The organism is Fontibacillus forbon (assembly GCF_046559655.1).
In the GTDB taxonomy this organism is placed as follows: Bacteria; Bacillota; Bacilli; order Paenibacillales; family Paenibacillaceae; genus Fontibacillus.
The window spans coordinates 57672-288357 of sequence record NZ_JBKGFV010000001.1 but is presented as its reverse complement, the minus strand read 5'-3'; the positions used below and the strand labels follow the sequence as shown (position 1 = coordinate 288357).

At 49.5% G+C, this 230686-nt stretch carries 201 protein-coding genes, 1 tRNA gene, 2 pseudogenes and 1 other annotated feature (2 of these 205 only partly in view); of the genes and pseudogenes, 39 read left to right on the top strand and 165 right to left on the bottom strand.

What is annotated here, in order from left to right; all coding sequences use genetic code 11:
* The 11 genes from ACLB09_RS01230 to ACLB09_RS01180 all read right to left on the bottom strand — a co-directional run.
* Nucleotides 1-474, bottom strand: the 5' portion of a protein-coding gene (locus tag ACLB09_RS01230; protein ID WP_410767935.1) for an RNA polymerase sigma factor. The gene continues 75 nt to the left of window position 1, outside the view; the window shows 474 of its 549 coding nt (coding positions 1-474); it begins with the start codon at nt 472-474; its stop codon lies off the left edge, out of view.
* Between the two features lie 251 nt (nt 475-725).
* Nucleotides 726-1745 carry a LacI family DNA-binding transcriptional regulator gene (locus ACLB09_RS01225; protein WP_410767934.1) on the bottom strand — a complete coding sequence of 340 codons (1020 nt, stop codon included), beginning with the start codon at nt 1743-1745 and terminating at the stop codon, nt 726-728.
* A gap of 73 nt (nt 1746-1818) precedes the next feature.
* Nucleotides 1819-2517, bottom strand: coding sequence for an MgtC/SapB family protein (locus tag ACLB09_RS01220; RefSeq protein ID WP_410767933.1), 699 nt, complete (start codon nt 2515-2517; stop codon nt 1819-1821).
* Between the two features lie 89 nt (nt 2518-2606).
* The gene (locus tag ACLB09_RS01215) at nt 2607-3449 is read right to left on the bottom strand and encodes a sugar ABC transporter permease (RefSeq protein WP_410767932.1); all 843 of its coding nucleotides are present in this window, start codon (nt 3447-3449) and stop codon (nt 2607-2609) included.
* Nucleotides 3446-4744: a carbohydrate ABC transporter permease gene (locus ACLB09_RS01210; RefSeq protein ID WP_410767931.1), complete on the bottom strand. Its 1299-nt coding sequence runs from the start codon at nt 4742-4744 to the stop codon at nt 3446-3448. Before ACLB09_RS01210 ends, ACLB09_RS01215 begins: the two co-directional genes overlap by 4 nt.
* Nucleotides 4745-4819: 75 nt before the next feature.
* Nucleotides 4820-6103 (bottom strand): extracellular solute-binding protein, encoded by a 1284-nt coding sequence (locus ACLB09_RS01205; protein WP_410767930.1) that lies wholly within the window; start codon nt 6101-6103, stop codon nt 4820-4822.
* Between the two features lie 23 nt (nt 6104-6126).
* On the bottom strand, nt 6127-6750 hold the full coding sequence (locus ACLB09_RS01200; RefSeq protein ID WP_410767929.1) for a histidine phosphatase family protein: 624 nt from the start codon (nt 6748-6750) through the stop codon (nt 6127-6129).
* A 57-nt stretch (nt 6751-6807) separates the two neighbouring features.
* Nucleotides 6808-7413, bottom strand: a complete 606-nt coding sequence (locus tag ACLB09_RS01195; protein ID WP_410767928.1) for a histidine phosphatase family protein — start codon at nt 7411-7413, stop codon at nt 6808-6810.
* Nucleotides 7414-7612: 199 nt separating this feature from the next.
* Nucleotides 7613-10270, bottom strand: a complete 2658-nt coding sequence (locus tag ACLB09_RS01190) for a ComEC/Rec2 family competence protein (protein ID WP_410767927.1) — start codon at nt 10268-10270, stop codon at nt 7613-7615.
* A gap of 98 nt (nt 10271-10368) precedes the next feature.
* Entirely contained in the window at nt 10369-10887 is a 519-nt protein-coding gene (locus ACLB09_RS01185) for a deoxycytidylate deaminase (RefSeq protein ID WP_410767925.1), read from the bottom strand.
* An 18-nt stretch (nt 10888-10905) separates the two neighbouring features.
* Nucleotides 10906-11502, bottom strand: a complete 597-nt coding sequence (locus tag ACLB09_RS01180; RefSeq protein ID WP_410767924.1) for a ComEA family DNA-binding protein — start codon at nt 11500-11502, stop codon at nt 10906-10908.
* Nucleotides 11503-11622: 120 nt separating this feature from the next.
* On the opposite strand from ACLB09_RS01180, the gene comER reads away from it, so the two are divergent.
* Complete coding sequence (comER, locus tag ACLB09_RS01175; RefSeq protein WP_410767923.1) at nt 11623-12480, top strand: late competence protein ComER; 858 nt, start codon at nt 11623-11625, stop codon at nt 12478-12480.
* Here comER and leuS read toward each other — a convergent pair.
* On the bottom strand, nt 12477-14918 hold the full coding sequence (gene leuS / locus ACLB09_RS01170) for a leucine--tRNA ligase (protein ID WP_410767922.1): 2442 nt from the start codon (nt 14916-14918) through the stop codon (nt 12477-12479). The genes comER and leuS overlap by 4 nt on opposite strands.
* Before the next feature lie 77 nt (nt 14919-14995).
* Nucleotides 14996-15212 (bottom strand) — a binding site (T-box leader).
* Between the two features lie 153 nt (nt 15213-15365).
* Here leuS and ACLB09_RS01165 point away from each other — a divergent pair.
* A tRNA-Pro gene (locus ACLB09_RS01165) sits at nt 15366-15439 on the top strand.
* A gap of 23 nt (nt 15440-15462) precedes the next feature.
* Here ACLB09_RS01165 and ACLB09_RS01160 read toward each other — a convergent pair.
* From ACLB09_RS01160 to ACLB09_RS01150, 3 genes are all read right to left on the bottom strand, one after another.
* Nucleotides 15463-15837, bottom strand: a complete 375-nt coding sequence (locus ACLB09_RS01160; RefSeq protein ID WP_410767921.1) for a DUF2812 domain-containing protein — start codon at nt 15835-15837, stop codon at nt 15463-15465.
* Between the two features lie 88 nt (nt 15838-15925).
* A complete protein-coding gene (locus tag ACLB09_RS01155; protein WP_410767920.1) occupies nt 15926-16720 on the bottom strand; it encodes a helix-turn-helix transcriptional regulator in 795 nt (264 codons plus the stop codon).
* Nucleotides 16721-16865: 145 nt separating this feature from the next.
* Nucleotides 16866-17315, bottom strand: coding sequence for a DinB family protein (locus ACLB09_RS01150; RefSeq protein ID WP_410767919.1), 450 nt, complete (start codon nt 17313-17315; stop codon nt 16866-16868).
* Between the two features lie 331 nt (nt 17316-17646).
* On the opposite strand from ACLB09_RS01150, the gene ACLB09_RS01145 reads away from it, so the two are divergent.
* Nucleotides 17647-17880 (top strand): ferredoxin, encoded by a 234-nt coding sequence (locus ACLB09_RS01145; RefSeq protein WP_114494664.1) that lies wholly within the window; start codon nt 17647-17649, stop codon nt 17878-17880.
* Between the two features lie 181 nt (nt 17881-18061).
* On the opposite strand, the gene uvrA is transcribed toward ACLB09_RS01145, so the two are convergent.
* On the bottom strand, nt 18062-20950 hold the full coding sequence (gene uvrA / locus ACLB09_RS01140) for an excinuclease ABC subunit UvrA (RefSeq protein WP_410767918.1): 2889 nt from the start codon (nt 20948-20950) through the stop codon (nt 18062-18064).
* Between the two features lie 19 nt (nt 20951-20969).
* Nucleotides 20970-21884, bottom strand: a complete 915-nt coding sequence (locus tag ACLB09_RS01135; protein ID WP_410767917.1) for a nucleotidyltransferase — start codon at nt 21882-21884, stop codon at nt 20970-20972.
* A 137-nt stretch (nt 21885-22021) separates the two neighbouring features.
* On the opposite strand from ACLB09_RS01135, the gene ACLB09_RS01130 reads away from it, so the two are divergent.
* The 3 genes from ACLB09_RS01130 to ACLB09_RS01120 all read left to right on the top strand — a co-directional run bounded on the left by ACLB09_RS01130 (nt 22022) and on the right by ACLB09_RS01120 (nt 24588).
* Entirely contained in the window at nt 22022-22912 is an 891-nt protein-coding gene (locus tag ACLB09_RS01130; protein WP_410767916.1) for a helix-turn-helix domain-containing protein, read from the top strand.
* A gap of 58 nt (nt 22913-22970) precedes the next feature.
* The gene (locus ACLB09_RS01125; protein WP_410767915.1) at nt 22971-23435 is read left to right on the top strand and encodes a MarR family winged helix-turn-helix transcriptional regulator; all 465 of its coding nucleotides are present in this window, start codon (nt 22971-22973) and stop codon (nt 23433-23435) included.
* Nucleotides 23436-23508: 73 nt separating this feature from the next.
* Complete coding sequence (locus tag ACLB09_RS01120) at nt 23509-24588, top strand: saccharopine dehydrogenase family protein (protein WP_410767914.1); 1080 nt, start codon at nt 23509-23511, stop codon at nt 24586-24588.
* Nucleotides 24589-24679: 91 nt separating this feature from the next.
* Here the strand turns inward: ACLB09_RS01120 and ACLB09_RS01115 are convergent, their stop codons facing one another.
* Nucleotides 24680-25102: a hypothetical protein gene (locus ACLB09_RS01115; RefSeq protein ID WP_410767913.1), complete on the bottom strand. Its 423-nt coding sequence runs from the start codon at nt 25100-25102 to the stop codon at nt 24680-24682.
* Nucleotides 25103-25215: 113 nt separating this feature from the next.
* The gene (locus ACLB09_RS01110) at nt 25216-25449 is read right to left on the bottom strand and encodes a hypothetical protein (protein ID WP_410767912.1); all 234 of its coding nucleotides are present in this window, start codon (nt 25447-25449) and stop codon (nt 25216-25218) included.
* Nucleotides 25450-25581: 132 nt separating this feature from the next.
* Here ACLB09_RS01110 and ACLB09_RS01105 point away from each other — a divergent pair, with 132 nt between their 5' ends.
* From ACLB09_RS01105 to ACLB09_RS01095, 3 genes are all read left to right on the top strand, one after another.
* Nucleotides 25582-26406, top strand: coding sequence for a helix-turn-helix domain-containing protein (locus tag ACLB09_RS01105; protein ID WP_410767911.1), 825 nt, complete (start codon nt 25582-25584; stop codon nt 26404-26406).
* Nucleotides 26407-26472: 66 nt separating this feature from the next.
* The gene (locus ACLB09_RS01100; protein WP_410767910.1) at nt 26473-27447 is read left to right on the top strand and encodes a hypothetical protein; all 975 of its coding nucleotides are present in this window, start codon (nt 26473-26475) and stop codon (nt 27445-27447) included.
* Nucleotides 27441-27815, top strand: a complete 375-nt coding sequence (locus ACLB09_RS01095) for a VOC family protein (RefSeq protein ID WP_410767909.1) — start codon at nt 27441-27443, stop codon at nt 27813-27815. Before ACLB09_RS01100 ends, ACLB09_RS01095 begins: the two co-directional genes overlap by 7 nt.
* A gap of 105 nt (nt 27816-27920) precedes the next feature.
* Here ACLB09_RS01095 and ahbB read toward each other — a convergent pair whose 3' ends face one another.
* The 4 genes from ahbB to ACLB09_RS01075 are packed head-to-tail and all read right to left on the bottom strand — an operon-like array spanning nt 27921 to nt 31079.
* A complete protein-coding gene (ahbB, locus tag ACLB09_RS01090; RefSeq protein WP_410767908.1) occupies nt 27921-28379 on the bottom strand; it encodes a siroheme decarboxylase subunit beta in 459 nt (152 codons plus the stop codon).
* Nucleotides 28366-28860 carry a siroheme decarboxylase subunit alpha gene (ahbA, locus tag ACLB09_RS01085; RefSeq protein ID WP_410767907.1) on the bottom strand — a complete coding sequence of 165 codons (495 nt, stop codon included), beginning with the start codon at nt 28858-28860 and terminating at the stop codon, nt 28366-28368. Before ahbA ends, ahbB begins: the two co-directional genes overlap by 14 nt.
* Nucleotides 28861-28863: 3 nt before the next feature.
* Nucleotides 28864-29880: a radical SAM protein gene (locus ACLB09_RS01080; RefSeq protein WP_410767905.1), complete on the bottom strand. Its 1017-nt coding sequence runs from the start codon at nt 29878-29880 to the stop codon at nt 28864-28866.
* 23 nt (nt 29881-29903) lie between these two features.
* The gene (locus tag ACLB09_RS01075) at nt 29904-31079 is read right to left on the bottom strand and encodes a radical SAM protein (protein ID WP_410767904.1); all 1176 of its coding nucleotides are present in this window, start codon (nt 31077-31079) and stop codon (nt 29904-29906) included.
* 147 nt (nt 31080-31226) lie between these two features.
* Here ACLB09_RS01075 and ACLB09_RS01070 point away from each other — a divergent pair, with 147 nt between their 5' ends.
* A complete protein-coding gene (locus tag ACLB09_RS01070) occupies nt 31227-32264 on the top strand; it encodes a hypothetical protein (RefSeq protein ID WP_410767903.1) in 1038 nt (345 codons plus the stop codon).
* Nucleotides 32265-32389: 125 nt separating this feature from the next.
* Here the strand turns inward: ACLB09_RS01070 and ACLB09_RS01065 are convergent, their stop codons facing one another.
* Nucleotides 32390-33169, bottom strand: a complete 780-nt coding sequence (locus ACLB09_RS01065) for a hypothetical protein (RefSeq protein ID WP_410767902.1) — start codon at nt 33167-33169, stop codon at nt 32390-32392.
* A gap of 9 nt (nt 33170-33178) precedes the next feature.
* Here ACLB09_RS01065 and ACLB09_RS01060 point away from each other — a divergent pair.
* Nucleotides 33179-33241, top strand: a pseudogene (locus ACLB09_RS01060) (putative holin-like toxin); the annotation flags it as partial.
* A 192-nt stretch (nt 33242-33433) separates the two neighbouring features.
* Here ACLB09_RS01060 and ACLB09_RS01055 read toward each other — a convergent pair.
* The 5 genes from ACLB09_RS01055 to ACLB09_RS01035 all read right to left on the bottom strand — a co-directional run bounded on the left by ACLB09_RS01055 (nt 33434) and on the right by ACLB09_RS01035 (nt 38561).
* Entirely contained in the window at nt 33434-34405 is a 972-nt protein-coding gene (locus tag ACLB09_RS01055) for a glycosyl hydrolase (protein ID WP_410767901.1), read from the bottom strand.
* 268 nt (nt 34406-34673) lie between these two features.
* Complete coding sequence (locus ACLB09_RS01050) at nt 34674-35711, bottom strand: LacI family DNA-binding transcriptional regulator (RefSeq protein WP_410767900.1); 1038 nt, start codon at nt 35709-35711, stop codon at nt 34674-34676.
* Nucleotides 35712-35826: 115 nt separating this feature from the next.
* A complete protein-coding gene (locus ACLB09_RS01045; RefSeq protein ID WP_410767898.1) occupies nt 35827-36648 on the bottom strand; it encodes an ABC transporter permease in 822 nt (273 codons plus the stop codon).
* Nucleotides 36649-36652: 4 nt separating this feature from the next.
* A complete protein-coding gene (locus tag ACLB09_RS01040) occupies nt 36653-37462 on the bottom strand; it encodes an ABC transporter permease (RefSeq protein ID WP_410767897.1) in 810 nt (269 codons plus the stop codon).
* A 4-nt stretch (nt 37463-37466) separates the two neighbouring features.
* Nucleotides 37467-38561 carry an ABC transporter ATP-binding protein gene (locus ACLB09_RS01035; protein ID WP_410767896.1) on the bottom strand — a complete coding sequence of 365 codons (1095 nt, stop codon included), beginning with the start codon at nt 38559-38561 and terminating at the stop codon, nt 37467-37469.
* A gap of 177 nt (nt 38562-38738) precedes the next feature.
* On the opposite strand from ACLB09_RS01035, the gene ACLB09_RS01030 reads away from it, so the two are divergent.
* From ACLB09_RS01030 to ACLB09_RS01015, 4 genes are all read left to right on the top strand, one after another.
* Nucleotides 38739-39566, top strand: a complete 828-nt coding sequence (locus tag ACLB09_RS01030; protein WP_410767894.1) for an AraC family transcriptional regulator — start codon at nt 38739-38741, stop codon at nt 39564-39566.
* Between the two features lie 132 nt (nt 39567-39698).
* Nucleotides 39699-40865 (top strand): Gfo/Idh/MocA family protein, encoded by a 1167-nt coding sequence (locus tag ACLB09_RS01025; protein ID WP_410767893.1) that lies wholly within the window; start codon nt 39699-39701, stop codon nt 40863-40865.
* Nucleotides 40866-40916: 51 nt separating this feature from the next.
* Nucleotides 40917-41660: a ThuA domain-containing protein gene (locus ACLB09_RS01020; RefSeq protein WP_410767891.1), complete on the top strand. Its 744-nt coding sequence runs from the start codon at nt 40917-40919 to the stop codon at nt 41658-41660.
* A 16-nt stretch (nt 41661-41676) separates the two neighbouring features.
* A complete protein-coding gene (locus tag ACLB09_RS01015; RefSeq protein ID WP_410768969.1) occupies nt 41677-42780 on the top strand; it encodes a Gfo/Idh/MocA family protein in 1104 nt (367 codons plus the stop codon).
* Between the two features lie 159 nt (nt 42781-42939).
* Here the strand turns inward: ACLB09_RS01015 and ACLB09_RS01010 are convergent, their stop codons facing one another.
* Nucleotides 42940-43617, bottom strand: coding sequence for a bifunctional 2-keto-4-hydroxyglutarate aldolase/2-keto-3-deoxy-6-phosphogluconate aldolase (locus ACLB09_RS01010; RefSeq protein ID WP_410767890.1), 678 nt, complete (start codon nt 43615-43617; stop codon nt 42940-42942).
* Between the two features lie 292 nt (nt 43618-43909).
* Here ACLB09_RS01010 and kduI point away from each other — a divergent pair, with 292 nt between their 5' ends.
* Genes kduI through kduD form a run of 3 tightly spaced genes read left to right on the top strand, consistent with a single transcriptional unit; the run spans nt 43910 to nt 46333 of the window.
* Entirely contained in the window at nt 43910-44743 is an 834-nt protein-coding gene (gene kduI / locus ACLB09_RS01005) for a 5-dehydro-4-deoxy-D-glucuronate isomerase (RefSeq protein ID WP_410767889.1), read from the top strand.
* A gap of 33 nt (nt 44744-44776) precedes the next feature.
* Nucleotides 44777-45526, top strand: coding sequence for a DeoR/GlpR family DNA-binding transcription regulator (locus ACLB09_RS01000; RefSeq protein WP_410767887.1), 750 nt, complete (start codon nt 44777-44779; stop codon nt 45524-45526).
* A gap of 54 nt (nt 45527-45580) precedes the next feature.
* Nucleotides 45581-46333 carry a 2-dehydro-3-deoxy-D-gluconate 5-dehydrogenase KduD gene (kduD, locus tag ACLB09_RS00995; protein WP_410767886.1) on the top strand — a complete coding sequence of 251 codons (753 nt, stop codon included), beginning with the start codon at nt 45581-45583 and terminating at the stop codon, nt 46331-46333.
* Between the two features lie 90 nt (nt 46334-46423).
* On the opposite strand, the gene ACLB09_RS00990 is transcribed toward kduD, so the two are convergent.
* The 20 genes and pseudogenes from ACLB09_RS00990 to ACLB09_RS00895 form a co-directional block, all read right to left on the bottom strand.
* On the bottom strand, nt 46424-47398 hold the full coding sequence (locus ACLB09_RS00990) for a sugar kinase (RefSeq protein WP_410767885.1): 975 nt from the start codon (nt 47396-47398) through the stop codon (nt 46424-46426).
* A 316-nt stretch (nt 47399-47714) separates the two neighbouring features.
* On the bottom strand, nt 47715-49112 hold the full coding sequence (locus ACLB09_RS00985; protein WP_410767884.1) for an XRE family transcriptional regulator: 1398 nt from the start codon (nt 49110-49112) through the stop codon (nt 47715-47717).
* Between the two features lie 135 nt (nt 49113-49247).
* Nucleotides 49248-50963, bottom strand: coding sequence for a ribonuclease J1 (rnjA, locus tag ACLB09_RS00980; RefSeq protein WP_410767883.1), 1716 nt, complete (start codon nt 50961-50963; stop codon nt 49248-49250).
* A 349-nt stretch (nt 50964-51312) separates the two neighbouring features.
* Nucleotides 51313-51960 carry an SGNH/GDSL hydrolase family protein gene (locus tag ACLB09_RS00975; RefSeq protein ID WP_410767882.1) on the bottom strand — a complete coding sequence of 216 codons (648 nt, stop codon included), beginning with the start codon at nt 51958-51960 and terminating at the stop codon, nt 51313-51315.
* A 705-nt stretch (nt 51961-52665) separates the two neighbouring features.
* Nucleotides 52666-53439 carry a class I SAM-dependent DNA methyltransferase gene (locus ACLB09_RS00970; protein WP_410767881.1) on the bottom strand — a complete coding sequence of 258 codons (774 nt, stop codon included), beginning with the start codon at nt 53437-53439 and terminating at the stop codon, nt 52666-52668.
* 104 nt (nt 53440-53543) lie between these two features.
* Nucleotides 53544-54452 (bottom strand): CvfB family protein, encoded by a 909-nt coding sequence (locus ACLB09_RS00965; RefSeq protein ID WP_410767880.1) that lies wholly within the window; start codon nt 54450-54452, stop codon nt 53544-53546.
* Nucleotides 54449-54796 carry a ribosome silencing factor gene (gene rsfS / locus ACLB09_RS00960; protein WP_410767879.1) on the bottom strand — a complete coding sequence of 116 codons (348 nt, stop codon included), beginning with the start codon at nt 54794-54796 and terminating at the stop codon, nt 54449-54451. Before rsfS ends, ACLB09_RS00965 begins: the two co-directional genes overlap by 4 nt.
* A 34-nt stretch (nt 54797-54830) precedes the next feature.
* The gene (gene yqeK, locus ACLB09_RS00955) at nt 54831-55409 is read right to left on the bottom strand and encodes a bis(5'-nucleosyl)-tetraphosphatase (symmetrical) YqeK (RefSeq protein ID WP_410767878.1); all 579 of its coding nucleotides are present in this window, start codon (nt 55407-55409) and stop codon (nt 54831-54833) included.
* Nucleotides 55393-55986, bottom strand: coding sequence for a nicotinate-nucleotide adenylyltransferase (locus tag ACLB09_RS00950; protein WP_410767877.1), 594 nt, complete (start codon nt 55984-55986; stop codon nt 55393-55395). The genes yqeK and ACLB09_RS00950 overlap by 17 nt, the downstream gene beginning before the upstream one ends.
* Nucleotides 55987-56007: 21 nt before the next feature.
* Nucleotides 56008-56298, bottom strand: coding sequence for a ribosome assembly RNA-binding protein YhbY (gene yhbY / locus ACLB09_RS00945; protein WP_410767876.1), 291 nt, complete (start codon nt 56296-56298; stop codon nt 56008-56010).
* Nucleotides 56299-56674: 376 nt separating this feature from the next.
* Nucleotides 56675-57541, bottom strand: coding sequence for a shikimate dehydrogenase (gene aroE / locus ACLB09_RS00940; protein WP_410767875.1), 867 nt, complete (start codon nt 57539-57541; stop codon nt 56675-56677).
* A gap of 40 nt (nt 57542-57581) precedes the next feature.
* Nucleotides 57582-58709, bottom strand: a complete 1128-nt coding sequence (gene yqeH, locus ACLB09_RS00935; RefSeq protein WP_410767874.1) for a ribosome biogenesis GTPase YqeH — start codon at nt 58707-58709, stop codon at nt 57582-57584.
* Nucleotides 58706-59233 (bottom strand): YqeG family HAD IIIA-type phosphatase, encoded by a 528-nt coding sequence (locus tag ACLB09_RS00930; RefSeq protein ID WP_410767873.1) that lies wholly within the window; start codon nt 59231-59233, stop codon nt 58706-58708. The genes yqeH and ACLB09_RS00930 overlap by 4 nt, the downstream gene beginning before the upstream one ends.
* A 118-nt stretch (nt 59234-59351) precedes the next feature.
* A complete protein-coding gene (locus ACLB09_RS00925; protein ID WP_410767872.1) occupies nt 59352-61619 on the bottom strand; it encodes a DUF4129 domain-containing transglutaminase family protein in 2268 nt (755 codons plus the stop codon).
* The gene (locus ACLB09_RS00920) at nt 61616-62863 is read right to left on the bottom strand and encodes a DUF58 domain-containing protein (RefSeq protein WP_410767871.1); all 1248 of its coding nucleotides are present in this window, start codon (nt 62861-62863) and stop codon (nt 61616-61618) included. The genes ACLB09_RS00925 and ACLB09_RS00920 overlap by 4 nt, the downstream gene beginning before the upstream one ends.
* A gap of 3 nt (nt 62864-62866) precedes the next feature.
* Complete coding sequence (locus ACLB09_RS00915) at nt 62867-63802, bottom strand: AAA family ATPase (protein WP_410768968.1); 936 nt, start codon at nt 63800-63802, stop codon at nt 62867-62869.
* Nucleotides 63803-64051: 249 nt separating this feature from the next.
* Nucleotides 64052-64402 (bottom strand): stage V sporulation protein AE, encoded by a 351-nt coding sequence (gene spoVAE, locus ACLB09_RS00910; RefSeq protein WP_410767870.1) that lies wholly within the window; start codon nt 64400-64402, stop codon nt 64052-64054.
* Complete coding sequence (spoVAD, locus tag ACLB09_RS00905) at nt 64399-65424, bottom strand: stage V sporulation protein AD (protein WP_410767869.1); 1026 nt, start codon at nt 65422-65424, stop codon at nt 64399-64401. Before spoVAD ends, spoVAE begins: the two co-directional genes overlap by 4 nt.
* Nucleotides 65424-65930: pseudogene (gene spoVAC, locus ACLB09_RS00900) on the bottom strand (stage V sporulation protein AC). The gene spoVAD and the pseudogene spoVAC overlap by 1 nt, the downstream one beginning before the upstream one ends.
* A gap of 184 nt (nt 65931-66114) precedes the next feature.
* A complete protein-coding gene (locus ACLB09_RS00895) occupies nt 66115-66258 on the bottom strand; it encodes a hypothetical protein (protein ID WP_410767868.1) in 144 nt (47 codons plus the stop codon).
* A gap of 115 nt (nt 66259-66373) precedes the next feature.
* On the opposite strand from ACLB09_RS00895, the gene ACLB09_RS00890 reads away from it, so the two are divergent.
* Nucleotides 66374-67447, top strand: a complete 1074-nt coding sequence (locus ACLB09_RS00890; RefSeq protein WP_410767867.1) for a M42 family metallopeptidase — start codon at nt 66374-66376, stop codon at nt 67445-67447.
* Between the two features lie 107 nt (nt 67448-67554).
* On the opposite strand, the gene ACLB09_RS00885 is transcribed toward ACLB09_RS00890, so the two are convergent.
* Complete coding sequence (locus tag ACLB09_RS00885) at nt 67555-68526, bottom strand: phosphotransferase family protein (protein WP_410767866.1); 972 nt, start codon at nt 68524-68526, stop codon at nt 67555-67557.
* Between the two features lie 111 nt (nt 68527-68637).
* Nucleotides 68638-70671 (bottom strand): beta-galactosidase, encoded by a 2034-nt coding sequence (locus ACLB09_RS00880; RefSeq protein ID WP_410767865.1) that lies wholly within the window; start codon nt 70669-70671, stop codon nt 68638-68640.
* Nucleotides 70672-70794: 123 nt separating this feature from the next.
* On the opposite strand from ACLB09_RS00880, the gene ACLB09_RS00875 reads away from it, so the two are divergent.
* The gene (locus ACLB09_RS00875) at nt 70795-71628 is read left to right on the top strand and encodes an AraC family transcriptional regulator (RefSeq protein WP_410767864.1); all 834 of its coding nucleotides are present in this window, start codon (nt 70795-70797) and stop codon (nt 71626-71628) included.
* A gap of 129 nt (nt 71629-71757) precedes the next feature.
* On the opposite strand, the gene ACLB09_RS00870 is transcribed toward ACLB09_RS00875, so the two are convergent.
* The 6 genes from ACLB09_RS00870 to yicI all read right to left on the bottom strand — a co-directional run bounded on the left by ACLB09_RS00870 (nt 71758) and on the right by yicI (nt 82431).
* Nucleotides 71758-74133: a glycoside hydrolase family 95 protein gene (locus ACLB09_RS00870; protein ID WP_410767863.1), complete on the bottom strand. Its 2376-nt coding sequence runs from the start codon at nt 74131-74133 to the stop codon at nt 71758-71760.
* Between the two features lie 93 nt (nt 74134-74226).
* Nucleotides 74227-75972, bottom strand: coding sequence for an ABC transporter substrate-binding protein (locus tag ACLB09_RS00865; RefSeq protein ID WP_410767862.1), 1746 nt, complete (start codon nt 75970-75972; stop codon nt 74227-74229).
* A 208-nt stretch (nt 75973-76180) separates the two neighbouring features.
* The gene (locus tag ACLB09_RS00860; protein WP_410767861.1) at nt 76181-77086 is read right to left on the bottom strand and encodes a carbohydrate ABC transporter permease; all 906 of its coding nucleotides are present in this window, start codon (nt 77084-77086) and stop codon (nt 76181-76183) included.
* 14 nt (nt 77087-77100) lie between these two features.
* Nucleotides 77101-78081, bottom strand: coding sequence for an ABC transporter permease (locus ACLB09_RS00855; RefSeq protein WP_410767860.1), 981 nt, complete (start codon nt 78079-78081; stop codon nt 77101-77103).
* 93 nt (nt 78082-78174) lie between these two features.
* Complete coding sequence (locus ACLB09_RS00850; protein ID WP_410767859.1) at nt 78175-79953, bottom strand: cache domain-containing sensor histidine kinase; 1779 nt, start codon at nt 79951-79953, stop codon at nt 78175-78177.
* Between the two features lie 159 nt (nt 79954-80112).
* The gene (yicI, locus tag ACLB09_RS00845; protein WP_410767858.1) at nt 80113-82431 is read right to left on the bottom strand and encodes an alpha-xylosidase; all 2319 of its coding nucleotides are present in this window, start codon (nt 82429-82431) and stop codon (nt 80113-80115) included.
* Between the two features lie 156 nt (nt 82432-82587).
* On the opposite strand from yicI, the gene ACLB09_RS00840 reads away from it, so the two are divergent.
* Nucleotides 82588-83490: an AraC family transcriptional regulator gene (locus tag ACLB09_RS00840; protein ID WP_410767856.1), complete on the top strand. Its 903-nt coding sequence runs from the start codon at nt 82588-82590 to the stop codon at nt 83488-83490.
* A gap of 968 nt (nt 83491-84458) precedes the next feature.
* Here ACLB09_RS00840 and ACLB09_RS00835 read toward each other — a convergent pair.
* The 9 genes from ACLB09_RS00835 to arfA all read right to left on the bottom strand — a co-directional run bounded on the left by ACLB09_RS00835 (nt 84459) and on the right by arfA (nt 97070).
* Complete coding sequence (locus ACLB09_RS00835; RefSeq protein WP_410767855.1) at nt 84459-86003, bottom strand: response regulator; 1545 nt, start codon at nt 86001-86003, stop codon at nt 84459-84461.
* A gap of 283 nt (nt 86004-86286) precedes the next feature.
* Nucleotides 86287-88185, bottom strand: coding sequence for an ABC transporter ATP-binding protein (locus ACLB09_RS00830; RefSeq protein WP_410767854.1), 1899 nt, complete (start codon nt 88183-88185; stop codon nt 86287-86289).
* Entirely contained in the window at nt 88182-89996 is a 1815-nt protein-coding gene (locus ACLB09_RS00825; protein ID WP_410767853.1) for an ABC transporter ATP-binding protein, read from the bottom strand. Before ACLB09_RS00825 ends, ACLB09_RS00830 begins: the two co-directional genes overlap by 4 nt.
* A 57-nt stretch (nt 89997-90053) precedes the next feature.
* Nucleotides 90054-91142, bottom strand: a complete 1089-nt coding sequence (locus ACLB09_RS00820) for an ArsR/SmtB family transcription factor (protein ID WP_410767852.1) — start codon at nt 91140-91142, stop codon at nt 90054-90056.
* A 198-nt stretch (nt 91143-91340) separates the two neighbouring features.
* Nucleotides 91341-92309, bottom strand: a complete 969-nt coding sequence (locus ACLB09_RS00815) for a glycoside hydrolase family 43 protein (RefSeq protein ID WP_410767851.1) — start codon at nt 92307-92309, stop codon at nt 91341-91343.
* A 111-nt stretch (nt 92310-92420) separates the two neighbouring features.
* Nucleotides 92421-93254 (bottom strand): carbohydrate ABC transporter permease, encoded by an 834-nt coding sequence (locus tag ACLB09_RS00810; RefSeq protein WP_410767850.1) that lies wholly within the window; start codon nt 93252-93254, stop codon nt 92421-92423.
* A 2-nt stretch (nt 93255-93256) separates the two neighbouring features.
* Complete coding sequence (locus ACLB09_RS00805; protein ID WP_410767849.1) at nt 93257-94153, bottom strand: carbohydrate ABC transporter permease; 897 nt, start codon at nt 94151-94153, stop codon at nt 93257-93259.
* A 67-nt stretch (nt 94154-94220) separates the two neighbouring features.
* Nucleotides 94221-95552 carry an ABC transporter substrate-binding protein gene (locus ACLB09_RS00800; RefSeq protein ID WP_410767848.1) on the bottom strand — a complete coding sequence of 444 codons (1332 nt, stop codon included), beginning with the start codon at nt 95550-95552 and terminating at the stop codon, nt 94221-94223.
* A 30-nt stretch (nt 95553-95582) separates the two neighbouring features.
* A complete protein-coding gene (gene arfA, locus ACLB09_RS00795) occupies nt 95583-97070 on the bottom strand; it encodes an arabinosylfuranosidase ArfA (RefSeq protein ID WP_410768967.1) in 1488 nt (495 codons plus the stop codon).
* A 408-nt stretch (nt 97071-97478) separates the two neighbouring features.
* Here arfA and ACLB09_RS00790 point away from each other — a divergent pair, with 408 nt between their 5' ends.
* Complete coding sequence (locus ACLB09_RS00790; protein ID WP_410767847.1) at nt 97479-98393, top strand: ArsR/SmtB family transcription factor; 915 nt, start codon at nt 97479-97481, stop codon at nt 98391-98393.
* A gap of 129 nt (nt 98394-98522) precedes the next feature.
* On the opposite strand, the gene ACLB09_RS00785 is transcribed toward ACLB09_RS00790, so the two are convergent.
* The 17 genes from ACLB09_RS00785 to ACLB09_RS00705 form a co-directional block, all read right to left on the bottom strand.
* Entirely contained in the window at nt 98523-99170 is a 648-nt protein-coding gene (locus ACLB09_RS00785) for a ThuA domain-containing protein (RefSeq protein WP_410767846.1), read from the bottom strand.
* 37 nt (nt 99171-99207) lie between these two features.
* A complete protein-coding gene (locus ACLB09_RS00780) occupies nt 99208-99963 on the bottom strand; it encodes an SDR family NAD(P)-dependent oxidoreductase (RefSeq protein WP_410767845.1) in 756 nt (251 codons plus the stop codon).
* 228 nt (nt 99964-100191) lie between these two features.
* A complete protein-coding gene (locus ACLB09_RS00775; protein ID WP_410767844.1) occupies nt 100192-102507 on the bottom strand; it encodes a glycoside hydrolase family 3 N-terminal domain-containing protein in 2316 nt (771 codons plus the stop codon).
* Nucleotides 102508-102545: 38 nt separating this feature from the next.
* Complete coding sequence (locus tag ACLB09_RS00770) at nt 102546-104141, bottom strand: response regulator (RefSeq protein WP_410767843.1); 1596 nt, start codon at nt 104139-104141, stop codon at nt 102546-102548.
* Nucleotides 104131-105936: a cache domain-containing sensor histidine kinase gene (locus ACLB09_RS00765; RefSeq protein ID WP_410767842.1), complete on the bottom strand. Its 1806-nt coding sequence runs from the start codon at nt 105934-105936 to the stop codon at nt 104131-104133. The genes ACLB09_RS00770 and ACLB09_RS00765 overlap by 11 nt, the downstream gene beginning before the upstream one ends.
* A 38-nt stretch (nt 105937-105974) precedes the next feature.
* Complete coding sequence (locus ACLB09_RS00760; protein WP_410767841.1) at nt 105975-106805, bottom strand: carbohydrate ABC transporter permease; 831 nt, start codon at nt 106803-106805, stop codon at nt 105975-105977.
* 18 nt (nt 106806-106823) lie between these two features.
* Nucleotides 106824-107699, bottom strand: a complete 876-nt coding sequence (locus ACLB09_RS00755; RefSeq protein ID WP_410767840.1) for a carbohydrate ABC transporter permease — start codon at nt 107697-107699, stop codon at nt 106824-106826.
* A 124-nt stretch (nt 107700-107823) separates the two neighbouring features.
* On the bottom strand, nt 107824-109134 hold the full coding sequence (locus ACLB09_RS00750) for an extracellular solute-binding protein (protein WP_410767839.1): 1311 nt from the start codon (nt 109132-109134) through the stop codon (nt 107824-107826).
* Nucleotides 109135-109450: 316 nt separating this feature from the next.
* On the bottom strand, nt 109451-110470 hold the full coding sequence (locus ACLB09_RS00745; protein WP_410767838.1) for a glycoside hydrolase family 130 protein: 1020 nt from the start codon (nt 110468-110470) through the stop codon (nt 109451-109453).
* Nucleotides 110471-112146: 1676 nt separating this feature from the next.
* Complete coding sequence (locus ACLB09_RS00740) at nt 112147-112875, bottom strand: GntR family transcriptional regulator (RefSeq protein WP_410767837.1); 729 nt, start codon at nt 112873-112875, stop codon at nt 112147-112149.
* On the bottom strand, nt 112875-113891 hold the full coding sequence (locus tag ACLB09_RS00735; protein ID WP_410767836.1) for a sugar kinase: 1017 nt from the start codon (nt 113889-113891) through the stop codon (nt 112875-112877). Before ACLB09_RS00735 ends, ACLB09_RS00740 begins: the two co-directional genes overlap by 1 nt.
* Complete coding sequence (gene dagF / locus ACLB09_RS00730) at nt 113884-114639, bottom strand: 2-dehydro-3-deoxy-phosphogluconate aldolase (protein WP_410767835.1); 756 nt, start codon at nt 114637-114639, stop codon at nt 113884-113886. Before dagF ends, ACLB09_RS00735 begins: the two co-directional genes overlap by 8 nt.
* Before the next feature lies 1 nt (nt 114640).
* Nucleotides 114641-115747, bottom strand: coding sequence for a DgaE family pyridoxal phosphate-dependent ammonia lyase (locus ACLB09_RS00725; protein WP_410767834.1), 1107 nt, complete (start codon nt 115745-115747; stop codon nt 114641-114643).
* Nucleotides 115713-116825: an amidohydrolase/deacetylase family metallohydrolase gene (locus ACLB09_RS00720; protein ID WP_410767833.1), complete on the bottom strand. Its 1113-nt coding sequence runs from the start codon at nt 116823-116825 to the stop codon at nt 115713-115715. Before ACLB09_RS00720 ends, ACLB09_RS00725 begins: the two co-directional genes overlap by 35 nt.
* Nucleotides 116826-116927: 102 nt before the next feature.
* Entirely contained in the window at nt 116928-118508 is a 1581-nt protein-coding gene (locus ACLB09_RS00715; protein ID WP_410767832.1) for a DUF4127 family protein, read from the bottom strand.
* Nucleotides 118509-118651: 143 nt separating this feature from the next.
* Complete coding sequence (locus ACLB09_RS00710; protein WP_410767831.1) at nt 118652-118879, bottom strand: hypothetical protein; 228 nt, start codon at nt 118877-118879, stop codon at nt 118652-118654.
* Nucleotides 118869-119075, bottom strand: coding sequence for a hypothetical protein (locus ACLB09_RS00705; RefSeq protein ID WP_410767830.1), 207 nt, complete (start codon nt 119073-119075; stop codon nt 118869-118871). Before ACLB09_RS00705 ends, ACLB09_RS00710 begins: the two co-directional genes overlap by 11 nt.
* 363 nt (nt 119076-119438) lie before the next feature.
* Between ACLB09_RS00705 and ACLB09_RS00700 the strand changes: the two genes are divergently transcribed.
* Nucleotides 119439-119564 carry a hypothetical protein gene (locus ACLB09_RS00700; protein ID WP_410767829.1) on the top strand — a complete coding sequence of 42 codons (126 nt, stop codon included), beginning with the start codon at nt 119439-119441 and terminating at the stop codon, nt 119562-119564.
* A gap of 85 nt (nt 119565-119649) precedes the next feature.
* On the opposite strand, the gene ACLB09_RS00695 is transcribed toward ACLB09_RS00700, so the two are convergent.
* The 21 genes from ACLB09_RS00695 to ACLB09_RS00595 all read right to left on the bottom strand — a co-directional run bounded on the left by ACLB09_RS00695 (nt 119650) and on the right by ACLB09_RS00595 (nt 140661).
* Entirely contained in the window at nt 119650-120489 is an 840-nt protein-coding gene (locus ACLB09_RS00695) for a glycoside hydrolase family 25 protein (RefSeq protein ID WP_410767828.1), read from the bottom strand.
* Entirely contained in the window at nt 120467-120910 is a 444-nt protein-coding gene (locus tag ACLB09_RS00690) for a phage holin family protein (RefSeq protein ID WP_410767827.1), read from the bottom strand. Before ACLB09_RS00690 ends, ACLB09_RS00695 begins: the two co-directional genes overlap by 23 nt.
* Before the next feature lie 599 nt (nt 120911-121509).
* Nucleotides 121510-122214, bottom strand: a complete 705-nt coding sequence (locus ACLB09_RS00685) for a hypothetical protein (protein WP_410767826.1) — start codon at nt 122212-122214, stop codon at nt 121510-121512.
* A gap of 340 nt (nt 122215-122554) precedes the next feature.
* Nucleotides 122555-124162, bottom strand: coding sequence for a phage tail protein (locus ACLB09_RS00680; RefSeq protein ID WP_410767825.1), 1608 nt, complete (start codon nt 124160-124162; stop codon nt 122555-122557).
* Entirely contained in the window at nt 124155-124715 is a 561-nt protein-coding gene (locus ACLB09_RS00675) for a YmfQ family protein (protein ID WP_410768966.1), read from the bottom strand. Before ACLB09_RS00675 ends, ACLB09_RS00680 begins: the two co-directional genes overlap by 8 nt.
* Nucleotides 124716-124764: 49 nt before the next feature.
* Complete coding sequence (locus ACLB09_RS00670) at nt 124765-125883, bottom strand: baseplate J/gp47 family protein (RefSeq protein WP_410767824.1); 1119 nt, start codon at nt 125881-125883, stop codon at nt 124765-124767.
* On the bottom strand, nt 125883-126338 hold the full coding sequence (locus tag ACLB09_RS00665) for a DUF2634 domain-containing protein (protein WP_410767823.1): 456 nt from the start codon (nt 126336-126338) through the stop codon (nt 125883-125885). The genes ACLB09_RS00670 and ACLB09_RS00665 overlap by 1 nt, the downstream gene beginning before the upstream one ends.
* Nucleotides 126331-126732 carry a hypothetical protein gene (locus tag ACLB09_RS00660; protein WP_410767822.1) on the bottom strand — a complete coding sequence of 134 codons (402 nt, stop codon included), beginning with the start codon at nt 126730-126732 and terminating at the stop codon, nt 126331-126333. The genes ACLB09_RS00665 and ACLB09_RS00660 overlap by 8 nt, the downstream gene beginning before the upstream one ends.
* Nucleotides 126722-127693, bottom strand: a complete 972-nt coding sequence (locus ACLB09_RS00655; protein WP_410767821.1) for an XkdQ/YqbQ family protein — start codon at nt 127691-127693, stop codon at nt 126722-126724. The genes ACLB09_RS00660 and ACLB09_RS00655 overlap by 11 nt, the downstream gene beginning before the upstream one ends.
* Nucleotides 127690-128322, bottom strand: coding sequence for a LysM peptidoglycan-binding domain-containing protein (locus ACLB09_RS00650; protein WP_410767819.1), 633 nt, complete (start codon nt 128320-128322; stop codon nt 127690-127692). The genes ACLB09_RS00655 and ACLB09_RS00650 overlap by 4 nt, the downstream gene beginning before the upstream one ends.
* Before the next feature lie 13 nt (nt 128323-128335).
* The gene (locus tag ACLB09_RS00645; RefSeq protein WP_410767818.1) at nt 128336-130213 is read right to left on the bottom strand and encodes a hypothetical protein; all 1878 of its coding nucleotides are present in this window, start codon (nt 130211-130213) and stop codon (nt 128336-128338) included.
* 172 nt (nt 130214-130385) lie between these two features.
* Nucleotides 130386-130844, bottom strand: a complete 459-nt coding sequence (locus tag ACLB09_RS00640) for a phage tail assembly chaperone (RefSeq protein WP_410767817.1) — start codon at nt 130842-130844, stop codon at nt 130386-130388.
* 15 nt (nt 130845-130859) lie between these two features.
* Nucleotides 130860-131279, bottom strand: a complete 420-nt coding sequence (locus ACLB09_RS00635; RefSeq protein WP_410767816.1) for a phage tail tube protein — start codon at nt 131277-131279, stop codon at nt 130860-130862.
* Nucleotides 131280-131298: 19 nt separating this feature from the next.
* On the bottom strand, nt 131299-132759 hold the full coding sequence (locus tag ACLB09_RS00630; RefSeq protein ID WP_410767815.1) for a phage tail sheath family protein: 1461 nt from the start codon (nt 132757-132759) through the stop codon (nt 131299-131301).
* Nucleotide 132760: 1 nt separating this feature from the next.
* Nucleotides 132761-132976, bottom strand: coding sequence for a hypothetical protein (locus ACLB09_RS00625; protein ID WP_410767814.1), 216 nt, complete (start codon nt 132974-132976; stop codon nt 132761-132763).
* 11 nt (nt 132977-132987) lie between these two features.
* The gene (locus ACLB09_RS00620; protein WP_410767813.1) at nt 132988-133707 is read right to left on the bottom strand and encodes a hypothetical protein; all 720 of its coding nucleotides are present in this window, start codon (nt 133705-133707) and stop codon (nt 132988-132990) included.
* Between the two features lie 416 nt (nt 133708-134123).
* Nucleotides 134124-134525: a hypothetical protein gene (locus ACLB09_RS00615; RefSeq protein ID WP_410767812.1), complete on the bottom strand. Its 402-nt coding sequence runs from the start codon at nt 134523-134525 to the stop codon at nt 134124-134126.
* Between the two features lie 13 nt (nt 134526-134538).
* Nucleotides 134539-134691, bottom strand: coding sequence for an S-layer homology domain-containing protein (locus ACLB09_RS00610; RefSeq protein ID WP_410767811.1), 153 nt, complete (start codon nt 134689-134691; stop codon nt 134539-134541).
* Between the two features lie 142 nt (nt 134692-134833).
* Nucleotides 134834-136150, bottom strand: a complete 1317-nt coding sequence (locus ACLB09_RS00605) for a peptidase G2 autoproteolytic cleavage domain-containing protein (RefSeq protein WP_410767810.1) — start codon at nt 136148-136150, stop codon at nt 134834-134836.
* Between the two features lie 98 nt (nt 136151-136248).
* Complete coding sequence (locus tag ACLB09_RS00600) at nt 136249-139449, bottom strand: coiled-coil domain-containing protein (protein WP_410767809.1); 3201 nt, start codon at nt 139447-139449, stop codon at nt 136249-136251.
* A 72-nt stretch (nt 139450-139521) separates the two neighbouring features.
* Complete coding sequence (locus ACLB09_RS00595; RefSeq protein WP_410767808.1) at nt 139522-140661, bottom strand: fibronectin type III domain-containing protein; 1140 nt, start codon at nt 140659-140661, stop codon at nt 139522-139524.
* A gap of 99 nt (nt 140662-140760) precedes the next feature.
* Between ACLB09_RS00595 and ACLB09_RS00590 the strand changes: the two genes are divergently transcribed.
* The 3 genes from ACLB09_RS00590 (at nt 140761) to ACLB09_RS00580 (ending at nt 143104) form a co-directional block, all read left to right on the top strand.
* The gene (locus ACLB09_RS00590) at nt 140761-141369 is read left to right on the top strand and encodes a stalk domain-containing protein (RefSeq protein WP_410767807.1); all 609 of its coding nucleotides are present in this window, start codon (nt 140761-140763) and stop codon (nt 141367-141369) included.
* Nucleotides 141370-141531: 162 nt separating this feature from the next.
* A complete protein-coding gene (locus tag ACLB09_RS00585) occupies nt 141532-142272 on the top strand; it encodes a stalk domain-containing protein (protein WP_410767806.1) in 741 nt (246 codons plus the stop codon).
* Nucleotides 142273-142399: 127 nt separating this feature from the next.
* The gene (locus ACLB09_RS00580; RefSeq protein WP_410767805.1) at nt 142400-143104 is read left to right on the top strand and encodes a stalk domain-containing protein; all 705 of its coding nucleotides are present in this window, start codon (nt 142400-142402) and stop codon (nt 143102-143104) included.
* Nucleotide 143105: 1 nt separating this feature from the next.
* Here the strand turns inward: ACLB09_RS00580 and ACLB09_RS00575 are convergent, their stop codons facing one another.
* The 8 genes from ACLB09_RS00575 to ACLB09_RS00540 form a co-directional block, all read right to left on the bottom strand.
* Nucleotides 143106-145856, bottom strand: a complete 2751-nt coding sequence (locus ACLB09_RS00575) for a phage tail protein (RefSeq protein ID WP_410767804.1) — start codon at nt 145854-145856, stop codon at nt 143106-143108.
* A 12-nt stretch (nt 145857-145868) separates the two neighbouring features.
* The gene (locus ACLB09_RS00570; protein ID WP_410767803.1) at nt 145869-146648 is read right to left on the bottom strand and encodes a hypothetical protein; all 780 of its coding nucleotides are present in this window, start codon (nt 146646-146648) and stop codon (nt 145869-145871) included.
* Between the two features lie 23 nt (nt 146649-146671).
* The gene (locus tag ACLB09_RS00565; protein WP_410767802.1) at nt 146672-151507 is read right to left on the bottom strand and encodes an NlpC/P60 family protein; all 4836 of its coding nucleotides are present in this window, start codon (nt 151505-151507) and stop codon (nt 146672-146674) included.
* A gap of 31 nt (nt 151508-151538) precedes the next feature.
* Nucleotides 151539-151997 (bottom strand): hypothetical protein, encoded by a 459-nt coding sequence (locus ACLB09_RS00560; RefSeq protein WP_410767801.1) that lies wholly within the window; start codon nt 151995-151997, stop codon nt 151539-151541.
* 138 nt (nt 151998-152135) lie between these two features.
* Nucleotides 152136-152930, bottom strand: coding sequence for a hypothetical protein (locus ACLB09_RS00555; RefSeq protein ID WP_410767799.1), 795 nt, complete (start codon nt 152928-152930; stop codon nt 152136-152138).
* 26 nt (nt 152931-152956) lie between these two features.
* A complete protein-coding gene (locus tag ACLB09_RS00550; protein ID WP_410767798.1) occupies nt 152957-153670 on the bottom strand; it encodes a hypothetical protein in 714 nt (237 codons plus the stop codon).
* 31 nt (nt 153671-153701) lie between these two features.
* Nucleotides 153702-153866, bottom strand: a complete 165-nt coding sequence (locus tag ACLB09_RS00545; RefSeq protein WP_410767797.1) for a hypothetical protein — start codon at nt 153864-153866, stop codon at nt 153702-153704.
* Nucleotides 153867-154119: 253 nt separating this feature from the next.
* Entirely contained in the window at nt 154120-154653 is a 534-nt protein-coding gene (locus tag ACLB09_RS00540; protein ID WP_410767796.1) for an ArpU family phage packaging/lysis transcriptional regulator, read from the bottom strand.
* Nucleotides 154654-154943: 290 nt separating this feature from the next.
* Here ACLB09_RS00540 and ACLB09_RS00535 point away from each other — a divergent pair, with 290 nt between their 5' ends.
* The 3 genes from ACLB09_RS00535 (at nt 154944) to ACLB09_RS00525 (ending at nt 156414) form a co-directional block, all read left to right on the top strand.
* Nucleotides 154944-155300, top strand: coding sequence for a helix-turn-helix domain-containing protein (locus ACLB09_RS00535; protein WP_410767795.1), 357 nt, complete (start codon nt 154944-154946; stop codon nt 155298-155300).
* A 141-nt stretch (nt 155301-155441) separates the two neighbouring features.
* The gene (locus ACLB09_RS00530) at nt 155442-156044 is read left to right on the top strand and encodes an ImmA/IrrE family metallo-endopeptidase (RefSeq protein WP_410767794.1); all 603 of its coding nucleotides are present in this window, start codon (nt 155442-155444) and stop codon (nt 156042-156044) included.
* 1 nt (nt 156045) lies between these two features.
* Nucleotides 156046-156414, top strand: coding sequence for a hypothetical protein (locus tag ACLB09_RS00525; protein WP_410767793.1), 369 nt, complete (start codon nt 156046-156048; stop codon nt 156412-156414).
* A gap of 318 nt (nt 156415-156732) precedes the next feature.
* On the opposite strand, the gene ACLB09_RS00520 is transcribed toward ACLB09_RS00525, so the two are convergent.
* The 8 genes from ACLB09_RS00520 to ACLB09_RS00485 form a co-directional block, all read right to left on the bottom strand.
* Nucleotides 156733-157710, bottom strand: coding sequence for a sugar kinase (locus ACLB09_RS00520; RefSeq protein ID WP_410767792.1), 978 nt, complete (start codon nt 157708-157710; stop codon nt 156733-156735).
* Nucleotides 157711-157764: 54 nt separating this feature from the next.
* Nucleotides 157765-159339, bottom strand: a complete 1575-nt coding sequence (locus tag ACLB09_RS00515) for a glycoside hydrolase family 43 protein (RefSeq protein ID WP_410767791.1) — start codon at nt 159337-159339, stop codon at nt 157765-157767.
* Complete coding sequence (locus ACLB09_RS00510; RefSeq protein ID WP_410768965.1) at nt 159299-160318, bottom strand: pectinesterase family protein; 1020 nt, start codon at nt 160316-160318, stop codon at nt 159299-159301. Before ACLB09_RS00510 ends, ACLB09_RS00515 begins: the two co-directional genes overlap by 41 nt.
* A 120-nt stretch (nt 160319-160438) precedes the next feature.
* The gene (locus ACLB09_RS00505; protein WP_410767790.1) at nt 160439-161356 is read right to left on the bottom strand and encodes a dienelactone hydrolase family protein; all 918 of its coding nucleotides are present in this window, start codon (nt 161354-161356) and stop codon (nt 160439-160441) included.
* An 80-nt stretch (nt 161357-161436) separates the two neighbouring features.
* A complete protein-coding gene (locus ACLB09_RS00500) occupies nt 161437-162789 on the bottom strand; it encodes a glycoside hydrolase family 28 protein (protein ID WP_410767789.1) in 1353 nt (450 codons plus the stop codon).
* Between the two features lie 27 nt (nt 162790-162816).
* Entirely contained in the window at nt 162817-163926 is a 1110-nt protein-coding gene (locus ACLB09_RS00495) for a glycoside hydrolase family 88/105 protein (protein WP_410767788.1), read from the bottom strand.
* Between the two features lie 102 nt (nt 163927-164028).
* Nucleotides 164029-165579 (bottom strand): extracellular solute-binding protein, encoded by a 1551-nt coding sequence (locus tag ACLB09_RS00490; RefSeq protein WP_410767787.1) that lies wholly within the window; start codon nt 165577-165579, stop codon nt 164029-164031.
* A 36-nt stretch (nt 165580-165615) separates the two neighbouring features.
* The gene (locus ACLB09_RS00485) at nt 165616-166551 is read right to left on the bottom strand and encodes an ABC transporter permease (RefSeq protein WP_410768964.1); all 936 of its coding nucleotides are present in this window, start codon (nt 166549-166551) and stop codon (nt 165616-165618) included.
* A gap of 370 nt (nt 166552-166921) precedes the next feature.
* On the opposite strand from ACLB09_RS00485, the gene ACLB09_RS00480 reads away from it, so the two are divergent.
* On the top strand, nt 166922-167806 hold the full coding sequence (locus ACLB09_RS00480) for a carbohydrate ABC transporter permease (protein WP_410767786.1): 885 nt from the start codon (nt 166922-166924) through the stop codon (nt 167804-167806).
* Nucleotides 167807-167862: 56 nt separating this feature from the next.
* Here the strand turns inward: ACLB09_RS00480 and ACLB09_RS00475 are convergent, their stop codons facing one another.
* A complete protein-coding gene (locus ACLB09_RS00475) occupies nt 167863-170115 on the bottom strand; it encodes a helix-turn-helix transcriptional regulator (protein ID WP_410767784.1) in 2253 nt (750 codons plus the stop codon).
* 184 nt (nt 170116-170299) lie between these two features.
* On the opposite strand from ACLB09_RS00475, the gene ACLB09_RS00470 reads away from it, so the two are divergent.
* The 3 genes from ACLB09_RS00470 (at nt 170300) to ACLB09_RS00460 (ending at nt 173060) form a co-directional block, all read left to right on the top strand.
* Nucleotides 170300-171307: a LacI family DNA-binding transcriptional regulator gene (locus tag ACLB09_RS00470; protein ID WP_410767783.1), complete on the top strand. Its 1008-nt coding sequence runs from the start codon at nt 170300-170302 to the stop codon at nt 171305-171307.
* Between the two features lie 152 nt (nt 171308-171459).
* Complete coding sequence (locus ACLB09_RS00465) at nt 171460-172182, top strand: rhamnogalacturonan acetylesterase (protein WP_410767782.1); 723 nt, start codon at nt 171460-171462, stop codon at nt 172180-172182.
* A 5-nt stretch (nt 172183-172187) separates the two neighbouring features.
* Entirely contained in the window at nt 172188-173060 is an 873-nt protein-coding gene (locus ACLB09_RS00460) for a sugar phosphate isomerase/epimerase family protein (protein ID WP_410767781.1), read from the top strand.
* A 96-nt stretch (nt 173061-173156) separates the two neighbouring features.
* Here the strand turns inward: ACLB09_RS00460 and ACLB09_RS00455 are convergent, their stop codons facing one another.
* The 5 genes from ACLB09_RS00455 to ACLB09_RS00435 all read right to left on the bottom strand — a co-directional run bounded on the left by ACLB09_RS00455 (nt 173157) and on the right by ACLB09_RS00435 (nt 177245).
* The gene (locus tag ACLB09_RS00455; protein ID WP_410767780.1) at nt 173157-174194 is read right to left on the bottom strand and encodes a hypothetical protein; all 1038 of its coding nucleotides are present in this window, start codon (nt 174192-174194) and stop codon (nt 173157-173159) included.
* Nucleotides 174163-174693 carry an RNA polymerase sigma factor gene (locus tag ACLB09_RS00450; protein WP_410767779.1) on the bottom strand — a complete coding sequence of 177 codons (531 nt, stop codon included), beginning with the start codon at nt 174691-174693 and terminating at the stop codon, nt 174163-174165. The genes ACLB09_RS00455 and ACLB09_RS00450 overlap by 32 nt, the downstream gene beginning before the upstream one ends.
* Nucleotides 174694-174806: 113 nt before the next feature.
* On the bottom strand, nt 174807-175781 hold the full coding sequence (gene glpX / locus ACLB09_RS00445) for a class II fructose-bisphosphatase (RefSeq protein WP_410767778.1): 975 nt from the start codon (nt 175779-175781) through the stop codon (nt 174807-174809).
* Between the two features lie 23 nt (nt 175782-175804).
* Nucleotides 175805-176611 carry a pyruvate, water dikinase regulatory protein gene (locus ACLB09_RS00440; protein ID WP_410767777.1) on the bottom strand — a complete coding sequence of 269 codons (807 nt, stop codon included), beginning with the start codon at nt 176609-176611 and terminating at the stop codon, nt 175805-175807.
* A gap of 13 nt (nt 176612-176624) precedes the next feature.
* A complete protein-coding gene (locus ACLB09_RS00435; RefSeq protein ID WP_410767776.1) occupies nt 176625-177245 on the bottom strand; it encodes a helix-turn-helix transcriptional regulator in 621 nt (206 codons plus the stop codon).
* A gap of 396 nt (nt 177246-177641) precedes the next feature.
* On the opposite strand from ACLB09_RS00435, the gene ACLB09_RS00430 reads away from it, so the two are divergent.
* A complete protein-coding gene (locus tag ACLB09_RS00430) occupies nt 177642-178265 on the top strand; it encodes an acetate uptake transporter (protein WP_410767775.1) in 624 nt (207 codons plus the stop codon).
* Between the two features lie 136 nt (nt 178266-178401).
* On the opposite strand, the gene ACLB09_RS00425 is transcribed toward ACLB09_RS00430, so the two are convergent.
* The 7 genes from ACLB09_RS00425 to ACLB09_RS00395 all read right to left on the bottom strand — a co-directional run bounded on the left by ACLB09_RS00425 (nt 178402) and on the right by ACLB09_RS00395 (nt 185788).
* The gene (locus ACLB09_RS00425) at nt 178402-179583 is read right to left on the bottom strand and encodes an MFS transporter (RefSeq protein WP_410767774.1); all 1182 of its coding nucleotides are present in this window, start codon (nt 179581-179583) and stop codon (nt 178402-178404) included.
* Between the two features lie 179 nt (nt 179584-179762).
* Nucleotides 179763-180833: a Gfo/Idh/MocA family protein gene (locus ACLB09_RS00420; RefSeq protein ID WP_410767773.1), complete on the bottom strand. Its 1071-nt coding sequence runs from the start codon at nt 180831-180833 to the stop codon at nt 179763-179765.
* A gap of 45 nt (nt 180834-180878) precedes the next feature.
* On the bottom strand, nt 180879-181961 hold the full coding sequence (locus ACLB09_RS00415) for a Gfo/Idh/MocA family protein (protein ID WP_410767772.1): 1083 nt from the start codon (nt 181959-181961) through the stop codon (nt 180879-180881).
* Between the two features lie 2 nt (nt 181962-181963).
* On the bottom strand, nt 181964-182917 hold the full coding sequence (locus ACLB09_RS00410; RefSeq protein WP_410767771.1) for a helix-turn-helix domain-containing protein: 954 nt from the start codon (nt 182915-182917) through the stop codon (nt 181964-181966).
* A 3-nt stretch (nt 182918-182920) separates the two neighbouring features.
* Complete coding sequence (locus tag ACLB09_RS00405; RefSeq protein ID WP_410767770.1) at nt 182921-183925, bottom strand: Gfo/Idh/MocA family protein; 1005 nt, start codon at nt 183923-183925, stop codon at nt 182921-182923.
* A gap of 233 nt (nt 183926-184158) precedes the next feature.
* A complete protein-coding gene (locus ACLB09_RS00400) occupies nt 184159-185067 on the bottom strand; it encodes an EamA family transporter (RefSeq protein ID WP_410768963.1) in 909 nt (302 codons plus the stop codon).
* A 244-nt stretch (nt 185068-185311) separates the two neighbouring features.
* The gene (locus ACLB09_RS00395; RefSeq protein ID WP_410767769.1) at nt 185312-185788 is read right to left on the bottom strand and encodes a MarR family transcriptional regulator; all 477 of its coding nucleotides are present in this window, start codon (nt 185786-185788) and stop codon (nt 185312-185314) included.
* 366 nt (nt 185789-186154) lie between these two features.
* On the opposite strand from ACLB09_RS00395, the gene ACLB09_RS00390 reads away from it, so the two are divergent.
* A complete protein-coding gene (locus tag ACLB09_RS00390) occupies nt 186155-186724 on the top strand; it encodes a nitroreductase family protein (protein WP_410767768.1) in 570 nt (189 codons plus the stop codon).
* A gap of 34 nt (nt 186725-186758) precedes the next feature.
* A complete protein-coding gene (locus ACLB09_RS00385) occupies nt 186759-187247 on the top strand; it encodes a nitroreductase family protein (protein WP_410767767.1) in 489 nt (162 codons plus the stop codon).
* A gap of 768 nt (nt 187248-188015) precedes the next feature.
* Here ACLB09_RS00385 and ACLB09_RS00380 read toward each other — a convergent pair.
* From ACLB09_RS00380 to ACLB09_RS00295, 18 genes are all read right to left on the bottom strand, one after another.
* The gene (locus ACLB09_RS00380; protein ID WP_410767766.1) at nt 188016-189977 is read right to left on the bottom strand and encodes a serine hydrolase; all 1962 of its coding nucleotides are present in this window, start codon (nt 189975-189977) and stop codon (nt 188016-188018) included.
* Between the two features lie 42 nt (nt 189978-190019).
* Nucleotides 190020-192368, bottom strand: a complete 2349-nt coding sequence (locus ACLB09_RS00375) for an ABC transporter permease (protein WP_410767765.1) — start codon at nt 192366-192368, stop codon at nt 190020-190022.
* A gap of 1 nt (nt 192369) precedes the next feature.
* The gene (locus ACLB09_RS00370; protein WP_410767764.1) at nt 192370-193131 is read right to left on the bottom strand and encodes an ABC transporter ATP-binding protein; all 762 of its coding nucleotides are present in this window, start codon (nt 193129-193131) and stop codon (nt 192370-192372) included.
* A 91-nt stretch (nt 193132-193222) separates the two neighbouring features.
* The gene (locus ACLB09_RS00365) at nt 193223-194488 is read right to left on the bottom strand and encodes a HAMP domain-containing sensor histidine kinase (protein WP_410767763.1); all 1266 of its coding nucleotides are present in this window, start codon (nt 194486-194488) and stop codon (nt 193223-193225) included.
* Complete coding sequence (locus ACLB09_RS00360; RefSeq protein WP_410767762.1) at nt 194485-195168, bottom strand: response regulator transcription factor; 684 nt, start codon at nt 195166-195168, stop codon at nt 194485-194487. The genes ACLB09_RS00365 and ACLB09_RS00360 overlap by 4 nt, the downstream gene beginning before the upstream one ends.
* Nucleotides 195169-195330: 162 nt before the next feature.
* The gene (locus ACLB09_RS00355) at nt 195331-196887 is read right to left on the bottom strand and encodes a right-handed parallel beta-helix repeat-containing protein (protein WP_410767761.1); all 1557 of its coding nucleotides are present in this window, start codon (nt 196885-196887) and stop codon (nt 195331-195333) included.
* Nucleotides 196888-197088: 201 nt separating this feature from the next.
* On the bottom strand, nt 197089-198168 hold the full coding sequence (locus ACLB09_RS00350; protein WP_410767760.1) for an AI-2E family transporter: 1080 nt from the start codon (nt 198166-198168) through the stop codon (nt 197089-197091).
* Nucleotides 198169-198222: 54 nt separating this feature from the next.
* Nucleotides 198223-198726, bottom strand: a complete 504-nt coding sequence (locus ACLB09_RS00345) for a MerR family transcriptional regulator (RefSeq protein WP_410767759.1) — start codon at nt 198724-198726, stop codon at nt 198223-198225.
* Between the two features lie 220 nt (nt 198727-198946).
* A complete protein-coding gene (locus tag ACLB09_RS00340; RefSeq protein ID WP_410767758.1) occupies nt 198947-200020 on the bottom strand; it encodes an NAD(P)H-dependent flavin oxidoreductase in 1074 nt (357 codons plus the stop codon).
* Nucleotides 199980-200729 carry a glutamate racemase gene (gene murI, locus ACLB09_RS00335; protein ID WP_410767757.1) on the bottom strand — a complete coding sequence of 250 codons (750 nt, stop codon included), beginning with the start codon at nt 200727-200729 and terminating at the stop codon, nt 199980-199982. The genes ACLB09_RS00340 and murI overlap by 41 nt, the downstream gene beginning before the upstream one ends.
* A 211-nt stretch (nt 200730-200940) precedes the next feature.
* The gene (locus ACLB09_RS00330) at nt 200941-201096 is read right to left on the bottom strand and encodes an S-layer homology domain-containing protein (RefSeq protein ID WP_410767756.1); all 156 of its coding nucleotides are present in this window, start codon (nt 201094-201096) and stop codon (nt 200941-200943) included.
* Between the two features lie 280 nt (nt 201097-201376).
* Nucleotides 201377-203656 carry a GH32 C-terminal domain-containing protein gene (locus tag ACLB09_RS00325; protein WP_410767755.1) on the bottom strand — a complete coding sequence of 760 codons (2280 nt, stop codon included), beginning with the start codon at nt 203654-203656 and terminating at the stop codon, nt 201377-201379.
* Nucleotides 203653-206121, bottom strand: coding sequence for a PfkB family carbohydrate kinase (locus tag ACLB09_RS00320; protein WP_410767754.1), 2469 nt, complete (start codon nt 206119-206121; stop codon nt 203653-203655). The genes ACLB09_RS00325 and ACLB09_RS00320 overlap by 4 nt, the downstream gene beginning before the upstream one ends.
* Before the next feature lie 28 nt (nt 206122-206149).
* Nucleotides 206150-207787 (bottom strand): ABC transporter substrate-binding protein, encoded by a 1638-nt coding sequence (locus ACLB09_RS00315; RefSeq protein WP_410767753.1) that lies wholly within the window; start codon nt 207785-207787, stop codon nt 206150-206152.
* A gap of 121 nt (nt 207788-207908) precedes the next feature.
* Nucleotides 207909-208805 (bottom strand): carbohydrate ABC transporter permease, encoded by an 897-nt coding sequence (locus tag ACLB09_RS00310; RefSeq protein ID WP_410767752.1) that lies wholly within the window; start codon nt 208803-208805, stop codon nt 207909-207911.
* Nucleotides 208806-208816: 11 nt separating this feature from the next.
* Complete coding sequence (locus ACLB09_RS00305) at nt 208817-209767, bottom strand: ABC transporter permease (protein ID WP_410767751.1); 951 nt, start codon at nt 209765-209767, stop codon at nt 208817-208819.
* A gap of 224 nt (nt 209768-209991) precedes the next feature.
* Entirely contained in the window at nt 209992-210960 is a 969-nt protein-coding gene (locus ACLB09_RS00300; protein WP_410767750.1) for a LacI family DNA-binding transcriptional regulator, read from the bottom strand.
* A 237-nt stretch (nt 210961-211197) separates the two neighbouring features.
* Nucleotides 211198-211677, bottom strand: a complete 480-nt coding sequence (locus ACLB09_RS00295) for a MerR family transcriptional regulator (protein ID WP_410767749.1) — start codon at nt 211675-211677, stop codon at nt 211198-211200.
* A 172-nt stretch (nt 211678-211849) separates the two neighbouring features.
* On the opposite strand from ACLB09_RS00295, the gene ACLB09_RS00290 reads away from it, so the two are divergent.
* Nucleotides 211850-212704 (top strand): SDR family NAD(P)-dependent oxidoreductase, encoded by an 855-nt coding sequence (locus ACLB09_RS00290; RefSeq protein ID WP_410767748.1) that lies wholly within the window; start codon nt 211850-211852, stop codon nt 212702-212704.
* A 56-nt stretch (nt 212705-212760) separates the two neighbouring features.
* Here ACLB09_RS00290 and ACLB09_RS00285 read toward each other — a convergent pair whose 3' ends face one another.
* The 10 genes from ACLB09_RS00285 to ACLB09_RS00240 all read right to left on the bottom strand — a co-directional run bounded on the left by ACLB09_RS00285 (nt 212761) and on the right by ACLB09_RS00240 (nt 224276).
* A complete protein-coding gene (locus ACLB09_RS00285) occupies nt 212761-213633 on the bottom strand; it encodes a YitT family protein (RefSeq protein WP_410767747.1) in 873 nt (290 codons plus the stop codon).
* A 262-nt stretch (nt 213634-213895) separates the two neighbouring features.
* A complete protein-coding gene (locus ACLB09_RS00280) occupies nt 213896-215017 on the bottom strand; it encodes an extracellular solute-binding protein (RefSeq protein WP_410767746.1) in 1122 nt (373 codons plus the stop codon).
* A 307-nt stretch (nt 215018-215324) separates the two neighbouring features.
* Nucleotides 215325-216470, bottom strand: a complete 1146-nt coding sequence (locus tag ACLB09_RS00275; protein ID WP_410767745.1) for an ABC transporter substrate-binding protein — start codon at nt 216468-216470, stop codon at nt 215325-215327.
* Nucleotides 216464-216796, bottom strand: coding sequence for a hypothetical protein (locus tag ACLB09_RS00270; protein ID WP_410767744.1), 333 nt, complete (start codon nt 216794-216796; stop codon nt 216464-216466). Before ACLB09_RS00270 ends, ACLB09_RS00275 begins: the two co-directional genes overlap by 7 nt.
* A gap of 243 nt (nt 216797-217039) precedes the next feature.
* Nucleotides 217040-217558, bottom strand: a complete 519-nt coding sequence (locus ACLB09_RS00265; protein WP_410767743.1) for a hypothetical protein — start codon at nt 217556-217558, stop codon at nt 217040-217042.
* 187 nt (nt 217559-217745) lie between these two features.
* On the bottom strand, nt 217746-218444 hold the full coding sequence (gene sigK, locus ACLB09_RS00260; RefSeq protein WP_410767742.1) for an RNA polymerase sporulation sigma factor SigK: 699 nt from the start codon (nt 218442-218444) through the stop codon (nt 217746-217748).
* Nucleotides 218445-218655: 211 nt separating this feature from the next.
* Entirely contained in the window at nt 218656-220209 is a 1554-nt protein-coding gene (locus tag ACLB09_RS00255) for a hydantoinase/oxoprolinase N-terminal domain-containing protein (RefSeq protein ID WP_410767741.1), read from the bottom strand.
* Nucleotides 220202-221305: a DUF917 domain-containing protein gene (locus ACLB09_RS00250; RefSeq protein WP_410767740.1), complete on the bottom strand. Its 1104-nt coding sequence runs from the start codon at nt 221303-221305 to the stop codon at nt 220202-220204. The genes ACLB09_RS00255 and ACLB09_RS00250 overlap by 8 nt, the downstream gene beginning before the upstream one ends.
* A complete protein-coding gene (locus ACLB09_RS00245) occupies nt 221302-222570 on the bottom strand; it encodes a cytosine permease (protein WP_410767738.1) in 1269 nt (422 codons plus the stop codon). Before ACLB09_RS00245 ends, ACLB09_RS00250 begins: the two co-directional genes overlap by 4 nt.
* A 140-nt stretch (nt 222571-222710) precedes the next feature.
* A complete protein-coding gene (locus tag ACLB09_RS00240; RefSeq protein ID WP_410767737.1) occupies nt 222711-224276 on the bottom strand; it encodes a PucR family transcriptional regulator in 1566 nt (521 codons plus the stop codon).
* A 184-nt stretch (nt 224277-224460) separates the two neighbouring features.
* Between ACLB09_RS00240 and ACLB09_RS00235 the strand changes: the two genes are divergently transcribed.
* Complete coding sequence (locus ACLB09_RS00235) at nt 224461-225234, top strand: helix-turn-helix domain-containing protein (RefSeq protein ID WP_410767736.1); 774 nt, start codon at nt 224461-224463, stop codon at nt 225232-225234.
* Here the strand turns inward: ACLB09_RS00235 and ACLB09_RS00230 are convergent.
* Nucleotides 225215-226741 carry a carboxylesterase/lipase family protein gene (locus ACLB09_RS00230; protein WP_410767735.1) on the bottom strand — a complete coding sequence of 509 codons (1527 nt, stop codon included), beginning with the start codon at nt 226739-226741 and terminating at the stop codon, nt 225215-225217. The genes ACLB09_RS00235 and ACLB09_RS00230 overlap by 20 nt on opposite strands.
* A 323-nt stretch (nt 226742-227064) precedes the next feature.
* Here ACLB09_RS00230 and ACLB09_RS00225 point away from each other — a divergent pair, with 323 nt between their 5' ends.
* Nucleotides 227065-228483, top strand: a complete 1419-nt coding sequence (locus ACLB09_RS00225) for a family 43 glycosylhydrolase (protein WP_410767734.1) — start codon at nt 227065-227067, stop codon at nt 228481-228483.
* Between the two features lie 182 nt (nt 228484-228665).
* Here ACLB09_RS00225 and ACLB09_RS00220 read toward each other — a convergent pair whose 3' ends face one another.
* Nucleotides 228666-229910: an anaerobic sulfatase maturase gene (locus ACLB09_RS00220; protein WP_410767733.1), complete on the bottom strand. Its 1245-nt coding sequence runs from the start codon at nt 229908-229910 to the stop codon at nt 228666-228668.
* Between the two features lie 145 nt (nt 229911-230055).
* Nucleotides 230056-230686, bottom strand: partial view of a formylglycine-generating enzyme family protein gene (locus tag ACLB09_RS00215; protein ID WP_410767732.1) — the 3' portion only. The gene runs 347 nt beyond the window's last position; 631 of the gene's 978 nt are visible here — the last part of the coding sequence; its start codon lies beyond the right edge, outside the window; the stop codon is at nt 230056-230058.

Genomic DNA, 230686 nt, shown 5'->3' with positions numbered 1-230686 from the left:
TTTCACCGTATTCAGCGGCAAATTCAGGCTGTCAGCGATTTCGTTGTAAGAGAAATCCTGCAGATACCTCAGAACGACGACCATCCGGTGATGTTCCGGTAACTGGTCGATTGCTTCGCGGATGTCTTGCGCCAAATATCCGGACATGACTTCCCTTTCGACGCTCTCATTCCCTTGGAAAACCATGTCATGTTCCTCGATCGATACGGTCGGTTTATTCCTCCGGAATTTGTCGATGCAGATATTCGTGACGATCCGCTGCACCCAGGTTTTGAACTGGGCTTTTTCTTCATAGGAATCGATTTTGGTATAAATCCGAATCAACGCTTCCTGGGCGGCATCCATTGCATCCTGTTCATTATTTAAAATATAATAGGCCGTCCGGTACACGTGAGTCTCTATTTCTCGCAATAGGGTGATTAGAGCGTCGCGATCGCCCGTTTGAGCGGCTCTGATGAGTCCTTGCTCCACCACAAAGGCTCCCCCTTCCTTGCAACCTTACAGACGTGATCGTCCATTAATATGTTGCAATGTTGTTACTATTTTTTTGAGTAAAATATAGGAAAAAAGTCTGGAGTTCTGGTACCTCTGTCTACAATCTCACCTAAGAATACCAAAAAAAAGAGGACGCGTCATCCGCGTCGCTCTCTAATCGGGCAAGAAATAAAAAAAGCCGACGACGGCGTGCGCCGATGCCAGCTAGCTGCGTGAAAAATCAAATGCTTTTAAGTCGATTGGCGTTCAATGATTTGTGACGGAAGCGTGATGCTTTTATTCACGAACGAACTGGAAGGTTGTTCGATCAAGTCTAACAGCAATTTAAACGCCTCGTTACCGAGCAAAATCGGATTCAGGTCAATGCAACTGATGGATGGAGATACTTTATCCAGGTACGGTGCATTGTTGAAACATAAAATCCCCACGTCCTCGGGGACTTTCTTTCCTTTGGCCTGGCAATATTTCAATGCGCTTAAGGACATGATACTCTCCATGGTGATGATCGAATCAAAGGAGATGCCCTCTTTCTCCACCTGCTCCAACGCTTGGGTAACCTCATCTTCCTCGTCACCGCAGTAAACGATATACTCCGGGGATAAATCAAGGCCGCTTTCTTCAATCGCCCGCTGATAGCCATGGATTCGATCGTAAATAACGTCCTGCTTCAAGCTGGGCGTAAGAAACAAAATCCGGCGGTAGCCCTTGTCCACCAAATATTTCGTCGAAATATAGCTATCCCTTACATTATCGTTATGTATGGATAGTGCGCTATGCGATAAACTGCTGCCGATCATCACAAAAGGAATGTGTTTTGCCTTCAGGCCTTTTAACAAAATATCTTTATCGGATGATCGAATGCTGGTAAAAATAAACCCGTCCACCTGCTTTTGCCGATACAGCTTTACGCATTTTTCCATTTGCTCTTCGATCGTATGGAACAAGGCAAACTGCAGGTTGTAGTCCTGCAGTTTGGCCGCATCGGAAATTCCGCAAAGTACATCGCTGAAAAATGAGTTTCCGAGTATTTCTTTCGGGTTTCGCGCAATCGAGAAACAAATGGTCCTGGATCTGTTGGAAGAAAGCGACTGCGCGTTAATGTTAGGAACATATTTCAGTTCTTCCATAGCCTCGAGTACACGTTTCTTAATTTCCTCCGTGGTATTTCCTTTATTCGTAACTACTCTGGATACCGTTGCCGGTGACACGCCGGCTACCCGGGCAACATCTTTGACCGTTGCGATTTTCACTCACCTCAAATAGATAGTAGAATCCGGACTTATAAATGTATATATTTTACTATAATTTCAGGACCATAGCCAGTTATCTTTCCACATGAAAGGATGAAACATCCGGAAGAGCATGAAATTTTTCCAAGACTTGAATCAAGGAAGCATTCTTAGGTGCGGCGAACGTAATTTTAATCCTCTGAACTTCATTCCCGAAATTGCCATTTTCGTTTGCAATGCTAATCGTTTTGATATCCAGATGATTTGAAGTCATTACGGCATACATTTCCGCTAAGCTTGGTGATTCAGGAGGCAGGGAAATTCTAAGGGTATGAATTTTTCCGGAAGCCAGGAACCGGTGCTCAACTTTATTTAACGCTTTAAGCGAAATAATTACAATGAGGCAAGTTATCACGGCCGGATAATAAAATCCGGCGCCCACCGCCAAACCTATCGCCGCCATGACCCATAAAGTTGCCGCAGTGGTCAACCCTTTTATCGATGCGCCTTTCTGCATGATCGTTCCTGCACCCAAAAAACCTATACCGCTGATAACCTGGGCGGCCAGCCTGGCGGGATCGGTCCGTACGTTCGGTTCATCCAGAAAATCCGTAAAGCCGTAAATCGATAACAGCATGATCAGGGTGGAGCCCACGCAAACCAATATATTGGTTCTCAATCCTGCTGCATGGCGGTTTACCTCTCTTTCATATCCTATAATTCCCCCCAAAAAAAGGGAAAGCAGCAAACGCATAATCAATTCCGGCGTTCCAATATGCCAGGGACTTGCCATAGGCCGTACTACACATCCTTTGTCGGTTGCAATTTACTTATGAAGGCTTGAAGCCCGGCTATAAGTCGCTGCCGGGCTCCAGGCATGAGTTAACTTTTTGAAGCTCCGGCGGTCAGTCCGCTAATCAGATACCGCTGGAAATACAGGAATACGGTCGCGATCGGTACGGCAATCAAAATGGAGCCCGCGGCAAAGCGCGTAAAATTCTGTCCGAATTCCTGATTGACCAGGTTAAACAATCCGAGCGCCAGCGTATAGTTTTCCGGACTGCGGATCACGATGCGCGGCAACAAGAAATCCATGAAAGGAGCCATAAAATTAAATAAAGCGACTACAGCGACAATCGGAACGGCCAATGGCAAAATAATCTGGAAGAAAATCCGGAAATGGCCGGCACCATCGATTTTGGCCGCTTCATCCAAATCTCTTGGAATCGTATCGAAATATCCTTTTACAAGAAAGGCATGCGTCGGAATGGAAGTGCCTACGTATACCAATGTCAACCCCAGGAGAGAATCGAGCAACCCGACCAGGTTGAGCAAAATATAGATGGCAACCATCCCCATCAATACCGGAAAAATCTTAATCAGCATTAAGACATAAAGCCCGTTCTTCTTTCCGACGAAATGATATCGAGAAAAAGCGTAAGCCACGAAAAGCGTAACGGTAAGCGAAAGTACGGTCTTGGCGCTTGCCACAATCAACGTGTTTTTGTACCAAAGCAAATAATTGCTATCCTGATTCGTAAACAGCCATCTGTAATGCTCTAAGGATGCATTTTTAGGTATAATCGTCGCACTGTACATGCTGGTACCCGGATTGAGCGAAATCCCGAACACCCATAACAAAGGATAGATTATGACCAGGAACATAATGAAGATAACCAGATATATTCCCGCGACTTCAAGCCTCGACTTTAATTTGGCGTTCAACCGTTAGTCCCCCCTTCTTTAAAGGAACGAGTCCGTCTGAATTGGAAAAAGGCAATGCAGGCGACAAACACGCCCAGAATGATCGAGATAACGGCGGCCATGTTATAGTTCAGCGTATCAAAGGTCAGCTTATACACCCAGGATATTACGATATCCGTGGATCCTGCGGTTTGCCCCCGAACCGGCGGCCCGCCTTGATTGAACAAATAGATCAGATTAAAGTTGTTAAAGTTGCCCGTATATTGCATGATCAATAACGGGGCGGATGCGAACAATACATGGGGAAGCGTGATATTGCGGAATTTCTGCCATTTGCTGGCCCCGTCCACTTCCGCGGCTTCGTACCAGTCCGACGACACGCTTTGCAATACCCCGGTAAACAAGGCGAATACATAGGCAAAACCAAGCCAGACCTCGACGAATATGATGGCAACCTTGGTCCACAAAGGATCCGTCAGCCAAGGAATGGTTATTCCGAGAGGGGCCAAGAGTTGGTTATTGACCGCTCCGAACTGGTCGTTGAACATGGCCGCAAAGGTCAAAATCGACACGAAGCCGGGGATCGCCCAAGGAAGAATCAAAAAGGTGCGAATGAATTTCTTGAATTTGATCCGTTTATCATTGACGATAATCGCCAAAAATAGCGCGATCCCTACCTGCAAGGTCGTTGCCACAAGCGTCCAAATAATGGTCCATGACAGCACGGAGAAAAACGTATTGCGCCACACCGGAACCGAAAAGACATTGAAGAAATTCTTCATTCCAACCCAACTAAGCAAAAATTTGGGCGGCGAATTGTAAATGTTATAGTTCGTAAAGGCTAACGCCACCATGAACAACAAGGGTAATATTAAGACAAAAATGATCATGAAAAATCCGGGGGCCACCAACGCATATGGGAACCCCTTATCCCATGCGTTCTTAAATCCTTCCCTCAAGGTGGTCACTTTCCAGCCTTCCTTGATTTTCTCGGCATCTCTTTTGGCATCGATCAAATTCAGCCAATAAACGCCTAATGCGAAAACCGTCAGGATAACGGATACGATGCCCTGAATGAGCAGCATCCTGGAGTCGTCCACCCCCTCCATCGTCCCCAAGGTAACCAGGCCCCAGTAGCCGATGTTCAAAAAGTTGCCGAATACGACGAGAAATGCGGCAATCAAAACAAAAAAGAGGATTCCTTTAAAATATCTTCGGTTATAAAACTGTCCCAATCCCGGTACGATCGAGAGCATCATAGCTCTTTTGGGACTATGGGAACCCGTTTTGCGGTTCTCTTCTCGGAGCTCGCTCAATATAATAGACCTCCCTGATGGCGAGTGAGGACTAGGCAGACGAGAATACCCCGTATCCTCATCTGCCGCACCATGTTATTTCGCTGATGAATTATTGATGTTAATCTGTTCTTTGATCTGGTCAACCGCTTCGTTAAGCACTTCTTTAGCGTCATTGCCTTGAGACAAGAAAACAAAGGCATTCTTCATAGGCTCCCAGGTTTGGGATATTTCCGGATTATTTGGCGTAGGCGTAGCATATTTGCTTTGTTCGGCGACCGCCGAGAAGTAAGGGTCCTTGGTGATCAGGTCGCTTGTCAAAATCCCGAGCGTCGCGGGAACTTCCCCGGCAACTTGGAAATGACTCTCGAGGGAGGTTTGATTGGTCATGTACAGCGCAAGCTTTACGGCCCATTCTTTATTTTTGGAATACGGAGACAGAACCCAGCCTTTCACGCCCAAGAATGAAGGAGAATGCTCGCCGTTATCCAGCTTCGGAATAGGGGCTACTCCCAAGTCATCCCCCAGCGCGCCTGCATAATTCATCAAGGACGCAGGTACGGACAAGACCGCTCCGACTTTTCCTTCTTTAAATAGTCCATCCATTACGTCCCCGGTAATTGACTTCGGCAAGTAGTTCTTTTCAAACCAGGATTGCACCAGCTGGGCTCCCTTTACGGCCCCTTCGTTATTCAAGCCGATATCTTCCACATCGTACCCTTTATCCTTGTCATAGCCGAATATGTAACCGCCATTCCCTTGCATGAACATATTCGTATAATAGAAGTTCGTTCCATCGATGAGAAATCCGTATTTATTTTGCGAAGGATCGGTATAGGTAGACGCGAACTTCTCCAGATCGCTCCAAGATTCCGGCTGCTCAGGCAGAAGCTTTTTGTTGTAAAACAGGACCGCCGTTTCAACAACCATGGGCAAATTGTAAATCTTGCCGTCGATCGTAACCGCCTGAATAGCTTCTTCGGAGTAGTTCTTCAACACTTCTTCATCCAGATCATAAGGTTCGGCCAACCCCTGCAGGACATTCTTCCCCATGGAGTTATGGGTCGCCCACCATAGATCGGGACCGCGGCCGGCAGGGCCGTCCAGTGAAAATGTTTTGGATTGCTCGCGGGCGTTGACGGGTACCACTTCAACTTCAATCCCGTTATCGGCCGTGAATCTGCTGGTAATGGTCCGAATCGATTCGAGCTCCTTTTCGGAATCATTGGCCCATACCGTCAATTTTGATGGTTTGGCTGCTTCTTCCTGAGCGGTATCGCCGGATGCCGGAGCCGGTGCGGCTTCGCGTTTCGGGCCACAGGCTGTAAGCGCTAACACTAATGAGCAGGCTACGATGATACTAAACGTTTTTTTCAACATGGAAATCCCCCATTATCATAAAATTAATCGGATACGTGCGGTCCCAGATGGCCGGTATGCACTTCAGCGGACAAACACTTGCCCTCGCCGTCCATGACGAATTCCACGATCCCCGCATTGTAGACGGGAATGGTATCGCCGGGATTGGCGACTTGCTTCAGATCTGCGGTCGATTGCCCATGCCCAAAGACGACAATGTGCTCGTCCGTCCCTAAAAAAGGAGCGATCTCCGCATCATAGAACGATTGAACTCTCACCCGGACCTGAGGAAAGGTTTCCGGCCAAACGGGCCACCAGGCTTCGGAAAGGTCGTGGGAATGCAGAAACTCCGTATTCGGGAAATCGCTTACAATTTGTTCGCAGCTTTCCCACGGATAATCGCGATAGTCCGGCCACTCTCCATTAAATACTTCCGACATTTGCGGAACCAAAATAATCGGCATATTTTTATGATTAGCCAGAGGCGTCGCGGTAAGAACAGCCCGTTTCAGCGGACTGCAGTAAATAGCCTTGATTGGAATATCGTCGAAAAACTGGGGTATTTGCTCTGCTTGCCATAACCCGATAGGGGACAAGCCGCAGTTGGCTCCTCCTCCCATACCGATGTTCATTGTCGATTGGGAATGCCTGATTACGTATAAATGCAAGGATGGTTCATCTCCTCTCGCCAATTAAAGCGATGTTTTCTAGTTTGGTTATGAAATCTAATGGCAGCATAGATGTTCCGTTTGATTCATGCTTAAAACCTTTACTCCGTTCTCGTTCAGCTCGAAGCAGTTAATACAGGTATTGGCTTGAACAAACTCAATATTCGACCCGCTCGAAAGCTGCAATATCTCGCGGATCAGGAAGTCGATCAACATGCCGTGAGCAAAAAGGGCGATGCTGTCGTCTGTACAGCGGCGTACCTGCCGGACTATCGATTTCGCGCGATTCTCGACAGTCTCCCGGTTTTCGCCACCCGGACAGCGCCAACCCGGCTCAAGGATTTCGTCCGGCAGCACGACATCCGGAACAAACTTCTGAATCTCTTTACGGGGCAGGCTATAAAAAGCAGGTCCCTCCCTGTATTCATACAGATTCATCCATATCTCTACCGGTATAGATAGCAGATCCGAGAGCGGCATGGCCGTTTGCATGGCACGGATCAACGGACTGGAGACAATCCTTGTCACCGACTTACGGCCGAGAAACGAAGCAACCTTATCGGCCTGCAACAAACCCGTTGAAGTCAAAGGTGAATCCGGCAAGTCTTCATCCAGAAACAGATTGCCGATCGATTGACCATGGCGAATTAAAAATAACTTCATTCTACCTCCATGAGTTAAGCTTTGTTGTTAAGCAGCTGCTGAAACAATTGGAAAAACTTCATGAAACTTCATGAAACAAAATGCTGAAATAAATGATACCGGTTTCAGGTATATTAAAACATGTTTCACCACTCGTGTAAAGTCATTTTTGAATAAACCCATTAAAGAGAGTCTCGCTTTATACGAAACTCTTGGTTAACTACTGCAATTTTTGGCGTATCCAGAGAGTTCCCGATTTCACCTTGACTTGAATTTCTCCCTGCAAGTCCGTCCTGTATATGAGACTCTCCCCGCTTTCCAGCCGTTCCAGAACTCCGGCATTCGGATGACCGTAGCTGTTTGAGACTCCGACGGAAATGACGGACAGCTTCGGTTGCAGCCGCGCCAACCACTCCGCGGAGGTAGATGTCTTGCTTCCATGGTGAGCTACCTTCAATACGTCAACGGAAGACGGTAGCGGCAGGCCTTTCTCCTGCTCAAGCGCAAGCACTTTCCGTTCCGCCGATACGTCCATATCCCCTGTAAATAAAAACGAAACTCCCTCCATTTCAAGCCGAAAAACCAGAGACCGGTGATTTTGCTCTTTCACATAAGGAACCCCTGAAAAAAACGGCTCGTCCGGAGGCGCCAGAAACTCAATCATCGTGACCTCGTCCGGCGTTAATTTCATACCTTGGTAGGCCGCATAAACCGGGATGTTTCCGGCATTGGCGGTCTCCATCAGCTTCTTCATCGTCGCTGAGTCGGCAAGACTACCGTTAAAAATGAGCGCCTCCACCGGAAATTGTTCCAGAACCGCCTGCAGACCGCCGATGTGATCCTGGTCGCCGTGGGTCAGTACGACGGCATCCAATCGGTGGATTCCTCTTTTTTTGAGCAGGGGAACTAAAGTTTTAGCCCCTACTTCATACGGCTCCTTCCGGTTGCGCCAAGACTCGCCGGGTTTGCGGAACGACACGGTTCCGCCGCCATCCACCAAAATATTGACCCCTGAAGGAGTCGTTATTAAAGCGCAATCTCCTTGTCCTACATCGATAAACTGAACGTGGCCAACTCCCTTTGCATTAGCGGGCTGGTAACCGGCAACAAGCAACCCCGCGAATCCTGCCAACAAAACACAGGATAAGCAAAGTTCCTTCCAGGATGTTTTGAAAGCGGGAATGGCCGCAACATGCGGAATTTTCGTTCCCGGGTAGGTCGGCAGCGGAACCGTGTCATCTGCAGAAGCATTAGGGAAAGCTGTATTTCCGGTAAAAGGCGGAAGAAATTGAGCTGTTTTACGTGATCCGCGGCGCAACAGCCAGTAGGCAAGGCCATAAAAAACAGCGATCCAAAGCAGCGAGGGTGACTTCCAATAGGTCATGAATCCGCTACGGTCAGTCAGCCATGCCGTAGCGGTGAAAGTAAGCGAGTTCAACAAGCGCACGGGATAGGCAACCCATTGTCCGAGCGGGAGCCAGACGCCGCTGGCTAACAGAGCCGCGGTTCCGAGCGGCAGCGCGATTAGGCTGACAAGCGGAACGATCACCATATTCGCTGCGAGCGAGAGCAAAGAGAACTGGTTAAAATAGTAGATCGTGACCGGAAAAGAAACGAGCTGGGCGGCCACCGTGATCGCGGCCGCGCCCCTCAGGCGCTCCGGCAACCAGCGGAAATAAGACGATAACAGCGGTACGAACACGATTAATCCTGCCGTAACCGCAAAGGATAGCTGAAAGCTCACATTCAGCAGATAATAAGGTTCCCACAGCATCATGAGCAAAGCCGCGGCGGACAGAACGTTCAATCCGTCCTTCAGAAGACCGCGCCGCAGGAGATAAAGCCCCAGCATCGTCATGATCCCCGAACGGATCACCGATGGAGAAAAGCCTGTCAGCAAAACATAGACGGGAACAAATCCCAATACGATCAGTATCGCGGTCTCCCGGGTGACCCGGCACAGGCGGAGCAGACCGAACAGCAACCCCACATTGATCGCGACATGACTTCCCGAAATCGCCAGGATATGCGTTAACCCCAGATTTGTGAACTGCGCGTATTTCTCGGGCTCCAGTTCATCGGCCAAGCCGATAATTAATCCTTTCATATACCCGGCCTGCCAGCCCGGAAAGAGCTTGCCTACTGTAGTCCCCAGCCTAGCTCTTAAACCGTCGACCTCTCCCAATAACGCAGTAAAACTGAAATGATTGGGCGGCTCGCTAATGATGCCCGAAGTTCCTTTCGTCTTTAGCAGCCAGTGAATTCGTTGATTACGCAAATAGTTCCGGTATTCGAAGCCGCCAAAATTCCTGGCGCTCCCGGGGCGCTCCAAGGTACCGCCTATGACGAGCTTCTGCCCTCGTTTCCATGACGCTGCGGTCGCAAGTTCCGATTGCGAAGATAAAGTGATTTGCACGGCGACCTTTTCTTTGCCTTCGTGCCATAGCTCCTTCTCCCTTGAACCATCCTCACCATTAATCTCGTCACTGAATGAATATCCGCCGAGCCGTAGCGTAAAGGCTACACGATCCCCATCGATATCCACGGCCGACACAATTCTCCCTTCCGCTTGGACCGGAATCTCTTCCGATTCCGATGCAACCATCTCGCTGCGCTCAGGTCTCTCTTGTTCCAACCGGGTTTCAATGCCGCTAACGTTTCTACCATCGTTATAAGCCCAGTATGCCGCCCCGAGCGAACATGCGATCCACAGGACCAGAAGCCGCCTCCAAGGAAAGCGGCCGACTGTTGAGAGCAGAGGTGCCGTCAGCGTAATGCCTCCCCAGAGCAGCCAAAAGGATATTCCGTCGTACAAACAAGATAGACCGTTGCCGAGAATCCAACAGCAGGCGATAGCGGTCAAAGGTCTGCGCTCCATAGCAAGCCCTCCCTTCATCATGTAAGAAACAAAAAAAGAACCCCATCTGCATCAAGCAGATGAGGTTCTTCCTTCATCCTGTACGTTATTGCGGTAGCTTAATTTTCGATTTCCGTGGCCGTCTCCCGCGGCGGCTCGTACGATTCCAGGCGCCGGAAAACGATGCCTTTCTGGCCCATCATCGCCGTCACCTTACCGGTATCCTTAGGATAAGGCCGGTGATACACGATCTCCGTAATCCCGCTATTGGCCAGCATGTTGGCGCAAGTCCAGCAAGGTTCGTCCGTGACGTACACGCTGGAGCCTTCGCGGTCGATGCGGTCGGTAAACAGCAGCAGGTTTTGCTCGGCATGGATCGTGCGGACGCAGCGCTGTTTTTTGATCATCGTTTCCTGTCCGTTTACGACGGCAAGCTCATATTCTTCGGCGATCATGCAGCCGGCTTCGGAACAGTCGGGCACGCCCGAAGGTGCGCCGTTGTACGCCGTTCCCAGCAGCTTCTTGCCCTGGACCAGCACAGCGCCGACATGCCGGCGGCTGCACCGTGAGCGAGTGGATACCATATAAGCGATATCCATGAAATACGTATCCCAGTCCTTGCGTTGATCCGGATTCATCCTGACATGTCCCCCATCTTACAGCCTGATATGAGGCTTCATTTTCTCCAGCATTTTGTCTCCGATGCCTTTTACTTCAGTCAGTTCGTTCACCGACTTGAAGGGGCCGTGCGCATTCCGGTAATCGACGATCGCCTGCGCCTTCTTCTCCCCGATGCCGGGGATCTCCTGCAGCTCGCCCGTCCCGGCGGTGTTTATGCTAATCAGCCCGCTTTGTGCCTGCTGCGGGTCTCCTTCCGTAGGGGCCGCGGGCGTCCCGCTAGTTCCGCCGGCTTCAGGAGCTGTGGGCGTGCCGCCCGTTCCGCCGGATGCTCCGGCCTTACCTGCGGCTTCGGAAGCACCCTGCGTTCCCGGGGCCGTACCCGACGAATTCCCGGCATCCGCAGCAACTGAAGAATCCTTACCCGTCACTTTGTCGCCGCCTTGCTTTTTCGCCGGTTCGGTCCGGTCTTCTTCCGCACTGCCGTTCTTGGCGGACATCGCCGAAGCGACGCTTTCGTTTAACGGAATCCAGCCTTCGATTCCCCGGGGATGGCTTCCCCCAAGGGCCAAAAGCATAAGCCCGGCCCCAATAACGGCAGAGACAACCGATGTAATGACATATTCCCTCTTCAACCTGAACGCCCCAATCTTAAAAGAATCTGTTCGTGATAGGTCATGAAGATCCATTCAAGATGCATACATATATAAATAGGTTGTTTGAAATCAGGTTACGCAACGGAAGGGGGAACCGGGATGAAAGTGGCCTTCATCGGAACAGGATCGATGGGAAGCTTGCTGATTGAAGCTTTCCTGCGTTCCGGTGCGCTGCACCCGCATTACATCTGTGCCAGCAACCGCTCCTCGCAAAAAGCGGAGCTGCTGGCAAAACGGCATCCCGGACTTCGCGTTACCGGCAGCAATGCCGAAGCCGCGAACGGGAGCCAAATCATTTTTCTTTGCGTGAAGCCGCTTGACTATCCCGCCGTCATCGACGAACTCGACGGGATCGTAGACGAGCGGCAAACCGTCGTGTCCATAACCAGTCCGGTGCAAATCCGCATGCTGGAAGAGCGGATTCCGTCCAAAATCGCCAAAATCATTCCCAGCATTACGCACTCGGCACTCTCCGGGGCATCGCTGTGCATTTACGGCAGCCGCATCCTGCCGGAAGACCGGCTCCTGCTGGAGCAGCTCATGTCTTCCATCAGCATTCCTCTCTCCATCCGGGAAACGGAAACGCGCATCGCCTCCGACATTGCCAGCTGCGGCCCGGCCTTTATCGCCTTCATCCTGCAGCAGTGGGCGGAAGCCGCCTCCCAGCTTACCGGCATCGGGAGATCCGAGGCTATTCGCCTTGGATCCGAAATGCTGCACGGCACCGGCAAGCTGCTGACCGAAGGCGGCTTTACCCCTGAAGAGCTGCAAAGGCGCGTGGCCGTTCCGGGCGGAGTTACCGCCGAAGGCATCGCCGTATTACATTCCGGCCTAAGCCGGGTGTTCTCAAGTCTGATTGAAGCGACGCACCGGAAATATGACGAAGACCTTGACAAGCTCGACGGTTTGTTCAACCCTCCATCCGGCGGCACTTCCGACCGGGAGGAGCATTCTTAACCGACGACGATATTCACCAGTTTGCCGGGAACCGCGATCACTTTACGGATCGTTTTACCTTCTACCGCCTGTTTCACGTTCGGAAGGCCTAGGCTATGTTCCTGCATGGCCGCCTGATCCAGATCCTTGGAAATCTTCGTCCGGTCGACGATTTTGCCGTTGACCTGGACGACGATTTCGACTTCGGCGTCCACCGTCCAGGCTTCGTCGTAAGCAGGCCATGGCTCATAGGAAACAGTCTCCTTATGACCGAGCCGTTCCCACAGTTCTTCCGCCAAATGCGGCGCGAGCGGGGACAGCAATTGCACGAAGTTCTCTGCCGCAGCTTTAGGCACGGCATCGGCTTTGTACGCTTCATTAATGAAGATCATCAACTGGCTGATCGCGGTGTTAAAACGAAGACCTTCAAAATCTTCGGTCACTTTCTTGATCGTTTTGTGCCAGGTCCGTTTGAATTCGTCGCTGCCGTCGCCGTCCACGATCTTCGCGTTCAGGCTGCCGTCTTCGGTTACGAACAAGCGCCATACGCGGGACAAGAAGCGATGCGTTCCTTCGACGCCGTTCGCGTTCCAAGGTTTCGTAGCTTCCAAAGGTCCCATGAACATTTCGTACACGCGCAAGGTGTCCGCGCCGAATTCGTTCACGATTTCGTCCGGATTAATGACGTTGCCGCGCGATTTGCTCATTTTCTCGTTATTCGTTCCGAGGATCATCCCTTGGTTGACCAGCTTGTGGAACGGTTCTTTAGTAGATACTACGCCGAGGTCGTAAAGCACCTTGTGCCAGAAACGGGCGTACAGCAAGTGCAGCACCGCATGCTCGGCACCGCCGATGTACAGATCGACCGGCAGCCATTCCTGCTGCTTCTCTTTGGAGCACAGCTCCTTATCGTTATGCGGATCGATATACCGCAGGTAATACCAGCAGCTTCCCGCCCATTGCGGCATGGTGTTCGTTTCGCGGCGGGCCGGCAGCCCGGTTTCCGGATCGGTCGTGTTGACCCATTCGGTCACATTGGCCAGCGGCGATTCACCCGTACCGGACGGCTTGATGGCATCGACATCCGGCAGGACAAGCGGAAGCTGGTCCTCAGGCACCGGTTTCATCGTGCCGTCTTCCAGATGCAGAATCGGGATCGGCTCGCCCCAATAACGCTGGCGGCTGAACAGCCAGTCGCGCAGACGGTAGGTCACTTTGCCTTTACCTTTACCGGTTTCCTCCAGCCAGGCGATCATTTTCTTGATCGCTTCTTCATTGCGAAGACCGTTAAGGAAATCGGAATTGACGTGAGCCCCGTCTCCGGCGTAAGCTTCCTTGGCAATATCGCCGCCTTCCACGACTTCAATGATCGGAAGATCGAACTGCTTCGCGAACTCATAGTCACGCTCGTCATGACCCGGTACGGCCATAATCGCGCCTGTACCGTAACCGGCAAGCACATAATCCGCGATCCAGATCGGCTGCTTCGCGCCATTTACCGGATTCACCGCATAGGCGCCCGTGAACACGCCGGTCTTTTCTTTGGCCAGATCCGTCCGTTCCAAATCGCTCTTGCGTGCCGCTTGGTCTTGATAAGCCTTGATGGCGTCGCGTTGAGCCTCGGTCGTAATCCCGGCAACAAGCTCATGCTCGGGAGCAAGCACCGCATAGCTTGCGCCGAACAGCGTATCCGGACGGGTCGTAAATACGGTCAGCGACTCTTCATGCCCGTCGATGGCGAATACAACCTCCGCCCCTTCGGACTTGCCGATCCAATTGCGCTGCATATCCTTGATGCTCTCCGACCAGTCGAGTTCCTCGAGGTCTTCCAACAGGCGTTCCGCGTACTCCGTAATCTTCAGCACCCATTGGCGCATCGGCTTGCGGATGACCGGATGGCCGCCGCGTTCGCTCTTGCCGTCGATGACTTCCTCGTTCGCCAGCACCGTACCGAGCGCAGGGCACCAGTTCACGGGAACTTCGGCAACGTAGGCAAGCCCTTTTTTATAAAGCTGGATAAAAATCCATTGGGTCCATTTATAATAATCCGGATCCGTCGTGCTAATCTCCCGTTCCCAGTCATACGAGAAACCGAGCGACTTGATTTGACGCCGGAAATTGTTGATGTTCTTGACCGTGATATCGCGCGGATGCTCGCCGGTATCCAAAGCATGCTGCTCCGCCGGCAGACCGAATGCGTCCCAGCCCATCGGGTGAAGCACGTTGTAACCGCGCATCCGTTTAAAACGGGACACGATATCGGTCGCCGTGTAGCCTTCCGGATGGCCTACATGAAGGCCGGCACCCGAAGGATAAGGGAACATATCAAGCGCATAAAACTTCGGCTTTCCGTCATCCTCCCGGGTTTTAAAGGTTTGATTTTGGTCCCAGTATGCCTGCCATTTCGGTTCGATGCTCTGGGCCTGGTAAACGTCTTGTGGCACGTTTTTGTCTGCCATAGTATTGAATCCTCCCTAGAATCTCTTCAAAATCTCTGCTAAAAAAATAAAAACCTCCCGATCCATAGCGTATCATCGCTAGGGACGAGAGGAAATTTCCCGTGGTACCACCCTAGTTAGCGTCGAACATGCTTTGTCCTTCGCTCACTTTACACCCTTAACGCGGGTAAAACGACGATGTTTGGCATCGTAACTCCGAGGCGAGTTCATTGTCATTCTCCAACCGGCTCGCACCATAGCACCGGATCTCTGGATGGCAGAATTCAAACTAATAATCCTCTTCAAAGTTTAAACCTATCCAATTGAATCACCAAATATTATATAAAACTGAACCCGTGCCGTCAATGGGGATTAGAGAACGTTCCGGTTCGAAAAATCCATTCACAACCCTCTTTACAGTATAGATGAAAGGAGTAAAATTTATTAATGTTTCCACATCAATTTTGTCGAGACGTGGCTCAGCTTGGTAGAGCGCTTGCTTCGGGAGCAAGAGGTCGCAGGTTCAAATCCTGTCGTCTCGATTTTTTCATGCCCGAAATAGTTGTTAATCTTCTATTTTGCTCTCAATAATGAGCAGCTCCGAATTAATCATCCCTGGAGAGGTAGCGAATCTCCCTCTCTTTCCCGCATAAGGTCTCCAGCGGACGGCCCCAAAAGAAAATTTGCCGATATTAATTCCTTTACTAAAAACATTCCTGCCATATTGCTTTTGAAGATCCTTATATGCCTTAAGCTCCTTTTTCGATTTGTCTCCTACAAATTCTACCCTGTAAGCATATCGGGTTCCTTCGGATCGCTCGAAAGTGTAGAAAAACCGCCGAACACCCGTCAACCTCCATCCTTCCGAGGCCATCCGGTTTAACCATCGCTCCTGTTCCTTGATCGGGCGTAGAAAGATTTTGAATTCGGTTTTTTTCAAAATAGACAACCCTCTCGATTTGTGATGTGATCGATTTATTCTTCAATTTAAAAAGCCCTCGGAATGAGGGCTTCCGAGTTCTGCTTATCTAATTAAACATCCCGATAATCCGCTCTGCCAGCGGCTTCCACAAATTCGGGTACTCTTGTTGAATCAGCTGTCTCACCTGCTCGGCCCGGATGCTACCGAAATCATCGTTTTGAGTGGCGAGCGTATAAGCTCCATTTACCGCGTCCCCAATGGCGATGTGCCCGCTCGAATATCCTCCGATGGCAATATGCGAAGCGATAGCGCAGCCGCCTAAGGAGAACATGCCGATCGATAACCCGCCGATGGCCAAAATCCCTAGCGCAAGCCCGCCAATGGCAACGGCACCGACCGCGATCCCCCCCATTCCCATCAGCAAGCCGACGGCCAGCGCCGCCAGACTGACAAGGCCCGCAGCAAGCGCACCGATGCTTAAGCCGCCTAGCGCAAGGATCCCGATCGAGAGAGCCCCGATCGAAATATTGCCGATGGCAATAATTCCTTTGGCGACATGAATACCGCGTCCGACATGAATATGAACGAGCGGGATTCCGAATAGCGTCTTCTTGCTTTTGTACTCATAATGAAAAGAAGGACGCCAACCTGCCTGTACGGGTTCCGGAATTTGGTGCCGTGCTTCCCCGGTAGCGGTTGGGGTATCCTTGACCAAATGGTCTACGGTTACGTGAAACAGATCACTTATTGCGATCATCTTATCCATCTCGGGATACGACTGCCCCGATTCCCACTTGGATACGGCTTGCCGCGAAACCCCAATGAGCTCCGCCAAATTTTCCTGGGACATTCCCTTTTGTTTTCTATAGCTTTGCAATTTATCCGCAAAGTCCATCGCCATCACCTCACGCTCATCTTATAATAACGACCTGTTTTCGACTATCAAGTAAGGCTGGCAATGTGTCAACTACAGGTTGCGAAGAGGCCATGAAGCCGATTTTCGTGATATTTTCCGCACGTCGAATACCCCGCTTGCCTTATTTAGATTAGTTCTCGACGATTTGATTCAGATGATGATCCATATGATCCAGGTAATGTTCGAACAACCATTCCAGTGTAACCCGGCTGCCATCGCTCCAATAAACGGGATGGGTTAATGCCGTCTCTTGACCCTGTAAAATCGTCATCCGTATCTGTTTGTTCAGTTGTTGCCAAAGTTCAAGCAGTTCCGCTTTTGTATAACCGTTCTGATAATCGTGAATTTTCACCAATTCATTCTGCTTATATCCTTCCAAGGTTACGGGCTGATCCGCCAAAATAATCTTGACGAAACGCTGATGATTTATTGCCGCCGAATCGCACAAGTGCCCCAGTATTTCCTGTTTTGACCACTTATCCGGTAAAGGTTTGTTCGTAAAAATCTCTTCGTCGATCTCATGAATAATCTTTGGGACTTCTTTCAGGAACCCTTCCAGCCTTTGCAACAAATGCACCACTTCCCCTTCCATCCTACCTTTTTTCTGATTAAGCAGTTGAGCCAAAACTCCGATGATCAAGATTATCAAGCCTTGGCTAACGAATTGTCAATCGTAAAAAGAGGCCCATAGTTGTCCGCGGGATACCGTCCAATTCCAAAATCAAAAACTTTGTGTCTAAATTCACAAGAAAGAACGAATAAGGGGCTACCTGTTGTTTTTTCCCTTGATGAAGGGATTTCGCGGATTGTAAAATGTCATCAGAATGTACTATCCCATTGCAGATATTGAAATTTCATAGCGCTACTTCGGAGGGGTCGTGGATTCTAAAAAGTCCGGGGAGAGGAAATCTATGAACAATTTTGCGAGTGTCAGCCAGGAATCTTGTATTGCCTGCGGTGCATGCAACTCCGCAGCACCGGAAATTTTCGATTTGGACGATAACGGAATTGCCGAAGTCATCTATGGGGGCGATTCCAACCGGGGAATTACGGCTATTGCCAAGGAACTGCTGGAAGAACTACAGGAAGCGATTGAAAGCTGTCCGACGAATTGCATCCAGCTATCCGCAGTCCCATTCGCTTAATACCTGCCTGCCGCCGCGGAACCTCTCGAGCTTTACCGCGGAACACACGAAACCCGCATGGTCCCGGTTTCCCCGGGATCATGTGGGTTGATTTTTATGGCTTTAACATTAGAGGTACGAACACGGAAGCGCAGTTGGCCTGACGAAAGCGGGGTTTAGTATACATGGATGCTTCCACCTTCTATTTGCTCATTTCCTGCGGTTTAAGCACAGTGCGGAGATACCGTCCCGTATGGGATTCCTCAATTCCGGCGATCTGTTCCGGGGTTCCTTCGGCCACGACGGTCCCCCCTTGATGTCCTCCTTCCGGTCCCATATCAATGATATAGTCGGCGGACTTCATCACATCCAGATGATGTTCGATGACGATGACGGAATGTCCCTGATCCACCAGCTTGTTTAAAGAGAAGAGCAGCTTCTGAATGTCCGAGAGATGTAGTCCCGTCGTCGGTTCATCCAGAATGTACAGGTTGTGGGCACCTCTTTTGATTTTGGATAGCTCGTAAGCCAGCTTCACCCGCTGCGCCTCGCCGCCGGACAGCGTCGTTGAGCTTTGACCGAGACACATGTACCCGAGTCCCAGCTCATTCATAATGTTGAGTTTATGTCGCAAATATTTGTTGTCCTTAAAAAATTCCGCAGCTTCCTCCACCGTCATTTCAAGCACGTCGGCAATGCTTTTCCCCTGGACCTTGATTTCGAGGCCTTCTTTGGAAAAGCGCATCCCTTTGCATACCGGACAAATGGTTTCGATATCCGCCATGAACTGCAGGCTCGTCACGATGATCCCGTCGCCCGCGCAATGCTCGCATCTCGTACCGCCCGCATGGGTCAGGCTGAAGTCGATCGGCTGGTATCCCAGTTTGACCGCCTCCGGCTGCATGGCGAACAAATCGCGGATTTTATCGTAAATGCCGATATAGGTCGCCGGATTGGATTTGCTGTTTCTCCCGATCGGGGCCTGATCAATGTTGATCACATGGTTCACCAGATCCGCGCCGAACAGGAAATCGTGCTCCCCGGCCACGATCCGCGCCCCCGTCTTCAATACCTTCAACTGCTTATACAGGATCTCGTTGATCAGCGAGCTTTTCCCAGATCCCGACACTCCGGTGATGCAAATGAATACGCCCAGAGGGATGTCCAGATCCACGTTTTTCAAATTGTTTTCGCGAGCGCCCTGTACGGACAAAAAAGTATCCCCCAAATCCCGGCGTCGCTTGGGTACCGGAATTTCGGCTTTGCCGGACAGATATCGCCCTGTTGCAGAATCCGGGGCTTTCGCGATGTCGTCGATGCTTCCCGAAGCGACGATCGTCCCCCCGTGAATCCCCGGCCCCGGCCCGATTTCGATAATATGATCGGCATTTCGGATCGTATCCAGATCATGCTCGACGACGATTACTGTATTGCCGCTGTCGCGGAGCTTCTTCATCGTTTCGATGACCCGGCTGGAATCCCGCGGATGAAGGCCAATGCTCGGTTCGTCCATCACGTACAGCATCCCCATCAGTTCGCTGCTGATCTGCGTGGACATCTTGATCCGCTGCATTTCGCCGCCCGAGATGCTGTCGCTTCTGCGGCCCAGGCTGATATAATGAAGCCCGATTTCAATCAACAGCGTGGTTCTCGCCTGGATCTCGCGGAGAATGGAGGTTGCCACTTCCCATATTTCTTCCTCAAAGGTTAAGGATGTCAGAAAATCCATCAGCTCCGGAAGCTGCATCCGGCTGAGCTGGTCGATATTTTTACCGCCTACCGTCACCTGCAGCCGCTGCTTCTTCAATCTTGCCCCGTGGCATTCCGGACATATTTTCTCTATCATGCATTCCTTGATGAAGTTCGGTTCGAAAGCCTCTGAAGTCGACGTCTTGCGGATATAGTGTTTATACCAGCTCTCCATCTCATGGACAAAGCCCCAGAAAGGCCGGTCTCGTCCGATGATCCAGTTCTTTTTTTGCGAATTCGGCGGCTGCAGCATCGGAAGCACCTCGCCTTTGGTGCCGTAAAATAAAATGTCATGAATGTGCTTGGGCAATTCGTTAAACGGGGTATCCAGGCTAAAGCCATACTTTTGCGACAGGCTGTACATTAAGACGGACCGGTAGCTGTCCTTGCCCGCAGGGTTGAAGACCGTTTTCTTAAGCGCCCCCTTGTTGATGCTTCTCTCCGGAGCGACCACCAAAAACCTGGGCTCCACCACAAAAGACAGGCCTACTCCCAGGCAGGTATGACAAGCGCTTGCGGGAGAATTGAAGGAGAAATGGAACGGCTGCATTTCGCAAAGAAAAGTATGATGCTCCGGGCACCCGTAGGAAGCATAGAAGCTGCGATCCACACCTCCCACAACCTCCACTTTGATCATGATATCCTCGTCCAGCGATAGCATGGTCGCTTCGATGGTTTTTGCCAGTTGAATGTAAGTGTCCTGCTTGAGCGTGAAGCGGTCGATGATTACCTCGATCCGGTACTCGGCGGTTTCATCCAGCTCGCGTTTATCCGACAATGAAAAAGGCTCGCCGTCAACGAGCAGGTTCTTATAGCCTTTTTCCCGCAGTTGATGGAAGGTATAGCTGTAGTCTTCGCCATATGTTTTATACACGGGGGCACGCAGCTCGACTACCGCACCTTGAGGCAGATTGGAGATATGCTCGGCGATCTGGGCCGCGGAGAGCTGTTTCAAGGCATGCCCGCAATCGGGACAGGCGCCGGTTCCGGCGGTCGCATATAACAGCCTTAAATAATCATTGATATCCGTAACGGTGCCGACGGTAGAGCGGGGGTTGTTATTCCCTTTTTTCTGCTCAATGGCAACAACGGGGGACAAGCCCCGGACATAGTCGACATTGGCCTTTTTTAATTGACTGATCCGGCTCTTCGCGAAGGTGGAGATGGAGTCGAGAAACCGCCGCTGCCCCTCTCCGTAAATGACGTCAAAGGCGAGCGACGATTTGCCGGAGCCGGAGACCCCGGTGATAACCGTCAGCTTATCCCGCGGAATTTCGGTGGAAATGTTCTTCAGATTGTTCTGCTTCGCGCCGGAGATTTCGATCGTTGTTCGGACGGACATGCTTCATTTCTCCTCTCGGTTACGGAATGTACAGATAGCCGATTTCTTCGACGGACGGCTTGCTTTTCGGAGTTAGGCGAATACTTTGCGATACCCTTTCGATGACGCCTTTCTCCGCCAAATAGTCCAAGGTGCCGACGATATATTCGCTATAAACTTGAAAATGTTTGGAGATGAGAGTTACCGTTTTGATCTCTTGATCGGACATGAATTCCAGGAGGGGCTTTTGAATGATATTCAGATGGGATTCCAGATAACGGTCGATCCGATGTATCGATTCCGCGATTTCCTCGGGGCTTAATCTGCGGGACATCGCATCCTGATAAAAAGGGGCGAGCACCTCCGGTGCCGTGCGAAGAGCCTGCTGGATCGCCTCGCGCGAAATCGCCTCTCCGCGCAGACAGAGTTCCATATGCGCAATCGATTCGGCAGCCTTAAGCAAGTAATATTGGGCATATAGCGGATCCCTTCGCGCCTTGAGCCATTTTTGCGCCTTTTCGTACACATGCACAAGGGAGCCCGCGATATGGAACGCCGAAATGGCTATATCGTCGCTGCCCATCTCCTTGAGATCTTCAAAGAAATCTACTAAACTATCATCCGTGGAATAGACCATTGTCCCTTTGGAAAAGTAGGATTGAGAGAAGGAACCTCCGATATTTCGCTCCAGCCCTCTCCTGAACGAACTTCTCAACATCAGATGAACATTAATGACGATGCCGTCTTCCACGATGCAGTAATTATCATGCTTCAAAACCTGATCCCGGATGACCAGCGTCATGTCGATATCGCTTTTTTCCCAAACCACGTCATAAGCCAAGCTTCCGCCGATAATGACGGCTATCACATTGGGATCGTCCCTCACCTTGTCGATGAAACTGTACGTTGCCGCCATATAGCGCTCTTTCAATTGTTCCTGCATTACATCATTCATTTTCCTTACCACCCTTTCTCATCCTTTTCCGCCTCAGGTGACGGATCCGATATTTCCGGAGAGGCAAATCATGGTAAGATCATACTATATTGGTTTATTTTAAATACGACAAAAATTGCTATGTTAAGGAGAAACCGGTGGATCATCATCTACTTGAGACCATTAGCCAAACTACGGATTTTATTGAGGACCATCTGCTTGAGGAACTGAATCTGGATATCATCGCAGGCCGCGTCAACCTGTCCAAGTTTCACTTGCTGCGCATTTGGAAAGGGGCCACTTCTACTGGCCTCATGGAGTATGTCCGGAGAAGGCGGATCGCGGAATCGCTGGCCGATTTGTTAAACGAGCGCAACACCATCGAATTCATCTCGTCCAAATACTCCTTCGGTTCTGAACGGACTTACAGCCGGATCTTCAAGGAAGAATACTGTATCAGCCCGGCAAGATGGCGCCGGAATCCGGGTCCGCTGAACATCTTGGATCGGTTTAATCCGGATTTTCTGAATCGGGCCGGCAAAGGGCTTATTTTCTTCCGCTCCATCACCATATTGCCCTCCTTCTCGATCGCCGGCATCGAACATGCCGTAGGCGTGGAAGACAACCTCAAGCATCAGACCGCCAACAAGCTTGGCGTCGATTATTTCTACAACAGCCGTCCCAAAATCATTAATCCCGTCAAAAAAGATATTTATATCGGCTTCACGACCATTCCTAGCGACTCTAAAAGCTATACGTTCTATCAGCCTTCCACGCAAATCGGCCTCAACAGCATCGTTCCTCCCGAAATGAAAGTCAGGCATATCGGCCCCCATAAATACGGGGTATTTACTTATATGGGCCCTCATCGCCCGGAGGAAATCACCTCCGAATCGCTGCGTATCATTTGGGAGCATGTTACCGAGATTTGGATGCCTACGGTCCAATTCGATCTGAAAGAAAACTTCCGGTTTGAACTAGTCAATTACGAGAAGTGCAGCAAGCAATACTGCGAGTGCGATCTGTATTATCCGATTTCCGGGTTGTGATGCAGAGAGCAAAAAACTTGACTTGACAAACCATATGTTTAGTTACTAAACTTGGGATATGAAAAATAACCCTATAACACCCATGCCGGGATCATCCCAACCAAATACAGGCAGCCTTCGTTTAGGCCAGCTCATTCTGCAGCTTCGCAAACTTGAGAGTTCGCCCAAGTTTTACGGCACCGAAGCGGCATTAACGCCTAGCGAAATTCATACGATCGATGCGATCGGAGAGGACGGCGGCGTCCTGATGAAAGAGCTTGCCGCTCGGCTCGCCATTACGAAAGGGGCGGTTACGCAAATCGTGGACCGTCTGGAAGCTAAAGCACTCGCCAAGCGCTCCCCGCATCCTCATATTTCTAGAGGCATCCTTGTCAGTCTTACCGATTCCGGAATAGACGCTTATCGTGCCCATGCCAAGATGCATCTGGCTTTCTATGACCAGCTCCGTGCCTCATTCACGGAAGAAGAGATCGACATTTTTGAAAAATGCGTCGCAAAATTAAGCGACATTTTGAGAGAGTAATTTTTTTACCGTTTTAGTTTAGCAACTAAACATAAGACTTATACAAGTAAACACAGAGAGGAAGAAAACAACCATGCGTGATTCCATCTTGGTAATCGGCGGATACGGCCATGTCGGCAAAAAGATCAGCCGCGAGCTCGCCCGGTTATATCCGGGAAAAGTGTATGCGGCGGGAAGGAGCATGGATAAGGCTGAGGCATTCAGCCGGGAAAGCAACAGAAGCGTTCTGCCGATGGAGATCGATATCCGCAAAGAACCCGATCCCGATGTGCTGGTCCGCATAAAACTGGTAGTGATGTGCCTGGATCAGCAAAATACCGCCTTCGTTCATGCCTGTCTGTCTCAAGGAATCCATTATGTCGACATTTCTGCCGATTACGGCTTTTTGTCCCGGGTGGAGTTACTCCGCTCGTCCGCGAAATTAAACCGCGCAACGGCTGTGCTCAGCGTCGGTCTCGTGCCGGGATTAAGTAATTTAATGGCCCTGCGGGCAAAGCGGCTATTGGACGCTACGGAGGAAATCAACATTTCCGTCATGCTTGGTCTGGGAGATTCCCACGGCAAAGCGGCCATAGAGTGGACTATCGATCAAATGAATTACAATTTTGAGGTTTTGAAGCAGGGAGTGCCGGTAAAGGCGACCAGCTTCAGGGAAGGGCGTAAAACCGACTTCGGCAACGGCCTCGGCAGAAGAACCGCTTATCGCTTCAATTTTGCCGATCAGCATATCTTGCCTCGTACGCTTCAGGTGCCGACTGTCTCGACGCGGCTTTGTTTCGATTCCAGACTGGCCACCCGTATGGTGTCCGCCTTAAGAGCAACGGGAGTGCTTCGTATGTTGAACCTGAAACGGGTGCGGGATTTCGCGTTGAATATGTTCGCTTCGTTTAAACCCGGGGAGCCGATCTTTGCCGTCAAAGTCGACGCCATCGGCAAAAAGCAAGGAAAGATCATGACCGCTGAATGCTTCTTGCATGGATTACACGAAGCGGATGCTACTGCCAAAACGGCTGCCGCCATCGCCAAGGCACTGTATGCTTCCGACCACCCGCACGGCGTCTTTCATATTGAAGAGCTGTTCGAATTCGCGACATTGAAAGAGAACTTAACCGGGACGGTGGAGATGTCGGAGCGGCTGGTCAAACTGTCTTAATACTGCGCGGTATGCTCCACTTCGGCTGCTCAAGTCAAGACAAAAAGCCCCCGCCTTGTTCACAAGGCGGGGGCTTTTCCGGCACCGTTTCTTAAAATTTTCTCTCAAAACTGTTCTCGTAAAAATCAAAGAAAGAGGAGATCTCGGACGCCCTCCGTCTAAGGGACTCGTCATCGGTGATCAACTGCCAGCCGTAGGTTAGATAAGGCTCCCAGTTGTTTTTGCTGATGGATGAAAGTTCAAACTGCTTCTTAACCGCGAGAATCGCATCTTCATAGTCTTTGCAAAACTGCTTAAAAGCTTGATCGGTATCGACAAATACGGGCATATCTTTTTTGTTATACCCCATTTTATAAGCTTCCTCGCCGTTTCCGAACGAAAACTCCGGATTTTGCGCATCCATCTCTTTCACTACAACAGCCAATTCGCTTGAAGAGTCCCCTGAATTGAAGCATCCGCCGAGCCAAAAGGTCATGCAAATCAATAGAAGGAATCCGATGAACGGTTTTCTCATCTGGCTGTCCAAACCTCCTTAAGACTATCATTTTGCGATCCAAAAAAATAAATCCGAGACTTTGTCCAATAATTATAAAGACAAGTCCGGATTTGCTCCATGATGTAATTTACTTATTTAACCTCTATAGTTCCTTCCCTCATGACAAAATAACCGTTTTTCACAAAGGACAGAATTCGGCTTACGCTGACCCCGGTTTGGTTGGAAATGTCCCATACAATCGTATCCGGGCGGGCTTCGACGATGCCGCGTATTTTCTGATAGACCGTTTCGCAGCTTTGACACATTCGGTTACCCGATCTTTCATATAAGTTGCCGCAAAAATCACAAATCCGATAATTTCCCATGATGTCTCCTTACGTACTCGTTAATCTTTCGATTTTTCATCCAATCTGCGAGAAGTACTAGGAATATTATACTTGTATTTCATAAATTTAAACAATATTATCGTTACAAAAGAACCAAATGAGGAGTTTTATATGTTCTCGCTAAGTGACATATATCGTCCGATCACGGCTCAACCTCCGAAAAATTCGACTCATGTTGAAATTGAGCCCTGCAAGGAACTTAAGCCTTATATCCACTGTTTTTGGGGTACGTCAAGGCCCTATACAAACATGCCTTCACCGGACAACCAACAGGGACTCGTCATTCCGGACACGTGCATGGATCTTATTTTTGATATCGACATAAATACGGGTCGACTGACGGACATCTTCTCCGGCATCAATGATGCGGCCTTTGTCCTTGCGGAATCCACAGGTGCTCCCTCCACCTTTGCCATCCGATTTTACTTTTGGGCGGTGCCGCTATTTTCCGACGAATCCATGCACCAGGCTCTGAACGCTTTTGCGGAAAGCGAATCCTATTTTCATAACATCAGGCGCGATTTTCAGAGGATCCTGACCGATCATCATCTTATTCAAGACAGGGTCGCATTCGCGGAACAATATTTGCTGAACAAGCTGAATATGAACCGACGGAACAACAATGTGATGAACGCGGTCTATAAGCTGCTTGAAACAAGAGGCACCGCCGATATTGCGGAACTGACCGGTTATACAGCCGTAAGTCAAAGACAGCTTGAGCGGCTCTTCAAGGAGTACACCGGGCTATCTCCCAAGAAGATATCGGGGCTCATCCGCTATCAACATCTTTGGCAGGATATTTTAAAAGACCGTGACTTTAGTATCCAAGACGCCGTTTACAAATACGGATATGCAGATCAGTCCCACTTGCTTCATGATTTTAAAAAATATCATACCATGACGCCAGCGGATGCAAGAGCCTATGCGTTGTCCTGATTTTATGTCGCATTTTTACAATACGGCCAAGAATCATTTCATTACAGTAGGTATGAGGTGATCATATTGACTAAGCTTACGCCGGATTCATGGATGCAAGCAAGAAACTGGATGTTCCGTAACGCAAGACCGCTGGAATTGGCAAGGTGGAAGTATCATTTTGAACAAGGCAATAAAGAGGATGTCCTAAGCGCTCTGGAAGTCTATCAAAATGAGGATGGCGGATTTGGAAATGAACTGGAACCGGATTCATGGAATCCAAATTCGTCTCCGTATTCAACTTCAATGGCAATTTGCATCTTGGAAGAAATTAACTTTCGCGATAGCAGCCACCCGATTATCGAAGGCATTTTGCGCTACTCGGAGCATACGCCGCACTTTACGGGGAAATCTTGGCCTGCTGTTATCCCCTCCAACAACGATTACCCGCATGCCCCATGGTGGACTTACTCCGGCAATGATTTGGAAACCAGGTGGGGTTATACGCCGACGGCGATTCTTGCGGGATTTATTCTCCGCTTCGCCGATCAAGACAGCAGTTTATATGAAAAAGCAGCCCAAATAGCAAAAACAGCCATAGACTGTTATCTGCATGGAACAACGGCTGATGGTGAGCCTTATAGATCATTACATAGGGAAGGCGAAATTGAGGGTTTCCATCTTCTGCTCACTTGCTTGGAAGAAGGCGGACCAAGGGATTTAGGCGATATCTCCGCATTGAAAACCGCTCTAAAAAGTCAGGCTGATCGCTTTATAGTCAGGGACCCTTCGATGTGGAAGCAATATTGCCGCAGACCATCAACATACATTGCCTCACCAGGAAGTCTATTTTTGACAGATAATGAAAAGGATATGGACGCGGATTTAAGCTTTATGGTCGACGGCAGGAATGAAGATGGAGTTTGGGATATCTCTTGGAGCTGGGGAGCTTATGAAAAAGAATTCGCGGTCAGCGAAAATTGGTGGAAAGGGATCAAGGCATTGGAGTATATGCTGCTCTTAAAAAACTTCAATCGGTTAGAAGGAGAATCGCCATGTTAGTTCCACAATTGTATTTGAACGGGGATTGTTGCGACGCCATCGAGCTGTATAAGAAAGCCTTTAATACCGATACGGATTCAATGATGCTCGATCCGGAAAAAGAGCCTGAAAAATTCGTTGTTCACGCAGAAATGCATATTCTTGGCCAAAGAGTAATGCTTAGCGACTTCGGCGGTACGGCTCCTTGTTCATCCGATTCGGTCATGGAATTGGTTGCTATTTTCGAAACCGAAGAAGTTCTAAAAGAGGCGTATGCGATCATGAACGGGGAAAGCACGACGATTACGCCGATCGGGCCGGTGTTCTTCAGTCCGTGTATGGTTCAATTTGTCGATAAATTTGGCGTCCGCTGGTGCTTCATGATCTAAATGAGTTGAGCAGGCCTAAGAAGGACCCATGAAGTAAAAGCCGGAAAATTTCCGTACATCGGAATCCTTCCGGCTTTTTTTGCATTTGGATACCGGCAGGAAGCGTCAAAGCGAAAAACTGGTCTTCTTCAACTCCTCGGTACTGAACAAGGTATCGTAAATTTCAATGGCTTCATTCCTGACAAAATGGTCGACGATTCGGAGTACATGTTCCTCCGACTTGCCGTGAATCATCGCGTACAGGTTGTAAGGCCACTCCGGGTACGGCGTCCGCCGGTAACAATGGCTGACCTCATGGACTCCGGCCAGCCTTTGGCCGGCTTCATCGACATGCTCCTCCGGGAGGAGGCCAACGAACAGGCCGTTCGCGGAAAACCCGATGTTCCGGTGTTTCAGGATGGCCCCGACCCGTTTGAGCGCTCCGGTCTCCCTCATTTTTTGCAGCCGCAGCAGCACCTCATCGACCGTACATCCCGTTCTGCGACCAATATCCCCATAAGGATCCGGCGAAAACGGAAGCTCCCCTTGCAGCTCGCGGACAAGCAGCAAATCAATATCGTCCATAATCTCCCTCGCTTACTCTTTGCTGTTCTTCCATATTTAAAAACACCTTCAGCTTATACATCTGCTCCGCCGGGAATTCATATATTTTAGCCTGACCTGCAGCCTCCCGGATCGACTCCAGGATGCCTGCCCGTTCTTCCTCCGTCTGCGCCGATAACGTAAACCACATATTTAACCGGCTGCGGCGGCGATAATTATGAGTAACACCCTTGAAGCTGTTCACTACCGCGGCGACATCATAGAAAAGATCTTCATTGACTTCCATCGCGTACAATCTTCCCGAAAATCCAAGCTTTGCCGGATTAAAAATCCCCCCCACCCTGCGGATCATTCCATCCTCCTTTAGCCTTCCCGTTCTTTGCAGCACCTCTGGGACCGGCATGTCCAGATCGCCGGCGATTTGATCCCAAGGCAGCTTTACGAGCGGAAGCCCTTCCTGCAGCCGGTTTAGCAATGCCCTGTCTTTTGCATCCAGCTCCACGGCTTATCCCTCCATAACTTTCTGTGCGGGCGGTCTTTTGTGACACCACGGTTCTTCGGCCAGAAAATTGCCGCCGCTATAATAAAATGACCGGGCCCGGCAGCCCCCGCAAGTCCGGACATCGGGGCAGGAGCCGCAGGCGCCTTCATACTTTTTGAAATTCCGCAAATCTTGAAAGACGGGATTGTCCCGCCAAATGTCGGCAAAGGGCGTTTCGCGGACATTCCCCACTTTCACCGGCAGATACGGGCAAATGTGCACGTCCCCGTCCGGCAGTATAGAGCAGTAAGCAACACCGGCTAGGCAGCCCCTGGTATAGCGCATCTCCATATTCATGTTTTTGGCAAGCGGCATGAATTGCGGAGCGCATGTCGGCTTGATCTCGATTCGAGTTCCCTGCTGTTTCAGCAGCACCTTTCGGAGCACGATATAATAACGTTCATGTTTGAGCGCTTCTTCTTCAATGTGAACGGCGCGACCCGTCGGAACGAGAAAAAAGGGATGCAGCGACGCTACGTTCAATTCCTCCGCCAGTTGTGCCACCTGTTCAAAGTCGTCCACATTGTCTTCTTTCAGCGTCATGTTGATCTGGACCTTTAATCCGGCGGCCTGCGCATGCCGAATTCCTTCCACCGCCTTTTCCCATCCGTCGGCCGCATTCCTGAACCGGTTATGGGACGCGGGATCGGCACTGTCGATGCTGATGGCGATGCCTCCAAGTCCGGCATCCTTCAACTCCCGGGCTTTAGCGGCGGTCAGCAGCGTGCCGTTGCTGCCGATCGCCGGCTTCAGCCCGATCGAGGCCGCATAGGCGACCAGTTCCGTCAGGTCGCCCCGGATCAGCGGTTCGCCGCCGCTGAAAATCAGGAGCCGGAATCCGGCCTCCTTGATCTGATCGATAAGGCGACGTCCTTCCTCCGTCGTGAGCTGACCGTCGAGGGAAGCCTCCGGACCCGAATCGCGGTAACAGTGCTCGCAATACAGATTGCATCTTTTAGTCACATTCCAGGATATAAGCATTCCCGGGCCTCCTTTTTGACTTCCTATACCATCCGGATTTCCCGGTCGCTTAAATAACAGGCCGGATCGGCATCCCAGTAATCGCCTCTGACCGATGATGCACGGGCGCGGAAATTTCCGTTGCAAATATCGAGCCAACCGCAACTCTTGCAGCGTCCCTTCAGCAGCGATGTTCTGTCCCTTAAGCCTGCCAGAACCGGATGAGATGCTTCGCTCCAAAGGTCGCTGAATTTTCGCTCCCGGATATTGCCGATTTCGACGTCCCGCATGAATTGGTCGGGATACACTCGCCCTTGCCAGTCGACGCAGCCGATCGCCAGGCCGGAGCGGTTTCCGCCGTTGCGGCGCAGCAGCTCAAGCAGCGTGGCGGCGCGTTCGGGATCGCGCTCTTTCATCCACTGGTACAAATATACGCCGTCCGCATGGTTGTCCACCGTAAGCAGCTCGACGGCCTTGCCTTTCCGATGAAGCTCCAGCGTCTTGGCGATGATTTTCTCCACCGCCTGCCGGGATTGCTCGCGGGAGACATCCTCTTTCCTGAGCGCACTGCCCCGCCCGGAATAGACCAGATGATAAAAACAGGCGCGCGTAATATTTTCTTCCTCGATCAATTCAAGAATTCCGTCCAAATCGTCATAAGTATTGCTGCTGATCGTAAACCGCAGACCGACCTTCAAACCGGCGTTCTGACAGTTACGTATGCCGCTAAGCGCCCGCCCGAACGAGCCTCCGCGCCCCCGAAACCGGTCATGCTTGCCCTCCAGCCCGTCGAGGCTGATCCCCGCGTATTTGACTCCAGCCTCTTTAAGCTGCCTGGCCTTTCCGCTCGTAATCAAGGTGCCGTTGGTCGACAATACCGGACGCAGCCCTTTGCTTGAAGCATAAGCGATCAGTTCAGGCAGATCTCTGCGCATCAGCGGTTCCCCGCCGGAGAACAGCAGCACGGGCACGCGGTAAGCGACCAGATCATTGATGAAATCCATCGCTTCCGTCGTGCTCAGTTCCCCCTCTTCCTTGGAGGGGCAAGCATCGGCATAGCAATGGCGGCAGCTCAGATTACAGGCGCGCGTGGCATTCCAGACGACGACAGGGCCCTTTTCAGCCGTTGTCCCGATCGGCCTCGTCCCCGCCGGAAGCGAATACCGCAAATGATCGCCTTCTCCGTCCAAACCGGTGAGCAGTTTCGTTACATTGATCATGCCTGTTCCTCTTTTCGCGATTGATAGTATCTATTCTTTTCATTATTTGTGAAAAAATACACATTTGAATGTCCGGAAACAATTTAGTGATGAACTCCTTTCGCGCAGCGTTTAATCTATATAGATCGGAGAGGAGATAACCTGTATATGAAAAAATGGATTATTACGGTTATGCTGACATCCCTGCTGACGACGCTGATTATAGGCTGTTCCGGTAAAGAAGACGACTCGGGAACTCAGAAGGAAGAGGAAGCGATGCCTCTCATAGAAACGCAACAAGGGAATAACGGCACTGGCGCAGAAGCGAATACTAATACAACTTCGAAAGAAAATACAAACTTGAATACGGATGCAAGTACGAGCGCTCCGGCTAAAACACCTGGCAATCACCTCGAAGGGGGAAAGCATATCGTGGACCCTAATAAGCTAAGTAACTTATTCGGGTTCGCTAATCCGAATGGCAGCCAAATTATCGTAACCGGACAGAAATCCGGACTGGAATCGTCCCTATCGGAATACGGCAACATGATCGGGGAAGGAGGAAAGACGTACGACGTACGATTTGTGAAATGGCAAAAAGGCACTGAGCAAAGCAACGGCCGGGACACCGCCAACAATTTCGCCAACCTGGAAGGTTATATTTTCGAGGTAATAGACGGAAAGGCTACTCCCAACGAGACCTACTATGTGGTGAATGAACAGGACTTTGACCTCGAAGCATTGCTTAAGCTCACTTCTCCAATGCAGACGGAGACGGTGACCGATGCAGAACTAGAAGATGAGGAAACACTCATGGAAAACATCTCCCTCATGAGAGACCGCGATGTGGCACAAATCTGGACGCTTGCCGACATCGGTGGCTCCGAACGCAAACTTTATCTTGTACGCTTTGAAAACAAGGATAAGGACCGGCTTTTCAGCATCGTCCTGTTTAACGGAGTAGACTTCTTATTTCGGGATTATCCTGCCATAGCCAATGACGATATTTCCGTCTGGCGCGTGGATGATGGCGGCGAAGTGTCGCCGGATATGTTCTCTCTCCTGCTGGCCGCCGAAACGGAGCAAGGTCTCCTGCTGGGGTTGTCGTGGTGGGGAGCGGAAGGCATTAATTCCTTTTTTCTGCTGGAAGACGGTGGGAACTTCGAAGAACTGGACATTAAGTACGGACGGTATACGTCGCCATGACGCTTTGAAGGCGTGACAGGCCTAACTGGAAACCCATAAAAAAGACCGCTCAAGATCGGCTATGGGCGGGCTTTTTTTGATTCGCGGCAGCACCAAAGGAACTTAGATAGTGATTGCAGCTTTTTTCAAAAAGATTCAAATTGAATTTGATCCACAATAATTTCATTTTTCAAACGATCGAACTTATGCGTAATTTGAAAATCGCAAAGGTAGATAGGAGCCCCCGTCGGCGCTATGCTCCCGGAAATTCTCGCCATGATTTTTTGGTTCTCGAACGAATAATTTACGACACCACCGAACAAAAGTTTTTCATCTACCTCTACGTCCGGATCCGCATCGTAATTGAATTCATGATCTTTTCCTTGCACTTTAACTTGAATGGTTAAGTTTCCGTCCGCATTTTTAGCAACATTAGTTTCAATGTAATCTGCAACAATCTCTTCATAATCGGGTACTTTTATTTCCGACAGATCCTCACTGTTCAGCACATGCAACTCATCAATACTTGTGTCAGTACCTCTTCCTAGATTCAAAATAATAACTGCTTCCGGTTTATTATCCCCGGTTACGTCACAATAGAAAATTCGCGGTTCTTCCGCCATACTCCAGTTATACTCTTTCTTCACTCCATTGATTTCCACGGATACAACTTCTGCCGTTCCATACTTATCTAACTTAACGGGCGTAATTTTCACCTTATCGTCTTCGGATGACCAAGTTTTGTTATTCTGCTCCGACTCCGTTGTTTTCCGGCTAATCTCTTGTTCAGGTTGCATCGTTACCTGATTATTTAGAGGAGACACGTCCGATTCTTGCACCGACTTTCCTGAATTCTCCGGAGTACATCCCGACAGCAAAACAGCACTCAATAGCATCAGCAAACCAAGCTCTTTTTTCAATTCCATGTTGCCCCTTCCTTAATGTTCATGTTCGGCATGTTCATTCTGGCGTTATTAACTTACCTCAAAAAGAAATAGGCCGCCCCCTGACCAGGATCGCGGCCTATTTCTATCGGTAGTGCCTGTTTGGAAGCCGCCGCCCTTAAAAGCGGCTATTGCTCCTGGAGCTGTGTTGACGCACGGCTCCTTGGCGTATTGTACGTTTTTTCTATCCACAATATACCACGTATAAGATCAAAATAAAAGAATGGTAGCACTTATAATAGTCTTCTAATAAAGCTTAGGCAATTTGTCCAGCGTGATTGCGTAATCGTTGTTATAAGCGTTATAAAGTTCCTCTTTCGTCGTAAAAAGTTCCGTTCTCCCGAAATCATTGGACCAGGTCATGAACCACAGCCAAGGGATTCGGGACTCCGCCAACCGGGCAACGCTCGGAATCGGCCCTATTTCACCTAGTGCAACAAGTTTGCGGGTCGGGGTGATTGCGATCAGTTCCTCATACTCCGGCCGCAAATCCGTATGCTGATGGGCCGGGGGATACAAATCCCGGGAGATAATGTCGGCAACCTCGTCCCCGACATATCCTTCGGCCAGCGGGGAATTCCAGACCCAGATTAGATTGTTCAGGTCATGAACATTCGTATACCGGTCATACATAATGCGGTATAACTGTTTAGCCGCCTCCGGTCCCTTGCTGCCCCACCAGAACCAGGTCCCCTCCGATTCATGGAAAGGGCGCCACAAAATCGGAATGTGCTTGTCCCGGAACTCTTTCAGAATCTCTGCCATATAGTCCATATCGGAAATAAACGCCTTGTATTCATCCGTACCTTCGATAATCGCTTTGGTAGCGTCGAAATCCGTATGCTCGGCATAAAAGCTTTTGTCCCTGCCGCCAAGCGGAGAGAACCAATGCCACGTAAAGGTAATCAAGCCGTTTTCTTTTTCCGCCCATTCCCAAGCTTTTTGCAGCGTATCCTTGTTCTCTGCCACTTCCAGCAGGCACTCTTCGCCGCTGTCTTCATAATTGATGTTAGGCGAATAGCCGAGCAGTTCGAAGCCGAGAAGCGCCGGCGATTTTCCCGTCACTTCGCGGATATAGTGAAGTTCTCCCTGGGCTATGGTCTGCGTGTGCTGACCTGTAATAATGCCCTTTCCGGATATTTCGCTTAAATAGTTCAGTACGGCTTTTACTTCATCGGATGCTTTTGGATTACAAGGTATAGTATGGATCGTATGCATGGGACCTCCCCTTTCATTACGCTCAATGACTAATCTGAGTCGTTATTATTTTATTCTTATACTACATTTTTGTTATTTTTGTTATTACATTTGTCATTACTCACATAATAAATATAACGCCATAATCATTACTCAGTCAACAAACCATTTTGGCCAAAAATTAATTATGATAACAAGCGCACCGTTACATTAACTTGTACCTTTACATAAAAAAGAGAGCCCCGGCGACGTCGTATCACCAAAGCTCTCTTACTATAAAACAACCTTCTTAAATCTCTTGTTCTTTATTCGATACGACGCTGCCGTCTCCCAGAATAACCTCTCCCTGAATCAACAACTTCTCGAAGTTGGAATGGGGATTGGCCATTCGCCACAAAAGCTTGTCTACGGCCCGCATCCCGAGAAGCGCCTTGTTAACATCTATGGTAGCGAGAAGGGGCAGCGATTCATCGGTGTTATCAAATCCGGTAATTTTGACCTGGCCGGGAACATGAATCCCCAGCTTTAGAAGGGCTTCCATAACAAACTGGGCCGTCGTGTCATTCGTGCAAACAAACACCTCGGGCAATTCATGAATCGCCACAACCTTAGGCACGGCTTCATGAATATCGGCGATTTCCGGACCGATCAACTCCGGAATCTGCGCCTGTTTCAGCTTGTAATCCTCCAGCACCGACCTGAATCCCAACCAGCGTTCATAGAAGCTTTGAGCATACCCGATATGTCCGACAAACTGGAAGTTCTTATAGCCTTTGCTAACCAGTTTGATCATCATTTCCCTCATGCAATGGAAATTATCCGTAAATACCGCATCCGCCTGAAAAGCCTGATCCTGATGATCTACCATGACAACGGGGATCTCCAGCTTTTTGATATCTAGCAAAATCCGAGTCGATACGGCCCCGATCGTTACAATACCGCTAATCGCATTTGGATTGAGCAAGGAAAACACGGACTCGCCAGAAGGCTCCGTAAGCGTAAGAATATCCGCCCCTCTCTGATTCAAACGAGCGGAAATTCCGTTAAAAACAGGGCCCCAATACAACGAATTTATATCCTGGTAACGGACATTGGGAAACAAGACTAGGATAGCGCCGGGGCTGGCCTCCCCTTCCGTGTAGGTTGGAGGACTAAGGAGCGCCGGCGGTTTTCCGGCATCCTTGAAATATCCGAGTTGTCCTGCGGCTTTCAGAATCATCTCCCGCGTCTGGGCACTGACTCCTGACTTTCCCGAGAGCGCACGTGAAACGGCAAACTTAGAAACCCCGGAAAAATCGGCGATTTCCTGAATCGTTACTCTTTTCATATTATCCGCCTACTTGAAGATAAATTTGTTCACCCATCTATATAATTGTTATCTTGTGTTAGGTTATTTACATAATAACATGGATAGAACATAAAACAAATTACTTATTTTAAATTCAGTTTCCCGCGCTCTCATACCGACGCAGACCGATGCGCAGAATGAGCAGGGCTAATCCGACAAAAAGAATGGCTACAAGGGGGCTGAACCAGCCCCAATAGCTCCATGGCTCTTTGCCGAACAGGGCGGCCGCCGGGAAAAAGCTGACGAACGCGAACGGCACGATAATGGAGATAAACAGCTGCATACCCAACGAGAAGATCGTGATCGGGTATTTGGCGAACTCTCCTAAGTTGTGAATCATGATCGGAAAAGCGTTCCCGCTGCTGCGGATCCAGAAGGCGGAGCAGTTGGCCGCCAAATTAATAGCAACCCGAATCGTCATGGCAGAGACTAACAACAAGATGGCCAACAGGACGGTCTTCAGGCTCCAGGCGATATCGATATGGGACAAAGCCATCACAATAATGCTTCCGCCGATCAAAATATTACCAAGCCCGTTCATGCCGATGCCCGTGCAGAAGATTTGCAGTACAATCGGAACCGGACGCACGAGGTAACGGTCCAGTTCCCCCATGTTGACCAGCCGCAACATCCGCCATGTCCCTTCGAAAAATAAGGAGCCGACGCCCTCCGATACATAGATCGCCGCATACATAAAGGCCACCTCCCATAATCCCCAGCCCTGAATGTCCGGAATACGGGAGAACACCACCCACAAAAACAAAAAACCGGTAATTTGCGTCAACGCGGCGGCGCCGATCATGATGTAAAAGTCGGCGGAATATTCCATCATCGCTTTCAGCTGCTGGCTGTATAACCGCCAATATAAATACAAAATTCGCCGCGGCGAGTTTTTTGCCCTCATTTTCATTTCCATGACGTTATCCTCCGTGAATCGTGATCTGCCGGACGGCCCGGGACCACATCCATTTTCCGAGCAGCCATAGCAGGATGATCCATGCCCATTGAATGGCGATCAGTTTCAGCACAGCGGTTCCCGTCGTTATGCCGAGGCCGATCGTAACCGGCGTGTTCACGATGCCCTGGAACGGCAGCATCATCGCCACCGACTGCAGCCAGCCCGGAAAAAACGCCAATGGCACGAGAGCCCCGGACAGCAGGTTGGTAATGGAAGTCCTTGCCCAGTAAATGCCGAAGCTGCTGGTGGTCCAGAAGCAGAGCAGGGCCGACAAATAGACGATGCAAAATTTGACCAGAATCGAGGAAACCATGCTAAACGCGAACAGCAGCAAGGTTCCGGCATCATGCGGCAGGGAAATGCCGAACGTGAATATGGCCGCAAGTCCGATCAGAATGCAGCTCAGCAGCCCTTCCAGTACACAAGAGCCCAGCGTTTCCGCGAGCCTGGCTTTTTGGAACTGGATGGGACGGAGCAAGTCCATCATAACGCTGCCGTCTATGATTTTGCTCGTAATGCTAGATTCCGAATAATACGACAGCATGGAGTTGACGAAAAACGTCACCAGCAAGTAGGCCTGCATCTGGCTCCACGTAAACCCGGAGAGCGAGAGCTGATCCTGCCCGGCGTATATGGCCTGCCACAAACAATACATGGCGATCAGTCCGATAAAATTGGCGATAAAATTCAAAATAAAAGAGAGCCGGTACGCAAGCGTATTTTGCATGGAGCAAAGCGCCAGAGAGAAATATTTCTTAAAGGATCCGGCCATCGCTTCAAGCCCTCCCTTTCCCCGCTGCTGACAGTGCGGCAGAATCCAGCTGCCCGTCATAAACGCGGCGGATGATCTGCTCGATGCTGGGCTCATCTATGCGAAAATCAACGACTTCCCCGCGGCTCATCAGCCGCTTGACGATTTCGCTGGCCGTGCAGCGGAAGCGGTCAAACCGGATCGACAGCGTCAGTTGGTCACCTACAGTGCCTGTAGTGCCTGTTGTCTCTGCGGCCCCGTTATCATCTCCGGCATTACCGGGCCGTTCAACGCTAACGTCCGGCAAATCGCGGAACAACTCTTCCGCTCCCGGAATCGGCGTGCTTAATTGCGTATGTATCGTTCTTTCCCTGGCGAACGTATCCTTCACTTCCTGCAGCTTGCCGTCGTAAATGATCCGGCCCTGGTCGATGATGACAAGCCGTTCGCACAAATCCTCGATATCTCCGAGATCGTGCGTGGTCAGCAGCATCGTCGTTCCTTTCGACCGGTTCATCTCCTTGATGAAATCGCGGATCCGGTGCTTGACCGCAACGTCGAGCCCGATCGTCGGCTCGTCGAGGTAGACGATCTTCGGATCGTGCAGCAGCGCTGCGGCCAGATCGGCCCGCATCCGTTGGCCGAGCGACAGCTTGCGTGCGGAGAGATGCAGGAACGACTCCATTCCCAGGAGTTCCGTAAAGGTATCCATGTTTCTTTTGAATGTATCCGCAGGCACCTGATAAATATCCCTTAACAGGCTGAGCGATTCCCGGACCGGGATGTCCCACCACAGCTGCGTCCGTTGGCCGAATACGGCGCCGATCCGCTGCGCGTTCTCCATTCTGTGTTTGTAAGGAACCAGTCCGTCCACAAGCAACTCGCCGCCGGAAGGTACCAGTACGCCGCTCAGCATTTTTATCGTCGTCGATTTTCCGGCTCCGTTAGGCCCGACATAAGCTACGGTCTCCCCTTCTTCGATTTTCAAGTCGATGCCTTCCACCGCATATTTGTCCCTGTGACGCTGGGTAAATAAATGCTTTACCGCACCGGCCAAACCGGGATCTTTTACAGCTTGGCGGAACACTTTCTGCAATCCCCTGGTCTCTATTAAGCTCAAGACATTCTCTCCCCTTCCCAAACAATGTTCTTACTACTATATAGCAAAATATTCCTGCTTCCTACCCTATTAATCAACAATTACGCTTTCATTTCCGTGCTATTTATGTCTGATATTAGACAAAAATTGCACTTCCCGCTATGATGTGAGAAAAACTAGCAGCAAGGGAGCGGCTCCATGAAATCCTTCTATCAAAACTGGAAACTGGATCAGGATTTGCCCATGGTCGTCCATCATAGTAAAGACCTCACATTTTATCCTCATTTTCATGCCGAAGTCGAATTTATCTATGTGGAATCGGGCAGCATCTTCGTTGGCGTTAATGAAGACAAACGCCTGCTTCAGCAAGGCGACATGGCCATTTTCTGTAGTAATGACATCCATTATTTTGACAGCCGAGACCGTTCCTCCGAGATGATCATCGTCATTTTCCACCCTGAGTTGATCGGAAAAGCGGTAAGCTGGCCAGGCGACTTCGCCTTCGAATCTCCCTTTATTACCGGAGAACTTCCGGAGCTTCAACCGATCAAATCTCTGCTTAACCGGATTTTACAGGAAAAAAGCGACGCCAAGACGGGGCACCGCCTGTTCATCCAAGCGTGCTTGCTGGAGCTGTGCGGACTGCTTCAACGTCATCTGCCTGTTCATGCCACAGAGCGCGGATCGCAAGCACGGATCGCCTCCAAACGGGCAAGAATCCAGCAAATCCTGTCGTTCATCGAAGAACATTACCAGGACGATCTTTCCGTCGATGTCATGTGCGGACAATTCGGGATGGAACCGTCCTATTTTTGTCGTACCTTTAAGAAAGCAATCGGCATGAACTTTAAAACATATCTCAACAGCATCCGCGTGCTCAATGCGATGAGAAAATTGGCGGACAGCGATGCAAGCATTACGGAAATCGCGCTGGAATGCGGCTTCGGCAGTATCCGGACCTTTAACCGGGTATACCGGGAGCTCCAAGGTGCTTCTCCTTCCGATCTCCGCAGGGAGAACAATTAAACGAACAACCAAGATAAAAAGTACATTTTTTGACCGGTTCTCGGCATAAACTGGCGAGAGATTTCCCAAGCTTCTTTTTATAATGGACTTACGTTCATCATTTCAAATTTGAATCTGTGATGGAGGGATTGTATGAATCAGCTTCGCGTCGGAATGATCGGTTACAAATTTATGGGAAAAGCCCACAGCAACGCCTACCGTACGCTGCCTATGTTTTTTCCTGAGGCGGTAAAACCGGAGATGGCGGTATTATGCGGCAGGGACGGCAAGGCCGTTCAAAGGGCAGCGGAGCAATTAGGCTGGAGACAATACGTCACCGACTGGAAAGAGCTTGTGGCCCGGGACGATATCGATCTGATCGACATCAACGCCCCGAGCGATGCGCATAAAGAAATCGCGCTAGCTGCCGCAAAGGCGGGAAAACATATTTTTTGCGAAAAACCGTTAGCGCTTACACTAAACGATTCACGTGAAATGCTGCGAGCCGCTGAGGAAGCGGGGGTATGCCATATGGTCGGATTTAACTACCGGTTCTCCCCGGCGGTCAAGCTTGTCAAAAAGCTGGTGGAAAGCGGCCGGCTTGGCCAAATTTATCATTTCAGAGCCTGGTTCCTGCAGGACTGGATTCTCGATCCGGAGTTCCCGCTCGTATGGCGGCTGCAAAAAGAGATTGCCGGTTCCGGCTCGCATGGCGACCTCGGGGCGCATCTTATCGATTTGGCCCATTACCTGGTCGGAGACATTTCCGAAGTGATCGGCATGAGCGAAACGTTTATCAAAGAGCGGCCGCTCGCGGACGAAATGACCGGGCTGAGCGCCAAGGGCGGCAAAGGCAAGGACGCTCCGAAAGGCCCGGTTACCGTGGACGACGCTACCTTGTTTCTGGCGCGGTTTGAGAACGGGGCGCTGGGCAGCTTCGAGGCGACGCGCTTTGCGGCGGGACACCGTTCAACCAATGCGTTCGAAATCAACGGAAGCCTGGGCAGCGTCAAGTTCGACTTTGAACGGATGAATGAGCTCGAAGTTTACTTTACTTCGGATGACGAGGATGTTCAGGGCTTCCGCCGCGTTGTGGCGACAGATCCCGCCCATGCTTATGCGGAGGCCTGGTGGCCGCCGGGGCATACGCTTGGATTTGAGCACACCTTTATTCATGAAGTACTGGAGCTGGGTGAAGCGATCTCGGCAGGCCGGCAGCCGGAGCCGAATTTCCGCGACGGGGTTAAATGCCAGGCCGTATTGGAAGCGGTCGAACGTTCGGTGGACGAGCGCCGTTGGGTGGATTTATCGGAGATGTAATCTCAGTCGTAATCATATGAAATCCGAAATATTGAAGGAGACTCGATCATCATGAAAAAAGCGTTAATCGTCTGGGGCGGTTGGGACGGTCACGAACCGGAGCAGGTTGCGGCGATTTTTGCCGAGGTATTGCGGGAACAAAGCTTTGAGGTCGAAGTTGCGGATAGGCTGGAGGCTTTTGGCGATGCAGAAAAACTGCTCGGCCTGGACTTAATCGTCCCGGTATGGACGATGGGCGAAATTTCGCAGGAACTTGTAAACAACGTGTCGGCCGCGGTCCAGGCCGGGACCGGACTCGCCGGATGCCATGGCGGCATGTGCGATTCGTTCCGCAACAATGTGGACTGGCAATTTATGACCGGCGGACAATGGGTGGCGCATCCGGGAAACGATGGCGTTGAGTACAACGTGGAGATCAAGCAAAGCTCCAGTCCCCTGGTGGATGGCATCGGTGATTTTGCCGTACGGACGGAACAGTATTATCTGCATGTCGACCCTGCTATCGAGGTGTTGGCCACGACCCGTTTTCCGGTCGTAGACGGTCCGCACCGGTTCAATAAAGCGGTTGATATGCCGGTCGTTTGGACCAAGCGCTGGGGTTATGGCCGGGTGTATTACAACTCGCTGGGCCATCATGCCGACATCGTGGCGCTGCCGCCGGTCAAGGAACTCATGACCCGGGGCATGCTCTGGGCCGCGGACGGCAAACAACGGGCGGCTTCCCAAAACGAGGATGGATCATCCGGCGGAGGTTTCGGCTACAGCGGGATGGGCGACAGCCAATATGACGCATAAAGGGATGGAACAAGCTATGGATAAGATCAAAGTCGGCATCATCGGTTGCGGAAAAATCAGCGGCATCTATATGGAAAATTGCCCGAAATTCGAGGTACTGGATCTGGTGGCCTGCGCGGACCTGGATTTGAATCGAGCCAAAGAACAGGCTGCCGCCTACGGCATTCCCCGGGCGTGTTCCACCGAGGAACTGCTGGCCGATCCGGAAATCGACATCATTATTAACCTGACCGTGCCCGCGGTGCACGCCGAGGTCAGCTTGAATGCGCTGAAAGCCGGCAAGCATGTTTACGTCGAAAAGCCGCTCACCGTCTCACTCGAAGCGGGACGGCTGGTACTTGAAGAAGCTCAGGCCAGAGGACTGATGGTGGGATGCGCACCGGAAACCTTTTTCGGTGCCGGCATCCAGACCGCGCTCGGGCTGATTGAAGACGGTGTGATCGGGCGGCCGGTCTCGGCCACGGCGTTCATGATGAGCCGGGGCCATGAGCACTGGCATCCCGATCCGGAATTTTACTACGCGCCGGGGGGCGGACCCATGTTCGACATGGGACCGTATTATCTGACGGCGCTCGTGCAGTTGCTCGGACCGATCGCCCGAATCGCCGGAATCACCGGCAAGGCATTGCCGGAACGGAGAATTACCAGCGAGAAGAAGCGCGGATCGGTCATTCCGGTGGAGGTTCCGACGCATGTCGCCGGAACGCTGGAGTTTGAGGGCGGGGCCATCGCCAGCCTGATCACCAGCTTTGATATTTTCGGCGGCAGCAGCCTTCCGCCGATCGAGATCCACGGCACGGAAGGCTCCTTGCTGGTGCCGGATCCGAACACCTTCGGCGGCCCCGTGAAATATCGCCGCCTCGGCGAAGAAGAATGGACGGAGCAGCCGCTGGTGCCGGGATATGAGAGCAACAGCCGCGGGATCGGTCCCGCCGATATGGCGTATGCCATTCTGAACGGCCGCCCGCACCGGGCGAACGGCGAGCTCGCCTATCATGTGCTCGAAGCGATGTGGGCCTTTCATCACTCGTCCGATTCCGGACGTTACTATGAAATGACCAGCCGCTGCGAGCGCCCTTCTCCGCTTCCGGCCGGACTTAAACCGTATACGCTGGATTAGCAAGCACCATAATCTAAGGACCTCCCGAAGCGTGGAGGTCCTTTCATTTTGCAAACCGGCGCCTCCCATCCCGATCAATATAATAAAAACAACGCCCGGCTGAACATTCAGCGCGCGGCGTTGCCGGTATGGATGATAGGATATGAAGATTACACCCTCTTATTTAACTTGAGATAAGCACTTGGCTTGCAGGAATGCTTTTTTATATGCCGCCGCTTTTTTCGCCACCAAAGTATAGTCTTTTTGCTTCAAAGCGTCATTGGTCAGGTCCGAACCGATGCCCACGGCCACCGCGCCGGCCTTGATCCAATCGCCGAGGTTATCCAGCGACACTCCGCCCGTCGGCATGATATTGGCTTGCGGGAGCGGGCCTTTGATCGCCTTGATCATCGACGGATCGTACAGGTTGCCCGGGAACAACTTGACGATATCCGCGCCCAGTTCCAGTGATTCCTGGATTTCCTTAATCGTCATCGCACCCGGCATAACCGGAATCCGGTACCGGTTGCACAGCATCACGGTTTCCCGGTTCAGACAAGGGCCGACGACGAATTGGGCACCGCTTAAAATCGCTGCGCGCGCCGTTTCGGGATCAAGCACCGTTCCGACGCCGATGATGGCAAAGCTGGCCGGGTCCTTCGAATCCCAGGCATACTTGCGGGACAATGTTTCAATGGCCTGCAGCGCAAACGGCACGGTCATCGTCACTTCAATTACTTTGATGCCGCCGGCAATCGCCTGGTCGGCCATTTCCACCACTTGTTCCGGAGTGTCCCCGCGCAATACGGCAACAACGCCTTCTTCCACGATTTTTTGTATGAGCTGCAATTTTTTCATGAGAATTCCTCTCTCTTTCTTTTCTAGGATTTTTTATATTAAATAATGTTCAAAATCAATTCTCTTGCCGTAGCTTCTTATATCCCCTCCGCTTTCTTGTCCCTTCATCCTACCACGACTGCATAACTCGCTGAAATCAGAAATTTAAAGCCCTGACCCCACTTATTTCAGCACTTCTTCCCTTCAAATCTTGCCATTGTGAAGAGTTCGCTTGCAAAATGAACCAAAAGGGATTAATGTAAACCTATATGAACATTATAAACCCAAACAAACAAAAAGAGGAGGATTTTTTGTGGAAAGACGTTATGCTTCCCATCCCCATGAAGTGAAACAATTCGATACCGCCCGGCTGCGTCAGGAATTTCACATTCCGAAACTGTTTACGCCCGACAAATTGGAGCTAGTAATTACGCATGAAGACCGGATGATTGTCGGCGGAGCGGCACCGGTCCATCAAGACGTGAAGCTGGGGGTCGAGTTGAAGGAACTGGGCGTGTCCTATTTCCTGGAGCGGCGCGAACTGGGGGCCATTAATGTAGGCGGACCGGGCGTTATCGTCGTTGATGGAACCGAATACGAACTTGACACCAAGGATTGCTTGTTCGTGGGTATGGGTTCAAAAGAGGTCCTCTTCAAGAGTAAAGAAGCCTCGAACCCGGCCAAATTTTATTTAAACTCGGCACCGGCACATCAACAATTCCCTACAACAAAAACTACGCTGGCGGAAGCCGAATCCGGAGCATTAGGCTCGATCGAAAACTCTAACGACCGGACGATTCACCGTTTCATCCATGAGAACGGCATTCAAAGCGCGCAGCTTGTGATGGGGATGACCCAGCTCAAGACCGGCAACATGTGGAATACGATGCCTTCGCATGTCCACCCTCGCCGGATGGAAGCTTATATGTATTTCGATCTTCCCGAAGATGCCGTCGTGTTCCATCTCATGGGTGAGCCGAGCGAAACGCGCCACATCGTCATGAGAAACGAACAGGCCGTCATTTCGCCAAGCTGGTCGATCCACAGCGGGGTCGGCACAAGCAATTATACGTTTATCTGGGGCATGGCTGGTGATAACAAAGCCTACGCCGATATGGACGCCGTTCCGATGAAAGATTTAAAATAAGAAGTAAATTCAAACGGAAGCGTGGAAACGAAAATGAGTTCGATACGACGATACGAAAAAATTATGGAGGTTCTGCTGACGAGCAAAGAAGTTACCGTGGCGGAGCTGAGCGAAAAGTTGGGGGTTACGGGCAAAACGATCCGCGAGGATCTTACCCGGCTCGAGGAGCAGGGATTGATTGTGCGCGTTCATGGCGGAGCCGTGCTGGCTCAAGGAGACCAGTTCGGTATTCTTCCCGCCAAGGAGCCGCTAATCAAGCATGCCGACGAAAAGGCGGACATTGCCCGCAAAGCGCTAATGCATATCAAGCAAAACGATATCATCGCGCTTGACGGGGGCAGCACGACGCTGGAAATTGCCCGCCGGCTGGACAATCAGCCTCTTACCGTGATCACGAACGATGTGTACATCGTCAGCGAACTGGCCGTAAAAGACAATATCCGTCTCGTCGTCCCCGGCGGCTACCGGGTCCGCAACATGCTCGCCGGACCGGAGGCTACCTCCTACGTTAGGGAACTGAATATTCAAAAAGCGTTCATCTCCGCAACGGGGATCCATCCCGAACACGGGCTGTCCATTTATACCGGAGACTTGATCGAATTCAAACGCGCGCTGATCGAAACGGCCCGCGAAGTGATCGCGGTCGTCAATCATCATAAATTCGGGCAAACCGCTCTCCGCACCTTTGCTTCATTGAACGAGCTGACGCGGATTATTACGGACGGCAAGCTTCCGGATGAGGTTGGCCGGCCTTATTCAGACGCAGGAATTATCATTGAGTAATGTAACTCTGTTTCATTTCATGGTTCATCCAATATCTCTAAGGAGTGTTTACTTATGAAATTATTCGATCTTACTGGAAAAACGGCCCTGATCACCGGCTCAGCCGCCGGTCTCGGTCAAGGCATCGCGGTAGGACTCGCGGAAGCGGGCGCCGATATCGTTTGCGCATCGATAAGCTCAAGTCAGGAAACCGTAGACCGGGTTACGGCCCTAGGCAAAAAAGCTTCCGGCATTGAAGTGGATCTCAGCGATCACGGCAAGCTTCAGGAAACGTTTGACGAGGCGCTCAAACTGACGGGGCATATCGATATCCTGGTCAACAACGCCGGCATTATCCGCCGTACGCCGGCTAAGGATCACAGTGCGAAGGATTGGTTCGACGTCATCGACATCAACCTTAATACCGTATTCCTGCTCTCTCAAATCGCCGGCCGTCACATGATTGAACGAGGCAGCGGCAAAATCATTAACATCTGCTCGATGCTTTCTTACCAAGGGGGCATCAACGTTCCCGGGTACACGGCTTCCAAACATGGGGTAGCCGGCTTAACCAAGGCCTTCGCCAACGAATGGGCGGCGAGCGGCATCCAAGTCAACGCGATCGCTCCGGGATATATGGCTACGGACAACACAGCGCCGATTCGCGCCGACGAGAACAGAACCGCCTCCATCACCGACCGCATTCCGGCCGCACGCTGGGGAACGCCGGAAGACGTAAAGGGTCCTGCCGTCTTCCTGGCATCCTCCGCTGCCGATTATTTGAACGGCCACGTGCTTTGCGTAGACGGCGGCTGGATGGCAAGATAGATTTACGCCAACGCACAAAACAAGCCGGTCGGAACTCCTACCGGCTTGTTTTGTGCGATTCATCTCTATTCGGGTAAGGCGATTATCTTTCTACCGCTCCACATGGCTCTGCCCCGCAAGCAGCCGTTCGATCTCCGCTGCGGTCGGCAAGCCTTCCCAGTCGCCTGCCGCCTGGATGACTTGTGAACCGATTAGATTGCCAAGACGGACCGCTTCTGCCAAGCTCTGTCCTCTCAACAGTCCTGCCAGGAAACCGGCGCAGAAGCCGTCTCCCGCTCCCACCGTATCGATCACATGCTCGGCTTTGAAGTAAGGCACCGAAGATATTGATCCCTTTTCAAGCAAATAGGTTTTGTCCTCACCGCCTTTAATAATACTCTCTCCCGGTAGTTCGCTCAGTTTTGAAATAATGACGTCCATGGAATCCGTATCATATAGCAGCTTCAGTTCGTCGAGTCCGGGCAGGAAATAATCCGCTTTCATCGCAAGCGGCAACAGAACCTTGCGCGCTTCCTCCACGCTCCATAGCTTAAGGCGCAGATTAGGGTCAAAGCTTACCTTCACGCCATGCCGCTTCGCCATATCCATCGCCGCTGCCACCGTTTCCATGCAGGAGACGCTTAAGGCGGGCGTAATGCCGGTCACATGCAATATTCGGGCTCCGGCTATGTATTCTTCGTCCAGATCATCCGGAGTCATATAGCTTGCGGCAGACAGCTTCCGGTAGTAATAGACGGAGCTTTTGCCCGCAACGTTTTCCCGGATCATCAGGCCGGTTGGGGCTTGGTCCGTCAACTGTGCGCGGGACGTATCCACACCTTCGCCACGGATCGCCTTATAGATTCGATGGCCGAACGGATCGTTCCCCAAACGCCCGCACCAGCCGGAAGTATGTCCGAGCCGGGCCAACCCGATCGCCACGTTGCTCTCCGCACCGCCGAACGAAGGCTCAAGCGATCCGGTATATTCCAGTCCCTTTCCCCCTTGGGCCAGCAGCAAGGCCATGCTTTCCCCGAACGTCACGACCTTGGGGGTAGTTTGCAGCTTAGAACTTTTCTCAATCACTGCCATTCCCTCCTGTTGATGTCATACTAGCATATATATTTTCACCCGATCCGGATGATTTCTCCGTTCATTATCTCATAGAACATAAGGGCCAAACTAGGCAATAATTGCAGATTAATCCGTACTTTTCTTAGTATTTATTCATTTCAAATGAAGCTAACGAAACAAAAGCCGGCTCTATGAGACTTATCCCATAGAACCGGCTTATGTGATCGGAGCAAAGTAATTATTCAGAAATTAAGCCCCCGAACCGTTAGCAAATGTAGTTACCGAACCGGAATGCGCAACACTTCCTCCCGCAAAGCCGGCACCCAGGCTAATCACAAGCACTAAGGCCAACACCCATTTCCGCATTTTTCAACACCCCTTCCATGATAGATTCATATTCCTTAAGCTGTTCTTTGGATGCGTAAGCCCGATACTGCTCAAATAATGGCACAATCTTCATGAAGTGTTCTTTGTTGTTAATGGATATGGAATATTTGAGACTATAAATAATTTTCTCCATCGCTTCCATATTATCCTTTTTCCTAAGGGAATAGACTATCAAGTTATAGCACAAATCCAAATATCTGTCCTTGTTCATAACCGATAGATAGTAATTATCGAATTGCATATATAGACTGGTGTCAATTTGAAATTGGTTCAACAAATCATCGATAAAAAAACCGTTAATGTTAGCGGCTTCAATAATCGTCCGCAGACTGGGGAGCAATTCGTATGGATGTTCCTTAAGAAGTTGGACATAGGCCGGAAGAATATATTTATTGCCTTGCAGAACTTCCAGATTGAACAAATTGAGCTTGGCAAAAAGCTTGAACTTCTCTACTTCCTGTTTTCCCAGATCGTTTAGTCCGACAAACCAGCTAAGATCCGCGTAGCCTTCGATATATTTGGCGGAGGCTTCATAATGTCTTTGATGCTCCAAAGCATTCCCCTTAAGCAAATATCCCTGCCCGTAATACACCACCAAATGTCTTTCGCATCTCAGCTCAAACGGCTTGCGCTCCAAAAACGCCCGCTCGTAATCTTTATATACCGCTTTGGCCAGATCTCTTAATTCATCTGCATAAACCAGCACCCGGTCCCATTTCTGCAGCGTATAATACACATTAGCCAAATGCAGCAGCGCTTCAAGCTGGTAATCCTCCGGCAAACGTTTCCGGTAAGGTTCAAAGCGGTTCGACGCCAGCAGATTCTGCTCCATATCATCGCCCAAAGCAAGCCTGAACAGCCTGTATTGACTTATCGCGAGCCGTTCAGCGTGTTGATATTTCTCGCTGTCCACGACCGCATTGTAAAAGGGGCGGGATGCCTCATATTTCTTTTCCCCGTAAAGCTGTTCAGCGATATCGAAAATCAACGGGATATAGCTCAGGTCTTCCATTAATCGAGTAAGCACCCGGTTTATGCATTCCAGTTCGCCGATGTCGGCACAGCGCAAAAGAAAGGATTTCAGTCTTCGCCGGTTAGGTTGTACCGTATCCACGCATTCGTCAATATATAACGAATAAAACTTCCCGCGCGGTTGCTCCAACGCTTCCGTTATTAGATCCAGTTGACCGATTGAGATCGGCCTGGGGGGATTGCCGTTCAAAATAGCGCTGAGGGTGCCCCGGTTGATTCCCGACCGGTTTGACAAGCTGTTCAAGTTGAAGCCTTTACTCTCAATTTGATGATAAATCAAAGAACGAATCGCAGAAACGCTGTTCATTTGGCCCCTCCTCTCAATCTTCTATTTTTTTACACATTATACGAAATTATGTACAAGTGGTCAATTAATTAAATACATTAAAAAAAATAAACTTCCCTGACCGGGAAGCTTATTTCATGTTTCATATATGGTGATTTATACCTCTAAAATAGAAGGCATAATGTGAGGCGCTCGTCCAACCTCTTTCATAAAGTACTTCCGCATGACCCGATGAATCGTCCGAATCCAGATGGCCCGGTCATAGGCTTCTCGCTCAGCCTGTTTCGTCAGATTGCGTTTCAGTACCGCCTCCGCCCGTCTTAACAACGGTCTGGCATCCTGCATGTATACAAAGCCGCGGGTCACGATATCGGGTCCCGCCAAAATCTGTCCGGTCTTCCGGTCCAGGGTCATGACCACGATGACGATCCCTTCCTGGGACAATTCCAGTCGCTCTTCCATCAATTCGTCTTCCCGCGCCCTCATCTCACCATTGCTGATAAACACTTCTCCCGCAGGAATCGTTCTGCCGCGTTTGGCGCGGTTACGATAAATCGACAGGGTATCTCCGATGTTCAAGATAAATGTCCGGTCCTCCGTCAGGCCGGTTTGAAGCGCCAGCTTCTTATGACTCAACAGCATCCGGTATTCGCCGTGGATCGGGATGAAGAATTTGGGCCGGATGAAGCTTAGCATCAATTTCAGATCTTCACGGTTTCCATGGCCTGAAGTGTGGATGTCAAAGATGGAACCATAGATCACCTCGGCCCCCGCCCGCATCAGCATGTCGATGCTTCGGTTGACGTTCTGCGTGTTGCCGGGAATCGGCGACGAGGAAAAGATAACGGTATCGCCGGGATAAATCTGTACCGAGCGATGCGCACCGGATGCGATTCGGCTAAGCGCGGCATTAGGTTCGCCCTGGCTGCCTGTACAAACAATCAGCACTTGACGGTCTTCGTAACGGTCGATGTGTTTGACGTCGATCAGCATGCCTTCCGGGACGCGGATATAGCCCAGGTCTTGCCCTATCGCGAATACTTTTTCCATGCTGCGGCCGATGACGGCGATTTTGCGGTTGCATTGCATAGCCGCCTCGACAACCTGCTGCAACCGGTGGACATTCGACGCAAAAGTGGCAAACAGAATCCTTCCGTCGCACTGCCGGAAAGTTTCCAGAATGGCGCTGCCTACCCTGCGTTCGGAAGGGGTAAAGCCATCCTTCTCGCTGTTCGTGCTGTCCGCCAAGAGCGCGAGCACGCCCTCGCCGCCAACGCTCGCCATTTTGAACAAGTCTGCCGGCCGGTCTTCCGGAGTAAAGTCAAACTTGAAATCGCCCGTATGGACAACGGCTCCGTAAGGCGTATCCACGACGATCCCGAACGCATCGGGAATGCTATGGGTTGTCCGGAAAAAATGCACCGATAGCTGCTGGAAATCGAAACGGTCGTTTTCCTCGAATACATGCAGCTTGACTTCGCCCAGCATGCGGTATTCCTCCAGCTTGGCACGGACCAGACCGATCGTCAGCGGACCGCCGTAAACGGGAACGGAGAGCTGGCGAAGCACAAACGGGAGTGCCCCGATATGGTCCTCATGCCCGTGCGTCAGGAACAAACCTTTGATTTTGTGACGATTTTCGATCAAATAGGTGATATCCGGAATGATATAATCAATGCCTGATAACCGGGAGTCCGGAAATTTCAACCCGGCATCAATAATAACGATCTCATTCTTATATTCGATGCCGTACATGTTTTTGCCGATTTCGCCGATTCCGCCCAGGGAATAAATCCGTACCGGAGGCGGCGACGATTTGGGCCGCCGGTTCGGCTTTGCCGTATTTGCTGGTTTCGTATTTGCTTCATTCATTATGCGGTTAATCCTCTCTAGAATAATGCAGACTGATCTATGTTTAATTATACTGAAATCTAATCGCAATAACTAATTAATTTTTAAATCAGGCCTAAACGGCTCCTCAAGCCATAAAAACAAGCCGACGACGAAATATCCAGAACATCAGCTAATTAACATTCTATTCCGAGAAATTACCCTTTCGGCAAAGTCTTCAAACACCGGCCGCATACCTTGATCCATAATTCTGAATCCTGATCCCGGACTTAATCCGGAACCGCTAACTCTCAAATCGGACAGGTAACGATCCACAAAAAAAGGCTGGCAGTATTTCTGCTCAGCCTTGCCGGTAGTGTCCTAAATCTCTTTAATCCAGCAACCCGCTCCGGCCAACTACGTCAAGCCAGCGCTCGGCAATCAGTTGATGGCCCGCTGCCGTAGGATGCACCCCGTCCCACAACCAATAAGCTGCATCCGTCGTCTTCTCCGCGGCGTCAAAAGCATCCTGGAGCGGAACAAAAACGGCATCGAACCGATCCGCCAACTCACGAACCTGGGCTTGATATTTCGTCATCAATTCCGTCCAATGATCCCAATTTTCCTGCGTTGCCCCCGTTTTCAGGGTGAATGGTTCGCATAATACCAGTTTCGCTTGCGGCAACACTTCCCGAGTTTCGGTCAGCAAATGGACGTAAGCCTTTTCAAACCGGTCCGTCGCCCCGCTAGGTTCGCCGGATACGATTCTCCAGGCGTCGTTCACGCCGATTAAAATGCTAATAAGGTCCGGTTTAAGGCTGATCGCATCTTCATTCCACCGTGCGTACAAATCGGAAACGCGATCCCCGCTCACTCCGCGGTTCACGAACAGCGGTCTTTGCGCTGCATTTTCATGACCTAGCTTCCCAGCAATCATATAAGCATAGCTATGCCCCAACACATGGTTAAGATCGGTCCCGCGATCGCGATTCCCGTCCGTAATTGAATCTCCTTGGAATAAAATCACCTTATTGTTCATCGAAACAATCTCCTTCACCTTTAAAATAATCGAGAATTCCCTTGTTTTGCTTCAATAGGCGGCAAAGATAGTTTGGATTACAAGCCGAACTCGTCCGTCAAATTCCCAGAAATAAACGCGCGTTTATTATGCCGTATGTACGTTTTGAAATCCTTGGAGCTCATTCTCCGGCTTAAACTACCTGCATTAATCAATAAATAGTCCGATCATCGATATGGACAAGATGACGCCTTTCTTCATGAATAGCCTGTGTCCGGATCGCTGTGCCGGCCCGCCCTCCCGCAATTTACAAGGTGCTGCTTAAATTATACCAAGTAAAACCGCCGCCGCGAAGTATCAAAACGGGATAGTTTTAAGTAACAGACCATTGATGCATGAATTTGTTGGGGTGTAGGTGCACCGATCGGTTTTGTTCTCATTGGAAAAAATCCAGCGGACTCTGTCCTGCGGCTGCCGTTTCCGTGCTTCGCTTGGAAAAAATCCAGGGAAACAGACCATTTTCCCTCGACCCGTGCGGAAATATGGTTTTTGATTGGATTTTATCCAATCAGACCTCCTTGGTAGTCGGCTTCCGTGTGGCTGGTTGGATTTTATCCAATCAAAATCAAGAACAGTCTTCATTCTGCAGAAAGACCCTGCCTGGAGATCCAAGACAAGGTCTTTTCCTACTCAGGAGAAGCCCGATATCGAAGTGTCTCCCGATCCCTATTTTACAGCGACATAGAATAGTCTGGCCGCATCCGCCGTCGCTTCCATCCACTCGAAGTCCGCGTAGCAGGTGACATCCCGGAATCCGCACCGTAACAACTGGCTCTTCATCCATTCCGGATCGTAAGCCCGCTGTACGTGATTTTCCTCGAAACGCCGGTACAGACCGGGGCCGCTCTCCTCTTCACGGGCAAAAATAGTGAGATGATGTTCGATTTCATCCCGCGCATCATCCCGCTCGCAGGTCCAGATGTAAGCCACGGAGGATTCGTCCCAAATGAACGGCTGCTCCTCTTCATAGCGACGCAGCGTATTCGGATGATGAACATCGAACAGAAAAGTACCGCCCGGCTTCAACCCTTCATAGGTTCTGCGGAAAGTACGGACGATGTCCTCCTCTTCCAGCAGGTAATTCAGGCAATCGCAAAAAGAAATTACCGAATCGACCGGTTCGGGCATTTCCCATTCCGTCATATCCTGCTGGACCCAACGCACGCCGCCATCGCGGAACAAGCGGGAGCCCTGCGGCGTCCCTTCCATCTTGCGCCGGGCTACCGCCAGCATATCCGAAGACAGATCGATTCCGGTTACATCAAAACCGGCGTTTACGAGCGGAATGGTAATACTGCCCGTTCCGCAACCGAGGTCCACTACCGTTTTCGGCATGCCGTGCTTTTCCCAGGCTTGACGGGCAAAACGTATCCAGTCGGGATAAGGCATGTCTTCCATCAATTCATCGTAAACATAGGCAAACTTTCGGTATGATACCATGGCTGTCACCGCACTTTCATTTCCGCACATCTGTCGTTGCAGGTACAGTTTATTTGAAATTCGTGTTTTAGAATCGCTCAATTTGATCATTGTGGATCATCGGCTTATTCCGGTTTGGTCTCTTCCTTGTCCTTCAATGCGGAAGCCAGGTAGGTCCAATTCTCGCTCTGCGTGATCTTGCCTTCCTTCATCAGCTTGCCGAGCGCACGCTTGAACGCTGATTTGCTAATGCCGAACCGCTGCTTGATCAGGTCGGGCGCGGTAGCGTCAGAGAACGGCATCCCTCCGCCGGGACGGCTCTCCAGGTAAGCCAGAATGCGATCGGCATCTTCGTCGCGGCCGATTTCTTTGCGGGGCACCATCGACAGGTTGATTCGCCCGTCCTCGCGGATATGCGAAACGCGGACCTTGACCCGCTCGCCCAAACGCAGCAGCCGGATGCGCTCGGAGGAATGGATCATGCCGATCGCTCCGAATCCAAGCACCCCTCCGTCCACGATGACGAACGTCCCCATTTGCAGCGGTTTATAAACTACCGCTTCCATCCATTGGTTGTTCCAGGTCGTCGGCGCGTGAAAAGCGTGCGGAGCGAGTTCCTGCTCCCCGGCAAGCTTGGCCTTCAAGCGTCCTTGCTTGTCATGCTCCATCACGACATAGACCTGGTCCCCCACTTGAGGATGCAGCTCCCGAAGTTCGGGGAGCTCCCGGATCGGCAGCAACAATTGCCGTCCCAATCCCATTTCAAGGAAGCAGCCGAGCCGCGGATGCACGTCGGCTACTTCCAGCAACGCAAGCTCACCTAACGTGAGATACGGTTTTTTCATCGTTGCGGCCAACCGGTCTTCCGTATCGTAGAACAAGAACACTTCGACCGTCTCGCCCGGCTGCACTTTGCGAGTCAACTCCGAGTAATGAAGGAGCACGTCCTGCGTACCTCCGCTGAGAAAATAGCCGTAAGGCGACACTTCCCGATCAACGGGAAGAGAAATAATCGTTCCCGCTATAAGGCTCATACGTTCTCCACTACTTTTGCGTCCGACCACAGACGCTCGATATTGTAATACTCCCGCTCGTCCCGGTGGAATACATGGACTACGACATCTCCCAAGTCCATGAGCACCCAACGGGCGGAGTTCATTCCCTCGATGCCGCGAATCTGTACGCCAGCTTCCTGGGCGCGTTTGCGCACTTCCGTTACGATGGCCTGTACTTGCGTGTCCGAGTTGCCGTGACAGATGACGAAATAGTCGGCAATCATGGAGATTCCTTTCAGGTCCAGCGCCACGAGATTCATCGCTTTTTTGTCTTCCGCGGCTGCCACCGCGATACTGAGCAATTCATTTGGTGATACCGGCATTCATTCAGCCTCCTAGTTAGATAGATGTTGTAGCTTATAAAAAAGCTCTGTTTGCTTTGATGAGATCGTTTCGGGCCAAAACGGTTAGCGGAAAAATCGCCTTCCGCTTCTCCAGCAGGAAGGAAATCGTCGAATCGAATCCGGCGATCAGCGCGTCCTCCAGACTGTGCTCGGCCAGTTCGCGAATCCGCTCGACGCCGGGAAACTCCCGCCCTGGCTCCATATAATCGGCCAGACAGACAATCTTGTCCAATTTCGTCATGCCTACGCGGCCCGATGTATGATACCTTATGGCATCCAGCACCTCTTGATCCGCAATACCGTAATCGCGTTGCGAGATAAAAGCGCCGACTTCCGCGTGTAAAAGCTGCTTGTCATGCTCCAGTAGCTCCGGGTTCAAGCCATTGTCACGGATAACGGCTTCCTGCCGCTCGATCGGCCAAAATTTGGCCAAATCGTGCAGCAGCGCGGCCAAATCCGCTTTAATCGGATCGCCGCCAAAGCGATTCGCCAGAATCACCGCCGTTTCCATCACGCCTTCGACATGCTTCCAACGTTTGGCCGGCATTTGTCCGGAGACGATCCCGATCAATTGATCACGAGTGTATTCCATACAATCCGCTCCTTACGATATATTCATACACCGCTTCGGGCACCATGTAACGCACCGACAATCCGCTGGAGATTCTTTTGCGGATCAGGCTGGAAGAAATGTCGACGAGCGGCATATCGGCAAGAAGCACCGCGTCCTGAATATATGGCGGCAGCGCATCAAGTTCAAGAAAACTTCCGGGACGCTGCAGACCGATAAACCGGAGCATGCCCGTCAATTCCTCGATCCCTTCCCATTTTGGAAGGTAATTGACCATGTCGGCCCCGATGATAAAATGCAATTTCAAGTCCGGATGCTGGCCGCGAAGCTCTTTTATCGTATCGACGGTATAGGATACCCCGCCTCGGCGCAGCTCGATATCGAGCGTTTTGAATGCCGGATGGCTACTCGTCGCCGCTTCCACCATGGCGAGCCGCTGCTCCCCGCTGACACCGGCCTGGTGTTTGTGGGGAGGAATATGAGAAGGCATGAACCAGACCTCTTCGAGACGATACTGTTCGCGCGCAGCTTCCGCAGCCAATAAATGTCCCAAATGGATCGGATCAAAAGCTCCCCCCATAATGCCGACTCTCTTCATGTCCACATCCCCCTCTGCCGCTTAAGGAAGCTCGATCTGTTTATATTCGCGAGATTCCTTATACAATACAATTGTTCTTCCGATCAGTTGAACCAACTCAGCTTCCGCTCCGGAAGCCAGCTCTTCGGCAATTTCCTTCGGATCGTCCAAATTGTTGTTAAGCACGGAAATTTTAATCAATTCCCGGCGTTCCAGCGCTTCGGAAATATGCCGGATGATCTGATCGTTCGTGCCCCCCTTGCCAACCTGAAAAATCGGCTGAAGATGGTGAGCTTGGCTCCGCAAATAACGTTTTTGTTTTCCTGTAAGCATGTAATTTCAAAACTCCTCTAAATGTAAAATAGTTGATTGGAGATATAGGGCATAACCATTGACTCATTGGCCCGGATGATCCGATCAAAGGCATAATTAACTGGAAAATATACAGCTAATTTGGCGGTTATCGCTCGAATCATCCTAATTAACTGGAAACCCTCCAGTTAATTAGCCGATCCAATTGAGTAAAAAGCGATTCCGGTCATATTAGATGGAGGTTTTCCAGTTAAATTCCTTCGATCGCTTAAATCGAGGAATTAACTGGAGAAAATCCAGTTAATTAAGCCAGAAACGACTGCGTCGTACGCCTCATACCCGATTGGATGAAATCGTGGGGCGCCAAAACGGCGGCTAGGCCATACCTCGTCAGCGGCTAAGCCAAACTGCTTAGCACCGCGGACCGCATCGCTTCCACGGGAGCCGGCCTGCCGGTCCAATACTCGAAGGCATATCCGCCTTGATAAACGAACATCCCGATTCCGTTATGGACCGTGCAGCCCTTCCGTTCCGCCTGAACGAGCAGTTCCGTCCAGAGCGGATTATAGATAAGGTCGCTGACGACGATACCGGAAGGCAGCTTAGCCGCATCCAACGGCATTTGTCCGGGATGCGGATACATCCCGACGGAGGTTGTATTGATCAAAATATCAATTTCCGGCAACAGATCCCCGGCCTCGTCCATGCCGCAACCCTGAAGGTGACCGAGATGGCTCCATTCCCGGGCCAAATTCTCCGCCTTCTCCGCCGTACGGTTCGCCACGGTTACCCGGGCAGGCGCCTCCTGCAGCAGGGCATGCACAATGCCGCGCGCAGCGCCGCCGGAACCGAGCACCATGACCCGCTTTCCGGACAAATCCGGCTCAGCTTCCTCTTTCAATGAACGGATGTAGCCGATGCCATCCGTATTATAGCCTTTCAGCACTCCGCCGTCATTGACGATCGTGTTGACCGCACCGATGGCACGGGCTCCTTCATCGATCTCGTCCAAGTATTTCATAACCTCGACTTTATGCGGAACCGTTACATTGACGCCGCGAAAACCCAGCGCGCGTATCCCCTGAACCGCTTCCTGCAAACGTTCTTCCTTTACGTGAAGCGGTACGTAACTTCCCTGGATACCCGCAGCCTGAAGCGCCGCCATGTGCATCGCCGGAGACTTGGACTGAATGATCGGATTCCCCATGACGCCAAGCAACAGCGGCAATGGATTTCCCTCCCGCTCTTTCTCTATGACATTCATAGTTTTCCCCCTTTGATCCCTTCCGTAAACGAGAAAAAGACTAGATCACCGAAGGCCGAATCATCACTTTAATGCCTTTGGGCACATGAACAGCCACAACCGCACCCGATTCATTATTTATTTTGATCCAGCCCAAACCGGAAATAAACAGATCGGACCGGCTCCCTTTCGCAACCCGGAACTCATGCCGCGTCCATTCCGGAAGCTTCTCCAGGTTTTCCCGGGTTGGAGGGGCCAGCAGTTCGCCCGCGTGATCCGCAAACAATTCGTCCGCGCGTTCCAGCTTGGTCCGGTGCAGCGGAACCCGCCCGCTCACGAAGCAGGTAAACGATTGACGTTCCCCCTGGATAAAATCGAAACGTCCAAATCCGCCGAAGAAAATGGTTTGCCCTTCATTCAACTGATACACCGTCGGCTTCAACGGTTTGTCCGGCAAAAGGATGCCCAGATCCTCCGGGCTCACGATCTCGCTGTATCTTGACGGATACATAATGCCCGGCGTATCGATAATCGATCTCCCGTCGTCCAGCGGAATATGCACCATATCCAGCGTCGTTCCCGGATATCTGGACACGGTCAGTTCCTGATCGAGATCGCTGTAATCGCGGATCAGCCGGTTGATGAGCGTCGATTTGCCGACATTCGTCGCGCCGACCACGTACACGTCCCGGTCGCCGCGGTATCTTGCCAACGCTTCCAGCAGGCGGTCAAAGCCGCTGCTTTGCTTCGCGCTGCAGAGCACGACGTCCTCAATTTTCAGCCCGAGATCCTTCGCTTCTTTTTGTACCCAGTTCCGCAGCTTGTTCCAATTGGTCACTTTGGGCAGCAGATCGATTTTATTAACCGCGAGCAGTACCGGGTTATTACCGATAAAACGCTGAAGCCCCGAAATCACGCTGCCGTGAAAATCAAAAATATCGACGATGTGAATGACCAGTGCCTCTTTCCCGCCGATCTGACCGAGCAGCCGCAGGAACTCGTCCTGTTCCACCGTAACCGATGAGGATTCATTGTAGTTTTTGATCCGGAAGCACCGCTGGCAAATGACCGGCTCCCGCGTAAGTGCCTGCTTCGGGGTATACCCCGGTTGGTTCTGCTCTTCGCTCTGCAGTTTGATCCCGCAGCCGCTGCAGCGGAATTGTCGTTCTTCGCTCCGCTTGTCTGTCATTTCTGTTTTTCCTCCTCAAGCCATAATCCCGATTTCCCTAAACGATGCTTGACGATCCGCTCCAACCGCCGGTTAATGCGGGTGCCGAAACCCTCGTCGCCGGCAGATATCGGAAGTACCAGAACGGTAAACAACCCCTGCCGGTTGCCTCCCAATATGTCGGTCATCATTTGATCGCCGACTACGATCGTCTCTTTCGGGTCAAGGCCCATGATTTCCATTCCTTTCCGGAATGAGGACCCCGCCGGTTTTCTCGCCTTATGCACGAACTCAATATTTAAGGGGGTGGCGAACACTGACACCCTGTCCAAATTATTGTTTGACACGATCACAAGTTTAAATCCGGCTTTCTTTACCTTTTCGAACCATTCCACCAGTTCGGGCGTAGCCAAAGGGGCTTTGGCCCCGACCAGCGTGTTGTCCAGGTCCGTAATGATTCCCCGGTACCCTTGTTCATACAGGCCTTGGAGGTCGATATCAAAGACGCTGTTGACCCGCAGTTTTGGCAAAAATCTTTCAAACAATGTACGTTCACCTCGGTTTCATACGACAAACTATACCATATTCTGTCCCTGCTTTATATTTATATTTTAAAAAAGAAAACGTCCCCGGTGCAAGCACCGGGGATTAGTCAACTTGCCGTCATATTCTGAAACGTTGCGTAACATGTCCGCCGGTTCTTCTCCGGGTCATCCGGATCAGCTTGCGGGAGATCTCCTGGACGATTTTCCATTGATTCGGCGAAAACGCCTGCCGGCTATAACTAGCCCGCTCAAATTCCCGCAGCAGCGCGTCCAGGGACGCCGTCAGTTCCGGCTGTTTCTCTTTCCAGCGGCCAAATGATTCCCTTAGCGTTTCGTCTCCGCTCCGCTCAAACCCTCGCCACCGCAGTCTGCGGACTACGCGATGCGTCTCCAGAACAATCTTCTCCTCAATCGTCAAAGGCCGTCCCAGGCGCAATCTGTAAAATCCATAGTAAAACGCGGCCCGCATTTGGTACAGAGCCCACGCCAAAACTATCGCAAGCGCAACCAGAAATACGTTTCGGATCGCCTTCGGGTTTATTTCATCCAAGAAGCCAGCGTCTTGTTTGGCGGTCCCGCTATCCAACAAGGCTTCGTCTGTAATTGTCACTACACTTCCGTCCTGTTCATACAGTACCGGTGCGTCAAAACCGGGAGTTGCTTCGAACGGAATCCAACCGTAGTCGCCGAAATACAGCTCAGCCCAGGAGTGCGCGTCGGCATTATTCACCCGGTATGCCATCCCCGATTCCGGAAATCGCTGCATGTATTCGGGTTCAGGCTGGTTGCCCGGCGCATACCCTTTGACCCAACGTGCCGGAATACCCAGCGATCTCGCCATCATTACCATAGAAGTGGAATAATAATCGCAGTATCCTTGCTTGATCTCGAACAGAAATGAATCCACGAAGTCCTCGCTTTCTATTCGGGACAAGTCGGGTTTATTGGTGTATTCATAATTTTGCCGGAGATAGGCCTGCAAGAGTTCCATCTTCTTATAAGGCGTGGAACCTTCAGCGGTAACCTGAACGGCAAGCTCCCGGATCCGCTCCGGAAACTCAGACGGGATTTGCAGATATTCACTGTCTTGCGTACCCGTGTACAGTTCCTCGAAAGTAGCCTGCTGTACTTCTTCCAGCGGAATGACCGGGATGTTCGCCATAACTTTATATTTTTTCGGATAGAGGCGTTCCACGGGTTCCTGACTGCTCAAAGCCTGCTTGTTCCCGCCCCAGTGGAGCTCGGCTTCTTTCGGCGCCCACATCATGGTTGCCCCGGTTTGCTGCTCCTCATCCATAAGTTCCACGCTACCGATAGAATAACCGCCGAACAATACGGGATAGACTTCCTCGTTTTGCATCGTAATCGTTTGCTCTACCTGCATAATGGTTGCTTTCGGAGCAATTTTCGTGCCCGGCAACTCTCCGGTGGAGCTTCCCTGGTAGACTTCGTAGTTCCGTGCTTCATCTTGCAGGTCCATCCATCCCTTGCCGGTATAATTCCGGCGCGTCTCTCCGCGCCAGTAGGATCTAACGGATGTATCCACCGACATCACCGGGCTGTAACTGAATTCAAAACCGCCGCCAAGCTCCGTGTCGTCCCGGCTATAGCCGGAGATGACTTCTTGCGGAGCAATAATCGTGACGGCTCCCGCCGCCGCGGAGGCCGGAATTGCGGCGCTCCCCCCGGCTCCGTTCTCCCTGTTTTTCCATGCGGTATACGGATCCGTTAACACCGGAGATACCGACGGCATGCTGATTCCGATCAAGAGAACGCAGGCAAAAATAACAAGTATATTGGCGGCGATCTTAACCGGCTGGCTCCGAAGCCGGCTCCAGCCTTGCGGATATTTGAGCTGAAATGAGCGGAAGTGCAGGCTGACCAGCCATCCGAGTCCCCCGAACACCGTCCAGGCTACATTTTGCCATAAATAATAGGAAGTAAATGAGTCCAGGATGGCAAAAGCCACCAGGTCAGCGGCCAAAAAGATCAAAATACGTTTTTTTCCGGTCAGCAGTTCCAGCGCGAGTTCAAAAAACGCCCAGGCCGCCAATGAAAACCAAATATAAGGCGTAAATTGCTGGGCCATCTCGCGTAACTGATCCGGAAACCATCTGCCGGCCGGAATATACACTTGATAGGCGACCAATACGATCCGCCAGACTACGATTACCGCAATGGCTTTTATGACCCAGCGCCAGACGGCTCCCAAAGGAAGCATCTCGATCGCGGCAACCGTTAACAGCGTCACGGTAACAAGAGCTGTAGTCTCTTCAAACCATAAAGGTTCCGTATAATCAATCCATGGCATGGCGATCAGAAGCAGCCATAATACCGAAAGTATGCGGTACCAGGAAAACCGGCGGTCTTTGGAACGGTTCATCATCGGCCACCTCCCAGAGCTGAAGGAAGTTCGCTCAGCGAAGAGATTGAAACCCCTTTCATCCCTCTTTCCTGAAGAGCCGCTTTCCATTGCCCTTGCCGGCTTGCACCTGTACCCGAATTCGCCGTATGAATGTGATACGGCGTCATATAACGCGATTTGGCCCAGCGCATAATACCGAGCATCTTATCATCGGCCAGCGGGCTGATCAAAATAAAAAACGCGCCCGACGGGAAATACTCCCGCTTGGCCTCCAGCTTATCCTTGTAGGCGCCGTAACCGTCCGCATTAATATCCACCAGATGATGAAGCATCTGCTGGCGCTCCAGATATCCTTCCGCCGGAAGAAATCCGCGGAAGCTTTTGCCCAAGGTGCACAGCCCCATGCTGATTCTCTCCCGTGCCCCGTATTCCAGGAGCGATGCGGCTGTCGATACCGCCAATTCGAATTGGGAAGGCTGTACGTAGCTGATCGAATGCGCATCCAGCACCAGGATCGTCTTCGGCAGCGATTCGTGTTCAAATTCCTTCGATTTCCAGGTCCCCGTCTTCGCCGTTGCGTTCCAGTGAATCCTGGAAATCCGGTCGCCGTAAATATAATCCCGGACCCCGTTGATCTGGGTCGTTTCCCTGCGAGACAGGGCCACCGCGGTTTCCGGTCCGGCCAGGCGCGAATTACGGCTCTGAAGCCGCCAATGGGGAATAAACACGGTCCTCGGAAGAATACGGAACTCCCCGCCGGTCTCGAATACGCCTTTATGCTTCATTAGGCCGAAAATATCTTCCGAATGGCACTCCGTGCCGGTAAATACGTACTTTCCCCGCTCCAGCGGAGGCGTCTGATACATGATTGTGCTCTCTTTGCGAAAATGAGGAACAACGCTGTCTTCGAACATCCAGGAGTCCCCATTGTGCCGCTGCAAATGTTCTCTGACCACGATGTAAGAAAGCGGCATAAATTTCGGAGGCTGTACCTGAAGCTTGACATGGACTTGGTCCCCGGCTTTCAGCATTCCCGACCTTTCGCCTTCCTGCGATAAGCTGCGCGAGCCTTTCACGCGCTTGATTCCGCCCAAGCCGCCGATCACCCAGTATAAAGCCAATAGCGATACCATCGTAAACAGCATCAACGACGTTTTGCCGCCTTGAAACAATACGTAAAACAAACATACCAGCCACAATAAGGCTATCTTCCAAAAGTTCAGCGAGGAGAGCCCAGATCTGAATGTTTCCAGTACCGCACGCATAAATTACCGTCCCGCAGATATCGGCACCTGAACCTGCCGTAAAATCTGCTGCAACACTTGGCCAGAATTCATGCTGTCCAGCCGGGATTCGGGACGCAGCAAAATCCGGTGTCCAAGCACGTAAGGGGCCAGAATTTTTAAATCGTCAGGCAAGACGTAAGAGCGTCCCTGCAAAAACGCGAATGCTTTAGCCGCCGTCATAAAGGCGAGCGAAGCCCGGGGCGACGCGCCCAGCAGCACGGCTTCATGTTCCCGGGTACGCCGCACGATTTCCAGAAGATAGTCCGTCAGCAACTCGCCGATGTGCACTTCGCGGATTTCGCGTTGAATGGCGGCGATTTGTTCCATAGTGGTCACCGGGCGCAACTGGTCGACAGGCTGTCCCTGACTATGGGTGAAGAGCATGTTTTTTTCGGTGGCCGTATCGGGATACCCCATTCCGATTTTAAGCATAAAGCGGTCTAGCTGGGCTTCAGGCAACATATAAGTACCTTCAAAATCGATCGGGTTCTGTGTGGCGCAAAGCATAAAGGGATTCGGCAAGGGATAAGTTACGCCGTCCGCAGTAACGCTGCGCTCTTCCATAACCTCCAGCAGCGCGGACTGGGTTTTCGTCGTTGCCCGATTGATCTCGTCCGCCAGCAAAATATTTGTCATCACCGGTCCGGGACGGAACACAAACCGTTCCTCGTGGGGATGAAATACCGATACGCCGGTAATATCGCTCGGCAAAATATCCGGATTGCATTGAATGCGCCGGTAATCGCCGTCCATCGACTTGGCAAGCGCTTTGATCAACTGCGTCTTCCCGGTTCCAGGGACATCTTCGATCAGCACATGGCCGCCGGCAAGGAGAGCGGTGAGCAGCAAATTAATTTCAAAAGATTTTCCAAGAATGCATGATTCCAAATTGTCTTTTACGGCGGTCAATGTTGTCATCGATTGCTCATTTACGGGCACGTTTATTCCCTCCAGACATTTGATCGTCCTCTCGCATCTATGCTGTCTTTGCTTATTTCTTCCTATTGTACATGATGTAAGTCCAAGAAGTATACTCGAGACCCTTCGGGAGCGTTGTTGAATTATTTCAGGGTGAGGAACCTTCCGAAACTATGACAAAAAAACCTTCAGCCGGCGGCTGAAGGTTTTGCTTTAACAGGCAACTCCAGAAGCTTCTGTATCTCGTGATCAGCCCTTCGGACGAACGACGAGCGCGGCCAAAAATGAGAAGATGATCGCCGCGGAGATCCCTGCGCTGGTTACATCGAAGATCCCCGTGATGACCCCGATCCATCCGTCCCGTTCCAGTTCGGTCAACGCGCCATGCACGAGTGAATTGCCGAAGCTGGTGATCGGTACGGAAGCGCCGGCGCCGGCAAATTTAACGAGCGGATCGTACCATCCCACCGCATCCATGACTGCCCCGATCACCACCAAAGTACTCATCGTATGCGCCGGAGTCAGTTTAAACACATCGAACATAATTTGACCGACGACGCAAAACAATCCCCCTATGACAAATGCCCACAGAAATATCATCGTAATCCTTCCTCCCTTTCCAGAGCTACCGCATGGGCGATGCACGGGATACTCTCCCCTTGCTGATAAGACAGCGGAGACAACAGCGCTCCCGTCGCCACGATCAGCACCCGGTTCAGCTCTCCTTTTTTCATTTTTTTCAAAATATGTCCGTAAGTCACGACCGCGGAGCACCCGCAGCCGCTTCCTCCGGCGAGCACGAAAGGCTGCTTGTCCCGGTCGTAAATCATCAGTCCGCAGTCATTGAATTTCGTCTTGTTCATGGATACGCCATCTTTCTCCAGGACATCCTTAACGATGGCGTGTCCAACCGTTGCCAGGTCGCCGGTCACGATTAAATCGTAATCCTCCGGTCCCCGGCCCGTATCGCGGAAATGGGCGACAAGCGTATCGGCCGCAGCCGGTGCCATTGCTTCCCCCATATTGAACGGGTCCTTCACGCCAAGATCCTGAACCCGTCCGATGGTTGCATGCGTAATGCGCGGCCCCGAGCCTTTGGAGGAGACCACCGCGGCGCCGGAACCGGTAATCGTGTATTGCGCCGTCGGGGGTTTTTGCGAGCCGTATTCCGTAGGATACCGGAACTGCTTCTCCACAGTACAGTTATGGCTGGCCGTTCCGGCGAGCGCATAGTTCGCTCCCCCGGCATCCACGATCAAGGCGGCGAGTGCCAGGCTTTCCATCGAGGTTGAGCATGCTCCAAAGACGCCCAAATAAGGAGCTCCGATCTTTCTGGCTGCGAAAGTGGCGCTGATGATCTGATTCATGAGATCCCCGCCGATAAAAAATTGAAGCTCTTCCCGGGAAATGCCCGCATGCACCAGCGCCAGCGCCGAGGCGTGCTCGAGAAGTTTGCGCTCGGCTTTTTCCCAAGTCTTCTCGTCGATCTCCAGATTGTCGTACACGAAATCAAAATCGCCCGACAGCGGGCCTTGCCCTTCTTCCGGGCCGACCACGGTCGCCGCTCCGATAATGGCCGGCTTCGATTTAAATTCCCAGGACTGCAAGCCGGTTAGCATCATCAGTGCGATCCTCCCAAACCGAAAATGACATGCACCACGCCGACCAAAAAGGCCGCGACGACGCCGAAAACGATGACGGATCCCGCAAGTTTGAACATATTGGCCCCTACGCCCAAAACCAAACCTTCCGCCTTGGATTCCAGCGCCGAAGATCACATGGAATTGGCGAACCCGGTCACGGGCACCGCCGTTCCCGCACCGGCCCACTGGGCGATTTTGTCGTACACTCCAAAAGAGGTGAGAATGATGGAAATAATGATCAACACGGCAACCGTCGGGCTGCTTGCTTCCCTGGAAGTCATGCCTCCGAATGTCATAAATAGCTGCTGGATGCATTGTCCGATCAGGCAGATCAGTCCCCCGACAAGAAACGCCTTCAGGCAGTTCCCGAAAATATTAGTTTTAGGCTTATGCTTTTTGGCGATTTCTTTGTAATCTTCTTCGGTCAGCGACATAGAATTCAGCTTCACGCGGGCACCGGATCTCGATTTCGATTTTGCTGGCAATCGCCATCCCTCCTTCGTACATTTTCTATTGCAGGTCCAAATAGCGGATCTTTTTTCTTACGTCGTACATTCATTATTTGTCAGTGGGACATTTGTTATGTTTGGTAAATCATCCATAGCCGGACGGACAAAAAAACAGCGGATTCCCTATCGGAAACCGCTGCTCTGACACCTTTGTTTATGATTAAAGATATTGAAGGATGATGACCAGCAGAATGAACAATAACAAGATCACCAGCCAGTCTTTGGAATACCGCTCCATCATGACTTGCCTCCTTCGCCCCCTTAGGCTCTTTCGAAAAGAACTTTGCTGCAGTATATGAGCCATCTGCTGCTCCGGTGCCACTTCAAAATGTGGATTTTATTTTGTCGCAATTCCGGAACATAGACATTCCTTGAAAGCTGGTACATACTAAATAGTGATGGAAAGGAGAGAACGATCAATGAACGAAAAAACAAAGGAACTTTTTAAACAATTGACCGAGTTTCCCGCTGCCCCGGGATTTGAGCGCGAACTTCGTGTCTGGTTCAAAAATCAGCTATCGGCTTACACCGAAGAATTCGTGCAAGACCGTCTGGGAAGTCTGTTCGGTGTCCTGCGAGGCGATGATCAAGGACCCCGGGTCATGGTCGCAGGACATCTGGACGAAGTAGGCTTTATGACCACAGGCATTACCGATAACGGCATGGTGCATTTCCAGCCGCTCGGTGGCTGGTGGAGTCAGGCCGTATTGGCGCAGCGCCTGCAAATCATTACCCCGCAGGGCCGGATCGTCGGCGTTGTCGGTTCGACCCCGACCCACCTGCTGGATGAGGCCCAGCGCAGCAAACCCGTCGATATCAAGACGATGTACCTGGATATCGGGGCGGACAGCCGCGAGGAAGCCGAAGCGGCCGGGGTTCGGCCGGGACAACAAATCGTCCCGATCTGTGAATTTACGCCGATGGTCAATCCGAAAAAAATTATGGCCAAAGCGTGGGATAACCGCTACGGCGTAGGCCTTGCCATCGAGCTGATGGAGGCGCTGCGCGGCGAGAAGCTGCCCAATACGCTGTACTGCGGAGCCACCGTACAAGAAGAGCTCGGCCTACGCGGTGCGCGGACTGCGGCGAATCTGATTCAGCCGGATATTTTCTTCGGCCTCGACGCCAGCGCCGCGAACGACACCACCGGCGACAAAAAAGCATTCGGCCAATTGGGACAGGGCGCATTGCTCCGAATTTACGATCCGACGATGCTCACCCACCGCGGGATGGTGGAATATATCCAGGATACGGCAGATACCCATAAGATCAAATATCAGTATTTCGTGTCGCCGGGCGGTACGGATGCCGGACAAGTTCATTTGAGCGGGATCGGGGTTCCTTCCACGGTCATCGGCATTTGCTCGCGCTACATTCATACCTCGTCCTCGATCATTCATACCGACGATTATGCCGCAGCCAAAGAACTGTTGACCAAGCTGGTCAAAGGCCTCGACCGCACCACATTGAACACGATTCTGGAGCGGAGTTAAGCCTTAACATATAAATAGCACAACAAAGGGGCTATCCTCTCCGGTCTGTTTCGACCCTGAAGGATAGCCCCTTTTTTATGCCGTAACCCGTCATTTACAGGTTAAGTTTAGGTTGTCTTCGACTCTCGGCGCATTCCATCCCAGCACTGTTTTAAAAGCCCCGCCGCCCATTTGTGATGATTCTGATCACTATATTGCCGATAGGTGCACTCGATATGCAGAATCAGCGCGAGATACAAATCATAAAGCTGCAGCCGCTCTTTTTCGGCGCCGGTGAAGGATTCCTTGCCGTATCCGCTCAAGAAAGCCGGATTTCCCCCGAATAATCCCCGGAAATAGTACTCCATAAGAGGATCGCCCCATAGCGCTCTTTCGCAATCGATCAATCCGGTAATCCGGCCGTCCTGGACGAACAAGTTGCCGTCCCACAGATCCCAATGGACGAGGCGCGGTTCGATAACCTCCTCCAGGCTTGCCCTGCGCTCATCGAGCAAGGCCATGAACTCTTCGTCGCTTGCAGGCAACTCCACCCGGGCATCCGCAGCGTCGGCAAGCAGACCGGCAACCATGTCTTTAAATACGTCCGTCCATTCCTTACCCTGCTTCTCTTCCTGAGCATAGTAACCGAAACGCTCGCCGGAGATCTCATTCAGGCGGCGGCTCAACCGGCCCAGTTCTTCTTCGATCCCCTTTCGTTCCTCATGGGAAAGAGCTTCCTTTACTTTGTTGTACGGTTCCCCTGAAAGAAACTCCATAAAGAAGAACTCGCAACCGTCCCGCTCTGCTTCATAATAATAGACTTCCGGCACCGGGATCGACCCGGTTTCCTTCAGAAGGCGAAGCACTTCCACCTCGGCTCTCATGACATTCCGCTCGTAACGCATCATTCCGGCTTCAACCCGGGGAGCCACCTTCAGGACGGACCGGGTGCCATCATTGAAAGTCAGGGCATAGGCGGAATTGAACCAGCCGTCTTTCAGCTCCAGTTCTGAAGCAATCTTTTTTTCCCCGCCGAAAGCGCGGCTTACCAAAGCTTCCAAATCCCCTGCGCTTAGTTGCCGCTTAATTGCATTGTCCATCCGACATTCCTCCGTCATCCACCACAAAGCGTTGGTCTATACTCAGAAGCCGTTCAGGTACTTTGCAGGGTCCATTCATTTTTTCCGATTCAAACGGTCAATAGGTACATGTTAAGCTTTGGCGCGCTCCAAAATCAAGACGCCGCGTCCGGGTACCGTGACGGCCCCCGACACCGTTTCTCCGCCAAGCAGTTCCTTCTTGGCGTCCGCGCCGGTTTCCACCACGGCTGCATCGGCATTGTGGTTCAGCAGGAACAGGTATTCCATGCCGTTCTTCACACGACGTGCCACTTCCACGCCCTCAGGAGCGTTTAGCAGCGGTTTGATTCCTTTCTCTTCGCACAGGTTAGCGAGGAATCCTTCAAGGAACGAAGCCTCCGGGCTGCTGGCCACATAATAGGCGCGTCCGTTCCCGAAGCGGTTCACCGTCAGGACAGGCATCCCTTCGTAGAACTCCGAGCCGTACTCCGCCAATACTTCGGCTCCTTCGGAATGAATGAGGTCACAGAGCAGACCGCACTCGAATTGCCCATTCAGTTTCCCCCATGACTGCTTCATCACGATCTGGTTCTTCTGGTCCGGGAACAGCGCGTCGATCTCTTCCGCCCAGATGCCCATCACGGACCGCAGTTCTCCCGGATATCCCCCGGTCGTTACGAGGTCATTCTCATTCACGATGCCGCTGAAGAACGTCGTGACGAAGGTCCCTCCGTTCGAAACGAATTTCTCCACCTTTTCCGCAAAGCCGGGTTTAACCATGTACATGACCGGGGCAATGACGATTTCGTACTTGCCGAAGTCTTCTTCGACGGATACCATATCACTCTCGATATGCATCTTGAACAAGGCATCGTAATATTTATGAACCTCTTTTTCATAATTCAAAGCGACGGTCGGACCGCTCGAAAGGTCGGTGGCCCAACGATTTTCCCAATCGTAAACAATCCCGATTTTCGCCTCCGTCCGGGCATCCAGCAGCGTATCGCCAAGCTGTTCCAGTTCCCGGCCAAGCTCGGCGCATTCACGGAATACGCGGGTGTGCTCGTGGCCGACATGCTCGATCACCGCGCCGTGGTACTTCTCGCACGCGCCGATGGAACGGCGAAGCTGGAAGAACAACACCGTATCCGCGCCCCGGGCCACGGCCTGATAGCTCCACAAGCGCATAACGCCCGGACGCTTGAGCGAGTTGTAGGCTTGCCAGTTTTGCTGGCTCGGCGTTTGCTCCATCAGCATGAACGGATCTCCGCTTTTCAGTCCCCGCATCAGATCATGGGTCATGGCCGTGTGGCTGACCGGCGTATCCAGGGAAGGATAGTTGTCCCAAGACACGATATCCATATATTTAGCCCACTCGAAATAATTCAACTCCGGGTAGAAGCCCATCAGATTCGTCGTAACCGGAATATTCGGCGTGTGCTTCTTGAGTTCCTCATACTCCAATCTATAGCATTCCAGCAGGCTGTAAGACATAAATCTGCGGTAGTCCAGCGAGATGCCCTGGAAGTTGGTCCGGTTGCCGTTCCATTCTTCGCTCAGCTCACTCGGAGGAACGATGTCTTCCCAGTCGTAGAACGTATGGCCCCAGAAACGGGTATTCCACGCTTTGTTCAACGCGTCCAGGTCTCCGTAGCGTTCTTGAAGCCAATTTCGGAAACCGGCAGCGCAATTGTCGCAATAGCAGTAGCCGCCGTATTCATTGGAGATATGCCAGATCAGCAGACCGGGATGGTCTTTGTATCTCTCCGCCAGCTTGCCGGCCATGCGAACGGAATACTTGCGGTAGGTCGGCGAATTGGGACATGAGTTATGACGTCCGCCAAATTTGCGTTTTCTGCCTTGTACGTCCACACGGGTTACGTCAGGATATTTTCGTGCCATCCATGCCGGGTGAGCGCCCGTGCTTGTTGCCAGACAAGTGTAAACTCCGCTCTTGTACAAACGGTCCATGGTTTCATCAAGTTGGGCAAAATCGTAAGTCTCCTCATCGGGCTGGTTCAGCGCCCAAGAGAATACGTTGACGGTCGCCACATCGATGCCGGCGAGTTTAAACATCCGCTCGTCCTCTTTCCAAATCTCAGCGTCCCATTGCTCGGGATTGTAGTCCCCGCCGTACCATATTTTCGGCAGCTTATCATTGATCACTGCGAACACATCCTTTTTATATGATATAATTATATTACCATTGTAAAATCAAAACTTAGCCCTTGATATATAATATTTCTGAATTTGAATATAATAATATGGAACAAGAAGGAGGCTCCATCCATGCTAACGCCAGCGTACCGGCGATACGTCTTTTCCCCTTCCGGAAACCCTCATCTCCCTCTACTTGTCGAAAGTATCGGCTACAACCCGAATCAAGAGAAAGTCACACGTCCCGAAGGTTACCCCTGTTATCACTGGATTCAAACCGAGGCCGGTGAAGGAAGGCTGACTTACGGCAACGAAACCGTCGTACTTGAGCCGTATACCGGCCTGCTTCTGCCTCCCGGCATGCCGCATACTTACGAAACTTCCGAAGGGAAAATATGGGGGACGCTCTATCTGACGTTCGGGGGGGAAGCGACAAGCCATATTCTTTCCGCATTCGCCATCTCCGAACCCGCTTTTTTTCGCTGGGAGCCTGATTCTCCATTGGCCCCGCTACTGGGATCGATGCTTGAGCAGTTAGATACCGGGGATGACTTGTTCGGCCTCGAAACCTCCACCCAGAGTTATCGTTTCCTCGGGCTATTAAGCAAATTCGGGCAAGCGAGCAGCATATCCGTCACCCGAAATATGGAGAAGCTGAATCCCCTGCTCAAGTGGATGGAAAAACATTTCGGGAACCCCGATCTCGGACTGGATACCTTAGCCGAAGTGCTCGGCATATCCGGACGGCATTTAAGCAAGCTGTTCCAGCTTACCTTTGGCCTATCCCCTTATGCTTACCTCGTACAAATGCGCATTCACAAGGCGAAAGAAGCCCTGGTCGGAGATCCGGACCTCACCGTATCCAGCATTGCCGGATTAACCGGTTTTCGCGACACCAGCCATTTTGTGGCTACGTTCCGCAAGCATACGGGTATGACCCCGCAGCAGTTCCGCAAGCTGCATTAATGATACTGCTAACTGGCAGTAATTCAGCAATGCTTATCATCAAACCGTCATCCTATGAAAAATAAAGCTGCCCTCACAGGCCAACAATGGACCGATGGGACAGCCTTCATAATCTATTATATCTGCTTGCTATTTCTTCATATATCCATGAATCCGGTAAGTTTCGCCAGGCTCCGCCCAAAACGTAAGTTCTTTCTCCGGCTCGCTCGTAACGTCCGACTTAGTGACGGTAATCGGTTCCTCATAACGGACCGTACACCAACCGCTGCGCGAAGCCGTGATGACAGCTTCGGTAAGACGTCCCTCGATCCAATCCGCACTGACCGTGTAGCCGCCTCTTGCCTTGAGTCCGCTAACGCTTCCGGTGGGCCAGGCTTTCGGCAGCGCAGGCAGCAGATGTATCCCGTTCCGGTGGCTCTGAATCAGCATTTCGGCGATCCCTGCGGTTCCTCCGAAATTACCGTCAATCTGGAACGGCGGATGGTCATCGAATAAATTCGGATAGGTCGAGCGGGATAACAGCGTATTTACAAACCGGTACGCTGCTTCTCCATCCCCGAGTCTGGCATACAGATTAATCAGCCAGGCACAGCTCCAGCCTGTATGTCCGCCTCCTTGGCTGATCCGGCTATCCAGCGATTTCCGCGCCGCTTCCGCCAGCTCAGGCGTGCTTTCCGGCGTAATGGCAGCGCCCGGATACAATCCGTATAAATGCGAAACATGCCGGTGGCCGGGTTCAGCTTCCGCAAAGTCTTCGCTCCATTCCCGCAAGCGCCCGTCCGGTCCGATTTCCGGTTTGGCCATCTGTTCCATCGTATCTTTCAACTGGGAAATCCACGCTTGATCGATTTCAAGAACGGATGCCGCTTGAATGCAATGCGTGAACAGCTCCGAGATCAAAAACAGGTCCATCGTGGAACCCGCGGATACGCTGCAAGGCTCTCCATCCACCGTCAGGAATTTATTTTCCGGCGACGTTGAAGGAGCCGTTACCAGTTGGCCGTTCGGCCCCGCGATAAGCCAGTCCAGACAAAATTCAGCGGCACCCTTTATCAACGGATAGGCCGTATCCCGCAAAAAGGTTTCATCCTGCGCAAAGTCATAATGTTCCCAAAGGTGACGGCAAAGCCATACTCCGCTCATCGGCCAGAACGCCCAACTTGCATCCCCGTCGCTCGGTGTGGCAGCCCGCCACAAATCCACGTTATGGTGCGCGGTCCAGCCCCGGGAGCCATAATGGATTCGCGCGGTTCGCGCGCCGGTTTGACTTAAATCCGAAATGAGGCCGAACAACGGCTCATGGCATTCACTCAAATTACAAACTTCCACAGGCCAATAGTTCATTTCCGTATTAATATTTGTCGTATAATTGCTGTTCCAAGGCGGCTGCATATGCGGATTCCATATTCCCTGCAAATGAGCCGGCTGTGTTCCCGGTCTCGAGCTACCCATTAGCAAATAACGTCCGTATTGAAAATAGAGAGCTTCCAAGGCCGGGTCCTTTGTTCCTGCCTGGTAACGGGCAAGACGCTCGTCCGTCGGCAAAGCTGCACTGTCCGTTGAGCCCAAATCAAGCTGCAACCGCCCGAAAAGCCTTCCGTGATCCCGGATATGCCTGCTGCGCAGCTCGTCGTAACCCAACTCGGCGGCTGCATTAAGCGAAGCAACATATTTCCCGGAAATCCGGTCTGCGGAAATGCTTCCCGGCATAACCTCATATCCGGCAAAGTCAGTTGCCGCAGCAAGCAGGACGGTTACTGTTGTTGCTCCTGTCACTTTCAAGACACCGGATTCCCTGACAAGGGTCCCGCCTTCATGCAAGATCAGAATCTGCGCCTCAAAGGAAAGTCCCAGCCCTTCCTCGTACAGCACGGACTGAGGGTGATCGCCCAAATAGTTGTCAGCAATATGGCTTGGCGCCCGGCCGTTCATTTTCAGCCTGTTACTTTCCGGCGCATCGTTTATCGTGTGCCGTAACGGTGAATCCAGGGAAATGGAAAGATCCAGCACATCTTGTGAAGGCGAGGCATACCGGAGAGCCATAATCTGATCAACCGCACTGACAAATACCTCGCGAGTGTAGCGGGCCGTACCGCGGGAATAACGCACCTCCGCAATTCCGGTTTCCAGATCCAGGCCTCGGTAATATTCACTGGACGGTGCTTCTCCGGAATGCTCCACCTTCAGATTGCCCAAAGGTTGATATGACTCACTTCGGCGACCTAGCATTTTGGAGTTTATTAAAGATTCCGCCTCTTTATATTTCCCGGAAAATATCAGCTCCCTGGCGCGGCCTAAATGCCGAAGAGCATCGTAATTTTGAGTGTCGCGAGGAAATCCGGACCATAGAGTATCCTCGTTTAATGCGATGACCTCCGAGCGCTCACCGCCGTAAACCATGCCCCCAATCCGCCCGTTTCCGACTGGCAGAGCCTCTTCCCAGCGGGAAGCGGGCTGATTGTACCATAACTTCCACCGTGTTTTCCCATTGTTGTTGTCCGTCATCTCTGTTACCTCCACTCCGTAAAACTTAGAGAAAAGGCCCGAATAACTTACGGGCCTTTTCTTCATCATGCTATAAGATTTTTTGAAACACAATTATTTAACGTCTTTACCTGTAAACAACGATACTCTCGCTTTAACAAGCTCTGTATATTCGGCTTCCATTTTTACTGCGCCGGCTTTATCCAGTTCAGCAAGGAAATCGTCATAAATTTTGTCAAAGTCAGTCGTTTTTGCAAGAATTGCTTCCGGAATGCGCTTACGGATGATATCTTGTGCTTTTTTAGCGATTACTTGATAATCGCCATCGGTAGGAACCGGCATGTTGTACAACGCGCCCCATTCCTTAGCTTCGAAGTCGCTTTCTTGCGGGAACAAATCTTTCCATGTTGTAGCTTTGTAAGCTGCCAACGATTCTTTTTCAGCATCGGAATAAAGTTCTACGATTTGTTCCGGGAAGTTGATTGTGTAGTAGTTATCCGTAGAGTCTTTAACTCCGTCGCCATAACGAGCACTCATAACAGCGTACAATCCTGCTGGATTTCCAAGACCTGTTTCTTTAGTAAAGTTAGCTGTATCGTTCATTCTTCTTTCAGTAATTTCAGCTGGAATTACGCGTTTTCCGCTTTCGTCAACCGTGTAGTGCTTACCTTCGATACCCCAGTTTCTGAGGATTTGACCTTCATCGGATGCCAGCCAGTCCAGGAACTTGATGGCACGAACCGGATCTTTACAAGCCGTTGTGATCGCGATACCGTATCCGTCAACCCCTGCAGGTTGGAAGGAATGGTCAACATACTCTTCACTCAACGTAACTGGGAAGTGAGCGTAAGTATAATCGTTTTTGCCTGCAGCTTTCAAGGCGTTTTCCGCATCCATATAGCCCCACTCTTGGTCAATCAAGCCAATAACGCGGCCGCTGGCGATTTTTGCTTTGTATTGGTCTTCTTTTTGTACGAAAGTATCTTTGTCGAGCAATCCTTCATTGTACATGTGGTTCAACCAACGGAAGTATTCTTTCTCTTCCGGACGTTTGTAATGAAGCTTAGCTTCATATGTTTCCGGATCGACATAGTATTCGCCGTCATCCGGAGCGCCGGTAGCGATGAAGGCCGGGTTAGTAACGGTGATCATGATTCTCCAGTCATCCGCGCTCAAAGTCAAAGGAATCGTAGGTTGTCCGTCCGTAGTCGGATGCTTCGCGTAGTATTCCTTCAAGACGTTTTCATAATCTTGCAAAGTGCGAACTTCAGGATAACCAAGTTCCTTCAATACGCGGTGTTGGATTTCAAAACCGCCGGTAGCATCGAAGTATTGGTTGTCGACACCCATGTTCGTAACGATCGAATAGATAGCTGGATCTTCGTTGCTGTATTTCAGACGGTTCATATTATCGCCGAAAATCTTCTTGATATTCGGGGCATGCTCTTCGATCAAATCGGTCAAATCCACAATAAGTCCGGCATCAATCAGCTTGCTAAGCTCGCCTTTTGCAAAAATCAAATCAGGAACTTCTCCGCTCGCGGCCATCAGAGCCACTTTGCTTTCGCCGCCGCCGGCCCCTACGTCAAATTCGGCATCCAAAGTAACGCCGGTTTTCTCTGTGATCACTTTACCTACTTCATCCTGCATGCCGTTCCAGTTCGGGCTGGCATCCCCGCCGAAGAAGCTGAAGGTTACAGGGCTTGTGTCTTCCGCCGCTTGCGTATTTTGACTATTGTTTGCTTTGTTGCCTGTGTTGTTGCTTGCCGCATTGTCATTGCCGGAATTTCCGCAGCCGCCAACGAGCAAGGTGCTGGCCAGCAGAAGAGCAGCAAAAGTTTTTGGGCTTTTCCACTTCATGTCTAATTTCCCCCTAGAAAATTATTGTAAAGCTATATTGTATAACAGGCATTACCTGCATATACCATCCTTAAAGACCGGTTCGAAGCCGGCATCCAAGCGCCAAAGTAAGGGCTTTCATTTGAAACCTTTTAAAATGGCCTTGCTTGGTATTGAGGTTCGGGCGGGGCTAATTGAAGCCCCGCGGAACCGAAATTCTACAAAGTGATTAAGCCTTTACGGCACCCAAAGTCATGCCGGAAACGAAGTATCTTTGCAGGAAAGGATAAATGACCAGAATAGGAACCGTTACGACAATCGTAATCGCCATCTTGATCGAGTCCGGTGATACTTGGGCCATCTGATTGGCCAAGTCATTCGCGTTTGCCATCGAAGCGCCTTGGTTCGTGCTGGCCAGCACCTTCATCAATTCATACTGCAATGTAGTGAGATGCGGCTTATTTCCGTTATACAGATAAGTATCGAACCAGGAGTTCCATTGCCCGACTGCCAGGAACAGCGCAATCGTCGCCAATACCGGCTTACAGAGCGGAAGAATGATTTTGTAGTAAATCTTGAAATCATTGGCTCCGTCAAGTTTTGCCGATTCTTGCAAAGCGTAAGGCAATCCGTCGATGAAGGACCGGATGATGAACACGTTGAATGCGCTGACAAGCCCAGGCAGGATGTAAATCCAGAATGTCCCGATCAGTTCAAGATGACGCATCAACATGTAAGTCGGAACCAACCCGCCGGAGAAATACATCGTCAGAGCCAAAAAGACGGAAACGAATTTACGCGATTTAAAGTCCGGACGGCTCAAAGTATAAGCAAGCATAGATGAGCTTATCAAGCCAAGAATCGTACCGGCAACCGTCCGGAATATCGTAATTTTGAAACCTTGCAACAAGCCGGTATAACTGAAGATCGTCTTGTAATTTTCCAGTGTAAACTCACGCGGCCATATATAAATGCCGCCCCGAACGGTATCCGTTGAATCATTGAACGAAATCGCCAATACGTTCAGGAAAGGATACAACGTAATGATCAGGATCACTGTCATTAAAATGACATTGCAGATATCGAAAATTTTCTCTGATTGTGTCGCATTAAATGCTTTTGCTTTTGCTGCCACGTTTGTCCCCTCCTTTACATAATGCTTTCTTTCGTCGTTTTCTTCATGATGCCGTTAGCCGCGAGCAGCAGAATGATACTTACGACGGAGGTGAACATACTTATGGCCGTACCGTATGAGAAGCGGCTTATATTAATACCGTATTTCAACGCATATATATCCAATACTTCGGAATAATCCGTCACCAGTGCATTTTGCAGCTGGAATTGCTTCTCGAAGCCAATCCCGATCAAGTGACCGATCGACATAATCAAGAGTACGGAAATCGTAGTACGGATCCCCGGTAGCGTAATATTCCACATTTGTCTGAAGCGTCCCGCACCATCGACCCGGGCGGCTTCATACAGTTCCTTGTCGATCCCGGTGATCGCAGCCAGGTAAATGATCGCGTTCCAACCGGTCTCTTTCCATATATCGGAAGCGGTTACAATCCCCCAGAACCATTTCCCCTGAGCCATGAACTGTATAGGCTCGTTAATAATATGCAATGACATCAAAATCTCGTTTACGATCCCGCCGTCGATCGAGAGCATCTTCGTAATGATCCCGCCAACAACGACCCAGGATACGAAGTGAGGCAAATATGATACCGTCTGAACGGTCCGCTTGAAAATACTGCCCTTCAATTCGTTCAGGAATACCGCGAAAAAGATCGGCACTATAAACGTAAATATGATGCCCATAATACTCATCGCTAGCGTGTTTCTCAATACCAGGTAAAATCTTTCGTCCTGGAACAAGTCCACGAAGTTTTTCATGCCCACCCATTTTTGTTCCGAAAATGATTTGGCCGGCTTATAGTTCTGGAACGCCATCGTCCAGCCCCAGATTGGTAAATAGTTAAACACAAACAGCCAAATTACAAATGGTAAGGACATTAGGTATAAATATTTCTGTTGGACTATACTTTGCCACATTCCTTTTTTCCGTTTCTTCGACGGTTCAGGGGTTACGCTTACATTTCTAGTCCCGTTGCTCGCTGAGAGCGTTTCCATCTGTCCAATCCCCCCTTCTCTGCTATACCTTTATGATAAAGTAGATGGGAGATCAGAAATACCCGATAGATTTCAAAGAAAACCATATAAAAATTAGACATTGATTGGAATCGTGAAAACTATTTCAGTTCCTTTTCCATATTCGCTAACGATGGTGAGGCCGTGCTCTTCTCCATACGACAATACGAGTCTTTGATGAACATTACGCAGTCCGATCCGGTTATTGCCCGATTCTTCGGAGCTAGAGATCGATTGCTTCACCTCGGCAAGCCGCTCTGGCTTCATCCCCAAGCCGTTGTCGCTAACCCTGATCTCAGCGACATCCTCCTTCATTTGAATAACCAACTTAACTTCCACGCCTTCCGCTTTGTCCTCTACTCCGTGGACTACGGCATTCTCGACAAGCGGCTGGATAATAAGAGGCATAACCCGGATATCCGAGGCCTGCTGGTCAACGGCCAATTCGTAATTCAACCGATCCTCGTAACGGAATTTCTGAATTTCGAGATAAGAACGGACCATTTCGATCTCTTCTTTCAGCGGCGTGCTCTCCCTTCCGACCTCCAGGTTTTTGCGCATCAGGCGGCCGAGCAACCGGACGACGTTCGCGATTTCTTTCTCGCCTTTCAAATGGGCGTTCATCCGAATGGATTCCAGCGCATTGAAAAGAAAATGAGGGTTGATCTGGCTTGCCATCATCTTTAATTTGATTTCCCGTTGAGCTAGTTCCAAACTATTGTTTTGTTCGGTTTTCTCTACTACTTGCTCCATCAGCCGGTTGATGCTTTCCACCATATAATTGAATTGGCGGGACAATTGCCCGACCTCATCATTTCCGTCAATCCTCGAAACGACATTTAAATCGCCTAGCGCCAACCGGTTCAAATTTCGGCTAAGCCGCAGCAGTCGATTGGTCGTAAGCAACGATACAATATAAACAAAAGCAAGCGCGATTAACAGAATCAACAAGATGATAACTAATCCGTAAATGCTCACCCGGTTTGCATCTCTAACGATATCGTCCGTATTAAAGACGGACATGATCCTTAACCCGTTAACGCTCGCTTCGGGTATCAACTCGTCCACGATCAAATAGGACGCTTCCCCGCGGATATCCATTTTGTGGCTGCCTTTACTTACCTCGTTGAGATCCACGCCATAGTCCAGGCCATCCAAAGTCTTGCCGACAAGGCTATGATCTTTGGCGGCTACGACGTATCCATGCTCATCCGCAATCAGCGTTTCGAATTCTTCCTGGCTGAGCATGCGATTCAGTTCGTCCTGGTCCAGCGATACCATCAATACGCCTTTTGAGCCGCGTTCGGGAAAAGACAGTTGCCGAATCAAGCTGAGTTTCTTTACCGGAATAACTTCCGGATCATCGACATAGGTCCAACTTAGACTTTTCGTTTCCACCGCTTGTTGGTACCATTTCGTTTTCTTTATCTCTTCCGTGACGGGAATGAGCTCCGTGTTGTTGATCAATGTCGGGTTCTCGTAATAAAAGCGGACCCCGCCAACTTCTCTGTATACGCGGGAAAAACTGATAAAACCGTCATAATCCAAATATGCTTTCGTCAGTTCGAGCGCATTATCGTAACGGGTGGTAACAACCCGTTCCAGATCCTTGTCCAGAAGCAGCGTATCCGTGACGTCTACGGGAATCCGCAGCATATTCCCGAGCTGGGATTTGATTTTTTCCACATTGTTGGTCGTCTGTTCAATCGCACGTTCCATCGCTTCCGCACGGAAATAGCTCACCACGGTGCCGCCCACGATCAGGACGGGAATCATAACGACCAAAATATAAGAAATGATCAGCTTATGCTTGAGCTTCATATTGTTCGTGATTTGTATCGCTTTTTTAATCATGTCATCGGCCTCCTGGACTTCGGTTGCATGGAAACGATAAATTCCGGTAAAAAACCGAATATCCCCGACTTTTTGACAAGCGGGGATATTTCGGGCCGCGCCGGGACAACCGGCGCATTAGCTTAATATTAATTTATTGTTCCACCAGGGGCAACAAGGTTATTTCAAGGAAATCTGCAATTCCGTCTTGCCGGAGAAGGAAGATACTTCAACCGTTCCTTCATTAGTAAGCTCCCCGCCTTGAACGGAAGTCACTTCGCCCATGCCGTGCAGCGATACCTTGAATGCTTTACCGGCACCCTCTGCGCTGAGAGTTACTTTAGAGCCTTCACGAACTGCTGTTACGCTAAGCTCGGTTTCGCCCTTCATATTGCGAACTGTGCGGGTCACTTGAACGCCTTCTTGCAGCTGATACAACCCGAGCTCTACGCCGTCCGCGAAATCATAATCCGGACGGGTGTTGTTGGCGCCCTTCGCCAAGATCGAATTCTGGCGGACGAACAACGGCAGGCCGAAGAAATCATAGGTTTCTTTTTGCCATTTGCCGCCTTCCACAGTTTTGCCTGTGAGCAAGTGAGTCCATGTGCCTTCAGGCAGGAAGTACGTAACTTCCCCGGTTTCGCTGAATACCGGAGCAACCAGCAAGGAATCGCCGAGCATATATTGACGATCCAGCGTTTCGGTAGCCGGGTCATTCGGGAATTCCAGGAACATGGCACGCATGGTCGGAACGCCTTTTTCCGTTGCATAAACGGCCGTATCGAACAGGTATGGCATCAGGCTGCATTTCAGCTTGGTAAAGAACCGGGTAACGTCAACCGCTTCATCATCATAAGCCCAAGGCACCCGGTACGAGCTGCTTCCGTGCAAACGGCTGTGGCTGGACATCAAACCGAATGCTAGCCAGCGCTTGAACACATGGACCGGAGCGGTGTTCTCGAAACCGCCGATGTCATGGCTCCAGAAGCCGAAACCGGACAATCCGAGCGACAAGCCGCCGCGAAGGCTTTCCGCCATCGATTCATAATCCGCGTAGCAGTCCCCGCCCCAGTGGACCGGGAATTTCTGACCGCCGACGGTAGCCGAACGGGCAAACAGAGCTGCTTCATTTTTGCCAAGTTTCTCTTCCAGTACATCGAATACGACTTTGTTATACAGGTAAGTGTAATAGTTGTGCATTTTAACCGGATCGGAACCGTCGTAGTAAACGACATCGGTAGGAATCCGCTCGCCGAAGTCGGTCTTGAAGCTGTCGACGCCCATATCGACGAGTTCACGCAGGTAGCCGGCAAACCATTCGCATGCTTCCGGGTTCGTAAAGTCGACCAACGCCATTCCCGGCTGCCACAAATTCCATTGCCATACGTCGCCGTTCGGCTTTTTCACGAGGTAACCGTTCTGTTTGCCTTCTTCAAACAAGCGGGAACGCTGACCGATGTAAGGGTTAATCCATACGCAAATCTTCAAGCCTTTCTCTTTCAAGCGTTTCAACATACCGACCGGATCCGGGAACACGCGCTCATCCCATTTGAAATCCGTCCAGTGGAATTCGCGCATCCAGAAGCAGTCGAAGTGGAACACGTGAAGCGGAAGGTCTCTTTCGGCCATGCCGTCCACGAACGAATTAACCGTAGCTTCGTCATAATCGGTTGTAAACGAAGTCGTGAGCCACAGGCCGAACGACCATGCCGGCGGCAGCGAAGGCTTGCCGGTCAATGCGGTATATTTATCAAGCACATCTTTCGGCTCCGGTCCGTCGATGACGAAATACTCGATCGATTCGCCCGGTACGCTGAATTGGACTTTTTTCACTTTTTCCGAGGCTACTTCAAAGGAAACGCCGCCCGAATCATTTACCAAAACGCCATAGCCTTTGTTTGTAACATAAAACGGAATGTTCTTGTAAGATTGTTCGGAGCTTGTGCCGCCGTCTTTGTTCCAGATGTCGACAATCTGTCCGTTTTTGATGAAGGACGTAAAGCGTTCGCCCAAACCGTAAACGAGTTCACCGACGCTCAAGTCGAGTTCTTCGCGCATATAGGTGTTCCCGCCGGCTTCGGTCACATGTGCCATCGATTTGAAGGCACTTCCGGTAAGACGCTGTGTTCCGCGGTAGAAATCCACCGACCACTGCGCCCCTTTGTTAATGCGTACGCTGAGATTGCCGCTTTTGAGTTCGGCGTAATCATCATTTTCCGTAATTACTGCATGATCGCCACCCTTGGCCAGTTCAAAAGACGGCCCATGGTCCACGGTACCGGCAAAATGCACAAGCTTGACGCCGATTACGCCGGGAAGCGGGGAGTGGAATTGTACAGTAAGAAGCGTTGTATTAATCATATCGCCGCGTCCGCGAAGCGGCGTCGTCGAAGCTGATGCTGTCAGTGTATGGTCCTGAACCATAAAGTCGTATGCTTGAACCGCAGTGGAAAGCGTGTAACCATCACGAATCAGCCAGTTGCCATCGGTAAATTTCATTGGTAATATACCGCCCTTCGATTAACATTGTTTTTGAGTTCTTGATTTTCAAACTGATGCTGTAAATTCACCTACACTTGCATTATACTGATTAAAAAAGAAACATTCTAACATAATTAAATAAAAATATAACACTATATTGATGAGGTGATGGTAATGGATCAAGCTTTGCGCCGATCCTTGAAAGAAAGCCGGGCTCACGGCGACGAACATCAGCCATTTGGTACCTATTGGTTCCGCTATGGCCCCGGAGAGCATGTCATCGACTGCCACTGGCATGAGGAGGCCGAATTCTTCTACTGTGTGGAAGGCGAAACGCTGTTCCAGGTTGATACCGATTATTTCACCGTCCGTGCCGGGGAGGCCGTGTTTGTGGACGGCGGAGACATTCACGCCGCTCACGCCAGCGGTGAAGACGGCTGTGCTTTTTTTTCGCTGGTGTTTGATACGAATTTGCTCGCCAGCGCCCACTACGATGCCGTTCAGGAAAATATGATCCTTCCTTTGCAGGAAAGAAAAGCAACCTTTCCGAGACATCTCCGGCGCGAGGAAGAAGTTGAAACCGGCCTGCTGGATCATATCTTCTCCATAATGAAATGCTGCAGCGAAGGATCTTCCGGCTACGAAGGAGCCGTTAAAGGCCATCTTTACCTCATGCTCGCGGAAATTTTCTCCCAGGACAAAACCTGCAACCGGACCGCTAGTAATCGGAGCGAATCTTCAAAAATCGAACGATTAAAAACGGTTATTCACTATATTCAGCAAAATTACGGGCAACCTATTCGCCTTTCCGAGCTAGCGACGCTGATTCCGATGAGCGAAGGCCAGTTCTGCCGCTTCTTTAAATCAATGACCCGGCAAACCCCGATGGATTATATTAATTCCTACCGGATTCGCCAAGCCGTTGAACTGCTCCGGCAGCCTGAACGAAAAATTTCCGATGTCGCTCTAGAAGTCGGTTACGATAATATCAGCTACTTTATCCGGGTATTCCGGAAAACGATGAATTGCTCGCCTTCCGAATTTCGGAAAAGATTGCAAAGCCAGATCGAAGCCTAAGTTTGCCGGCCATAATGCCTTCAAGTAATATTCCTTTTTTTCCGGGGATCCATACTTAAAGGGAGTTGTCGCGATCTGCTTCGTTATAGGTTACCCAATCGCTTTCCACCAGCCGTGCGAAGCCGCGCGGCCTTTCGTGCTGTTCCATGACATGCCCCCGTCTTGAGCATGGTTTTTAGTCTTATAAGCGCTACAACAAATGTGCGTTGGAAAAAACGTTTCTACTATTTACAAAGCTATCATACAACGTTATGGAAGCGCTTTAATACATCCGAAATTAGTCATGTTTTCATGTAAAAATCTAAGTTCGGGCGCCGAAAAATTGATGTTTACGCGAATCCCGAGTCCGATGCCGAGTCCTCCCCTCCCGTAAGCGCTCGAGTTCCGCAGTTTTGAGGTTATCCATTGGATATATCCAATGGATGAGTGTACTTTCTCCCGATTCCCCGGCGCTAATTGAAAATATCCAATGAGAAACGGATTGGTCTAAAAAAGAAGCTCCAGATTGGATTTTTCCAATCTGCAGCTTCTTATCGCTTCGCAATAATATGGGTAGTAGAGTGATGACCGCCAGCGACGACCGGTTTTGAATTACCCTTCAAATCAAGATTCAAAAACCGGCTTTTCAGCACCGAGAAGGTGGGGCGAAGTCAGGGACTGAGGAGCGGAGCGTAGGAGAAACCTACGTGAGCACCGGAAGTCCTTGACTGAGCCCCAGATTCGACGCCGAATCCGCTCCACAGTAACCGCTTCGTGATCAAAAGCCGGTTTTTGAATTTCCTCTTCAAATCAAGATTCAAAAACCGGCTTTTCAGCACCGAGAAGGTGGGGCGAAGTCAGGGACTGAGGAGCGGAGCGAAGGAGGAGCCTACGTGAGCACCGGAAGTCCTTGACTGAGCCCCAGATTCGACGCCGAATCCGCTCCACAGTAACCGCTTCGTGATCAAAAGCCGGTTTTTGAATTTCCTCTAAGCGTGGTTGGTGGTTTTGCGGTAGGCGGAGGGGGAAGTCCCCACATACTTCCGGAATTTGCTGTGGAAGTAATCTACGTTCGTATAGCCGACCTTTTCGGCTACCTGATATACTTTCAAGCCTTCTTCGAGAAGGGACTTTGCTTTCTCGATCCGTACCTTGTCCAGATAGGTGTTGAAGTACTCCCCGGTAGCGTTTTTGAACAGCTTTCCAAGATACGCGCTGTTATAGTTGAAAATTCCCGACAGAGTTTCCAGCTTCAAATTGTCGCTGAAATTGCGGTGAATCAAATCGAGCATAATTTTTACTTCGCGGTGTTTTCCGCCTTCGCCCAGTCCGCTCATCATCTGTTCCAGGAAAAATTCCGTTCTTTCATATACGCCTTCCAGCGTCCATACTTTATGAATTTCCGACAAATAATCCGAGAACTCTTTGCTACGGCTTTGAAGTTCCGGTGATTGCTGGAGGCCTTTGCCGAGAATCGAGGTCAACATTTCCACGAAACGGCGCTTGATTTCCCCTTCGCTCAAGCCTTCGGACACCAGACTTTGCCCCGTACGGCGAACCAGTGACCTCATCGTCTCCCGGTTACCTACCTCAACCGCATAGTAAAGCTGCTCATGAAAAGGTTCGGGCGGCAACTCTTGAGATTCTTTCGCTGCCAGCCCCTCTTGGACGGTCTCCATGCTTAGAAGCTTGCCGTTACCATGGAAAAAGTGTTTCTTGTTCAGTTCGCGTGCCGCGTTATAGGAACAGGATACTTCTTCCAAACTGCACACCTTCGGACCGAGAGCCGCGGTAAATTCCACTCCTGAACCGAGAGCCGCTTCCCTGATTTTGTTATAAATTTCTTCCATTTCAACTCCGAGAATCGGAGTTTTCAAAAGGATACCGATTTGCGTATGATAACTGAACACATAACCACGGCCGATTTGCTCGAATAATTCAGCTGCTTTTTTTCTCATGTGAGCCGTAAGTTCCGTGTCCGAGTCATCCTCCATGTGCAAATTGATCAGCAAAACCTGATAGTTTTTCCACAGAAGCCCTAGTTCCTCAGCCTTGTCCAGCGAGGGCTTTTCTTCCTCGTTTTCATTCAACAGGGAGCGGATAAATACTTCTCTGCCCCATTCCCTCGTCGTATGCTGCCAAAGCTCGGCGATTTTTTCGTCGTTGATCTGCTGCTTGATTTTTTGCAAATAATCTATCAATTCTTCTTCATCGACCGGCTTCAGCAAATACCCGTCAGCCCGGTGCGTAATGGCCTTCTTGGCATAGTCGAAGTCCGCATATCCGCTCAAAATCAGAATATGCAGCATCGGATCCAGCATGCGAAGTTGCTGAATCAGTTGAAGTCCATCCATCCCGGGCATCCGGATGTCCGCAATCACAAGGTCAGGTCTGTAAATTTTGTATTTTTCCAATGCTTCGTTGCCGTTTGCCGCGGTGTCTACGACAATATAACCGTAAGCGATCCAATCGATGAATGTGCGAAGTCCTTCTCTCAGCTTAGGTTCATCGTCCACAATAAGCACTTTGATCATAGTTGGTTTCCCCCTGCCGGAAAGATCTCATTATGTTCTTCCGTCCAGCAACTTTCAATGGTAATATTTCAGTAATTTGAAAACACAAATAATATCCTTTCCCGATAAGAAAGAAATAAAGCGGTTACATTTAATTATAAAGAATTTTAAAATTCTCTCAAACATAATTCTGTTCATTTGTTGCACTATTTTGATGTTTTGAAAAGAAACAAAAGAATCTCCCGATCCGCTTGCGCGATTCGAAAGATTCTTTCTGTTGTCACGGATTTCATAGTTAGCAAGCTTAAACAGCCGGGGCAGCTTCCTCGCTTTCTTGAAACTGAATCCGGTACAATTTTGCATACAAGCCCTGATGGGCCAGCAAGGATTCATGGGTGCCTTCCTCAACAATTCGTCCCTTTTCCATCACCAGAATCCGGTCGGCATTCAGTATCGTAGAGAGCCTGTGGGCAATGACCAGTGTTGTACGGTTTTGCATCAATAAATCAAGTGAACGCAGGACAAGACTTTCCGTTTCGTTATCAAGAGCCGAAGTAGCTTCATCCAGCAGCAAAAGAGGCGCTTCCCGCAAAAAAGCCCTTGCGATCGCTATGCGTTGCTTTTGCCCTCCGGAAAGCGAAGCTCCATGCTCCCCGATCTGTGTTCCATATCCTTCCGGAAGCTTTGTTATAAAATCATCGGCCCCCGCCAATCGGGCGGCTGCCATAATTTCTTCTTCCGACTTTTCTTCGCTTCCAAAAGCTATATTATCCCTTATCGTTCCCGCAAAAAGATATGGAACCTGCGGCACGTAAGTCGTAAGCTTTCGTCCCTGTTGAAGCTGGTCTTGCAGCGAGAAACCGTAAAGCGAAATGCTGCCCTGATCCGGCTGATATAGTCCGCAGCAAAGGCGAACGAGCGTAGATTTCCCCGAACCGCTCGGCCCGACAACGGCGACGGTCTCTCCGGCCTGAATTTGAAGATTCAAGCCACTAAAAAGACTTGGATTCCCCGTTTCCGCAGAGGAGGCATGCGCATAATGAACTTCCCTGAGACAAATTGCCGGCTGCTCACCGTTAACTTCGAATCCCTTGGAGACCATCGGTTCCGGTTTTGATTCTTCAGATGTCTTTGCAGCTAATTCGGTATTCGTGACAGAAACCGGGGATTCCGTGCGGCTTCCCCCTTTTTCCTCATCCACGTCGTCTTCCGTTTTCTTGTCAAGGATTTCAAAAATCCGGTCGGAAGCACCAAGCGCCTCCTGAACCGATCCCCAAGTTTGGGACATATGGACGAAAGGCCATTGAACCCTGCCAATCAATATGACGAATGCCAATACGCCCCCGGCAGTCATCCCGCCTCCCATGGCTGAATATGCTATCAGACCGGAACACATGATCATGACCGCATTATTGACAAAACCGGAGGTCTGCCACAACAGGCCGATCAGCACCGTTCTTTTCCGTTGCAATATCCCCAACTGGGCCCGCTCATCCACAAACCGTTTAAGTAAAGCATCTTCCATTCCGAAGGCACGGACTACCGTCATTCCTTGAACTACTTCCTGAAGCAATGACCTGAGCCCCGCTTCCCGGGCAAAAATTTCTACGGATAAACGACGCAGTTTTCGGTCAAAGAAACGGCTGCAGAAAAACACGACAGGTCCGGAACCTAGAGCAAGCAGTGCGATCCATACATCCGAGCGGGCCAGGTAAATAAAAGAAACCAGGGTAAGCAGCAAGTTATATAGAAGCTCATACACGATGTTGCTGACCATGCTCATCGCCGAGTTTGCATCTTTATTGTTACGCGAAGACAGATCGCCGGAATGCATACTCTGAATCTCCTGAAAGGAGAGACGGTTACTTTTGTCGAACAGCCGGGACCGCAAATCCCAGGTCATGCGGAATTGAACTACAAAGCGAAAATAATGCTGAAACATCAGACAGACCAAGATAATAACGCAAGCGATTCCGCAAAGAACCGTAATCCGGCGGAGGCCGTCCATGTCCGAATTGGTGATGGTGTCGATAAACAGTTTTTGGACCGTAGCAAAGCCTATATCTATAACCATTTTAGCGCCGAGCAAAAGAACGGCGGCCAGAAAACCGGCCCGATACACCCCAGCATAACTTACTAATCGACGAAATGCGGTCCAGACGGTTAAGGGCGGGTTACCTCCCGTATTGGTTTTGGCTGTCATAGGCTTCCTCCCTCCACCAAGACGAACGGAGCTTCCGGCGAATGCAGTCCTTTTTCCACCAGCGCCCGGTATCTTCCGTCTTCCGCCATCAGCGATTCATGATTTCCGGTTTCCAAAATCGAACCCGCTTCCAAATAATAAATCACGTCCGCATCCCTGATCGTGGACAGCCGATGCGCGACAACGACAGTGGTTCTGCCGCGCATCAGTTCACCCAGAGCCTGCTGAATAATCTCCTCATGCTGGCTGTCTAGCGCGGCGGTCGGCTCGTCAAGAAGCAGTATCTCCGGCTCGCGCACAAAAGCGCGGGCGATCGCTAGCCGCTGCCGTTCCCCTCCGGATAAGGTCAATCCCCGCTCCCCGATCACGGTTTCATAGCCTTGCGGCAAACCTTCGATAAAGGGGTGAATCCCCGCCGCACGGGCCGCCTCCTTAACCGCCGGCATATCGGCGTCAGCCCGTCCCCAGGCGATATTTTCCCGAATCGTTCCGGAGAAGAGATAGGGTTCCTGCGACACATATGCCATCCTGCTTCGCCACTCGCTGGGAGGAATGTCCGCCATGGATCCGATTTCGCATTCAATGCTCCCCTGCGCCGGCTCATAGACGGCCATCAACAGACTTAGAATCGTGCTTTTTCCGCTTCCGCTAGGTCCGGCGAAGGCGGTTACCTTTGCTTTTTCAATATTAAACGACAAGTCTTTGAGTACCGGATCATTGCTGCCATATCCGAAGGAAACCTCATGAAATGACACGGTACCCAAGTCGCCGCCGTTCTTGCCATCGCTATGGGTTCCTGCCTTCTCTTCCTTCAGATCGACAATTTCGAAGACTCTGTTCCCTTGAGCCAAAGCCGATTGCAGCTCCGTCCAGAGATTGGAGAGCCGGGAAACCGGTTGCGTAATGGAATCAAAGGTGATGAGAAAAGCCGCCACCGCCCCGACGTCCAGACGCCCCTGAATAACCAGATATCCGCCGAAGGAGAGCACGTACAGCAGGCCGCCGAGAACCACAGCGAACGGCATATTGTATCCGACCGCTTCAAGACGGGTTACCTTCAGATGAAGCGCGATAATTCCGTCCAACCGCTGCCGGAACTGCCTTCCAAGCCTCGGAGCAAGCGAAAAGGCGCGTACCACTTCCGCCCCCTGCAAGGCATCCTGGACGAAAGCCTGCTGGGCTGCCACGGCCTGTTCCCTCTGCAGATGCAAGTTGCGCATCCGGCGGCTGAACGGGATCATTACAAGCGGCAGCAGGATGCAGATCAGTAAGGTCCCCAAGGTCAAAATGTATTGCAGCGACAACAAATAGGACAACAGAAATACGATCTGAAGCAAATTGCCGAACAAGGCAATCGACTTCTCGTTGATCCCGGTTTGTGCCGCAGGCGCAGCGTCCTGAATCCGGCTGATCAAATCGGCCGAGTGATACTTCTCCAGTTCCTTTGTTTTCGAGCGCAATAGCTTTGACAGGATACTCGCCTGCAGGCTTGCCGTAGACCTGATTTCCAGCGTACCGGACAAATACGTACTGATAAAATTACCTGCCGCATCCGTAACAACTACGATAACTGCAAATATTATGCCGGAAACCAGCCCGGACAAATCCTTGTTGACGGCAGCGTTAATAATTTTGCGCAATCCTTCCGCAAGAAGCACCCCGCTCACCGCCAAAATGCCGGCCAGAAGACACAAAACAATATACCGGCCCAGATACGGCCTGCCGAGCGATATTAACCGCTTTAACGCTTTACCGGCCCCGATGCTATTTTCGGTTGTGCCGGAGTTCTCTTTAACTGCGTCGGTCCCCATTCCGTCTTCTCCCCTTCTCCTAACTGCTCATCGATACCCGTTCCCCCCTGCTGATAGTTACTCCAGCATGACTTTTGCGGTCAATGCCAGAAGTTCCCGAAGTCTCTCCAAATTCAGGTGATAGTACAAACGATGATCGCTCCTCTTAAATTCCACCAGATCCAGAAAGAAAAAGAAGTTCGCGTGATAGATCACCGCGGCCGGCGTAATCCCCAATTCCGCCGCGAGCTCGCTACCATAGCGAGGGCGTTCCCGAAGCAGCATGATGAGGTCCATTCTCCGCTTGTCCGAAAGCGCTTTGAAAAATAATTCCGCCTTTTCCCGGTCCGCCGCCGGTCCGAAAACCCGGTCATTGTGAACGCCGAAAATCACCCAGAAATACGGTCTGCCTAACGGCCACATATGATAATTCCCGACCTGGGATACGAAACTCACATGAAAGGTAGAGCGGGTGTGAAAAAGGTCCGGATCGGATTTGTGGATTTCTCTGATAAACCGCTCGGGATCCCCCTGAAAAAAGGTTTCGTATCGGATCATAGCCCGCTCGCTTTCCGCCCGGATGACTTCGGACCAATTCGCAAATACCTGGCGGTAAAATTGAGTGATCAACTGCAAATAACGCTGCTTGGTCTCTTCCGGATGGGCCAGGCATTCCAGAAGCGGCTCTTGCGCCGCTTTTACTTCCTCCAGCGGAGATATAAGCCGTACTCGCTGAATCAATCCCGGCAGATCGTCGTACATTTCTTCCCATGGACGTCCATCGAGAAGTTCTTCCATTTTGTCGTAATAGACGCCGTAAGCCATGTTCACGACCATCTTTTCCGCATCGGCATCCTTCAATAGCGCCATCCAGTCCTCCGCGCTCAAGGGCTCCGGCGAAGAAGCTATGGATTCATAAAATGCATAGTCCAAAGCTTTATGAAAAAATTCGTATTCGAAAAAAAACTGCATTTCCCGGAGCATGTGAGGCGACATTTTCTTCTTGGCATCCTCGCCAATCGTCTCGAGCAGCGGATCCAGTTCAATCCTATACTCCTCGGCCGCCTTGGCCATCTGGCTCTCACAAGCGAACATACCCATCGTTACGATCAGCTCGAACGCTTCATTGTAAGCAAAACTGATATTCTTTTTGAGTGGGACTTTCAATTACAATTCACCTTCTTTTAGATTAATTTTAAATAATACTGAATTTCATCAAGATTAAATAAATACTTAATGTTAAAATAATCCTTTTATTGCTTATTGTCAATCCTTGGATTCCATTTTTTGCCGCATGCGTCCCCATTTGAGACCGAAACCAAAAAGACCGCCTGGCCAATAGCCAAACGGTCTTTCGCTTGCAACTTACCGGGGAACGCTATCTTTTACGGGTGTGCCGAAATTCGGAGTCCCGTCTTCGTTCCAGTGAAACACCTGGGCCCGGGTATGGCGGTTCGGGTCATACAGCGGGTCCCCTGTGATCTCTTTATAATTCCGGGCGTGATAAATGATCACGTCATCCCTGCCGTCCTCCGATACCGTAAAACTGTTATGCCCCGGTCCATACTGCCCCGTAACTTCATTCGTCTCGAATACGGGCTCCGGCGATTTCTTCCACGACTTCGGATCCAGCAGATCCGCCGATTCATCGGCTGTCAGCAGGCCCATGCAATAGTTGAAATCGGTGGCGCTGGCCGAGTAGCTGATGAAGATACGTCCGTTCCGCTTGAGCACGGCCGCTCCCTCATTGACGCGAAAGCCGATGATTTCCCACGGGTACTCCGGCGTCGAAATCATCGCCTGTTCGCCGGTCAGCGTCCAAGGATTATTCATTTTGGAAATATACAAATTGGAGTTACCTTCGATGTCAGGGTCTTTTTGTGCCCATACGTAATACAGATCACCCTTATGCTCGAATGTCGTGGCATCCAAAGCGAACGATTCCCAACGGGTACGGACTTGGCCTTTTTCCACCCAGATGCCCTCGAGCGGATTCACGGCATCGTTCTCCAGCACAAACATACGGTGATCAAACAAGCCGTCTTGCGTATCCGTCGTTCTTGCTGCGGCGAAATAGATATACCATTTCCCCTGAATATGATGAATTTCCGGCGCCCAAATATTGGCGCTGAGCGGTCCGGTATCATATTTCCGCCACGCCACCACGGGAATTGCATCCTTCAGCCCCTGAATGGTAGCCGAACGCCGCACTTCGATCCGGTCGTATTCCGGAACCGAAGCCGTAAAGTAATAGTATCCGTCACTGTGTTTATAAACCCACGGATCCGCTCTCTGCTCCACAACCGGGTTGATGTATTCTCTATTTGTGTCCATGTAGGTTTCTCCTTTTAACTAGTAATCCATGTTCCAGCTACCGCGCATCCATTCCTGCGTACCGAAATGATTGTTTGTCTCCACTCCGCCCCAATTTCCGATTTATCATTTCTAACCCTTTACCGCACCCGCCGTCATACCATCGATAAAGTACTTCTGGAACGCCATGAACAAAATAAAGATCGGAACGATCGAAAAGAAGGATCCTACAATAAGCAAATCATAATTATTCCCGTACGGCGTAAGCAATGTTTTCAAGCCGATCGGCAACGTATATTTGCCTGAATTGCTAAGAACCATGAACGGCCACAAAAAGTTGTTCCAGCTGTTCATCCCGTTCAAAATCGCCATTGCGGCAAAAGAAGGCTTCATGACGGGCAGAATCAGGCGCATGTAAATTCCGTATTCGGATGCACCGTCCACACGGCCCGCAGCAATGATTTCTTTCGGAATCCCGCTTAAATACTGCCGGAAGAAGAAGATCGTCGCCGCACTCGCAATTCCGGGAAGTATAATCGCGGAATAGGAATTCATCAGCCCGATATTGTTCGTAAGCGTATATAGCGGCAGAAGCAATATTTCAAAGGGAACCATCATAATCAGAAGCACGCAGATAAACAGAAAGTTTTTCCCTTTGAATTCATATGCCGAAAACCCGTAAGCAACCGTAGCGCTGACAATTAAGGTAAGCGCAACTTGAACGACCGTCAAAAACAACGAGTTGAAAAACCAAGTAAAATAGGAATGATCGCCCGTAAACAAAAAGATAAAGTTATCAAAGCTCATTCGGGATAAATCGAAGCTTAAATTCAGGCCGTTTCTGACGAGGTCTTCGCCCGGTTTAAAAGAAGCGAGAGTAACCGCATAGAACGGAATCAACACTAACACGCAAAGAATCGCGAAGAAAACGAAGAGGGAGATTTTGAACGCAAGTTGCTTTTTCATTATTAATTCTCCTCCTTCTTAAACAGGCCGGTAAACGCCAATTGGGTCAAGTTGATGATCATCGTTATGGCGAGCAGAACAATCCCCACCGTAGCCGCATAGCCCAGGTTATTTTTCTCGATCCCTTGCCGGTACAAATAACCGACGATCGTAAGACCGATATTTTTCGGAGAGTTGTTGCCGTTCCAAAGCATCATGCTCTCAATAAACATAGCCAGACCGGCATAAATACTGATCGTGAGCACGTAAACCGTCGTCGGCTTCAGGAGCGGCATCGTGATTTTCGTAAATTGCTGGAATTTGGAGGCTCCATCGATGGAGGCGGCTTCATAGTAATCGTCCGGGATATTTTTCAAGCCCGATAAAAAGTACAGCATGTTGACCCCCGTCCATCTCCAGGTAGCCAGCACCACAAGCGCAATATAACCGGTTACCTGGCCTTTCAGGAACTTGACCGGATCCATCCCGAAAAAACCGAGTACGCTGTTAATCAGTGAAGTATCCATTTCACCGAACATCAGGCGGAAAATCGTGCCTGCCACAACTACCGACGTAAGCGCCGGGAAGAAAAAGGAAGATTTGAAAAACTCCCTACCCCACATCGATTTACTGTTAATCAGCACCGCGAACAGCATCGGAAAAGGGATCAAAATGATCAAAGTCAAAATCATGTAGATCGCGCTATTGGTAATCGCCTTTAGGAAAACGCCGTCGCTCATCAGCTTGGTATAGTTATCGAAGCCGATCCATTGCGTTTCCTGACCGAGCGTCACTTTTTGAAAACTCATCGTAAACGAGCTTGCCAGCGGATATACCCAAAAAATGATAAAAACCGCGACAAACGGCAGTACAAACACATAAGGAGCGACTTTTTGCGAGTACAAGAACCTTTTTATCATAGCTTCCTACCCCTTTTAGAAGAGAGCTGCCCGGTAAAGAGCAGCCCTCAAGTCTTGATACCATGGCTTACTTCAATTCTTGTTCGATTTGAGCCTGAGCATCATCCAGCGCTTGCTTGATGTCTTTACCATCCTCAAAAATCTCATTCAAAGTCACGGTACACAAAATGTTATTAATCGTCGGGGAAGCGGATGTTGATTTGATGAGTTTAATTTCGTCCTTGATTTCACTCAGCACGTCGAAAGGATTATTGGCAAAATATTTAACGAATTGGTTATCAGGATTGTGAGTCACATCTTTCATTTCCCAAACATCCATATTCACCGGGTCAAAACCGAGCGTGTTCCAAATTTCTATGTTGGCATCTTCAGACAGTTTGGCGAAAGCGAGAAAATCTTTGGCCAACTTAACGTCTTTCGCCGTCTTCGTCACAACGGTGCCTGTACCGCCGCCGCCAACCGATCTCGGCATCCCTTTTTCGATTACCGGAATCGGCGCAATTGCGATTTTTCCGGACAGGTCAGACATATAGTTTGTATATCTGGACATTTGCCACAAAGGCATGAAAGCAGTTACATAATTTCCTGCATTGAATTCGCCGTAAGCTTCTTCCGTGTCAGGCTGTCCTCCTGCAATGGTTGCAATCACATTATTGTCCTGAAGGTCTTTAAGAAGAGTCAACGCCTTGACCGTAGCATCAGAGTTTACAATCGGGTTACCGTTATCGTCCGTGAGGTCCGTACCTTGTTGGGCCAACAGTTGGGTTATCTGCCAAGTAGCGCTGGTATCCGCCGTGCCCATATACTTACCGGTCTTTTCATACACTTGGATTCCCGCCTGTTTGAAATCCTCCCAAGTTACGATGTTTTTATAGTCGACCCCGGCTTCTTCCAAGATCTCTGTGTTGTAGAAGGCGACCGATGCGCCGACATGAGTCGGAATACCATAGTTCTGGCCGTCTTTGCTATAAAGATCGATTCTGGATTGGACAATCGTGTCTCTGTAAGGATCAATGACATCATTAAGCGGTTCTAGTTGAGGAGTGCCTTTCAGAAAGTCCGGGAATTTGCCGAGCTCGATATCCGATATATCCGGTGCGCCTACGCCGGTTTGAACTGCAATCGAAAGCTTGTTATGCATATCATCGTATGGCATAACGGTTACATTCAACTTAATTTGCCGCTCCGGATTAGCCGCGTTCCATTTCTCCAGCATTTTCTCAAAATGCTGTCCATGCAGTTCCACGAAAGTCCAGTAGGACAATTCCGTTGCACTTTCTCCGGCACCGCCATCAAGGACGGATGTTTCCCCGCCGCTATCCCCGGATTTGTCGCCGCAAGCTCCCAAAACCGTCGTCATCACCAAAACCATCAACATAATGAACCATTTTCTCTTCATACTCGACCCTCCCAATTGATATTTGCCGGCCTAAGCCTTTTTCAAACGTATAACATTCCAGGAAGCTTTGGATAAGCGGGCATGTAGTATTCCGTCCCGGTTTTCCGCTCCTCCTCCGGAATGAGGTTTGACTTTTTCCTCGTCGGCTGTGTTCACCGCTTTCAGATCCTCGTTCTCCAGCACGATATGCTCGATAACCCGGTAATTTTCAAATCCGCGGACATCGCATTCCAAATCAAGCGCTTCCTGCAGATGACGGTTAACGGCAAAGATCGTGATTTCCTCGTCCTCTTCCCTGTAAACTACGGCACTGTCGAGATACGGCACATCAGTATAGTCCTGTGCATCATATTTCGGCGAATCGACGATCGGCTGCAGCGAAGTACCGCGGCCATAGCGGGAAGCATGCATATACGGATAAAAGATAGTTTGTTTCCAGGCCCGCCCGCCGTTTTCCGTCATAATCGGTGCGATGACGTTAACCAGTTGGGCCATGCAGGCCATCTTTACGCGATCGGCATGGCGGAGCATCGTAATCAGCATGCTGCCTACCAGAAGCGCGTCTTCGAAGTTATATATATCTTCCAATTGAGGCGGACCAACGCTCCAAGGCTCGATTTTCGCGTCCGCATCATTGGAGTGATACCAAACATTCCATTCATCGAAACTGAGATACATCGTCTTCTTGCTGCGTTTCTTCGCTTTGACGTAATCGCAGGTGGCGCTCACCGTTTTGATGAAATGCTCCATATCCATCGATCTGGCCAAAAAGTTGGCCGTATCGTTGTCCCGGTTGCCGTAGTACTGATGCAGCGAGACGAAGTCGGCAACTTCATACGTATGATCCAGCGTAACCGCTTCCCATTCCGGAAAGGTCGGCATGCCGGTACTGGAGCTGCCGCACGACACGAGTTCGATGTCCGGATCCACAAGCCGCATGGCCTTTGCCGTTTCGTAAGCCAATCGGCCGTATTCTTGCGGCGTCTTCTGGCCGATTTGCCAAGGACCGTCCATTTCGTTCCCCAGGCACCAAGTTTTGATGCGATGCGGCTGCTCAAATCCGTGGCTCCGGCGCAAGTCGCTCCAATAGCTGCCTCCGGGATGGTTACAGTACTCCAGCAGATTTCTCGCTGCGTCAACGCCCCGGGTGCCAAGGTTAACTGCCATCATCACCTCGGAGCCAATCTCTCTAGTCCACTGTGCGAACTCATTCGTGCCCACCTCATTCGGCTCCACCGTCCGCCAGGCCAATTCCAGCCGCTTTGGACGATCCTTTACGGGACCGACGCCGTCTTCCCAATTATATCCGGATACAAAATTCCCTCCCGGATACCTTATAATGGGTACATTCAATTCTTGAATCAGCCTTTTTACGTCATTGCGAAATCCGTTACTGTCCGAGGTCGGATGGGAAGCCTCATAGATGCCTCCGTAAACGGCCCTTCCCAGATGTTCTATAAAAGAACCGTAGATCCGGGGATCGATTTCGGCGATCTTGAACGATTTGTCCACAACCATTTTTGCTTTGGGCGCTGTTGATGCTGATGACAAGTCTATCACCTTCCGTTTTAAATAATCCTAAACCATTTCGAAATAACTTGAATGAATCCGCTTACAGGTATAAAATAACACATAAGAAGTAACATGTAAATACATAAACCTAAATCTTTTTATGTTTTTATAAATAAAATGGGATAATCCTTAAAAACGGTTAGTATTATAGCTTTTTATATGTAATTTTACGTTTTTATCGTTATTTAACTTCATATTTATATAAAATAAACCACTAAAACAATACCATCATTCGCTAAATTTTTAAATATTTTTACAATTATAGATTTAAAGCTTTATTAATCGACCGAGTTAGTTTATAATTATCTAAAATAAAAGATTCAATTATTTCCTATTGGAAGAGGGTTATTTTAAATGATCTACATCAAGGATTTGATGAGTGGGATCGATATCTTTAAAGCTTTAAGTTCTGAGATCAGAATTCAAATCCTCGAACTGCTTGCCAAAAATCAAGCCTTGAATTTGAACGAACTGGCCACGAAGCTCAATCTCAGCAATGGCGCTATCACCATGCATATTAAAAAACTCGAAGAGAGCGGCCTGATCGAGATTAATACTTCCGTGGGAAAACACGGCATCCAGAAAATCTGCTACCTGAACAAAGACAAACTAATGGTCGATCTTAGAAGCAAAGATGTGGAAAACCTGTACGAAGTAGAGATCCAGGTGGGACATTACAGTAACTATCAGGCGGTTCCGACCTGCGGGTTGGCTACCAAGGACAGCATTATCGGCGACTTTGACGATCCCCGGTACTTCGCCGATCCGCAGCGGATCGATTCCGAGATCATCTGGCTCGCCGAGGGATTCCTGGAATACCGGATTCCGAATTATCTCAAGCCGAATCAAACGTTTCGGGAAGTTCAGTTCTCCATGGAACTCGGCTCCGAGGCACCGGGATTTAACGACAACTACCCGTCGGACATTTATTTCTATGTCAACGGAATCGAAATCGGCTACTGGACCAGCCCGGGCGATTTCGGAGATGCGCGGGGGACGTTCAATCCCGATTGGTGGCCGCCCCACCTCAACCAATACGGGATGCTCAAACTGATCCGCATCAACAATGAAGGAAGCTTTATCGACGGTTGCCGGATTTCCGATGTTACGCTCGATCAAATCCAACTCGATTACAAAAGCGAGCTTACGTTCCGCATCGCCGTAACCGACAGATCGGTCAACAAACGCGGCCTCACGATCTTCGGCAAAAATTTCGGCAACTACAGCCAGGATCTGTTAGCCCGCGTGCTATACAATGTAGTTGAGTAAAGTCTGGGCCAAGATTTCTAAAATGCCGCCCAAATGAAAACGAGGAATACCCCTCTCCCGGGGCATTCCTCGTTTTGTTTAGTTTCCCAAGAACAAACTTGGCGCAGCTGCGCGCAAACGGCTCGTCGTCTACTCCGAGCTCCTGCCGGCCCAGTTGGCGCCGTTTACTATCAGGTTGGCATATTCGGCATGCATGAACGAAGGCAAATGATGCCCCGGCATGAGATAAGTCATCCTCCCAAGTCCAAACGAGCGTGCCCAGGCCGCAGGCCATTCCTGCCCTTCATGCCGGTAGGTCAACAACACCTCATGATCGCTAAAAGAATCGATATCAAATCGGTAAGGCTCCTCTTCCAAGGTGAACGAAGATATCCCTGCCATAATCGGATGACAAGATTTCTGAACCTGAAAATCCAGTCCTTGATAGGCCGGATGGCCGGTAAACCGGGCTCCGATCATCTGCGCCGCTTCCGGACGGGCTTGTAACGAGATCCCGTTATGCAGCACCAGCAAGCCGCCGCCTTCGGCCACAAAGGTAATCAGCCCCGCCGTTTGCGCAGATGTCACCGGGTCGTCCCACCGATCCGCATAAGAAATGCAAAGTTGGTACCGTTTAATATTTTCATGCAGCAGGTTGTCATAGTTATCACTCGCCGTAACTTGCCACTGTTCTCCAATAATTTGCTCCAACCGCTCCTCCACCGCTCCGAGGGGATGATAAGGAGCTTCCAGGTAATCTCCGATCAACAGCGCCTTCGGTTTCGAGTTACTCATCATGATGGTAGTTGTCCTCCTTCCGCTTCACGCCCGCCTCTTACCAAGGCATAGCCTCCCCGTAGACATCGATGTATTCAAGGCCGCCGTTTAAGCTATTCGTGTCGCCTTCGCTCTTTATCTCCGTACTCCGTCCGATCCGGTCCAGGATCAGGCCTATGATTCTCTCGGCCGATTGAGCCGGAGTCAGCTCTGCGGCAGCATCCACCTCACCCCGCATAAAAGTCCGAACCCAGCCGGGATGGATGATCAACACTCGTCCGCCCGCTTCCTTCAGTCCGTTGTACACCAGGCTAGACTGCATATTGAGCGCTGCCTTCGACATGCAATAGGCAAACCAGCTGCTGCGGTGATTTTGCCCGATGCTGCCGGCTTCCGAAGAAATGTTGACAATCATCTTCGGAACGCCGTTCAGCAGGAGCGGAACCGCCGCCTGCGTCACCCGCAATGCGCCAAGCGCGTTCACATTGAATACTTTCAGCATTTCCCCGAAGTCCAACTCGTCCAGGACGGTGGCTTCGATGTCGCCCAAAATTCCCGCATTGTTGATCAGGATATCGATTGAATCGCTCAACTCGCTCACGGCCGCCGCCGCTTTCTTCACGCTTTCGTCGCTGCCGATGTCCAGGTCGACCAGCGTCAATCGGTCTTCAAATCGCAGCCGTAATTGATCTAACGCCGATTCATCCGCTTGGTACCTGCCGGCGAACACGCGGCAGCCTTGATTCAGGAGACGTTCGACCAGCGCCAGCCCGACGCCGTGATCCGCACCCGTTACCAGAGCCGTGTACTCCATGTTACCGCCCACTCTCCTATATTCATCCTTTCCAGCGAGGATAAGGCTATTATTCAATACCCATTGTCCACGTTCCCGGAGCGTTATGCAACCGCTTTATAAATGAAGGGGCATATGAATCACGGATATAGAAAAGCCCCGGGGGGCGAGGCAACAGTCATGAATAGGCGGGCTAGGGCTATGGGCAGGAACTGAATATAGGACGAATAGGAGACAAAACCAGATTCCTTAACGGACCGCCGTAATCGTCAACTCCGTCCCGTGGGTATCCCGGGAGTTGCCTCCGACAAGCACGGCTACGCGGCACGGTTCCACCGCGAATCTCATGTCCCGGTTCCATACCCCAAGCTCTTCACGGCCCAGGGTAAAGCTGACCACCCGTTCTTCGCCGGGGAACAGCTCCAGCTTTTGAAAAGCTTTAAGCTCGACCAAACGCCGGGTGATACCGGATTCCCGCGCACGGATATACAGCTGGACGGTTTCGGCCCCGGCACGGGTCCCGACGTTTTTGAGCCGGACTGTTACCGTTATTCTGCGGCCCGCTTCCAGTTCGGCTACGGTAATTTCTTGCCGGGACAAGCCCGCCTCCAGATATTCGAACTTTGTGTAACTCAGCCCGTAACCAAAAGGATACAGCGCTGCGGAAGGCATGTCGACATAAACCCGCGGGCGCCCGGGATCTTTTTGATTGTAGTAAACGGGAAGCTGTCCCGAGGACCGGGGAAGCGATACCGGCAGCTTGCCGCTCGGGTTCGCCTTGCCAAACAACAGCTCGCCGAGCGCACTTCCGCCTTCCGGTCCCGGATACCAGGCGCACAGGACCGCGCCGCAATGCTCGTCGACCCCGGTCAGGGCATGCGGCCGTCCCTGAATAATCACCGCCACCACCGGTGTCCCGGTGGCTGCCACTTCCTCGACCAGCCGCCGCTGCAAGCCGCCGAGCGAAAGATCCGCGAGGTCCACGCCCTCCCCGCAATCCATTTCCGACGGGTTGCCGTTCGACACAATGGCCTCGCCATTGCTGTCAAACTCCCCGTCGAAGCGGCGGGCGCTGCTGCCGCCCAACACCAGCACGCACACGTCTGCGTTCTTCGCGGCCCCCACCGCTTCCGCCAGGCCATCCGCGGACAGGTCGCGGATACCGCAGCCGCGGGCGTATACGATCTCCGCGCCCGCAGGCGCTACCGACCGGATCCCCTGCAGCACCGTGCTCCCGCTGCCTTCGCGCTGGACGCTCGTATAATCGCCGAGCTGGTTATACAGCCGGTCGGCATTGGGACCGATGACCGCGATGCGCTTCCGGTCTCCCCCCAGCGGCAGCAGACCGCCCTCGTTCTTGAGCAGCACGGCCGATTCGCGGGCCAGCTGCAGATTCACTTCGCGGAACTCCGGCCTGCCGACCATAGCGATCGGTGTCATCTCGTTGACATACGGGCGGTCAAACAATCCCAGCCTGAATTTCAGGCGCAGCACCCGCCGCACCGCCCGGTCGATTTCTTCTTCAGACACGAGCCCTAGCTTGACGGCCGCTTCCAGCGTCGAAAAAGCCGTGTCCCACAGGCTCAAATCGACGCCCGAGTCCAGCGCGAGAGCCGCCGCGGATTCATGGCTGCCCGTCAGTGCCAGCAGCCGGTCTATTGCGCAGCCGTCGGCCATGACGATGCCGTCAAAGCCCCATTCGTCGCGCAATATTCCCGTGAGCAGCGGCTTGTTCGCATGGCATGGCACGCCGTCGATCTCGTTATACGCCGCCATGAACCCGGCGGCTCCCGCTTCTTTCCCGGCCTGGGCCGCGGGAAGATGAATCTCGCGCAATTCCCGCTCGCCGATCGGCGCGGGACCGGCATTGCGCCCGCCCTGAGCGGTTCCCTGCGCGCAAAGATGCTTGAGGACCACCGCGACTTTGCCGATGGCGGAGAGGTCCTGCGGGTTGTCGCCCTGCATCCCCCGCACGGCGGCTTCCGTAAACCGCGAGGCCAGATACGGATCCTCGCTGAAGCATTCCTCGGACCGGCCCCAGCGCGGGTCGTGGAGAATATCCAACGCGGACACCAGTCCCACATGGGCTCCGCGGCTGCTGATTTCGGCCGCCACATATCCGTAGGCCTCTTCCATCAGCGCCGGATTCCAGGTTGCTCCCACGCCCAGATTCACCGGAAGCATCGTGCCGTCCAGTGCCTGATGCCCGTGGGGACACTCCTCCGTTAACAGCACGGGAATCCCGAGCCGGGTATGCTCCATCATGTACTTTTGCACCATATTGGCCGCTTTCGCGCTATCGGCGGCCGTAATCCCGTTGCTATAATTAACGCCGGACCAGGGATCGCTGCGGAACAAGCCGTAGAGCGCCCCCATCCCGCCTCCCCGGGCGACTTCTTTTTTAAATTCCTCGGTCAGGACAAAACCGTCCTCCCGTTTGGCATAAGCGTTCCATCCATACATGCGCTGATTAAGCTGTCCCACTTTTTCCTTAAGGGTCATTCTTTCCAACAGATCGCTGATTCGCTCTTCAACCGGCACCTGTACCGTTTTATATTTTTCCATCCCGCGTCTCCCCCGCTTCGTACTAATGATACGGGCTCTTAATTTCTCTGGCTGCCCGCGTCCCTGGTTGCGCTTAGCCCGCGGTATTCCTTCGGCGTCATTCCCGTATACGATTTAAACACGGAAACGAAATACTTGTACTCCTTGTATCCCACTTTATCCGCCACTTCAAAAACTTTGTCATGCGTTGTGGCCAGCAGGGCTTTGGCCTGCTCCATGCGCATTTCGTTCATGTATTCCGTAAAACCTTTGCCCGTGCTCTGTTTGAAAATATAGCTGAAATAGCTCGGCGTAATTTTCAGCCAGGACGCCACCTCGGATGCTTTCAGATCCGTACGGTAATGCTCGTTCATATATTTTTTGGCCTTCTCGATAATCCAGTACGATTTATCGATGCCATGGCGGTCAATTTGCCGGAGCAACTCCTGCATCTCTTCCCGGACCATCGTCTCCAGCGAGGCATACGAGTTGAAGAGGTTCAAATCCGGGTTGGCTTTGTGACCGTAATCCAGTTCAGTCATGCCGCTTTTCCGCAACCGCTGCCGGAGCAAGGCCGACAATTCCTCATAGGCAAGCAAAATGTCCCCCGGCAAAAAGACTTCTTTTCGGAAAAATTCAAACATCCCCTCCACCCGTGAAGCGACTTCATCGTGATCTTGTTTAAACATGGCCGCAAGCAGATTTTTCGCCATATCGGCGGCATCGAAGGCCGGCAGATTCCGCCCCTGCTCGATAGTATCCCGGTATTCGGGCAATAGCAGGGCTTTGTCCTCCACCACGTGATACGGAAGCAGCCCGTTCGCTTCGGCGCAGCGCTGTGCCGTCTCTTCGAGATCGTCATACGGCTCGGAAGCCGCACAGTACAGGCTGCCTTTCCGGAGTTCCGGCAGTGCCTGTTCCAGCAGTCCGTCCCATGTCTTCTTATCCAGCCGGACATCCGACACGGCCAAAGTAACCAGAAGGTTTTCGTGGTCGAACACGGAAACCGCGCGGAGGAACGGATGTCTGAGTTCCGTATGCAGTCTTTGAATCCAGTCGTTCTGAATTTCCCGATAGCGCTCCGGGGGCTGTTCGCCAAACCGTTCGACAAAGCTGTCCAACTGCGTAGCCAGTACGCGGAACTGCGTGCCTCGCAAGGATGGCGGGGCTTCTTTGCCGTAGGGGATGCCGTGGCGCGCCATATTCGACAGCCACAGCTTCGCTTCCTGGACGCCCCCGTCCCTCGTTTCGGCTTGGATGTCGGTAACGATCCTTTCCACAACCCGGGTCAATTCCTCGATTTCGACCGGCTTGAGCAAATAATCGCTAACTCCCAAACGGATGGCCTGTCGCGCATATTCGAAATCCTCGTAACCGCTGATCATGACGATACGCACTTCCGGGAACCGCTCCTTCAGACGCTCAGCCAGTTGAAGCCCGTCCATGCCTTCCATCCGGATATCGGAAAGCACCACGTCCACCTCATGTCCTTCGACGAACCGCAGCGCTTCCGAGCCGTCATAAGCTTCTCCCATGACTTGAATGCCGAGTTTCTCCCAATCGATCGTGCGCCGCAATCCTTCGCAAATCACGGGCTCGTCGTCCACGATCAGCATTTTGATCCAGTTGTCTTTACGCTCCAATTTACTGTTCATGCCGCTCACCACCATGATCCTGACTTTCTCCCGAAGGAATCCTCAATCGTATCCAGGTTCCTTCCGGAGAGGTACTGACGATTTCCAGGCCATAGCCCGGTCCGAAAAAGATCGAGAGCCGTTCATGGATGTTAGCCATGGCTCCTCCTACGTTGTCGTCCTTGTTCCGGCCTTGAAGCAAGGCTTGCATTTCTTTTTTCCGCGCCGGGGTCATTCCCTTCCCGTTGTCGATCACATCGATCCAGATTTCCTCGAAGGCGGCATAACCGTTTACCAGGATTTCATTGACCGGTTTCGACCGGTCAAACCCGTGCTTGATGAAATTCTCGACCAACGGCTGGATCGTCGCTTTAAGAATCAAAGTATCCTCCAGACCGGGTTCCGTATTCAATCTATAGCTAAGCTTGTCTCCCAAACGGTGCTTTTGAAGATATAAATAAGATTGGACAAACTCCATTTCCCGTCTTAGCGTAGTCTCGTAGTTACCGTTATTTACGCTGGAACGAAAAAATTTCGACAGCATTTCGATCAATTGGCTAGACTTGTCCGCCTTTTCCAATCGGGCTGTCCACCGGATCATATCCAGCGTGTTGTAGAGAAAATGCGGATCCATCTGGTTCTGCATCAGCTTCAGCTCGGATTCGCGTTCCCTCAGTTCCAATTTGTATTTATGTTCAATGAGCTGTTGAATCGTAGACACCATTTCATTGAATTTATGGTTTAGCTCAGCGATCTCGTCCCGGGATTCGATCGGTACGCGTGCGGTAAAGTCCCCGTGGGTAACCCGGTGCGTCTCTTTTTTCAGCCTCAAAATCGGGGTAATGATCGTATAATGAAATCCGATCAGCGCCGTCAGGCCGAGCAGCAAGATCGCGGTCAGGATAAACAGCATCAGCCATTTGACGCCGCGAAATTCTTCGGCCACCGTCGCCTCGGGAATCATGGCGACGACATTCCAGCCGGTATTATTGATCGGCTTATACAGCGTCAAATACCGACTGTCATTTACCGAATAATTAAAATACCCTTCCCGTCCGGTTGCCAGCTTGCCGAGCAGCATCTCGTCGGGCCTGAAATTCTCGCTCAGCCTGTCTTTGGAGCCCAATATGATCTGACCTTGCCCTCCGATGATAAATACGCTGCCCGCTCCATCCTCAAATATGCCCTTTTCCAGCAAACGGAGGATGCTGGCTTCATCCATCCGGATCGTCAGCCTTCCTAGCGGCTTGGTAATATCGTTGTACGAATTCAGAATCCGGAACATCGAGATCAGTTGCACTTCGCCATACCAATCGCTGTTCAAGCCATAGCCCTCCGTCCAAATGATGGCGCCTTTACCGGCTTCGGCCTGCCGCACCCATTTGGATTCGTCTCCGCTGAACGGTTCGCCCATCTCGATGGAACTGCCGTTGTAACCGGACACTTCGATGGAGCGGATATAGCTTCGCGACATAAGCTGAAAGGTCAGAAACTCCTCGATATTCCTTTTGAGGTTGGCTCTCTGGTCGGTTTTCAAGGGAGGAGACGTCCTCAGGAAATTTCGCATATCAGGACTTAGAATGAGATAGTTCGCTATGTCTTCCACCATTTTCGTCTGTTCCCCGAGCTGGCTGGTCACGTTGTCCAGATTGCGTTTGGTAGAATTAATGAATTGATCCCTTAACACTTGATTGAATTTATATTGTACGACAACGCCGACGCCAAAGGTTGGCAAAATGACAAAGAGCAGGAAGATGACGAGCGCTTTTCGCTTCAGTCCGAAATTTCCGAGGTATTTTCTGTAGCGTATCTTCATGTCGTATCTTCCCCTCCTCACTTTCGCCCGGTTTAGGTTTAGCCCTTAACCGCTCCCGCCGTCATACCGTTAACGAGCTGTTTCTGCAGCAGCAGGTAGAATATCAGGATCGGGATCAGCGCAATCGTCAGCGCGGCCATCTGCAAGGTGAGGCTAGCCGTTTCGATGCCGACGAAATTGGCCAACCCGAGCGGCAGCGTTTTAAGTTCCGTCGAGGTGATCAGCACGAGCGCGAATAAGTACTCGTTCCAGTTATAGATAAAGTTCAAAATAATGACCGTGGCCAATGCCGGCCTTGTGATCGGCAAAATGATCGACCAGAAGATCCGGTATACCCCCGCGCCGTCCATGACGCCGGATTCCTCCAAATCTTTGGGAAACCCCCGCATGAAGCCTTCCAGGATAAAGACAGTCAGAGATAAGTGAAATGCCGTATAAGGCAAAATCAGCGACCAGTACGTATCGAGCAAATGCAGTTTTTGCATGATCAAAAATATCGGAATCAGGGTAGCATGGATCGGAACCAGCATCCCCAGCAAGAATAGTCCGTAGGTCATTCCCTGAAGTTTGAATTTAAACCGCGACAGGAAATAGGCGGCCAGCGCCCCCAGCAACACGGTAACAAGCAGGGAAACAAACGTAACGATAAGACTGTTTAAAAAGTACACGTTCATATTGGCTACTTCCCAAGCCTTGGCGTAGTTCGAAAACTGCAAGGCTTTCGGAAACGAAAACGGATCTGCCGCATATTCCTGCTCCTTCTTGAAGGAGTTGACTACCATCCAAAAGAGAGGAACTACATTAATAATAGCGAACAGGCTTAAAAATGTGTATGCAAAAAACTGAAACGGCCCGGATTTTCTCCTCATGGTGCATTCCTCCCTTCCTTATGCATCTTTCTCCCGGCCAAGCCGGTTGATCAGTGAAATGACGATCAGACTAAACAGCAATACCAGAATGGATACCGCACTGCCGTAGCCGTAGCGCATATTGATAAAGGCGCTGTTGTACATGTAGATCGTCATGACTTCCGTCTGATGCGCAGGTCCGCCGCCCGTCAAAATCTGAATCAGGTCAAAGACGCGGAAGGAGTTGCTGATACTGTAAACTACGCCTACCATAATCGTTCCCCGGACCATAGGGATCGTAATCCGCAGGGTCCGTTTCAATCCGGTTGCCCCGTCCAATTCGGCGGCCTCGTTGACTTCATCGGGTATATTTTGCAGCGCGGCCAGAAAAATAACCATGTACAATCCGCAGTTTTGCCAGATATACGCGATGCTGATCGACAGCATCGACCATGTCGAGTCGCCGAGCCAGTTTTGCTTCCAGCCGTCCAGCCCGATCATCCCCAGCAGGTTGTTCAGCATGCCGTATTCCGTGTTGTACACCATCCCCCAGATCAGGGAGACCATGACCGACGAAATAACGACCGGCATAAATCCGATGGTACGGAAGATGCCCGAGCCTTTCAGCCCGCGGTTAAGCAGCAGCGCCAGCAGTAAGCCCAGCGGAATTTGGCCGATCAGGCCGGTCACCATGATGATGACATTGTTTTTTACCGACAGCCAGAAGGTGTCGTCACCTAAAATTTTCACATAGTTATCGAGCCCGGCAAAGGACATGGAGCCGATTCCGTTCCAATTCATCAGAGAGTAGTACAAGGACAACCCGATCGGAACGATGGCAATACCCAGATAGATGATCAGCGCCGGAAACAAACCGAGGAAAATGGCAAATTTGGTCCCTCTTAGCGTTTGCATCGGGGATTCCTCCTTTTCTTCGCACCCTGGACTTCCAAGCCCGATGAAACAAGAAAACCCGGAAGAACGGGTTTTCTTGTCCCCTTCGGATTCAAACGTCAGGGTGATGGATATGTCTGCTGGTTTAGTTCATGTTGTCGAAAGCTTCCTGGACTTCCTTCGCCAGTTCTTCAGGCGTACCGTGTTTTACCGTCAAAGCCTGAAGTCCGTTTTGAAGCACGTCGACGACCTGGGTCGGAATGACACTGTCGAATACCGGCGCCGTGCCGTTGCCCGTCAATTCCAGCATTTCTTTCAGATATTTGCTCGCGTCTTCCGGCACGTCCACCTTCGCAGGCACAACGACGCCGTTACGAATCAATTCTTTATACAAGTCTTCGCTCACGAAGAACTTCAAAAACTCTTCGGCAGCTGCCCGTTTTTTCTCGTCCAGTCCGCTCTTGATGGAAATCCCGTATTGTACGACGCCCGCACTCTTGGCCGGTTCGCCTTTGCCGCCTTCCACGCTAGGGAACAGGGCAATACCGAACTTATCCCCTTCGTCGTTATTGATCCGAACCCGGCCGTCAACGGTAGAGGAGGAGATGTGCATTGCCGCTTTGCCTTGGATAAAATAATCTTGACCCTGCACGGAGTCCATGTTATTGGCATCGGTATTGAATGCGCCCAGTTTGGTCAACTCGTCGATGACCGACAGCGCTTTGACGAATTCCGGATCCGTGAATTTCGCTTTCTTCTCCAGGACGGCCGGAAGGAAATCACTACCCGTAAACCGGTCCCCGATGATCGAAATATAGGAAGATTGCAGCGGCCATTGCTCCTTGTTGCCGAGAGAAATCGGGGTGATGCCAGCCTCTTTCAGCTTTTTGACCGCGTCGATGAATTTGTCGTAAGTGTCCGGGAAAGTATCGTAGCCTACTTGCGCAAACATTTCTTTGTTGTAGTAAATAATATCGACGAAAGTTTGCTTGGTCGGCACTGCATATTGTTTGCCGTCGACGTTAAATCCGGCCAGCGCGCTCTCCGGCAAAATAGAAGTCCAGTTTTCCATCAGGTCGTTGATCGGCTCCAGCAGGTTTCCGGCGACTAGCGGATCCAGGTCCGCGCCGGGCCATACCACGTTGATATCCGAAAGGTTATTCCCCGCAGCGAGCGTACGGAGCTTCGTTTTGTATTGGGCGGCAGGTACGCCGTCCTGCTTGATCACAATGTTCGGATGCTGCTTTTCGAATTCGGCGATCCGCGCCTTGTACACTTCGTTATCGACGTTCGGCGACGTCCAAGGATGCATCATGTTCAATGTGATGGTCTCCGTTTCCGAGCCGCCGCCATTAGAGGAAGCATTGTCGCCTTTGCCGCATGCTGCCGTGAAAATCGCCAGCAACGCGACCAGTCCGAGAAGTACCGCCTTTTTGCCTTTGTTTGTTTTGTTCATAACCAACCCTCTTTTCTTCATAATGAAATTCGGTTAAAAACCTAACAAATCATGATCTGTTTATTATCTTGATTCGTTATGTTCCTATTATAAATGGTCTTTTGTTCACCCTATATCCCATGAATCTTTGATTATATCCAAAAAATTAAGATGAATGTGGTCATTTGTGCAAGTTCGGGATAATATTTTGAGATTATGCGTTATATAATGTAACACATAATGTAATAAACATGAAAGCGATCTTCGTTATCGTAAGCGTTTTCAAATTGTTTTCAGGAATAACCGCTTGCCGCGGCCGTTCCTGCTTGCTTTTCTCTTAGTTTGCCGGCTCGTTAAGAATATAATCCACAATTTCCTCAAGCGGCACCGTCGCCAGGGCGATCGCCGTATCGGTAACCCCGTAATAGATATAGAGCAAGCCGTCCTTCACTACGTTCCCCGTCGGGAAAATCACGTTAGGAATTTGGAAACCGAACTTTTCGTAGTACGTCTCCGGCTCCATGATGAAGTTCCGCGTCCGTGCAATGATTTTTTCCGGATTATCCAGATCCAGCAGCATCGCTCCCACGCGATACACGACTTCGTCATCCACGCCGTGATACAGCACCAGCCATCCGCGATCCGTCTTCACCGGCGGCGTCGACCCGCCGATCTTGCGCGACTCCCAGTCCGGGTTTTCGCCTTTGGCGAGCAGCTTCGGCTCTTCCCAATGAATGAGGTCGTCGGAATAGGTGATCCACATGCCCGCTTTCTCCGTACCGTACGCTTCACCCACGTATTCCTCCGGCCGGCGCAGCAGCACGTATTTGCCGTTTATTTTTTCAGGGAACAAAATGTTGTCCCGGTCGTTGATTTCCAGCGGCGTCGTGTCGGTCAGGAACTCCCAGTCCACCAGGTTTTTGGAGGTGAGAATCGAAGAACGGGTCAGCCAATGGCCTTCCTGCTCGCCCCAGCCGTCCGGATATTCCGGAATCGAACGCTCCGGCACGCCTCGGCCGGTCGGATAGTAACTCATGGCGCAAGGACGCAGCGCATAGTTCAGATAAAACGTATCGTCGATCTTGACGATGCGCGGATCCTGCACGCTACCGTAGGGGAAGCCGAGCATGTCCGGCGTAACGATCGGCTCGTCCTTCACATGCGTGAAATGCACGCCGTCTTCGCTTTCCAGCAAGCCGAGAAAGTTTTTGCACGGGGTCAGCGATCCGGCCGTCCGCTCAATCATGTAGAACTTTCCGTTATCAATAATGACCGCAGGGTTGAAAACGGTTACCTTTCTCCATTCGTAACCCCCCGGTACCACAATCGGATTGTCCGGATGTCTCTCAATCTTCATCTGTATGCCTCCTCATGTAAACCTTAAAAGTTCTATAGGCCCAACCGTTGCGGCACCCGACGGAAAGCTCGGTTATCGGCACCGCGAGAGTTTGAGCAATGTCTTATAGGGTTATTATAGAACGCTTTCTTGATGCAAAATATCCTGTGAATCTTAGAAAACATCTGAATAATAGGGCTGGTTTTTGTGCGTGCGAAATCCGCGTGATAGAGGCAACGGAAAGCGGGAAGACGAGGGAGAAGTTTGGCAGAGAGAAACCGACGGCGGCTCAAGCCTGGCGCAGCGCGCTGGGGAGATGAAGGGATTGAAATGGCTGATGCGATGGGACGCTTGGAGATGAAGTGAGGAATTAGATGAAGCGAACGGAGGTTTGGTGATGAAGTGATAAAAATGGAGTTGTTGGGAGATTGAGAGAGCAAGCCATACTAACTTTAAAATGAGATAGACGAGGAGTCGGAGCGAGCGTTTGGCACAGGAGAAGAGATGCAAAGATCCGTGGCAGAAAATTGCTTGTAGGGCAGGCACGTCGGTGGCTCCGAAGCAAGTTTGAGCATGCGCAAATATGTACCGAGCAACCTAACCCTTATTACAAACAGACCCAACTCTTGGAGCGTAGAAGTAACTTTTTGTACCTTAATCGACTTTATTGACTTAATCGACTTTATCGACCTTAAGTAACCTTAGCGCCTCCGTCACTTCCAGCTCAAACCGAAATATATACCGCGAATGAACGCTGACAGCGAACCTGTTTTTAGTAATCTTCTAATCTTATTTCAGCCGGCAAGCAACCGGCAAGTTGCAACCTGCTGTTTAAGTCCCCTTTCGTTCCTCGCGACAAGTCACATCGATATACCGCACGGATCACGGCGGGCGCGTCACACTACAGTCACGCCGGTCAGGTCGGTCACCGGTCACTCGGGTCACTCCAGTTACTTCGGTCACTTCGGTCACTTCGGTATGCCGATTACTCGGGTCACTCCGTTCTAACGGACACAGGAGACCTTAATCGGGCGAAAAACGGGTCTTTGACCGGCTAACGGACACAGGAGCCGTTAATTCCCGTTTTTCGCGGAAAAAAGGGGCATTGCGCCCAGTTAAGGGCTCTGGTGTCCGTTAGAATTCTAAACCGGCGAATTTTCCGAGTTTAACGGCTCTCATGTCCGTTAGAAATCGGAACAGCCGGGACGAGAGGCCATGTACCATCCCATCCCGGCCATCCGACGGTGCATATACCGTAAACGCGACAAGTCACATCGATACACCACACGGATCACGACGGTAACGCTACACTACAGTCACTACAGTCAGATCGGTCACCAGTCTTGGGTCACTCCAGTCACTCCAGTCACTCCAGTCACTCCAGTTACTCCAGTTACTCCGGTCACGCCAGTCACTACAGTCAGATCGGTCACTCCGTTCTAACGGACACAGGAGACCTTAATCGGGCGAAAAACGGGTCTTTAACCGGCTAACGGACACAGGAGCCGTTAAATCCTGTTTTTCGCGGAAAAACAGGGGTATCGCGCCCAGTTAAGGGCTCTGGTGTCCGTTTGAATTCTAAACCGGCGAATTTTCCGAGTTTAACGGCTCTCATGTCCGTTAGAAATCGGAACAGCCGGGATGAGGGGCAATGTGCCATCCCATCCCGGCTGTCCGTCCGATGCATAACCGTAAAACTATGCGTCATAGTTTACGATATAGTTTTGCAGCTCGGTGTTATAGTAGCCGACGCTGTATTCGATGATATTCCCTTGTTCATCGCGCGAGTAACGACTGCGCTTTAGCAGGGGCGCTCCTTCGGATAAGCCCAGGATTTCCGCGGCTTCGCGGGAAGCGGCCGCCACGCCGAACTCGTCCCGGAGCTTGTCGAGGGACAGGCCCTGCTCTTCGAGCAGTTCATATAGCGATTGATCGCTCAGATCGGACAGTGTCAGACCTTCTTCCAGATCGCTACTCACGAAATGCACATAGTAGATGTACGGGGCGTCGTCCAGATAGTAAACGCGCTCCAGCTTCAGGCAATTCTCGCCGAACAGCCGATGCGGTTCGGTACCCGGCACGTTCTGCCCGGTCTCCGCCCGCAGCCATTGCTTCTTGATCCGGTGGCCGGACTCCACCAGAATCTCCGTGAAATGCTTCCACTTCGACAGCTTGGAAGCCGCTTTGTTCCGGATCACCTTGGTGCCCTTGCCGCTGCCTTTTTCCAGATAGCCTTCCTGCACGAGCTCCTGGATGGCGCCGCGAACGGTAATTTTGCTGACGGCGAATTCCCTTTCCAAAAGGGGCTCCGACGGAATGTTGCTTCCTAATGGATATACGCCGTGCAAAATCCGGTCCTTCAAAATTTGTTTGATCTGCAAATATAACGGCCGGTCTTTTCGGGACAAGCTCACTTTAAATTCCACTACCTTTCCACATCGCCTATCGAGCTTTCCATGGCCCGGACAACGTCCGCTTCCGAGGCCATCGGCGTATCGCCGGCCACCGTATGGGCCAGCATGCCCGCCACCGCCGCGAAATTCACGGTCCGCTCCGGCTCGAATTGCTCCAGTTCCCCATGAATAATGCCGCTGGCGAAGGCATCGCCTGCCCCTATTCTATCATAGACGGAAAATCTCAGTCTCTCCGAAAAAGTAAAGCATCCTTCCTTAAACAAAAAGCCGCGCAGGGAGTGGGAGTTGTCGCCATGGATATCCCTGTGCGTCCCGGCAATCGCCTTAATGCCATACTTGGCTGCAACAGCCGGAATCAATTCGGCCAGCCGTTCCTCCCGCCCTTCTTCGGTGGTGCCCATTCCCAGGGTGAGCATGGCGTCCTTTTCGTTCATAAACACGATGTCCGCAAGCCGGAGCATCTCTTCATAATGCGGTTTGGCCGCGCTATGCCCCTTTTCTCCCCAGAGGGAAGGACGGAAGTTGCAGTCGAAAATGACTTTGCCTCCCCGACCCTTGACGGCTTTGGCCAGGTTTACCATATGGCCGCGGACCCCGTCGTTCATCGCGAGCGTAATGCCGCAGAAATGGACCGCATCGACCGCCGCCGCAATACGTTCAAAATCGTACGTGCCCTCCGGTGCCGTATTGAAACTGCTTTCCAGCCGGTTGGTATACGTTACCCGGCTTGGCCGGGCCCCGAAGCCGTTCTCCAAAAAATACAGTCCCAAGTAGTTTCCGCCGCGGAGAACGAGATCCGTTTCAATGCCCAGCTTCCGCAAATACGCGGCAGCCGCGTCGCCTAGCGGACCCAGAGGCAACCGGGTTACCAATAACCCCGTGTGCCCGAAGCGCGCCAGCGCCGAAGCGACATTGACGCCGGTTCCCGAGAAAGAATAATTCAAGGTGCTGGCCTGCGTCAGCAGATCGTAACCCGGAACCTGCAGCCGCATCATGACTTCGCCAAAAGCCGCGATGGTCTTAGGCATACGTATCCGCCAGCTTTTTCATGATGCCGAGCAAGTCCCGCACATCCTGAATATTTGTATTGCCGGATTCCTTATCGATGATGGAAGAATAAACGTGAGGGATGACTTGCTGCACTCCCGCCTCCAGGGCGATGCGCAAAATCGGCTCGAAATTGTCCATGTCGATGCCGCCCGTCGGCTCCAGCGCGAAGCCCGCTTCGGCGCATGCCGTCGCAACGGCGCGGTATTCATCCTCCCGGCTAAGGCCCTGCATCGGAAAATATTTCAGCGCATTCCCGCCCATGTCGCGCACAAGCGCAATCGCCGACGCCACCGGCACGATCGCTGCCTCGCTTTGCGCCGCACTGATTGGCCCCGTGGAGATGTTCACGTATCCAACGCGGCCCGTCGGGGACACCAGGCTGTTGATCCAGCTGTCCTTGTCGCCGAGATTGGCGCGCGTCGCTCCCACAGCCGGGAACACCTGGTTGATATGGCTGCCCGGATAATGCTTCGCGATCTCGGCCACCACCGCGGCCTGACGGTTGTCGCCGGCGCCAAGCCCGATTGACACCGCTTCGTCGATTTCCTTGCCATAGGCTTTCATGGCGGTAACGGCTTCCTCCACCGTCAGATAAGCTTTGGACAGAACGCCTACCAAGACATGTCCCTCCGCCGCTTCAAATACTTCCTTGGCATTGTTAATATCCTTCGCCAACACGTTTAAGGCAACGCGCCCTTTATAAAAACGCTTTTCAATTTGTGACATGTTATTTTCCCCCCGTCAATAATTTCCGCAATTGAGCCTCGATCACCTGAATGTCGTCCCCAAGCAGCGGACGCGGGTCGATGTCGAAATAGCCTTGACGAACCCCGTAGTCCCGCGTATAAATCGCGATTTCGCCGTGCTGGAGTCCCGCCGCGACCTCCTTGGCGGTCGTTCCCGCCTGCTGCGGATCGATATGAATGCGCCCCCGATAGATCGCGCGGCCCGCTTCGTCCTGAACGATCGTCACCTTCACGCCGGGAATGTCGTTCAGCGGGGACAGCGCTTCGAGGGAGGCTTTTTCCTGCTCGCTCTTGTCTACTTTGACCAGATACTCGTCGAGTGCCTGAAGCAGGCCGAAGCTCGTTTCCTTGCCTACCTTCATGCTTCTGCCGATGGCGTGCAATTGGACCTTCAGCCAATCGATATACGTACGTTTCCCCGCTACGATTCCGGATGTCGGACCTTCTATCGCTTTGGAACCGCTGTAGATCGCGAGATCCGAACAGGTCACGTATTTGTGCAGATCCTCTTCGGCCGCCGCGTCCACGATTAACGGGATCCCGTTCTTCTGCGCGACGTCCCAGGCCTCCTCGACGGAAATCATGTTCTTCTGAACCGCATGATGCGATTTTACGTACAAAATCGCCGCCGTTCTCTCCGAGATAGCGTCCTCGATATGCTCCGCCCGGCCTTCATTGGCGTAGCCGACTTCCAGCAGCCGCCCGCCGCCCAAATAGACCATCGTTTCGACCGGCGCGCCGTACTGCACGTTATGACCCTTCAAAATGATGATCTCATTGCGGTGAATGATCTCTTGATGCAGACGTTCGCTGAGCCGCCGGTTCCCCCGCGTCACTACAGCCGCAACGGACAAAGCAATTCCGCTGGAAGCGGAGTTGACGATGACGGCCGCTTCGGAACCAAGCGCCCCCGCGATATGATCGCCCGCTTTGTCGACCAGATCGGCGATTTCGACGTAGCTCTGTCCGCCCTGCTTCATCGCCTCCATCACCGTATCGCTCGGCGCGGACACGCCCAAAATGCTCATGCGCCCGCTGGCATTGATCACGCGCTTAAGCCCGTATTTCGCATTCAATGAGTTCCCCATTTACCACAACTCCTTTTGCTTGAATGAATTGCTCCGCTACCCGCCGTTCTCCTTCCGAATCCGTCAGCTCAGCAGAACTGTTCTCCAGACTGAAAAGCGTCAAATTAGCGCTATCCCCTACCTGAATGCGTCCCAGTTCTGGCTTGCCCAGCCAGGCCGCCGCATGGGTGGTCACCATGGCGACGATCTCTTCGAGGGAATACCCGAGAATAAGGAACTTGGACAGCACGTTCGCCATGCTGTATACCGGTCCGTCCAGCCGGTTGCCGCGGTAAATATCGGTGCTGATCGTATCCGGCGCGATGCCTTGGCGTTTGGCCGCCTCGGCCACCCGGAACGAAAAGCTTGCCGTACCGTGCCCCACGTCCAGGTGAACGCCCCGCGCCACCGCATCGGTAAGCACCTGGAGCGGACGTCCTTCGGCATCGAATAAGTTGTTCGGTTTTCCGTTAAGATAGTGCGTTATGATATCTTTTCGCGCCAAAAGCGGAATTACCTCCCGGATATCCGGCGGCGCCGAACCGATATGAACCATCAGCGGCAACCCCGTCTCTTTGGACAGCTCCCTTGCCACGCGAAGCGGCTCGATTCCGCTCTCGCCGACCACGCTTCGGCTGATGCGCGCTTTTAAGCCGACGATGGAATCGCCGAATTTGGCGATGGCATGTTTGGCCCGTTCCCGGTCAATCCACGCCATTTGCGACAATTCGTCGATGCGAATCAAGCCGATGCGCGAAATGTTCAGAAATGCCAGCACGTTAGTCTTGGCTTGTTCCCCGCTTCGGATCAGATCCGCGATCCGGTCCGCTCCGCAGCTTCCGGCATCGACGATCGTAGTGACGCCCTGCCGGACGCCAATCTCATCGATCTCGTCCCCGTAAGGATGGAACTCCGGAAACGCATGGACATGCATATCGATCCAGCCGCTGGACACATATGTGCCGCTGCCGTCGTATACCTGCGAAGCGACTCCCTCTCCGGGCGCCGTGATCGCTGCGATGAGGCCGTTCTCGATCACGATATCGATCTCTTCCCCGCTCACGCGCTTGACGCGGCGAAGGACAAATGATTCTTTCATGATCTCACCCTTCTCAATATAACGTTATAATGTTTACATTAACACTTTCATTATGATAAGTAAATATAACGTTATAATGTTTGTGAATTTGAATGAACTAAGTCAAGACTGCTTAGTAGCGGCGGATTCCGGCTCGATTTCAAGCTCGAACCCGATTTCAAACATACGCTTCCATGGAAAATGGAGCCGTTGCAGCCGGATCCGTCCTTCCGAAATGCCCTCGAAATATTGTTTGGCGGCACGGTTCATTTTTTCTTCTAAAATTCCTTGTACTTCGTCCAGACAGTGTCCGATCACATAATAGCTCGCGTCCAGTCCGGGCAAATCGTTCTTCAGCATATCCTGACGGACCAGAGATTGATAAATGAAATCCTCAACCAGGCGTTCATAGTAAAATTTCCGGCTCTCTCGGACAATATCGGAAAAAGTTGCTTCGTCCTGACGCTCCAGATAATACGAAACAATTACGAAATGGGCGATCACCGTGCCGAGCGCATTTCCCGACGTATTCCAGCCGGCATAAGCGGTCAGGCGATCCAGCAGTCCTTTTTGCTTCAAGAGATTCATCAGCACCGGATCTCCGCCATTGCACGTCGCCACGTCGCCCAAGGCGACATGCTTGCCTTTGCGCAAATAGGCATCCATCGCTTCGACAATCTCACGGTAATGGATCTCGGAAAAATAGGAACGGTGCCGCTCCTGGAACGGAATCTGCTCCGCCATGCCCGCCTGATCGACGGCCGGGGAATGCACGATTAGCACCAGCGGAGTATCGCCGGAATGGTCCGCCAGCACGGCCCCCGACGCGGTCAAATGGGATTTGATGCTTTCGTTCAAGCTGCGGTCCTCATACTTCGGCTTGATCAGCGGCCCTTTGGTCGAAGAATACCGCACGAAAATCTCGGGTTTATACTGTTTCAGTCCGCAAAAAATATGCGCGAACATCGTGCAGCCGATCTCGTCGGCGCCGGGATAGATCATCACGCGGTCCATGATGCCCAGTTCCTCGACCCGGCCTATCATCATTTGCTGCTCTTTCGGCGAAAATCCGTACTCCGAGTTGTCGTCGAGCGGAATGACCAGGTGGTCGATAATCCCTTCCTTCGCCAGCATCAAATTATAATGATTCAACAACTGATTGACTCCACGGCGCCCGACGAAATCGTCCAGGTAAACCTCCGGAATCAGCGTTTTTAACTCCTCCAGCTCCTGACTCTCCTCATCGCTCAACCGGTCGCGTTCCGCTTTGTCGGTCAGATAGCTGTATTTGAAAATCTGGCCGCCATGAAATTTATAGTAATCGGGCTCTTCCTCGTCCTTATTGTTGTTCGGTACCCGCATGATCAGGTTGAACGCGTGAATCCGGATGCCCGGATGGCGCTCCTTGATTTCGGCCAGCACGGACAAGCGTTCCAGGCATTCCTCAAACGTCAGATGATGCAAGCGGGACGGCACGATGCCGCCGTAAACCAACAAATCGATGGATACCAGCAAATAGTCCGCTCCCTCGGCTTCGTTCAAAAGCCACTCCCGAACCGCCGCCGTGTCGGCCGGCTGTTTTTTGCGGCCCAGAAGTCGGATGTCGGGCACGGCGAGTTCCAGATCGGTCATTTCGGCGAGCCGCTGCGGAAAAAGGTAATTACAGGGCCTTTCGTCAAGCGGCAAGTAGACCACTTTTGACATGATAGATTGCTCTCTCCCTCCGGTATGGTTGTTAAGCGCTTTCAATAATATCCATGCACTTATTGTAATCTTAGCTCTCTCCGAGTGAAAGAAATATCCCATGAAATTACGATAATATCCGAAAAAAACAGATCGGGGCGCCATCAAAGCACTCCCCGATCCCATGCCTCCAGCACGAGAATGTCCTGCAATTGCGGCGGATCCGGCCAATGAATATACTGCTCTCGTTCCAGCGCCCGCAGCCCCTCGAGAATGTCCTCTTTTTTTCTGCCGGTCATGCGCGTAAGTTCTCCCATCATCGGCATCCGCCGCCGCTGGGTGGAGAAGTTGAACAAAATCCGAAGCAGCTTGCGCTCGAGATCAGGAAGCATGGCTGCCACGGCCTTTCACGGGTACGAATGCCAGAATATTGGACTTGCGGAAAGCCCTTGGCTCCCCGGTTTTCAGGCAGGTGGCCCGCACCAGGTCCCCCTTTACGGCGTGCACTTCGATCCGCCGCTGCGATACTCGCCCCGTTCGGTCGATGTAAATGATCTCGAGCGTTTTTCCGATGTATTTTTCCACCAACACCATCTCCAAATAAGAACATTTGTTTGTATTATATGCGAACATTCGTTCTTTATTCAACAAGAAAAATTTCCGTTTTCCGGGCATGGATGGAAGCCGAAGCTAGTTTGACAGGGATAGGAATGAAGGTGGATGGAATTCCTTTTCAATGAGGTCGTTTAAAAGAGGGGATAATAACTTAAGTTATATATATGCTGTTCCAAAGAATATAAACTGCGCGGATCTAGGCAGGACGATCTGATTTTATTCAAAACTTACAGCAAAAAAATCCGGGTGCGACCGTGATCCATACTTTTTCCAAAGTCGCCCCGTCGTTAAAAGTTCCCGTTCATTTTATTTTCTTCAGAAAGGGGTCGATCCTAAATGTGGAGACCGAGAGACCGTTACCGGAGTTGGGGAAAAGGCGTGCTGTGGATCAGCGCGTTCGCCATCCTGCTCGCCTGCGGATATGTGATATATACTTTATTTTCAGTGTATTGGGGAAAGTAGGCTCGGGATTCCGTGATTTTTCGCTGCCGCGTAATCGGGTTCAGCGCCGACTCATCGTCCCTTGAGCACTTTTCTGCGATCCGAGTCAGGATGTCATCAGCGTGGTTAAAATATTTTTTTGCAGCCGGTTGAATGCAATGGCCGCTTCCTCGCGGGTTAGAGGCGCTCCCGGACGCGTGCCGTCAAACAAGCCTCCGGCTTTGGCCTCGGCCCAGTCTTTGGCCGCCCATTCGCTGACCCGGTGAATATCCCGTTCCGTCATGTTATTTTCCTCCTCTCCATGTTGATTGGCCGGGTTGAGAAAGTTCGTCTTCAGGTCGTCCAAGCTCCCCTTGTACTCGTTCAAATCGACGTTTCCCGCGATTCCGGCAACCTTCCCGCTGTCGCTGTACTGCCAGAAATCCCATCTTTTCCAGGCGGGCACGTCGTAAGGAGCATTGGAACTGTATCGCGCAATCCAGAGCGGATATCGGCCCAACGAAGGTTCGAATTGCTGCGCGAATGCATTTCCCGTATAGATGATCGGGACGCTTCCGGTCAGTTTCTGGATCTCTTTCAGGAAGGCTTCCGCCACCGCATTGATCTGGGCTTTGCCGAGTCCTGCCGGATTATTTTCGTAATCCATGACGGGCGGCAGATCGAATTGAATGCCTGAAGCCTGGATGATATTCGCAAAATGCCGCGCCTGTTGTTTGGCCGATTCCGGCGTGTCCGCATCCAAGAAGTGATACGCGCCGATCAAGAGGCCGGCGGCCTTGGCGCCGGAGGCGTTTACTTTAAACTGCGGGTCCACCCAAGTCGTTCCTTGCGTCGCTTTGATAAAAGCAAAAGATATCCCGTCCGCCTTCACTTTGGACCAGTTGATGCCGCCCTGCCAGCGGGATACGTCGATCCCCTTTGCGTTACGGCTGTTTCGTGCCTGCATCCTCATTTTCCTCCTCGCTATCTCCGCTTTTCGATTGAAAAATCTTCACCGCGTTCCGCAGCACCCCCGGCATCGGGATGCCCATCCGCCCGACGTTTTCAATAATGGACAAAAGCTCCGTCGCCAGATAAAAAAAGATTACCGCATCCCGGATGTAATGCCCTTCCCCCAAAATCCCGTCGATCAGATGCGCGATCGAGACCAGAATAAAAATCGTGACCTTGCGGATAATCCCTTCATGCCCGATCCGACTGCGCAGCTCGCCGTTCATCCACGCCGCCACCCACCCGGTAACCCAGTCCGCAATCACGAAAACGAGCAGCACCTGGAGGAGGATGGAAAAACCGCCTACCGCGTAGCCCAGCACCGCCCCGAAAATAGAGGCCGTGTTTGTGATGATGTGATTGATTTGATCATTCATGTCGGTTGCCTCCTTGTTGATATTTGGTAAGAAAAATGCCCCCGGGTTCGGGGGCATAAAAAAAGACAATTCTATTAAAGATATTTTTATTTATAGTACTATCATTTTCTTCGGGCTTCTTCTAGGAATGCTATGCTACTTAACTTGTCATTCTCAACATGAAGTCCTTAATTCCCCCAATAGAAAGTACCATTCATTTTTGCTAAGTTTTGTGAAATTGTTAACGAGCTACTATTTTCTGCATCGATGCCTATTGTTATCGGTATTGTACCGACAAGTTAATATACGCTTTACGTAACTTTCCACTTTGTGAATCATTGAAGTATGAAGCTCTCTGATCCTGTGTAGCCGCGCAAAATTTTGGCAAAGATTATCAATGGTTCTGGCAAAAATAGACTTGGCTTATTAGCATATAAAATGACCGAAAGAAATGCTTTTTATGGTGCTGTTTCGCTTTCAACTTCCTTCAAGTTGTACAATTTAGGCTCCTGTTCTACTGTATAGGTTGTTCTCGATGCCAGTCTGTTTTAACGCGTCCACCTCAACACTCAACGGCTTCCTGTGTCATAAAGGTTCTACTATTGGCATAACTAACCATCCTAATTTCCAAATACAATGTATTTACTTACAGTTACGGAGGCTCCGTAACTGGAGTTACTATTAACCTTAAGAGCAAAAGACAACGAATTCGCTCCAAAATTAACAGTTTCAATATTAAACGATGAATTGTCACGGTTAGGTTCTCTCATGTCGTCCAGGATACTACTACCAATAACGAGTGTTCCATCAACGTTGTACGCAATTAAATGACCATATGTGTGCACATCTATCGGGCCGGGAACAGAATATAGCCTAATAAATCCAAACAAAATTAATACCTTGGGCGTAAATGATAAGTTTGTTATAGTCCCAGTAGGTGGATTACTAACGTGACCGCTAATAGCGGGTGAAAAACTTCCGGAAGCCACCTTTATCCCCGTCATGATTTGTCCAATCTTATCAGCTAACTGCGAAAATGTATCGCTGCCTGATGCCGCTACCCCCTTGCCAGTAATGGCGGCAGCGACCGAAGTCTTCCCGTTACCGACATTTGTAAAAAGCTCGTTGATTGCGGCGACTGTGTTGCCTTTAGCCGTTGTGAGTAAACTCGAGAGCGTACCGACGGCATTATCAACGGTGCTTTTTAAAGCGATGTCGTCCGATGCGGCCGGGGCTGCGACCTTGGCCCGTCCTGATGTATCTTTGACGATCAGACGATTAATCGTCAATGCGTCTAACTCCTGCAAGGTTATTCCTTTTGTCATGAAGTTCATCTCCCTTCTTATGGTGTAGCAATGAGCATTGTTAACTCAGCGATTGCTTGTTTGTTTTCGATGTCTGCTTGTTCTAAACCATCACATTTGCTACTAGCGTATTTTCAGGCATAGGCGGCTCCGGTAACGCTTCGTAATTGTACCAAAGTTCCTTTGTTTCGATATGCACCATTAGCACAGGATACATGCCTTCTACTTCAGGCAAACTCTCCACATAAAAAACCGCCATCTTCCAATTGTTCTGGGAATGGGTTTGTAATGATCACCCAAACTTTGTGTACCTTATCATCTACTTTTTCTGTAATGATATAAACCATAAATATAATCCTCTTTAACCATAGAACATATTACCAACCATTAATATATATCCGCGTCTATTGGATTCAGGATCACCGCTATTAAGACTTACGTTAAATAGAAATGTAAGGGTTTTTGTAATATCTAAATTAGCTGGAATTGTGCTATAGCCTGCCGCTCCAGAATTATTGACGAATAATACTCTCCTGTTATATAAGTCTATGTTGAAGTATTTGATCGATACTGAAGCAGTATCCGTATTCATTATCATGTGAGAGTACGTACCATCCGATATGACTAGATATACATATGAATTTATTTCATGATACATTAGCAAACCATTGGCCATGGTTGAATTAAAACTTATAAAACTAACGCCAGCAGGAATAGTAATTATGCTTTCTAGGTATGGGCGTTGTCCCGATCTAGAGAAATTAATAGTGGATGATCCTGATAAGCTAGGTACTACCGTACCATCTACACCCCCGATATTAACCCCAGTTTTCACATTTCCCGCGACCAGGTTCGCAAACTGCGCTGTGATCTTCCCAGTACCGTCATGGAACCCTGCGGGGATCGTAAACTGCTGACTTTGCGCCGTTAGTGTGGCCGATTTGCTTCCCTGGTTTGCCATCATACCAGTTACTCCAGCTATGGTCGTATCGTTCAATACCTTCGCCGCCGGAACGCTAACTTGCGCCACCTTCGCCCCTTTGAATGCTCCGTCTGGGATAGCCACTGCTGCCGTGCCGCTTGGAATGATGATTGCTCCTCCTCGGTCTGCCATCGTCCCCGTAAATGGACCGTTTATATTGGATGCCGTTTTATTCGCCAACAAATCCGCAGCCGTCGCATTCCCAGTCGCCCGAATGATCGCCGACATCTTTGGTATAAGCTGCGCCCATGTCTCGCTAGTGGATGCCGAAACCCCCAAGGCAACAAGCGCGGCAACCACTTCCTCTTTACGCTCATTGCCAGCTTGAAAAGCCTCTTCTAACTGCCGCTGCAGTCCATTCACCCGATTAATAGGGACGCTATCTACAGCCAGCACAGCACCGTTAATCGCTCCGTCTTCACCTAGCGGTACATTCTTCAGAACGACCATCGTCACTTCCGAAGTGGCTGCAACGCCTGAGATCAGCGTGATTTTTGCTCGCTGGGTCACTTCTCCGGCCCCGTTACGGACAGTATTGGTAACTGTATACTGAGTCGGATCCAGTGCTGCGCGGTTAATCGCTACCAGTAGCGTATCTGTGTTAGCGTCAAACAGATCCAGTGGAATTTCAAATACGGTCTGGTTATCGACAGTTGCTGTAACTTTCAGCGGGTAGCTGACCAGCTTCGGGATTCCTGTTTCCGTGACCAGGTTGATCTGCTGATCCGTGTAGGACTTGGCTTCCAAGGCGACGTCCTTGACTGCTTTCGGGGTTGCAGCTTTGTCTTCGGCGCTGCTGTCCGTGGCGCTGGAGAGTTGGACTTTGCCCTTGACCGTAAGCGAAGCATCCGGGATATCCATATTCCCCACCGCCGCATCAATCTTATCCCAGTTGTCGTTCAGCATCGTCCTGATATTAAACGTATCGTTTCCGTCCGTGACGGGGTCTTTTTTCAATAAGTTAAGGTTAGGTGTATTACTAGCCAAGGTGACCACCTCCTGCAAATTTGGATAAAGGAATCTGCTCCATGTCCCGGAGCGATAAAACGCCGTGGAGATGCTTGATCAGCAAGTAGCTGAATTCGTACTCCACCGCCAAATGCGCCGGTTTGATCTCTTCGATGACCGCTTTCAGGTCGTCCAGATTCGGCGGAACGCCGATCGTATCGACGAACTTGATCGTGAAGCTCCATTCGGCGGGTTGAAAATTTACATCGACGGTGCCTCCGTCGTACGCTTCGGCGACATTCTTGACGAGTCGTCCCGAGAATTGGCCAGCCCCGCGGAGTTTGGATTCGACCAGAGCGCGGCGTTGCTCCAGCGGCTTATTCTGATCGGTCGTGATCCCAAGTTCGGATTCCCACTGATCCAATCCCCAAGTCGCCGTCCGGACGAAAAACTGATCCAGCGTCTCGTTAAGCGCACCGTAAAACGCATCCAACTCCGCACCCTTGGCGGCCATATCATATTGCATAACCCGAGAATTTTCATAGAATCCGGGCAAATAGGAAAACATTTCGCGTCCGATCGGACTTTCCATGTCATATAAACCCGTTTTTGCCGCAATCGGATTCGTCATCACTCCCGTACTACTCATGGACATCCACCGTCCCTAACACGGCGACTTGCCCGGGCAATATCTCGATATTGGCATCGCTTTTGCTGTTTACGGTCAAGTCGGCATAATCCACGATAGGTGGAAGATCCAGCAGCACCGCAGCGATCCGCGTATAACGCACAAGCGGGTCGGCAAAAGCCAACGTCTTCAAATAAGCGCGGATCCCTTCCTCGATATTCTTTGCAACTTCGTCCAATGAGGCCCCGGCAGCCAATGTCAAACGAACCGAGAGATGAATAGGCACCTCTTCGGCCGCCATCACTTTCACGACCGGTCCGGCCGGGGCCATTCCTTCCCCTTGCCCGTCCATCGTCGGATCGATGTGCTCCTGGACCGCAGCCACGATCTCGTCATTCGCCGCACGTTTCTCAGCGTCCAGCAGATAAATGCCCACCGTTCCCGGACCGTTCCAAAGCGGCCGCACCTGAACGCCGCCCACACCCGGAACTTCTCCGGCCCACTTCAAATACTGGGCTTTGTTGCCGCTGGTCCCTTGATTGCGAACCTGGGCGTAAAATCGTTCCAAGAGCAGTTCATCCGACTCCGTATCGGCCCCGCCGCGGGTTTCCTCCGGATTGGTTACAGCCGTAATCCCGCCAACCGGCGAGGACATGACGGTAATTACTCCTGCCGGGACGATTCCCATGCGACCGGCCACCGAAGCCCGGATCGATGCAACGCCTAGGCCATCGGCTCCCAAAGCGACGGATTCCGTCGTCTCGAATTCAATCGAGGCTTCCGCCGTAATTTCGTCGGCAGGCGTGGCCACCACGGTTCCGGTTGGCACGACCGTTCCCGGCACACCAGTGAACAGGACAGCGCCCGTTGCCGCAACGGCTGCCCTCCTTGTAATCCCGTGCTCGGCCGCCCGCAGGTCAAGATATTCCCCGTAAGCCGTACCCGCGAATCCCCGCTGCAACACCTGCTGAGCCCAGCCCGCCGCCTCCGCTAACACGAAGGCAACCGGGGCCTGAGCATCCCATATAAAAGAACCCTCGGATTTATCGATATCCGAAGGTACCCGCTCCAGCATCCGCTGCATAATCACTTCTTCACTTTGTTCCTGCAAAAAAAGCGGCAGCTCCGACATCAGCTCACGCTCCCTTCCAAAGTCAATTCTTCGTCGTGTATATTCATAACCCGGCAAGTAAAGGAGCAACGTTCCCCCTGCCATTCAAAAACAAAACCCTCCACGCTTGCCGTACGAGGGTCAACCATAAGCGTTTCACGGGCGATACGTTGGATTTCGCTCTCCTGAACGGCCCGGCTGTAGCCTCTGCCAATGAGTTCTTCGAATTCTTGCCCGTAATCCCGCGAATAAATGAGATGCCTGTAACGCGGCGTGCGAATCGCCTTTTGGCACCACAGGATCCAGGCTTCCGTGCCTTCGGCTCCGGCTATTTTTCGCGTGGGCGTCATAACGAATTCTCCTGCATCAAAATCAAAACGCCAGCTTCTCCCAAAGCGCACGCCCTCATCCTGCACTTCGGACAACGGCTCCGCTCCCCAGGACTGTTCCGTATTTTCCGGAAAAAGATTAGCCACCCCTGCTCACCACCTTGCAGATCACGATTGCGTCATGCCCTCCGTTCAGCGGAATCACAAGAACCCGGTCGCCGGGCTTGTACTCCAATTTTAGAGACGATTCCTTGGTTTCGGAGGCTTCAAAAGAGTAATTCCCTTTTCCCTGAACGCCGCCTCCTCCGCTATCCTTAAGTCCCGTAACGGTTCCAGCCATTTTCAACTCAGGCAGCTTCAAGGTTCCGGGAAATTCAGCCACATAATAATCCCCGATTTCATGCTTGAACCGGTCCAGCTTCAAACCGGAGGCTGTAATCGTGCCAAGCTCGACGGCTACGCCGGAGAGAACTTCCTTGGTCTTGTTTACGGCATTGTCCCGTAAGGTAACCGCGAGCGCGGTGAATGGATCAACCGTCAAGAAAATACCTCCTTTTCACGTCCTCGAAAGAAGACAATTCCAGAGTCATATGCCCGGGATCGCCAAGTTGGTGAGTTACCGAGGTAACGATCAATCCCAACCCGTTAAAATTCACTTTATCGCCGGCTCGAATCGTGTTAAGGTCCGTACAGGATACGGAATAGGAGACTCCTTTTCCCGTAAGCATCGATTCCGCCAGCTTTTTTGCGGCTTCCGTGGTTTTGACGTCGTCATCCTGGACGATCCGCTGAAGTACGCCGAACTTGGCCGTCTCTCCCGAAGCAATAGCGAGGACCTTGGCCGGGGCATCCTCTCCGCTCTCCGTCCCCAGTACCTTGACTCGGGTCACCGTCTCTTCCAGCGTACGGCTCTGTGTCGCCTCTTCGATGCCTTCCAATCGCCAGACGATTTTGTTGCCGCCGATTTTGAACAATTCCAACCCGGACGTTGTCATCCGCGGGATATACATGTCGCCTCCGGATTTCACTGTCTCCTTTAGGTCGGACATGATCATGCTGTAAATCGTTTGGGCGCGATACACCGATTTCTTTAGCCTGGTTTTCGTATCCGGGAGTGGAGCCAGCTTGATCTCCCAATCGGTCGCATATTTTTTCAGCCGTTGGGAAGCCGTCCCCCCCGCCGCAAAAAGACACTCATCCTCCGATTTCGCCAAATAGATCGTACGGTCGTAAACCGTAAGCGTCATCTTCTTGATGAGGCTAGCCGTGCTGCTGCACTCCCAAACCACGCCGGGATGAAGCAGAGGTACCTGATTGGTTGCGCCGAACGGCACGCCGCTGATCCGGATCTCCTGACCGGGTTCGATCCCCGGAAAATCCCCCGGAATATTCAAGCTAATGGAGGCCTGATAGGCGATCTGATCCAGCGATTCGGTCAGCGAGATACTCTCGATCAACTCGCGGAGATAATACTTGTTTTGCAGCACCACCTCGTAACTCATGACGGCAGCACCAGCTTTTGCCCCGGTTTGATCTTGCCCGGATCTTTGCCGATGATTTTGACATTCGCATTATAGATGGCCTGCCATTTGGCACTGCTTCCGAGCTCGAGCTTGGCGATTTTGGACAACGTATCTCCGGATTTGACCGTGTACGTTTTAGCCTTCGGCTTGGTGTCCGGCCGGGATCCTTGCGTTTTCGGAGCAACTGACGTGTTCGTATGGACCTTCATGTCCCGCCAAGTGCGTGCAGTCAGTTCAAAATACACATCCCCCGGTTCTCCGCCTTTAAACGTCGTATTATGCGCGGAGATCATCACCAGCACATTGACCGCGGTCTCAGTGATAATCAGCCGAACCGGCGTCTTGCTGTTCATCATGCGGGTGAGCTGATTCATCGCCTCCTGCGGGTCGGGAAGATTCTTGTACTTGCAGTACCCTTTGTCATACGACACCGGAAAAAAAGAAGAGAAGGCGATTTCCTTCACCTTCTCTCCCGCTGGGAACTCATATTCCCCGAGCGATAAAATATTGACCGTCTCCAGCGATTTCGCTCTGGAGATCGTAATTTCTTCGGGATTGACCGGAAAATGAAATTTATTTCCCGCCCCGTCCCTCAAGTGAATATCCACGCGCTTCCCTCCTTTAATTCACATTTTGCATGGCCAAGCGGATCTCGTTAGTAATCTTCCGGGCAGTTACTTTACTAATCTCTTCGTAATCGAGCTCATCCTTATTGACGGTAAGATGGACGGCATCTTTAGAGACTGATACATTGATCTGGGATGGTACACCAGCTCCCTGACAACAGCAGCATGTTTGATTCCCACTTTTATTACCAGTTTTAAACTCTCTCTGCTCATCTCTTCTTGAATAAGCCGACCGGTCCGGTAAGTTCCTCACTGTATTGGTTCCCAAGGCAAGATCGTCAGTAGCCTTGCTAACCGCCTTTTTAGCTTTTTTCTTTTTGGTTTTTTTGGAGAATTTATCGAAAAAGAAACCGCCTAATTTATCCCCGATAAAATCACCGGCAATGGAACCAAGAGTGGCTCCAATAACTGTTCCAGCCCCAGGAATAATTGAACCTATAGCTCCGCCTACGGCTCCCCCGGCTAAGGATAAAGCCGCCGATGCGGTTGCTTTCGTTTTATCCCGTTTCGAACCCGCAGTGGCAATGGTTCCGGCATCCAAAAGCAGTCCGGCAGGACCCGGAAGTTTTACGAATTTATCCGCTTTACCAAGAATTTTCGCGCCTTTTCCGAGCCAACCTCCGCCTTTCTTAAGAAGCTTTGACCCGCCTTCCTTAGCCCAGGAAGTGCCTTTATTAAGCAAATCTCCGCCCTTGTTCAGCAGCTTTGATCCGCTTCCCTTTACCCATGAAGTTCCTTTTCCAAGCTGCTTTTTGCCGCTGCTCAACCAATCGGGGCCCTTCTGTTTAATCAGGTTCATACCAGTACCCAGCAATGAGCCGAGTCCCGATTTCCCTTTAAAACCAAGACCAGATCCAGACCTGAAAGAATTTCTCCCGGTTCTTCCTGCTCTGCCACCTCGCTCGGCCCGGCTGCGGTTTTGCGATTTGGTCGGATCGTTTTCCGCTCCGCCCCATCCGCCTCCGCCTCTTCTTTTGGATCCCCTCTTGCCTTTTTTCTTCTTTTTTCCTTTTTTCTTTTTCCCGTCATCGTCTCCATCCGAGCCGAAATCATCACCCAGATATCCGCCATCACTGCCGCCTCCGCCGCAGTTGCATTTACAGATGCAGACACAGGTTTTTTTGTCGTCTTTTTTGCCATCCTTCTTTATAAATTTATTGACCACAGATTTGATAGCATCTTTTGAATAATCCTTAACAATATCTTTAGTGACGTTTTTACCAAGATCTTTAGTGACATCTTTGCCAAAACCTTTAATAGAGTTCCATCCTTTTTCAAGGATCGATTCTTGTTTACTTCCCCCAGACGGATTGTTTCCTGTACTAGGGGTAGAAGGGCTGGCATTCCCTTGCGTTCCTCCGCCCAGTTTTCCAGCCACTTTTTGCGGATCAATCACGGACAAAAGCGATTGAAAATACGCCTCTCCCGCCTTCTTGCCTGCTTCCGCAAAGGTTGCCCCGTCTTCCAAAATTTCCATTAAAGGCTTGCGGATAACCCCATCCCAATCCACCGCCTTCACCGAAACCCTCCAAGACTTCATGCTCAGACCGATAAGCGAGCCTTGGATTCTCGCGGCGGCTGCGGATACGTTGTCCACAAGATGAACCATGGGCCGAACTTTGGTTCGTTGAATTTGCGTCAGGGTACGCTTCACTTTTTCGGCGGCGGAAGTAAAGCGGTCGTCTAACATGATTTTCGGAGCAATCTTGGTTTTGCCTAAAACAGCGGCCCGCCGCTGAGTTTGTTGAAGGAGCTTATCCAAGCTGCGAAGCTTCTTATCCGTCTTGTCTACCTCAGCACTGTCAACTTCAATTTCCAATCCTAAAATTTCTCTTTTAGCCATATGCCACCTCCTTTCACCGTACAGCGCCACCTACTTTAAAAGCCTTAAGGCGAAGGAGGCGGAGACATCATCTCCAGCTCCCTCTCCGAAAATGCTCGCAGCAGCAGGCGCTCTCCTTTTGGAAGAGACCAGAACACCCCGGGGCGAAGATGATGCCGCGTCCACAGATGGAACAGCAGCGTCGTCATGCCGCCGGAGTCGATCAGTTTTTTACGTCGTCGATGTCTACCCCAAAGCCGGAGATTTCAAGCACCTTGTCGCCCACGGCATCCAGTTCGCCGGCCAACAGCAAGCGACGGACGGCTTCTTCTCCGCCGGACAGCTTCAGGCGGCTAACGAGCCGCTCATCGCCCCAGCCGCTGAGCTTGACGCTTTGCTCCCCGCCTTGCTCCAGCTTTTTAACAACCTCCAAGGCCGCAGTCGCTTCCTTGATCAAAGCTGCATTAAACAGCTCGCTGTCGATTTTTTCCGTGACCTGGCCTTTCGTGGTTTTGCGAACCGTGCAGCGCTCACGAATCGAATCGACTTTGCTGGAAGTCAGCCCCCGCAAGGTAATCCGCAAGCTTAAGCGGCCAATAAAAACGGCCTCTTCCGGCAAATTCGCTGCCGTCTCGAAGAGACCGTCCAAAATATCCTGTTCATTCAGTTGTTCCGTACTCATATGAGAGCTTCCTCCTTAAAGTGTTGCTACAATTGGGTCTTTTAGCATGTAAGATTCAAAAGTAAACGCCGTTTCTTCCGCCACTTCTTCACCTGCAGTCCAATTCGCAAGCTGAATTTTGTCCACCATGCAGTTGATTAATTCAATTCGTTCAAATCCGTAAGCTTCCGGATCATCGAGCTTGTGAATGATCGAAAATTTTTGGAATCCCCGCGCGATCATATCGGATGAGATTTTGTAGCCGCTCATCGTGCCGGTTCCTTTTTTGCGTCCCAATTTAAAGACGGTGTAATCCGTGCCGACAAGATTCAATTCGCGTTTCTCCGCCTCAACGTTAGCTTCCAGATGGTTCAGGTTCGACTGCCAAACTCCATCGATAAAAATCTGGCCGAACGTCCCCATGATAATGCGTCCCGGATCAAGATATTGTGCCATTTGCTATTCCCCCTCAAAATTATTGCACGTAAAACGTGCCGAAAATTTGTTCCATCACATCGGTGTCGTCCGCCGTCCATGACAAGAATACCTGATCGTCTTCCGGTTGAAATTGCGGTGCGCTGCCGTAAAAACGCGGATCCAGTGTCACATCGAATCCGGTAGACTCGATGACGTTTTCAAGCGCAAGGGATTGCAAATACTGCTTCCCGGCACTGATCAAGGCAAGCCGCCCCTCTTCGGTGTTGTTCACCTTGCCGATATAATTGTCCTCGGCGGTACGCTGCAAATCGGCGTTGATTTGGTCCAGCACCCGGATTTTTCGGATTTTTTTCCAGCCTTTGTTCTGGCCTTCCCGCAGCGTAACCAGACTGTTCACGCCCCGCAGAACTTTTACCTTTCGCCCGTCATGCACCAGCAAAAAGACGCCGTTCTGTACGCCGGATTCCTGCTCGGAACGGGTCCAGCGGCGGGTCACGTCTTCAAAAGGCGCAGCCGCATAGGTGGAAGATTCCTTCAGGGACTGACCTGCGATCAGCCCGGCAACCCAAGCCGCCACCTGGGCCGAAGAATAGGACTTGCCGTTCATTTTGGCACCCGTGCCGACATTTACAATGCCTTCGTAATCAATAGCCGTGCTTCGTGTGACAGCCTTATTTACGGCATCGGCCCCGGTATCTTCAGCTACCGTACCGCCAAGCGTCGCAATAATGCCTTTTCCCTCGTTGCGTACGCGCTTCAACCAGGCAACAATGCTTGTCCGGAGCGCAGCATCGGTCACGCCGTCCAACGTAAGCACATGGAAATCCTGCGTTTCAAACGCTTCTGTCGCTTTCACGTAATCCGCGTTCGTGATGCCGGAAATGCCGCTCTCCCCGCCGGCAAAAGGCTCACCGGATACATCCGCAAGCACGCCGTCGGCGATTTTTGCCGCTGTAATCCACTTGTTTGCCGCATCGCCGTTAATAGCCTCGACAGCCGTGGCGGCTTCTCCGTCACCGATCGCAATCGTACGAAGCAACGTTCCGCCCTCGTAGAGCTTCAGCTCTTTGGCGTTTGCTACGGACAGGCTCGGTTGAATCGTTACTTTGAAGCCATTCCCGCGTTTGCCCGAATGGATGGCTTTAAGTTGAACAATGTTCTCGGCTGCCGCCGTAGTTTTTAGCGTCAATTCCGCTGCGGCCGCCGAACTGTCGGCGATCCGGTAAGCGAGTAGTTTTTTCGGTCCGCCGAGCAATGCAAAATACAAAGTCGTTAAAGCGGATGCCCCATCGGACTCATCGTCCGAAAACAGCTCCTTGATCGCGGCTTCATTCGCCACCTCGACAAATTGATTGACCGGTCCCCAATGGGATTTTACCGGAGCAACCACGACGCCACGCGCGCCTGGTTGAATCGCCGATCCCGCCGCGCTCACGAAATTCATGTACAAGCCGGGAAGCACCGGCTGGTTCGTCAAACTCCAATTTCCTCCTGCCATCTTACAACACCTTCCTTTTCAAAAATTGTTGGACTAGCTGTTTTGCCTCTTGCACGCCGAACGACTCCTGATGAACCCCGTGGAGCGCTCCTGTCAGCACTTCGGGCTTTACGCCCAAGATAGACTGGCTATTTTCCGCCAATTCATTAAGCGAATAAAACGGAGTCGATACCGGAGCCGTCTTGGATTTAAAAGTTTTCTTTTTGGTAGCTTTCAAAGTTTCTCACCTCAAATATGGGATTCATAATGGACAAACTGCATGAGCGGCTCCGCCGTTCCTTCGGCCAAAGAAGTCACTCTCCGGCTTAAAATCACGGTAAGCGGCCCTTCACCGGTTGCGGCATAACCATCCGCGTTCGCGTTGGTTCTGGTATTCACCTGTGGGTTGATCACCCTTACAAATTTCCGGTAGTCCGCCCCAATCGGGATTTTTGCCGCCGCCGCCAAGCCCTCAACCAGTTGCATTAAAGCCGCATGCTCTTGGTTCGAATCTTTGGCTTGGACAAAGGCAGTTGCTTTCTTTTGCAGCTCATAGGCCGACGACCCTCTCGGGGTTGCATTCATTTCGGTAATCCGCCACAGGATCACAGGAGCCTGCGGCTGGGACGGCCAGTTGCCGCTGTACACGGACCAATCTCCCCCCAGTGATTGCCGTGTCCAAGACGCGAGCGCCGTTAGCCACAAATCGCTGGTGATTGGAGCAACTTCGGCCAAAGGCTTTGGAGATAGCACCGAAAGTTGCAGATTCCGTTGGATCGTATTGTGTTCTTCATCGATGGTGTCTGGACCGACTTGACCCTGGAAAAATGCAACCCGACTGCTTGTCGCTTCATCCCCTAGTAACTGCTTGTCCAAAGCGTTGGCGATGGACGTGGTCAGTGAATCAAGCTCACTGGTAGGGGCGTTGATCCTGGAAACGTAGAGGCGGATCTGAAACAGATACCTCAATCCCTTCCAAGGATCGCCCCCGCTGTCGCTCTCAAGAGCCAGTACTGCGTAAGGTTTGACGGGATTGACTCCTTCCGGAGCTACCAGATAATAAACCTCTTTTAACTCCGGGATCGACTCGAGCAGTTTTGTGCGAATGACAGTAAGCGTTTGGTCTAAAATGATGTTTCACCTCCTTTCGAGGGATGTACCTTCACTGCTACACACTTTGATAGGCTGCAAAAGCTTTACTCCATTCAGAAATAAAAAAACCGCTAAACGAGTTAGCGGCTTTCTTATTAGGCGTTAACATCTGGCATTCAGTGCTCACGCTTATATCTCCACATTACATATTTTATCATGGCCCAAGTCGGGCGAACGGACAAGACGAGGGGCAAATACCGGACAAATCGAACATTATATCCTATTATCCCGGATTACTTGGCCAAGGGAAGTTCCATATTCTCTTCAAAACCTCCACGAATCACTATCTCTAAAAGATTTTGAGTAGTTTCATCCATAGTGAGCCGTAATGCAATAACCAATTCTTCGACTACTTCTAACGTCAGCTTTATTTTATCGCCATTGTCCATATCGTTATATAGCTCCGAAACATACTCTATAATCATGTCTGCAATTTCAAATACAAAAGACGCTTTTGTCCGATCCAAACCCTTCATATCGATTGTTTGTATCATTATCTGTACAATATTCAAAACCTCGCTCACGTCCTCAAGCTGTTCCCGGTTCAAAAAACCTTGTGAACGTAAGTAAGGAATAACAAATAAACCTGCAGTAACAACTACAAGTAAGATTAAAAAAATATTATAATTACTCATATTAAAACCTCCCTTATTTAAGTTTATTTTCAACTATACTAGAGACCAACCGGTCCACAACTACCGCCAATTCTCCTCGGGTAACCGGATCATGGGGTTTGAATTCACTCTCCGTTTTCCCGCCGATTAAACCTCGATTTTTGTTCCGATCAATGGCTCCCGCCAATCAACCTCTTTCTCTTTCTGTGTATATGTAAATTCCCGTATCATCTCTTGGAATTCTTCTTTCACAATTACTTCACTTCCCCCGAAAAATAAAAAGGACTTCTAATAGTAGAAGTCCTTTTGCAAAAATAATGTGTACTCATTTATCTCATAAGGACCTGAATAATGTTAGGAGAAATTCTTTTCATCACCCTAAATCCATCTTCACAATTCGTTGCAATTCCTCCATCGTTTGACCGGCAATATCCGTTTACTTGGCAGCTTCCATCATCACGAACAAGCAATTTGCCCATTAGTCCAATGGCAGACCATTCAGGTCTGTGTTCTCTTCCAACATAATACATATCGGGATTCCAAGCAGGATTGATTAAAGGATGTTTTTCCACCCTGGCAGGGATAATCTCAACAAGCTTGGTAATATCTTGTCCTTCGCCATAAGGCTCAACAGTTATAGGGGGAGTTTCTACCAGATGATATTTTGTTCTACCCCATTCATCAGTGATAAATCTCCCTTTCCAGTTAAGCTCATTATTATCGCCTATTATTGAGGGATTTGCACTCACAATACCCAGAATGAAGTCATCTTCTAAGGTTGCTTTACGAATTTTATCTCCGTCTAAAGTGACAAAATAACCGACCCTGTCTTCTCTTTTGGGATTATGATCAAGCCATTCAAACATCTCCGCATAATCTGCTCCAGTCGATGAATAAGCACCGTCAGCAAACATTTGGCCAGTTGATAATATTTTCGCTGCTAAACCTCTAGCAGTTGGTGACGTACCGTTGGCCAAAAACCAACTATAAGAAGAATTCGCATCACCATGTTTACCCATAATATGTGTACCAGTATACCCATCATCAGTATTACCAAACCCTTCTATATGACAATGTTGACCCTTACTTAAATTTAGTCTCCCCTCAACATGATTACCCCCGTCATAAGGAGCACCATTTACTGTTGTGCTTAATAAATATAGTGGAGTTGTACTAACCGCCGGTACATTATTCAAAACAAGTGTATTATTCCCTAGAATTGTGGCCACTGTTGTTTTCATTTTTAACGAAGTTCCGCTACTATCATAAATCAAATAAACGTTCTCTCCAGTCTTAAATTGGCTTGCTGGTCCTACAAGTGTTACGGTTGCACCAGATATAGATTGTATCCTCGATGCAACTGATGCCGCGGATGAAGTAATTCCTTCTACATGAGAATTATATTTATATGCTAATGTTTCAAATCCCTCTGTATGTGCAGAGTCGGCACCCGCAACTGTTTTATAGCCCTCAGCATGGGAATACTTCCCAACTGCATTTGAAGAATATCCTTCGGAATGTGATGCCATTCCAGAAGCTGTGGTTTCAATTCCTTCAATATGAGAATCTTCCCCTTCACCCTTTGAAGGGGAATACTTTTCCCAAACCGGGTTTTCTGGCGTCCCAATATTTTTGAAAATTTCCATACTCGTTTAACTCCTTTTGTTATTTTCGCAGAAATTATTATAAAAAGGGGCCGCTATTAAGCATACAATAGCGACCCGTCAATATTTATTTAAGTATATTACGCCTTAATCCAAATTAAATTTGTTGCTGGCTTACTTGGAGGTGAATCGCTAACAAATATCGGCATTTCCTTTATGCCTGACCAATGAACTTGATCAGCACATACAGCATTGTCAACCTTTCCATCGCCATCCGAATCATACACAAATTTTTGCATGAATTCACTAAGTTGTGATTGTTTTGCAAAAGCATTTGAAATTCTTTCGTCTGGAATAAAACCATTTGTATCGAGGTCTGCGTACCCTCCTGCAACCCCCTTGTTTTCACTATTTTCTGGAATAAATTCAAGTGCACTTTGTTTTCCATTCCATATTTCCTTTTCGGAAATAGATACAAATTTATTATTCTCGTCCTGTTGAATATCACTTGCCGTAATGTTTGTCCAATGATATATACCAGGTGTACCCGTTGATTTTAAATAATGTCCATTGTTAGAAGTACCATTGGCAGGGACATGAAGATATCCGTCCTCCGAAGGGTGGGTGTATATTGGGACATCGTAACCATCAATTTTAATGTAACCATTTCCAAAACCCTGTTCAGTGCGAGTCGCCCCTGAAGAAACAGATTCCATCTTGTGTATCATTATACTTGATGTAATATCTAAGCCAATTTTAAAACTAGTCCCCCCCCAATTATTATCTGATCGAATTTCAATGCCATCATTACCTTGAATTTTTATATTACTATTTGCTTCTTCCGCGTTAAAAGTTGTTATACTATTTCCGTCATTATCTATCAATTCAATTGATGAATAATAAAAAGGTTTATTTATAACATTGTTCCAATCCAAATTTTTGTTCGCCCAATCCGTACTTGAATCTTTAATCCATTCTTTGTTAACCCAAATATAACCTGCTACAACCTTATCTTGAAGCGTAATATTTTGTTGATTTGCATATGCTTCTTCTTGGGAAATAGTAGTCTGGTCTCCGGAGTTAACCCCATTATCAATGAATTTCTCAAACATAAGCACATCAATTTCCTCGGATCCGATATTAACTTTTTCATGCGAGTACTTCAAATTAGCTGAAGTAAAAAAACAAATAAAGGGTTCGTTTTCCAGGTCATCTGGTGCAAATCTTGGGCCACCACCCTTTCTACGAAATACACTAATTTTACTAACAGGAATTAAATTCATATTATCTATTAGCTGTAGAACCTGAATATTAACGGACTGATTCTCATCTACTTTTATGGTCTGAGGCCAATACCCGCAATGTTTTCCTTGTGAATTGTAACCTATGACTATATATTGATAGTAACCCGCTGATAACTTTGATTTTTCATCAGAAACAACAACTTCTTCACCACTTATCATATCTACGCCCAAAATAACTTCACCAATTCCACTATCATCTAAAACGATTACTCTATCACCGTTGTTCAAATTGGAAGTGGGTCTGTCTTCCTGATATTGTACAACGCAAGTTTTATTAGATTCATTATAAGGCAACCTATTCAATGGGACTTTCCCATTACCATCAAGCTCTGCATAACCATTGGCTTTACCTTTATTATTTACATTCTCAGGAATATATCCTATTGCATCTTGTTTACCTCTGAGCTTATCATCCACCGAATCTTTGGAATAGGCTCCCACTTGCTCAGCGGTAACTCCATGCGGATTATGATTATTGATTAAATGACCTTCAATGTCGGGTTTACCAAATATGCTATCCCAAGTCATTGATGTTGAAGTTTGCATTAGCATCTGCCAATACTTCGGGTTTGTAGGCAGGATCCCTACGGATTCCTGAATATTCTGGTAAACTGCACCGTTATAAACAACAATATTTAGCGGCATATAAGTTTGAAAATCATCATAAATTCCCCGGTTAATCAAGGAAGTTCCTTTTAACAATGCGATTTCCGCCTGTTCTTTTGCATAATCGCCTTGATTCTTTGCATAGTTCCCTTGAGTTTGTGCAAAAGATGCATGTACCCTTGCCTCACCGGCTTGATCTTTGGCATAATTTCCTTGCGTTTGTGCATAACCTGCCTGGTCTCTTGCTTGAATTGCAGCATCATAGGTTTCTGTCGTTGCACTTTCTGCTGTTGATGCCGCATTGTTCGCCCTCTCAGTTGCTATTACTGCATTTTCGGTTGCTATATTTGCATTTCCTGTAGCCACTTGCGCACTTTCCGCAATACTTTGAACCGAATCCGCTTGTTGCTTGGCATAATCGCCTTGCTCCTGAGCGTATGATGCCTGATCTTCAGCATTTACCCTTGCCGTCTCTGCGCGAGAAGCCGCTTCATTGGCATTAGTTGCAGCAATAGTTGCATGTTCCATTTTTTCAGCTATCTGAGGCAAGATATTTTTAGCTGCATCCGCCTGCTCTTTGGCATAGTTCCCCTGGGATTCTGCATAAGCAACTTTTGATTCAACTAATTCGGCTGCCGTATTGGCCGCATTTGCCGCTTCATTTGCTGATTCCGTAGCTGCAGCTGCATCGTTAACCGCCTGGTTAGCCTCTAAAATTGCACGGTTTATCTCTGAAGCAGCAGTATTAGCCTGCTGAGCTGCACTCTTGGCGCTTTCAGCTTGTTCCTTGGCATAATCTCCTTGGGATTCCGCATTAAGACCTTTTTCATTCACGGCAGCAGCCTCAGTCTTGGCATGATCTCCTTGTTCCTTTGCATAATTTCCTTGTTCTTTGGCATAATTCCCTTGTTGTTCTGCATAATTAGCCTTCTCATTGGCCAATCCTGACTGTACTGTTGCTTCATCAATAGCTTGTCGGGCTTTGACGACGGTTCCTTCGGCAAGCTGCATCAAAGCATTTAATTCTTCAATATTCTGAATTGCATCAGTGCCCGTAAGAATAATATCTTTAAGGGTCTCGACCACTTCCCCCTCATTTTCTTGGGTCCAGATTCTTGCAGCACTTAAGTAATGATTTCCTCGCCCCATATAAGAAATCGTGTAAACCGACCCTTCAGAGGTAGGATGAAAAAACAAGATTCCTTCCAGATAATCTACTCGGTACTCGCCTGCCTGCAATTCATCCGTATCTGAATTAGGGACTTCAAACAGGTTTTCGATTTTTACCTTATTTGCAAAAACAGGAATTTCATTAAGCAGAATCTGTCCGTTGATCACTTTTTTTGTTTCAGTAACTGGAATAAAGGGATCTTCACTAGTACCGGTGCGGTATTTTGTAATGGTGCTTCGTTGATAATCAAAAGATGACATGGTTAAACTCCTTCCGAGAATAAAATTTCTATTTGCTATAGAAAAAACACTCTTTATAAGAGTGTTTTTAACTTAGAGTATTGAGTTAAGTGATTCCCTTAACTTGTTTATATCACTCGCATAGACGGTATCGCCGGCATCTCTGACATTTGGAGCAGAAGTTGGAGGTGATATAGCTTTAATGGCGTTTACCAATTCATTATAGTAGGAAGCTTTAAAGCTCGTTCCTTTACTTACTGAAGTAAAGGCAACATTAGTTAAGCCTATATATGATCTGAACTCGTTTATTTTGTTGCATAGCCTGTTCCATTCGTTAGCCGTCACGTTAAAGGAGGATCCCGTATATTTGGCCGTGTCCCAGTCAAAATTAACCGGCCGGTTCTTTTTGGTCCTCATCGTGTAGGTAGACATCACCGATTGAGCGCTGTATCCGTCATAAGCTTTTACCCCAAAATTATAAGAGGTATCAGGCATCAAATTTTTAAAAGTATATCTGCCGCTACCTTCATTTGTCGGTGTAACACTGGCATTATTCAAAAAAAACCAGTATCCAGCCACTCCCTCGTCATCCGAAGCGCTGACATACATGGTTATAGAGTTAGTGCCAATTTGAGTAGCGTACCATAAGTCGATATTTGGTGGAGGGTTAGACTTTGTGGTGACAGAATAACTTGTCATACTACTGTCATTGTTATATATATCAAAAGCCTTTACTCCCAAGCTGTAAGTCTTCCCGGGAATCAAGTTGGAAAAAGTTCGTGTTACACTTGAGCCATAGCCGACTCCAACCGAAGTACCGTCTAAATAAAAATAAAAACCGCTCACTCCAGAACTATCACTGGCAGAAGCGGTCATTTCCACGGAGGTTTTGTTAATTGCGCTTGGTCCCCATCGTGTAATGGTAGGAGGTGTAGTATCCGGCTCTTTGGGTGTTCGTATCGTAATACTGTTACTTCCAAGACTAGTCCTGCTGGAGTTAAAAAAATGTACGGTTAGCGTATATGATGTATCTCCTTTTAAACCTGTGTAAGTATGATATTTAGTAACAGAAGTAACCGGACTTGAGAACTGCTCCATCGGTCCATCCCCGACTCCATCTATAAAAAATCTATAATAATAGGCAAGACTTCCTCCGCTTGAAAAACTTGCCGACACAGGGATACTGTAATATGAAACATTCCCAGAAACCTGAATAGATATATTAATAGCCAACTAACTCACCTCTTTTCACCTTTATATGGAAAATTATTCAATCTAGCTTTATAATCGAAATTATTAAAAAAGACACTCCCTTAAGAAAGAAGTGATTCCATGAAAAAAATGGGCTATTTACTTACCGGAATAGCGTTAGGTCTAACCCTTTCTGTCACAAGCCCCGTGCTGGCACAAAACGTAAAATCCATCACGGCTAAGCTTAATTCCACAGTCAGTGTGTTGGTTAATGGTGAAAAGGTGCATTTGAATGCTAAACCAATTAACTATAACAATCTGAATTATCTGCCCGTGGGAGAAATAAGTAGAATCTTAGGTTTTAAAGTAGATTGGGATGCTGAAAAACATGAGATAATGATCAATGATGATGGAATAAAGGAACCGGACTTAATTGAAAATGAATCAGTCCCTTCTGTAAAAGTTTTTGACTTTGATGATGTTTCACTTGCTTTTGAAAAGTGGGACAAAGAGGAGGCCAAATTAGCTAATATTAAAATTTCCATCCAGGAAAATAATAAAATTCTCCTTGGTCTTTATGACGAGATTTATAACCTCCAACCAAATAAGGATTACTTTTATGATCAATCTACTGGAAAAGGATATTTTGAAGAATCATATTTGAAAACAATTATTCCAAATGCTGTATTAGAAATACTGACTCCAAAAAACATTTCTATAAAAGATGGAGCAATTACATTACTTAATTAGTAGTGGCGTTATGAAGTTAGTTTTTAACCAAACTTACGGATATAGTAGATTGAAACGTAAGAGCTCAAACCTCCTAGGTTTATAAAACACTCGGATATGAAATTAACTCAATCTATCTATACAATGCTTCTAATAATACTCCCTTAAGAAAGAAGTGATTCCATGAAAAAAATGGGCTATTTACTTACCGGACTAGCGTTAGGTTTAACCCTCTCTGTCACAAGTCCCGTGCTGGCACAAAACGTAAAATCCATCACAGCTAAGCTTAATTCCACAGTCAGTGTCCGTGTGAATGGAGACGAGATACATTTAAATGCTCCACCTATCAATTACAACAACTTAAACTACCTTCCTGTAGGAGAGATTAGTAGGGCATTAGGCTTAAATGTCAGTTATGATAAAAAATCAGATGAAATCAGAATTGTTGGATCAAATAATCCATCTGAATCCAAAGATAATCCAATGCAGCAAAATAAAAATGAAGGTTCTGAAAAATCCATTCAAAACATTGAACTTATACAGGATAAAGAATTGAATAATGGTGAATCACTTTCTGGAGAAGTAAATCTAAAAATATATAATTTTAAGTCACAACCAGCAAATGAATATGGAGATAACTATTTATCGTTCTCCTACGATATTGGGTTAACGAATTATGACCTTCTTGACAGTTATCTATTAGAAATCCAATTTTACTTTGATGATGGGACAAGCCTAATGGCACCATTAACACAAAGATCTGTTAATATTCCAAAAGGAACAATCAAAACAAATGATATTCTCTATAAAGGTTTTATGATATCTAATAATGTTAAACCTATTGCTGCAGTAGTCACATTAAGAATTGAGGAGAATACCAAACGCCCCAAAACTGTAGCAAAGAATATAAAATGGAATATTTAATTCCTACACGTTTTGATCAAAAACAATTCAATAGCAATTCAAAATAATTTCCGTACCACACCTTCAAGGAGGGGTGATATTAATTTTGTTGGTCAATAATTTAATTTGAAAAGAGAGAAGTGATTCCATGAAAAAAATGGGCTATTTACTTACCGGACTAGCGTTAGGTTTAACCCTCTCTGTCACAAGTCCCGTGCTGGCACAAAACGTAAAATCCATCACAGCTAAGCTTAATTCCACAGTCAGTGTCCGAGTGAATGGAGACGAGATACATTTAAATGCTCCACCTATCAATTACAACAACTTAAACTACCTTCCTGTAGGAGAGATTAGTAGGGCATTAGGCTTAAATGTCAGTTATGATAAAAAATCAGATGAAATTCTAATAAATAGTCCCATTGAAAATACGCCGACTCAGGAAACCTCTTCTAATAAAAGCGAGAAGCGAAAAGAAAATATCATATTGGGAAAAAACGAAATTATCAGTACCGGAAATTATAGCTATACGATCAATGACGTCACAATTAGTGAACAAAAGGATGAGCAAGGATTTTTTCCCTATAGCTATACAGTTCATATTGATTCAAAAATTGAAACTAAGGCAGACAGTATAAGTCTATGGAGTTGGACAGTTGGGAACAATGACTTGGATAATCAAACTGTTGGCGGAGGATCCAAAATCACTATTACTGAATCATTTATCGGTAGTAAAGAAATCCGATTTGAAGGGAGAGCTTTCTCTCCGCAAGAAAAAATTCAATATGTCAACCTGATAGTTGGAATAAAGGATAGTGATGAAGGTTTATCACATGTAAAATGGAAAATACGATAAATCATCCAAATTTGGCTGTAAGGTTTAAGCCTACTATTGTATTCGCGTCAAACCTTAATGTATTTGCGTTAAGCACAACTTCTGAAGAAGCAATCGTTAAACTGCCAGTACCATCTGATATGAAATAGGATACATCACTTAATTGTATTCTCTTTGTTCCACTTAGGAATCTTCCAAGGTAAATATTATTACCAACATAAAGATTAGAGTTTACATCAATTTTTGTATCAGCTGTGATTTCTCCTCCGTTTATTACAGAACCCTCGATTGTTGATGCTTTTATATTTGCGCTATTTACTATGGTTGAATTAATAGTGCCGGCACTAATCGTTGGCGATTCAATATAGGTAGATCCAATCTTGGTGGCTTGAATATAATTTGGCAACGCCGGGATGTATGGCTGATTCGAAACTTTATCCCAACTGATCGTCGCATTCGGTCCCATTTTTACGTTGCCGCCGACGACCAGATCCTCGATGGCAGCAGCTTTAATTTTGTCATCCGTAGTGAGTACGTCTTTACCTTTCACTTTGAGCCCTTGAGCATCAACTTCTCCGCGGATGACAAGATTGCCTTTGGTCGCATCGTAGAAAAGTTCTTTTTGCCATTTCCCTGAGATGTATTTCTCAAAAGAAAATCCTTCGGTCGCGTTCAATGTTGTCCTAATCAAATTGTTGTTCGTAGTGATAACCAAACCATTGGCCGTATCAATCACAACTCCGTTGTAGACTTTACCCATTTGGACAAGGCCGTTCTTAAATTCTGGATCAAGCTGGTTGGCAGGAAGACCGCCTTCGATCGTGAGTGCGAGACCCATAATTTTGACCCCGCTTTGATTAACGCTAAAAGTTTTATTGCCCGCGCCATCCGTAGCGTCAATTTGCAAATTAACTCCGGCTAGCAGTTTGCCCATAACACGCTCAGCCACGATCCGATCAGGTAATATTGCCGTTTTCCAGCTGTCTCCCCCGTCTTGGGTTAATGCAATTTGCCCGTGCTGCATAATAATAAATTTGTTCGGATCCGTCGGATCTTTAATTAGAATTCCTTTACGGCTAATTTCCACAGATTCGTTTGTGCCGGCTACAATATCCCTTTCAATGGCGTTCCAGGTATTATCAATCACGGAGGCTACTTCGTTGGCTGTTGAAGTGGCGTCATCCCATTTGGTTTTGCTCATATCCACCACATTGGATGAGTGAATGGATTTGTACAGATTTTGAAGGAACCGATCCTCGTCGGTCAACAATTCTTTAGCGTTGGAAACCGTCACCTCAATAGCTGACTCTTCATAATCGAATTCAATTTCTGTGACATTTGCTGTAATTCCAATCCCGAGTTTCTCGTGCTCCACTATAATGAAATCCCCAATTACAAGCTTATCCCATTGATGTTGTTCCGTAAGCATCTCAAAAAAATTGACCAGTGAAACCTTAACTACCACTTTCGGTTCCCTGATCTTATCAAATTCCTTTTTCCCATCCTCCAACAGATCCTCCGGGTCTGTATAAACATCACTGGAAAATTCCTTCTCGATAATAAAGGCATTTAATTCTTTTAGTTCTTCATCCGTAAAGTTAGTTTCCATGCTCATCTGTTGCTTTAGACTTTGAATCGAAGCCTCAGCTTCGGCAATTTGGCGTTTTACTTCCTCCATTACCGCCTGCTTACCGGACAATTCCGTAGTTTTGGCATTTTTCTGCCGAATCAGTTCCCCGGCAGGTTGGCCCGTCCCATTAGCTGTGTCCAGGTTATCTTCAATAAGCAGCAATTGCGTATAAAGAACCGCATATTCGTTTTCAAGCACACCTAGTTGCAATTCCAGATTTTTTTTAGCTGTCAACAAAGCCTGAAATGATTCTTGCTTTGAGGTAACCAAACGCTCATAACGAATCAACTGCCGACACAGGTTGTCACTCATATAATCGCTATGCGTTATCACGTTCTCATAATCATCTTGTTGATAAGGATACAGAAAATAGGAAAAATCCTGGATGAAGTTCGTACCTAATGGATTTACCGTCTGAATAGATAACCCCTCATTGCCAAACAGCTTCAACCGCGTACAAAACTCATCCATGCTTGTCTCCTGGGCTACATTCTTCATTAATCTCCCAAATGAAGTTCTAAATCCTCTATTTTGCCCAAAGTTCTCCGGGTCATGAAAACTGATTTGACGTTTTTTTGTATCCCATATCATTAGTGCATGAAACGCAGTCGCAAGTTTTTGGACCCCTTCAAGAACTGAACCCGTATGTTCAAATGACCGGTATTTCAAATCAAACTGAACATCAACATATCCTACGTTCCAGATGCTTTGTTTGAGCAAATCCTTTAAAATGGAGGTAAGATTTTTAGACTCGACCCTGTAATCCTTAATTAACTTTGAACCGAGTTCATAGCCGAGACCAAAACATTGGACAAACACACTTTCACGATCGTGCGAAGACGTTTCGATTTTGTCGATAATGTAATATTCTTTGTAAGTCCCCTTTTCAAAACGCAGCAGATACCGTGGTTTCACCGTATCCAAATGCTCGTTTCTTCTTAATTCCCCTTCCATACCTGTTACCGTTAAAGGAAGTTCGAAGGACAGCTCGTTTATATTTCCCAAACTGATTTTTTGCTTGATGCCGAAAGCTTCGGAAAGCTTATTACAAGTGGTTCTTTGCAGATCGGGTTTGCACAGGAACAACTTCGGTTTTACTATTTCCGTGTCGATCAGCGTTTCGGCAAGATATACGTCCTGCATTGCCCTTACCTCCTACCCCATGTTTCTAAATTGATACTTCCATTTCAATTGACAGTTCCCGTATATTTTGAAATAATTGATGCCTTCCACAAAGATCGGAAAATCACCGAAAAAATCATCATAATGAAGCGTTAACGGAATATTGGACACGATATCCTCCTCTTCGCTACGAACGGTAATTTCTTCATCCGCAAGTAAATTGACTAGACGAAATGCTCTACCCCGATCTGACATGTTTACGATAGAAATCTCGCCATCTCCGATCTTCCGGATTACAAGCACTGGTTTGCACCGCATATTTCCTTTATTTTCTATGGCCCATTCACTTCCACTTATCGGATTATTCGAATAATCCAGGGGATCGGATTCATAAACGGGTGAATACGTGTACGGGCTAATATTGCGCATCTGCAACTGCACGATCCCTTGCTTCAAACAATTATGCAGCAGCTTAGCTTCGCCTGTATAAAGCGTGTAATACCATTTTTCCAAATTGTCGGAAAAGTATAGTGGCTTATAGTAAGGCTGATTCCCAAGCCAACCTGCCACGTTTTTCAGCTTCTCTTCATCAAAATTGTCTGTAAAAGCAAAATTTAGCGAAATGGTGAAGGGTCTTCGTTCTGTTTCAATAAAATATGGCGTATCTCTTCCGCGAATCGTTACTTCCTTCAAGCTCTGCTCCGGAAGTAAAATCTGTTCCTGCATGCCCGACGTCATATTGACATTCATCAGTCCCATATGGTCGCTTCGAATGCCGTCATAAACAAAATGCAAACTTTCCGCAATGGTCATAATTGTGTCCCCCTAACCGGGAATTAGATTCCGGATTTCTTTAAGTTTTTCTGAATCAAGTTAAAAAAAGAATAGGCTCCTTCTTCATTACCTTGAAGCCTTTCAATCGTGATGTACATGTTGACATCGCCGTTAGGAGTAGCAAGAGCTGCGGAGGAAGGCCTAAACAGTGTCGAAGCAATGCCTTTGATTCCGCTTACCAATCCGCGGGTAATATCTACAGCCGTAAGTAAATTTTTTGTATCGCTCTTGTTAAGAACCAATTCCTTCTCATGCGCAAGCAAAAACTTTCCTTTAGAAAAGGAAGGGGTCATCCCGCCCGATTCCGCTGAAAAGGGATCCAGGTTTCTTAGTTCATCATAGCTTTTGTCGAGAAAGCCATACTCGGAGCGATAAGCTTCGTTTTGAGATTTCAGAAAAGTGAAGCTCTTCTCCAGATTTTTATATTCGGCGGAATTTTTGCTTAATTGGGCCATTTGCTTTTTTATGTTTTCAGCCTGCAGTTTGTTATTTAAATATCTCTGCCAAGCCGCTCGCGCTGCTGGAGTGTCCTTAACCTTGTCTGAGTCATTAGCTTGACTGCCAGAACCAGAATTGGCATTAGGTTGAAGGTCAGGATTAAAGTTAGGGTTTTGATTAAGAAACTCTTCATCCTGTTTAAAAAGATAGTTGAGGTTCTTCAACAAGTTTGCTCCTAGAATCTCCGCGTCCGTCCCCACTTTCGCCATTTGATTCTGTAGAAAAACAAAAAATTCCCCATAGGTTCCTTTGATTTCGTTAATTCGGGTTTGGACGAGTATTGCGTCATTGCTTAGCAAATCTTGTTTAAGTTGATAGAACATCTCCTCATCTTCAAGCATGGCTTGATAGAGCTGTTCTTTCTTTTCCTTTTCTTCTTCCCATCCCTCAATCAACTCGGTATGATGATCATTTTCAAGCTCTTTTTGAGCGGAGATTTGCTCCTTCTTCTCCTCCAACAGGTCGGCAAGGTTTTGCTTTCTCAGTTCCCTTTCTCTGTTCAGCCGGAATTCGCTAATCTCTTCATTTTTTTCATCCAGTTGTTCTTCCAGCGTTTTCCGTTTCGCCTTTGCCTCATAGGAATCGTCTAAAGCCAACGTATTAATTTGATCTACGATCTCCTGGCGCTCTTCTATCTTCTTGTTTAATGCCTTATCATAATCGTCCGACAAGTTTTGGCGATCCAGCAATTCAAGTTGGGAATTAATTACTTCCTCAAATCGTTTAAGCTCTTCATCAAAATGCTTTAAACGCTCTTCATGCTGTTCATTTTCGAGTTCTTTACTTTTTTCTATAGCATCAAGCTCAAGATCTCGTTTCTTTTCAATCATTTTCTTGTAGTTAGCAATGATTGTATCGGCGTAATCCTCATTGATGTCTCGAATAGATGAAGCATACTCGTAATTATCCAAGAGCAGTTGCTCCAACTCTTCTCTCAGTTCCTTTTTAACTTTTACGGAAAGCTGCTCATTCTCAAGTTGTTCTTTAAGGAACACTACTGCATCATTATTAATTGCAATTTGTTCTTTGCTGAGAGCGATCTGATTTCTGAGCTCATTCGTATAATCAGCTGAGCCTTCGGTGTATTGGGCCATTTTCGCCTTTGATAGTTGAAGCTGATCACCGACTTCTGAAAGGTTGTTTTTGAACTCATTAAGCCTGCTGTTTATCACACCTGCCCGCTTTTCTTGGATTTCCAGCGTCAAATCATCGTAAGTTTCACCGAGCGTACTGATCTGAGCATTCAGCTCATCGGATTCAATATGATACTGTTTCATGGAATCTCTGATTCTATCAGCCTGGGCATGGAGAAGTTCACGCTTTTTTAATAAAATGTCGATCTGCTTAATATCTTCATCACGAAAATTATCAGAATCTTCGGAATACTTCCCTTGCACTGCTTGAGATTTCTTTAATAATCCATCTTGCTTCGATAGTTCATTCTGGTAGGAAGCATTGTTACTTTCAATTTCCGATAAATAATTCTGATAAATCCGATCATCCGCTTCATACCACTCGGTAGATCGAGAACTTTTGCCGGTTTCGTTCGGGGATACCTCTCCCACAATTCTTTTGGCATTAAGATAACGAGGTGACCAATAAGTACTGGTTAAATCAGCTTCTTTTAGACCCTCTTTGTCTCCCATTTGTATAAACTTGGTGCCGCCCAATGAAATGCCCACATGGGAAACTTTTTTCTTGTCACTGCCATCATTAAAGAAAACCAAATCACCAGGTTGTATATCTTTCTGATTAACACTTAAACCTACTTTTGCTTGCTCGCTTGAAGTACGCGGAAGCTTAATATCAAGAAACTCCTTATACATTTCTTGAACGAATTGGGAGCAATCCGAGAGAGCCCTAGCTACAAACTCATCATAAGTACCTTTAAATTCCCCTGGGATCTGAAGATAGTTGAATTCCCCTTGAAGTTCCTTAGCCGCATCCAACATGGTTTGAACTTGATTTCCGGAAACTGAAGACACGGCGGTTGAAACGTTGTCTGTTTTTGAAGCCGCTAAAGAATCCTCTCCAGCCTGCTGCTCTATCAGCTTCTTCTTTTGCTCCAGAAGTTGATTTTCTTCGTGCAGGGAGTCTCTATATTTTTGCGAAGATTTTGCAAACCTTTCCCTTCTGCTTGCACTACGGGTAAGCGCCTCGTCAACAGCAGCTAATTGTTTTTGGAGTTTTGTCAGTTGCTCGGTTACGGTTCCTGTTGCTCCGCCTAAATTTTCCTCCAGGTTTTTCCCATTCTCTTCAAGTGATTTTTCAAGTAGTTCTGATTGTTGAAAAATATCAATAAGCGCGTCCATAAATTCTTTGTTTTCCTGAAGATGCTTATTGACTGCAAAAAATCGTGCACTTTCCACTCCGGTATTATCAACATCAATGATTTGCAACTTTTCCTTGGCTTCGACTGCATCTTTTAAAGTGTTTAATGCAGCTAATTCAATCCCATAAATGCTCAACTTTTGAGCCAGGTTTTGGTGGGATGCGATTAATTCGTCTTTCTTAGCCAAAGTAACCGCCTTAATGCTTTGAAGTTCCTGTTCTCTTTGTTTTTCCGTCAACTCGGTATTCAATTTGATTATGCCGTTCTCAATGTAGAACAAGTCTACAAGTGACTGGTCCTCTTGAATAAGTTCGGCCACCCGTTCTGCGTTTATGCCTTTTTCCGAGGAATTATCCTTTAATAATTCGTTATATACGGATAACTTCTGTGAAGATTTATTATAGGAGGAATTTATTTGCTCCAGAGCATCATTCAGATTGAATGCCTTCGCTTCAACATCAGGAAATTGAGCGAGGATATCCTTCATGAAATCCTCTGAAATCGGAACCCCATTCGTAACTGAAGATAATAATTTTTCTACTTCCGTCCGAATTGCCGCAATCTTCGTATTATCAATGGAAGTAGGATTCTGCTCGAATTGTTCAACTAAATCATGGTAAGAAGCAATGATATCTTCGAAATCGCTGGATGCCAAATTCTTAACGATTTCTTCGATTTGATTTTCTTGCTCAAACAAAGAAGAACCGTTCCCGGCAATCGAATCCACAATTTGACTAATAAATAGACGCTGAGTATCCGAGATTTGTATTCCTTGTTCAGCGAGGATATTTATATAATTTCTGGAAGTTGCTTCAAGCGAGTCAGTGCGTTCTTTCAGATTGGCTTCCAGACTTGCTTTGGACTTCATCAGTTTCCCTTCAAAAACAGCTTGTTCCTGATGGTATGATTCAAGAATTCCTTCCCAAAAATTATATGTCACAGATCCTTCCGGAAATGATCCTGATGCAAGATTTGCTTCTGCTATGGCGATTTGGTCTTTGAAAAAATTAATTTGAGCTTCATAATTCTCAATATCTTTTTGAGCCTTTTTGATCTTTTCCGTATTCTTACTGTCCTTAGCAGAAAGTTTGTTGCGGTTTGCCTCTTCTTCAGCCCTTATTTGACGTTCCAGCGCTTCCGTTCTTGCATCAATAAAAGCTATTGAATCCGTATAGGCTCTTCCTTCCGAATCCATTTTGGTGGCAGCCACACCATATTGTTCAGCTAATTGAGTCTGAATCTCCAGTAGCCGTTCTCTTCCCTCGATATTGAGTTCATCGGTTCGGTCTGCCCGTTGCAAATTCTCCATCTCAGCTCTTAATTCGCTAATTGTTTGCTTCTGCTCACGAAGAGAGTTTATTTGCTCATAGCTAATCTTCACTGCTTCAGCAGCTTCTTTTCTCGATTTAGCAAATGCTCCTGCCAGTTTGGAGATAGCCCATGTTATCCCTGTAATTGCTAATGACAAACCCATGGACATGGCGGTTTGAAGACCCAGTGTAGCTACTTGCGCCGAAATGGCACTTCTTGTATAGATTTCCGAGTACCAAGTAAGGCCCTTGAAATTCAAACCTGCTTCAGCAACCGATTCGGATAATAGATTGATAATTTTTTCGTTATAGGCGATATTTCGAAACCCTGCATCAAGGTCTTTACTCATCCCTTCGCCTAGGCTCTTTTCTGACGCTACAGCCTGCTCTGCTTTGGTGGGACTCTTTGCTTTATTTTCAACTGATTGCATTTCAACCATACTGCTTTTCAGGGATTGGACAGCCTTCATCTGATTTCCCAACTCGGATGTACCTTTTGCCACGGCTTGGTTAATCTTATGAATTACATCAAGTAAACGATAGGCTGTTGTCGAAAAATTATCTCTGATGTTGATTTCGACCTGAAGCGATTGGAGTGCCGGATGTTTCGACAAGGCTTTTAGATCATTGTTAATTTCTTTAATAGCTTTTCCAGAATCGAGTCCAGCGGAAAGCAGAATTTTCAAATTATCTGGCATGCTGTTATTCTCCTCCTTTCAAAACGTTTATTTATGTCCTTTCAGCCATTTGCTCAAAATTGGCAAGAACCGAATTCATTTTCTGTTCGATTTTATTTAATTGCTCAGTTGGAATTGCGTTATAGATTTCTTTCATAATCCCCGTATCCAGCAGTGTCCTTGATACCATAATTAATATGGAAAGTTCATTGGTTTTTGGAATTGGAAGGTCCGTAAATTCACGCAAAATTAGCGTATGAAATACAGCAAATGATCCACGGATTGAGTCGGTTTGAATTTCGGTTCCCTGCTTGTAGATCTGGTCCAAAACGGAGGTGTAATCCATGATGACCTTTTCAATAAGCGAATCACGGAAATGGGAGTGGATCTTAACTTGAAACTGATTGTTATACACTAAGATGCTATTACGTTGATTTAGATAGGACTCCAGTTTTTTCAACTCTTTCTGGTTAAGTTTTTTACTTTGTACTTGGGCTTCTTTGGACATCATTCATTCTCCTTTTAATAGAAATAGTGTCTTTAAGACACTCGGTACAGCATTCTCAAAGAAAGAAAACTCTATAGAATGTCTTATAAAAAGCAAGGATCAAGTTCTGTTGAACTTGATCCTTGCTGGTTAAACCCCGGATTAGGCAATCAGGGATTCGTCATAAACAGTCATCGTGTACAATTCAGTTTGGTTAACCGGCTTCAAAATTTCCATCGGAATATCAAATACGGAAGGTTCTCCGGTCGCTGCCATACTAATCGTCCAATTATCTTCCATTTTCGCCTTATTAATTACAATTTGCGCAGCATAGTCTTTTTCATCAACCACGTTACGTACAAGGCAGTCCAGAACCACTTTAAATGTTCCGGCGAATTTATCCGAAGATACGGTAATTGTCTTGGCAGAAGGATCGGTCAAAGTTTGATAGTATGCGGCAATTTCGGTTCCGTCCGCCAGTTCGCCGGTATTAAACGTCAACTCTTTTCCGTTCAATGTATATTTTTTCGACGAAAGAGAAGTTGCGTATTCAAATTCTTCTTTATGAGTGCCATCTGAATGAATCTCGTATACGCTAATTAAACCTTGGTCGGCATTTTCAGGCGCAAATTTTAAAGTCGCTTTGCCGCCTTCCACCGTCAGAACTTCTTTCTGATAAATACTCTTCACGCCTGAATCAATATCGTTCCCAGTCATCATGGCGATAACTTCGTTCGTAAACACGGCATCCTGAAGTGTAACGCGCCCACCGCGATTGCCGGAAAAGCCAACGATTTTCGCGTTGCCGCGTCCCCCGAGAGAGTAAGTGGTTTCTGCCGTATTTTCCAAACCGGAAGTTTTCAGATTCGTAAGTTGAATCCGTGCTTTATTTGTAGTCAAATCATAGAACGTTGCAAGCGCTACTTCGCGTACTGCCCATACATTTGGTGTTGTCATAAAAAAATCACTCCTAATCGTTTAATTTAAATTTTATTAGCCCAATGAAGATCGGACATTTTAATGTTTTTCCCATCAAGGGTTCCGGCATATATACCGGCCAACGTATGATGATAATGATCTATATTGTTCGTAATGAAGAAACCTGTATACACCTGGTATATGTTCAATTCGAACAATTCCGGCAACCTGATTCCATTCGGTTTCCAGGCAAGTCCGGATACAATACTCGATAAATCCATTTTTTCTTTTGGCCGCGGCTGTTTCTTTCTGTTTTTCAAAATCAGACTAACCATTTCCTGTGCTTTGGAATTGACCGGATTATATTCCGGTTCGGTAGAGTTCTTCAGATAATTAGCCAATGTCAGCATATATTGTAGAGTAGGGAAATTGTCATGATCTAGTACTCCACCATGCTCAAACCTGAAGAAGATGCGCCCTCCTTCTTCTACCATTTCAGCATTCACATGAAAGAAAAGCCGGAGAGCCCGATAGGACACCTCTCTAAATGATTCATTGTGAAAGCAGTTGGCATAAAAAAGATCGAAGTTAGTTACACGCTCATCAAAAAAATGAGGAAAACTGTTTCTATCCAAGAGAAGAAAGGAAAGTTGCTGCGTGTAACGGCTGAGCCCCATTTCTGCAATCTCCCGCAAAGTTGGAAGAAAAATTTCGCCCGCCTCTTCCAAATAAACGGGCATGTTGGCTAACATCTTAAAGCGAAGATCGGTCTCATTCAATGGCATCACACCCTAAACATTATTCACAATTTCATAGCTTTTCCCCCTCCAACACGCACCTAGGCAAGCTGCAAAACTGCCTGCTTCCTTCGAAGCGTCCCCAGATGCAGCCGATACAGCATTTGGGCTGACTCCAGTCCCCTTCGTCGTCGAGAATTCTGGCCGGCGGATTTTTGTTTTTTTTTCGCGTGCTCAAGTTCAGCTTCCCTCCCAAAAAGAAAAACCGCTGAAGAATCAGCGGTTTTCGCGTATATTGTCGTGGTCTCATTTCTTTTCCACAATACAAATTTATCACGATGGAAGTCGAACAAATGGACAAGCATCGGGCAGATACCGGACAAAAACAGGAACTAATGTTCGTATTTTTTTGTATTGAATAGACGTTTAATTACGGAGCCCTCCCTCGCAGTCTTGTATTCCAACAATAAAAAAAGCCGGCGATTAGCCGACTAAAAATGATTGACCCCCACTGCTTCCCTCTTTCCCCGAGTCTGGCTCTGACTCCCTCTGATCTCCTGAGCGTCGCCTTCTGCGTATACTTCCAGCATCATGGCCACCGCGAGAATCCGGATTGCGTCGGCCTTGATGCGCCGGTAGGTCCGGTCGCTAACGCCCATCTCGCCGCAGCTGATAAAATCATACTCTCCTTCGTCGTCCAAGTAACTTCGTTCGATCACTTCACGCTGCGTTTTTGTCAGTCCGCTCATCGCCTTATCCAGGAGTTCGGATTTGCGGATGAGCTCCGCTTCCCGGTCCACGTTCCGGATCGCCGTTTGTTCCGCAGGCTTGCCGATGGCATTCGTCGCACCATGATACCTGGGTTCGTAATTAACGGTAATTCCCGCTTCCTGGCGGATAAACCCGACTTGCCGATACTGCCGGACCTCTTCCAGCCGTTTCTCTACGGCAGCCCGCGTAGCTGCATAATCAATTGGCATCGTTTCAAATACGGTTAAGAAAATATTACTGCGTTTTCTTCCCACGGCGATCCCTCCCAGGATGATGATTTTCTGTTTATAAAGTTACCAATTTGGTGATAAAATATTGAAGTTTTCATTTACTGCACCACTTACACGATTTTGCTAACAACCAACCTAATTGAATAAAAATCAAGTTATTCCCGCTATTTTTACCAATACGGTAACTATAATCTCATTATAATTTACCATTTCGGTAATGTCAATTGATTTCCAGTTCAAGCTTTTACAATTAGTAGTTTACCAATTTGGTAACACCATGTTATACTATCCTAAACGGAAAAAGAGGGGTTTCTATGCAAAGTCTTGGGGATCGAATCAAATTCCTTAGGGAAAAACTGCAGATGACGCAAAAAGATCTCGCGGCTAAAGCGGGGCTGACCGTAGTTCAGTTGTCCCGGTACGAGACGAGTGACCGCAAGCCGGATCCGGAGTCGCTCCGCAGCATCGTCGATGCCCTGGACACAAACGGAGACTACTTGCTCGGACGGACAGACGACCCGTCTCCTTCTTACGAGAAAGGGATGAGCATGTCGTTTTACGGCGGGCCCGAGGCTTACACGGCAGACGAGATTGCGATGATGGAAGCTGCCCTGAAAGCCTACCGTGAACAGAAAAAGAAATTGCTTACCGGCGATAAAGAAAAAAATTAAAGGATTTCGGATAGCAGCGTCGAATAATAAATTCAAGGCTAAAACAATGAAGCAGATTCGTAGATGAGTAGACTGGCCCTTTCAAAGGGCCCTTCTTTTCCGATACATACCGAACATACATTCTCTTTTTGGGGTGATTTTATGTTAATCTCCTACTACCGGGAGACCGAGTTGGAGCAGTGGATCAGCGGGAAATACTTAAAACACGGAATCATGAGCAACGCTGAACATGACATTGAACATATAGCACGAGCTTTTGGGGTTGAACTGGTTTATGAAGAATGTCCTTCCTTTTCCGATAATGAAGAGCAGGTGATTTTTCTCAACAATCATGCGGACGATGTGACGGCGAGAGTGATCTTTTTTCATGAATTATGCCATGTTCTGAGACATGCCGGAGACCAGAGAAGGATGCCCGTTTTATTCAAAAATGCCCAGGAATCCGAAGCCGAGCAGTTCGTGCTGTACGCGGCGATTCCTTTTTATATGTTTGCGAAGCTTCCCGTTCCGGATCAACGATGCGAGGCGATTCCTTTTCTCGCCGAAACCTTCCGCATTCCGTACGAACTGGCGGAACATAGGCTGGATCAAATCCAGCGGCGGGTGCTCCACGGCAGCCTGATCGCCGCCGCCAAAGAGGCGGACCGGCAAAATCAGCGTTCCTCCGTCTGGTCCGGGGAAACAAAACGCGTCATGGCCCAGTTGGAACGGCAGTTGAGCGGCAGCGGAAAGCGAGGATTGTAAAGTGCGGTTGGCGTTATACTGCGATTTCATTTTGGATGGAATACGCCCCTTGCAACTTGTAGTTCAAACCAAGCTTGGAGAATTGGACTGGAACGGGATGCTGTATTTGCCGCTCTCGGGTCCTTTTGAGCGGTTCGAGCCCGAGCAGTTTGACGACCAAATCGGAGTGTCCGTGCTGTTGGAGGATCTCGTCTTGAAGCGCGCTGGAGATGGGGATGAGGATGAGGAACTCGGCATTTCCCTCCCGAATCTCGCCCGGCGACATCCGGGAGCCGACATTACTCTGCTGGTGATCCAAATCAGCGACGCGGAGGAAGTGTTGGAATATAAATGGGGCGACCGCTTAATGGAGAATGGATGGGCCGATTAAGGATAAAGCGAAAGTAAAAGAGAGAGGCGTGGATTCGGGAAGATCTTGAATCGCGCCTCTCTCTGCTCTCTAAAACAAATTAACTGTAAAAACTACATTTATTTCGGGGAAATTCCGCTTTTATTGAAAATTAACTGGAAAAACTGCAGCTAAATATTGGACTTTCGTGCTTAATAGCCTATTTTGGGCAAATCAGAAAAGATTAACTGTAGGTTTTCCATCTATTTTCTTCAATTGACTGAATTGCTGAAAATTAGATGTAGGAAATCCAGTTAATCAATTCTAGTGCACTTACACTCGCATCCGCCTTCTCATCCGCTAACGCTCGATATGGATATGTCCGCTCAATTTACTCCGGACTTCTTCCCGGGTCGGCAGCCCCTCCCAGTCACCGGGGGCCTGGATGACCATGGAACCGATCAGGTTCCCTAACCGGATCGCTTCCGTGTGCGAATCCCCTTGAAGCAGGCCCGCCAAAAAGCCCGCGCAAAAGCCGTCTCCGGCGCCGACGGAATCGACGACTTGCTCCACCTGAAAATAAGGCACGCTCGACAACTCCCCGTCTTCCAACAGGTAGGTCGCCTTATCGCCGCCTTTGATGATCTTCACCGCAGGCAGCTTGTTTAACTCGGGGATCAGCTCTTCAAGATGCTCCTTGTCGTAAAGCAGCCGCAGTTCATCCAGACCCGGCAGGAAATAGTCCGCCTGCTCGGCGAGCGCCAGCAGAGCGGGCCTTGCTTCTTCCAGATTCCACAGCTTTAGCCGGAGATTCGGATCAAAGCTCACTTTCGTGCCGTGCTTTTTTGCCAGGGCCACCGCTCTGAACAGCGTTTCTTTGCTGGAGGGACTCAGTGCGGCGGTAATGCCGGTTACATGCAGGATTTTAGCGGAAGCGATATAATCTTCATCCAGATCTTCGGGCTGCATCCGGCTGGCGGCTGAATAACGGCGGTAGTAGTAAACTGAGCTCTTGCCTAAGGTCTTTTCCCTCAGCATCAACCCGGTCGGAGCATCTTTTGCCAAACCAACTCGGGATACATCGACTCCTTCCCCCCGAATCGCTTTGTGAATTCGGCGGCCCAGCGGGTCATCCCCCAACCGTCCAAACCAGCCTGACCGGCAGCCCAGCCTTGCCAGCCCGATGGCGACGTTGCTCTCCGCACCGCCGAACGACATTTCCAGTTCGGAATCATACTCCAAGCCTCTCCTATCGGCCGAAATCAGCAGCCCCATCGATTCTCCGAACGTTACGACTTCCGGCCCGCACAATTCATCCGAAGACATACCAGTCCTCATTTTCAATTCGCTCCTTTTGCAGCAGTTGGGTATGTCAAAAGTGCAATTAACCGCTCAATCATCGTATCCGATGTATTTGAAGTATGAAAAATCGGCATAACTGCCTTGGAACATCCCCATATCATGGGCGGCAATGCCTACAAAATTCCCCGTAAAGCCGCCGGAGAGGAATCCGATAGGCTGTTTCGCAAACAGCTTCGACCACTCGCTATCATTACTTTGGCGCCAATGGAACTGCGCGGAGGCTTCCTGCACCTCGACGGCCAGTTGAATCGGTAACTTCTCGTCAACCTCGACGACTTCGGAGACCAGGGAGAACACATCGGCCTCGCACTTTAGCATGCGGATTACTTTTCCCTGTCCTGCCTCATGGCTCACATAGGCATACAAATAGTTATCTTCATTCAGGTACAACAGCAGTCCGGCCATTTGCAAATAATTATTCGGCTCGTATTCCATAGCCGTCTCGGCCCGAAAATGAATATCCCGCTGCCGGATCGCCAGAATATGATGGTCAAACAGGCTTTGTACCGACTCCCCGGCCGTAAGCCGCAAATATCCGGGACGGGTCGTAAGCGAGCACCAGCTGTCATCCGCCAGAATGCGCAGCGTATTCCAAGTTTTGTGCAAGCGGGGACCATTAAAATCATCTTCAAAACAGTACGACTTCGAAAATCCTTCCTGATCTCTTCCGCCGCCGGGCACAGGAACTTCTACCGATGGTGTATTTCCGCCCGCCGTAAGCCGCAGCCAGCCTTCCTCGTCCCAATAGACTTGCTGCAAAGCTGTCTCCCGGCCAAGTATCGCATACTTTCCTTCTACCGGTCGGGTACATAAATGCGCCATGTACCATGCTCCTTCCGGCGTCTGTACCAGGCTTCCGTGACCGGCGCACTGTAATGGCAGCTCCGGTTGGTCCCGCGAAGTCAACATCGGATTGCGCGGATCCACTTCGTACGGTCCTGTCAATTCCCGGGAACGCGCCACGGTGACGGCATGACCCGAACCCGTGCCGCCTTCTGCCGTGATCAAATAGTAATAACCGTTTCGTTTGTAGATATGGGGCGCTTCCGTTTTTTTCAGCCAGGTCCCGTCAAAAAGCTTGAGCGGTTCTCCGATCAGCCGCCGCTGCTCGGCGTCATATTCCTGCATCACGATCCCGCTCGATTTATTGCCTTCCGGAATTCGGTAATCCCAAAGCGTATTAAGCAGCCATTTCCGGCCGTCGTCGTCATGAAACAGGGAAGGGTCGAACCCGCTGCTGTTAAGATAAACCGGCTCCGACCACGGACCCTGTATGTCCTTTGCCGTAATCAGGAAATTATGATCGTCCTTGAACGGACGCTTGGTGCTTTTTACATCCGTATAAAGCAAATAAAAAAGACCGTCATTATAGCTTAACTGCGGTGCCCAAATGCTGCAGTTCTTCGGATTTCCCCGCAATTGGACCTGATCTGTTAAAATATCCGTACAATGCTCCCAATCGGCCAAATCCTCCGATTGATACACCCGGACGCCAGGCAGCCATTCGAACGACGAAACGGCAATATAATAAATTTCACCCACCCGCAAAATACACGGATCCGGATTAAATCCCCGCAATATCGGATTTTTGATTATGGTATTCATCTTGTAACCACCGTCTCCCATCTTCCTCATTCCCGGCAAGCACCCGCTCCTTGCGCCAGGCTTCTCCGCCCGATGCGGAGCATGCTGCCCATTCCACCCGCTGCGGCCGCAGCGAAGCGGCCTCATTAAATTCGTATTCCCCATAACAAACCGTCGCTTCGTTGGCGGGATTGTTCCAGTTATCCCAGCCCTGCGGCTGAATGTGTCCGCCGGCACGGCAGTTCACGAAAGCCGTTTTGGCATAGGGTCGCCAGGGACGCCCCAGGAAAACCGAGGCATCAGGCACCCCTTCCTCCGCAGTCAAATAACAATCCTTGAAAACAAAACCATAACTCTCATCCTCCGGCGTGGAGGCGGCCGTAATATATCCCGCACCGCTCTCTTTCGCATGACGCAGGCTCCGGATTTCGCTATGCTCAAAGAACGCCGTAGCCCCGCCGAAAATAAAATCCACCGTACCCTCGATGCGGCAGTGACGGTACCATTGTCGGTATTGGGCATGGTGTTCCCTAAGCGGGATGCCGCCGAAACGTACCCGCTCCTTCGGAGTCGCGGGTAGCGGCCCAAGAAATAACGTATCCTGGTGGCCCTTCAGAGTGCAGTGGCTGAACACCGTGCAATCGCAGTGGGCATAAACCGCCAGCGCCTGACCGATATCCTCTCCTTGTCCGGCCGTGTTGGCGATAACGAGATTTTCCACAATCAGGCGGCTGCCGCCCAAAAACAAAGTCGGCGTCCCAAACGTGCCGATCTCGTTCCCCTGCTCATCCCGTTCCCTCGCGTAGCGGTTCATGACAATTTCAACCTGCCCGATGCCGATCAAGGACAGGTTTGAACGGTAAACCCGCACAACCTCTTCATACACGCCGGGCAAAATATGAATCTCCGCCGGCGTGTCGTCGGGCAGCCGGCGCTCCAGGTCGTCGACCGCCTCCTGAATGGAGCGAAAATCGCAAACCGGGTCTGTTCCCACAAGCACAACCATTACAAGTAACCTCCTGCTTCTGCTTTACCCGGTTTAAAGTCCCGCGGTGAAGCCCTGTCGCCTGCATGATGCCTCTCCTTAATGATCAGTCATGACTACGTACCAACCCTGTCGTCATTTCCCCAGCAAATACTTCGCTAAGAACGGCACCCAGGCGGCCCTCATCTCCGCGGTCTCCATATGGCCGCCCGCGCCAAGAAGCGGCTGCCAATGCTCCGGTTTTCCGGCCGCAGCATAGGCCGCGCTTAACCCGGATGATAGCAGTTCCACGCCTTCGATCGGGCAAAGCCGGTCGTTCCGGCCGACCAGGCTCATCCGCGGGCGAGGCACGATCAGCTTTTGGATGTCCAAGGTCGAAAAATGCTTCAGCAGACCGGGGACGTAGGAATAAAAACCGTGATGATCGAGCCCTCTTTTGGCGATCAGGGTTCCGGCATCCACCTGCCCGGAGATGTCGATCGTCACCCCAACCCGCTCATCGAGCGCTGCCAGCCACCACGCCATCAACCCGCCCATGGACATGCCGATCGTGGCGATCCGCGCAGCGTCGATATCCTCCCGGCTGCACATATAATCGAGGAGGCGGCGGTTATCGTACAGCATCATGCCCCACATCACCTGGCCCTGCCACAGCATCTCCTTGACCAGCTCGCTTTCGGTCTTCCCGCCGCGCTCGTTGAAGGCCCACATGTCGATGCAGCAAACCGCGCAGCCCATGCCGGTAAGCGTTTTGGCAAACGATGGCTCCTGCAGATAGGGGCTGCTGACAATCAGCTCTTTACGCCCGTTTCCGTAATTCCCGCCATGGGAATGGTTAAAGACTACGAGCGGAAACGGTCCGCTTCCTTCCAGCGGTTTGGCGACATAAGCCGGAACCGGTTCGATCCCGTTCAGTTCCAGCAGCAGCGTTTCCAGTACATATCCGTCCCGTTCCTCCAACTTCAAGATTTTGGCCGATATCGGCTGCTCCGCCGGTAAATCTCCCAACAAGCCCAACAATTTGTTCCGAGCTTCGTCCGCGCTCCAATCCATGCACTCTCTTCCTCCTTCAAGGCTCTTTATTCCCTGTCCGACCGGCTATCGGCTCGTGGTCCGGAACCAAAGTACGAGCATTAAGATTCTGCCGCCGGCGGAACAGTAATCTGCTCCAACAGCATTTCCTCCTGCTTCGTATTTCTGGACTCGCAATGCTCTACGGTGACCCGCTCTCCATTCTCCACGTAAAAAGCAGGTCCCTCATGATTTTCGACCGTGACATGGTGGAAACGGATATCCCTTACGTTTCCGAGAAAGAAGCCGCGATTGTTCATTTCGCCGATGCCCGCCATCATGGCCGGGACTCCCGGAATCGCATCCTCCGCCATGGAAATATCGGTATGATCGAACGTAATTTCGGAAATGTATTGTTCGGCAAGGCCGTATAGGAATCCTGCGGCTGCATGAACCCGTCGCGCGGTAATGTTCGCAAAGTGAATGCGCCGGAAGCAAGGCGTCTCCTCCGTCACGGGATAAGGATTTTTGTCCCAAACGTATTTGTCCTTGCCGCGCGGGCCACAGAAATAATAGAGGTTCAAAATAAACGGACAAATGACGTCGTCCATGACGATATTGCTGATGCGGATATCTTCAACGATTCCCCCGCGCCCTCGCCGGGATTTCAACCGAATGCCGCGGTCGGTGTGCTGGAACACGCAGCCCGTGATCGTGACGTTACGGATATCCCCGCTCATCTCGCTGCCCAGCACTACGCCGCCGTGACCGTGAACCATCGTGCAATTCGTGATCGTAATATTTTCGCAGGAAACCCGCTCCGCCGTATCCTCGGTGCCCGCTTTGATCGCGATGCAGTCGTCCCCCACATCGATAAGGCAATTGCTGATCCGTACGTTACGGCAGGATTCCGGATTGATACCGTCCGTATTCGGCGAATCGGCGGGATTCAGGATCGATAAATTGTCGATCGTGACGTCCAGACAGCGAATGGGATTCACGGTCCAGCTTGGGGAATTCACCAGGTGCAGATCTCTAAGCGTAACCCGGCGACAGCCGTAGAAGCCGACCAACGTCGGCCGGGGAAACTCCAATTCCTCCGGCGCATTCCGCTTCTTGTCCCACCACGGCTGGCCATTCCCGTCGAGCGTGCCGCTTCCCGTGATTGCGATATTTTCCAGGTCCTGGCCGAAAATGCACGATGCGTGCACCTGCTGAAGCACACCCTCCCAGCGGGAACTCACGACCGGATAGTGCTCCGGATTTGTACTGAAAGACAGCACGGCGCCGGGACTTAAGCGCAGCTCAATTTGGCTTTTCATTAGGATTGCACCCGTCAAATACGTGCCGGCCGGAACATACACCGTCCCGCCACCCGCCGCGTTCGCAGCATCGATGGCGGACTGAATGGCTGCGGTCGATAAGGTTACGCCGTCTCCGGCCGCGCCGTAATCGGTAATGTTATATACTTTCATCCTTTTTCCTCCCGTTCCCAGCGTTCTTTATTGTCCTCTAAGTCCTTCTACTTCGGCGCAAGCCTGCAAAAACGCTCCTACGCCCTTAAAGTCGTTCGTAATGATCGGCTCGCTGATGTAATAGGCATAGGTCCCGTCCCGGCGGTCATCTCCGCCCAGTCCGGCCACCATGCAGTTTTTGTTCAAATTGACCCAGCCTTCTTTCGTTTCCAGCACAAACTCGTTAATCAGGCCTTGGAATGCCTTATCCAGCGTCGCCTGCCATTCCGCTTGTTCCAGAACCCCCAGCCGGATCCCCTTCGCGATGGCAAACACAATCATGCTGGAGGCGGACGCCTCCAAATAATTGCCCTTGCGGCCCCCCATATTCACGACCTGGTACCATACGCCGCTTGCCTCATCCTGATGATTTCTCAAAGCCGTCAGCACATCGTCAAATATCCGGACAAGCTCGGCATAGTCCCCGTGTTCCTTCGGCAACAGCTCTAGCACATCCGCCAATGCCATAACGTACCACCCAAGCGACCGGCCCCAGAAGTTCGGAGACAATCCGGTGGCGGGATTGCACCAAGGTTGAACCCTTTTTTCATCCCAGGCATGATAGAGTAGCCCCGTTTCCGGATCCTTCGTGTGCTTTTCGCACAGAATAAATTGCTTGGTTACATCGTCAAGCCCTTTTCCCTCTTCAAAAGTCATCAGGTATTCCAGATAGAACGGTGACCCCATATAGAGGCCATCCAGCCAAATTTGATAAGGATAGATCTGCTTGTGCCAAAACGCGCCTTCCGACGTGCGCGGATGACCGGCCAGTTGCGCTCTCAGCAGTGCTGCCGCTTGCCGGTACTTGTCCAGACCTGTCTCCTTGTGCAGCAAAAACAGCAGCTTGCCGTTATTGATATGGTCGATATTGTACTCGTCCTGCCGATATCCCCGAATGCTTCCGTCTTCCCCGATAAAATAGTCCATATTGTCCTGGATATACTGAAAATACTTGCGATCACCCGTCAGTTTCCAAAGTAGCGCAAATCCCCTGAACACCACGCCATAATCATAAGACCACTTACCGTTATAGCCTATCTCGTACAATTTCGGTGTCCGCTGCATAACGGATTCTGCAGTTTTAATAGCCCATTTCATTTATCTGTACAACCTCCCGGCTAAAAAATGACGGTCCTTGCCACAGATTCATGGAAAGGACCCCTTTGATTTTGTCTTAGTTCAAACTCTCTTTATAGAAAATTAGGAGTTGGCTTCCTTGTAGGCAGCTTCATATTCGCTAATAATTTGGCTGCCTCCGGACTTCTTCCACTTCTCGATCTCCGCCTTGTAACCTTCCAAATTGAGGGAACCGAGAATGTATTTATAAGTGGCGTCCGTAACAATTTTTTGCAGCTCGGATCCCATCGTCGTGAAGGTTTCCGATTCCAACGAGTAGGCCGGATTGTAGACCGCGTATTGCTCATTTTCCAAAATCAGTTTGGCGGATTCCACTCTAAGTGGATCTGCTTCATGAATTTTATAGCCAGGCTCCTTAGGACGGGAAGCGACGAATGGCTGAACCTCCTGCTCCCACTTTACCTGATCCAAAATCGTTACGGCCTTGTCACCGTCGATGGAATAGTGGACGCCTTCGATACCATAAGTCATCAGAGTATATACCTCTTCATCCATCAAATCATTCACAAATTTCAGAAGACGCTTCAATTCCGCTTCGTCTTTTACTTCCGATTTAGGGAAGACTAATAGTCCGCCGATCCCGCCTGCGCCTGCCCAAATCGCCCGGTCACTTTCATTGCCGGTCGACGTGATGTCATTAACCATTACTAACTCCATCATGTCTTGAATCCCTTTTGCGCCATTCAGCAAGTTCTTGCTGTCAAACAAGGCTCCGATGTAAATGCCCGCTTTGCCCTGGTTGAAACCTTCCTGCTGATCCTTCTTGGCCGTAACCGCAAAATCCTGATTAATATAGCCGTTTTCATATACTTCTTTCAAATAATCCATCGTTTTGATGTATCCCTCGGTATCAAATTCCGGCGTCATTTTGCCGTCATCACTTACCTCCCAGATGTTAGGGGTACCAAAATAGGAACCAAGTGTCTTAAATGCGCCGTAAACCAAATCATTTCGGTCTATGAATCCGTAAGTATCATTTTTACCGTTTCCGTCCGGATCCTGTTCAGTGAAGGCTTTGGCTACGGCCATCAATTCATCGGTCGTTTTTGGAACCTCAAGCCCCAAATTATCCAGCCAGTCTTTGCGGATGATCACGCCGTTACGCGCCACGTCCTTAAGAAAAGGCACGCCGTATAGCTTGCCGCCAATCGACGCGGCCTGCAGCTTTTCCTCGGAAATCGCCGCCAGATTCGGGAATTCCCCCAGGTAAGGCTCAATTTCCCAGAACATGCCCGCCTTAAGAGCGTTTCGTACAGATGCATTTTCGAGAATCGTCAGAGAGACGATGTCAGCCATCGAGTCGGATGCGAGCGCGGTATTAATCCGCTCCTCCTTACTTGCGTCGGGAACCCAGGAAAACTTGATTTTCGCATTTGTTTTTTCTTCGATGAGCTTTTGGATATCGCCGCCCGTTGGCGTTGAAGCCGTATGCAATAAATTCATCCATGTGATGCTGACCGGTTCTTCTACTGCTGCATTTCCGCCAACTGAGCCGGATTGAGCGTTTCCACCAGTACCTTGGGCAGCGTTGTTACCTTTCGAGCCACCGCAAGCGGACAACAAGAGCATGCTTGCTAACAAGAGTACCGTCAGTTGCTTCATTCTCAATTTCATTTTTTTACCCCTTTTTGAGATTTATTTGGTTAAGCTTTAATACACGCCTTCTTCACCTAACTTTTTGGCCAGCTTATTGGAAAGAACTACTAGAACCAAGCCAACCACGCCTTTGAACAATCCAACGGTTGTACTGAAGCTCAATTGTCCATTCTTCAGACCGGCCGTATAGATATAGGTATCAAATATTTCACCAACCTCACGGTTCATGGAATTAAGCAACAGATACATATGCTCGAAGCCCAGATCCAAAGTGCTGCCGATCTTCAGAATCAACAGGGTAATGATGACCGGGCGAATCGCCGGCAGCGTAATGTGCCATGTTTTTCTCCATCGCCCGCCGCCGTCTATTTCGACCGCTTCATATAATTGCGGATCTACAACCGTAATGGCCGCCAGGAAAATGATCGTTGACCAGCCGAGCTCCTTCCAGATGATCTGGCCGATATACATCGTTCTTAGCCATTCCGGAGAGGTCAAGAAGCTGATCTTTTCAAATCCAAGCGCAGCGAGCATTTCATTGAGTACGCCGCCATCCACAGTAAGAAATACATACGTAATCGACACGATGATAACCCAGGACATAAAATGCGGCAGGTACATCATCGTTTGTACCGCATTTTTAAACCATTTAACCTGCACTTCGTTCAGCATCAGCGCCAAAATGATCGGCAGCGGAAAAAAAATTACAATGTTCATGCCAAACAGAATGAGCGTATTCTTTAGCAGCATGAGAAATGTAGGTTCCGTAAATAATCGTTCAAAATGCTTGAATCCTACCCAAGGGCTTTCAGCGATCCCCAGAAACGGCTGATAATCCTGAAAGGCAATAATGAGCCCACCCATAGGGAAGTACTTAAATACAATGAAGAACAATAACCCGGGAAAAATCATGAGATACAAAAGCTTGTCACGTTTCAAGCTTTTGAGAATCGGAGAAGCTTTTGGCTTGAGTCCCGGCTCCGATCCCATCGGTGCGACACTTGATGCTTTCACTAAACGACCTCCTAAAAGTTTTGTGCGCGTTTCTTCCTGAATTGACTTCGAGCAAAACTCGCTTCGGAAGTATAGGCTTGGAACAATCCTTGAATTTACGTCCTAAGCGTACTTGAAGGGGGGCATTCCGTATATAATCATCAGATGACAGCGGTTGCAAAAACAACGCACGACGGGGCTTCCCAGCATTTTCGCCTAATTTGGTGATTATGAGCTAAGCTGATGAGCATGCTTATTTTCGATGGCATTTTAACCATTCACAAAGACCTGCTATAGGGATTATATACGTAATACTTCTATCATTGATAAGGTTAAATTGTTAAACGACTAAGAGGAGGATACTCAAGTGGCTCAAAGTTTACGTAAGAAACATTCCATCGGCGATCGAATCTTTACAGTTGTCAATAACACTCTGCTAGCCTTATTAGCTGTAGTTTGTCTCTTGCCTTTTGTAAATGTCATTGCCAGCTCTTTTGCTTCAACCCAGGAAATCATCGAAAAAAGATTCGTCCTGTTTCCGACTACATTTTCCCTGGACGCTTACAAGTACATTCTTTCAACACCCACGATCTTCAGAGGATTAGGGATCTCGATCGGCGTAACTGTGATAGGAACTCTCCTGAGTATGGCCCTTACCGCTATAATGGCATATGGGCTATCCCGCAGATATCTTTTTGGAAGAAACTCCATCAATTTTATCGTCGTGTTCTCCATGCTGTTTAGCGGCGGGATGATCCCTACCTTTTTGGTAGTAAAAAGCGTAGGCCTGATTGACTCCTACTGGTCTATGGTTATTCCGACTGCCATTAACGCGTTTAATCTGATCATCATGCGCAACTTCTTCCAGGCGTTGCCGGAAAGTCTGGAAGAATCGGCCAAAATAGACGGCAGCAACGATTTCGGCGTTTTCTTCAAAATTATGCTGCCGCTATCCCTCCCGTCGATCGCAACCATTTCGCTCTTCTACGGGGTAGCGTATTGGAATACGTACATGAGCGCCATTCTGTATCTCAATGACTCTCTTAAATGGCCGATTCAGGTGCTGCTGCGGCAAATCGTTATCGTTTCCAGCGGTATGCAGGGAGATAACAGTGTTGTGGATATCGTTCCGCCGGCCCAAGGGATCAAGATGGCGGTGATCGTCGTCGCTACGTTACCGATGTTAATTGCTTATCCTTTCGTTCAGAAGCACTTCGTTAAAGGAGCCATGCTCGGTTCCGTTAAAGGATAAAAAAACAGCTAAAAAAGAAGCCCTCCTCCCGAACGGAGGGCTTCTTTTTTCTCTTTTTAAATCGCTTGCCTTGCTTTACGGTATTCTCCCGGGGTGACATGCTCTTTTTTGCGGAATGAGCGGATAAAGTTTTGCGGTTTATGATACTGGAGCCGCTCCGCAATCTCTCGAATGGTCATGTCCGTCTCAACCAGCCACTTTTTCGCCATTTCCAGTCTGTAATTCATTAAGTAATCGCTAAAGGTCGTTCCGAATTCTTTTTTGAAGATATTGCTTAAATAGTTCGGATTATAATGCAAACGGTCTCCGATTTGCTCCAGCGTTATTTCCTGATCGTACTCGGATCTGACGATGACGGCAATTTCTTCGGACAAACTGCGGAACTGCTTGTTCGTTTTGTCTTTCATATTTCTTACCATCGGGGAAATAATTTCATCCACGAGCATCCGTTCTATTTCTTCGGGATTTCTCGTCTCCAACAGCACATGATACAGGGCGTGATTGTCCTGCGTCAGCAGGACCTCGATGCCGAGAAGCTGTTCCAGCTGGATCAGATTGTTCACGAACCGGACAAGGGCTACCTCGAAATTCATCGAATATTTATTTTTCTTCATCATTTCGGCAAGCAGCAGATACAAGGTGCGGCTGACCTGCTCTTCATCACCGAGACGAATGGCGTCAAACAGCTGGGACTCCAGTTCGACCGGATAATGAAGCAGGACCGGACCGGAAACGACCATGGAGATGTCTTCATAAAAAATGATCGATTCCTTGCCCAGATTAAGGCGATGATGCAGTGCCTGTTTGCCCATTTCACAAGCCTCTTTGCTCTCCAATAAACTTTCCACCGTTTTACTGATCCCGATGCTGATGGATACTTTCAAATATTCCCTGGCTTTTATCATCAAGGAAGTAGCTTGTTCAAACAGTTGCTTGCGGATTTCCGGCTCGGACCTGCCCGTGAACCTCAGAATGGTAGCCTGGGTTTTATCGTTCAAAATAATGGGAAGCAGCCGCTGTTCCGGCGGGATCTGTTCTTCCGCCAGCTTGTTGATCGCCAACAGCAAAACATCCTTGTCCGAGGCTTCGCGTTCACCGAGATTATCCAACTGAATCAGCATCGTTACATAAGATGTATTTTCGGTTAGCCGATACCCCAATCGCGGCAGCTTTAAGGCCAATTCTTCCGCAGAAACACGGTTACGGAACAAATTCATGATCAACTGCGTTTCAAGCTGCGGCTTTTCCGCTTCCATCAGGTTCTCCAGGCTTTCTTTCTCCGTCAAAATCGTATCGATGGAATGAATAATCGTCTCGATTTCATTTTTGGAGGCTTCCTTGTCATCCAGGGACAGGCTGCGTTTGATTTGCCGGATCGGCCTGGTAAAGTAAACGGCTAAAATATAGGCCACGATAACGATTAAGAACGTCAGAACCGTTCCCATCGTGATGATCCCGAATTTGGTCGTTTTAAGGGCACCGGCGATCTCCTTTTGATCCAGCAAGGTCAGGTAGACCCAGTTGTTATAATCCGATTGGGCATAGATGACTTTTAACGGCGAGCTAAAATTGTCCGCCTTTTTCAGGGACAGCGTCCCGCTCTGTTCGCTTTCTTCCGAAATCCGGGATAGCACTTGCTTCAATTGCTCCTCGCTGAGACCGGATTCGGCGGGGCTGCTTCCATACATCAGTTCGCCCTGCTTATTCAAAATATACACGACGCTATCGTCGCCGGTCTGAATCGTCTGATCCAGCGTATCCAGCGAAATATCCGACAAGGCAATCGCTTGCTTGTTTTTGGAGAACACGGGTAGCGTGTTTACGAGCCGGATGCCCGTTTCCGTTTTGACCCAGAACAGGCTTTGATCGTTGTTATCGATATACGTTTGTATCAATTCCCCCCTTTCATCCTCGGTCAGCTTCGTTAACTTGCCGTTCGCAATCTTCCATTTCTGCTCCAGACTGATCAACGCGTATTCCGTCCGCTCCATCCCCATAGTGGCTATATAGTTAAGCTGAGTGTTCACGTTCCGATACGCGATGAAATCCTGCTCCGTGATCGGATTTTTTACGACTTCGCTGAACGATGTCGTCGTACTGTACGTATCAAACGCGTATTCGATGGTCCGGATTTGCTGCTCCAAATTGTTTTTGGTCTGTAAAATAAAGTTTTGCTTGCCGCCGGCGATCCGCTCGTTCACCGAATTTACCGTGCTGAAATAAATATAACTGGCAAAACTGACCACAAGACCAATCCCAAGCACGAGAATAGGAATGAATATTTTATAGAACAATCTCCCTCGATGCATTTGCGTTGCTCCTTTTCACGTGGAATCCATGGTAATTATAGCGCTTTCAATCCATAAGGGGCAATAACAATTTTCACGTGTGCAATATATATTTACCTTGACTTTTAAAGAAAAAACAAATTAGAATGAAACCGTTAAACTATTCTTATTCCGATGAAAATCCCCTCCGGGAAGAAGAGGTTCTATGGTCACGATTAAAGATATTGCAAAAGTCGCCGGCGTTTCGCATACCACGGTTTCCCGGGCCCTGAACGGAAGTTCGCTGATCAAGCAAGAAACCCGGGATAAAATTGCGAAGATTGCCGCGGAACTGAATTATATTCCCAATTTCAGCGCAAAAAGTTTGGTCATGAAAAAATCGTATACCATCGGCTTGTTTTTTTCCAGTATTGATCAAGGCACTTCAGCGAGTTTTCTTGTCGACGTCATCAAGGGAATCCATCATGCGCTGGACGAAAACTACAGTTTGACGGTGCACGGGATCGACAGCATCCGGCATCTGGACAGCATCTCGCCGTACCGTTTTGACGGTATTCTGGTCATGAGCCAGAGCGATGCGGATAACGAATTTATTTATCATGTAAAAAGAGCGGGCATTCCGCTCGTCGTCCTCAACCGTCACCTGGAGGATCCCGGAATCATGAACGTCGTCGCCGATGACAAATCCGGGGTACGGGAAGCGATCGACTACGCCATTGCTCAAGGCCATCGGAAGCTTGCGATGATTGAAGGCAAAGCCGGGTTCAAGTCGTCCACCGAGCGCAAGCAAGGCTTTATGGACAGTTTGTTGACCCACAGCCTTCCCTCGAGCTCCGAATATTTCGTAAGCGGCGATTACAGCATTGAGAGCGGGTACGTGATGATGGCGTCTTTGCTTGCCCTTCCGATCCCTCCTACGCTTGTGTTTTGCGCCAATGACGACATGGCGATCGGGGCGATGAATGCTTGCTACGCCAGCCGAATAAGTATTCCGGATGATCTGTCCCTGATCGGATTCGACGACATCGTGTTTGCCCGGTACACGAATCCTGCCCTTACGACCGTCCGCAGGCCGATTGCGGATATCAGTGAACTCGGCACGCAAAAGCTGATTGAATTGATGCAGGAACCGCAGACCCCGCCTCAACAGGTCCTGGTAAAAACCGAATTCATGATCCGCAAGACCGTTGTGACGATCCCTGCCGGGGAATGATTTTCAAGCTACGAATATTCTGGAATTATCGACTTGTTCAGAAAAAAAAGAGACGATTCTCTTTTTTTAGCCTAAATTGTTCACGTGTGCATATAATCTTTGGCTCTATTATAGATCAAAAACAAGAAAAGAGATATCCGGGAGGAATAATCATGACATGTACGTTGTTTATTGCGGGGGATTCTACGGCAGCGATCAAGGGGGCGTCCGAAAAACCGATGACGGGCTGGGGCGAATATCTTCAGGATTATTTCGGATCCTCGCTTACCGTTGACAACCGGGCCGTGAACGGCCGGAGCACCAAGTCGTTTCTGGCGGAACGGCGGCTTGCCGCAATCGAGAAGGACCTGCAAGCGGGAGATTATCTCTTCATCCAGTTTGGCCACAATGACGGCAAACTGGAGGACCCTCTGCGCTACGCGGCACCGGATGCCGAATACCGGGAGAACCTCGCTCGCTTTATTGAAAGCGCTCGCCGCAAGGGCGGGACGCCGGTACTGCTGACCTCGGTCAGCCGGCGGCGTTTCCTGGATGGCGGAAATCCCGACCCGCTGGCGGTCGGAGAATACCCCGAAGTCATGCGGCAGGTCGCGGTCGACACCGGAACGGCGCTGCTGGATATTTTTGCGGCGTCGCAGCAGCTATATCGGGCTTTGGGCGTCGACGGCACCCGGCATTTGTTTATGCATCTGCCGGAGCAGGCTCACCCGAATTATCCGGACGGCCTCAGCGACGACACGCATTTTTCGGATGTCGGGGCAAGGCATATTGCCAGACTGGTGGCTCAAGCCATCCAGCAATCTCCTACCCTGCCGGAACTGAAACGGCATCTTAAAGGAACGGCGGAAGGCGCGTTCCCTGGAAAGGGGGCTTGACCGCCGTGAACGTTACTGTGGACCCGGCAATGTCCTCGCCTCCTCCGTTGAATCTGGGAGTGCGCGCCCATGATTTCGGGCGAATGCCGCTGGACAGCCTTATCGCGAAGATCACTCGCTATCCCTTTTCCCATATCCAATTCGCCCCGAGAAAATCGTTTCCCGAAAGCGTTCCGTGTCCTTCCGCTTTAAGTCCCGGAACCGCTGCCTATTATGGCGATGCCTTCCACCGGGCAGGCATCCATCTGGCGGTTCTCGGCTGCTACGTCAATATCGTCGCTTCCGATCCGGCAAAGCGGGAGAAGGCGCTGAACGATTTCTCCACCCATCTGCGCCTGGCCAGGGATTTCGGCGCCAGTCTGGTCGGCACGGAAACCGGCAGTGTCGGAGAAGGCTATACGACGGACAATTTTACGGAGGAAGCCTTTCGGCGGGTTGTGGCTTCCGTCAGAATCATGGTAGCCGAAGCCGAGCGTTTCGGTGTCACGATCGGGATCGAAGCCGGACAGAATCACCCGCTTCATACGGCACCCTTGACGCGTCGGTTGCTTGAGGAAGTGCCGTCAAACCATCTCCAGATCATCCTGGATTGCGCGAATCTGATGTCCCCGGCCAACTATTTGCGGCAGGACCAGATCATCACGGAGGCGATTGAACTGCTGGGCGACCGGATCGCCGTCATTCATCTTAAGGATTTTACAGTGGAACAGGGACGAGTTCAAATCGTCCCTGTGGGGCAAGGGCGCCTGCATTTCCACCCTATTCTCCGGTATATGAAATATAAACGCCCGCACATTCACGGGATTCTGGAAAGCACCCCCGAGGCTGATATGGAGGGAAGCATCGCCTTTTTGCAGCGGATTTACGCAGAGGTATGACCGGTGCCCGTAGTGAGTCACACTACGGGCACCGTTTCTAGTTAGACTGCTGCTATGATCATGATCCTCGCCGGTGTGAAATTCCGATGCCGGCTCTTAGTTCATCGGAATTAAAGTGCCAAAGAACTCAATCGTTTCGATTTGCTTGTCATTAATAAGAGGGGTAAAGGTTTTTACTATAGTGATGGTTTCTCTTAAATGATCCGCTTCGACCATCCCCGTAAAAATACTCGTGGTCTCCGACGTCCCGTCTTTGTAATGGATGATCATCGGATAATGGTCCGAATACTCGTTTAGTCCGATTTCCTTCCACGATTCGCTTGCCGCTTCCGAAATCTGTTTGGTAAAAGCGCTGCTCACCTTTAACGTTACGGAAATCGGGGAGACCGAAATCGATGACCATGTCGCTTCATATCCGTAGAGCGTCAGCTTTTTATCCACCCGGTGCCGTGTTGAGATATTTTTATAATCCAGTTTTAGTCTGGTTTCCCAAGAGCCTGAAATTACGGTCTCATATTCGCCGGGGAAAGCTTCCGCTCCTTCCAGGTTCTCGACTATCAGAGTCGCCTCCCGGCCTGGCGCCGCTTGATTGCTCGCTAAATAACTCATCACCAAACTGATCTTATTATCCTCCGGATTTCCGTCGTCCAATAAAGCAAAATCATAACCGGCGCTGGATGAACCTGTTGAATCCCATTTTAAGTGGCCATGAAAACGATAACGGTCCGCATTGAGAACGGTTCCTTCCGGTGCGGTGAAGTCCATCAAAATATAAATCAAATGGCTGTCGCCGATGATTTGCTTGATTTCCAACGTTCCGTTCTCGTTTGCGACCCGTTCATTAACTACAAAAGCGCCATTTTGCAAATACTGTTCCTGCTCGCTATCGGACGGCTTCAGAAAATTCAGAAACTTCATATCGAGTCCAAAATACGCGGCCGCATAGGCCGTAGTCGTGATGAATCCGATCATCATCGCCAATGCCAACATAGCCGTTCTTACATGTCTCCAGGGGATCGGCCTTCTCTTCTCCGCCTGTCCGCTTTTTGCCGACAACGCCTGAAATAGTTTATCTTTATGCTCCTCCTTCGGCGTCAGCGAATCAAACAGTCCCTTTAGACGGTTCTCGTTCAAAACATTCCCCTCCTCGCAAATCGGCTCTCAGACGTTCGCGCCCCTTAGATAATTGCGTTTGTATCGTGCTCTCCTTGCGATCCAGCAGTTTCGATATTTCCCTTACGGAATATTCCTCATAATAGTATAGATATAGAACCGTTCTGTATTTTTCGGGAAGCGAGAGAAGTTTCGCCAGCACCTCTCCCTGCTGCTCATCGTTTTCCCAAGCCGTCTTTTCCGGCAAAACATCCATATCTATGCGGCGGGACTTCCACCAGCTTTTCAGCACGTCTTTACAATGATTTTTGGTGGCAACGATCAGCCATGCTTTCTCATGCTCACGGTCATTAAACGTTTTGTTGTGCTTGATCAGCTTTAAAAATATGGATTGAACGGCGTCATCCGCATCCGCCGTATTTTTCAAAAGGATGAAACACAGTCTGTATACCGTATCCACATGCCTTTGATAGATTTCGGCAAACTCGTCATCTCTTGGCCCCAAAGCAGGATTGTCCATCGGTTCACCTCCTGTATATAACACGATTAACCTTGTAAAAATATCTTACTTTAAATAAAAAAAGCCCAACAGCACCAATAAATACGGGGCGCTGTTCGGCCTAATTCAATCTACTACATGGCAGCCTCGGTGATTTCGTCCATCGCTCCGGTCAAATGGTGGATCGTCCGCAAATAGCTGACCGTCGGGTTTAAGGAATGCATTATGACCGAATGCGTTTCCGCTTTGCGGTTCGGGAGATAACGGACACCGCTGAGCAGATCGCCCGGCGTAACGCCGGTCGCGACGAACGTCACGCTACCCTGGCCAATCATATCCTCCATATAAAGCAGTTTATGCGGATTCTCCATCCCCATCAGCCTGCATCGTTCAAAATCCTCGGGACAATCAGGAAGCAAACGCCCCTGCATCTCCCCGCCCAGGCATTTGAGCGCCGCAGCGGCAAGCACGCCTTCCGGCGCCCCGCCCGAACCGACGTACATGTCCACTTCACCGTCCGCTGCGGCCTCGATGGCTCCCATCATGTCGCCGTGGCCGAGGAGTTTGATCCGTACCCCCGCTTCTCGCAAATCCGCAATCATCTCCCGATGCCGCACGCGGTCCAGAATCGATACGGTCATTTCGGATAAGGGCTTACGCAGAATTTTCGAGGCTTTGGCGAGCGTAACCCCGATAGAATCGTCCAGGGAAAGATGGCCGGCCAGTGCCGGCCCGACCGCCAGCTTCGCCATATAGATATCCGGAGCATGGAGCAGGTTTCCTTCCGGAGCTGCGGCAATGACGGAGATGGCGTTGTTGAGCCCGTTAGCTACCGTCTCGGTTCCCTCCAGCGGATCGACGGCGATATCGATTTTCGGGCCGCGGCGGTTGCCGACTTTTTCCCCGATATAAAGCATTGGAGCTTCGTCCATCTCCCCTTCGCCGATTACGACGGTACCATCCATGTCCACGGCTTGAAACAGCTTCCGGATCGTTGTAGTTGCGGCCTCGTCTGCACCGTGCTTGTCGCCTCTCCCCGTCCAGCAAGCCGCCTCAAGCGCAGCCGCCTCTGTAATGCGCGCTAATTCCAAAGCAATATGGCGTTCCATCGTTCTCCCTCCAAGACTCATATTTATTTAGTTTGTTTCATGATCAACACGGCCGTTTCCTCGATCGCCTTCCCCGTAACATCGATGACCGGGCAGCCCAAGGAATCGTAGAGGTTCCGGGCATATTCCAGCTCCTGCGTCACCCGTTCCAGAGAAGCATAGTGCGCCTGATCGGGGAGTCCCATCGATTTAAGCCGTTCCGCCCGGATGTTCACCAGCTGCTCCGCATCGATCGTCAAGCCGATGAGCTTGTTCCGGCTGATTTCGCTGAGCTGCGTCGGCGGAGCCAATTCGGGAACGACCGGATAATTCATCACCTTCAACCCTTTATGCGCCAGGAAAATCGACAGCGGCGTTTTGGATACCCGCGAGATCCCGAGCAGAACGAGATCGGCTTTCAAAATAGCGCCCACATCCTTGCCGTCATCGTTGTTGACGGCGAATTCCACCGCTTCCACCCGGCGGAAATAATCCTCGTCCAGCCGGTGCAGCAGCCCCGGCAAGCGCTTTGGTGTATCGTTAAACGTATCGATAAAAGCCTGCATCATCGGCCCCATAATATCGACGGCCCGAACATTGAGCCTTACGGCCTCTTCTCGAATGGCTTCCCTGAGCTCCGGCTGGACAAGCGTATAAGCGACAAATCCGCCCCGCCGGTAAACTTCATCCATCACCTCGATGATCTCATCTTCCGTACGGAGATTCATCACGCGCTTGATTTCTGTGTTCGGCAGTTCAAACTGACGAAGCGTCGCCCGGACGACCGCTTCCGCGGTTTCGCCGACCGAGTCCGAGCAAATTGCTATGAAGTGTGCTTGCTCCCGGTTCATCCCATTCCTCCCGTTATTCCTCTGCTAACATTTCGAGCAACATTTTGATGATATTCGTCTTGGAAATCCGGCCGACGACCTTCCATTCCGCCTCTTCGCCTTTATGTGGTGCCGGAACGACGACAGGCAAACTGTCGATCTGATGAGTGATGATTTTCCGCGCAGCCTCCAGTACCGTGTCTTCGGGCGAAACCGTGATCATATTGGCCTTTCGCGTCATAATGAAGCTCACGGGCATCGTAGAAGCCGAAGCGTTCCCGAGCGTCACTTTGAGCAAATCCTTGCGGGAGACTATCCCCGTAAGCAGGCCGTTCTCATCCGTCACGATCAGATGCCCGACATTTTCCAGAAACAGGCTCACCACCGCTTCCTGGATCGTCGTCGTTTCACGAACGACCACCGGCACGCCGTGAACATCCCCGACCTTCATTTCCAGCAAAGCAAGTTTGTTGCCGTTTTCCGACTGGGCCCGTTTCCCCAGAAAATAACCGACCTTCGGCTTGGCGTCGATATAATCGAGCATCACCAGGACGGACAGATCCGAACGAATCGTCGGACGCGTCAAATTGAGCATTTCCGCGATTTGCTCGCCGGTGATCGGCGCATGTTTTTTTACGATATCCACAATTTCCAATTGACGGGATGTCAGTTTGATAATAATCCCTCCGTATTGTTAATCCCCGCTCCATGGGAGCGTCTGTCGGGTTCCTCCTTTTTTTGGTTTATTTTCTGAATATATAGTACGTCATATATAAAAAATAATCAATATATAATACGTACTATATTTTATTTAGAGTGAATCATTCAGTTACGAGCAGATCCTGCTTCAGGGAGGTCTTCACGCAGGGAGCACGATCCGCAGAGTATTCGAAACAGAAAATTGCATTGCTTTGCTTCATGCTTCACGAACGACTTGTAATATAAAACATTGTACGAACCTGCCCAAATCCATTACAATACTTCAGTATGCATTCCGGTATCGGAGGAATGCCAAGACAGCAAACGATCTCGTGGAGGCTCTTAAGGAACCATGCAAAATGCAACTTCAACTCAAGTAAAAATCATTACGGCCGATCCTAGCGGAATCGGCCTGTTCGGGCTGGCGATCGTAACCCTGGTCGCATCCTCGCAAAAGCTGGGACTGACTGAAGGCCTGAGCTACGCTATTCCCTGGGCAATATTTTTAGGTGCTTTCGCCCAGCTTTACGCCAGCATTCAGGATGCCAAACATAACAACACTTTCGGGATGACCGCTTTCGGGGCGTACGCCTTTTTCTGGTTCGCCATGGGCTTTAGCTGGCTGATCAAGTTAGGGGCGCTCGGTCCGGAGCTGGCGTCCGGCATCGACGGCAAGCAGCTTGGCTTTGCCTTCGCCGGATATCTCATCTTTACCTTGTTCATGACCATCGGTGCCATGGAGACGCATAAGGTCCTGTTTTTCATTTTCGTATTGATCGATGTTCTTTTTCTCGGGCTTAGCCTGGATGCATTCGGCATCGTACCGGAAGTATTCCATAAACTTGCCGCATTCGCGGAATTGGGCATCGGCCTGCTTTCACTCTACGGCGCAGGCGCTGCGGTGCTGAATGTTCATTTTGGCCGGGTATTCATGCCTGTCGGCCGTCCGTTCGGCATTTTCAAGGACCGGACTTAAGCACACACCGTATTCCAACCAAGCAAAATGCAAAAATCAAAGCCGCCTGCTGCGCTCCGATACGCGCAACAGGCGGCTTTGATTTTTCTTCCTTTAATTTTGACTGTTGATCTCTTCATTCCGCTTCTTAACGCTTCTAGACGCGCCGGCGGGAATAAAACTCGGTTGCAAGAAACAAGATCCCCGCGGCAAGCGAAGCGAAAACCGCAAACAAATACATGCTCTCTCCCCCATACAGATCCGCCAGTCTTCCTCCGATGACACCGCCCGTCATGCCGGATAATCCGAGATACACCATGCTTAACAGGGAGAATCCGGTCGCGCAGAGCTGCGGCGGAAGGATCCGGGCGACGTAATGCATGGAAACAATCCAGAATACCGCAAATGTAACGGCCGCTCCCGCTTGCAGTGCCAGCAGCACCCATGGATCATCGGTTAAATAGTACATCAGCCAGCGCAGTGCGTACACAAGACCGACAATCCCGATCAGCACATATTCGTGAATCCGATTGATATACTTGCCGATCAAGGCAAATACGGGAATCTCAACGGCAGCCGCAAGCGCCCAGGCCCATCCCACCATGGAATCGGAAGCTCCTAATTCCTTCATGTACAAGCCAAGCATGACATCGTTCATGCGGTGGGGTACTGAAATGATGAACACCATGAACAAAAACCATAGGAAAGATTTGTTCGTAAAAAGTTCTTTTATAGATTTCAGGGACATGCCTTCCCCTTCGGCCGGTTCATCGCGCAGAAAAAACAACAGCAAGAGCGGCACAATCCAGGCAGCCCAAAGCAAATAAGGCAATTTGGCGATTCCTCCCAAAGCGGCCAGCAACAGTCCCCCTGAAAGAGAAACCACGGTATAGCCCATGGAGCCGAATAACCGAAGCGAACCGTAAGCAACGCCTCTGCGCTCCGCCGACTGGACGGAAATGCTGTCGAGCAGCGGCATGGAAGGCTGGAAGAAGAAGTATAGAGACAACACGAAACATAAAGTCAGCGCGTAGCTCGTGCCGGAATTAAACAAGCCTATGCTGCTTGCGATAGCCAAACTCCACAGCAGAAATATCATGATCTTTACCGCACGCAGCCGATCGCTCAAATATCCCCAGAACGGCTGGATGAGGCTGGCCACGAACGGGCCGATCATCATGAGAAAACCGACCTGGGAAGAAGAATATCCCAAGTCGGCAAAGTATAAGGGCAAAAACGGTGCAAGCACAGCCAATATTGCATACTGCCAAAAATTCAATCCACGGAGAACCCGCATTTGTCTGTCTTGCGGTGATTTACTTTTCTTCTTGTTGCTCAAAATTCGATCTCTCCATTTCATGTCGCAGGCATATGTTAGCTGTACAATCACATTCTATCATCACATGAGAGCAATAGGATAGTAGTTTCTCTTCTTCGAGTTGACGGTTTTTTTGCGTTGATAACCATCGGGAGCAAAACAAAAGAAACCGCCCCAAAAGGGGCAGTTTCTCCTTAGTTCTATTTATAGAGATCAAAGTCCTTCACGGTTTTCCCGGTCCGGCCGGACCGGAAAATAGCTTCGATCAGGTTCAGCACACGCAATACTTCATCATTGCGGACGATCGCCTCGTCCGTGCCTTCTATGACCGCAGCAAAATTGTCATAAAAGCTGCTGCGCTGAGCGAAAGGTTCTGGCAATACTCCCGTGAGGGTCGCCATTTCCGATGGAGGAGCCATCGTTTTGGTCAAACCGACCCCGGCCTGAATCGGTTTCGGCTCCACGATTTCCGCATCGGGATTCCGGGTCACGATCCGGCCCGTCATCGACCAGTCTTCAATCACGCCCGTACCTTCCGTTCCCTTCACATACCAGCGAGGAAGCGTAATGAAATTGGTGGTTCCTACCTCGACCAGAGCGGATACCCCATTTTCGAATTGCAGCAGGGCCTCAAACCCGTCATCCACCTCATCACCCAAAATAAAGCTCAAGTTGCTGCTTACGCTCATAATTTTGCTGTCGATCATAAAGATCAATTGGTCGAGCAAATGGACGCCCCAATCCAGCAGCATGCCGCCGCCATGCGCTTCAAGATGACGCCAGTCTCCGGGGATTCCGTTCGCCCCGTGGACTCTCGACTCGATCCGGAACAGATCGCCGATCGTTTTTTGCTCGTACATTTGTTTGATGATCAGGTAATCCTCGTCCCAACGGCGATTCTGGTGCACCATCAACACCTTGTTCGCCTGCTCCGCCGCCGCCGTCATCACTTCGAAGTCTTCCACCGACATCGTGACCGGCTTTTCGCAAATGACATGCTTGCCAGCCGCAAATGCGCTTAGCGCCAGGTCCTTGTGCACATCGTTCGGCGTCGCAATGAGGACGATCTCCACGGCGGCGTCGTTCAAAACCGCTTCATAGCTTTCGTATGCCGGATAGCCGTCCTGCTCCGAAACTTTTCCGCGGGTTTGATCAATATCATAAGTACCGATCACTTGAAGCCGGCCGTTATCCTTGATCAGTTTGGCATGGTAGCTCCCCATGCCGCCGTAGCCTACGATGACTACGGAATGTTTGTCGTGATGATCCATTGTCGTTCTTTCTCCTCTCGCATATCCAATGCTATAATGCAGGGATCAATTCATATATACCGCCTTGCCGGTACGTGCCGATTCATAGATGGCCTCCAATATTTCGGAAACGACGCAAGCCTGCTCCGGGGTCACCACCGGCTCCAGATCTTGATCCACGGCTTCAATCCATCGTTTCATTTCCACATCGGCTGCGTTTTCGGCATTTCCGTCATAAAAAGCTACTCCGCCTGCACCAAGTTCAATTTCTTTGGTATACAAACGGCTGAATTCTTCCCCATTGATGCGAAGCCCATTCTTCATGTCCGCTCCGGCTTCCGTGCCGCTAAGGCTGCATTTGGCTTCGTCCACCTCTAGCGAATTGATCGCCCAACTGGATTCTAGCATAATGGTTGCCCCATCTTCCATAACAATCATACCAAACGCAGAATCCTCAACCGTAAACTTTTCAGGATCCCATGGGCCCCAGGCGTTTGCCGCATTTTCTCTCCGGGAGAGCTCATGGTATTTCGTTCCCAATACTACCTTCGGTTTGTAATTGTCCATCATCCAAAGCGTCAGGTCGAGCGCATGCGTACCGATATCGATGAGCGGTCCCCCGCCCTGTTTATCTCCATCCAAAAATACGCCCCATGTCGGAACGGCTCTTCTGCGGATCGCATGGGCTTTGGCAAAATAAATGCGTCCCAGCTGCCCTTCCTGACACACCTTCTTCAAGTACATGCTATCTTCACGGAACCGGTTGTTATAGCCGATCGTCAGTTTCTTTCCCGTACGCTTTGCCGCTTCAACCATTCTCCGGGCATCCGCCGCCGTCTTGGCCATCGGCTTTTCGCACATCACGTGTTTGCCCGCTTCAAGCGAGGCTATGGAGATTTCGGCATGGGCATCGTTTGGCGTAAGCACATGCACGATATCCAGCGAGCCGTCCTGCAATAGCTCCCGGTAGTCGCTGTAAACCTTGGCTCCCTCGGCGCCGTATTTGGCCTCGGCTTCTTCAGCCCGTTCGGGGATAATGTCGCAAAAAGCAACCAACTCCACATTGTCCAATTTGCTCAGGCTGGGCAAATGCTTGCCGTTCGCGATGCCGCCGCAACCGATAATTCCTATACGATAGATTTTACTCATGTTCATTTCACCTCATAATTAGATTTGAATTCTTTAGCCTTACGATAAGCCGAAGGGGTCATTCCGAACCGTTTGCGAAACACTTGATGCAGATAAGTCGCATTGGAAAACCCTTCGGCTACGGCGATGGTTTCAATGGACGAAGCGCTCTCTTCGAGTTTACGGCAAACGGCATGCAATCTGATATCTTCCAGCACTTTGCTGAATGGCATTTCGGCATTGACGTTTCTGAAAATCCGCTGCAGCTGTCTTGGACTTATATTCAGCTTCTCAGCAACATTATCCAGCGTCAGGCTTGCCGAATGATTGGCTTCCATGTACTGAACGGCATATTGATAACGGTAAGCAAGCATGTCTCTAATCGGCGCTTCAGTACTTATTTCACCAGAGTCGTAGGCTCTAACCGCTTTTAACAAAATACCGATAACCAATTGTTTGATCGAGGTGTAGAATCCCCGATACTTTCCTTCGCAGACCTCATAAGCTTCCAGGAAACAGTGCATGGCCCGATGGCTGTCCAGCGTCGGTTTTGGCGGCAAGCTGCGCAGCTTTTCCACGCATTCCTCGGCTTCGGCGGCCTCCCAGGGATCGGCTTCAGGGTTGGATTTGGCGACGATATCCACATGCAGGCACAATTCGTACATGGCCTCCTCGGGGGAGGCTTCCTGATAATGCATGACCCCGGGACCGGTCAAGTAAAACATGCCTTCGGATAACGCATAAGGGCGGTCTTCAAGAATGACGGACCCTTTTCCTTTCGGAATGAAATGGAATTCAAACTCCGCATGGTTATGAAAATCGATGATCCTGCCGGGCTCAAACGAAGTCAAATGAAACCTTAACACGCGAATCTCGTAATTTCCCCAAGCAATAACGATATCCAGCCGCTCCAGCATATCCTGTTTTTCGAACATGACTTCAAAAGGAAAAGCATTCAACTTCAGGCTGCCGTCCATGACTTATCGGCCCGGTTCATGCGGCCGGATCACGCGGCCTTCTTTGGCCGAGAGATTTGCCGCCTCCATTAAGCGCGTAAGCTCGACCGCCATGCCGACATTCTCCTCAGCCAAGGTATCGTTCCGAATGTGACGAACCCATTGGTCAAAGGCGCTTTCACGGTTGTCCGGAACGGCCAGCTCGGTCCAGTCGCCGCCCTTGTCGGCCGCTAGATTGGACCGGAGCAGCAATTTGTTTTCGGGCGTGCCGTACAGTAAGGTCCCTTCCGTTCCATGAACCTCGACCGTAAACGGAGAGTGGCTGTTCACGAAGCCCGCCTCGACCACGCCGATGGCGCCGGACCCCGTAAATAGCGTCACCACGGCGTTATCTTCGACCTCTTTCCCGGTGACATAGCCGAAGTTGGCGCTCACTCCGGTCACTTCCTGTCCAAGGAACAGCCGGGTCAGATACATCGGATGGCAGCCCAGATCGATCAGCGCGCCTCCTCCGCATTGCTCCGCATCATAAAAATGCTCGGGAAGCCAGCCGGCAATGGCACCGTTATGGGATAGCCGTACCCGAACATAAGTAACTGCGCCGAGCAAGCCTTGGCTTAGAACGTCTTGAATAGCGAGCGTATATCCGTCATTCAGCCGAGGCAGGGACACGGTCAATTTCACGCCGCTTTTGGCCACTTCGCCTAGAATTGCTTGAACTTCCTGCAACGTCGGAGCGATCACTTTTTCCGTGAAAATATGTTTACCGGCCCGCGCCGCCGCGATGATCACTTCCTTATGCCTGTTCGTCGGCGCATCCACGATGACCGCGTCCACCTCGGGCCGGGCAAGCATCTCGGACAATGCCTCATAGTAAGGTACTCCCAGTTCTTCAGCCGCTTGCTTTCCGCGTTCGGAATGCTCATCCCATACCGCCGAGATTTCGGTGTCCGGATGGCCTTGAGCTTGACGGGTATAATCCCAGGCATGGACGTGCCAATAACTGGCCTTGCCGATACGAAGTTTCAATGAAATCCCTCCAGTTTCATATATAATATCCTGACATCTATGTATTAAGGTATCACAAAAGAATGCATTTTTTTAGTAGAAGTATGCGACAGAAATATATAAAATTACGACGCCGTCAGTTTAACCCCTAATTCCGCAAATATGACAAAACAGTAAAACGGCTAATGGAATATTCCACTAGCCGAATTGCCTTATTACGGATGCAGTTTAACGAACCGCTGCTTTTTATTAATCTAACCGGCCGCCTTCTGAATATTTAAAGCCTTCTTATTCGAATTTCCGGATCGGATGTTGCCGTTAATAATCCCGCCCAAAATAACGATTACTCCAACCCACTGCGGCAAGCTTATCGGTTCAGCCAGCACCAAAGAGGACATGGTAACGACCACCGGCAGTTCGGACGCCGTCAGTATGGTTCCCAACCCGGAACCAACATGCGGCATTCCAATGGAAAACAAAAGGGGCGGAAGGACAACCCCGAATATACCCAATACCAATCCATAAGGCATCACCCCCATCAATACCTCCAAATCAAACAAAAACGCGGGAGGGAATGCGATAAATACGGTTATTACTCCCCCCGTGGAAAGAAGGGCGCTTTTTAACATGGGAGGGGTTTCTTTTTCGACAAAACCGCTTAAAAAAACGAACGTGGAAAAGGATAATGCAGCAAGCAATCCCCAAAGGCTTCCCTGCCAAGACAACGTCATGCGTTCCTGGAATAGCAGATTAGCTGCCAAAACAGATCCGATTAGCAGCAATCCTATGGAGATAAGCTTACTCCTTGTCGGTTTTTTCTTATGGAACGCCCACTCCAATAGAGCCCCGATCCAAACGAATTGGAACAAAAAAACAATGGCTAGCGAAGCGTTTAGGGTTTGTAAGGCTTGATAGTAAAATATGCCCGTTAACCCGAACGGAATCCCCGACAGAATAAGCTTCGAGATTTGCAAACGCGTTAATTTTTGTTTCTTGGTAAATAAAACTGCAAGCCAAGCAAGTACGACTCCGAAAAAATACTGTCCTCCAGTTACTGCCGACACTGTAAAACCAGCCGCATACGCCAATTTAACAAATGTAGACAATATGCCATAACAACATCCTCCTAAAAAAACAATCAACGCATAGTGCCAGAATTTCATGATAGTCCTCCTTTTTTGAATGCAAAAAAACCACACAAATAGCCGGCAAGGCTTTTGTGTGGCGAAAATAGAGATTGCTCTCCAGAAAAGTCCACATTCCAAATCGGTTTTAGTATTCCGTTCCGAAAAACAGTATAAAAGTACGCTTTAGTCGTTGTCAAGCAATTTGTATCATCCTCTTGTGCAGCTGCGATGGTTAACGACCGTACCTTTCCATGAATGAAACCTGCGGTTCCTGATTTCGTTATCGATAGAAGTCGGTCAGATCTTCGAATAGCCGTTTGATAATTTCAAGCTCGGTTTCGCTATATTTCTCCAAAAACCCGTTCATTCTTTGCTGTTCCTTCGTATGGAGCTCGTCATGAGCAGCAAACAGCTTTTTCCCGGCAGGCGTAAGCCGAAAGTACACTTCCTTTTTGTTGTCGTTGAGCTGGGCCTTTCGAACCCAACCTGCCTCAAGTAACTTTTTGGCGATCTTGGAGGTGTTCCCTTTGCTTAAATTCAACCTTTCCGCGATGGAAGTGAGATTGATCGGCTCTTGCTCTCCGATGCACGCAATGGTGTGCAGCTCCGTCATGTTCAAGCTGAAGTCCGCATCTACATGCTTTCGGATATCCTCAAGGTAAGTTGATGTTATCCGGGTTTCATATTGCTCTTTTTGCTGAAGAAACCGAATGAAAAATTCATGTATGGCGGCTTTGTTTCGGTTGGAAGTACCCATGGTTCCGCTGGCTCCTCGACTCATTTTTAACATTATATCATAAATTATTTCCCTAGAAACATTAGCGAACGATCGGGCCGTTAGTTGACACAATAAAGAGTGGACAGTACAATTAATATTGTTTCATATGAAACTATATTAATTGTTAAAATAATAGCTTTCTATGATTTTTAAGTCCAATAAATTTATTCTTATGAAACTATAAAAATTCAAGGAGGTTATTTGTTTTCTAAGAAACATTTATCCGCGACTGAAAGAAGATTCATAAATACGGCAGCGGGCCCTATTTGCCTATAGCGAAAGGAAAATCCGCCGGGCGAAACAACAACTCAAGTCAGTTACTTTACTTGGAAGGCAGGAATGCGAATGAACGCGGAATCCCTAATCAAAGAGCGCAGAAGCGTACGGAAGTTCGCCGATCAAGCTGTACCGGATCATTTGATGCATGAGTTATTTAATCGGGCGGCGGTTTCGTGCGACCCGCAAATGCTGCAATCCATGCGGCTTATTTTGGCCCTGCAAAGCGAATCCAAGCATCGCTTGTCGCGTTACATGCTGGACTCCTTTACTGCTACCCGAATGGGAAAACTCATTCCCCGTTCCGTGAAAGAGACGATGGCCAAGTTTTTTTCCGAGGTACCCGGTCTCTTGGTCGTAGTAGTGGATGATCATGATTCGCCGCAACAGAAGGATATGCAGTATGCGAATGCTTGCTTTTTCCTGCAAAACTTGCAGCTTTTGGCCTGGGAGAAAGGCATCGGCATGTTTTGGCGTTCGGATGAAATATTGTATAACAAACCTTTCTTCGAACAACTCGGCATCTCGGACCGTGAGCGATTGGCCGGTATTTTGCCCTTCGGTTTCATCGAAAAAACGCCTCGCCCCAGAAAGCGTACGCCAGCCTCCAAGAAGTGGCTGTGCTGGCCGCAAATCTGATTTCTTTGGTTTCAGAAGGGAGGAGAAGAATACCGTGTCTATAACGAGTTTATTGGAGAAAAGTTACCGATGCCGACCGGGTCGTTTTGAACGAGAAAAAGTTGAGCCCGAATTAATTCTGCAACTGTTGGAAACAGCCGTATGGGCACCGAATGATGGCTTGAGAGAGCCTTGGCGGTTTCTGTTCATGACAGGTGAACAAAGGAGAGAAGCGCTGCCGCTCCATCGCGAGGCACCGGCCCATCTTGTCGTCATTGCGGATGCAGTAGGCGATGCGCACAAGCAAGAGGAGGATTTGGCCGCCGTATTCTGCTTGATTCAAAATATGAGATTGCTTGGTTTGGAACACAACATCGGCATGTTAATTTGCATGGATGATTGGATACACGATTCCCCGTTGCGCCAAAGATTAGGCATCCGGGATCATGAACGAATCGCTGCAATTCTGGATATCGGTTATACGGAAATCGGAGACACAGCCAAAGAAATTCAAACCTCTAGTCTTCGTATTAGCGAATGTTGATAGACAAGCGAATTGGGCGGCTTCAATTCATATCTAGGTATGGAAAGTGCGCGAACCCCGATATCTCGGGCGCAGTACCCCTCCCCGTTGCTCGTCGAATACGCTATTGTAGCTCCAATTGAAGACTTTTTAAGCACTTATTAGCACTTATTGAGCGCTCATTGAGTACTTATTGAGCGCTCATTGAGATCTTCACTACTGAAGCCCACTCATGAGAAATAATGCAATAATACAGCAATTTGGGGCGATTCATCATACCCCAGCAAAAATCCTGCAAATATGCATCTTTTTCGCTCAATAGTGCCGCTTATCCATACATGCCAACAAAATATAGTGCACTTTTGCAGCAATTCGCTTTATTTCCCTATTTTCTAGTTAAAAAAATTGTATTATTGCAGCAATATGCTGAGTCTAGGTCGAGACTGAACTATTTAACAAAATGCATGCTTGAGTTTATTATCCAACGCAAGCGATTTCCCGGCAATACTGCCGATCATTCTTCTGCAATGAAAGATAACCGTTACGCGAAACGGTTGGTGCGGATAGATAAATGAACCCTGCGCAATTCTGCGCAGGGTTCATTTGGTTATGTTTTACTTCGTGACAGTAATCAATTTCTGTCCCGGCTTTGAAGGGGGGACATCGCCGAGAGTAACTAACTCCCGTATAAAATATCTTCGGCTGCAGTAGCGACGAGAATGCCGTTATTGAACGAGAAGGAAGCAAGCAAGCGATCCGATGGGGGTGCTCGCTTGTCGTCGCGATCGGTTATAGAAGATTCTGTTGCAGCATGTCGATCAACGCCGCCGCTTCTTGCCTAAGAAGGGGGGCCTGCGGTTTATAATCTAATTTCCCGTCGCTAGCCTCGACTTCGGGACCGTAAAGTCCCCGGCTGACCACGTACTGAACGCCTTCCGAAGCCCACGGAGCGACCGGCCCCTTCAAGTCGGCTTGCTCGGGCGGGGCGTCCAAGGCGAATTTGGCCAGACGCCAGATGTAGGTCGCTGCCTCTTCGCGCCGGATCGGCTCATCCGGTCCGAAGAACCCGTCCGGCCGCCCAAGGGCCACGCCGAATTCCGCCGCCGTCTGGATGGCCGTTTCGTAAGGACTGCCCGCGGTATCCTTGAAGACGGAAGCGCGAGTCGAGAACGGGAAGCCCGTCAGCGGAATCAACGCCGCGAGAAATTCCCCTCGCGTCATCGGCTTGCCGGGCTCGAATACTTCCGAGCTTCCTTCCATGACCCCCATCTGAACCATCTTGTAAATAGGAGCGGCGAAGGGGTGATCCTCAGGAACGTCGCTAAACAGGGGAGGATCGGGTAGCTTCTCGGCCCAGCCGTCCGTCAGATTATAGGAGAAGTAGGCGATACGGCCCTCGGCATCCAGCTTGAAGCCCGCCGGCATCCCTTCTTCGTCATAGAACAGCAACTCCCCCGCTTGCCGCAAGGCGTGCTTGCCGAACACGTCCTTCACGATCAGCCTCCCGTCCTCCGCTGTAATGTCGTAAAGCAGCGCGGGAGTGCGGAGATGCCGGTACAATCCCTCGAATGCTTGCAATTGCCGGTCGCTTGGCAAAAGCTCGACGAAGGCTGGACCGGATCCTTTTTTCGGAAAGTACCGGTTCATAAACTGCTCGAAGAACGGGTTGCGCAAATTGCCTTTGTCGCTGTTCAAGGCCAGGAATACCCCCGTGTCTTCGTCCGGCATCAGCCACAGGTTGGAGTGGAATCCGGACAGGTCGCCTCCCTTTTCCACAACCCGGTATCCGTTATAATATTGCGGATAGTTCGACTCCAGGCCGTAGCCGACGCCCGGCACCTCCGGCTGAATGCTCACTTGATTCCGCTCCATCTCTTTCACGGACTCCTCGTTCAGGATGCGGGACTCGCCTCTCTGTCCGGAATTCAGCATGGCGTCGAGGAACTTGGCCATATCCGCGCCGGTGGAGAACAAGCCGCCACCCGGCGAATTATCCGGGACATTCGGACTTTGCCCGATAGGCTCAAGCGCACTGTTGTAAGGTGTGGCCAGGTTCTTTTTGACGTCGTCATTTAGGATGAAGCTGCTTCTCAACATCCCGAGCGGTTCGAAAATTTCTTTGCTCATGTAATCCTCGAAAGAAAGACCGGACACCTTCTCGATAACGTATCCTTGTAGGGCAAACGCGAAATTGTCGTAGCGGTATGCTTCCCCGGGCTTCTTGACGACCGTCGGCATATTATCTTTGACAAAATCAGAGAGTGCATAAGGGCTGCGGGTTACCGCATAATCCCCACTGTCAAAGCCGCTGGTATGGGTCAATAGATGCTTTAAGGTCAGCGGGGAGCCCGTCTCATTGGGAATCGTCAGGTCAGGGAGGTAAGTTTGAACATTCGCGTTCAGATCCACTTTTCCCGCTTCGGCCAGCTGCATGATGCCTACGGCCGTGAACAGTTTGGAGACGGAAGCCACCCTGAACAGCGTCTTTTCCGCGTCCACCGGTTTACGGGCTTCCGCATCCGCATAGCCGTAACCTTGATTCAGAAGCACCCGTCCGTCTTGGACGACGACGACAATCGCCCCCGCAAGTTGATCCCGGACCTCCTCCTGTTGAAAGAAGCCCTCTGCGAAAGCCCCAACGCTCTCGGCGCTTAATGGAGAGGCTTGTGCGGCCGCCCTCTGCTGGCCGGTCAGTCCCGAAGCCGAGAAGGCCAGCAGAACTGCGAGCACCAGCATGAATCTTTTTTTCATGTGCTTCATCCTCCGTCCGTTTTGAAATATTAGGAAAAAACGTTACTCCGTCATTAATCCGTAAACCGATATTCGATTGACTCTGCGAGACACCGACAGCGAGATCGCGTAAGAGGCCAGGAGAAGAAAGACGCAAAGTCCCAGGAGCAGCATCGGCCGCACGGCGAACTCCGTGTGCGAGATGCCTGAGCCGGATAACAGCAGAGCAAGCAGCGAATTCATATACAATCCGCCTAGCGCCCCTCCCGTGATCAAGCCGGCTGCCACGACCGGGACGAGCCCCAGCGCGATCTGCATCTGCAGTTGAAATGACGTATACCCGATCGCCTTCAGGATGCCGAATTCCTTCTTGCGCCTGACGATGGCGGTCTCGATAACGAGATACTGAATGAATCCCACGACAAGGACGGTAATGGCCAAGATGGCGACCATGACGGCGCGCACCGCCGACACATACACCTTCGACGTCTCTTCGATCGACTTGGGAACATCCGTCAAGGCCTGAATCCGGCTCCCGAACTTAGCCTGCGCGTCCCGTATAAAGTCGGAATCGGAAATGCCGTTCAAGTAAACGTTGATGGACATCCCCCGCTTTCCCGGGAGCAGCCGATGCACTCCGTCCATCGTTAACGAGGCCCCTCTGCTCCCCGCGTTCAACGATTGTTTAAGGCCCGTGATCAGGTAGAAATGCTCCGCATATCCCAGCCGGACCTTTATCGTGTCTCCGACGGACTTGCCCAACAGCCGTGCCAGACCGCCCGTTACGACGATCTCGTTGTCATGCTTCGGATATCGCCCCTTGTAGACCGTCTTTGTATTCAACTGGCTGAAATCATCGGAATATTCGGTCTCTATTAAACGGCCATCGATCGTCGTCTTCAAGAAATCCTGAATGATGGCGGCCTTGACGCCATTCATCGTCTTCACGTCATCCAGCAGTGCGTCACTGTCCTGGCCCATTGCCACTATGATGCCGACGTTGGGCGTCTCGGCGCCTACCAACTCAAAGAATGCCTTCTTGTCCCCGGCAATGTTGGAATACAACACGATCGAGAAGACCGAAGCGAAGGTGGTGACGGCAACGATGGCGACAATCATCAGGCTCTGCCGCGAATTCGCGAGCGTCGCCTTGAGCGCAAGGATAAGCTGAAGGCCTCCTTTCGCTTTGTCCAACGGAAGCCGGTTGCGCTTGAAGTTGTGGTTGACAAAGCCGCCTCGCAACGCGTCGATCGGCTGGAGATTGGGGATGCGGCGCGAAGCCAGCAGCGATACGGCCAGAACAAGGACGACGAGCGCGAAACCGCTCATCGCGTTGATTGCGATGTCGGGCCGCATCGTCTTAAGCAGCCCCGTCAATGAGGCGGCGATCCCTTCGAACGAAGCGACGCCTGCATAAGAAGCCGCAATGCCGGCCACGATGCCCGGAACGGCGATCATCAGGAATTGGAGAGTGTACGAAAGTCGGATTTGGCGGCTTGTATAGCCGATCGCCTTCAAGATGCCGATGCGGACCATCCCGTCTTCAATGCCGTTGGAAATCTGAAACTGGATCATGATGAGAGAGACGGTTACGATGATGGCCGCGAACGCCACAAAGATCATCGCCACGAGATTGACGGTCAACGTCGAGCTCTGCGCCTCCTCCAGATCCCCGCTCCAGAAGCTGGTGTCGATGGACTCGTTCGACTCCGGGAATTCCAGACTATAGTCACGCATCAGCGAACCAGCCGGTTGTCCTTCCCGAAAGACGGCGGAGAGGAATACGCCCTGGTAGCTCTCCCCCAGATCTTCGGATAACTGCCGGTAGGACGCTTCGGGCAAATAGAATTTGAGCAAGGCCAGCGCTCGGGTTCCCGTCAGGGTCGTCTCGAAGAAGCCCGCGATCCGGTAGGAATAACTCTTGTCGCCGACCTTGAAGGAGAACTCGTCCCCCAGCCGATAACCGCCGCTCGCCTTCAGGAAGTAAGGGACGTAGATGCCTTTTTCCCCATAGGCAGCTGACTGCTCAAGCGGCATCAGCGGGGCAATGTTGCGGCCGGTATCGGCATTCATCAGCGCGAGGCGGATGCTGTTCTCGTTTCGAATATTCCTGTCGTACTGGACGGAGGCCTTGGGCAGAAGAATAATCTTTTCCGCCTCGGCCGCCTCAACGCCCGGATAGGATTTGACGTATGCTTCGTATTCGGGTTTGAATGTCCGGGCGCTCATCGCGAAGGCGACCCGGGCGTCGTGCAATTCTACGGCTTTGTCATTATAAAGAGAATACATCGCCGTCAAAATCGTGAATCCGCTGTTCAGCAGCGAAGCAGCGATAAAAAGGAGGGCGAACAGGGAGAACGCGGCCCCCTTCCCCTTCCGCAAATGGGCGAAGGTCAGCTTCAGGATGCTCATGCTACCACCCCATCCCGTCCAGGAAGACGCCCAACTGCGCATGACGGTCCGGGTCGCCCTCCTCCTCGAACTCTCCCAAGTCCAACTCGCCGCGGATCGTGCCGTCCCGTAAGAATAATATCCGGTTGCCTCGAAGCGCCGTCTTCAAATCGTGCGTCACCATCACGATGCTCTGCCCGCTTCGGTTGACGCTTGTCATCATATCGAGAACGCTCTCGCTTGAAGCGGAGTTAAGCGCTCCTGTAGGCTCATCCGCGAACAAGATTCGAGGATCGTTGACCATCGCCCGGACGACGCCCGCCCGCTGCGCTTCTCCTCCGGACAGCTGGGATGGGAACTTTCCCCAGAGCTCCTCCTTCAATCCCGCCTGCTTCAGCAACTTCTTCGCTTTCTCGGCGACCGCGCTCTTATTGCGGCTGACGAGAAGGCCCCCGGCCAGCAGGTTGTCCATCACGCTCATATTGTCGAGAAGATGAATCTGCTGAAACACGAAGCCGCAATGATTGCGCCGGAACACGGCCAATTGGTCGTTGCTCAGGCCTGAGAGCGGCCGCCCTTCAAAGGTGATCTCTCCGAGGGAGGGCCGATCCATGCCGGAAAGCGCGTAAAGCAGCGTCGACTTGCCGGAACCCGAGCTGCCCATGATGACCGTAAAGTCTCCTTCCAGAAGCCGGATGTCCACGTTCTTGAGCACATGCTGCTGAACGCCGCCGTTCGAGAACGTCTTGCATAGCTTCTCCGCACTAAGAATCGTTTTTTTCATGTTGCTACCATACCTCCGTCGAGTTGTCCCTTACAGCTTCATCATACAAGATCAGTTCTTAACAAAGCTTTGCCGAAATCTTAACCAATTCTTAATCCTGCACAAGCCGGATGAAGAGAATGACTGAGAAACCGTCATGACGGTTCCGGCATTCGATACCGCCCTGCATGCGATCCATGAGGTGGCTGGAGATATATAGCCCGAGGCCCGCTCCGGATCTTTCGGCCGCATTACGGCCTCGATAATATTTATTGAACAGCAAAGGAAGCTCCTCATCGCCGACGCCTTCGCCGTAATCCATAATTTCGATACGCAAATAATCCTCGGTCAGAGAGGCCGAGGCCGTAACGGGAGTTCCCGCATACTTGTAGACATTGCTTATCACGTTGTCGAATACCTGTTGCAGCCTCGTCCGGTCGACATAAAGGAGACATTCGGGAATCGGGCCGCAATCGATCCGGTTGTCGAAGTCCGCCTGCTCGATCATCCTCCGGAGCATGACGCTGGACTCCTCGGCCGGCTTCACCTGAAGCTCCCTCAATTCCTCCATAGTCGCTTGAAACATGTCCGCGACGAGCCGATGAATTTGATCGGCCTTGGCTTGGATCATGCCAAACTGCCTAAGTTCCTTCTCGTCCTTGGCTCTCAGCATCAGCAACTCGGTCAGGGCCTGGATGGACGCAACCGGCGTCTTGATGTCGTGGCTTAGGCTCGCCACAAGCTCTTTCTTGCTGCGATTCGCTTCATACTCGCTTTGTTTCGCCGCGGCCAACTCCTCGCGCAGGATATCGAAGCTTTCGGTGAAGGCGCCGAAAGGATTGTTCTTGTCCATCGGGAGAGGAAAATCGAGATTCCCCCGAGCCACGTTCCTGGCAAACAGCTGTAATCGCCGAAACGGCCGCAGTATGGACCGGTTCAACATGATCAAGTAGAGCGCGCCGCCTCCCGCCAGCAAGGCGTTCGACACCGTGATGATCGCGGCCAGCTGTCTTCGGTTTCTGCGTTCCTTCTCCAATCCGTCATTCTCGATGACAAGCTTACCGACGACAGAGCCCCCGACCGTCACATCCAGGATCGCATCCCGGTCCCGGATGGCGTCGCCAAGCGAAGCAAACCGCCCTCCGGAAGTTTGATAACGAAGGCTCCCCTCATGGTCCAGTACGGCAAACGGTCCTTTGGAATCACGGTAATCTCCCTGATCGGGCTGGTCCCAATTTTTCTCCACTGTCTTCAGGATATCGTTCGCCATGACCATATCCAGCCTCGAGTCCGTCCCTGTTCGGATCGTATGTACCGAAAGCGCGATGCTCACGGCCAGAACGGCAAGCAACGCCAAAATCATCCCTTTGTATCTCACCGATTTCCGTCCTCCAGCACATAGCCCGTTCCCCAGACGGTCCTGATATGCTCCGGCTGGTTCGGGTCGACTTCGATCTTCTCCCGCAAGTGACGTATATGCACGTTTAAAGTGCCGTCCCCGACGAAGGCGTCCTCCCATACGTTGGCAAACAGCTCCTTCTTGGACACGACGCGGTTGCTGTTCTGCGCCAGATAGCAGAGCAGCTTGAACTCCATCGTCTTGAGTTTCACGTCGACTCCGTCCACGCGGACTCGGGACATCATCAGATCGATTTGCACCCGTCCGAACTTCAACAGTTCCGTATTTTCCCGTCCCGCATGCCTCTTAAGCACGGCCTTCACTTTCGCCAGTAGAACGGCAAGCGAATAGGGCTTCTGAATATAATCGTCTCCGCCGATGTTCAGCGCGATTAAAATATCGTCTTCGCTTGAGCGGGCACTGATAAACAGAATCGGTATTTGCGTCGTCCGCCGCAGCTTCTTGCACAACTCGAAGCCCGAAGTCTGCCCGAGATTGATATCAAGAAGAATCAGGGACGTCTCGTTCTGACGCAGAAAAAGCTCGCAGTCCTCTGCGCTGACGGCATAAGCGGATGTGACCCCGAACATGTTGAAGTACTCGCAAGTCGTCTCCGCGAGAATGCTCTCGTCGTCCACAATCAAACAATCATAGATCATATGGTTTCTCCTAAATTTATCCTCGAATCTCTCGTCTTTCCTCTCTTAAAAGTACCATATCCCGGTTCGGATGAAAAACAAAAAACGGAACAAGTTCTTGTCCTCAGACTTGGAATGAACTTGTTCCATACAGCAAAAATCCAACCCATTCAGTTATAAGAATTATTCGAGGTTCAACTCCGAGTGCAAATCATTACCCGTCTGTGTTCGATAAGCTCCGAAATCATCAAACTCTTCGCCTTTCCATATCCAATACGCCTGGTTTTTGCTGCCATAGCGATTAAAGTCGACTTTATTCCCTTCATTTTGGGTGAACTCGTTTGTAATCAATAGTCCATCTTCATTCGCTTGGATGTCGTTGTTGCTCAATTCATTGTTCCTTGTATCGAAGGCCAGATTGATTTCACCGTAACCAAGATGCATGGAGTTATTTTCAGTCAACTTATTTTCTTTAATGATACAGTTTTCCGTCCTTCCGCGATCTTCGTCATAGCCGCCAAGCGTAATGCCTGCCGCCCGATTGTTATGGACGCGGTTGAGCGATACCTCCACATGGGAAGTTGCACCGCCGGCATGCTCACTTGCCAATTCAATTCCAAAATCATTATGGTGTACTTCATTGTCCGTGATTTTTACAGCTTTGCCTCCATCCACGTATATGCCGGCGGCTGAGTAATCTTTCCCGTAGGCGGGATTGCCGAAAGAGGAAATATTATATACCTGATTTTCTTGTATCACACCGTTTCGTGCCTGATCATGAGAAGGGTTGGGGGCGATACCTTCAAATCCGATGATGTCGATCCCTATATTGTTGTTATCATGCACGATGTTCCGCATAATACGAAAGCCGTCTACGTTTCCATTGACCGCCATCGCTTCGCTGGCTCCCAGCTTCAGGTTATACAACTCATTTTGGATAATAGCAAGCTGCTTCAATGATGTTGCCGAGTCGCCGTAAACTGCAATGCCATGAGCATTACCGCCCCCTGCCCTCTGGCCCGCGTTCGTCCCCATATCGTGAATGGTATTCCCTATAATTCCAATATTACTGCCGCTACCGCTCACATGAATGCCAATGGGCGTAACGTCGGCGGATTTTGTGTAAAAATGGCGTATTTCGAGGCCTACCACTCGTACATAGCTGGCATTGTCGATGCCGATGACGCCATTTTCAACTTGCTTTACGCCCTTGCCGTCCATGATTGCCGTTTGTCCCTCTGCATTGCGCAAAGTTATATAGCCCTGATCTGACGATCCTGATTTATTGATGCTAACGGTTTGGTGATATACTCCTTCAAGAAGGAATACGGTGCCGCCCGGCTTGACCAATTCTATGGCTTTCTGAATGCTGGCGATCGGCGCTTCCATAGTCCCGGGGTTCGTATCTTTACCTTGCGGTGAGACATAGTAATCCCTTGTCGTTGTTTCTCCCGCCGTTTCCGTATCCAATATCCCGGACGAACGGGTTGCCGACAGCTTCACCACAGAAGCTATTGAGTCGTTAGAATTTTTTTTGGCACTGAAGTAAGCAGTACTTACTGACAACAGTATGAGGAAACAAGCCCAGAGAATAATCAATTTCATTTTTTTGCTAATGATACCCACATCCAATATTAATTTTTTCCTAAGTATAGCAGATACGGCCTCATCAGCGCCCGCTTCTCTATTCGAGACGCATAACTCCGGCTTATGCATATTTGCGATTTCGCGTTGGGTCAATTCTTCTCCCCATGGGCGGAAAGTTTATGTACTTTCGGGCATTCAGAAATTGTTGAGATGATGTGCTACCGGAAAAAAGCAAAAAAAAAAGGGCTTCAACCCTTTTTTCGCTCCTGCGCTATTGCAAAAACTTAACGGGATTACCGTAACCTCGTTAAATCTCCCGAATGAAATTCAATACGTTTCGTACCGGTATTCGCTTTATAAATTTTCCCAACGGGAGCTGATAAACAAAGCATAAATGCGTCTCCAGACAATTTTCAGCATCATGTATACCGGAATAACTACCAGCATCCCGATAATGCCAAACCAATTTCCGCTTCCCAAAACAAGGAGGATCGTCGTCACCGGATGGATGTCCAGTTTCTTTCCGAAAACATACGGTGAGATCACGTTATCCTGAATTTGCTGCGCCACTAAAATTATAACTAGTGCCCATATGCCGGTAGATGGAGACTGGATCAAACCTATAATCACAATCGGAACAGATGAAATAATAGCGCCAAACATGGGGATAAAGTTGAGTATAACCGCAATCAAAGTCAATAAAAGGGCGTAAGGAAGTCCTATTATAATAAAACCGATAAACATAAGAATTCCTAATGCTAAATTGACAATGACCCTCCCGGTAATATAATCATTTAGAGCTTTGTCCATATCTCTGGTTACGCGATACACAGTTCTCCGGTATCGAATAGGAAAAAGCTTGGCTAAACCTCGCTTGAAGCGATGCCCCTCCTTCAGCATGTAATAAAGCAAAATCGGAAAAGTAAACAAAACGATAGCAAATTGGGAAAGAAAAGAAATAAAACTGGATAAATAATTACTTAAAAAGGCGATTCCTTTGCTTAAATAATCAGTCAGATTAGCAAGCAAGTTCGAATCGGACGGAAGGATCTTCGAGAGAAATGAATCCTCCCCCAGATTTTCAATTTGAACATCAAGCTTAACCAAAAAGTTCGGAATGTTTTGCACCAAATTAAACAACTGATCGCGAAGGAGCGGCCAGACCCCTGCAATAAACCCAATAGTCAATATCACCAAGACAACATAGAGTAGAAGGATCGCAATAGACCGTTTAATTTTATATCGTTCCATGTAAGCAACTACTGGCCGAAGCAAATAATAAAAGAAGCCTGCAAGCAGCAAAGGGATCAAAATCGCGCCTATAACTGCTTGCATCGGCAAGAAAAAGGGTTTTACCAGTGAAAACAAATAGACGATGGCCAGCACAATCAGAACAAACTTCCCGCCGCGGGTCCATTTATCCAGCAAGTTCATCTTCATTCACACCTAACTTCAAAATTTGTACTGCCAAATATTATAGTATAAACCTTACTGCTTATAAAGGTTGGCTGCCCCTTTGACCGACATGGAAAAGTAACTCATCTCACTTGGTGAGGCGGGTTTTGGTTCCGGTTCTCCCCTCCTTTTCGCTAAGGAACCCTCCAGACCTTCATCCGAGCAGTCCCGTCGATATCTTCCCTCTTCCAGCTTCATGTCGATAAAATCGACGACCTGCTGCAGCGAGGCGATTTGGCTGATAATATTCTCTCGGTGGCTCTTTAAGAGTTCCACCAGTTCGGGATATTCCGCAGGATCGGTTTCGGCGGAGACCCCCAAAAAAGGCCGCATTTCCTCCAGCGGCATCCCCGTTTTTTTCAGGCATGCAATCAGCCGGATCGTATCGATGTTCTCCTGCCGGTAGATGCGGTGCCCGTTGTCCTTCCGCTCCGCACGGGGCAAGAGCGCGATCTTTTCGTAATAACGGATCGTATCCTCAGTAATTCCGGTTTGCTCGGCGGTTTGTTTTATCGTAAAGGTTCGCTCTTCCCCCATCTTGTACCCTCCGTAGATTGTGTTTTGTGCATTTACATCTTGGAGCTGGCTCCAAGTCAAGTCTCTTGTTCTTAGGAAAAACTTTGTTTTTACGCCTTGACTTGGAGTCGACTTCAAGTTATAGAATTTGCGCTATCAAAACAATATTCCATTAGCATGAGGAGATGCACAATGATCAAGAACCCGACCTCATCCTCCGCGCAAAAATTTACTCCCTGCCTCATTGCAATATTAATTTCGCCTGTTGCAGTATTTCGGAAATGATATCCTCTACCTTTTGACGATCTGTAAGCATTCTAGTACCCTGTCCTGCCCACAATGACATATATTCCGCATTACCTTGTTCGGAAGCGGCATTCCGAATATCTCGCGTTATTGTGTTTTGAGTTGGGAATGGAAGCGGCTCAACGCTATTCATGTCCCAATGTTTAATAAACTTATTGACTATTCCTCTTGCAGGACGTCCCGAAAATACCTTGGTGATTACCGTGCTTTCTTCCGTGCTTTTCATTAGTGCATCCTTATAGGCTTCATGAGCTCCGGATTCAAAAGACGTTAAGAATCGTGTTCCCATCTGTACCCCTTGAGCGCCAAGGGCAAGAGCAGCTACGAGTCCTCGACCATCCATAATGCCGCCAGCTGCAATAACAGGAATCTTAACTTGATCCACAATTTGAGGCACCAAGGCCATAACACCTATATTAGCACCCATTGAATGCTTCGAGATGTCGAAAGTGCCTCGATGCCCCCCGGCTTCACTGCCTTGCGCAACAATCGCATCACAACCAGCCTGTTCGGCTAAGATAGCTTCATTTACAGTCGTTACCATAGACACGATTCGGATCCCTGACGATTTTGCTTGCTGTAAAAGGTTATCTGGGAGTAACCCGAAAGCCGTACTAATTACCGGAACCTTTTCTTCAAGTAAGACTGCAAACTGCTCCTCAAAATGGTTCGGGGTATTCACATCTTCATCTGAAGCTTGCATAATCCCTAACTCTTCGCGTATCTTGTTAAGTTCATTTTGGGCCTCTTTTATCCTGGAGTTATCTTCGACGAATGAAGTTGAGAAAAGATTAACGCCAAATGGAAATGGGGTTAATTTTCTGATTTCTTGGATCGCTTCTCGTATGGCTTTAGGACTCATATATGCAGCCCCTAGTATCCCAAGTCCTCCAGCATTAGATACAGCTGCCGCCAATTGTACTCCCGGCACGCCAGCCATTCCCGCGAGTAGAATTGGATAACGGATATTAAAGATTCGGCATATTTCTGTGCTCAAATGAATGCTCATCTTCTACTTGATCCCCTTGCTTCTTTTTTCGTTGTCTCATTAATTCATCAAGAATTTGAAATAGACTTTGGTATCTAGATAAAGTGAATGTATCCTCAACTTCTATACCTGATTTATAAAATACTATATCGCCCGTGCCTTGGTTACACTGTTCGTTAGATTCTAGTATTCTCTTCAAATTTTTTGCAGTTCCGATACTCCCTGAAACAAAATTTACATCTTTGGGAAATATCCTCTTCAAACTTCCCTCAAAATAAGGGAAGTGAGTGCATCCCAGCACTAGCGTACCGTATTGGCTTAAATCAAGTGGGGATAAATTCTTTTGAATCAAATCAAGATATTTCTTCTCCTTTAAGGTTAGAGCTGTGGCCAATACTAAAACCCTCTTCTGCTTTCCTGCACATTTTTCAATCGCGGGTTTAACGGCCGGCTCCATACCTAGTATAGGAAAGTTATACTTTTCTCGAAGCTCCTCGATAACTATGCTAGTAGCAGTATTACAAGCAACAAACAAAGCCTTAACATTTTGATTGGCTATAAAATCTACAGCATTTATAACGTACTCTCTTACTTCTTCCTTCGTTTTTTCTCCATAAGGAACATGTAACGTGTCTGCGTAAAAGAGAAAATCTTCTTTAGGCATGAATCTTAATGCTTGATGGAGTACAGTTAAACCACCTATCCCGGAATCAAAAAATCCTATTCTCATAATTCCACTCTTCTCATGGACTGTATAATAAGTTTTTAGTTAATTTTATCACTTTACTTGTTTGAAAACTATTCTGCCCTTTAGTTAAACGACAGACAATAAATACAGTCCGACGCTAGTACAGGCTAAAAAATCATTGCATAGAAACAAAAGGCCGGCAATCATGGTGAATGAAAACTTCACCTTGATTGACCGGCCCTTCCCATGCCAGTTATTGATTGATCTTGTCAAGCAACCGCGAGATGATTTGCGCACTTTCTGCACGGTTTACTTTTTCATGAGGCATGAAAAAGTCCATACTGCGGCCGCTGATTAACCCAAGTTCCTGTGCAGCAGCAACCGCATCTGCAGCCCAGCCGCTGATCAACCCGGCATCTTAAAAATTACTCACTTGATGAATGGCAGCTGAATTCTGACCTGTATGAATTAAATAAGCTTTGTAAATCATTGCCGCCATTTCTTCACGGCTCGGGTCACGTTTTGCTTGGGTGCAAATGCCGCATCGCTTACCTTACACCGCGAACCTTAACTTTTCTCATTCAAGAGCCCCTTTCACATTTAATAAACCGCTTTCAATATGCAGGAGTAAACTTCCTGAATATCTATGACTCTCTTAGCCTACAGGCAAGAAGCGCCTAAGCGCTTCTCTACCAAATAGACTGCATATCCCATACTTCCAAAGATTTGACAACGGGTTCGCCGTCTCCCCAGATCTCTAGCCCCAAAGCGTCCTCACGGCTCGGATATACCCGTGTCGTCAGGCTTTTCAATCCATTGGCATAGGCTTCGACCATAGAGCGGTCCAAATAGATGTGAAGCTTTAAATTCTCACCTGGCAGTTCCAGCTTTCCGCCCTGAACTCCTCTGCACTTTTCTCCCGGATGAAGGGTCGTTTTTGTCCGATCCACCAAGAGTTTAGCTTCATTGAAATCATAATACAGCAGAGTTTCCTCATCTCCATCGGGTGTACGCCGAACCTTGATTCCGAGTTGTGTGGCACTAGCCGGCTCCAGTTCCAGTTGAATCTCAAGCATGTCACCCTGAACGTCCCTTAGCAATACATTAGCCTCGGCCAATGACTTGTCACGGAACGATAGCCGCTTGGCACCGCGCAGAGACTCCATCTCCTGAATCGGCTCGATTCCCAGCCGTCCATCATCCCGCAAATACACGCTGAGTGGCAAGCCGGCGTTATGAGCCCAGCCCGATTGATACTCCAGTTCGGACGTTCGGTCGCCTTGGGCGATCGTAAAGACGATATTTCTGCCGGTTTTCGGATCGACCATTCCGCTAGGACCCGTAAAATGGAAATCGCCGACGTCAATCAATTCCGGCTCCTCTTGATCGGGAATGAAAGACAGACTTTCTTTGTCTAACTGTCCGATCCAATAGAATACCTCGACATCGGCGCCTTTTCCGACAGGGCTTACCAGTAAAAGATGCTTGTTCTCACCCTGCTTGTCGATGCCAAGGGGAAGAAGGACAGGGAGCTCCCAGATGGGTCCAAGATAGGGGAACTTCTGAATGTCCGCTTGATAAAATGGCCCTTTGTACGTCCAATTCATCATATCTTTTGAAGCAAATGCCAGGGCGGCACCACCTTCGCCATCGATCCCCGATCCGACCAGGGCATACCAGCCGTCATCATCTTTCCAAACGAACGGATCGCGAAAATCACCGAATGCGCCCATTCCCTTCTCCTGTACAATCAAAGGCTCCGGATGTTTGATCCATTGAACCAGATCCGGGTCACCATCCCGGGTATAAGTACTCCGGGCCAGCGCCACGCTCTGATTCGGCGAAGCACTGTCATTCCCCGCCGTAAAGAACAGGACAGGCAGACCGTCCGCATCATAAGTTGCGCTTCCCGACCAGATCCCGTCCGGTGCAAGCTGATCCATTTCCGGCGCCAGAGCTACGGGAAGATCACGCCAATGTACGAGATCCTCACTGACCCAATGTCCCCAATGAATTTGATAGAAGAACGGCCCTAACGGGTTATGCTGATAGAACAAATGATATTGCCCCTCAAAATAGATCGGCGCATGCGGTTCGTTCATCCAATGAGCGGGGGGGCTGGCATGATACTGCGGTCTGTGCCGATCCAGCAATAATGGTGTCCGATCCAGCTTGATCGCATCATATTGAAGCTGAGGCTTGACGCCACCATGCACGGAGTCCAGCACATGGCGATAAGAAGCGGCTACTTCCTCTGCACTTAAGACCCGGTTATATATTTTCAGTTCATCGATAATACCGCTAAACATCTGGAGGTTGAATACCCCTCCCCACTGGCTGCTGTGATTATTCTTGCCGATGAGCAAATCCATGCCCGCGGCCTCGGCGAGGCGGGAACCGCGAGGCACGACAGACGAAGCAATTTCACTACCGTTCAAATACAGCTTGATTTCGCCTTGATTCCCATCGAATACAGCATTTACGTAAGACCATTCATTTTTAGGCAGTTCATGACCGTCCCGGGACCAGATTTCCGTCCAGTTCCCATCCTCAAGCCCCACCTGAAAGGACCAACTGCCGTGTCGGAACATGCCAAGCAGAAACCCCTGCTTTCGGTCCATATTATGGCAGTTTACAATTGCCGCCAACTTTCCTTCATAGCCCCAATCATAGGTGCGCGGCGCAACCCATACTCCGATGCTTAGTGCGGATAGTGGTTCCGACCCGCTGGTTGTGTCTCCTCCACTGACCAAATGGGTAATAGAAGTCGAGTAACCGTCGAACAGGAGCCCGTTTCCCGTTACTCCCTGTCTCCACTGCGGGCCGGTCGGTTCGGTAAACTTTGCTTGATTAAATACGTGCTGAATCTCATCCCGGACTTGAGATACTTTCTCCAGAGCGCTTGCTCCGGCCCCTTCATCAAAAGACCAATACATGATTAATCCCTGGTCACCTATTGGGCGGCTCATGCATCATCCCTCCCTACAGTCAGCTCAGCAGTGCTGCCGGGAATAGTAATAGATTTAAGCGTATGGATCTGAAGCGAATCCACTACAACCTGCCCTGATTGCGTGCTTACTTCGACATTCTCAATAGGAGCGTCAGGGAAAATTTGATCCGTCAGTGCAACCAGGCCATGATCTGCATACACTTCAATCGAATTGCGGTCCAGCCAAATATGCAGCTTGATCTTTCCGTTCAACGCAACCATTCCGGCACCGTGTTTGCACGCAAACGATGAGTGGAAATCCGTAACCCCCGATTTTGAACGATCGATGAACAACCATTGGCGCTCAGGATCGTATCCGATCACAACCTCACTCTGCCCAGAAGATTTCAACCTGATATGAACCTCTTTACTGGACCGGATATCGATATCCGCCTCAATTTCCAGCAAATCTTCATTTACCTTCTGCAAAAGTGGAGCCTCCGGTTTAACAGTAACGTCATTCCAGCGGATGGACCCTTTTCTCAGCTGCTCCATTTCCCGGACAGGCATTTGGGTCAAGGCCACACTTCCGTCCCGGTCGGTCAGTGACAAAACTCGTGGTAGAGTCATAGCCCCTCTCCAGGAACCGGTAGGCGTCTCGTTGGCATACTTCCAGTTACTCATCCACCCGATGATCACGCGGCGTCCGTCTTGCTCGGGGACATCCGACCAAGTGACTCCCGCATAATTGTCTCTGCCATAATCCAGCCACATGATATGATCGGCCGCATTGTCATTAATAAACTTATTTCCGTCGAACTCTCCGATAAAATATTGCGTACGCGATCCTTCCGGACCATCGGGATTATCGCCGATGCTTATGATAAGTACCCATTTGGAACGCCCGGTGTCATCAATCGGTAATTCAAACAAATCAGGGCACTCCCAAACTCCGTCATGAGAACCTTCTCCTTTACCGAATTCACCGCTCAGCGACCATTCACGCAGATTTTCGGACCGGTAAAACCGGACATGGTCTCCCGCAACAAGAACCATAATCCAACACTCGCTTTGCGGATGCCAGAACACCTTCGGGTCCCGGAAGTCAACCATCTCCTCCTCTGCGAGGACGGGGTTCCCTTCATATTTGTACCAGGTTTGGCCTTTATCGCTGCTGTATGCCAAGCTTTGCCGCTGGCGCGGCTGTCCGGTCTCCGGATGTGTATCCGCATGGGTAAAGAGTGCAACCAATCCATGAGAATCTTCGAACAATCCGCTGCTATTCTTCCAATCCACCACGCAACATCCGGAGAAAATAGCGCCGTGCTCATCCGGGAACAGAGCGATCGGCAGATGCTCCCAATGAACCAGGTCTTTGCTTACTGCATGGCCCCAATGCATAGGTCCCCATTTATTGCCGTAAGGATGGTGCTGATAGAATAAATGATAGCTTCCCTCGTAAAATACCAATCCGTTCGGATCATTCAACCAATGGGATGGAGGCGAAAAATGAAACCCCGGTCTGAAGCGCTCAGCATTGTGCTGTTTATTGGACTCTATCATCTGGTTGATCTCTTCTGTCGACGGCATTGCTCCAAGAGCCCCCTTCCGTGTTGTTACCAATGCTCCGCCAGCATTAGCAAAAGTCAGCATGCTAACGATTTGCTGGTTTGTCAGATCATTCAAGGAACTTCCCGTTTCCAGAATCTTATACAACAAGCATCCCAGAAAAGCATCCCCGGCTCCGGTTGTGTCGATGACCTTGACTTGGAACCCAGGCACATATCCATCCTGACCAGCCAAACGGTAATAGCAGCCTTTTTCCGCTAAAGTAACGACGATCAACGCGATACCAAATTGCGCTTGAAGTTCCAGCGAGCCTTTTTCAACATCACTGGTACCCGTTATAAAAGAAAGCTCTTCTTCCGATATCTTCAAGATATCGGCATACTTCATGCCCCAAAGAATGTTCTGCTTTGCTTCCTCCTTACTGTCCCATAACGCAAAGCGGACATTCGGATCAAACGAGAGCAAAACGCCTGCTTCCTTAGCCTTTAGGACTGCCGTTCTAGTTGCCGTTTGGGCCGGTTCATGGGTCATGGATAACGTGCCATAATGTAAGACCCTGCTTGCTTCCAGCATCTCCAGCGGAACATCCTTTACGTGCAAGAAGGTATCCGCTCCAGGTTTCCGGAAGAAGCTGAAGGATCGATCTCCTTTATCATCCAGATGAACAAATGCCAGTGTTGTATTTGCTTCATCTGTATTAGAAACTCCGGACACATCAACCCCGATGCTATGCAAGGTATCGTGCAGCAAGGCACCGAATTGATCCGATCCAACCTTGCTAATCAGTGCTGAGCTGGCTCCCAGGCGGGATAGCGCAGCGGCTACGTTTGCCGGAGCCCCTCCAGGATTGCATTCAAACTGCTCGTTACCTCCCGCTGAACGTCCTGCCGGCGTAAAATCAATCAATACTTCCCCGATAGCGATGACATCAAGCACAGTTTCTCCCCACCTATCATCTATTTATTTATTTTTTTAGATTTTCGTTATAACGATCCAGCCCTGTTTGGTAAATCTCCATTAATTCACTCAGGCCCATCTTCTCCAGTGTCTTTACATAGCTGTCCCACTGCTCATCTACGCCGCCATCAACAATGAATTTACCTCTTTGCGTATTTACATACTTAATCAATTCGGGCTCAATCTTGTTGATTTTGTCCAGTTCCTCCGGTTCGAAGAAGATGCTTGGATAGTTTTCCTTTTCCATGTACGCATTGTAATATTGCTCCAGATCTTTAGCACGCTGCTGGGCACGCGGCTCCATATCTACAACTTTTCCGAAGTCATCGAAAGTAATGACGCCAGGTGCGCCCGATCCCGGAGCAACTTGTTGACGGAATTCACCTGCAGAGGAGGTTCCCTCAGGAAGCGGCAAATTCACCAGTTTTCCGTTCTCGTCTTTCTTATACACGATATCCAGCGGACCCCAGTGGATTTGAGCAGCCATGTAAGGTTCAAACTGCTGGTCGATCCAACGCATGGTGATTTCCGGGTTACTGTTTTCTTTTGTAATTACAAAGGAACCACGTCCTGGACCACCGCCATTGGCGCGTCCAATTGTTTGATCTCCATTTGGTCCTTTCAGCGGAGACAGCAGAACATAATCCTTGGCGCGTTCGGTTCCGACAACTTCTTCGACTTCCCACCAGACATAAGATCCGAGCGTCTCCTCTGCCGTTTTACCTTTGGCCAGATACTGTGCATCATCCTGAGTGAAGGATTCGGGATCAATCAGGCCCTGCTTATACCATTTTTCATGGATATATTTCAGAGCTTCCTTATATTCAGGCTGTGTCGCGGTAAAAATAACTTTCCCGTCACGGACGACCCGGTGCTCCAGGTTATCCGGAAGTCCAAAGGCCGCGAAAAGGCCGGCAATATCCGAACACCACTGCATGTGCCTGAAGCTTAACGGGATTTCATCCTGCTTTCCATTGCCATTCGGATCCTGCGTTTTAAAAGCCACCAGAGCTTCTGTATATTCATCCAGTGTTTGTGGTACCTTCAGCCCCAGCTTATCAAGCCAGCTTTTATTGATGACGTGAAAGAAGGGGTTGGTTCCCAGGTTATTCTCTTCAAAGGATGGCAGCCCGTAGATGTGTCCATCCGGTGCTGTGATCGATGATTTGATATCAGGCCGGCGATCGAGAAGCGCTTTCAAATTAGGCGCATACTGTTCAATTAAATCCTCAAGCGGAATAAGGGTTCCGTCTTTACCGTAATTGATTAACTCGTAATCAGTGAATCCGGCCATATAAAAGGCATCCGGCAAATCATTGCTCGCGAGTAACAAATTTTTCTTTTCTGCATAATCGGCTTCAGGAATGTTCTCCCATTTGATCTTTACGTTCGTTTCCTTTTCCAGCCGCTTGAAGATTTCCATCTCCGAGAACACGGGTGCCAATGAAGCTTTCGGGGACACCATCTTTAATGTGACAGTATCGTTTACAATCGGAAGACCGGTTTTGTTGAAATTCAGTTCTTGATCCGGACTATTTGCTTGGTTTTTTGACCCGTTACCGTTGTTTCCGTTTCCCGAACATCCGCTAAGCATAAACGCTCCGGCTAACACAACAATCCCTGCATTTTTGAATAAAGACTTCATGAACATAACCTCCCTTTTTTTCATCCAACAAGTTCAAAATCACAGATCGCTCTCTTCGTTGCTGTTCTATGGCATTTATCTGAATTTGCTGTACATCCCCCCTTTCAAGCATATGTCAGCATCAGCCCTTGATCGAGCCGATCATCACGCCTTTAACAAAGTACTTTTGCAGGAAAGGATACAACATCAACAGCGGCAGACTGGATACCATGATGACACCGTATTTAATCAGTTCTGTAACGCGCATTTTAGCTGCGTAGGATTCTACATCGATCATCATGCCGGAATTGACCTGATTCTGAACAAGAATATTGCGCAGCACTAATTGAAGCGGATACTTGTTTTCATCGTTCAGGTAGATCAAAGCGTCGAAGAAACCATTCCAGAAACCGACAACATGATACAGCACCATGACAGCCAGGATCGACTTGGACAATGGCAGGACGATGCTCCAGAAGAATCTGGTGTTGGAACATCCGTCAATCGATGCCGCTTCCCACATTTCATCCGGTATGGAAGATTGAAAAAATGTCCTCACGATAATCACATTGAATACGCCGCCTGCACCAGGAATAACTAGTGCCCAGATCGTATTCAGCATGTGAAGATCCTTGATCAGCAAATAGGTGGGTATCAGCCCTCCGCTAAAAAACATGGTAACCATCAAAAACCACATGATCGCCGATCTTCCTACCAGATCTTTACGGGCTAACGGGTAGGCCGCAAATACAGTCACGGCTACTCCAATTATCGTTCCCAGGGTCGCGTATAGAATTGAATTGGCATAACCGATCCATATGGACGAATCATTAAAAATCCGTTCATAACCATCCAATGTGAAGCCTTTAGGAAACAGCCAGACCTCACCAGAGTAGATATAGTTTGGGTCACTGAACGACGCAATCAGTACAAAGTACAACGGGAATAATACGAGCAGCATAACTATGGACAATAGAACAAAGTTGATGATGTCAAACCATATGTCTCCTCTGCTCTTTCTCTTCATAAATGGATTCAAGATGATTCCTCCTACCACAGACTAGTTTCTGTCATCTTTTTAGCGATCCGATTGACGGTGACAATCAGGATAATATTGATAAGCGAGTTAAACAGGCCAACTGCCGTAGAAAAGCTGTATTGAGCCTTCTGTATCCCCATTTCATACACATAGGTCGGGATAATATTGGAGGTACCATAATTCAAATCGCTCTGCATCAGAAACGCCTTTTCAAAGCCGATGCTCATAATGTTACCGAGGGCGAGAATCAACAGAATGACGATCGTTGGCAAGATGCTTGGAATATCCACATTCCATACACGCTTCCATTTGCTCGCTCCATCCATGGTTGCCGCTTCATGCAGTTCCGGATTGACTCCTGCAAGAGCAGCGAGGTAAATAATGGTCGAAAAACCAGTCTCCTGCCATATCCCTGACAAAATATACAGAGGACGGAACCAGCCTTCGTCGGCCATAAACAGAATGGGGTCTCCTCCGAACATGGTAATGATATGATTCACAATTCCGCTATTTGGAGACAAGAAAACATTTAGCATACCGACAAGTACGACGGTAGAAATAAAGTGCGGTGCATAGATCACAGTTTGCACAAATTTTTTGTATCTCTTCCCAAGCATCTGATTCAGCATCAGTGCGATAATGATCGGAGCCGGAAAGCCAAACAATAACGAAAGAAAACTGAGTGAAAGCGTATTCGTGATGATAGTCCAGAAGTTATAGGAGTCGAAAAAATCTATAAAGTGCTGAAATCCTACCCATTCACTTCCCCAAATCCCCTGACTTGGCGAAAAATCCTTAAAAGCAATTTGAACCCCGTACATCGGGTAATATTTGAAGACGAGATAAAGAATAATAATCGGCAGCAAAAACAGATACAGCTCATAGTCGCGTTTAATTCGGCTCCATCTTTTTCGTTTTGGTTTGATCGTGGAATGATCCAACGCGCTGGTTCTTGAATTCACTCTTATACTCCCTTTCAATGTAAAGTAATCAGCTTTTTTGAAATGAAACGTTTCCAATTAATTTAAGAAAAAAGATCTATATCATAAATCAACCGAAGGAGCTGATGTTTTTCAAATATTTATAAGAGTTGATTTTCACTTGAAACGTTTCCAATTCTGAACAGAAAAACTTCAGTTGGTAAGTCCATACTGGATGAACTGATGTTTTTCCTGCCAAAAGGGGATCATGTAGTTTCGCCTTGCTTAAAAATGACGGGGATACGGTACACTTGTTGTTCTAAAGGTTTACCCTCGATCTTGTTATAAAGCAGTCTGATCGTCATGCGTGCCATCTCTTCCACCGGCTGCCTAATCGTTGATAAGATAGGATGAAAATAAGGATGATCCTGAATGCCGTCATAACCAATGACCTTTACATCCTCTGGAACACGAATGCCCTGCTTGCGTGCTCTTTCTATATAGCTGGCGGCCAACATATCCGTAATAGCAAAAATGCCATCCACATCGCCATGCTCATTTAGAAACTCGTTAAGATAGGCATTTTCATCCACAATGGGGTCCGGTTTCTCGTAGACCACAACATCGATTCCCAAAGTTTGTGCTTCATCAATGAACCCTTTTTTCCGGTTCATGGTTTCACTGAAGACGGAAGTAACGCTGCCCATAAAAGCTGGTTTCCGGGCTCCTGCCTTAACAAGTTCCCTTAAAGCTAGACGTCCTCCCTCGTAATTATCCGAAGTCACGCAGGTGATTTTCTTGTTAAAGTGTCTGTCGATACTTACGATCGGAATATCGTTGCTAACATTATTCTCGATATCATTGTAAGTTATGCCGACAATACCAGCCACTTTGTTTTGCCGAAGCATATCCAGATAATATAGTTCCTTTTCGGGTTTGCCGCCGCTATTACATAGCATAAGCTTGAAGCCTTCACGGTCCAATTCATCCTCAATGTAATAAGCCAATTCAGAGAAGAAAGGATTCCAGATACTTGGGAGCAATAAAGCAACCATTTTGGATTTCTGCATCTTAAAATTTCGAGCTACTTCATTAGGAATATAATTCAGTTCTTGTATAGCTTCTTCCACTTTTCTGCGTGTATTGGGTTTTACAGCGCCAGAATTGTTAATGACTCTGGACACGGTACCCACAGCAACGCCAGCTAAGTTAGCTACATCTTTAATGCTTGTCATGTAACCCCCCCAACTCTCTTATGAACCATATAATATCATCAAACTGGAAACGTTTCAATAATTATTTTGGAAACGTTTCAAAATATGGATCAAGTAGTCTTCATAAAACAGGTAGTCTTGGTTGCAGGGGAGGGATTCTTGAACAAAATAAAGACCGAGCATGGCTCGGTCCAACATTAAGTTATGTTATATTACACCGGTTTCGATCTATGGTATAGATACCTCATTACTTCTTTGTCACTTGCCCCCTCTGGCCGACATGGAAAAGTAATTCATCTCGCTTGTGAGACGGGTTATGGTTCCGATTCTTTTCTCTATTGAAATCTCCAGACCTTCATCCGAACAATCCCGGCGGTATTTCCCTTCTACCAGCTTCATGTCGATAAAATCGACGACCTGCTGCAGCGAAGCGATTTGGCTGACAATATTCTCCCGGTGGCTCTTTAAGAGCTCCACTAGCTCGGGATATTCCGCAGGATCGGTATCGACGGAGACCGTCAAAAAAGGCCGCATTTCCTCTAGCGGCATCCCCGTTTTTTTCAGGCATGCGATCAGTCTGATCGTATCGATGCTCTCCTGTCGATAGATGCGGTGCCCGTTGTCCTTCCGCTCTGCACGGGGCAAGAGCGCGATCTTTTCGTAATAACGGATCGTATCCTCAGTCATTCCGGTTTGCTCGGCGGTTTGTTTTATCGTAAAGGTTTGCTTTTCCTTCATTTTGCCCCCTCCGTAGATTGCGTTTTGTGCATTATATATCTTGGAGCTGGCTCCAAGTCAAGTCTCTTACTCTTAGGAAAAAACTTTGTTTTCGCGCCTTGACTTGGAGTCGACTTCAAGTTATAGACTTTGCTCTATCAAATAAATATTCCGAAACAGGAGGAAATGCATAATGAATATAAACCCGCGAGAACATACCGCATTGATTACAGGCGCCAACGCCGGGATCGGTTTGGAATTAACCCGGAAATTGCTGTCGGAAGACTGGCAAGTGATTGCATTGAACCGTTCCGGTTTTCACGAGGACGATCTGAGCATCCAAAACGCAATCAAGAAGGGAGCGCTGCGGATTTATAAAACAGAGGATCTTGCCGACTATGCCAGCCTGAAACGTACTTTGGAAGAAATCAAAAGCAAGGAGCGTCGGATCGATATTTTGTTCAATAACGCCGGAGGATCCTTTCCCGAGCTAAGCTATTCGAAACAAGGACGCGAGAAGCATTATGAGCTGTTGACGGTCGTTCCGTATATTATTCTGATGGAGTTGAAAGAACTCCTAAACAGCGGCAGTTTAAAAAAAGTAATCAACACCTCATCCTCCGCACAAAAATTTACGAAAGATTTTTCGATCGATATCCTGGAACGTCCCAAAACCTTCCGCAAGCTGATTGGCCCTTACGCCACCTCAAAGCTGGCTCTTTCTCTCTGGACTCACGCCATCGCGCCGCAACTTGCCAAGGACGGTATCCAGATCCGCAGCGTTGACCCCGGCGGCAACAATACGCTAAGAAAAGGGAAAACATCCGGATTGCCCTTCCCGGTTGGCATATTAATGAAGCTATTTTTCCCACCTCCTACTCGCGGCGCTGACAGACTGTATGAGGGAGCACTCGGGGAACACCGGAATAAGACCGGCGTGTATTTGGTGAAAGGTCAGGTTGTGGAATTAAAATTTATAGACCATGCGCGGAATGTATTGGACAGAATTCAAGCGATTTATGAACAGGAATTTCTCCGTTCCGAATAAAAATAACGCCCTGGCGAAAGATCCTTATCTTCTCCGCCAACGCGTCATTTAGATGATTAGTGTATATTTTTCTTTCTGAAACTGCCGCCTTTAACCTCGGCTACATCATACACGACCACAAACGCATTCGGGTCGAGTTCATGAATAATTTGTTTGATCTTGCTGTCTTCCAGACGGTTAATGACGCAGGTAATTTCTTTGTATTGTTCATTGGAATAGCCGCCGTAAGCATCCGTATAGGTTGAACTGCGTCCTAACCGGTCGCGAATCGTTTCCACCATTTTTTCGGGTTGATTGGTAATGATCTTGAAGGTCTTCGACCCGCTCAAGCCTTCTTCAACAATATGTATCACTTTGGATGCGATAAAATAAGCGAGTGCCGAAAGTATAGCCCCCTGTAATCCAAATACGGTCGAGACAACAACGAACACAAAAGCATTCAAGAATAGAATTAAGTCACTTGTCCCAAAAGGGAGCTTCCGTGACAGCAATACAGCTAACATGTCGATCCCATCCAGCGCTCCGCCATTTCTCAATGCCAAACCCATCCCGAAACCGATGATAATTCCGCCAACAACGGTAACTAATAGGGTATCCCCCTCAATAATGGTCGGTACATGGTGCATAAGAACCGTGCCGACCGCTAGTGAGGCAATACCGAGAATGGAATAGAGGGCGAAGCTTTTACCAATTTGTTTATAACCCAGCCAGACAAAAGGAATATTAATTACGGCAATTAGCAGCCCTAATGGTAATCCAAACAGCTCTGAACCGACGATACTTAGGCCTGTCACACCACCATCCGACACATTATTGGGTATTAACACGGATTCCAGGCCATACGCTGCTATAAAAGCTCCTATAATGATCAATAATCCTCTTGATAATATTCTTAGAATCCTTGAGTTTTGCTTACTCTTTTTATCCATCTAACTTCCCCTTTCAGAATTAATGAACCTCTACATAAAGATCGCTTAAATAAAGCTGATAAAAACCAGTCTATAATAATTATCACTACGAAGGCAAATAGGAAGCTAAAGAGACCACCATCTCTCTGAACGAATGTGATGGCTGACATCAGCTAAAAAAGAAAAAGACCTGCACCAAGGCAGGTCAAGCAGCTTCATGAGCGCCCACTTCTCAGTTCGCGTAGATTTCCGATATCACGCAACGTTAATCGTGAGGGGAAAATCATACAGATTGATCAAGCAGCGTTTGCGCTTCGGACTTTACTGTTGCTATTGCTTCATCAAGGTTTTTTTGTCCTTTTTTCACAAGTTCTAGTTCTCGACTTAATATCGTAGCAAAATCGTTGAAGAATTGATCAGGTAGCTTGTACCAATCGTCACTACGTCTTGGCAATTTTGATCTTAATTGATAGAACGGCTCTAAACTGATTCCTTCATAATCGGACATATATCCTGATCGACTTAATAACAGTTGCTGACCTAACAACAATTCATTAGATTCGGAGCTAGCACGAGCATACTCTTCACCACACACATACTTAATAAATTCCCATGCTGCATCTTTATTGACTGATGCTATATTAATAGCGAATATATCGCCTGGAGTTACATACGTGGATGTAGGATCAAGGGGATCGACGGGTCCAGCGGCAATACCCAGTTCAAAGGGTACATAATCGTTCAAATCATTCTTAAAATGATCCATAAGTGCCAGCGACCTTACAGATCCAATATGCATAGCAGAACGCCCCATGAGAAATTGTTGGCTATTATAAAACTCCTCAATCGTTCCACTAGTGAATAATTCATCCATAGCATTAAAAATAGCTCCCGATTGGTCTGCCTTGATAGCGGTCTGAATCACTTTCTTCCACGCATCTGTATCTATGGCCACCTGCATCTTATCTGTGTTAACGATCGACAATCCTTCAGCCTGGCTCATCTTATCAATCAGTGTAACTAGATCCATAGGGGCTTCATACACATCTCCACCGATATATCCGTAAACTCGTGTCCGTTTATCCCCTTCCGTAGGAAAACGACGGGCAAGATCAATGATGTCGTACCAACTCATTCCATCAGGTGGTAATTCTATGTTATTTTTCTTGAACAGGTCCTTGTTATAAAATATCGCCTTGCTTGAGAATGACGGAGTAAGCCCATACAATCCACCACCGCCCAGTTCACGAAACTGATCAACTAAACCAGGAACAAACCCATCCAGATTATACTTATCTCTGGTACTAAGCGAATCAAGTTCAGCCAGTATTCCATCGTTAATTTGATTTTTAAACTGAGGAGCATCCAGAATCAAGATATCCGGCTGTTCTTCACGGATAAACACTCTGCATACACCTCATTCTTTGTTCTATCACCCATATCTATGTAAATGTCTGCATCACTGATGACTTCAAATTGGATATGGTTATTAAGCGTGGTGAACCAATCTCCATATTGCTTGTAGAATAATTCCGAATCATGATAGATAACCTTAAGCGTAATCGTCTCTGGATTCTCCTTTTGTTCAATCGGACCCTTAGATTCACTTGTACAACCTACTACTATTAGGCAACTAATAACAAGCATCGAAAGTACTTGCAACCATGTTTTGTTCATCATCGACTCCTTTCTCTGCTCAACATGCAGCATAATCATTTAAAAGGTACTGTCTTAAAATCATCCCAATTAATGGTCATGTCTTCCGTTGCCATGCCTTCGTCCGGCTCTCCCCCCCCATCTTCTCCACTAACTTTCCTAGCAAGGACTGCTTCATCAAGGGCAGCTTGCGCGTCTCGTTGAATCATATGCAGCGCTTCATCCAGGGATTTTCGAGACTCCTCTACTTGGATCAATTCACGATACGTAATCTCCCCATATTTTTCTTTGAATTCATCCGTAATAATATTATCATTAGGATCATCATAGTAATTACTCGGCGGCACGGAGGTTAAGTGATAGAATCCATCTAGGTTAATCCCATAATAACCGCTTGTTTGACCCATTCGTGAAGGTATTCCATTGTCAGGCCTTCTCGCCAATTTGCCTGCAACCTCATCGCCCTGCATAAACTTCAACAATTCCCATGCAGCATCTACATTGGAGGAGTTAGCACGAATCGCATATACATAGTCATTATTCAAATTCAGATCTCTTGTAATTTCTCGGTTAGACGGATCCGCTGGACCTACCACCATCCCTACCCTAAAGGGTTTAACCCCTGATTTACCACTTTCTATATAGTCAAGTACACTATATGCCCAGCTAGGTTCATCAGCGATCAACATTGCTTGCCGCCCCATAACAAAAGGTTGCTGTTCATTGAAATCTTCATCCGCGTTAAATCCTCCCTTATGCAGGGCATTCGCTGATAACGCCACTTGAGCTTGTTCGTACGCTTGCTTCCAACCTTCTGTATCCATTGTAACTTGCATTGTATCAAGGTTTACTGCCTTTAATCCCATAGATAAACCGATCCTCACACCTAGCTCATCTAGAGGGTGTTCTTTGTTTAACCCAAAACTCATGAATCCGCCGTATATCCTGGATTGCTCATCTCCACCGTTAGGAAATCGCCCTGCTAAGTCGATAAGTTCTTGCCAAGTCATCCCGTCGTGCGGCGGCTCAATTCCATATTGATCGAACAGATCCATATTGTAAAAAATGACTTGTCGCTGAAATGTAGGCGCAAAACCATACAACTTCCCACCCCCTTGCTCCCTGAGAAAGCTGGTGATTGAAGGATAAATCGTGTCGATATTGTAGTGATCCCGAACTACTAGCGGTTCAAGATCTAACAAAAAACCTGCGATAACCGTTTATAGTCATAAATACTTAGCTGAAGAACATCCAGTTGTTCTTGTTCGATTGACTGTTGCAGAGCTTGCACATAGTTCGAAGCAGTCTTCTCAAGCTTCATACTTTTGGGCCTGACAAGCTCAATCTTAATCGAACCGTACTGGGCATGGAACATGTCACCGTATTTATCATTAAAGTATCTTTTTTCATTGTCGCGATTCATCACCTTCAACTTTGAAACGTTAGGCTCCGGCAAGCTTGTACAACCTGTCATTCCAATAATAAGTGAACCTATAAGCAGCAAAGATATTAAATTGAACTTGCGCAAACGGAATCCCCCCTTTTTGAAATCGATAATCATGCAACATATTCAATACTTAATTGCAAATTCATATTTATGTATTTTTTCACGAATGAGCATTTAACTAAGTGACTTAATTCACAATCGATCTTAGTAACACACTAGTCTCGGCGGATCAAGTTGGCAAGACTTCTGTGTTTACCAAAAAGGAGCATTACAGTTCATGCATGACATGTGACTGTTATGCTCCTTCACTTGCCCTTTTTTTGATTAATCAACAACTAATATAGTTTCATCTGTATCGATCAAGTCAATATAATCTTCTGACAACCATTCATAGTAAGTTAATCCAAGTTTCTGTGCTATTACATATGCAGGGGGTTCTTCTAAATCAAAGATGTCTTCATTTACATCAAACAGCGATTCGATTCCATCGGTTGTATTTCCCTGCGAAATTATTAGTTCATTAAGGAAAGTTAGATTAAAATGACTCTTTTCAAAATGAATTTCTTCAGTCCAATTACAACTATACTCAAATTCGATTTCGGACTTCTTAAATATCCTCAGATCCCATCCATGATCCTCAGCATAAATATAATGAATCAGGACACCTGGATTAAGTGAAATTATTTTTTCATCAATATCAAAAGCCTGTCCTTTCAATACAAAAGTAACCCATCCATTCTTCTCCGGAAATACATAACCCTTATTGTTTGATGCTTTAATAAGACCTACTACTATTTGTGGATTGTCAGCTTTCAAATGATAACTTTCACTAAATTCACTCATTTATAAGCTCCTTTTGTTTTTTATTTAATTATTCTGTAAGATACATGGAATTCCTTTTTATTCAATAAGCACCTAATTAATGAAAACAAACAATATTGCAGGCGAGGGTATTACATTCACAAAATAAAAAAGCAGACCGATTCTCATCAATCTGCTCGTAGAAACTATAATTAATCTTTGTATAAAACTATTTCTTCTTATAAAACTCATGATACAGCTTCATAAGCGCTCTTTTCTCTATCCGCGACACATAACTCCGGCTGATGCCGAGCTCCTTGGCGATTTCGCGCTGGGTCCGTTCTTCTCCCCCATGTTCCAGCCCGAATCTGCCCTTAATAACTTCCTGTTCCCGCTCATCCAAAATGTCGAGGTTCCGGTAAATCTTGCTCTTCTCCATTTTGAGCTGGACCCGATCCACGACATCGTCCGCTTCCGTACCCAGAATATCTATCAGCGTAATCTCATTTCCTTCTTTGTCCATTCCGATCGGATCGTGAAGCGATACGTCCTTACGGGTCTTCTTTAAGCTGCGCAAGTGCATCAGAATCTCGTTCTCGATACAACGGGCCGCAAATGTGGCCAGCTTCGTGCCTTTGTTCGGACGAAAGCTCTCAATCGCTTTGATCAGTCCGATCGTTCCGATCGAGATCAGGTCTTCGAGGTCCTCGCCGGTGTTGTCGAATTTCTTGACGATATGAGCCACCAGCCGCAGGTTATGTTCGATAAGCAAATTGCGGGACACCGCGTCACCCTCGGCCATCCGCTGCAAATGCTTCGTTTCCTCCTCTTCCGTCAAAGGCTGGGGAAACGCATTGTTTTTCACATAAGATACGAGCAGAGTCAGCTGTTTGATGAATAAAGCAATGGCTGTAAACAATCCGGGCATAGAAGACACCTCCTGCTGAATCACTAGAGCAACCTAAGCATTCCTTCCGGGTCACTTCAATTGTATGTGGGTAGGAGCCTATCTGTGCCTGTACGGGGGAAAATGAAATGCTCTGCTCAAAAATAAAAGCCCCACGGAAATCATTCCGGAGGAGCCTTCCATGGTTTTACACCTTAATTCTCGCCGGTATTACAAAATAAAGGACAAACGGTTATTTCATCAAACCTACGACTTTGACCCTTAATCTTGTCGCATTCTCCGGATGATAAGCGAGCGGAGTTTCCTCCACTTCGACCAATTCGATCGTACCTGGGTCCGCTCCGGCCAAGACGGCTTGTTGTACCGCCTTTTCCTCGGCATCCTTCAACGAAGCCTCGCGCGGTTCCCGCGAATAAATATAGATCTGCTCGTATTGCCCGCTGATTTGGGCGATCGAGGCGCCGATCGCATTAGCCACACTGCCGTTTTCCGGTTTGATCATGCTCGCTACCCCGCGAATGGAATCCGGGATAATGATGCTGCCCCCGCCGACGAGAACGAGCTGAATGTCATCGGACGATGTCTTCATTTTATCGATCGCTTGCTCGACGATGGCCGAAATTTCGGCTTGCGCAGCTCTGGCGAAGTCTTCTTCGATGTGGGACACCAAACTCTTATCCCCTACATCAGCAAGTCCCAGCCGGACGGCGATGTCCGTGGCCGTTAGTGTACTTCCTCCAAACACAAGTGCTTCTTCGCTAATCTTGTACCCTACGCTATCAGGTCCAACCGTGATCTTACCGTTGTCAGCCACGCGAACAATGCTTCCACCGCCGAGTCCGACGGAGATAATGTCCGGCATTCTGAAGTTGGTTCGGATATCCCCGACTTCGACCGCAACCGACGACTCTCTCGGGAATCCGTCCTGCAGCACCCCGATATCCGAAGTCGTTCCACCGACGTCAAGCACCATCGTATCTTTGATCTGCGCCAAATAAGAGGCACCGCGGATACTGTTCGTAGGTCCGCAGGCAATCGTGAGGATCGGAAATTGCTTTGCATAGTCGATGGACATTAAGGTACCGTCGTTCTGACATAAATACACGGCCGCATCCGTAATTCCTTCTTCTTCCAACGCATGGATAAACCCTTGTGTCGTCGTCTCAATCACCTTGCATAACGCCGCATTCAAGATCGTCGCATTTTCACGTTCAATGAGACCGACCGAACCGATCAGGGAAGAGCAGGAAACCGGAAACTCCTCTCCATATACCTCATGAACAAGATCACGGACACTCAGCTCTTGGTCATTCTTAATGGAAGAGAATACGCCGATAACCGCGATGGATTCAACCTTTTCCCGCCATTCTTCCAAAAGCGCCCGGATTTCATCCTCATCGACCTCACCGAGAACTTGTCCGTCGTATTCATAGCCGCCCCGAACCAAAGCGTAATTCCCCGACAGCTTCTCGACCATGTCCTCCGGCCAAGCCGTGTACGGAACGACGGAAGCCGTTGCGGGATAGCCCAAACGAATGACGCCGACCTTCGCCAGCTTTTTGCGTTCCACGATCGCGTTGGTGCATTGCGTAGTGCCGAGCATGGCATGCGTAATTAAGGTTTTATCGATATTCGATTCCTGTAGCAAATTCCGCAATGAGGTTTCAATCCCTGTCTTGATGTCCAGACTGGTTGGAGATTTCACGGCGTGAATCAATTGATGCCGCTCATCCAAAATTATGGCGTCCGTATTCGTTCCACCCACATCGATCCCGATTCTATACATGATCAGCCACCGCCTTTTTTACCAATTCTTCAATCGGAACATAATCGTAATCGTATCCAAAGTATCTCGGCCCCGCGGTTTGAATTCCCTTGTCCGTTCTCCATTTTTCATGGGCAGGGAGCCCGATCACCCGCACGCGTTTGCCGTATTTCAAGCTCTCGGTCGTCACGGGCAGCAGTGTTTCATAATCTACCAGGCAAAGCAAGTCCGGGGTCATCCCAACTACCTGACCGTCCCGTTCCGCAACGAGATTTTCATTTTGAAAATGAACCTGCATGTTGCCGCCTTTATGGGCTTCGATGCCTTCCAGATTCATTTTGCCGAGGTTGAAGCCTCCCTTGGTTTCCCGGATCACATCGACGATTTTCCCCTGGAACAACTCATAGCCGGATACCAAGCTTAACAGTTCTTGCAGTTTCTCCTTCGCATCCCGATGTTTCGAGGAAATAATCTCCCCGATTTGTTCGGACAAGGTAACGATATGATGAACCCCGCTTTTCTTCATTTGAGCCCCTGTCGTCGGGTACAAGCTAACCAAAGCGCTGGCCCCCATTTCGACCGTGGCTACACGAGCTAAGCGTTCCGTCCATTTGTTATCGATCGTTTCGAAAATGCCGATGTTTCCCTTTTCATCTGTAATCGCCATCGGTGTTGCCGAAATGCCGTCCAGGTTGAACGTCACCATCTGAAGCTCGGGAAAGGCTCTGCCCATGCCGTCGCAATCGACCAGCGGCAAACCAAGCTGCGCTGCAACGACGATCGGAATCATGGAATTGACGCCGCCCGCTTCCATCGGGTAGGTGCCTGCAATTTTATCTTTGCCCAAGTACTGGGCCAGCTTTTGAAACACCTTCACAAACTCGCTTCCGTTCGGAAATTTCTCCGTTGATACGGAAGGCGCACCCATCATGGCCGCCGGAATAAAAAAGTCTTCGTTGCCGATTTCGTCGACCGAAACCAATTTGACCGGCCCGTTCTTCTCAATGGCGGAGATGGCCATCAGTTTGCCGATATAAGGGTCTCCGCCGCCGCCCGTTCCCAGGAATGCGGCTCCGATTGCAATATTTTCAATAGCAGCTTTATCTAGATATCTCATTGATTTTCCTCCAATAGGACAGTTTTTGAAGCCGTTAAACGATAGCCCGCGATATACAGGACAAATGAAATGACAATGCCGAGCAAGGGTTGATTGGATACTTGAGGCAAGCCCGGGAATAAGGACAAAATGACGGGAGTACAAGCGATGACCGAACCGACGAGCCAGGAATAGACGCCCAAGCGATTCACACCCTCCGTCTCCTTCCAACTGTGCTTATCTCCCTTGTTCATCACCCAGTACGATGCAATCATTACACCCGCAACCGGTGGGACCATCGCCGACAAGATAGACATCACAGGTGTGAAGTAATCCAATATGCCGATGACCGCCAGCACGGTTCCGATCAGCCCGGCAACCCCTACGGCCCATTTTTCCTTTTCCTTGGATACGTTAAAGACATTGATTAAGGCGAAGCCGCCCGAAATAGCATTTACCATATTGGTCTTCCATGCCGCCAGTATAAGAACGACACCGCCGATAAACGGAGTAGCGATATTCAAAAAGACAGCCGTAACATCATTCGTTTGGTAGGCCAGTGTTAGAACGGCCCCTACACTGATCATAAGGACGCCTGCCGGAATAATTCCGAAGATCGCCGCTTTCCACACATCGGAACGCTTCCCGGAAAATTGCGAATAATCACCGGCAATGACCGCGCCGAGCGCAAAAGAACCCATCGTTACCGCAAGACCGTCCATAAAGCCCATCTTCTGCTCGGGCCTGTAGCTTGAAATAAGCTGCACAGTTTCTCCGTTTAACGCCTGAATCAGACCATAGACGCAAAGGACGACCAGCAGCGGAACGGCAACATAGCTTAGAACACGCAACACTTTTATTCCGTACATGGCAGATACAACCATGACCAGGCCGCTGATTAAGGAAGCTACAGGAACAGGCATCGCGATATTAAGCTCCGCTAACAAATTCGCCAGCGCCGCCCCGCACACATTGGCCTGAATCCCAAACCAGCCAAGACAGGCAATGGTCAGAATGATGGAAAGAATGGTACGTGATCCTTTTTTACCGAATACCTGACTCGCCACTTGAACGGTGGTCTTGCCTAGATCCGTGCTTTGGATTCCCTGTAAAATCATGATAGCAACGATAATGCCATACCCGATCAACGCAACTGTTAATGTCTTGGATAAGCTCATTCCTGTGATCAGCGTGTTCCCTACCAAAAGACCCGGTATACTGATCATGGCTCCGGCCCAAACGATCCCCAGTGTGAACCAAGACTGAGTTTTCTCTTTATTGCCCATAACTTCTGTCCCCCAATCTTGATCGATAACTAAAAACTATTGTTCTTATTGTAAAAGAACCGGGAAGGGCCGTCTTTTTCGGAAATAAAAATAAAAATCCGAATTTTTGTCGTTTGGACAAAGACTCGGATTTAGCAGGTTTAGCTGTTTATTAACCGGTAGATCATGCAAGCCAGGTACACATCGTAAAATTCGGAATTCTTCGTGATATCGTATCCCAGCAGCTCGCTGATTTTTTTGACGCGGTATTTTACTGTATTTTTGTGAACGAACAGGAGTTGGCTGCATGCATCAAAGCTCCCCTTCGCATCCAGCAGGAACGTCATCAAGGTTCTGACAGATTCCGGATCCTCCAGTACAGGAGCAATCACGGACATCCACTCCTCCACAACCTCCTCGCCCTGAACGCTCAAATCCACGGCCCGCTTCATGGAGCGAATTTCCGCCGCCGTAAACCATTTTCGCTCATGATAAATGAGATGGATCTGCTTCCTGACCTGATTCACAAGCTGATACATCCGCCGCACGTCCGTCGTGTTTCTCATCCTTGGCGCGTATACCATTTCGGATATCGAAGACAAATAGCTCGTCGTCTCCATATACTCTTCGGCAATTTCGATTTCATTGGATTTGTACGAACCGTTGCCCAACAGAACAACAATGCAGTAGTCGATCGTCTGGATGACGGCCGTTTGATAATATTTGGAGAGATGTTCCGCAAGGTCCTCCCGGATGTCTTTTTCCTCCGATAAATCCTCAAAGTAGACGAGCCACATCATCTGAACCGCCGCAACGTCGATATGAAGCAGATGGGCGAGCCTCCGCATCTTCTCGCTCTCATCGTTGAGGATCGCTTTGACCAGAGCGTATTCGCTGACCTCGTTATGCTTGTCTCCCCAAAGATTGACGGCCACTTGCACGACCTCGCCGATCTTATCGATGGTCTTTACCGGCAGCTTCGCATTTTCTTTAATGACAAACAGGTACAGCGCCTCTCCATTCTTCTGGCGAATGATTTGATGACCGATAAAACAAGCGGGATCGTTGTTCTCTCCCCGTGCCCGGCCGTCAATATAATGAGGCGCGTATTCCCGAATAAGGCTCACCACGTCCAAGGTCGAGTTGCGCGGCCACATGACTTGATTGGCAATGTCCAACTGCGTATTCGTCAGTACGAGATTGGCTTTCAGCCGGTCGGACAACAATTTCAGCATAATTTCCACACTGCGCGAATGCTCCGGCAGGAACGATACTTTCTCCAGCGTTTCATTAACAAAATTATCATTGATCGTCTGGTTGTCGAGCACAATCGCTTCCATCACTTCATAAATCACTTCATTATAACGAAGCGAGATATCGTTCTCGGGCATGCAGATGATGATAAAATTATGCGATTCGGCTATTTGCAACACTTCCGCCGGGATTTTCGGAACGATGATTCCTACATAATACAGAATCAGTCCCACTTCGCCGAGATCAATCAAGTACTGGATCGTCTCGCACTGTTTCTCCACGCTGTCCTTAATCGTGTATAAGGAACTGATTACAATCTCTTCCGCATACCATTCCTCCTGAACGGTTTGAACGATTTTGGAAGAAAAATCGGCGTTCGACACCTCCAATACGGATAAGGAGGAGACGATGCGATGCAGGCTGCTCCTTCCGGTCAGCACCTTGGCTCCTCTAAATGAAGGCAATTGCAGCATATCTTTAACGGTTACCCCATGTTGTTCACCACTTTTTCTTGTTCACGGATTGTTGAAGCTATTCCTAAATTTTAAAGTGAATGGGGATGAAAAGCCAATCGATTAAAAAAAGGCTGCCTTATCCATAGATTTCCCGATTTCGAGCTATGATATAATGATGGCAGCCTAAGAAGGAGGGGTACGTTTGACGACGATTCATTATGTTGAAAGCAATACGTCACACGCCGGTAATTTTGTGGTCGACGTGCCGGTGGGCTATCACTGGCTGCTTGTTCTCACCAAAACCCCGGCTCAATTCTGGGTCGACGGGGAGCTCAAGACGTATCCCGCTCATTGCGCCGTCATCTACCGTCCGAACCAAAAAGTCTATTACCGTTCCAGCGCCGACCAGTTCGTCAATGATTGGATTCGCTTCGAGACCAACGAGCCTTACATAACGGAATCACCGCTGCCGACAGGTGTACCTTTCGCCTTGATCGATCCGGAATATTGCGGCAAGCTGTTTGAATTGCTGGTCATCGAACACAACAATCAGCGGGACTATAAACATTCTTCTCTCGACTGCTTGCTCCGTACGCTGTTCAACAAGCTGCTTGAATCCTATTTCCACGACGGCGAGCTAACGCCGCAATACCACAATCTATTGAGGCTGCGGACCGCGATTCAGAACCATCCCGGCGATGACTGGTCGGTCTCGAAAATGGCGGAATACCTTCAGATCAGTACAGGCTATTTACAGAACATTTACAAGAAAACCTTCGGCGTTTCCTGCATGGATGACGTTATCAACCACCGTATCCGCATAGCCAAAGAATACTTGATTCATAACACGCAATCGATTGCCGAAATTTCTTCCCGTTGCGGATACCAAAATGTCGAACACTTCAGCAGGCAGTTCAAACAAATCACGGGCCACACGCCAAGAAATTTCCAGAAGCTTAACAGTGCTTTTTCTTAAAATATTGCTGTACAAGAAACTTCATCATTTCGCCCGGTTCCTCTTCGAGATATTCGGCCCGGTCCGCAAACAGCATTCCGTACGGAGTTTCGGGCGTGAGGGGGTTCCATCTAGGAAGCTCCTCCCCGGTAGAATCCTTTCCGTTCGGGTCTCCGGAAGCAATGAAGTGTGCCCAGTAATTGCACATTTGGCGAGCCAAATCATAATGTTTGCCGACGAACGGCCTCCAGCATTTGGCGAGTGTCTCAAAGAAAAACCAGAGATCCACGGAATGGAAAGTACCGGGGTTATCCCAGCCTGGGATGTCCGCATCGAAATTATAATAATACAACGGAGTGTTGGCGCCGCTATCGGCATTAGCCTGTGCGGCTAAGCGGATGGCATACTCGATGCCGCTCACCGAGGCTCTCTTCTTGGCCTCCTCAATGTCGACTGACTGACCGCCGCACAATTTCAGGAATTCTTCGGCTTCGTTGCCGAACATATCTGCGGCCATCTTCTCGAGCTCACCCTGCGTTTCGACATTCGGGACGCTGAAAAACTCGGAGGAGGTATGGCCGAACATGACCGGCACCATCCAGCGTTTATTTTGCAGGAAGCAATCAAACGGGTTGCCAACGTTAAATCCCCCGTCTCCCACGGTTCCCCAGAAGCCCTGGTATTCCACCGCTTTGTCCCGCAGATAGGTTCCATCCAGCCGCCGCGCTTCCTCAAGCGAGGAGACGCCGAGATATTCAAAAAATGTGACGCCCGCCCGTTCCGCTTCGCCCAACTCTGTCCAAAAATTAGGCATGCCTTTATTAGGATAAAGGGACGTAAATACTCCGCTTTGAACAATGGCTCGCTGAAAGAGACCTTCGTTCTGAGGAGATGCAAGCTGGCTCAAGACACTCCAGCCCCCCGCCGACTGTCCGCCGATCGTTATATTGTCCGGGTCCCCGCCAAATGCCTCAATATTGCGCTTGACCCATCTGGTAGCCGCCTGCTGATCGAGATGGCCGAAGTTAGCCGGTGCGTCCGGCGCTTCCGCCGTGATTTCAGGGTGGGCTAAAAAACCGAATACGTTCAAACGGTAATTGATCGTTACCACGACGATTCCTCTTCGTGCGATACGTTCGCCGTCAAACTCCATCTCCGCCGTATGTCCGACCTGGAGCCCGCCGCCGAAATACCAGACATACACCGGCAGCTTCTCATCGACGCTATTGGCCGGCGTCCACACGTTAAGATACAAGCAATCCTCATCCATCGCGATATCCGGTTCTACGGCCCACTCCCGGGTATAAATGTTGTTATCGTCAATCTCTTGTCTTACCTGCAAGGAAATCGGTGCGAATTCATATGCTTTAAGCACGCCTTCCCAATTTTCCGCCGGCTGGGGGGCACGCCATCGGTTCTTTCCTACCGGCGGAGCGGCAAACGGAATCCCCTTAAAGCTTGTAATCCGGGGATCCGCTGCCGGCAGTCCCTGAACCATCCCATTTTCGACTTTTGCGACTCGAAGCATAACCAACGCCTCCTATTCTTTTCCGGCCGTTCCCGGCGATTCAGAAAATTATAAAATGCGCCCCTGCTGAAAACAATGATGCATCCTCACTTGTAATTGATTTATTCTAATATTGATTAAATTCAATAATGATATAAGTCTATTTATTAATAACGTTTATTCTATTTTCACTCGCAATATTAAACTTGATCTTTCCTACTCTTATCTAAAAATATTTTGTTGACATTTATTCCTTTCGACGTTACGATTCACGCGAAAGCAAAAATGAAACAAGTAATACGATATCATTGCAGCTTAATAGTATAATTGGGAGTTGATACCGGATGAAGCTACAAGGAGTTAACCCTTATCTGCCGTCATGGGAATACATCCCTGATGGGGAACCGCATGTTTTTGAGGACAGAGTCTACGTATACGGATCGCATGATCGTTTTAACGGACATGTATTTTGTCTGAACGATTATGTTTGTTGGTCGGCACCAGCGGACAATTTGGGGGACTGGCGGTACGAAGGCGTGATATATAAGAAAACGGATGATCCGCTCAATCCGGACGGCCATATGTGTCTTTATGCCCCCGATGTCACCCGCGGCCCGGACGGACGTTATTACCTGTACTATGTTCTGGACAAGGTGTCCGTCGTCTCGGTCGCCGTAAGTGACACCCCGGCCGGCAAGTATGAGTTCTACGGTTATGTGCGGTATGCCGACGGTACGCGTTTAGGCGAACGGGTGGGAGACGAACCGCAATTCGACCCGGGCGTCTTGACGGAAGGAGATCTCACTTATCTGTATACCGGGTTCTGTGCGATTGGCGACCGGTCGCGGCATGGCGCGATGGCTACAGTACTCGGACCGGATATGCTCACCATCACCGAAGATCCGGTATTCGTTGCTCCCAGCGAACCGTACGGCAAAGGAACCGGCTTCGAAGGGCATGAATTCTTCGAGGCGCCTTCCATTCGAAAGCACGGAGATACGTACTATTTCGTCTATTCTTCGATCGTCATGCACGAGTTGTGCTATGCGACCAGTCTTTATCCAACGAGTGGTTTTGAGTACCGCGGCGTCATCGTCAGCAACAATGATCTGCATATCGATACCTATAAACCGGCGGACAAGCCTATGTTCTATGGGGGAAACAATCATGGCGGTATGGTGGAGACGGGCGGACAATGGTACATCTTCTATCACCGGCATACAAACGGTACGAGTTTCAGCCGGCAAGGCTGTATCGAACCGATCACTATCCTGGAAGACGGAACCATACCGCAAGTGGAGATCACAACGAGCGGACCGAATGGCGGCCTGCTGGAAGGGCGTGGCGAGTATCCGGCTTATCTGGCCTGCCATCTGTTTACGGCGGCTGCAGATGAGCGGTATACAGGCTCGCATGGCGCCTGGATGGACGGCCGATTCCCGAAGATCACGCAAGACGGGAAAGACGGAGACGAGGAAGTCGGTTATATCGCCAATATGCAGGATTCCGCAACAGCGGGGTTCAAGTATTTCCAGTGCGAAGGGGTACATCGAGTAAAAATCAAAGTCCGTGGGTATGCCCGAGGAAGCTTCGAGGTCAAGACGGCATGGGATGGTCCGCCGCTTGGCTCGATTCCGGTGGATTTCACGAATGTATGGACGACGTATGAGGCCGATATCGCCATTCCGGACGGAGTTCATGCCTTCTACTTCACTTATAAGGGGATTGGCAACGCAAGTCTGGCCTCATTCACTTTGGAATAACCGGGCTATAGCGGCCGGGATGCTTTTTGTTATGCGTGGCGCTTCCAAAAAAGCAACGGCAGCCGGATTTTGAATCCGGCTGCCGTTCGTGCGTTTGCAGAAGAACTTATTAAGTTAATTGAGGATGTTCTTCTCCTGTTCTACTGAAGATCTTGGCGCCGACACAACCTCTGCTTGCGCTCTTATGGCTGCTGACAGCAGTTCTTGAACTTTTTCCCGCTCCCGCAAAGACAGGGGGCGTTCCGGCCCGGAAGCGGAAGGCCGCTTTTTCTGTATTCTTGCATCTGTTCCGCTCTAAGCCGGTTCGAAAGCGCAACCATTCTTTCATAAGCATGGGCGTAGAACATTTTGTAGCTTTGGCAAAAATAATCCACCTCGGCACGATCGTTAACATCCAGCCAATTCCGGTTGCGGGGGCATCCCCCATGACAAAACCTGAGATATTCACAATGGCGGCACGCTTCGTTCATCTTTGGCTTCATCCGCAAGAAGTCATCATATACCGGGCTTTCAAGCAACTCCCCCAGATCGGTCCGGCCGATATTTCCCAACCGGTGTTCATCGTCAATAAAGAAATCGCAAGGATAGGCATCGCCGTTCGTCTCAAGCACCATCATCTTCGGACAGGACGGGCTGTGCACGCACAGCTCCGCTTGACGATTCATAAATTCAAGAACCATATTTTCAAACATGCGTATGGACAACTCCGGCTTTCCGTCGTTGTACCACAAGTCGAATGTACGACACAAAAACGCCCCGTACTGTTCAGGCGTGATTCGAAAGACTCCCGGCATGCCGCTCTGTTGCGAAACGAAATCCATGCAAGGAATAAACTGAATATATGAAAACTCTTGCTCTTTGTAAAAGGCCATCAATTCATCCGGCTTCGTCACGTTATCTTCATGGATCACCGTCAAAATATTGTAATCCACACCCGCTTGCTGCAAATGACGCACTCCGCGCATCACCAGATCAAAGCTGCCTTTCCCGGATCCGGTTGTGCGGTGGGTATTATGGATATGGTCCGGACCGTCCAGACTGATCCCGATCAGAAAGTTATAACGCTTGAAAAAAGAAGCCCAGTCCTCGTTAATAAGCGTCCCGTTCGTCTGCAGCGCATTGCTTATCGTCGTATGCGGCGGCGCATATTTAGCCTGGGCCATGATCGCTTGTTGGAAATAAGGAAGCCCGGCCAATAGCGGCTCCCCTCCCTGCCAGGAAAAGGTAGCCTGGCCGGATGATCTCTCCATATACTGGGAGATAAACCGGTCCAGAAGATCCGGATCCATCACCCGGACCGGTTGATGAGGTTGTCCTCCGGCCGTGCTGTAATAGCAATAATCACAGGCCAGGTTGCAGTCCTCCGAAACGGTTTTCCACATCACGTGAAGGTGTTGCGGACTGGAAGTTTGTATGCATGCGCTCATCGAACCATCGCTCCTCCGTTGCATTCGCTTTCAAACTTTTGGCTTATTTCCCCTGACCGATATGATTTAGCTCCTGAACCAGGACCGAACGCCAATATTGAATGCGTTCCCGCAGCTCGGTTGCTGATTTCATTTCGAAGCGACCTCATATTATAAGATCTGCTGCACACCGGAAGCCGATATTTCCCGTGGAACTGTCCGGCGTATTCTTGCTTCTGGCCGCTACCCGATAACGGTTGCAATAAGATTTATGGCATAAATAAGATCCTCCGCGCATCGACTTTGCCATGCCGGTTGCCGGACCTCTCGGATTCACCGATTCGGAAGACAGGTGGTAGGCCGGCGTAAACCAATCCTCGCACCATTCCCATACGTTTCCCGACATGTTGTAAAGGCCGTATCCGTTGGGCTGATAGGATCTTACGGGTGCCGTACCGGCATAACCGTCGCTGGCATGATTTTTATCGGGGAACTTTCCCTGCCAAATATTGCACAGGTGCTCTCCGCCCGGTTTTAATTCGTCCCCCCAAGGATATCGTTTTTGAACGAGGCCCCCCCGGGCGGCAAATTCCCACTCCGCTTCACTCGGAAGACGCTTGCCGGCCCAGCGGCAATAGGAATCGGCATCCTGCCACGACGTATGGACAACCGGATGGTCCAGCCTCTCTTTCACGTGGGAGTCCGGCCCTTCCGGGTGACGCCAGCTCGCCCCCTCTACCACCCACCACCAAGGGGTTTGGGCGGCTACTTGGGTCACCTTCTTGCCCGTCTCCTCG

What these genes read in the sequence shown, in the direction of transcription:
- uvrA (WP_410767918.1), bottom strand. Translation starts at nt 20,950, where the DNA reads ATGTCCGTCCGAACAACGATCGAAATCTCCGGCGCGAAGCAGAACAAT.
- murI (WP_410767757.1), bottom strand. Translation starts at nt 200,729, where the DNA reads ATGAGAATAGGATTTTTTGATTCCGGGATAGGTGGTTTAACTGTACTC.
- ACLB09_RS00500 (WP_410767789.1), bottom strand. Translation starts at nt 162,789, where the DNA reads ATGAAAGTATATAACATTACCGATTACGGCGCGGCCGGAGACGGCGTA.
- ACLB09_RS00395 (WP_410767769.1), bottom strand. Translation starts at nt 185,788, where the DNA reads ATGGGTACTTCCAACCGAAACAAAGCCGCCATACATGAATTTTTCATT.
- sigK (WP_410767742.1), bottom strand. Translation starts at nt 218,444, where the DNA reads ATGCCCGGATTGTTTACAGCCATTGCTTTATTCATCAAACAGCTGACT.
- ACLB09_RS00785 (WP_410767846.1), bottom strand. Translation starts at nt 99,170, where the DNA reads ATGATGAGTAACTCGAAACCGAAGGCGCTGTTGATCGGAGATTACCTG.
- ACLB09_RS01120 (WP_410767914.1), top strand. Translation starts at nt 23,509, where the DNA reads ATGCGTGATTCCATCTTGGTAATCGGCGGATACGGCCATGTCGGCAAA.
- ACLB09_RS00975 (WP_410767882.1), bottom strand. Translation starts at nt 51,960, where the DNA reads ATGAACAATAAGGTGATTTTATTCCAAGGAGATTCAATTACGGACGGG.
- ACLB09_RS01145 (WP_114494664.1), top strand. Translation starts at nt 17,647, where the DNA reads ATGAACAATTTTGCGAGTGTCAGCCAGGAATCTTGTATTGCCTGCGGT.
- ACLB09_RS00530 (WP_410767794.1), top strand. Translation starts at nt 155,442, where the DNA reads ATGTTAATCTCCTACTACCGGGAGACCGAGTTGGAGCAGTGGATCAGC.
- ACLB09_RS01080 (WP_410767905.1), bottom strand. Translation starts at nt 29,880, where the DNA reads ATGCTTATATCCTGGAATGTGACTAAAAGATGCAATCTGTATTGCGAG.
- ACLB09_RS01025 (WP_410767893.1), top strand. Translation starts at nt 39,699, where the DNA reads ATGAATCAGCTTCGCGTCGGAATGATCGGTTACAAATTTATGGGAAAA.
- ACLB09_RS00890 (WP_410767867.1), top strand. Translation starts at nt 66,374, where the DNA reads ATGAACGAAAAAACAAAGGAACTTTTTAAACAATTGACCGAGTTTCCC.
- ACLB09_RS00745 (WP_410767838.1), bottom strand. Translation starts at nt 110,470, where the DNA reads ATGAAGATTGAGAGACATCCGGACAATCCGATTGTGGTACCGGGGGGT.
- ACLB09_RS00850 (WP_410767859.1), bottom strand. Translation starts at nt 79,953, where the DNA reads ATGATTAAAAAAGCGATACAAATCACGAACAATATGAAGCTCAAGCAT.
- ACLB09_RS00615 (WP_410767812.1), bottom strand. Translation starts at nt 134,525, where the DNA reads ATGAGTAATTATAATATTTTTTTAATCTTACTTGTAGTTGTTACTGCA.
- ACLB09_RS00755 (WP_410767840.1), bottom strand. Translation starts at nt 107,699, where the DNA reads ATGCAAACGCTAAGAGGGACCAAATTTGCCATTTTCCTCGGTTTGTTT.
- ACLB09_RS01195 (WP_410767928.1), bottom strand. Translation starts at nt 7,413, where the DNA reads ATGAAGTTATTTTTAATTCGCCATGGTCAATCGATCGGCAATCTGTTT.
- ACLB09_RS01070 (WP_410767903.1), top strand. Translation starts at nt 31,227, where the DNA reads ATGAAAAAATGGATTATTACGGTTATGCTGACATCCCTGCTGACGACG.
- ACLB09_RS00255 (WP_410767741.1), bottom strand. Translation starts at nt 220,209, where the DNA reads ATGTATAGAATCGGGATCGATGTGGGTGGAACGAATACGGACGCCATA.
- ACLB09_RS00495 (WP_410767788.1), bottom strand. Translation starts at nt 163,926, where the DNA reads ATGAAATGGGCTATTAAAACTGCAGAATCCGTTATGCAGCGGACACCG.
- ACLB09_RS00710 (WP_410767831.1), bottom strand. Translation starts at nt 118,879, where the DNA reads ATGCTTCCTGATCTCGAGCGCAAGCTGCTTCGGATTTTGTTCAACTTC.
- ACLB09_RS00895 (WP_410767868.1), bottom strand. Translation starts at nt 66,258, where the DNA reads ATGGCTCATATACTGCAGCAAAGTTCTTTTCGAAAGAGCCTAAGGGGG.
- ACLB09_RS00765 (WP_410767842.1), bottom strand. Translation starts at nt 105,936, where the DNA reads ATGAAGATACGCTACAGAAAATACCTCGGAAATTTCGGACTGAAGCGA.
- ACLB09_RS00750 (WP_410767839.1), bottom strand. Translation starts at nt 109,134, where the DNA reads ATGAACAAAACAAACAAAGGCAAAAAGGCGGTACTTCTCGGACTGGTC.
- ACLB09_RS00350 (WP_410767760.1), bottom strand. Translation starts at nt 198,168, where the DNA reads ATGAACTTGCTGGATAAATGGACCCGCGGCGGGAAGTTTGTTCTGATT.
- ACLB09_RS00700 (WP_410767829.1), top strand. Translation starts at nt 119,439, where the DNA reads ATGTGGAGACCGAGAGACCGTTACCGGAGTTGGGGAAAAGGCGTGCTG.
- yhbY (WP_410767876.1), bottom strand. Translation starts at nt 56,298, where the DNA reads ATGCTTACAGGAAAACAAAAACGTTATTTGCGGAGCCAAGCTCACCAT.
- ACLB09_RS00695 (WP_410767828.1), bottom strand. Translation starts at nt 120,489, where the DNA reads ATGCAGGCACGAAACAGCCGTAACGCAAAGGGGATCGACGTATCCCGC.
- ACLB09_RS00440 (WP_410767777.1), bottom strand. Translation starts at nt 176,611, where the DNA reads ATGAACCGGGAGCAAGCACACTTCATAGCAATTTGCTCGGACTCGGTC.
- ACLB09_RS00790 (WP_410767847.1), top strand. Translation starts at nt 97,479, where the DNA reads ATGATCTACATCAAGGATTTGATGAGTGGGATCGATATCTTTAAAGCT.
- ACLB09_RS00870 (WP_410767863.1), bottom strand. Translation starts at nt 74,133, where the DNA reads ATGACGGACAACAACAATGGGAAAACACGGTGGAAGTTATGGTACAAT.
- ACLB09_RS01205 (WP_410767930.1), bottom strand. Translation starts at nt 6,103, where the DNA reads ATGTTGAAAAAAACGTTTAGTATCATCGTAGCCTGCTCATTAGTGTTA.
- ACLB09_RS01045 (WP_410767898.1), bottom strand. Translation starts at nt 36,648, where the DNA reads ATGGAAATGAAAATGAGGGCAAAAAACTCGCCGCGGCGAATTTTGTAT.
- ACLB09_RS00580 (WP_410767805.1), top strand. Translation starts at nt 142,400, where the DNA reads ATGAAAAAAATGGGCTATTTACTTACCGGACTAGCGTTAGGTTTAACC.
- ACLB09_RS00295 (WP_410767749.1), bottom strand. Translation starts at nt 211,677, where the DNA reads ATGAAGGAAAAGCAAACCTTTACGATAAAACAAACCGCCGAGCAAACC.
- ACLB09_RS00805 (WP_410767849.1), bottom strand. Translation starts at nt 94,153, where the DNA reads ATGATAAAAAGGTTCTTGTACTCGCAAAAAGTCGCTCCTTATGTGTTT.
- ACLB09_RS00605 (WP_410767810.1), bottom strand. Translation starts at nt 136,150, where the DNA reads ATGGAAATTTTCAAAAATATTGGGACGCCAGAAAACCCGGTTTGGGAA.
- ACLB09_RS01065 (WP_410767902.1), bottom strand. Translation starts at nt 33,169, where the DNA reads ATGGAATTGAAAAAAGAGCTTGGTTTGCTGATGCTATTGAGTGCTGTT.
- ACLB09_RS00735 (WP_410767836.1), bottom strand. Translation starts at nt 113,891, where the DNA reads ATGCCTAAGACCATCGCGGCTTTTGGCGAAGTCATGATGCGGCTGCAG.
- ACLB09_RS00375 (WP_410767765.1), bottom strand. Translation starts at nt 192,368, where the DNA reads ATGAGCATCCTGAAGCTGACCTTCGCCCATTTGCGGAAGGGGAAGGGG.
- rsfS (WP_410767879.1), bottom strand. Translation starts at nt 54,796, where the DNA reads ATGCCGGTATCACCAAATGAATTGCTCAGTATCGCGGTGGCAGCCGCG.
- rnjA (WP_410767883.1), bottom strand. Translation starts at nt 50,963, where the DNA reads ATGAATGAAGCAAATACGAAACCAGCAAATACGGCAAAGCCGAACCGG.
- ACLB09_RS00770 (WP_410767843.1), bottom strand. Translation starts at nt 104,141, where the DNA reads ATGAACAGTAAATTGGAGCGTAAAGACAACTGGATCAAAATGCTGATC.
- ACLB09_RS00345 (WP_410767759.1), bottom strand. Translation starts at nt 198,726, where the DNA reads ATGGGGGAAGAGCGAACCTTTACGATAAAACAAACCGCCGAGCAAACC.
- ACLB09_RS01075 (WP_410767904.1), bottom strand. Translation starts at nt 31,079, where the DNA reads ATGATCAATGTAACGAAACTGCTCACCGGTTTGGACGGAGAAGGCGAT.
- ACLB09_RS00360 (WP_410767762.1), bottom strand. Translation starts at nt 195,168, where the DNA reads ATGATCTATGATTGTTTGATTGTGGACGACGAGAGCATTCTCGCGGAG.
- ACLB09_RS00290 (WP_410767748.1), top strand. Translation starts at nt 211,850, where the DNA reads ATGAATATAAACCCGCGAGAACATACCGCATTGATTACAGGCGCCAAC.
- ACLB09_RS00535 (WP_410767795.1), top strand. Translation starts at nt 154,944, where the DNA reads ATGCAAAGTCTTGGGGATCGAATCAAATTCCTTAGGGAAAAACTGCAG.
- ACLB09_RS00250 (WP_410767740.1), bottom strand. Translation starts at nt 221,305, where the DNA reads ATGAGATATCTAGATAAAGCTGCTATTGAAAATATTGCAATCGGAGCC.
- yqeH (WP_410767874.1), bottom strand. Translation starts at nt 58,709, where the DNA reads ATGACAGACAAGCGGAGCGAAGAACGACAATTCCGCTGCAGCGGCTGC.
- ACLB09_RS00490 (WP_410767787.1), bottom strand. Translation starts at nt 165,579, where the DNA reads ATGAAATTGAGAATGAAGCAACTGACGGTACTCTTGTTAGCAAGCATG.
- ACLB09_RS00630 (WP_410767815.1), bottom strand. Translation starts at nt 132,759, where the DNA reads ATGGCAGGAGGAAATTGGAGTTTGACGAACCAGCCGGTGCTTCCCGGC.
- ACLB09_RS00420 (WP_410767773.1), bottom strand. Translation starts at nt 180,833, where the DNA reads ATGGATCATCACGACAAACATTCCGTAGTCATCGTAGGCTACGGCGGC.
- ACLB09_RS01095 (WP_410767909.1), top strand. Translation starts at nt 27,441, where the DNA reads ATGTTAGTTCCACAATTGTATTTGAACGGGGATTGTTGCGACGCCATC.
- ACLB09_RS00575 (WP_410767804.1), bottom strand. Translation starts at nt 145,856, where the DNA reads ATGCAGGACGTATATCTTGCCGAAACGCTGATCGACACGGAAATAGTA.
- ACLB09_RS00225 (WP_410767734.1), top strand. Translation starts at nt 227,065, where the DNA reads ATGAAGCTACAAGGAGTTAACCCTTATCTGCCGTCATGGGAATACATC.
- ACLB09_RS00600 (WP_410767809.1), bottom strand. Translation starts at nt 139,449, where the DNA reads ATGTCATCTTTTGATTATCAACGAAGCACCATTACAAAATACCGCACC.
- ACLB09_RS00300 (WP_410767750.1), bottom strand. Translation starts at nt 210,960, where the DNA reads ATGACAAGCATTAAAGATGTAGCTAACTTAGCTGGCGTTGCTGTGGGT.
- ACLB09_RS01135 (WP_410767917.1), bottom strand. Translation starts at nt 21,884, where the DNA reads ATGAATGATGTAATGCAGGAACAATTGAAAGAGCGCTATATGGCGGCA.
- ACLB09_RS00715 (WP_410767832.1), bottom strand. Translation starts at nt 118,508, where the DNA reads ATGTCAAAAGTGGTCTACTTGCCGCTTGACGAAAGGCCCTGTAATTAC.
- ACLB09_RS00800 (WP_410767848.1), bottom strand. Translation starts at nt 95,552, where the DNA reads ATGAAGAGAAAATGGTTCATTATGTTGATGGTTTTGGTGATGACGACG.
- ACLB09_RS00815 (WP_410767851.1), bottom strand. Translation starts at nt 92,309, where the DNA reads ATGGACACAAATAGAGAATACATCAACCCGGTTGTGGAGCAGAGAGCG.
- leuS (WP_410767922.1), bottom strand. Translation starts at nt 14,918, where the DNA reads ATGGCAGACAAAAACGTGCCACAAGACGTTTACCAGGCCCAGAGCATC.
- ACLB09_RS00690 (WP_410767827.1), bottom strand. Translation starts at nt 120,910, where the DNA reads ATGAATGATCAAATCAATCACATCATCACAAACACGGCCTCTATTTTC.
- ACLB09_RS00915 (WP_410768968.1), bottom strand. Translation starts at nt 63,802, where the DNA reads ATGACAACATTGACCGCCGTAAAAGACAATTTGGAATCATGCATTCTT.
- ACLB09_RS00675 (WP_410768966.1), bottom strand. Translation starts at nt 124,715, where the DNA reads ATGGAAAGTCCGATCGGACGCGAAATGTTTTCCTATTTGCCCGGATTC.
- ACLB09_RS00775 (WP_410767844.1), bottom strand. Translation starts at nt 102,507, where the DNA reads ATGGAAAAATATAAAACGGTACAGGTGCCGGTTGAAGAGCGAATCAGC.
- ACLB09_RS01050 (WP_410767900.1), bottom strand. Translation starts at nt 35,711, where the DNA reads ATGAAAAGAGTAACGATTCAGGAAATCGCCGATTTTTCCGGGGTTTCT.
- ACLB09_RS00390 (WP_410767768.1), top strand. Translation starts at nt 186,155, where the DNA reads ATGAACGCGGAATCCCTAATCAAAGAGCGCAGAAGCGTACGGAAGTTC.
- ACLB09_RS00285 (WP_410767747.1), bottom strand. Translation starts at nt 213,633, where the DNA reads ATGGATAAAAAGAGTAAGCAAAACTCAAGGATTCTAAGAATATTATCA.
- ACLB09_RS00450 (WP_410767779.1), bottom strand. Translation starts at nt 174,693, where the DNA reads ATGGACAATCCTGCTTTGGGGCCAAGAGATGACGAGTTTGCCGAAATC.
- ACLB09_RS00430 (WP_410767775.1), top strand. Translation starts at nt 177,642, where the DNA reads ATGCAAAATGCAACTTCAACTCAAGTAAAAATCATTACGGCCGATCCT.
- yqeK (WP_410767878.1), bottom strand. Translation starts at nt 55,409, where the DNA reads ATGGAATACACTCGTGATCAATTGATCGGGATCGTCTCCGGACAAATG.
- ACLB09_RS00875 (WP_410767864.1), top strand. Translation starts at nt 70,795, where the DNA reads ATGCTAACGCCAGCGTACCGGCGATACGTCTTTTCCCCTTCCGGAAAC.
- ACLB09_RS00655 (WP_410767821.1), bottom strand. Translation starts at nt 127,693, where the DNA reads ATGAGTTACGAGGTGGTGCTGCAAAACAAGTATTATCTCCGCGAGTTG.
- dagF (WP_410767835.1), bottom strand. Translation starts at nt 114,639, where the DNA reads ATGTCACAAATTGAAAAGCGTTTTTATAAAGGGCGCGTTGCCTTAAAC.
- ACLB09_RS00965 (WP_410767880.1), bottom strand. Translation starts at nt 54,452, where the DNA reads ATGAGCCTTATAGCGGGAACGATTATTTCTCTTCCCGTTGATCGGGAA.
- ACLB09_RS01010 (WP_410767890.1), bottom strand. Translation starts at nt 43,617, where the DNA reads ATGAAAAAATTGCAGCTCATACAAAAAATCGTGGAAGAAGGCGTTGTT.
- arfA (WP_410768967.1), bottom strand. Translation starts at nt 97,070, where the DNA reads ATGGTTGTGGACAAATCGTTCAAGATCGCCGAAATCGATCCCCGGATC.
- ACLB09_RS00265 (WP_410767743.1), bottom strand. Translation starts at nt 217,558, where the DNA reads ATGAGTGAATTTAGTGAAAGTTATCATTTGAAAGCTGACAATCCACAA.
- ACLB09_RS00380 (WP_410767766.1), bottom strand. Translation starts at nt 189,977, where the DNA reads ATGAAAAAAAGATTCATGCTGGTGCTCGCAGTTCTGCTGGCCTTCTCG.
- ACLB09_RS00340 (WP_410767758.1), bottom strand. Translation starts at nt 200,020, where the DNA reads ATGAGCATTCATTTGAGCACAGAAATATGCCGAATCTTTAATATCCGT.
- ACLB09_RS00230 (WP_410767735.1), bottom strand. Translation starts at nt 226,741, where the DNA reads ATGCTTCGAGTCGCAAAAGTCGAAAATGGGATGGTTCAGGGACTGCCG.
- ACLB09_RS01185 (WP_410767925.1), bottom strand. Translation starts at nt 10,887, where the DNA reads ATGAATCCGGATCAACGCAAGGACTGGGATACGTATTTCATGGATATC.
- ACLB09_RS00555 (WP_410767799.1), bottom strand. Translation starts at nt 152,930, where the DNA reads ATGACAACACCAAATGTATGGGCAGTACGCGAAGTAGCGCTTGCAACG.
- ACLB09_RS01040 (WP_410767897.1), bottom strand. Translation starts at nt 37,462, where the DNA reads ATGGCCGGATCCTTTAAGAAATATTTCTCTCTGGCGCTTTGCTCCATG.
- ACLB09_RS00760 (WP_410767841.1), bottom strand. Translation starts at nt 106,805, where the DNA reads ATGAGGAGAAAATCCGGGCCGTTTCAGTTTTTTGCATACACATTTTTA.
- ACLB09_RS01105 (WP_410767911.1), top strand. Translation starts at nt 25,582, where the DNA reads ATGTTCTCGCTAAGTGACATATATCGTCCGATCACGGCTCAACCTCCG.
- ACLB09_RS01110 (WP_410767912.1), bottom strand. Translation starts at nt 25,449, where the DNA reads ATGGGAAATTATCGGATTTGTGATTTTTGCGGCAACTTATATGAAAGA.
- ACLB09_RS00410 (WP_410767771.1), bottom strand. Translation starts at nt 182,917, where the DNA reads ATGGACGGCAGCCTGAAGTTGAATGCTTTTCCTTTTGAAGTCATGTTC.
- ACLB09_RS00565 (WP_410767802.1), bottom strand. Translation starts at nt 151,507, where the DNA reads ATGCCAGATAATTTGAAAATTCTGCTTTCCGCTGGACTCGATTCTGGA.
- ACLB09_RS01020 (WP_410767891.1), top strand. Translation starts at nt 40,917, where the DNA reads ATGAAAAAAGCGTTAATCGTCTGGGGCGGTTGGGACGGTCACGAACCG.
- ACLB09_RS00685 (WP_410767826.1), bottom strand. Translation starts at nt 122,214, where the DNA reads ATGACAAAAGGAATAACCTTGCAGGAGTTAGACGCATTGACGATTAAT.
- ACLB09_RS00865 (WP_410767862.1), bottom strand. Translation starts at nt 75,972, where the DNA reads ATGAAGTGGAAAAGCCCAAAAACTTTTGCTGCTCTTCTGCTGGCCAGC.
- yicI (WP_410767858.1), bottom strand. Translation starts at nt 82,431, where the DNA reads ATGAAATTTACCGATGGCAACTGGCTGATTCGTGATGGTTACACGCTT.
- ACLB09_RS00670 (WP_410767824.1), bottom strand. Translation starts at nt 125,883, where the DNA reads ATGTCGGAGCTGCCGCTTTTTTTGCAGGAACAAAGTGAAGAAGTGATT.
- ACLB09_RS00240 (WP_410767737.1), bottom strand. Translation starts at nt 224,276, where the DNA reads ATGCTGCAATTGCCTTCATTTAGAGGAGCCAAGGTGCTGACCGGAAGG.
- ACLB09_RS01030 (WP_410767894.1), top strand. Translation starts at nt 38,739, where the DNA reads ATGAAATCCTTCTATCAAAACTGGAAACTGGATCAGGATTTGCCCATG.
- ACLB09_RS00725 (WP_410767834.1), bottom strand. Translation starts at nt 115,747, where the DNA reads ATGGGGAACTCATTGAATGCGAAATACGGGCTTAAGCGCGTGATCAAT.
- ACLB09_RS00370 (WP_410767764.1), bottom strand. Translation starts at nt 193,131, where the DNA reads ATGAAAAAAACGATTCTTAGTGCGGAGAAGCTATGCAAGACGTTCTCG.
- ACLB09_RS00220 (WP_410767733.1), bottom strand. Translation starts at nt 229,910, where the DNA reads ATGAGCGCATGCATACAAACTTCCAGTCCGCAACACCTTCACGTGATG.
- ACLB09_RS00325 (WP_410767755.1), bottom strand. Translation starts at nt 203,656, where the DNA reads ATGAGCCGCCCAATAGGTGACCAGGGATTAATCATGTATTGGTCTTTT.
- ACLB09_RS00970 (WP_410767881.1), bottom strand. Translation starts at nt 53,439, where the DNA reads ATGGTATCATACCGAAAGTTTGCCTATGTTTACGATGAATTGATGGAA.
- ACLB09_RS00830 (WP_410767854.1), bottom strand. Translation starts at nt 88,185, where the DNA reads ATGACAGCCAAAACCAATACGGGAGGTAACCCGCCCTTAACCGTCTGG.
- ACLB09_RS00835 (WP_410767855.1), bottom strand. Translation starts at nt 86,003, where the DNA reads ATGATCAAAGTGCTTATTGTGGACGATGAACCTAAGCTGAGAGAAGGA.
- ACLB09_RS00780 (WP_410767845.1), bottom strand. Translation starts at nt 99,963, where the DNA reads ATGGAGTACACGGCTCTGGTAACGGGTGCGGATCACGGCGTCGGGCTG.
- ACLB09_RS00505 (WP_410767790.1), bottom strand. Translation starts at nt 161,356, where the DNA reads ATGGATTGGAGCGCGGACGAAGCTCGGAACAAATTGTTGGGCTTGTTG.
- ACLB09_RS00570 (WP_410767803.1), bottom strand. Translation starts at nt 146,648, where the DNA reads ATGACCATTGCGGAAAGTTTGCATTTTGTTTATGACGGCATTCGAAGC.
- ACLB09_RS00560 (WP_410767801.1), bottom strand. Translation starts at nt 151,997, where the DNA reads ATGATGTCCAAAGAAGCCCAAGTACAAAGTAAAAAACTTAACCAGAAA.
- ACLB09_RS00855 (WP_410767860.1), bottom strand. Translation starts at nt 78,081, where the DNA reads ATGGAAACGCTCTCAGCGAGCAACGGGACTAGAAATGTAAGCGTAACC.
- ACLB09_RS01220 (WP_410767933.1), bottom strand. Translation starts at nt 2,517, where the DNA reads ATGGCAAGTCCCTGGCATATTGGAACGCCGGAATTGATTATGCGTTTG.
- ACLB09_RS00925 (WP_410767872.1), bottom strand. Translation starts at nt 61,619, where the DNA reads ATGATGAACCGTTCCAAAGACCGCCGGTTTTCCTGGTACCGCATACTT.
- glpX (WP_410767778.1), bottom strand. Translation starts at nt 175,781, where the DNA reads ATGGAACGCCATATTGCTTTGGAATTAGCGCGCATTACAGAGGCGGCT.
- spoVAE (WP_410767870.1), bottom strand. Translation starts at nt 64,402, where the DNA reads ATGATATTTCTGTGGGCATTTGTCATAGGGGGATTGTTTTGCGTCGTC.
- ACLB09_RS00585 (WP_410767806.1), top strand. Translation starts at nt 141,532, where the DNA reads ATGAAAAAAATGGGCTATTTACTTACCGGACTAGCGTTAGGTTTAACC.
- ACLB09_RS00920 (WP_410767871.1), bottom strand. Translation starts at nt 62,863, where the DNA reads ATGCGTGCGGTACTGGAAACATTCAGATCTGGGCTCTCCTCGCTGAAC.
- ACLB09_RS00485 (WP_410768964.1), bottom strand. Translation starts at nt 166,551, where the DNA reads ATGGGATCGGAGCCGGGACTCAAGCCAAAAGCTTCTCCGATTCTCAAA.
- ACLB09_RS01155 (WP_410767920.1), bottom strand. Translation starts at nt 16,720, where the DNA reads ATGGCGATGGACTTTGCGGATAAATTGCAAAGCTATAGAAAACAAAAG.
- comER (WP_410767923.1), top strand. Translation starts at nt 11,623, where the DNA reads ATGAAAGTGGCCTTCATCGGAACAGGATCGATGGGAAGCTTGCTGATT.
- ACLB09_RS00415 (WP_410767772.1), bottom strand. Translation starts at nt 181,961, where the DNA reads ATGAGTAAAATCTATCGTATAGGAATTATCGGTTGCGGCGGCATCGCG.
- ACLB09_RS00825 (WP_410767853.1), bottom strand. Translation starts at nt 89,996, where the DNA reads ATGGGGACCGACGCAGTTAAAGAGAACTCCGGCACAACCGAAAATAGC.
- ACLB09_RS00400 (WP_410768963.1), bottom strand. Translation starts at nt 185,067, where the DNA reads ATGAAATTCTGGCACTATGCGTTGATTGTTTTTTTAGGAGGATGTTGT.
- ACLB09_RS01190 (WP_410767927.1), bottom strand. Translation starts at nt 10,270, where the DNA reads ATGGAGCGCAGACCTTTGACCGCTATCGCCTGCTGTTGGATTCTCGGC.
- ACLB09_RS00635 (WP_410767816.1), bottom strand. Translation starts at nt 131,279, where the DNA reads ATGGCACAATATCTTGATCCGGGACGCATTATCATGGGGACGTTCGGC.
- ahbB (WP_410767908.1), bottom strand. Translation starts at nt 28,379, where the DNA reads ATGGACGATATTGATTTGCTGCTTGTCCGCGAGCTGCAAGGGGAGCTT.
- aroE (WP_410767875.1), bottom strand. Translation starts at nt 57,541, where the DNA reads ATGAATGTCATAGAGAAAGAGCGGGAGGGAAATCCATTGCCGCTGTTG.
- ACLB09_RS00470 (WP_410767783.1), top strand. Translation starts at nt 170,300, where the DNA reads ATGGTCACGATTAAAGATATTGCAAAAGTCGCCGGCGTTTCGCATACC.
- spoVAD (WP_410767869.1), bottom strand. Translation starts at nt 65,424, where the DNA reads ATGATGCTAACCGGCTTGCAGTCCTGGGAATTTAAATCGAAGCCGGCC.
- ACLB09_RS00465 (WP_410767782.1), top strand. Translation starts at nt 171,460, where the DNA reads ATGACATGTACGTTGTTTATTGCGGGGGATTCTACGGCAGCGATCAAG.
- ACLB09_RS01015 (WP_410768969.1), top strand. Translation starts at nt 41,677, where the DNA reads ATGGATAAGATCAAAGTCGGCATCATCGGTTGCGGAAAAATCAGCGGC.
- ACLB09_RS00720 (WP_410767833.1), bottom strand. Translation starts at nt 116,825, where the DNA reads ATGAAAGAATCATTTGTCCTTCGCCGCGTCAAGCGCGTGAGCGGGGAA.
- kduD (WP_410767886.1), top strand. Translation starts at nt 45,581, where the DNA reads ATGAAATTATTCGATCTTACTGGAAAAACGGCCCTGATCACCGGCTCA.
- ACLB09_RS01055 (WP_410767901.1), bottom strand. Translation starts at nt 34,405, where the DNA reads ATGCATACGATCCATACTATACCTTGTAATCCAAAAGCATCCGATGAA.
- ACLB09_RS00590 (WP_410767807.1), top strand. Translation starts at nt 140,761, where the DNA reads ATGAAAAAAATGGGCTATTTACTTACCGGAATAGCGTTAGGTCTAACC.
- ACLB09_RS00810 (WP_410767850.1), bottom strand. Translation starts at nt 93,254, where the DNA reads ATGAAAAAGCAACTTGCGTTCAAAATCTCCCTCTTCGTTTTCTTCGCG.
- ACLB09_RS01115 (WP_410767913.1), bottom strand. Translation starts at nt 25,102, where the DNA reads ATGAGAAAACCGTTCATCGGATTCCTTCTATTGATTTGCATGACCTTT.
- ACLB09_RS00950 (WP_410767877.1), bottom strand. Translation starts at nt 55,986, where the DNA reads ATGAAGAGAGTCGGCATTATGGGGGGAGCTTTTGATCCGATCCATTTG.
- ACLB09_RS01000 (WP_410767887.1), top strand. Translation starts at nt 44,777, where the DNA reads ATGAGTTCGATACGACGATACGAAAAAATTATGGAGGTTCTGCTGACG.
- ACLB09_RS00475 (WP_410767784.1), bottom strand. Translation starts at nt 170,115, where the DNA reads ATGCATCGAGGGAGATTGTTCTATAAAATATTCATTCCTATTCTCGTG.
- ACLB09_RS01125 (WP_410767915.1), top strand. Translation starts at nt 22,971, where the DNA reads ATGAAAAATAACCCTATAACACCCATGCCGGGATCATCCCAACCAAAT.
- ACLB09_RS00840 (WP_410767856.1), top strand. Translation starts at nt 82,588, where the DNA reads ATGGATCAAGCTTTGCGCCGATCCTTGAAAGAAAGCCGGGCTCACGGC.
- ACLB09_RS00315 (WP_410767753.1), bottom strand. Translation starts at nt 207,787, where the DNA reads ATGAAGTCTTTATTCAAAAATGCAGGGATTGTTGTGTTAGCCGGAGCG.
- ACLB09_RS00520 (WP_410767792.1), bottom strand. Translation starts at nt 157,710, where the DNA reads ATGAGGACTGGTATGTCTTCGGATGAATTGTGCGGGCCGGAAGTCGTA.
- ACLB09_RS00515 (WP_410767791.1), bottom strand. Translation starts at nt 159,339, where the DNA reads ATGAATACCATAATCAAAAATCCGATATTGCGGGGATTTAATCCGGAT.
- ACLB09_RS00245 (WP_410767738.1), bottom strand. Translation starts at nt 222,570, where the DNA reads ATGGGCAATAAAGAGAAAACTCAGTCTTGGTTCACACTGGGGATCGTT.
- ACLB09_RS00640 (WP_410767817.1), bottom strand. Translation starts at nt 130,844, where the DNA reads ATGAGTACGGAACAACTGAATGAACAGGATATTTTGGACGGTCTCTTC.
- ACLB09_RS00985 (WP_410767884.1), bottom strand. Translation starts at nt 49,112, where the DNA reads ATGAACAGCGTTTCTGCGATTCGTTCTTTGATTTATCATCAAATTGAG.
- ACLB09_RS00885 (WP_410767866.1), bottom strand. Translation starts at nt 68,526, where the DNA reads ATGGACAATGCAATTAAGCGGCAACTAAGCGCAGGGGATTTGGAAGCT.